Origin of the sequence: Mycolicibacter terrae, from assembly GCF_010727125.1 — a bacterium.
GTDB lineage: Bacteria > Actinomycetota > Actinomycetes > Mycobacteriales > Mycobacteriaceae > Mycobacterium > Mycobacterium terrae.
In genome coordinates this window covers 1-229,746 of sequence record NZ_AP022564.1, presented here as the reverse complement: position 1 = coordinate 229,746, position 229,746 = coordinate 1, and the positions used below count along the sequence as shown (strand labels likewise).

Annotated in this window: 219 protein-coding genes, 6 tRNA genes, 1 other RNA gene and 9 pseudogenes (1 of these 235 only partly in view); 112 read left to right on the top strand and 123 right to left on the bottom strand. The window is 67.4% G+C overall.

Translation table 11 applies throughout. From position 1 onward, the window contains the following. On the bottom strand, window positions 1-531 hold the 5' end (the start) of the coding sequence (gene ssd, locus G6N23_RS01150) for a septum site-determining protein Ssd (protein ID WP_085260318.1). Its footprint begins 561 nt before the window's first position; the window shows 531 of its 1,092 coding nt (coding positions 1-531); it begins with the start codon at window positions 529-531; the stop codon falls past the left edge of the window. Between the two features lie 419 nt (window positions 532-950). On the opposite strand from ssd, the gene G6N23_RS01145 reads away from it, so the two are divergent. Next, window positions 951-1,808, top strand: coding sequence for an HAD-IB family hydrolase (locus G6N23_RS01145; protein WP_085260319.1), 858 nt, complete (start codon window positions 951-953; stop codon window positions 1,806-1,808). Window positions 1,809-2,225: 417 nt separating this feature from the next. Here G6N23_RS01145 and G6N23_RS01140 read toward each other — a convergent pair whose 3' ends face one another. Beyond that, window positions 2,226-2,972, bottom strand: a complete 747-nt coding sequence (locus G6N23_RS01140; protein ID WP_085260320.1) for a Fic family protein — start codon at window positions 2,970-2,972, stop codon at window positions 2,226-2,228. Window positions 2,973-3,011: 39 nt separating this feature from the next. Between G6N23_RS01140 and acs the strand changes: the two genes are divergently transcribed. After that, window positions 3,012-4,976: an acetate--CoA ligase gene (gene acs, locus G6N23_RS01135; protein WP_085260321.1), complete on the top strand. Its 1,965-nt coding sequence runs from the start codon at window positions 3,012-3,014 to the stop codon at window positions 4,974-4,976. Here acs and G6N23_RS01130 read toward each other — a convergent pair. Then, window positions 4,973-5,689, bottom strand: a complete 717-nt coding sequence (locus tag G6N23_RS01130) for a chymotrypsin family serine protease (protein WP_179961147.1) — start codon at window positions 5,687-5,689, stop codon at window positions 4,973-4,975. The genes acs and G6N23_RS01130 overlap by 4 nt on opposite strands. Window positions 5,690-5,847: 158 nt before the next feature. On the opposite strand from G6N23_RS01130, the gene G6N23_RS01125 reads away from it, so the two are divergent. Next, window positions 5,848-6,414, top strand: a complete 567-nt coding sequence (locus tag G6N23_RS01125; protein WP_085260322.1) for a phage holin family protein — start codon at window positions 5,848-5,850, stop codon at window positions 6,412-6,414. Further along, window positions 6,414-7,382, top strand: a complete 969-nt coding sequence (locus G6N23_RS01120; protein WP_085260323.1) for an alpha/beta fold hydrolase — start codon at window positions 6,414-6,416, stop codon at window positions 7,380-7,382. Before G6N23_RS01125 ends, G6N23_RS01120 begins: the two co-directional genes overlap by 1 nt. A gap of 16 nt (window positions 7,383-7,398) precedes the next feature. Here G6N23_RS01120 and marP read toward each other — a convergent pair whose 3' ends face one another. The 4 genes from marP to nth all read right to left on the bottom strand — a co-directional run bounded on the left by marP (window position 7,399) and on the right by nth (window position 10,705). Continuing rightward, window positions 7,399-8,592, bottom strand: a complete 1,194-nt coding sequence (marP, locus tag G6N23_RS01115; RefSeq protein WP_085260324.1) for an acid resistance serine protease MarP — start codon at window positions 8,590-8,592, stop codon at window positions 7,399-7,401. After that, window positions 8,589-9,317, bottom strand: a complete 729-nt coding sequence (locus G6N23_RS01110; protein ID WP_085260325.1) for an NUDIX hydrolase — start codon at window positions 9,315-9,317, stop codon at window positions 8,589-8,591. Before G6N23_RS01110 ends, marP begins: the two co-directional genes overlap by 4 nt. A gap of 61 nt (window positions 9,318-9,378) precedes the next feature. After that, entirely contained in the window at window positions 9,379-10,002 is a 624-nt protein-coding gene (locus tag G6N23_RS01105; protein WP_085260358.1) for a TlpA family protein disulfide reductase, read from the bottom strand. A 22-nt stretch (window positions 10,003-10,024) separates the two neighbouring features. Beyond that, complete coding sequence (nth, locus tag G6N23_RS01100; protein WP_095174054.1) at window positions 10,025-10,705, bottom strand: endonuclease III; 681 nt, start codon at window positions 10,703-10,705, stop codon at window positions 10,025-10,027. Window positions 10,706-10,837: 132 nt separating this feature from the next. Here nth and G6N23_RS21415 point away from each other — a divergent pair, with 132 nt between their 5' ends. Both G6N23_RS21415 and crp read left to right on the top strand, forming a co-directional pair. Then, the gene (locus G6N23_RS21415; RefSeq protein ID WP_165604302.1) at window positions 10,838-10,978 is read left to right on the top strand and encodes a hypothetical protein; all 141 of its coding nucleotides are present in this window, start codon (window positions 10,838-10,840) and stop codon (window positions 10,976-10,978) included. A gap of 105 nt (window positions 10,979-11,083) precedes the next feature. After that, window positions 11,084-11,758, top strand: coding sequence for a cAMP-activated global transcriptional regulator CRP (gene crp, locus G6N23_RS01095; protein ID WP_013830875.1), 675 nt, complete (start codon window positions 11,084-11,086; stop codon window positions 11,756-11,758). A 71-nt stretch (window positions 11,759-11,829) separates the two neighbouring features. On the opposite strand, the gene G6N23_RS01090 is transcribed toward crp, so the two are convergent. Genes G6N23_RS01090 through G6N23_RS21410 form a run of 3 tightly spaced genes read right to left on the bottom strand, consistent with a single transcriptional unit; the run spans window position 11,830 to window position 13,234 of the window. Then, window positions 11,830-12,606 carry an MBL fold metallo-hydrolase gene (locus tag G6N23_RS01090; RefSeq protein ID WP_085260327.1) on the bottom strand — a complete coding sequence of 259 codons (777 nt, stop codon included), beginning with the start codon at window positions 12,604-12,606 and terminating at the stop codon, window positions 11,830-11,832. Between the two features lie 2 nt (window positions 12,607-12,608). Then, on the bottom strand, window positions 12,609-13,076 hold the full coding sequence (locus G6N23_RS01085; RefSeq protein ID WP_085260328.1) for a RidA family protein: 468 nt from the start codon (window positions 13,074-13,076) through the stop codon (window positions 12,609-12,611). Further along, complete coding sequence (locus tag G6N23_RS21410; RefSeq protein WP_019737648.1) at window positions 13,073-13,234, bottom strand: Sp36 family protein; 162 nt, start codon at window positions 13,232-13,234, stop codon at window positions 13,073-13,075. Before G6N23_RS21410 ends, G6N23_RS01085 begins: the two co-directional genes overlap by 4 nt. Before the next feature lie 47 nt (window positions 13,235-13,281). On the opposite strand from G6N23_RS21410, the gene G6N23_RS01080 reads away from it, so the two are divergent. Beyond that, window positions 13,282-14,304, top strand: coding sequence for an ATPase BagA (locus G6N23_RS01080; protein WP_085260329.1), 1,023 nt, complete (start codon window positions 13,282-13,284; stop codon window positions 14,302-14,304). Next, entirely contained in the window at window positions 14,301-15,455 is a 1,155-nt protein-coding gene (locus G6N23_RS01075; RefSeq protein ID WP_085260330.1) for an ATPase BagB, read from the top strand. The genes G6N23_RS01080 and G6N23_RS01075 overlap by 4 nt, the downstream gene beginning before the upstream one ends. Window positions 15,456-15,479: 24 nt before the next feature. On the opposite strand, the gene G6N23_RS01070 is transcribed toward G6N23_RS01075, so the two are convergent. Then, on the bottom strand, window positions 15,480-15,842 hold the full coding sequence (locus G6N23_RS01070) for a WhiB family transcriptional regulator (RefSeq protein ID WP_085260331.1): 363 nt from the start codon (window positions 15,840-15,842) through the stop codon (window positions 15,480-15,482). Between the two features lie 342 nt (window positions 15,843-16,184). Between G6N23_RS01070 and ponA2 the strand changes: the two genes are divergently transcribed. Further along, window positions 16,185-18,614, top strand: a complete 2,430-nt coding sequence (ponA2, locus tag G6N23_RS01065) for a transglycosylase/D,D-transpeptidase PonA2 (protein WP_085260332.1) — start codon at window positions 16,185-16,187, stop codon at window positions 18,612-18,614. A gap of 38 nt (window positions 18,615-18,652) precedes the next feature. After that, entirely contained in the window at window positions 18,653-19,615 is a 963-nt protein-coding gene (locus G6N23_RS01060) for a metallophosphoesterase (protein WP_085260333.1), read from the top strand. A gap of 71 nt (window positions 19,616-19,686) precedes the next feature. On the opposite strand, the gene G6N23_RS01055 is transcribed toward G6N23_RS01060, so the two are convergent. Beyond that, window positions 19,687-20,277, bottom strand: coding sequence for a GNAT family N-acetyltransferase (locus G6N23_RS01055; protein ID WP_085260334.1), 591 nt, complete (start codon window positions 20,275-20,277; stop codon window positions 19,687-19,689). A 492-nt stretch (window positions 20,278-20,769) separates the two neighbouring features. Between G6N23_RS01055 and ctaD the strand changes: the two genes are divergently transcribed. The 3 genes from ctaD to G6N23_RS01040 are packed head-to-tail and all read left to right on the top strand — an operon-like array spanning window position 20,770 to window position 23,871. Beyond that, window positions 20,770-22,491 (top strand): aa3-type cytochrome oxidase subunit I, encoded by a 1,722-nt coding sequence (gene ctaD, locus G6N23_RS01050; RefSeq protein ID WP_085260359.1) that lies wholly within the window; start codon window positions 20,770-20,772, stop codon window positions 22,489-22,491. Next, window positions 22,488-22,931, top strand: coding sequence for a hypothetical protein (locus G6N23_RS01045; RefSeq protein ID WP_085260335.1), 444 nt, complete (start codon window positions 22,488-22,490; stop codon window positions 22,929-22,931). The genes ctaD and G6N23_RS01045 overlap by 4 nt, the downstream gene beginning before the upstream one ends. Window positions 22,932-22,941: 10 nt before the next feature. Continuing rightward, a complete protein-coding gene (locus G6N23_RS01040) occupies window positions 22,942-23,871 on the top strand; it encodes an NAD(P)/FAD-dependent oxidoreductase (RefSeq protein ID WP_085260336.1) in 930 nt (309 codons plus the stop codon). Between the two features lie 18 nt (window positions 23,872-23,889). On the opposite strand, the gene G6N23_RS01035 is transcribed toward G6N23_RS01040, so the two are convergent. Next, on the bottom strand, window positions 23,890-25,674 hold the full coding sequence (locus G6N23_RS01035; RefSeq protein ID WP_085260337.1) for a sigma-54-dependent Fis family transcriptional regulator: 1,785 nt from the start codon (window positions 25,672-25,674) through the stop codon (window positions 23,890-23,892). A gap of 317 nt (window positions 25,675-25,991) precedes the next feature. Between G6N23_RS01035 and G6N23_RS01030 the strand changes: the two genes are divergently transcribed. The 8 genes from G6N23_RS01030 to G6N23_RS00995 all read left to right on the top strand — a co-directional run bounded on the left by G6N23_RS01030 (window position 25,992) and on the right by G6N23_RS00995 (window position 35,643). Then, window positions 25,992-28,562, top strand: coding sequence for a winged helix-turn-helix domain-containing protein (locus G6N23_RS01030; protein WP_234808561.1), 2,571 nt, complete (start codon window positions 25,992-25,994; stop codon window positions 28,560-28,562). Window positions 28,563-28,732: 170 nt separating this feature from the next. Beyond that, complete coding sequence (locus G6N23_RS21520) at window positions 28,733-29,206, top strand: hypothetical protein (protein ID WP_179961146.1); 474 nt, start codon at window positions 28,733-28,735, stop codon at window positions 29,204-29,206. Then, the gene (locus tag G6N23_RS01020) at window positions 29,203-30,543 is read left to right on the top strand and encodes an NAD(P)/FAD-dependent oxidoreductase (RefSeq protein WP_085260361.1); all 1,341 of its coding nucleotides are present in this window, start codon (window positions 29,203-29,205) and stop codon (window positions 30,541-30,543) included. The genes G6N23_RS21520 and G6N23_RS01020 overlap by 4 nt, the downstream gene beginning before the upstream one ends. Window positions 30,544-30,925: 382 nt before the next feature. Beyond that, the gene (gene tal / locus G6N23_RS01015; protein ID WP_085260338.1) at window positions 30,926-32,059 is read left to right on the top strand and encodes a transaldolase; all 1,134 of its coding nucleotides are present in this window, start codon (window positions 30,926-30,928) and stop codon (window positions 32,057-32,059) included. Then, window positions 32,052-33,983 carry a transketolase gene (locus G6N23_RS01010; RefSeq protein ID WP_085260339.1) on the top strand — a complete coding sequence of 644 codons (1,932 nt, stop codon included), beginning with the start codon at window positions 32,052-32,054 and terminating at the stop codon, window positions 33,981-33,983. Before tal ends, G6N23_RS01010 begins: the two co-directional genes overlap by 8 nt. A gap of 22 nt (window positions 33,984-34,005) precedes the next feature. Continuing rightward, window positions 34,006-34,605, top strand: a complete 600-nt coding sequence (locus G6N23_RS01005) for a sulfite oxidase-like oxidoreductase (protein ID WP_085260340.1) — start codon at window positions 34,006-34,008, stop codon at window positions 34,603-34,605. A 7-nt stretch (window positions 34,606-34,612) separates the two neighbouring features. Beyond that, window positions 34,613-35,374, top strand: a complete 762-nt coding sequence (locus G6N23_RS01000; RefSeq protein ID WP_085260341.1) for a ferredoxin reductase — start codon at window positions 34,613-34,615, stop codon at window positions 35,372-35,374. After that, window positions 35,371-35,643 (top strand): DUF6510 family protein, encoded by a 273-nt coding sequence (locus G6N23_RS00995; protein WP_085260342.1) that lies wholly within the window; start codon window positions 35,371-35,373, stop codon window positions 35,641-35,643. The genes G6N23_RS01000 and G6N23_RS00995 overlap by 4 nt, the downstream gene beginning before the upstream one ends. 33 nt (window positions 35,644-35,676) lie before the next feature. Here G6N23_RS00995 and G6N23_RS00990 read toward each other — a convergent pair whose 3' ends face one another. Then, window positions 35,677-35,874 (bottom strand): hypothetical protein, encoded by a 198-nt coding sequence (locus tag G6N23_RS00990; protein WP_085260343.1) that lies wholly within the window; start codon window positions 35,872-35,874, stop codon window positions 35,677-35,679. Window positions 35,875-36,061: 187 nt separating this feature from the next. Between G6N23_RS00990 and G6N23_RS00985 the strand changes: the two genes are divergently transcribed. Continuing rightward, window positions 36,062-36,135, top strand: a tRNA-Pro gene (locus G6N23_RS00985). A 52-nt stretch (window positions 36,136-36,187) separates the two neighbouring features. On the opposite strand, the gene G6N23_RS00980 is transcribed toward G6N23_RS00985, so the two are convergent. Continuing rightward, window positions 36,188-37,510, bottom strand: coding sequence for a tyrosine-type recombinase/integrase (locus G6N23_RS00980; RefSeq protein ID WP_086361354.1), 1,323 nt, complete (start codon window positions 37,508-37,510; stop codon window positions 36,188-36,190). Window positions 37,511-37,524: 14 nt separating this feature from the next. On the opposite strand from G6N23_RS00980, the gene G6N23_RS00975 reads away from it, so the two are divergent. From G6N23_RS00975 to G6N23_RS00945, 7 genes are all read left to right on the top strand, one after another. After that, window positions 37,525-37,722, top strand: a complete 198-nt coding sequence (locus G6N23_RS00975; protein ID WP_043985064.1) for a helix-turn-helix transcriptional regulator — start codon at window positions 37,525-37,527, stop codon at window positions 37,720-37,722. Window positions 37,723-37,855: 133 nt separating this feature from the next. Next, complete coding sequence (locus tag G6N23_RS00970) at window positions 37,856-39,439, top strand: AICE element replication initiation protein (protein WP_052537028.1); 1,584 nt, start codon at window positions 37,856-37,858, stop codon at window positions 39,437-39,439. A gap of 79 nt (window positions 39,440-39,518) precedes the next feature. Beyond that, a complete protein-coding gene (locus G6N23_RS00965; RefSeq protein WP_052537029.1) occupies window positions 39,519-39,977 on the top strand; it encodes a hypothetical protein in 459 nt (152 codons plus the stop codon). Window positions 39,978-40,194: 217 nt separating this feature from the next. Beyond that, window positions 40,195-41,031, top strand: coding sequence for a TIGR04255 family protein (locus G6N23_RS00960; RefSeq protein WP_070953156.1), 837 nt, complete (start codon window positions 40,195-40,197; stop codon window positions 41,029-41,031). A 5-nt stretch (window positions 41,032-41,036) separates the two neighbouring features. Further along, complete coding sequence (locus G6N23_RS00955; protein ID WP_133055464.1) at window positions 41,037-41,780, top strand: helix-turn-helix domain-containing protein; 744 nt, start codon at window positions 41,037-41,039, stop codon at window positions 41,778-41,780. Window positions 41,781-42,031: 251 nt separating this feature from the next. Then, complete coding sequence (locus G6N23_RS00950) at window positions 42,032-42,253, top strand: hypothetical protein (RefSeq protein ID WP_157997552.1); 222 nt, start codon at window positions 42,032-42,034, stop codon at window positions 42,251-42,253. After that, the gene (locus G6N23_RS00945; protein WP_052537033.1) at window positions 42,234-42,659 is read left to right on the top strand and encodes a hypothetical protein; all 426 of its coding nucleotides are present in this window, start codon (window positions 42,234-42,236) and stop codon (window positions 42,657-42,659) included. The genes G6N23_RS00950 and G6N23_RS00945 overlap by 20 nt, the downstream gene beginning before the upstream one ends. A gap of 308 nt (window positions 42,660-42,967) precedes the next feature. Here the strand turns inward: G6N23_RS00945 and G6N23_RS00940 are convergent, their stop codons facing one another. After that, window positions 42,968-43,765, bottom strand: coding sequence for a hypothetical protein (locus tag G6N23_RS00940; RefSeq protein ID WP_043985058.1), 798 nt, complete (start codon window positions 43,763-43,765; stop codon window positions 42,968-42,970). Window positions 43,766-44,187: 422 nt separating this feature from the next. On the opposite strand from G6N23_RS00940, the gene G6N23_RS00935 reads away from it, so the two are divergent. Next, window positions 44,188-45,350 (top strand): IS3 family transposase gene (locus G6N23_RS00935; protein ID WP_085990709.1). Its coding sequence is split into 2 segments (ribosomal slippage): window positions 44,188-44,472 and window positions 44,475-45,350, totalling 1,161 coding nucleotides; the frame shifts between segments, so codons are not numbered across the junction. 167 nt (window positions 45,351-45,517) lie between these two features. Here G6N23_RS00935 and G6N23_RS00930 read toward each other — a convergent pair. Then, complete coding sequence (locus tag G6N23_RS00930) at window positions 45,518-46,204, bottom strand: TetR/AcrR family transcriptional regulator (protein WP_078281698.1); 687 nt, start codon at window positions 46,202-46,204, stop codon at window positions 45,518-45,520. A 155-nt stretch (window positions 46,205-46,359) separates the two neighbouring features. Between G6N23_RS00930 and G6N23_RS00925 the strand changes: the two genes are divergently transcribed. From G6N23_RS00925 to G6N23_RS00915, 3 genes are all read left to right on the top strand, one after another. Then, entirely contained in the window at window positions 46,360-46,818 is a 459-nt protein-coding gene (locus G6N23_RS00925; RefSeq protein WP_275991490.1) for a PaaI family thioesterase, read from the top strand. Continuing rightward, window positions 46,815-47,486 (top strand): TetR/AcrR family transcriptional regulator, encoded by a 672-nt coding sequence (locus G6N23_RS00920; protein ID WP_062655117.1) that lies wholly within the window; start codon window positions 46,815-46,817, stop codon window positions 47,484-47,486. Before G6N23_RS00925 ends, G6N23_RS00920 begins: the two co-directional genes overlap by 4 nt. Window positions 47,487-47,561: 75 nt before the next feature. Next, on the top strand, window positions 47,562-48,026 hold the full coding sequence (locus G6N23_RS00915; RefSeq protein WP_062655118.1) for a DUF6188 family protein: 465 nt from the start codon (window positions 47,562-47,564) through the stop codon (window positions 48,024-48,026). Window positions 48,027-48,073: 47 nt separating this feature from the next. Here G6N23_RS00915 and G6N23_RS00910 read toward each other — a convergent pair whose 3' ends face one another. Then, entirely contained in the window at window positions 48,074-49,123 is a 1,050-nt protein-coding gene (locus G6N23_RS00910; protein ID WP_062655119.1) for an LLM class flavin-dependent oxidoreductase, read from the bottom strand. Between the two features lie 181 nt (window positions 49,124-49,304). Further along, entirely contained in the window at window positions 49,305-49,619 is a 315-nt protein-coding gene (locus tag G6N23_RS00905) for a PaaI family thioesterase (protein ID WP_043985053.1), read from the bottom strand. Window positions 49,620-49,655: 36 nt separating this feature from the next. Between G6N23_RS00905 and G6N23_RS00900 the strand changes: the two genes are divergently transcribed. Next, window positions 49,656-49,889: a hypothetical protein gene (locus G6N23_RS00900; RefSeq protein WP_162291742.1), complete on the top strand. Its 234-nt coding sequence runs from the start codon at window positions 49,656-49,658 to the stop codon at window positions 49,887-49,889. 224 nt (window positions 49,890-50,113) lie between these two features. Here the strand turns inward: G6N23_RS00900 and G6N23_RS00895 are convergent, their stop codons facing one another. From G6N23_RS00895 to G6N23_RS00860, 8 genes are all read right to left on the bottom strand, one after another. Next, window positions 50,114-50,782 carry a transglutaminase-like domain-containing protein gene (locus G6N23_RS00895; RefSeq protein WP_043985051.1) on the bottom strand — a complete coding sequence of 223 codons (669 nt, stop codon included), beginning with the start codon at window positions 50,780-50,782 and terminating at the stop codon, window positions 50,114-50,116. After that, window positions 50,779-51,879, bottom strand: coding sequence for a BtrH N-terminal domain-containing protein (locus G6N23_RS00890; protein ID WP_043985049.1), 1,101 nt, complete (start codon window positions 51,877-51,879; stop codon window positions 50,779-50,781). Before G6N23_RS00890 ends, G6N23_RS00895 begins: the two co-directional genes overlap by 4 nt. Before the next feature lie 271 nt (window positions 51,880-52,150). Then, complete coding sequence (locus G6N23_RS00885; RefSeq protein WP_043985048.1) at window positions 52,151-53,257, bottom strand: NDMA-dependent alcohol dehydrogenase; 1,107 nt, start codon at window positions 53,255-53,257, stop codon at window positions 52,151-52,153. Window positions 53,258-53,303: 46 nt separating this feature from the next. Beyond that, entirely contained in the window at window positions 53,304-54,932 is a 1,629-nt protein-coding gene (locus tag G6N23_RS00880; RefSeq protein WP_043985047.1) for a fatty acid--CoA ligase, read from the bottom strand. A gap of 36 nt (window positions 54,933-54,968) precedes the next feature. Beyond that, entirely contained in the window at window positions 54,969-55,379 is a 411-nt protein-coding gene (locus tag G6N23_RS00875) for an SCP2 sterol-binding domain-containing protein (RefSeq protein ID WP_043985046.1), read from the bottom strand. A 199-nt stretch (window positions 55,380-55,578) separates the two neighbouring features. Continuing rightward, entirely contained in the window at window positions 55,579-56,781 is a 1,203-nt protein-coding gene (locus G6N23_RS00870) for an NAD(P)/FAD-dependent oxidoreductase (protein WP_043985045.1), read from the bottom strand. Further along, window positions 56,778-58,166: a cytochrome P450 gene (locus G6N23_RS00865; protein WP_062655120.1), complete on the bottom strand. Its 1,389-nt coding sequence runs from the start codon at window positions 58,164-58,166 to the stop codon at window positions 56,778-56,780. Before G6N23_RS00865 ends, G6N23_RS00870 begins: the two co-directional genes overlap by 4 nt. 26 nt (window positions 58,167-58,192) lie before the next feature. Then, window positions 58,193-58,513 carry a 2Fe-2S iron-sulfur cluster-binding protein gene (locus tag G6N23_RS00860; protein ID WP_043985043.1) on the bottom strand — a complete coding sequence of 107 codons (321 nt, stop codon included), beginning with the start codon at window positions 58,511-58,513 and terminating at the stop codon, window positions 58,193-58,195. A 122-nt stretch (window positions 58,514-58,635) separates the two neighbouring features. Here G6N23_RS00860 and G6N23_RS00855 point away from each other — a divergent pair, with 122 nt between their 5' ends. The 7 genes from G6N23_RS00855 (at window position 58,636) to G6N23_RS22530 (ending at window position 66,461) form a co-directional block, all read left to right on the top strand. Next, window positions 58,636-59,649, top strand: coding sequence for a helix-turn-helix domain-containing protein (locus G6N23_RS00855; protein ID WP_165605269.1), 1,014 nt, complete (start codon window positions 58,636-58,638; stop codon window positions 59,647-59,649). Between the two features lie 221 nt (window positions 59,650-59,870). Continuing rightward, window positions 59,871-61,379, top strand: a complete 1,509-nt coding sequence (locus G6N23_RS00850; RefSeq protein WP_043985041.1) for a carboxylesterase/lipase family protein — start codon at window positions 59,871-59,873, stop codon at window positions 61,377-61,379. Between the two features lie 386 nt (window positions 61,380-61,765). Then, entirely contained in the window at window positions 61,766-62,533 is a 768-nt protein-coding gene (locus tag G6N23_RS00845) for an enoyl-CoA hydratase/isomerase family protein (RefSeq protein WP_011895438.1), read from the top strand. A gap of 2 nt (window positions 62,534-62,535) precedes the next feature. After that, window positions 62,536-63,348: a TIGR03084 family metal-binding protein gene (locus G6N23_RS00840; RefSeq protein WP_011895439.1), complete on the top strand. Its 813-nt coding sequence runs from the start codon at window positions 62,536-62,538 to the stop codon at window positions 63,346-63,348. Continuing rightward, the gene (locus G6N23_RS00835) at window positions 63,345-65,081 is read left to right on the top strand and encodes an acyclic terpene utilization AtuA family protein (RefSeq protein WP_011895440.1); all 1,737 of its coding nucleotides are present in this window, start codon (window positions 63,345-63,347) and stop codon (window positions 65,079-65,081) included. The genes G6N23_RS00840 and G6N23_RS00835 overlap by 4 nt, the downstream gene beginning before the upstream one ends. Before the next feature lie 413 nt (window positions 65,082-65,494). Beyond that, a complete protein-coding gene (locus G6N23_RS00830; protein ID WP_052537347.1) occupies window positions 65,495-66,157 on the top strand; it encodes a TetR/AcrR family transcriptional regulator in 663 nt (220 codons plus the stop codon). Beyond that, entirely contained in the window at window positions 66,117-66,461 is a 345-nt protein-coding gene (locus G6N23_RS22530) for an adenylate cyclase regulatory domain-containing protein (protein WP_078281695.1), read from the top strand. The genes G6N23_RS00830 and G6N23_RS22530 overlap by 41 nt, the downstream gene beginning before the upstream one ends. Window positions 66,462-67,065: 604 nt before the next feature. On the opposite strand, the gene G6N23_RS00820 is transcribed toward G6N23_RS22530, so the two are convergent. Continuing rightward, complete coding sequence (locus G6N23_RS00820; RefSeq protein ID WP_052537345.1) at window positions 67,066-68,211, bottom strand: acyl-CoA dehydrogenase family protein; 1,146 nt, start codon at window positions 68,209-68,211, stop codon at window positions 67,066-67,068. A gap of 138 nt (window positions 68,212-68,349) precedes the next feature. Here G6N23_RS00820 and G6N23_RS00815 point away from each other — a divergent pair, with 138 nt between their 5' ends. Further along, window positions 68,350-69,066 carry a TetR/AcrR family transcriptional regulator gene (locus G6N23_RS00815; RefSeq protein WP_234808562.1) on the top strand — a complete coding sequence of 239 codons (717 nt, stop codon included), beginning with the start codon at window positions 68,350-68,352 and terminating at the stop codon, window positions 69,064-69,066. Window positions 69,067-69,089: 23 nt separating this feature from the next. Here G6N23_RS00815 and G6N23_RS00810 read toward each other — a convergent pair whose 3' ends face one another. From G6N23_RS00810 to G6N23_RS00775, 8 genes are all read right to left on the bottom strand, one after another. Next, window positions 69,090-69,890, bottom strand: coding sequence for an SDR family NAD(P)-dependent oxidoreductase (locus tag G6N23_RS00810; protein ID WP_232783765.1), 801 nt, complete (start codon window positions 69,888-69,890; stop codon window positions 69,090-69,092). A 163-nt stretch (window positions 69,891-70,053) separates the two neighbouring features. After that, entirely contained in the window at window positions 70,054-71,511 is a 1,458-nt protein-coding gene (locus G6N23_RS00805; RefSeq protein WP_043985034.1) for a cytochrome P450, read from the bottom strand. 154 nt (window positions 71,512-71,665) lie between these two features. Then, the gene (locus G6N23_RS00800) at window positions 71,666-73,255 is read right to left on the bottom strand and encodes a flavin-containing monooxygenase (RefSeq protein ID WP_052537341.1); all 1,590 of its coding nucleotides are present in this window, start codon (window positions 73,253-73,255) and stop codon (window positions 71,666-71,668) included. 62 nt (window positions 73,256-73,317) lie between these two features. Then, window positions 73,318-74,280, bottom strand: a complete 963-nt coding sequence (locus G6N23_RS00795; protein ID WP_043985032.1) for an alpha/beta hydrolase — start codon at window positions 74,278-74,280, stop codon at window positions 73,318-73,320. Continuing rightward, the gene (locus G6N23_RS00790) at window positions 74,277-75,755 is read right to left on the bottom strand and encodes a flavin-containing monooxygenase (RefSeq protein ID WP_407938359.1); all 1,479 of its coding nucleotides are present in this window, start codon (window positions 75,753-75,755) and stop codon (window positions 74,277-74,279) included. Before G6N23_RS00790 ends, G6N23_RS00795 begins: the two co-directional genes overlap by 4 nt. Before the next feature lie 137 nt (window positions 75,756-75,892). Continuing rightward, a complete protein-coding gene (locus tag G6N23_RS00785; RefSeq protein WP_043985031.1) occupies window positions 75,893-77,560 on the bottom strand; it encodes a flavin-containing monooxygenase in 1,668 nt (555 codons plus the stop codon). Then, the gene (locus tag G6N23_RS00780) at window positions 77,557-78,480 is read right to left on the bottom strand and encodes a hypothetical protein (RefSeq protein WP_011895451.1); all 924 of its coding nucleotides are present in this window, start codon (window positions 78,478-78,480) and stop codon (window positions 77,557-77,559) included. The genes G6N23_RS00785 and G6N23_RS00780 overlap by 4 nt, the downstream gene beginning before the upstream one ends. Before the next feature lie 31 nt (window positions 78,481-78,511). Then, a complete protein-coding gene (locus G6N23_RS00775) occupies window positions 78,512-79,348 on the bottom strand; it encodes an SDR family NAD(P)-dependent oxidoreductase (protein ID WP_043985120.1) in 837 nt (278 codons plus the stop codon). A gap of 140 nt (window positions 79,349-79,488) precedes the next feature. Between G6N23_RS00775 and G6N23_RS00770 the strand changes: the two genes are divergently transcribed. Beyond that, entirely contained in the window at window positions 79,489-80,130 is a 642-nt protein-coding gene (locus G6N23_RS00770) for a TetR/AcrR family transcriptional regulator (protein ID WP_074243573.1), read from the top strand. 147 nt (window positions 80,131-80,277) lie between these two features. On the opposite strand, the gene G6N23_RS00765 is transcribed toward G6N23_RS00770, so the two are convergent. After that, window positions 80,278-81,477 (bottom strand): acyl-CoA dehydrogenase family protein, encoded by a 1,200-nt coding sequence (locus G6N23_RS00765; RefSeq protein ID WP_372508921.1) that lies wholly within the window; start codon window positions 81,475-81,477, stop codon window positions 80,278-80,280. A gap of 106 nt (window positions 81,478-81,583) precedes the next feature. Here G6N23_RS00765 and G6N23_RS00760 point away from each other — a divergent pair, with 106 nt between their 5' ends. The 4 genes from G6N23_RS00760 to G6N23_RS00745 all read left to right on the top strand — a co-directional run bounded on the left by G6N23_RS00760 (window position 81,584) and on the right by G6N23_RS00745 (window position 88,103). Continuing rightward, the gene (locus tag G6N23_RS00760; protein ID WP_043985027.1) at window positions 81,584-83,185 is read left to right on the top strand and encodes an acyl-CoA carboxylase subunit beta; all 1,602 of its coding nucleotides are present in this window, start codon (window positions 81,584-81,586) and stop codon (window positions 83,183-83,185) included. Window positions 83,186-83,190: 5 nt separating this feature from the next. Next, a complete protein-coding gene (locus tag G6N23_RS00755; protein WP_011895456.1) occupies window positions 83,191-85,206 on the top strand; it encodes an ATP-binding protein in 2,016 nt (671 codons plus the stop codon). A gap of 58 nt (window positions 85,207-85,264) precedes the next feature. Continuing rightward, window positions 85,265-86,419, top strand: coding sequence for an acyl-CoA dehydrogenase family protein (locus G6N23_RS00750; RefSeq protein WP_043985026.1), 1,155 nt, complete (start codon window positions 85,265-85,267; stop codon window positions 86,417-86,419). Between the two features lie 127 nt (window positions 86,420-86,546). Then, on the top strand, window positions 86,547-88,103 hold the full coding sequence (locus G6N23_RS00745; protein ID WP_052537339.1) for an acyl-CoA synthetase: 1,557 nt from the start codon (window positions 86,547-86,549) through the stop codon (window positions 88,101-88,103). Window positions 88,104-88,654: 551 nt separating this feature from the next. Here G6N23_RS00745 and G6N23_RS00740 read toward each other — a convergent pair. After that, window positions 88,655-89,956 (bottom strand): cytochrome P450, encoded by a 1,302-nt coding sequence (locus G6N23_RS00740; RefSeq protein WP_052537337.1) that lies wholly within the window; start codon window positions 89,954-89,956, stop codon window positions 88,655-88,657. A 261-nt stretch (window positions 89,957-90,217) separates the two neighbouring features. Here G6N23_RS00740 and G6N23_RS00735 point away from each other — a divergent pair, with 261 nt between their 5' ends. After that, a complete protein-coding gene (locus tag G6N23_RS00735) occupies window positions 90,218-90,766 on the top strand; it encodes a TetR/AcrR family transcriptional regulator (RefSeq protein WP_043985023.1) in 549 nt (182 codons plus the stop codon). A 424-nt stretch (window positions 90,767-91,190) separates the two neighbouring features. Here the strand turns inward: G6N23_RS00735 and G6N23_RS00730 are convergent, their stop codons facing one another. The 3 genes from G6N23_RS00730 to G6N23_RS00720 are packed head-to-tail and all read right to left on the bottom strand — an operon-like array spanning window position 91,191 to window position 93,219. Continuing rightward, window positions 91,191-92,090: an alpha/beta fold hydrolase gene (locus tag G6N23_RS00730; RefSeq protein ID WP_011895462.1), complete on the bottom strand. Its 900-nt coding sequence runs from the start codon at window positions 92,088-92,090 to the stop codon at window positions 91,191-91,193. A 52-nt stretch (window positions 92,091-92,142) separates the two neighbouring features. Further along, window positions 92,143-92,577 (bottom strand): PaaI family thioesterase, encoded by a 435-nt coding sequence (locus tag G6N23_RS00725; protein ID WP_011895463.1) that lies wholly within the window; start codon window positions 92,575-92,577, stop codon window positions 92,143-92,145. Between the two features lie 48 nt (window positions 92,578-92,625). Beyond that, window positions 92,626-93,219, bottom strand: a complete 594-nt coding sequence (locus tag G6N23_RS00720; RefSeq protein ID WP_172733885.1) for a TetR/AcrR family transcriptional regulator — start codon at window positions 93,217-93,219, stop codon at window positions 92,626-92,628. A gap of 180 nt (window positions 93,220-93,399) precedes the next feature. On the opposite strand from G6N23_RS00720, the gene G6N23_RS00715 reads away from it, so the two are divergent. Genes G6N23_RS00715 through G6N23_RS00705 form a run of 3 tightly spaced genes read left to right on the top strand, consistent with a single transcriptional unit; the run spans window position 93,400 to window position 96,598 of the window. Further along, a complete protein-coding gene (locus G6N23_RS00715; RefSeq protein ID WP_041800306.1) occupies window positions 93,400-94,893 on the top strand; it encodes an acetyl-CoA acetyltransferase in 1,494 nt (497 codons plus the stop codon). Then, entirely contained in the window at window positions 94,890-95,987 is a 1,098-nt protein-coding gene (locus G6N23_RS00710) for a zinc-dependent alcohol dehydrogenase (RefSeq protein WP_043985022.1), read from the top strand. Before G6N23_RS00715 ends, G6N23_RS00710 begins: the two co-directional genes overlap by 4 nt. Before the next feature lie 35 nt (window positions 95,988-96,022). Beyond that, window positions 96,023-96,598: a carboxymuconolactone decarboxylase family protein gene (locus G6N23_RS00705; protein ID WP_041800308.1), complete on the top strand. Its 576-nt coding sequence runs from the start codon at window positions 96,023-96,025 to the stop codon at window positions 96,596-96,598. Window positions 96,599-96,629: 31 nt separating this feature from the next. Here the strand turns inward: G6N23_RS00705 and G6N23_RS00700 are convergent, their stop codons facing one another. Beyond that, window positions 96,630-97,178, bottom strand: a complete 549-nt coding sequence (locus G6N23_RS00700; protein WP_052537336.1) for a hypothetical protein — start codon at window positions 97,176-97,178, stop codon at window positions 96,630-96,632. Window positions 97,179-97,357: 179 nt separating this feature from the next. Continuing rightward, entirely contained in the window at window positions 97,358-98,227 is an 870-nt protein-coding gene (locus G6N23_RS00695) for a metal-dependent hydrolase (RefSeq protein ID WP_011895469.1), read from the bottom strand. A 102-nt stretch (window positions 98,228-98,329) separates the two neighbouring features. On the opposite strand from G6N23_RS00695, the gene G6N23_RS00690 reads away from it, so the two are divergent. Beyond that, the gene (locus G6N23_RS00690) at window positions 98,330-98,971 is read left to right on the top strand and encodes a TetR/AcrR family transcriptional regulator (RefSeq protein ID WP_011895470.1); all 642 of its coding nucleotides are present in this window, start codon (window positions 98,330-98,332) and stop codon (window positions 98,969-98,971) included. 91 nt (window positions 98,972-99,062) lie between these two features. Here G6N23_RS00690 and G6N23_RS00685 read toward each other — a convergent pair whose 3' ends face one another. Further along, window positions 99,063-99,704 carry a TetR/AcrR family transcriptional regulator gene (locus G6N23_RS00685; protein ID WP_085981140.1) on the bottom strand — a complete coding sequence of 214 codons (642 nt, stop codon included), beginning with the start codon at window positions 99,702-99,704 and terminating at the stop codon, window positions 99,063-99,065. Window positions 99,705-100,077: 373 nt separating this feature from the next. On the opposite strand from G6N23_RS00685, the gene G6N23_RS00680 reads away from it, so the two are divergent. Both G6N23_RS00680 and G6N23_RS00675 read left to right on the top strand, forming a co-directional pair. Continuing rightward, window positions 100,078-103,164 (top strand): MMPL/RND family transporter, encoded by a 3,087-nt coding sequence (locus tag G6N23_RS00680; RefSeq protein ID WP_085260345.1) that lies wholly within the window; start codon window positions 100,078-100,080, stop codon window positions 103,162-103,164. A gap of 582 nt (window positions 103,165-103,746) precedes the next feature. Further along, complete coding sequence (locus G6N23_RS00675; protein WP_085260346.1) at window positions 103,747-104,004, top strand: DUF3297 family protein; 258 nt, start codon at window positions 103,747-103,749, stop codon at window positions 104,002-104,004. 558 nt (window positions 104,005-104,562) lie between these two features. Here G6N23_RS00675 and G6N23_RS00665 read toward each other — a convergent pair. The 3 genes from G6N23_RS00665 to G6N23_RS00655 all read right to left on the bottom strand — a co-directional run bounded on the left by G6N23_RS00665 (window position 104,563) and on the right by G6N23_RS00655 (window position 107,742). After that, entirely contained in the window at window positions 104,563-105,213 is a 651-nt protein-coding gene (locus G6N23_RS00665) for a S1 family peptidase (RefSeq protein ID WP_085260348.1), read from the bottom strand. A 263-nt stretch (window positions 105,214-105,476) separates the two neighbouring features. Continuing rightward, window positions 105,477-107,270: a glycoside hydrolase family 15 protein gene (locus tag G6N23_RS00660; protein WP_085260349.1), complete on the bottom strand. Its 1,794-nt coding sequence runs from the start codon at window positions 107,268-107,270 to the stop codon at window positions 105,477-105,479. 7 nt (window positions 107,271-107,277) lie between these two features. Then, window positions 107,278-107,742, bottom strand: coding sequence for a GatB/YqeY domain-containing protein (locus G6N23_RS00655; RefSeq protein WP_085260350.1), 465 nt, complete (start codon window positions 107,740-107,742; stop codon window positions 107,278-107,280). A gap of 25 nt (window positions 107,743-107,767) precedes the next feature. Here G6N23_RS00655 and G6N23_RS00650 point away from each other — a divergent pair, with 25 nt between their 5' ends. The 6 genes from G6N23_RS00650 to G6N23_RS00625 all read left to right on the top strand — a co-directional run bounded on the left by G6N23_RS00650 (window position 107,768) and on the right by G6N23_RS00625 (window position 114,386). After that, window positions 107,768-109,018: a DUF7847 domain-containing protein gene (locus G6N23_RS00650; RefSeq protein ID WP_095174057.1), complete on the top strand. Its 1,251-nt coding sequence runs from the start codon at window positions 107,768-107,770 to the stop codon at window positions 109,016-109,018. Window positions 109,019-109,027: 9 nt separating this feature from the next. Then, the gene (locus G6N23_RS00645; RefSeq protein ID WP_085260351.1) at window positions 109,028-109,636 is read left to right on the top strand and encodes a DUF4129 domain-containing protein; all 609 of its coding nucleotides are present in this window, start codon (window positions 109,028-109,030) and stop codon (window positions 109,634-109,636) included. After that, complete coding sequence (locus G6N23_RS00640; RefSeq protein ID WP_085260352.1) at window positions 109,633-110,742, top strand: DUF4350 domain-containing protein; 1,110 nt, start codon at window positions 109,633-109,635, stop codon at window positions 110,740-110,742. Before G6N23_RS00645 ends, G6N23_RS00640 begins: the two co-directional genes overlap by 4 nt. After that, window positions 110,739-111,716: an AAA family ATPase gene (locus G6N23_RS00635; protein WP_085260353.1), complete on the top strand. Its 978-nt coding sequence runs from the start codon at window positions 110,739-110,741 to the stop codon at window positions 111,714-111,716. Before G6N23_RS00640 ends, G6N23_RS00635 begins: the two co-directional genes overlap by 4 nt. After that, window positions 111,713-113,032 carry a DUF58 domain-containing protein gene (locus G6N23_RS00630; RefSeq protein ID WP_085260354.1) on the top strand — a complete coding sequence of 440 codons (1,320 nt, stop codon included), beginning with the start codon at window positions 111,713-111,715 and terminating at the stop codon, window positions 113,030-113,032. Before G6N23_RS00635 ends, G6N23_RS00630 begins: the two co-directional genes overlap by 4 nt. A gap of 298 nt (window positions 113,033-113,330) precedes the next feature. Beyond that, window positions 113,331-114,386: an IS110 family RNA-guided transposase gene (locus G6N23_RS00625; RefSeq protein WP_085262294.1), complete on the top strand. Its 1,056-nt coding sequence runs from the start codon at window positions 113,331-113,333 to the stop codon at window positions 114,384-114,386. A 34-nt stretch (window positions 114,387-114,420) separates the two neighbouring features. On the opposite strand, the gene G6N23_RS00620 is transcribed toward G6N23_RS00625, so the two are convergent. Continuing rightward, complete coding sequence (locus tag G6N23_RS00620) at window positions 114,421-115,413, bottom strand: stage II sporulation protein M (RefSeq protein WP_085259925.1); 993 nt, start codon at window positions 115,411-115,413, stop codon at window positions 114,421-114,423. A gap of 60 nt (window positions 115,414-115,473) precedes the next feature. Here G6N23_RS00620 and G6N23_RS00615 point away from each other — a divergent pair, with 60 nt between their 5' ends. Both G6N23_RS00615 and G6N23_RS00610 read left to right on the top strand, forming a co-directional pair. Next, complete coding sequence (locus tag G6N23_RS00615; RefSeq protein WP_085259926.1) at window positions 115,474-116,304, top strand: RDD family protein; 831 nt, start codon at window positions 115,474-115,476, stop codon at window positions 116,302-116,304. Between the two features lie 97 nt (window positions 116,305-116,401). After that, window positions 116,402-117,187, top strand: a complete 786-nt coding sequence (locus G6N23_RS00610; RefSeq protein WP_085259927.1) for a PadR family transcriptional regulator — start codon at window positions 116,402-116,404, stop codon at window positions 117,185-117,187. A gap of 18 nt (window positions 117,188-117,205) precedes the next feature. On the opposite strand, the gene G6N23_RS00605 is transcribed toward G6N23_RS00610, so the two are convergent. Beyond that, window positions 117,206-117,919: an HNH endonuclease family protein gene (locus tag G6N23_RS00605; RefSeq protein WP_165758676.1), complete on the bottom strand. Its 714-nt coding sequence runs from the start codon at window positions 117,917-117,919 to the stop codon at window positions 117,206-117,208. Then, window positions 117,920-119,437: a glycerol kinase GlpK gene (glpK, locus tag G6N23_RS00600; RefSeq protein ID WP_085259928.1), complete on the bottom strand. Its 1,518-nt coding sequence runs from the start codon at window positions 119,435-119,437 to the stop codon at window positions 117,920-117,922. A 323-nt stretch (window positions 119,438-119,760) separates the two neighbouring features. On the opposite strand from glpK, the gene G6N23_RS21730 reads away from it, so the two are divergent. Further along, window positions 119,761-121,974 (top strand): DUF7159 family protein, encoded by a 2,214-nt coding sequence (locus tag G6N23_RS21730; RefSeq protein WP_235653477.1) that lies wholly within the window; start codon window positions 119,761-119,763, stop codon window positions 121,972-121,974. Window positions 121,975-122,000: 26 nt separating this feature from the next. Here G6N23_RS21730 and G6N23_RS00590 read toward each other — a convergent pair whose 3' ends face one another. The 11 genes from G6N23_RS00590 to G6N23_RS00540 form a co-directional block, all read right to left on the bottom strand. Continuing rightward, entirely contained in the window at window positions 122,001-123,311 is a 1,311-nt protein-coding gene (locus G6N23_RS00590; protein ID WP_085260163.1) for a class I SAM-dependent methyltransferase, read from the bottom strand. 112 nt (window positions 123,312-123,423) lie between these two features. Continuing rightward, entirely contained in the window at window positions 123,424-124,515 is a 1,092-nt protein-coding gene (gene egtE / locus G6N23_RS00585; RefSeq protein WP_085259930.1) for an ergothioneine biosynthesis PLP-dependent enzyme EgtE, read from the bottom strand. Next, window positions 124,512-125,477, bottom strand: a complete 966-nt coding sequence (gene egtD / locus G6N23_RS00580) for an L-histidine N(alpha)-methyltransferase (RefSeq protein WP_085259931.1) — start codon at window positions 125,475-125,477, stop codon at window positions 124,512-124,514. The genes egtE and egtD overlap by 4 nt, the downstream gene beginning before the upstream one ends. Continuing rightward, window positions 125,474-126,175 (bottom strand): ergothioneine biosynthesis protein EgtC, encoded by a 702-nt coding sequence (gene egtC / locus G6N23_RS00575; RefSeq protein WP_085259932.1) that lies wholly within the window; start codon window positions 126,173-126,175, stop codon window positions 125,474-125,476. Before egtC ends, egtD begins: the two co-directional genes overlap by 4 nt. Beyond that, window positions 126,175-127,455, bottom strand: a complete 1,281-nt coding sequence (egtB, locus tag G6N23_RS00570) for an ergothioneine biosynthesis protein EgtB (RefSeq protein WP_085259933.1) — start codon at window positions 127,453-127,455, stop codon at window positions 126,175-126,177. Before egtB ends, egtC begins: the two co-directional genes overlap by 1 nt. Further along, window positions 127,452-128,738: an ergothioneine biosynthesis glutamate--cysteine ligase EgtA gene (gene egtA / locus G6N23_RS00565; protein WP_085259934.1), complete on the bottom strand. Its 1,287-nt coding sequence runs from the start codon at window positions 128,736-128,738 to the stop codon at window positions 127,452-127,454. The genes egtB and egtA overlap by 4 nt, the downstream gene beginning before the upstream one ends. Before the next feature lie 66 nt (window positions 128,739-128,804). Further along, on the bottom strand, window positions 128,805-129,449 hold the full coding sequence (locus tag G6N23_RS00560; RefSeq protein ID WP_085259935.1) for a sensor domain-containing protein: 645 nt from the start codon (window positions 129,447-129,449) through the stop codon (window positions 128,805-128,807). Window position 129,450: 1 nt separating this feature from the next. Further along, entirely contained in the window at window positions 129,451-129,882 is a 432-nt protein-coding gene (locus tag G6N23_RS00555) for an organic hydroperoxide resistance protein (RefSeq protein ID WP_085259936.1), read from the bottom strand. Between the two features lie 32 nt (window positions 129,883-129,914). Further along, window positions 129,915-131,363, bottom strand: coding sequence for a catalase (locus G6N23_RS00550; RefSeq protein ID WP_085259937.1), 1,449 nt, complete (start codon window positions 131,361-131,363; stop codon window positions 129,915-129,917). Between the two features lie 86 nt (window positions 131,364-131,449). Further along, window positions 131,450-131,797, bottom strand: coding sequence for a hypothetical protein (locus G6N23_RS22335; protein ID WP_133055457.1), 348 nt, complete (start codon window positions 131,795-131,797; stop codon window positions 131,450-131,452). A gap of 80 nt (window positions 131,798-131,877) precedes the next feature. Further along, window positions 131,878-132,231 (bottom strand): hypothetical protein, encoded by a 354-nt coding sequence (locus G6N23_RS00540; RefSeq protein ID WP_085259938.1) that lies wholly within the window; start codon window positions 132,229-132,231, stop codon window positions 131,878-131,880. A gap of 217 nt (window positions 132,232-132,448) precedes the next feature. Here G6N23_RS00540 and G6N23_RS00535 point away from each other — a divergent pair, with 217 nt between their 5' ends. Next, entirely contained in the window at window positions 132,449-133,213 is a 765-nt protein-coding gene (locus tag G6N23_RS00535; protein WP_133055458.1) for a hypothetical protein, read from the top strand. Here the strand turns inward: G6N23_RS00535 and G6N23_RS00530 are convergent. The 3 genes from G6N23_RS00530 to G6N23_RS00520 are packed head-to-tail and all read right to left on the bottom strand — an operon-like array spanning window position 133,206 to window position 136,711. After that, complete coding sequence (locus G6N23_RS00530; protein ID WP_085259940.1) at window positions 133,206-134,330, bottom strand: DUF4185 domain-containing protein; 1,125 nt, start codon at window positions 134,328-134,330, stop codon at window positions 133,206-133,208. The genes G6N23_RS00535 and G6N23_RS00530 overlap by 8 nt on opposite strands. A 54-nt stretch (window positions 134,331-134,384) precedes the next feature. Continuing rightward, the gene (locus tag G6N23_RS00525; protein ID WP_085259941.1) at window positions 134,385-135,443 is read right to left on the bottom strand and encodes an aspartate-semialdehyde dehydrogenase; all 1,059 of its coding nucleotides are present in this window, start codon (window positions 135,441-135,443) and stop codon (window positions 134,385-134,387) included. A gap of 2 nt (window positions 135,444-135,445) precedes the next feature. Beyond that, complete coding sequence (locus tag G6N23_RS00520) at window positions 135,446-136,711, bottom strand: aspartate kinase (RefSeq protein ID WP_085259942.1); 1,266 nt, start codon at window positions 136,709-136,711, stop codon at window positions 135,446-135,448. Window positions 136,712-136,945: 234 nt separating this feature from the next. Between G6N23_RS00520 and leuA the strand changes: the two genes are divergently transcribed. Beyond that, window positions 136,946-138,784: a 2-isopropylmalate synthase gene (gene leuA / locus G6N23_RS00515; protein WP_085259943.1), complete on the top strand. Its 1,839-nt coding sequence runs from the start codon at window positions 136,946-136,948 to the stop codon at window positions 138,782-138,784. 178 nt (window positions 138,785-138,962) lie between these two features. On the opposite strand, the gene G6N23_RS00510 is transcribed toward leuA, so the two are convergent. Next, entirely contained in the window at window positions 138,963-139,952 is a 990-nt protein-coding gene (locus G6N23_RS00510) for a DEDDh family exonuclease (RefSeq protein ID WP_085259944.1), read from the bottom strand. A 73-nt stretch (window positions 139,953-140,025) separates the two neighbouring features. Between G6N23_RS00510 and G6N23_RS00505 the strand changes: the two genes are divergently transcribed. The 7 genes from G6N23_RS00505 to G6N23_RS00475 all read left to right on the top strand — a co-directional run bounded on the left by G6N23_RS00505 (window position 140,026) and on the right by G6N23_RS00475 (window position 146,131). Next, the gene (locus G6N23_RS00505) at window positions 140,026-141,252 is read left to right on the top strand and encodes a Mur ligase family protein (protein WP_085259945.1); all 1,227 of its coding nucleotides are present in this window, start codon (window positions 140,026-140,028) and stop codon (window positions 141,250-141,252) included. Next, the gene (locus G6N23_RS00500; protein ID WP_085259946.1) at window positions 141,249-141,965 is read left to right on the top strand and encodes a type 1 glutamine amidotransferase; all 717 of its coding nucleotides are present in this window, start codon (window positions 141,249-141,251) and stop codon (window positions 141,963-141,965) included. The genes G6N23_RS00505 and G6N23_RS00500 overlap by 4 nt, the downstream gene beginning before the upstream one ends. A gap of 20 nt (window positions 141,966-141,985) precedes the next feature. Beyond that, window positions 141,986-143,263, top strand: coding sequence for a PucR family transcriptional regulator (locus G6N23_RS00495; RefSeq protein WP_085259947.1), 1,278 nt, complete (start codon window positions 141,986-141,988; stop codon window positions 143,261-143,263). 81 nt (window positions 143,264-143,344) lie between these two features. After that, window positions 143,345-144,595, top strand: coding sequence for an alkane 1-monooxygenase (locus G6N23_RS00490; protein ID WP_407938358.1), 1,251 nt, complete (start codon window positions 143,345-143,347; stop codon window positions 144,593-144,595). After that, on the top strand, window positions 144,595-144,765 hold the full coding sequence (locus G6N23_RS00485) for a rubredoxin (RefSeq protein ID WP_085259948.1): 171 nt from the start codon (window positions 144,595-144,597) through the stop codon (window positions 144,763-144,765). Before G6N23_RS00490 ends, G6N23_RS00485 begins: the two co-directional genes overlap by 1 nt. Beyond that, window positions 144,765-144,947 (top strand): rubredoxin, encoded by a 183-nt coding sequence (locus G6N23_RS00480; RefSeq protein WP_085259949.1) that lies wholly within the window; start codon window positions 144,765-144,767, stop codon window positions 144,945-144,947. Before G6N23_RS00485 ends, G6N23_RS00480 begins: the two co-directional genes overlap by 1 nt. Beyond that, window positions 144,944-146,131 carry an NAD(P)/FAD-dependent oxidoreductase gene (locus G6N23_RS00475; RefSeq protein WP_085259950.1) on the top strand — a complete coding sequence of 396 codons (1,188 nt, stop codon included), beginning with the start codon at window positions 144,944-144,946 and terminating at the stop codon, window positions 146,129-146,131. Before G6N23_RS00480 ends, G6N23_RS00475 begins: the two co-directional genes overlap by 4 nt. Here the strand turns inward: G6N23_RS00475 and G6N23_RS00470 are convergent. From G6N23_RS00470 to G6N23_RS00460, 3 genes are all read right to left on the bottom strand, one after another. Next, entirely contained in the window at window positions 146,128-146,976 is an 849-nt protein-coding gene (locus tag G6N23_RS00470) for a type IV toxin-antitoxin system AbiEi family antitoxin (RefSeq protein ID WP_085259951.1), read from the bottom strand. The genes G6N23_RS00475 and G6N23_RS00470 overlap by 4 nt on opposite strands. Window positions 146,977-147,092: 116 nt before the next feature. Beyond that, the gene (gene recR / locus G6N23_RS00465) at window positions 147,093-147,704 is read right to left on the bottom strand and encodes a recombination mediator RecR (protein WP_085259952.1); all 612 of its coding nucleotides are present in this window, start codon (window positions 147,702-147,704) and stop codon (window positions 147,093-147,095) included. Continuing rightward, a complete protein-coding gene (locus G6N23_RS00460) occupies window positions 147,705-148,040 on the bottom strand; it encodes a YbaB/EbfC family nucleoid-associated protein (RefSeq protein ID WP_085259953.1) in 336 nt (111 codons plus the stop codon). Window positions 148,041-148,155: 115 nt separating this feature from the next. Between G6N23_RS00460 and G6N23_RS00455 the strand changes: the two genes are divergently transcribed. From G6N23_RS00455 to G6N23_RS00445, 3 genes are read left to right on the top strand one after another with little or no spacing between them, the layout of a single operon-like run. Further along, window positions 148,156-148,920 carry an Rv3717 family N-acetylmuramoyl-L-alanine amidase gene (locus tag G6N23_RS00455; RefSeq protein ID WP_085259954.1) on the top strand — a complete coding sequence of 255 codons (765 nt, stop codon included), beginning with the start codon at window positions 148,156-148,158 and terminating at the stop codon, window positions 148,918-148,920. Between the two features lie 52 nt (window positions 148,921-148,972). Continuing rightward, window positions 148,973-150,352, top strand: coding sequence for an FAD-binding oxidoreductase (locus tag G6N23_RS00450; RefSeq protein ID WP_085260165.1), 1,380 nt, complete (start codon window positions 148,973-148,975; stop codon window positions 150,350-150,352). After that, a complete protein-coding gene (locus tag G6N23_RS00445; protein WP_085259955.1) occupies window positions 150,349-151,656 on the top strand; it encodes a class I SAM-dependent methyltransferase in 1,308 nt (435 codons plus the stop codon). Before G6N23_RS00450 ends, G6N23_RS00445 begins: the two co-directional genes overlap by 4 nt. Before the next feature lie 11 nt (window positions 151,657-151,667). Here the strand turns inward: G6N23_RS00445 and G6N23_RS00440 are convergent, their stop codons facing one another. From G6N23_RS00440 to ffs, 5 genes are all read right to left on the bottom strand, one after another. After that, complete coding sequence (locus G6N23_RS00440; RefSeq protein WP_085259956.1) at window positions 151,668-152,882, bottom strand: FAD-dependent oxidoreductase; 1,215 nt, start codon at window positions 152,880-152,882, stop codon at window positions 151,668-151,670. Between the two features lie 3 nt (window positions 152,883-152,885). Then, the gene (locus G6N23_RS00435) at window positions 152,886-154,805 is read right to left on the bottom strand and encodes a DNA polymerase III subunits gamma/tau (protein WP_085259957.1); all 1,920 of its coding nucleotides are present in this window, start codon (window positions 154,803-154,805) and stop codon (window positions 152,886-152,888) included. Between the two features lie 54 nt (window positions 154,806-154,859). Then, window positions 154,860-155,474, bottom strand: coding sequence for a CHAP domain-containing protein (locus G6N23_RS00430; protein ID WP_085259958.1), 615 nt, complete (start codon window positions 155,472-155,474; stop codon window positions 154,860-154,862). A gap of 99 nt (window positions 155,475-155,573) precedes the next feature. Further along, complete coding sequence (locus G6N23_RS00425) at window positions 155,574-156,857, bottom strand: aspartate aminotransferase type Ic (protein WP_085259959.1); 1,284 nt, start codon at window positions 156,855-156,857, stop codon at window positions 155,574-155,576. Between the two features lie 30 nt (window positions 156,858-156,887). Beyond that, an RNA gene (ffs, locus tag G6N23_RS00420) (signal recognition particle sRNA small type) lies at window positions 156,888-156,982 on the bottom strand. Between the two features lie 218 nt (window positions 156,983-157,200). On the opposite strand from ffs, the gene G6N23_RS00415 reads away from it, so the two are divergent. The 3 genes from G6N23_RS00415 (at window position 157,201) to G6N23_RS00405 (ending at window position 159,463) form a co-directional block, all read left to right on the top strand. Beyond that, window positions 157,201-157,286, top strand: a tRNA-Ser gene (locus tag G6N23_RS00415). Window positions 157,287-157,366: 80 nt separating this feature from the next. Continuing rightward, complete coding sequence (locus G6N23_RS00410) at window positions 157,367-158,101, top strand: lipid uptake coordinator LucA (RefSeq protein ID WP_085259960.1); 735 nt, start codon at window positions 157,367-157,369, stop codon at window positions 158,099-158,101. Between the two features lie 30 nt (window positions 158,102-158,131). Continuing rightward, window positions 158,132-159,463: a DUF4226 domain-containing protein gene (locus G6N23_RS00405; RefSeq protein ID WP_095174060.1), complete on the top strand. Its 1,332-nt coding sequence runs from the start codon at window positions 158,132-158,134 to the stop codon at window positions 159,461-159,463. A gap of 4 nt (window positions 159,464-159,467) precedes the next feature. Here the strand turns inward: G6N23_RS00405 and G6N23_RS00400 are convergent, their stop codons facing one another. From G6N23_RS00400 to G6N23_RS00385, 4 genes are all read right to left on the bottom strand, one after another. After that, window positions 159,468-160,031, bottom strand: a complete 564-nt coding sequence (locus tag G6N23_RS00400) for a hypothetical protein (protein WP_085259961.1) — start codon at window positions 160,029-160,031, stop codon at window positions 159,468-159,470. Between the two features lie 12 nt (window positions 160,032-160,043). Then, on the bottom strand, window positions 160,044-160,508 hold the full coding sequence (locus G6N23_RS00395; protein WP_085260166.1) for a DUF5078 domain-containing protein: 465 nt from the start codon (window positions 160,506-160,508) through the stop codon (window positions 160,044-160,046). 237 nt (window positions 160,509-160,745) lie between these two features. Further along, window positions 160,746-163,655, bottom strand: a complete 2,910-nt coding sequence (locus G6N23_RS00390) for an MMPL/RND family transporter (protein WP_173675050.1) — start codon at window positions 163,653-163,655, stop codon at window positions 160,746-160,748. Then, on the bottom strand, window positions 163,652-164,074 hold the full coding sequence (locus tag G6N23_RS00385) for an MmpS family transport accessory protein (protein WP_085259963.1): 423 nt from the start codon (window positions 164,072-164,074) through the stop codon (window positions 163,652-163,654). The genes G6N23_RS00390 and G6N23_RS00385 overlap by 4 nt, the downstream gene beginning before the upstream one ends. A 109-nt stretch (window positions 164,075-164,183) precedes the next feature. Between G6N23_RS00385 and G6N23_RS00380 the strand changes: the two genes are divergently transcribed. Beyond that, a complete protein-coding gene (locus tag G6N23_RS00380) occupies window positions 164,184-164,867 on the top strand; it encodes a TetR/AcrR family transcriptional regulator (protein WP_095174062.1) in 684 nt (227 codons plus the stop codon). On the opposite strand, the gene G6N23_RS00375 is transcribed toward G6N23_RS00380, so the two are convergent. From G6N23_RS00375 to G6N23_RS00365, 3 genes are all read right to left on the bottom strand, one after another. Further along, window positions 164,859-165,878 carry a DNA polymerase domain-containing protein gene (locus G6N23_RS00375; protein ID WP_085259965.1) on the bottom strand — a complete coding sequence of 340 codons (1,020 nt, stop codon included), beginning with the start codon at window positions 165,876-165,878 and terminating at the stop codon, window positions 164,859-164,861. The two genes, G6N23_RS00380 and G6N23_RS00375, sit on opposite strands and share 9 nt — an antisense overlap. Before the next feature lies 1 nt (window position 165,879). After that, window positions 165,880-166,923 carry an ATP-dependent DNA ligase gene (locus tag G6N23_RS00370; RefSeq protein WP_165758677.1) on the bottom strand — a complete coding sequence of 348 codons (1,044 nt, stop codon included), beginning with the start codon at window positions 166,921-166,923 and terminating at the stop codon, window positions 165,880-165,882. 91 nt (window positions 166,924-167,014) lie between these two features. After that, on the bottom strand, window positions 167,015-167,920 hold the full coding sequence (locus tag G6N23_RS00365; RefSeq protein ID WP_085259966.1) for a haloalkane dehalogenase: 906 nt from the start codon (window positions 167,918-167,920) through the stop codon (window positions 167,015-167,017). A 76-nt stretch (window positions 167,921-167,996) separates the two neighbouring features. Here G6N23_RS00365 and G6N23_RS00360 point away from each other — a divergent pair, with 76 nt between their 5' ends. The 3 genes from G6N23_RS00360 to G6N23_RS00355 are packed head-to-tail and all read left to right on the top strand — an operon-like array spanning window position 167,997 to window position 170,430. Continuing rightward, on the top strand, window positions 167,997-168,413 hold the full coding sequence (locus G6N23_RS00360) for a DUF302 domain-containing protein (protein ID WP_085259967.1): 417 nt from the start codon (window positions 167,997-167,999) through the stop codon (window positions 168,411-168,413). Between the two features lie 12 nt (window positions 168,414-168,425). Then, a complete protein-coding gene (locus tag G6N23_RS21405) occupies window positions 168,426-168,563 on the top strand; it encodes a DUF8730 family Cys-rich protein (RefSeq protein ID WP_165758678.1) in 138 nt (45 codons plus the stop codon). Window positions 168,564-168,585: 22 nt separating this feature from the next. Further along, window positions 168,586-170,430 (top strand): fatty acyl-AMP ligase, encoded by a 1,845-nt coding sequence (locus G6N23_RS00355; protein ID WP_165758679.1) that lies wholly within the window; start codon window positions 168,586-168,588, stop codon window positions 170,428-170,430. Here the strand turns inward: G6N23_RS00355 and G6N23_RS00350 are convergent. Further along, window positions 170,427-170,909 carry an NUDIX hydrolase gene (locus G6N23_RS00350; RefSeq protein ID WP_085259969.1) on the bottom strand — a complete coding sequence of 161 codons (483 nt, stop codon included), beginning with the start codon at window positions 170,907-170,909 and terminating at the stop codon, window positions 170,427-170,429. The two genes, G6N23_RS00355 and G6N23_RS00350, sit on opposite strands and share 4 nt — an antisense overlap. Before the next feature lie 3 nt (window positions 170,910-170,912). Next, on the bottom strand, window positions 170,913-172,271 hold the full coding sequence (locus G6N23_RS00345) for a WS/DGAT/MGAT family O-acyltransferase (protein ID WP_085259970.1): 1,359 nt from the start codon (window positions 172,269-172,271) through the stop codon (window positions 170,913-170,915). A gap of 94 nt (window positions 172,272-172,365) precedes the next feature. Here G6N23_RS00345 and G6N23_RS00340 point away from each other — a divergent pair, with 94 nt between their 5' ends. The 3 genes from G6N23_RS00340 (at window position 172,366) to G6N23_RS00330 (ending at window position 175,152) form a co-directional block, all read left to right on the top strand. After that, window positions 172,366-173,052, top strand: a complete 687-nt coding sequence (locus G6N23_RS00340; RefSeq protein WP_234808539.1) for an Rv3717 family N-acetylmuramoyl-L-alanine amidase — start codon at window positions 172,366-172,368, stop codon at window positions 173,050-173,052. 17 nt (window positions 173,053-173,069) lie between these two features. Continuing rightward, window positions 173,070-174,509 (top strand): neutral zinc metallopeptidase, encoded by a 1,440-nt coding sequence (locus G6N23_RS00335; protein ID WP_234808524.1) that lies wholly within the window; start codon window positions 173,070-173,072, stop codon window positions 174,507-174,509. A gap of 316 nt (window positions 174,510-174,825) precedes the next feature. Further along, the gene (locus G6N23_RS00330; RefSeq protein ID WP_085259972.1) at window positions 174,826-175,152 is read left to right on the top strand and encodes a DUF4333 domain-containing protein; all 327 of its coding nucleotides are present in this window, start codon (window positions 174,826-174,828) and stop codon (window positions 175,150-175,152) included. A gap of 84 nt (window positions 175,153-175,236) precedes the next feature. Here the strand turns inward: G6N23_RS00330 and G6N23_RS00325 are convergent. The 3 genes from G6N23_RS00325 to G6N23_RS00315 form a co-directional block, all read right to left on the bottom strand. After that, window positions 175,237-175,327: transfer RNA gene (locus G6N23_RS00325), tRNA-Ser, on the bottom strand. Between the two features lie 29 nt (window positions 175,328-175,356). Then, window positions 175,357-175,824, bottom strand: coding sequence for a nucleoside deaminase (locus G6N23_RS00320; RefSeq protein ID WP_085259973.1), 468 nt, complete (start codon window positions 175,822-175,824; stop codon window positions 175,357-175,359). Continuing rightward, on the bottom strand, window positions 175,821-176,342 hold the full coding sequence (locus G6N23_RS00315) for a tRNA adenosine deaminase-associated protein (RefSeq protein ID WP_085259974.1): 522 nt from the start codon (window positions 176,340-176,342) through the stop codon (window positions 175,821-175,823). Before G6N23_RS00315 ends, G6N23_RS00320 begins: the two co-directional genes overlap by 4 nt. Window positions 176,343-176,426: 84 nt before the next feature. Here G6N23_RS00315 and G6N23_RS00310 point away from each other — a divergent pair, with 84 nt between their 5' ends. Continuing rightward, window positions 176,427-177,368 (top strand): prephenate dehydrogenase, encoded by a 942-nt coding sequence (locus G6N23_RS00310; protein WP_234808540.1) that lies wholly within the window; start codon window positions 176,427-176,429, stop codon window positions 177,366-177,368. Here the strand turns inward: G6N23_RS00310 and G6N23_RS00305 are convergent. Beyond that, window positions 177,334-177,924 carry a putative glycolipid-binding domain-containing protein gene (locus G6N23_RS00305; protein WP_085259976.1) on the bottom strand — a complete coding sequence of 197 codons (591 nt, stop codon included), beginning with the start codon at window positions 177,922-177,924 and terminating at the stop codon, window positions 177,334-177,336. The two genes, G6N23_RS00310 and G6N23_RS00305, sit on opposite strands and share 35 nt — an antisense overlap. Window positions 177,925-178,031: 107 nt before the next feature. On the opposite strand from G6N23_RS00305, the gene G6N23_RS00300 reads away from it, so the two are divergent. After that, complete coding sequence (locus G6N23_RS00300; RefSeq protein ID WP_085259977.1) at window positions 178,032-178,361, top strand: LapA family protein; 330 nt, start codon at window positions 178,032-178,034, stop codon at window positions 178,359-178,361. Here the strand turns inward: G6N23_RS00300 and G6N23_RS00295 are convergent. The 6 genes from G6N23_RS00295 to G6N23_RS00270 are packed head-to-tail and all read right to left on the bottom strand — an operon-like array spanning window position 178,358 to window position 183,513. Beyond that, entirely contained in the window at window positions 178,358-178,999 is a 642-nt protein-coding gene (locus G6N23_RS00295) for a histidine phosphatase family protein (protein ID WP_085259978.1), read from the bottom strand. The genes G6N23_RS00300 and G6N23_RS00295 overlap by 4 nt on opposite strands. Window positions 179,000-179,032: 33 nt before the next feature. Further along, on the bottom strand, window positions 179,033-180,904 hold the full coding sequence (locus tag G6N23_RS00290; RefSeq protein WP_085259979.1) for an alkyl/aryl-sulfatase: 1,872 nt from the start codon (window positions 180,902-180,904) through the stop codon (window positions 179,033-179,035). Between the two features lie 49 nt (window positions 180,905-180,953). Continuing rightward, a complete protein-coding gene (locus G6N23_RS00285) occupies window positions 180,954-181,106 on the bottom strand; it encodes a hypothetical protein (RefSeq protein WP_157997553.1) in 153 nt (50 codons plus the stop codon). 6 nt (window positions 181,107-181,112) lie between these two features. Continuing rightward, complete coding sequence (locus G6N23_RS00280) at window positions 181,113-181,265, bottom strand: hypothetical protein (protein WP_162291743.1); 153 nt, start codon at window positions 181,263-181,265, stop codon at window positions 181,113-181,115. 51 nt (window positions 181,266-181,316) lie between these two features. After that, window positions 181,317-182,831 carry a sensor histidine kinase gene (locus G6N23_RS00275; RefSeq protein WP_085259980.1) on the bottom strand — a complete coding sequence of 505 codons (1,515 nt, stop codon included), beginning with the start codon at window positions 182,829-182,831 and terminating at the stop codon, window positions 181,317-181,319. After that, on the bottom strand, window positions 182,809-183,513 hold the full coding sequence (locus G6N23_RS00270; RefSeq protein WP_085259981.1) for a response regulator transcription factor: 705 nt from the start codon (window positions 183,511-183,513) through the stop codon (window positions 182,809-182,811). The genes G6N23_RS00275 and G6N23_RS00270 overlap by 23 nt, the downstream gene beginning before the upstream one ends. A gap of 115 nt (window positions 183,514-183,628) precedes the next feature. On the opposite strand from G6N23_RS00270, the gene G6N23_RS00265 reads away from it, so the two are divergent. The 7 genes from G6N23_RS00265 (at window position 183,629) to G6N23_RS00235 (ending at window position 188,905) form a co-directional block, all read left to right on the top strand. Continuing rightward, a complete protein-coding gene (locus G6N23_RS00265; RefSeq protein ID WP_085260169.1) occupies window positions 183,629-183,973 on the top strand; it encodes a nuclear transport factor 2 family protein in 345 nt (114 codons plus the stop codon). A 7-nt stretch (window positions 183,974-183,980) separates the two neighbouring features. Next, complete coding sequence (locus G6N23_RS00260) at window positions 183,981-185,000, top strand: phosphotransferase family protein (RefSeq protein WP_085259982.1); 1,020 nt, start codon at window positions 183,981-183,983, stop codon at window positions 184,998-185,000. 3 nt (window positions 185,001-185,003) lie between these two features. Beyond that, window positions 185,004-186,236: an amidohydrolase gene (locus tag G6N23_RS00255; RefSeq protein WP_085259983.1), complete on the top strand. Its 1,233-nt coding sequence runs from the start codon at window positions 185,004-185,006 to the stop codon at window positions 186,234-186,236. 77 nt (window positions 186,237-186,313) lie between these two features. Then, a complete protein-coding gene (locus tag G6N23_RS00250) occupies window positions 186,314-186,622 on the top strand; it encodes a hypothetical protein (RefSeq protein ID WP_085259984.1) in 309 nt (102 codons plus the stop codon). 28 nt (window positions 186,623-186,650) lie between these two features. Next, window positions 186,651-187,406, top strand: coding sequence for a hypothetical protein (locus G6N23_RS00245; protein ID WP_085259985.1), 756 nt, complete (start codon window positions 186,651-186,653; stop codon window positions 187,404-187,406). Between the two features lie 9 nt (window positions 187,407-187,415). After that, window positions 187,416-188,153, top strand: coding sequence for a hypothetical protein (locus G6N23_RS00240; protein ID WP_085259986.1), 738 nt, complete (start codon window positions 187,416-187,418; stop codon window positions 188,151-188,153). Then, the gene (locus G6N23_RS00235) at window positions 188,150-188,905 is read left to right on the top strand and encodes a hypothetical protein (RefSeq protein WP_085259987.1); all 756 of its coding nucleotides are present in this window, start codon (window positions 188,150-188,152) and stop codon (window positions 188,903-188,905) included. The genes G6N23_RS00240 and G6N23_RS00235 overlap by 4 nt, the downstream gene beginning before the upstream one ends. Window position 188,906: 1 nt before the next feature. Here G6N23_RS00235 and G6N23_RS00230 read toward each other — a convergent pair. Together G6N23_RS00230 and G6N23_RS00225 are read right to left on the bottom strand one after the other, a co-directional pair. Further along, a tRNA-Arg gene (locus G6N23_RS00230) sits at window positions 188,907-188,979 on the bottom strand. A gap of 34 nt (window positions 188,980-189,013) precedes the next feature. Further along, window positions 189,014-189,104: transfer RNA gene (locus G6N23_RS00225), tRNA-Ser, on the bottom strand. 97 nt (window positions 189,105-189,201) lie between these two features. On the opposite strand from G6N23_RS00225, the gene hisC reads away from it, so the two are divergent. Genes hisC through G6N23_RS00210 form a run of 3 tightly spaced genes read left to right on the top strand, consistent with a single transcriptional unit; the run spans window position 189,202 to window position 191,149 of the window. After that, window positions 189,202-190,248, top strand: coding sequence for a histidinol-phosphate transaminase (gene hisC, locus G6N23_RS00220; RefSeq protein ID WP_085260170.1), 1,047 nt, complete (start codon window positions 189,202-189,204; stop codon window positions 190,246-190,248). An 11-nt stretch (window positions 190,249-190,259) separates the two neighbouring features. Continuing rightward, window positions 190,260-190,673, top strand: coding sequence for an SRPBCC family protein (locus G6N23_RS00215; protein WP_085259988.1), 414 nt, complete (start codon window positions 190,260-190,262; stop codon window positions 190,671-190,673). Window positions 190,674-190,678: 5 nt separating this feature from the next. Further along, window positions 190,679-191,149 (top strand): DUF4334 domain-containing protein, encoded by a 471-nt coding sequence (locus tag G6N23_RS00210; protein ID WP_085260171.1) that lies wholly within the window; start codon window positions 190,679-190,681, stop codon window positions 191,147-191,149. Between the two features lie 9 nt (window positions 191,150-191,158). On the opposite strand, the gene G6N23_RS00205 is transcribed toward G6N23_RS00210, so the two are convergent. After that, window positions 191,159-192,142, bottom strand: a complete 984-nt coding sequence (locus tag G6N23_RS00205) for a TerC family protein (protein WP_109560185.1) — start codon at window positions 192,140-192,142, stop codon at window positions 191,159-191,161. 56 nt (window positions 192,143-192,198) lie between these two features. Next, window positions 192,199-192,774, bottom strand: coding sequence for a TIGR03086 family metal-binding protein (locus G6N23_RS00200; RefSeq protein WP_085259989.1), 576 nt, complete (start codon window positions 192,772-192,774; stop codon window positions 192,199-192,201). 22 nt (window positions 192,775-192,796) lie between these two features. Here G6N23_RS00200 and G6N23_RS00195 point away from each other — a divergent pair, with 22 nt between their 5' ends. The 6 genes and pseudogenes from G6N23_RS00195 (at window position 192,797) to G6N23_RS00170 (ending at window position 197,777) form a co-directional block, all read left to right on the top strand. After that, window positions 192,797-193,621 (top strand): crotonase/enoyl-CoA hydratase family protein, encoded by an 825-nt coding sequence (locus G6N23_RS00195; RefSeq protein ID WP_085259990.1) that lies wholly within the window; start codon window positions 192,797-192,799, stop codon window positions 193,619-193,621. Further along, window positions 193,621-193,944 (top strand): DMT family transporter, encoded by a 324-nt coding sequence (locus tag G6N23_RS00190; protein WP_085259991.1) that lies wholly within the window; start codon window positions 193,621-193,623, stop codon window positions 193,942-193,944. Before G6N23_RS00195 ends, G6N23_RS00190 begins: the two co-directional genes overlap by 1 nt. After that, window positions 193,941-194,816 (top strand): acyl-CoA thioesterase, encoded by an 876-nt coding sequence (locus G6N23_RS00185; RefSeq protein ID WP_085259992.1) that lies wholly within the window; start codon window positions 193,941-193,943, stop codon window positions 194,814-194,816. Before G6N23_RS00190 ends, G6N23_RS00185 begins: the two co-directional genes overlap by 4 nt. A 14-nt stretch (window positions 194,817-194,830) precedes the next feature. Then, window positions 194,831-196,070: pseudogene (gene lipE, locus G6N23_RS00180) on the top strand (lipase LipE). 128 nt (window positions 196,071-196,198) lie between these two features. Next, complete coding sequence (gene cynR / locus G6N23_RS00175; RefSeq protein ID WP_085259993.1) at window positions 196,199-197,089, top strand: transcriptional regulator CynR; 891 nt, start codon at window positions 196,199-196,201, stop codon at window positions 197,087-197,089. Window positions 197,090-197,348: 259 nt separating this feature from the next. Next, window positions 197,349-197,777, top strand: coding sequence for a hypothetical protein (locus G6N23_RS00170; protein WP_085259994.1), 429 nt, complete (start codon window positions 197,349-197,351; stop codon window positions 197,775-197,777). Window positions 197,778-197,800: 23 nt separating this feature from the next. On the opposite strand, the gene G6N23_RS00165 is transcribed toward G6N23_RS00170, so the two are convergent. Further along, window positions 197,801-197,887: transfer RNA gene (locus tag G6N23_RS00165), tRNA-Ser, on the bottom strand. Between the two features lie 24 nt (window positions 197,888-197,911). Between G6N23_RS00165 and G6N23_RS00160 the strand changes: the two genes are divergently transcribed. Further along, window positions 197,912-198,880 carry an NAD(P)H-quinone oxidoreductase gene (locus G6N23_RS00160; RefSeq protein WP_085259995.1) on the top strand — a complete coding sequence of 323 codons (969 nt, stop codon included), beginning with the start codon at window positions 197,912-197,914 and terminating at the stop codon, window positions 198,878-198,880. Window positions 198,881-199,319: 439 nt separating this feature from the next. After that, window positions 199,320-199,682: a GNAT family N-acetyltransferase gene (locus G6N23_RS21720; RefSeq protein ID WP_235687135.1), complete on the top strand. Its 363-nt coding sequence runs from the start codon at window positions 199,320-199,322 to the stop codon at window positions 199,680-199,682. Between the two features lie 110 nt (window positions 199,683-199,792). Here the strand turns inward: G6N23_RS21720 and G6N23_RS22330 are convergent, their stop codons facing one another. From G6N23_RS22330 to G6N23_RS00090, 15 genes and pseudogenes are all read right to left on the bottom strand, one after another. Further along, window positions 199,793-202,240 (bottom strand): hypothetical protein, encoded by a 2,448-nt coding sequence (locus G6N23_RS22330; protein WP_163769673.1) that lies wholly within the window; start codon window positions 202,238-202,240, stop codon window positions 199,793-199,795. Then, window positions 202,225-203,961 carry a hypothetical protein gene (locus G6N23_RS22325; protein WP_179961145.1) on the bottom strand — a complete coding sequence of 579 codons (1,737 nt, stop codon included), beginning with the start codon at window positions 203,959-203,961 and terminating at the stop codon, window positions 202,225-202,227. The genes G6N23_RS22330 and G6N23_RS22325 overlap by 16 nt, the downstream gene beginning before the upstream one ends. Window positions 203,962-204,142: 181 nt before the next feature. Next, on the bottom strand, window positions 204,143-204,277 hold the full coding sequence (locus G6N23_RS21705; protein WP_268967514.1) for a hypothetical protein: 135 nt from the start codon (window positions 204,275-204,277) through the stop codon (window positions 204,143-204,145). Further along, window positions 204,274-205,254 (bottom strand): hypothetical protein, encoded by a 981-nt coding sequence (locus tag G6N23_RS00140; RefSeq protein ID WP_163769690.1) that lies wholly within the window; start codon window positions 205,252-205,254, stop codon window positions 204,274-204,276. The genes G6N23_RS21705 and G6N23_RS00140 overlap by 4 nt, the downstream gene beginning before the upstream one ends. A 281-nt stretch (window positions 205,255-205,535) precedes the next feature. Next, window positions 205,536-206,036: a hypothetical protein gene (locus tag G6N23_RS22320; protein ID WP_163769689.1), complete on the bottom strand. Its 501-nt coding sequence runs from the start codon at window positions 206,034-206,036 to the stop codon at window positions 205,536-205,538. 186 nt (window positions 206,037-206,222) lie between these two features. Next, window positions 206,223-207,907: pseudogene (locus tag G6N23_RS22660) on the bottom strand (PE family protein); the annotation flags it as partial. Between the two features lie 365 nt (window positions 207,908-208,272). After that, a complete protein-coding gene (locus tag G6N23_RS00110) occupies window positions 208,273-208,530 on the bottom strand; it encodes a hypothetical protein (protein ID WP_163769684.1) in 258 nt (85 codons plus the stop codon). A 373-nt stretch (window positions 208,531-208,903) separates the two neighbouring features. Beyond that, window positions 208,904-211,243: a hypothetical protein gene (locus G6N23_RS00105; protein WP_234808526.1), complete on the bottom strand. Its 2,340-nt coding sequence runs from the start codon at window positions 211,241-211,243 to the stop codon at window positions 208,904-208,906. Window positions 211,244-211,367: 124 nt separating this feature from the next. Continuing rightward, window positions 211,368-212,849, bottom strand: coding sequence for a hypothetical protein (locus tag G6N23_RS21690; RefSeq protein WP_235687134.1), 1,482 nt, complete (start codon window positions 212,847-212,849; stop codon window positions 211,368-211,370). Continuing rightward, entirely contained in the window at window positions 212,762-213,355 is a 594-nt protein-coding gene (locus G6N23_RS21685; RefSeq protein ID WP_235687133.1) for a hypothetical protein, read from the bottom strand. The genes G6N23_RS21690 and G6N23_RS21685 overlap by 88 nt, the downstream gene beginning before the upstream one ends. Window positions 213,356-213,363: 8 nt before the next feature. Further along, a complete protein-coding gene (locus tag G6N23_RS21680) occupies window positions 213,364-213,681 on the bottom strand; it encodes a hypothetical protein (protein ID WP_235687132.1) in 318 nt (105 codons plus the stop codon). A gap of 765 nt (window positions 213,682-214,446) precedes the next feature. Further along, a complete protein-coding gene (locus G6N23_RS21675) occupies window positions 214,447-214,932 on the bottom strand; it encodes a hypothetical protein (RefSeq protein ID WP_235687131.1) in 486 nt (161 codons plus the stop codon). After that, the gene (locus G6N23_RS00095) at window positions 214,932-215,942 is read right to left on the bottom strand and encodes an AMP-binding protein (protein ID WP_268967513.1); all 1,011 of its coding nucleotides are present in this window, start codon (window positions 215,940-215,942) and stop codon (window positions 214,932-214,934) included. The genes G6N23_RS21675 and G6N23_RS00095 overlap by 1 nt, the downstream gene beginning before the upstream one ends. Beyond that, window positions 215,848-216,339 carry an AMP-binding protein gene (locus G6N23_RS22305; RefSeq protein ID WP_268967512.1) on the bottom strand — a complete coding sequence of 164 codons (492 nt, stop codon included), beginning with the start codon at window positions 216,337-216,339 and terminating at the stop codon, window positions 215,848-215,850. The genes G6N23_RS00095 and G6N23_RS22305 overlap by 95 nt, the downstream gene beginning before the upstream one ends. 93 nt (window positions 216,340-216,432) lie before the next feature. Next, window positions 216,433-217,623 (bottom strand): annotated as a pseudogene (locus tag G6N23_RS00090) (cysteine desulfurase-like protein). A gap of 128 nt (window positions 217,624-217,751) precedes the next feature. On the opposite strand from G6N23_RS00090, the pseudogene G6N23_RS22520 reads away from it, so the two are divergent. From G6N23_RS22520 to wzm, 6 genes and pseudogenes are all read left to right on the top strand, one after another. Next, window positions 217,752-218,617 (top strand): annotated as a pseudogene (locus G6N23_RS22520) (DUF6541 family protein). A gap of 204 nt (window positions 218,618-218,821) precedes the next feature. Beyond that, on the top strand, window positions 218,822-219,667 hold the full coding sequence (locus G6N23_RS22515; protein ID WP_328822096.1) for a DUF6541 family protein: 846 nt from the start codon (window positions 218,822-218,824) through the stop codon (window positions 219,665-219,667). After that, window positions 219,664-220,206 (top strand): bacterial proteasome activator family protein, encoded by a 543-nt coding sequence (locus G6N23_RS00080; RefSeq protein ID WP_235687130.1) that lies wholly within the window; start codon window positions 219,664-219,666, stop codon window positions 220,204-220,206. The genes G6N23_RS22515 and G6N23_RS00080 overlap by 4 nt, the downstream gene beginning before the upstream one ends. Window positions 220,207-220,211: 5 nt before the next feature. Then, a pseudogene (gene wzt / locus G6N23_RS00075) lies at window positions 220,212-221,018 on the top strand (galactan export ABC transporter ATP-binding subunit Wzt/RfbE). Beyond that, window positions 221,015-221,908: pseudogene (gene glfT1 / locus G6N23_RS00070) on the top strand (galactofuranosyltransferase GlfT1). The pseudogenes wzt and glfT1 overlap by 4 nt, the downstream one beginning before the upstream one ends. Continuing rightward, window positions 221,905-222,728, top strand: a pseudogene (gene wzm / locus G6N23_RS00065) (galactan export ABC transporter permease subunit Wzm/RfbD). The pseudogenes glfT1 and wzm overlap by 4 nt, the downstream one beginning before the upstream one ends. Window positions 222,729-222,832: 104 nt before the next feature. Here wzm and G6N23_RS21670 read toward each other — a convergent pair. Next, complete coding sequence (locus G6N23_RS21670) at window positions 222,833-223,432, bottom strand: enolase C-terminal domain-like protein (protein ID WP_235687144.1); 600 nt, start codon at window positions 223,430-223,432, stop codon at window positions 222,833-222,835. Continuing rightward, entirely contained in the window at window positions 223,362-223,844 is a 483-nt protein-coding gene (locus G6N23_RS21665; RefSeq protein WP_235687129.1) for an enolase-like domain-containing protein, read from the bottom strand. The genes G6N23_RS21670 and G6N23_RS21665 overlap by 71 nt, the downstream gene beginning before the upstream one ends. Before the next feature lie 182 nt (window positions 223,845-224,026). On the opposite strand from G6N23_RS21665, the pseudogene G6N23_RS00055 reads away from it, so the two are divergent. Beyond that, window positions 224,027-224,365 (top strand): annotated as a pseudogene (locus G6N23_RS00055) (GtrA family protein). Window positions 224,366-224,482: 117 nt separating this feature from the next. On the opposite strand, the pseudogene G6N23_RS00050 reads toward G6N23_RS00055, so the two are convergent. The 9 genes and pseudogenes from G6N23_RS00050 to G6N23_RS22290 form a co-directional block, all read right to left on the bottom strand. Next, window positions 224,483-225,076 (bottom strand): annotated as a pseudogene (locus tag G6N23_RS00050) (fatty acid desaturase); the annotation flags it as partial. Between the two features lie 357 nt (window positions 225,077-225,433). Beyond that, on the bottom strand, window positions 225,434-225,880 hold the full coding sequence (locus tag G6N23_RS00045) for a hypothetical protein (RefSeq protein ID WP_163769682.1): 447 nt from the start codon (window positions 225,878-225,880) through the stop codon (window positions 225,434-225,436). A 296-nt stretch (window positions 225,881-226,176) separates the two neighbouring features. Then, complete coding sequence (locus tag G6N23_RS00040; RefSeq protein WP_163769681.1) at window positions 226,177-226,659, bottom strand: hypothetical protein; 483 nt, start codon at window positions 226,657-226,659, stop codon at window positions 226,177-226,179. A 119-nt stretch (window positions 226,660-226,778) separates the two neighbouring features. Further along, complete coding sequence (locus G6N23_RS00035; RefSeq protein ID WP_163769680.1) at window positions 226,779-226,961, bottom strand: hypothetical protein; 183 nt, start codon at window positions 226,959-226,961, stop codon at window positions 226,779-226,781. Continuing rightward, window positions 226,958-227,542: a hypothetical protein gene (locus G6N23_RS00030; protein WP_163769679.1), complete on the bottom strand. Its 585-nt coding sequence runs from the start codon at window positions 227,540-227,542 to the stop codon at window positions 226,958-226,960. Before G6N23_RS00030 ends, G6N23_RS00035 begins: the two co-directional genes overlap by 4 nt. 194 nt (window positions 227,543-227,736) lie before the next feature. Beyond that, window positions 227,737-228,213, bottom strand: coding sequence for a hypothetical protein (locus G6N23_RS22300; protein WP_163769678.1), 477 nt, complete (start codon window positions 228,211-228,213; stop codon window positions 227,737-227,739). Further along, a complete protein-coding gene (locus G6N23_RS22295) occupies window positions 228,173-228,907 on the bottom strand; it encodes a hypothetical protein (protein ID WP_163769677.1) in 735 nt (244 codons plus the stop codon). Before G6N23_RS22295 ends, G6N23_RS22300 begins: the two co-directional genes overlap by 41 nt. Beyond that, a complete protein-coding gene (locus tag G6N23_RS00015; protein WP_163769676.1) occupies window positions 228,870-229,316 on the bottom strand; it encodes a hypothetical protein in 447 nt (148 codons plus the stop codon). The genes G6N23_RS22295 and G6N23_RS00015 overlap by 38 nt, the downstream gene beginning before the upstream one ends. A 2-nt stretch (window positions 229,317-229,318) precedes the next feature. Then, window positions 229,319-229,615 carry a hypothetical protein gene (locus tag G6N23_RS22290; protein WP_163769675.1) on the bottom strand — a complete coding sequence of 99 codons (297 nt, stop codon included), beginning with the start codon at window positions 229,613-229,615 and terminating at the stop codon, window positions 229,319-229,321. Between the last annotated feature and the right edge of the window lie 131 nt (window positions 229,616-229,746).

Below are 229,746 nucleotides of genomic sequence, written 5' to 3'. Positions count from 1 at the left end.
CCAGCGGAGGCCGACGGTGTTCTCGGTGCCGGCCAGCAGGTCGATGCCGCCGCCCCAGCCGTCCAGGTCGACCAGCAGCGCGTCACCGGCGCGCTGCGCCAGCGCCGTGGCCAGCAGCGACGCGCCGGCTCCGCCACGGGCGCCGATCACCGCGATCACCTCGCCACGACGCCCGCCGTCGCGCACCGCGTCGGCCGCCTCGGCCAGCTCGGACACCAGCTCGTCGGCGTCGGCGGGCAGCGTCAGGACGCGCTGCGCCCCCACCGCGACGGCGACCTGCCAGCTGGCCGCGGTGGGCTGGGCTGCGGTGAGCACGATGACGTGCGCGCGGCGTGGCAGCCGGGCCGCGGCACAGGAGGCGGCGGCGGCCTCGTCGAGCACCGCCGCGGCGGCCGCCGTCCAGGCTTTGCGGGTCGGTATCGAGGCGCCGAGATGGATGACCCGTACCCCCACCGCCGCACCCACCCGGTCCAACTCGTCACGCAATCCGGGCTGAGTGACGAGGGCCAACAGGCCGGCGGCGGTGCTCACGCCCCCACCGTGGCGGCGCGATCGCAGCCGCGCCAGCCACTACGCGATGGATGTGGATGGAATCCGCGACTGTGGAAAACCGCCCGACAGCAGATCACCCGATTTCAAGTCGAATCGGATCATAATTCCGGTTTTGGAGCACGCTCGGGAAGGATTTCAGCCCGCCCCAGCGAATAATGACCGGTAAAAAAAGACGACCCCCGCCAGGGGGGGAGGAGGCGGAGGTCGTCGTGTATCAACCCCGGGGGGTCGGGCCGATACACCCTCAGCATAAGCCGAGTGATGCCACTATACACACGACTGGCCGGTCCGGCGCAAGTGTTGCCACCAAAAGCGGTCACTTCGTCGCCGCACGGCGCTGAAGTGCTCTTTCCGGCATAGCAGCGGGCCCGTCGACCCCTCGCCCCTATGCTGGAGCGGTGACCGCTTCCGACCCGGGCGCCCGTCCGCCGCAGTCGTTGCGATCGTCGGGGCAGCCGGGCAGCCGCACCCGCACCGCGGCCTTCCTGGACCTCGACCACACCGTGATCGCCAAGTCCAGCGCGCTGGCTTTCAGCAAACCTTTTATGGACCAGGGACTGATCAACCGCCGCACCGTGCTCAAGTCGAGTTACGCGCAGTTCCTCATGCTGTTGTCCGGAGCCGACCACGATCAGATGGAGCGGATGCGCACCCATCTGACCAACATGTGCACCGGCTGGAACGTCGAACAGGTCAAGGCGATCGTCAACGAGACGATTCACGACATCGTCACACCCCTGGTGTTCGCCGAGGCGGCTCAGCTGATCGCCGACCACAAGCTCTGTGGCCGCGACGTGGTGGTGGTCTCGGCCTCCGGTGAGGAGATCGTCGCGCCGATCGCCCGGGCATTGGGGGCCACTCACGCCATGGCGACTCGCATGGTCGTCGCCGACGGCAAGTACACCGGCGAGATCGCGTTCTACTGCTACGGGGAGGGCAAGGTGCAGGCCATCCGGGAGTTGGCCGCCCGGGAGGGCTACCCGCTGGAGCACTGCTACGCCTACTCGGACTCGATCACCGACCTGCCGATGCTGCAGGCGGTCGGCCACCCCTCGGCAGTGAACCCCGACCGGGCGCTGCGCAAGGAGGCGATCGCCAACGGCTGGCCGGTGCTCAACTTCTCGCGGCCGGTGTCGCTGCGCGACCGCATCTCCGCGCCGTCCGGGGCGGCGGTGGCCACCACCGCGGCGGTCGGCATCAGCGCCGTCGCGGCCGGCGCCCTGACCTACGCACTGCTGCGCCGACTGGCTTTCTGAGCGCCCAGCAAACACCGGCGGTCACAATCCGGTGACGTCATACGGGCCTTTCGCAATTGGGCCTTGCTGTGGCTTGCATCACGTAGTACAAAGGAAGCACGGAAGCCCGGCGAGGCCAGGGTCGACCCGGAAGAGAAGGATCGATCTCCCGAGCCGCACTTCCCAGTACGGATAGCGGTACCCACGCGGAGCCACAGCCGCGAAGATGGCAGAAGTGTTGCGGGCCTGCGTAATTGTGGAACGTGATCGGTGTCGACAGCCCTTTGGGTGGGGCAGCAGCCGAAGAACACCGCAAGAGCGCCGAGGCCACCCACGCAACCCACGTTGGACGCTTGGTAACCGTGTACCGTACTAGCGGGCGGCGAGCCGAATCTTTCGGAGCGCCGCCCGCTTCGTTTCGTCTCAGGGGCCGCCGAATCAGCGCTTGGCGCCCGCCTCAGCTATCCCCAGCGCATCCAGTGCGCCGGCGTGCATCGCGGCGCAGCAGCCCAGCAGCCACGCTGTCACACCCTCGGTGGAACCGCCGGCGAAATCCCGCGCCGCGCGGCGGTACTCGCCGGCCTTGCGCATCCAGGTCACCTCGGGCACCCCCAGCCCGTGCCGGTCCAGCCCGCTGGCGATCGTCACCAGCCGGGCCGCCGCGCGGGCGACCACGCCGTCGGCGCTGCCGAACGGCGCGAGCGTGAGCAGCTCGCCGTGCACCACCGCGGCGAACACCGGCGCCGGCACCGTGCTGCCCCCGGCGGCCAGGTCGGCCAGCATCTCCAGGCGCCGCCCGGTCTCCGCGCCGCCCACCGGGCGGCCCAGGTGGTCTTCGTCGACCAGATCGGCGGCGGCCAGCACGTGCAGCCGGGCCAGGGCCTGCAGCGGGGCCCGCCGCCACACCTCCACCAGGGAACTCTCCCCGCCCTCCAATGCCTGGGCCACCCGCAGGGCTCCGGCGAACACCGGATCGCTGGTCGCGCGCACGTCCACCGTGGTGGGGCCCCCGTCGAGCACCGATGACGCCCGGGCGGCCCGCAACGACGCCTCGGCGGCACTGACCGGCCAGCCCCGCACGTTGGTCTTGTGGCGATGGGCCCGCGCCAGTTCATCGCGGACCTTCTCGCTGGCCTCGGCGACACCGGGCAATTCGAGCAGCGGGGCCAGTGGGTCGGTGGTCACGGGCTGTGACACTACCGGCGGTTGATTAGGCTGCTGACCGTGAGCCGGAACCCTGACACCGCCCCCACCGATTCGCCGTCGTTGTACCCGCCCTCCCCCGAGTTCGCCGCCCGCGCCAATACCGGCGCCGAGGCCTACCGCGCGGCCGAGCACGACCGGCTCGCGTTCTGGGCCGAGCAGGCCAACCGCCTGCACTGGGACACGCCGTTCACCGAGGTGCTGGACTACTCGGCCGCGCCCTTCGCACGCTGGTTCGCCGACGGCAGGCTCAACGTCGCCTACAACTGCGTGGATCGCCACGTGGCGGCCGGCCACGGCGACCGGGTGGCGATCCACTGGGAGGGCGAGCCGGTCGGCGACGCCCGCACCATCACCTATGCGGAGTTACTCACCGAGGTGAGCCGGGCGGCCAATGCGCTGACCGGTCTCGGCCTGGTCGCCGGCGATCGGGTGGCGATCTATCTGCCGATGATCCCCGAGGCCATCGTCGCAATGCTCGCGTGTGCCCGGTTGGGTGTTCTGCACACCGTGGTGTTCGCCGGGTTCTCCGCGCACGCGCTGCGATCCCGCATCGACGATGCGCAGGCGAAGGTGGTGATCACCTCCGACGGGCAGTACCGGCGCGGGCAGGCCGCAGCGCTCAAGCCGGCGGTCGACGAGGCGGTCACCGGCGCCGAGTCGGTACAGCATGTGCTGGTGGTGCGCCGCACCGGTGGCGAGGTGGCGTGGTCGCCGGGGCGCGACCTGTGGTGGCATGACGTGGTCGACAGCGCGTCCGCGCAGCACACCCCGGAGGCGTTCGAGGCCGAGCAGCCGCTGTTTCTGCTCTACACCTCCGGCACCACGGGCAAGCCGAAAGGCATTGTGCACACCAGCGGCGGCTACCTGACCCAGGCCGCCTACACGCACTACTGCGTGTTCGATCTGCGGGCCGACTCCGACGTCTTCTGGTGCACAGCGGACATCGGCTGGGTCACCGGGCACACCTACGCGGTGTACGGGCCGCTGGCCAACGGCGCCACCGAGGTGATCTACGAGGGCACCCCGGACTACCCGGACCAGCACCGGCACTTCCAGATCATCGAAAAGTACGGTGTGACAATCTATTACACCGCCCCGACGCTGATTCGCACGTTCAAGAAATGGGGGCGCGAGATTCCCGACGCCCACAACCTGTCCAGCCTGCGACTACTGGGTTCGGTCGGTGAGCCGATCAACCCGGAGGCCTGGCGCTGGTATCGGCGGGTGATCGGGGCGGATGCGGTGCCGGTGGTCGACACCTGGTGGCAGACCGAGACCGGCGCGACGATGATCTGCCCGCTGCCCGGTGTGGCCGCGGCCAAGCCGGGTGCGGCGATGAGGCCGCTGCCCGGGATCTCCGCGCGCATCGTCGACGACCACGGCGATCTGGTCTCGCCCAATGACGCTGCCGGCGAACCGGTGTCGGGATATCTGGTGATCGATCAGCCGTGGCCGTCGATGGCCCGCGGAATCTGGGGTGATGAGCAGCGCTTCATCGACACCTACTGGTCGCGGTTCGCTGAGCAGGGCTGGTATTTCGCCGGCGACGGCGCGCGCTACGACGCCGACGGCGACATCTGGGTGCTGGGCCGGATCGACGACGTGATGAACGTGTCCGGGCATCGCATCTCCACCGCGGAGGTGGAGTCCGCGCTGGTCGGTCACGCCGCGGTGGCCGAGGCGGCGGTGGTCGGGGCCCTGGATGAGCAGACCGGCCAACGGATCTGCGCGTTCGTGGTACTGGCGTCGTCCCACACCGAGGTCGGTGGCGCGATCGTCGACGAACTGCGCGAACGTGTCACGGTGGAGATCTCGCCGATCGCACGCCCCCGCAACGTGCACCTGGTGCCCGAACTGCCCAAGACCCGCAGCGGCAAGATCATGCGGCGGCTGCTGCGCGACATCGCCGACGGACGCGAACTCGGCGACACCTCAACTCTGGTGGACCCCAGCGTGTTCGACGCGATCCGGGCCGCGGATTAAGCGACCGGGACGAAACCCGCACCCGGCCGGTCGTTGGCGCTGAGATCACCGAGGACGGCGTTGATCGAGACCACCACCGCCGGGGTGTGCAACGGGATGTACTTGACCACGCAGGTGGGCAGCGCCTCACTGAACGCCCCGTGAATCATGCCGACCAGCATGTTGTTCACCACGACGGGTCCGCCGGAATCGCCCGGGCGACCGCACACCTGCATCACGATGGTGCCCGGGTCCTGGCCCGGCCCCCAGGTGACACCGCAGGAGTTGCCGGTGGTGCGGCCCTGTTTGCAGGCGATCTGGCCGAAGGACGGGTCCGGTCCGATGCCGGCGATGACGAAGCCGCCGAAGTTGGACACCGGCGTCACCTTGTCGGGGTCGAATTCGATCACCGCGTAGTCCAAACCGTCGTTGCCGGCCACCATGCGGCCGATCATGCCGTTGGACTCCGACCCCTCGGCGGCGACTTCCGCGCCGGGACCGCCGCAGTGCGCCGAGGTGAAGCCGATCAGCGCACCGGTGTTGTCGTGGCCGATTGCTGTCAAGGTGCACATGGTGTCGCCGTCGACGACGATGCCGGCTCCGCCGCCCATCACCACTTTGGTGTCGGCGGTGACCCGTGGGGCCGGTGCGGCGAGTGTGGCCAGGGCGGCGCAGACCGCACCCGTCAGCAGCATCGCCGCAGCGCGCAGCAACCAGCGGCGTGCGATGTGCACAGCGGTTCTCCCGTCCGATCAGCTCCACCCCCGGTGGGGATGAAACAGCTTATCGCGAGGCCCGCCCAATCCGGCCGCAGCTTTACCGGGGGCGCTCCTCGGCGCCGCTGCCGCATGGCAACATTAAGCCGCGACGACAGCGAACGGGAGGACAGCCAGTGAGCAAGGCCGATCGCAGGAACGCAAAACGCGCCTCGAACAGACCAGCGAGGACGGATCGCAACGGGGTGCCCAACACCCTGGCGACCATCCCTCTGGCCGATCCGCACGCACTGCCCGCCGACCCGTCGCTGGGGGATCTGGTCAAGGACGCGACGGCGCAGATGTCGACGCTGGTCCGAGCGGAGGTCGAACTCGCCCGCGCCGAGATCACCCGTGACGTCAAGAAGGGCCTGACCGGCAGCGTGTTCTTCATCGCGGCCCTGGTCGTGCTGTTCTATTCCACCTTCTTTTTCTTCTTCTTCCTCGCCCAGGTGCTCGACATCTGGCTGCAGGACTGGGCCGCTTACCTGATCGTCTTCGGCACCATGCTGACGGTGGCCACGGCCTTGGCGCTGTTGGGCTACCTGCGGGTGCGTCGTATCCGGGGACCGCGCCAGACCATCGAATCGGTGCGCGAGACGCGTGACGCGCTGCGCCCCGACCCGGATCGCCTGCACTCGTCGGGGCCGCACGCGCTGAGCGCGCAGGACGGCAAATCGACCACCGATCCCTCGGGCTGGTAGTGCCGCCACCGGATCCGTCGATCACCCGTATCGACGGGCCGTGGCGACATCGGGACATCCACGCCAACGGCATTCGCTTCCATGTCGTCGAGGCGACAGCGGCCGATGCGGGCGTGGCCGACGGCCCGCCGACGGCACGGCCGCTGGTGATGCTGCTGCACGGGTTCGGCTCCTTCTGGTGGACCTGGCGCCACCAGTTGCGCGGGCTGACCGGCGTCCGGGTCGTGGCGGTCGACCTGCGCGGTTACGGGGGCAGCGACAAGCCTCCCCGCGGCTACGACGGCTGGACCCTGGCCGGCGACACCGCCGGGCTGATCCGCGCCCTGGGGCACTCCTCGGCGATCCTGGTCGGCCACGCCGACGGGGGCCTGGTGTGCTGGGCGACCGCGCTGCTGCACCCCCGGCTGGTGCGCGGCATCGCCGTGGTCAGCTCGCCGCACCCGGCGGCGCTGCGGCACTCGGCGCTGACCCGCACCGATCAAGGCCGCGCGCTGCTGCCATGGTTGCTGCGCTATCAGATCCCGTTCTGGCCGGAGCGCACTCTGACCCGCCGCGACGGCGCGGAGATCGAACACCTGGTGCGCAACAGAGCCGGGGCGAATTGGCAGGCGGGCGAGGACTTCTCCGAAACCATCGGCCACCTGCGTACCGCGATCCAGATCCCGTCGGCGGCTCATTCCGCCCTGGAGTACCAACGTTGGGCGGTGCGCAGCCAACTGCGCTCCGAGGGCCGACGGTTCATGAAAGCGCTGGATCTACGCACACTGACGATCCCGCTGCTGCACGTTCGCGGCGCGGACGACCCCTACGTGCTCGCGGATCCGGTCGAGCGGACCCGGCGTTACGCACCGCACGGGAAGTACGTGTCCCTGCCCGGCGTGGGACATTTCGCCCACGAGGAAGCACCCGATGAGGTGAACGCAGAGCTGACGCGGTTCCTGGGGGGCCTCGCCGGGAGACCGGCTTAGCGGCGATCGAGCCGAGTCACTCGCCGCCGACGCAGGTCTGGGTCGACACGGGCTGGGTGTCGCCGATCCTGGCGAGCTGGTTCGCCACCTCCTCGGCGGTCATCACGAACCCGGTGTCGGCATCGTCAACCGCCGCACCGAAGACCACACCGAGCACCCGGCCGTCCATGTCGATCATGGGCCCACCAGAATTCCCTTGTTGCACAGTGCCTCTGATCGTGTAGACCCGGCGGGTGACGGTGGCGGTGCGGTAGATGTCGGGCCCTTCGAGGTTGATCGTGTCGCGGATCCGGGCCGGGGTCGCCTCGAAGACACCGCCGCCGGGGTAGCCCAACACCAGTGCGTCGGTGTCGGGTTCGGCCGGCGAGGAGGCGAACGCCAAGGGCGGCAACGGCAGATCCGGCACTGCCAGGATCGAGATGTCTTCCTTGGGGTCGAAGGAGATCACCGTGGCGTCATAGGACTTGGTGCCGCTCTCCACCGAGACGCTGTCCGAGCCCGCGACCACGTGCGCGTTCGTCATCACCCGGTTGGGCGAAATGACAAAACCGGTGCCCTCCAACACTTTCTGGCAGTTGGGCGCCACACCGCGGATCCGCAGCACACTCGGCGCGGTGGCCTCGACGACCGGACTGGCAGCCAGTCCGGGGTCCGGCGCATCCACGGCGGCGATCGGGGCGCGGCTGAACGGTTCCAGCACGGCCGGCAGCCCGGAGTCGTCGAGCACCGTCGACAACCGTCGCGGCACGTTCTTGAGCCAGCCCGGCGCGAGGTCGTCGACCTGACGCAAGACCCGCGAATCGTTGACCGCGGCGGCCAGATTCGGCTGATCGGACGCGGTCAGCGGGGTGGCCAGCAGCCAGGCCGCGATCAGCACCACCACCAGTTGCAGCACTACCCCGATCATGGAGTCCACGCCCCGGACCCCGGGGCTGCGGATCGCCCCGCGCACCGCCCGCCCCAGCACCACGCCGGCGACCTCACCGATGACCACCATGGCCAGGATCAGAAACAGCGCCGCGAACAGCTTGAGCCGGGCCCCGGCGACGTGCTCGATCAGGTGCGGGGCCAGCAGCACCCCGGCCATCGCGCCGAGCGCCACGCCGACGAAGGACAGCAGGGAACCGAGCGCACCGGAGCGCCAGCCCGACACTGCGGCAACGAAGGCGATCGCCAGCACGGCGATGTCCAGCCACTGCGACGACGTCATATCCCGCCTTCTCCTCCAACCAGCGCCATGGCCTCGTCCAGCCCGCGCACCTCGGTGGCGTCCCAGGGCTGCGCCCAGCCGGCCACGTCCAGCATCGCCGAGATCACCTGGGCGGTGAATCCCCAGACCAGCATCTCGTTGAGCCGAAACGCCGGCATGGCCCAGCGCCGACTGCGCGCATCACGGTAAACCATCAACCGGTTCTCGGGGTTGATGAACGCTCGGACCGGAACCCGTGCCACGACAGCGGTCTCGGCGGGGTCGACCACGCTCACCGGCCCGGGATCTTCCGAGTAGGCCAGCACCGGCACCACCTGAAATCCCGAGGGGGCGATGAAGACCTTGTCCAGCACCACCAGCGGGTGAACCCGGCGCGGGTCGATTCCGGTCTCCTCGTTGGCCTCGCGCAACGCGGTGGCCACCGGTCCGGAGTCCCCGGGATCGACTGCCCCACCCGGGAAAGCGGCCTGGCCGGCGTGATGGCGCAGCGTCGAGGCGCGCACGGTGACCAGCAGGTCGGCCGATTCGGGTATGCCACCCGGCTGGTCCGACGGTGGACCGGAGAACAGCACCAGCACCGCCGCGTCGCGCCTGGTGCCGGTGATGGTCGCCTGGGCGTTGGCCGCCGAGATCATCGCGCGGACGTCGGCGGGCAGCCGGTGCAGATAAGCCTTCGGCAACTTCTCGACGTTGTCGACCAGCGGGCGCAGCCAGGACGGGGCCATTGGCCGGGGACCGCCAGCGCTCACCGCGTCCCCCTCTGTCCAGGATCCTGGTCGCCCCACGTCAGCGCCCGCTGCTCTCCACGGCGGCGGCGATCTCCTCGGCGGTGGCGAAGGGCTGCGGCAGGATGCGGGCAACGCTACCGTCCACGGCCAGCACCACGGTCGCGGGCATCACGTTGGGAACCCGCAATGCCGCCGCCACCCGACGACGGCCGTCCTGCAGGGTGGGCAGCCGCACGCCCAGCTCGGTCAGCAGCGCCAGCCCCGCGGCCTGATTGTCGTCTTGATGCACCGTCACCACCGTTACGTCCGGCCCGGCACGACGCTGGTATTCGGCCAGGGCAGGCAACTCCTCGCGGCACGGCCGGCACCAGTACGCCCACAGGTTCAGCACCACCCGCCGGCCGGCGAACATCGCCGCCACGTCGACGGGCGCACCGTCGGCGGCGCATTCGACGATGACGTCGCGCAGCGCACTCGGGCCGGCGTCGTCCGGGGCGACTCGGCAGGGCGACAGGCCGGCGCGCTCGCGCAGCTTGTCGAGGTCTTGTGCCGCGCCGGTGACGCCCGTGCTGAGGCCGGGGTGCATGGCGATCGGTTCCCGGCGCAGTTCGACCACCAGCCCGGCGACCAGCGCGGCCGCCACCGCGAGCACCGCGACGGTCCACCGGGTTGAGCTGCTCATCGACCGCATTCGCGCGAGGCCGCTACAGCCCGGCCAGGGCCAGCAGGTGCTCGGTCTCGGGGCCCTTGACCAGTGCGGCGGCCTCCATAGGGTCGGTGGGCCCGAGCCCGAACGAGGGGCAGTCCTTGGCCAGCAGGCACACCCCGCAGGCCGGTTTGCGGGAGTGGCAGACCCGCCGGCCGTGGAAGATCACCCGGTGGGACAGCAGCGTCCACTCCTTGCGTTCGATCAGCTCACCGACCGCATGCTCGACTTTGACTGGGTCCTCCTCTCGCGTCCAGCCCCACCGCCGGACCAGGCGCCCGAAGTGGGTGTCGACGGTGATACCCGGTACCGCGAACGCGTTGCCCAGGATCACGTTGGCGGTCTTGCGGCCCACTCCGGGAAGGCGCACCAATTCGTCCATGGTGGCGGGCAGTTCACCGTCGTACCGCTCGACGAGCGCCTGACCCAGGTTGATCAGCGATGTCGCCTTGTTGCGGTAGAAGCCGGTGGGCCGGATGAGCTCCTCCAGCTCGGTGCGGTCGGCCTGGGCGTAGTCCAGCGCGGTGGGGTACCGGGCGAACACGGCGGGGGTCGTCAGGTTCACCCGTACGTCGGTGCATTGGGCCGACAGCACCGTCGCGACAGCCAGTTCCAACGGTGTGGTGAAGTCCAATTCGCAGTGAGCGTCCGGAAAGGCTTGCGCCAGAGTTCGATTCATCCTCCGGGCGCGTCGCACCAGCCCGGTTCGGGTCTCCGTCCGCGCAGCGCGGGACGTCTTGTCCACTGTCACCTCCGACAGGGTACTAATTCGTGACCGCAATGAGACCTTGCCCGGGTTTACTGTCACCTTGTGTCCTGGCTGCTGATCACCGCCATACCCATGTTGCTGATGCTGGCGGCGGTGGGGCTGGAACGCATTGAGACCGGGTTGAACGAGGTCGAGACGACGAATCCGCAGTTTCCCCGGACTCGGCGCGCCAATCGTGTGTAGCGTTGGCACGTCGCCTGGCGCCTAGCCGTAGACTCAGAGGGCTAGCCGGGTAGCGGCTGGTGCTTGCGCGATTCCAATTTTCATCAAGAGCATCTAAGGGGCAACGTGGACGAGATCCTGGCGAGGGCAGGAATCTTCCAGGGAGTTGAGCCCAGCGCCGTCGCCGCGCTGACCAAGCAGCTTCAGCCCGTGGACTTTCCGCGCGGACACACCGTGTTCGCCGAAGGGGAGCCCGGCGATCGGCTGTACATCATCGTCTCCGGGAAAGTGAAGATCGGCCGACGGTCGCCGGACGGCCGGGAGAACCTCCTGACCATCATGGGCCCGTCGGACATGTTCGGTGAGTTGTCGATCTTCGACCCCGGCCCGCGGACCTCCAGCGCGACCACCATCACCGAGGTGCGGGCGGTCTCGATGGATCGCGACGCGCTCCGGTCGTGGATCTCCGACCGGCCCGAGATCGCCGAGCAGCTGTTGCGGGTGCTGGCCCGCCGGCTGCGCCGCACCAACAACAACCTGGCCGACCTGATCTTCACCGACGTGCCCGGTCGCGTCGCCAAGCAGCTGCTGCAGCTGGCGCAGCGGTTCGGCACCCAGGAGGGCGGCGCCCTGCGGGTCACCCACGACCTGACCCAGGAAGAGATCGCCCAGCTGGTCGGGGCCTCCCGGGAGACGGTGAATAAGGCCCTGGCCGACTTCGCCCACCGCGGCTGGATCCGGCTGGAGGGCAAGAGCGTGCTGATCTCCGACTCCGAGCGCCTGGCCCGCCGGGCGCGCTAGTTACGCCGAGGCTGTCGTTAGCGCGGAAAAGTATGAGTAGCGGCCGCGCTAACAACAGGCTCGCGGCGAAACTAACGCCGTAGGTAGTCCAACTGGGCCTGCACCGACCACTCGGCGGCGCCCCACAACTCCTCGTCGACGTCGGTGTAGACGTGTTCGACGACCTGGCGTGCGGTGGCGTCGTCCCCGAGCGCGGCCAGGGCGGAGCGGACCTGGTCGAGCCGCTGCTCGCGGTGCGCCAGGTAGCCGGTGGCGGCGGTCTCGAGGTCCGGCAGCTCGGGACCGTGCCCGGGCAGCACCGTTCGCCTGCCCAACCCGCGCAACCGGCGCAGTGAGTCCAAGTAGTGCGCCAGGTCGCCGTCTTCGCTGTCGATGACGGTGGTGCCGCGGCCCAGCACGGTGTCGGCGGTAAGCACGGCGTCGTCCAGCACGAATGACAGTGAGTCCGCGGTGTGCCCGGGGGTGGCCAACACCGTGATGCGCAGCCCGGCCGCACTGATCACCTGACCGTCGGTCAGTCCGCCGCCGAGCCGGCGCTGAAATCCGCTGCCCGCCGAATACACCGGCGCACCGACCGCGTCGGCCAGCTTGTCGATGGCATCGGTGTGGTCGAAGTGCCGGTGACTGATCAGCACCAGCGCGATCTTGCCGACCTCGGCGAGCCGGCTGATGTGCTCGTCGTCATCGGGTCCGGGGTCGACGACCACCACCTCGTCACTGCGCGGACCGCGCAGCACCCAGGTGTTGGTGCCCTCCAGCGTCATCAGGCCGGGGTTGTCGGCCAGCAGCACCGACGCGGTCTCGGTGACCGGTCGCAGCCGACCGTGGGCGGGATGACTCAGTGACACGCTTACCCGGCTGCTGCCCTGATCTCGACGACCAGTTCGACCTCCACCGGCGAGTCCAGCGGCAGCTCCGAGACGCCGACGGCCGAGCGGGCATGCGCGCCGGCCTCGCCGAACACCTCCCCGAGCAGCTCGGAGGCGCCGTTGATCACGGCGGGCTGGCCGTTGAAGTTCGGCCCCGAGGCGACGAACCCGACCACCTTGACCACCCGGGTCACCGAGTCCAGCCCGACCAGGGCGTCCACCGCGGCCAGCGCGTTGAGGGCGCAGATCCGGGCCAGCGCAAACGCGTCCTCCGGGCTAACCTCAGCGCCCACCTTGCCGTGGCGGGCCAATTTGCCGCCCTGCATCGGCAGTTGGCCGGAGGTGTAGACCAGGTCGCCGGTCCGCACCGCCGGAACGTACGCCGCCAACGGCGCGACCACCTCGGGCAGCTCGATCCCGAGTTCGGTCAACCGGGATCGCCAGCTCATTTCGGGCGCTTCAGGAAGGCGATGAGCTGTTCACCGGACGGCCCGGGAAGCACGGTGACCAGCTCCCAGCCGTCCTCGCCCCACTGGTCGAGGATCTGCTTGGTGGCGTGCGTGATCAACGGGACGTTGGCGTACTCCCACACCGTGCGTTCGCTCATAGGAGCGAGCTTATCGTTAGCGTTCACAGGCGCTTGGTTAGCATGCAGTGGTGACAGCCACATCCAGCGGCGAGCCCGCCATCGGCTGGCCTTCGCGATTGTCGAAGGCCCGGCTGCATTTCGTGACCGGTAAGGGCGGCACCGGCAAAACGACGGTGGCGGCCGCGCTGGCGCTATCGCTGGCGGCCGGCGGACGCCGGGTCCTGCTGGTGGAAGTCGAAGAGCGTCAAGGCATTGCGCAGCTCTTCGACGTACCGCCACTGCCCATTGCCCCACTCAAGGTCGCGACCGCTGAGGACGGCGGACAGGTCGACGCGCTGGCGATGGACATCGAAGCCGCGTTCCTGGAATACCTCGACCTGTTCTACAACCTGGGTATCGCCGGACGGGCGATGCGGCGCGTCGGGGCGGTCGAGTTCGCCACCACCATCGCACCGGGTCTGCGCGACGTCATTCTGACCGGCAAGATCAAGTACCACGTGATCCAGACCGACAAGAACAAGAAGCCGGTCTACGACGCGATCGTGGTCGACGCGCCGCCCACCGGCCGGATCGCCCGGTTCCTCGACGTCACCAAGGCCGTGTCACAGCTGGCCAAGGGCGGACCGGTGCATTCGCAGGCCGACGGCGTGGTGAAGCTGCTGCACTCCGATCAGACCGCCATCCATCTGGTGACCCTGCTGGAGTCCCTGCCGATGCAGGAGACCCTGGAGGCCATCGACGAGCTGCGTGAGCTGGACCTGCCTATCGGCAGCGTGATCGTCAACCGGGACATCCCCGCCCACCTGGAGCCCGACGACCTGGCCAAGGCGGCCGAGGGTGTCGTCGACGCCGACGCGGTCCGGGCCGGCCTGGCTGCGGCCGGGATCACCCTGGGCGACGACGACTTCGCCGGCCTGTTGACCGAGACTATTCAGCACGCCACCCGCATCAGTGCCCGCACCGAGACGGCCGAGCAGTTGGCGCAGCTGGAGGTGCCGCGGCTGCATCTGCCGACGATCACCGACGGCGTCGACCTCGGCAGTCTCTACGAGCTCTCCGAGATTCTCGCCCGACAGGGGGTTCGATGACACCCGACCCGGCCGGCAAGCCGCTGGCACTGGACATGGCCGCGATCCTGGCCGATACCGCCAACCGCGTGGTGGTGTGCTGTGGCGCCGGTGGCGTCGGCAAGACGACCACTGCCGCCGCGATGGCGCTGCGGGCCGCCGAATACGGCCGCACCGTGGTGGTGCTGACCATCGACCCGGCCCGGCGACTGGCCCAGGCGTTGGGCATCGACGACCTCGGCAACGCCCCGCAGCGGGTTCCGCTGGCTCCGGAGGTGCCCGGCGAGCTGCACGCGATGATGCTCGACATGCGCCGCACGTTCGACGAGATGGTGACGCAGTACTCCGGCCCGGAGCGGGCGGAGGCGATTCTGAACAACCAGTTCTACCAAACGGTCGCCACCTCTTTGTCCGGCACGCAGGAATACATGGCCATGGAGAAACTCGGCCAGCTTCTCGGCGAGGACCGCTGGGATCTGGTGGTGGTCGACACCCCGCCGTCGCGCAACGCCCTGGACTTCCTGGACGCCCCGAAGCGGCTGGGCAGTTTCATGGACAGCCGCCTGTGGAAGCTGCTGCTGGGCCCCGGGCGGGGCATCGGCAAGCTGGTGGCGGGCGCGCTCGGCCTGGCGATGAAGGCCCTGTCGACCGTCCTGGGTTCTCAGATGCTTTCCGACGCAGCTAATTTCGTTCAATCTCTGGACGCCACGTTCGGCGGCTTCCGGGAGAAGGCCGACCGCACCTACGAGCTGCTCAAGCGCCGCGGCACCCAGTTCGTGGTGGTGTCGGCGGCCGAACCCGACGCGCTGCGCGAGGCGTCGTTCTTCGTCGACCGGCTTTCCCAGGAGCACATGCCGCTGGCCGGGCTGATCCTCAACCGGACCCACCCGATGCTGTGCGAGCTGCCCATTGAGCGCGCCATCGACGGCATCGAAACGTTGCAGCAGACGCCGGCCGGCGCGGCGCTGTCCGACGGGGCGAAGGCGCTCACCACCGCGGCGTTGCAGATTCACGCCGAAAGGGGCGCCACCGCCAAGCGTGAGATCCGGCTGCTGTCGCGCTTCACCCGGGCCAACCCGCGGGTACCCATCGTCGGGGTTCCGTCACTGCCGTTCGATGTCTCCGATTTGGAGGCACTCGGCGCGATCGCCGACCAGCTGACCGTGCAGTAGACGCGAAGAAGGCTCAGCGGCCGTTCAGCCGGCGTCGCGCTGTTTGCGCTGGGCGGCGAAGTACTCCCGCCAGGAGGTCACGTCGGGGTGCTGTTTGAGCAGCGCCCGTCGTTGCCGCTCGGTCATGCCGCCCCACACGCCGAACTCCACCCGGTTGTCCAGGGCGTCGGCAAGGCATTCGAGCACCACCGGGCAGTGCCGGCAGATCACCGCGGCTTTACGCTGCGCGGCACCGCGTACGAAGAGCTCATCCGGGTCGGCGCCCCGGCACAGGGCTTTGGAGACCCAGGCGATTCTGCCCTCGTCCTGGACCCCGCGCAGGACGGTTCGGGGAGGCGGTGCCATCGATATGCTGGTCTTTTGAACCGCTGGCCGTGTAACAGACACTGACGATCCTCCGTCCCGGCCGCACCGGCAGCCACCTATTCAACATCAACGTCGACCCTATTGCGATCTACGCCACATCGTGTATTCAGTGTTACCTGAATCGCACTCGATGTCCAAGTTAGGTGGTCAGGTGGCATCTGCGCAACTGGTAGGCGCCCCCTTTTTTGGGACAACCGTGCCGTCCGATCATGATTTGGGGGCCGGCGGGCCGCTACGGGCGCTCCGGACGAGGCCTTTTCTGATCTTGGCAAGGATCCTCCGGTTCCCCCGGACCGGCCGGTCGTCCCGGGGGTTCGGGGTCGTCGGCGAACGTCGGCCGGCACCGGCGTTAGGGTGTTAGCCATGTCGGAGCGTCCCCCGACCGGCCCAACCGTGCTCAAACTGGCCGGGTGTTGTTTGCTCGCCGCCGTGCTGCTTGCGGCGTTGCTGTTCCCGGTGGCCGGCGGTATCGGCCTGATCTCCAATCGCGCCTCCGACGTGGTGGCCAACGGCTCGGCGCAGTTGGTCAACGGAGAGGTACCGGCGGTGACGACGATGGTCGACGCCAAGGGCAACACGATCGCGTGGTTGTACTCGCAGCGCCGGTTCGAGGTTCCCAGCGAAAAGATCGCCGACACGATGAAGCTGGCGATCGTCTCCATCGAGGACAAGCGGTTCGCCGAGCACAGCGGCGTCGACTGGAAGGGGACGCTGGCCGGACTGGCCGGCTACGCCTCCGGGGACATCGACACGCGTGGCGGGTCCACGCTCGAGCAGCAGTACATCAAGAACTACCAGTTGTTGGTGCTGGCCCAGACCGACGCCGAGAAGCGTGCGGCGATCGAGACCACCCCGGCGCGCAAGCTGCGCGAGATCCGGATGGCGCTCACCCTGGACCGCACCTTCTCCAAGCCACAGATTCTGACCCGCTATCTGAACCTGGTGTCGTTCGGCAACAACTCGTTCGGCATCCAGGACGCGGCCCAGACCTACTTCGGTGTCGACGCCTCGGACCTGAACTGGCAGCAGGCGGCACTGCTGGCCGGGATGGTGCAGTCAACCAGCGCGCTGAACCCCTACACCAATCCCGAGGGTGCGATGGCACGGCGAAACCTGGTGCTGGACACCATGATCGAGAACCTGCCGGGAGAGGCAGACGCGCTGCGGGCGGCCAAGGAGGAGCCGCTGGGCATCCTGCCCCAACCCAACGAGTTGCCGCGGGGCTGCATTGCAGCAGGCGACCGGGCGTTCTTCTGCGACTACGTGCAGGAGTACCTGTCCCGGGCCGGCATCAGCAAGGAACAGGTGGCCCGCGGGGGCTACATCATCCGCACCACGCTCGACCCTGACGTGCAGGGCCCGGTCAAGCAGGCGATCGACAACTTCGCCAATCCGAACGTGCAGGGCGTCGCCAGTGTGATGAGCGTGATCAAGCCGGGCAGCGACGCCCACCCGGTGTTGGCGATGGCCAGCAACCGCACCTACGGCCTCAACGGTGAGATCGGCGAGACCATGCGACCGCAACCGTTCTCATTGGTCGGCGACGGCGCCGGATCGATCTTCAAGACCTTCACGGTGGCTGCCGCGCTGGAGATGGGGATGGGCATCAGCGCCGAACTCGAGGTGCCAGGCCGGTTCCAGACCAAGGGCATGGGCAGCGGCGGCGCCAAGGGTTGCCCCAAGGAGACCTGGTGCGTGGTGAACGTCGCCCCCTACCGGTCGCCGATGAACGTCTCCACCGCACTGGCCACCTCGCCCAACACCGCGTTCGCCAAACTCATCTCCCAGGTCGGGGTGGGGCGCACCGTCGACATGGCGATCAAGCTGGGGCTGCGCTCCTACGCCGATCCGGGCACCGCCCGCGACTACGACCCGGACAGCAACGAGAGTCTGGCCGACTTCGTCAAACGACAGAACCTGGGCTCGTTCACCCTGGGCCCGATCGAGGTCAACGCGCTGGAGTTGTCCAACGTCGCCGCCACCTTGGCCTCCGGCGGCGTCTGGTGCCCGCCGAACCCGATCGACAAGGTCTTCGACCGCAACGGCAACGAGGTGGCGGTCACCACCGAGACCTGCGACCGGGTGGTTCCCGAGGGGCTGGCGAACACACTGGCCAACGCGTTGAGTAAAGACATCGCCGGCGGCGGCACCGCGGCGCCCGCGGCCGGATCGGTGGGCTGGGATCTGCCGATGTCGGGCAAGACCGGCACCACCGAGGCGCACCGCTCGTCGGGTTTCCTGGGTTTCACCAACCGCTACGCGGCCGCGAACTACGTCTTCGACGACTCCAGCTCGCCGTCGGACCTGTGCTCGTTCCCGCTGCGGCACTGCGGGGACGGCGACCTGTTCGGCGGCAACGAGCCGGCCCGGACCTGGTTCGCCGCGATGAAACCGATCGCCACCGACCTCGGCGACGTCATCATGCCGCCGACCGACCCGCGGTACGTCGACGGCGGGCCCAACTCGCGGGTGCCCAGCGTCGTCGGCCTGGACGTCGACGCCGCACGCCAGCGGCTCAAAGACAGCGGGTTCCAGGTCGCCGAGCAACCGAACTGGGTCAACAGCACCGCCCGCTCCGGCGCGGTCGTGGGCACCTCCCCGGGCGGGCAGACCATTCCCGGTTCGATCGTCACCATCGAGGTGAGCAACGGCATCCCGCCGCCGCCCCCACCGCCGCCGGAGGGCGGCCCGCTGGGGCCGGTGGGCTCGACCGTGGTGGAGATTCCGGGGCTGCCGCCGATCACCATTCCGCTGCTGCCGCCGCCGGCACCGGCGCCGCCGTTGCCGCCGTAACCGCGGAGCGTCTCCGCTCGCGCAGTAGTCTGAAACCCATGGCTGCATCACCTGCCCTGACCCGGTCCCTGGTCGCCGCATCGGCTGCGCTCGGCCCCGCGGCCCTCTTGGCGTACGGCACGATCGTCGAACGCAACGCCTTCGTGGTGCGGGAGGCGACGATGCCGGTGCTGGCGCCGGGCTCCTCACCGCTGCGGGTGCTGCACATCAGCGACATCCACATGCGGCCCGGCCAGCGCCGCAAACAGGCCTGGCTGCGCGATCTGGTCCGTCTGGAACCGGATCTGGTGGTCAACACCGGCGACAACCTGGCCCATCCGAAGGCGGTGCCGGCCGTGGTGCAGGCCCTGGGGGATCTGCTGTCAGTGCCCGGCGTGTTCGTCTTCGGCAGCAACGACTACTTCGGGCCGCGGCTGAAGAACCCGGCGAAGTACCTGACCAAGCCGACGCATCGCGTCTACGGCACTCCGCTGCCGTGGCAGGACTTGCGGGCGGCGTTCACCGAACGCGGCTGGCTGGATCTGACCCACAACCGTCGCGAATTCGAGGTGGCGGGCCAGCGGATCGCCGCGGCCGGCGTCGACGACCCGCACATCGAACGGGACCGCTATGACACCATCGCCGGCCCGGCCGGCCCGACCGCCAATCTGCGGCTCGGGCTGACCCACTCCCCGGAACCGCGGGTGCTGGACCGCTTCGCCGGTGACGGCTACCAACTGGTGATGGCCGGCCACACCCACGGCGGGCAACTGTGCGTCCCGTTCTACGGCGCGCTGGTGACCAACTGCGGTCTGGACCGCTCCCGGGCCAAGGGCCCTTCGCAGTGGGGCGCCCACATGCGCCTGCACGTCTCGGCCGGGATCGGCACCTCGCCGTTCGCGCCGGTGCGGTTCGCCTGCCGGCCCGAGGCCACCCTGCTGACTCTGGTCCCCGCGCCGACCGGCGGCGACGACTCACGAAGCACCCGCGGCTCTACCCAGCCCTCGGTATCGGCGCGTTGACCGCACGGACAAACTAGCGGAACCGGATTGGCAGATCCGTCAACAGCGGCTCCGGTGGGGGCCGGGCGAGTTCATGGCGCGCAAGCGGGCTCCGGGAGGTCAAGATCGGCTTTCAACAGCCGGTAGACCTGCAGGGTGACGTCGTAGTACTTCTCGGTCTCGCCGACCCATTCCATGCCGATCCGCCGCGCGGTAGCCTCACCGCGGCGATTTTCCGCCCGCAGGACCGCAAAGACCTCTGTGATACCAGGGCTTTCGAATGCCCGATGGGCTACGGCGTGACCAGCTTCAGCACCGTAGCCACCGCCCCAGGCCTTAGGAACCAGCTGCCATCCGATTTCCAGGTCTGCGCCGCCCGGCGGAAGTGGAAGCAGGGCAACTCCGCCGATCACTGCTCCGGAAGTCTTGTCGGTGATCGCCCATCGTCCCAACGGCAGCCCGGTCGCGTCGCTTTCGCCGATCCATGACGCCAGAATGCGACGCATGTCGGTGCTGTCCCCGATGGGGGGCAACACCGGGCATAGCCAGCGGGTCACTTCCGGCGCGCCGTATACCGCACTCGCAGCGAGGTCGTCGTCAAGCTGCCAGTGCCGCAACACCAGCCGGGACGTCGTGATGCGCTGCGTCTCGTCGTCCCATTCAACGTGGCGATGATCAACCATCCCGACTCCTCACGTTGTAGTACACCCGGTGAAAACCGTCTGCAAAAAATTATGATTGTGACCGCCCCAGGCTAACTTCGTTCTGTCACAACAATTCTGCACCACGGTACCGGGCGCGCACGCCGTCGCCAAGGGGTGAGAAGAGGGCCGGTCTCCGCCGATGTCCTTCTCACCCGGGTGAATTGCGTGGGCGGATGAGGACACCTCACCCTCTTTGCAGAGAAACTGGGACCCTGAACCAGCTATCGCCGCCTGAGCGACGACAAGTGTTTCCTGTCAAGGCAATCGCCAGCCTCGCATGCGAGGTGACTGTGTGCGCCGGCACACACACGCCACTCACCCGGGTGAATAACCCTTTGGGTGATGACGCTTCACCCCGATTGGCTGCACTCTCGAACCGGAGCAGATCGCGGCGGGCATGCGGCAGCACAGACAGGCCTTCACGCGTCAACACCGGTACACCGCGACCATTTCCCACTGAGGAGACGGATGATGACCACTGAGTCGCCGCCGCTGCGAAGCCTACAAGTCCGCCGGCCATTCCCCGGGCGGCATGGCCCCCGCGGCGATCTCATCTACCGGTTGATCACAACGACCGATCACAAGCTGATCGGGACCATGTATGTGGTCGCCTGCTTCACCTTCTTTGTCATCGGTGGACTGATGGCGCTGCTTCTCCGCGTCGAACTGGCCGCCCCGGGGCTGGCATTCTTGTCGAACGAACAGTACAACCAGTTATTCACCATGCACGGCACGACGATGCTGCTGTTCTATGCCACTCCGATCGTGTTCGGCTTCGCCAATCTGGTGCTGCCGCTGCAGATCGGCGCCCCGGATGTGGCGTTCCCGCGGCTCAACGCGTTCTCGTTCTGGCTGTTCATCTTTGGTGCGACGATCGCATTGGCGGGATTCATCACCCCGGGAGGCCCGGCGGATTTCGGCTGGACTGCCTACACTCCGCTCTCGAATGCGGTGCACTCACCGGGCGCCGGTGCAGACCTGTGGATCCTGGGCCTGGCCGTGGGTGGTCTGGGCACCATCCTGGGTGGAGTCAACATGATCACCACCGTGGTGTGCATGCGCGCACCGGGCATGACCATGTTTCGGATGCCGATCTTCACCTGGAACATCCTGGTGACAAGCATCATGGTGATAGTGGCCTTCCCGCTGCTGACCGCGGCCCTGTTCGGGCTGGCCGTCGACCGCCACCTCGGCGCACACGTCTTTGACCCGGCTAACGGAGGAGCGCTGCTCTGGCAGCACCTGTTCTGGTTCTTCGGCCATCCCGAGGTGTACATCATCGCGCTGCCGTTCTTCGGCATCATCTCCGAGATCACCCCGGTGTTCGCCCGCAAGCCCATGTTCGGCTACACCACCATGGTCTACGCGACGTTGGCCATCGCTGCGCTGTCGACCGCGGTGTGGGCACATCACATGTTCGCCACCGGCGCCGTCCTGCTGCCGTTCTTTTCGTTCACAACGCTGTTGATCGCGATCCCGACCGGACTGAAATTCTTCAACTGGATCGGCACCATGTGGCGGGGACAGCTGACGTTCGAGACGCCGATGCTGTTCTCGCTCGGCTTCCTCGTCACCTTCCTGGCCGGCGGCCTGACCGGCGTGATGCTGGCCAGCCCGCCGATCGACTTCCACGTCGCCGACACCTACTTCCTGGTAGCGCACTTCCACTACGTGCTGTTCGGCACCATCGTGTTCGCCACCTTCGCCGGAATCTACTTCTGGTTCCCGAAGATGACCGGCCGGCTGCTCGACGAGCGGTTGGGCAAGCTGCACTTCTGGCTGACATTCATCGGGTTCCACACCACGTTCTTGATCCAGCACTGGCTGGGCAACATGGGCATGCCGCGCCGCTACGCCGACTACCTGCCCACCGACGGCTTCCAGCCGTTCAACATCGTCTCCACCGTCGGGGCCTTCATCCTGGGCGCCTCGACGCTGGCCTTCACTTGGAACGTGTTCAAGAGCTGGCGCTACGGCGAGGTCGTCACCGTGGATGACCCCTGGGGCTACGGCAACTCGCTGGAGTGGGCGACCAGCTGCCCGCCGCCGCGGCACAACTTCACCGAGCTGCCCCGGATCCGTTCGGAGCGGCCGGCTTTCGAGCTGCACTACCCGCACATGTGCGACCGACTGCGCTCGGAGGCGCACTTCGTGCGTGACACCGGGAGCACACAACCAAGGAGGAATGGATGAACGGCATCGTCGCCGGCGCTATCGGTGGCATAGTCGGCGGACTCGCGATCGCCGCGCTGGGAATGACCTACGGCGCGGTGAGCAACCGGGGCTTCTGGGCACTTCCCAATGCAATCGGCGGGATCATTCTGGGACCGAGTCGCCACGAAGCCAGATCGTTCGGCGTAGCCACGGTGGTCGGCATATCCCTGCATGTCATCTTGTCGGCCGTATTCGGCATCGTGATTGTTGTCGTGGTGCACGAGTTCACCCACGCCTATATCGCAACCGGTGTGGTCGGCGGCCTGGCGCTCTGGCTCGTGAACTATGTCGGCATCGGAACCATCCACCGGGGCTCTCGTGACGTCGCGGAGCTCAATCCGGTCCCGGTCGCACTCGGCCTTCACGTCCTGTTCGGATTGATTGCCGGCCTGGTCGCCGCCTCGATCCAGCCGTTGTGAGAACTTTCGGATGTGCCGGATCTACGACGTCATCATCGTCGGATCGGGTGCGGCGGGCTACACCGCCGCGATCTACACCGCGCGTGCACATCTCGACACCGTGCTGATCGAGGGCACGTCGCGCGGCGGTGCCCTGATGGCCACCGCCGTCATCGAGAATTACCCCGGTGTACCCGACTTCACCACCGGACCACTACTGATGGAGCAGATGCGCGTGCAGGCCCAGCGACTCGGCGCCCACCTGCAGGCCCGGCAAGCAGATGCCTTCGCACTGGACGGTGACGTCAAGACCGTGGCCGCAGGCCAGAAGATCTGGCACGCCCGCACGGTGATCCTGGCGATGGGTTCGGCACCACGGGGTCTTGGTGGTGTCCCAGGCGGGAAGGCGTTGTGCGGTCGAGGTATCACCACCACCGCTAAGAGTGACGGGCTGGTGTTGCGCGACCACGATGTCGCGGTGGTCGGTGGAGGGGGCGCCGCCGTCGAAGAGGCGCTCTTCGCGGCCGGGATCGCAAGTAACGTCACGCTCATCCACCGCCGCAACGACTTCCGCTCATCGGCGATCACCACTGACCGTGTTCGCGCGCACCACAGGATCACCGTACTGACCAACACCGAAATCACCGCCGTCCTGGGTGAACAGCGGGTCACCGGACTGCGGTTACGAGAGCTCAATACCGGCGCCGAGCGGGAGCTGCCGGTCTCCGCTGTCGTCGTCGCGATCGGGCACGTCCCCCGATCTGAGCTCCTGACAGGCCAGCTCGATCTCGACGCGGGCGGGTACGTCCTGACCCGCGACGGCACCACCCACACCTCGGTCGACGGCGTCTTCGCTGCCGGCGACCTGGTCGACCGCCGCTACCGGCAGGCCGTCACAGCGGCCGCCAGCGGTTGCGCAGCGGCTCTCGACGCCGAACGCTGGCTGGCGCAACGCCGCTGAGAGCCGGGCCGCGCGACTTCACGCGATGCCGTAGTCGCGGATCTTGCGGTAGATGGTCGCTCGTGACATTCCCAAGGCATTGGCCGCGCCTTGTTTGTCGCCGCCGTTGTCCTGCAGGCTACGCACTATCGCGTCGCGCTCCATGGCTTCCAGTTGCGTCAGTTTCCGGCGGGTTACCGATCGGCATTCCGGCGGCAACGTATCGGCGTTGATGGTGCCAGACCTTTGACGGGCAACGGTGTCGGCGAGAACTCGACGTAGCTGAGCAACGTTACCCGGCCAGGGAAGCCTACCGAGTTGGCGCATCGCATCCGGCGCCAACACCACATCGGCACCGCGAGTGATCTCACGCAGCAGAAACGGCACCAGCTCCTCGAGGTCGTCTATCCGGTGTCGCAGCGCGGGGACGGTGACGGTTCGGGCGAACAGCGGTGCCAGTGGCTCGATCGGTTCCGAAGACGATGCGGAACTCTTGGTCGCCGCGATCCATCCCCGATCCGCACGCGCGGCCAGCATCGATGCGATCGGTCCGAGCGTGTCCGGTTCGATGTCGTCCACGTCGGCTATCACCAGGGCGAAATCGTCATCGCCGGACAATGCCGCCAGCTCGGCGACCAGACTCGCGGCTGTCGGAAATGTTTCGGGGCGCACCACCCGAACGGTTCGGCCCGACTTCACCTGCTGCCCGACCGCCTGGGCCAGCCGTGCCCGACCGGATCCTTTCTCGCCCTCAACTATTACCCAATCTCGGCTGATGCAGCATTGGCGCACTTGGTCGCAGCAACGCAGCCAGGCACTGTTGCGGCCTGCCAGGCCGGGGATGTACGTGCGCGACGAGTTGCCGGCGGCGGGCTTCTGCGATCCGGCCTCGGCGCAAAGAGCCACGTGGAAAACGACATTGGTGCGCCCGCCCCGCATCGTCGACCGTTCGGCGGTGGCGAGTTTCACGATGCGCCCGGTCGGCAGAACAACCAGCGCGGTGGCCGAGAGCAAGGAGGTGTGCAGATCCGAGGCGTGTTCGACCAGCGCGGTCCGCTCGCTTCCGCTCAGTACCCGACGCAGATAGGCGTTCATCAGCACCACGTCGCCGCCCAGGGCAAGCACACCGCTCGATGACTGCCTGGTCTGTGTCAGGTATGCCTGCAGCAGGGCGGTCTCGGCTTCATGAGCCATGGCCCTCAGGCGATCCTCAATGTGGTGGACGGCACTCGTGGCCAGCGCGAGCATCAGCGGGTCAGACTGGCCGGCCAGACAACTCAGATTGACCGCACCGACCACCCTGCGGGTTATCGGATTGCGGATCGGTACCCCGGCACACGCGAAATCATTGAACATCGCAACGTAATGTTCACCGCCGCCGACGAAGGCAGGCTTTCCGGTCTCCAGCGCTGTGCCGATTCCGTTGGTGCCCGCCACTTCTTCGGCCAAGCTATAGCCCGGCGCGAGGCTGATCCTGTCCAATGCGTCGAGAATGGAGACTACTGGGGCCTTTCGTTCGAGCACCACACCGTCGGTCGATGTCAGGATGACTCCGACCGCTTCCGCGGCCAAATCTTCGGTGACACGCTGCAAGACCGGCGCCGCCGCACGCGCCAACCGCGAATCCGTGTGGGGTGGGCGTATGAAGGGCAGCTCAACCCGGTCCGGGTCCACCTGGAGGACCTGCGAGCGCCGCCAGGAGTCCAACACGCCCGGCCGCAGGATCGTCTCACCGACCGGTACCTCGGGGTCAGCAGACGCTACGGGCCGGAATCTCTCCCTGGCCCGCTCGAATTCGGCCGCGCCAACTGCCTGCGAACCCATCCTCCAACTATCTGGACACCGGTCCACCGTCGCAACGGCGGCCGCCAGCCCTCGACCGCCGCGCTGAGACGCGTGGCCCCTACTTTCAGATGTTGAAATTCCCCGAACAGCTAACTGTACGCCCGCGCTGCGGGCGGTGCTCGGAAAAGGACTGATATCCAACCGGCACCAAGGAGCACGACGCTCGCCAGCCGCTATCGGCCGTTCGAGCGTCTCATCTTGATACGTTCTCGCACCTCATGTTGAGACGCTCACCACCCGCGCGCGGCGATCTCATGAACCGCAGGAGCAGACCTGTCGAGGCAAGGAAGATCACCATGAGCGGACGGAAGATCGACACGACCGACGCCGAACTCACCGGATCGGTGGAGGGAAAAGAGCCAGCCGGCCCAAACGGCCACCGCCAGCGTGCGGCAACGGCCGATCAGGGGAGCGGATCTGAATCCATCGGGTCACCGCGGTCGGCCCGTAGGACGAGCCCGCCCGGCCTGGTGGGCGTCAACTGGGGCGTTGAGACCTCAGCGTCGGCCCAGGTCGCCCCCACCCCCGGAGCTGTGGCCTGGGTGCTCGATTGGACTGAAGCTCAGCGTCCGGACGTGATCGGCTCACCTGGACGCGGTGAACACGGCGGGTCAGGCGACGATGCCGCCGTCGGATACGCCGATCCGCGTGCCGCCCTACTCGCCACGAAACTGCACGTCTCGACGATCGGCAGTCAGCTCGTTCACCGGGCTGCGTTGTTAGAGGCATTGTCGGCGGGACTTGACCGCAGACTGACGTTGCTGAGTGCGCCCGCGGGCTGGGGAAAGACGACATTATTGGCGCAGTGGGTGCTTGCCGGCAACGCCGGCCGCCGGTTCAGCTGGCTATCGCTCGATACGTCCGACAACGACCCGGTGTGGTTTTGGATGTATGCCATAGCCGCCCTGCAAGAGCTCAATCCCGGGGTGGGCAATCGCGCGTTCGAGCTGCTGCGGATGGGGGCAGACCCGCTGCGAGTCGTTCTGCCCAGCCTGCTCAACGAATTGGCTGCCCTGGAGTACCCGTTGGTGCTCATCCTTGACGACTACCACCTCGTGGCAAGTAGCGCAGTCCATGAACAGATGGCCTTCGTCATCAACCGGATGCCGACCAATCTTCACGTGGTGATGGCCACCCGCTCAGACCCGGTGCTGCCGTTGGCCCGGCTGCGAGCCGAGGGCGATCTGATGGAGATCCGAACCGACGATCTACGTTTCGAGGGCACTGAAGCCGAGCACCTACTCAACGAAGTCCTCGGACTGGGGTTGGCCGACACCCACGTCCAACTGCTGTGCCGCCGCACCGAGGGCTGGGCCGCCGGACTGCATCTGGCTGCCCTGTCGCTGGTGGGCCGCAGTGATTCCGCAGCGTTCATCACCACGTTCGCGGGCGACAACCGTCATATCGTCGACTACCTGATGGCCGAAGTTCTCGAGGGTCAGCCACCACATCTACGTAGCTTCTTGCTGCGGACCGCGCTGCTGCACAGGCTCAGCGGTGACCTGTGCGACGCAGTACTGGAAACCACCGGCTCGGCTGCGGTCTTGAACCGAATCGAGCGCGAGAACCTCTTCGTGGTGCCGTTGGATCTGTCCCGTCACTGGTATCGCTATCACCAACTGTTCGGTGAGTTGCTTCGCGCTGAGTTGCACCGCACCGAACCAGATCTCGTGCCGGAGCTACACCGGCGGGCAGCGGCCTGGTTTGAAGGACAAGGCCTGGTCGATGAAGCGGTGCGTCACCTCATTGCTGCCGGCGATATCGCACACAGTGCTGATCTCATCGCTGCGGATTGGGCCGAGGAATTCAACGCGGGTGGCGTTTCCACCGTCAGCCGCTATCTGGACCTGCTTCCCCAGGAGACGGTCTCGCGAGATCCGCGGCTCAGCGTGGCCCGGATCTGGATCGCGCTGCATCTGGGCCGACTTGACGACGCTGCCGACGGAATCGAAACCCTCCACGCCGCTGTGGCAGAGCAGAACAGCCCTGCCCTCAATGCCGAAATCGCCGTTTTGCGCGCAGTTCACTCGTTCAAAACCGGTGACCTGGCCTCGGCCATTGAGACCTCTCGCCACGCGATCACCCTTGATTTGGGCGATACGCCGCCGGGGCGATCAAGCGCCTACTGCGTCTACGGGTCCGCACTGTACTTTTCCGGCAGCACTCGCGAAGCCCAAACAGCCCTCCGTCGGTCCGTGCAGCTGGCCACCGAAGCCGACGACCGACGGGCCCGCATCTGCGCCCTGGGCTACCTGGCGATGATCTCAGCCGAACAAGAACAGCTCCCCGAGGCCGAGAATCACATCCGCGGGGCGTCTGGCAGCCCCGCCGGCCTCACCGACGCAGAACACCTCATCGATGTGATGGTCTCCCTCGCCACCGCCACACTGCTGGACCGGCGCGGTCAGTGTGCCGCGGCCCTGGCCGCCGCCGATATCGCCGTCACCGCAGCACGACAAGGTGGCGCAGTCCTCGAGGTGACCAAGGCGCTGCACGTCAAAGCCCGCATCCTCGGACACCTCGGCGACACCACCACAGCCGAAGCCACTCGCGACGAAATCGATGCGCTGATGCGCAGTCGCTCGGCTGCCGCGCTTGGTCCAACACCGCTCACATCACCCCGGCGCGACTCGAGCCTCACGGCGAACTCGCGTCGACAAGGCTGCATACCCGGCGAAGAACTCACCCCCAAAGAACTCGAAGTTCTCCGCCTACTGGCCACCCGCCTGTCACGACGTGAAATCGGAGAGCGGCTTTATGTCTCCCTCAACACTGTGAAAACGCACCAACGCGCCGTCTACCGCAAACTCCAGGCTGAAAGCCGCAGCACGGCGGTCAGCCGAGCTCGAGAACTGGGTCTGCTGTAGTCCGTGCGCCCCGGGAGCACCGTCAGCGGTCCCGATATCACCCGGGCGAATGACATCCCCGGGTGATGACGGCTCACCCACTGCCACGGCAGCCTGAGTGACAGCGGATCTCGGCAGTCACGATCGAGCACCGTACCGCCGTCATCCGAGAGACCGGGAAGGACCCGAAGATGAGAAACGCGCTGGCCTCATCGGTAATACCTGGCCGATCAAGCAGTGCCTCGTCGGTGAATCCGGCTACCGGAATCGAGCCCCGCACCGTCTCGGATGCGGAGATGGCCTGGCTGCTCGTGGATGCGGCCGCGTCGTGCCTGGCCGATGTTGAACGCACTGGGTTTTTCGTCGAATTAGGCAGCGGAGAAAGCTATCTCGCGATCGAGCACATCCTCACCGCGGTCATTTCAAGCCGGACGAGATTGCCCGTGACGGTACTCTCGGCGCTGACAAGCTGGCTGCACGGCTATTCCGGTAGCCCGGCGGAAGTGCAGCTGCGAAAGATGCACGCCGACATACGCCTACAGCAGTTCCAGGTGATCAGCGGCGACCGCGGGGCTACTACAGATGAGCACCCTCACAGGGGCAGATCGAACACATCCGGCATGGCTCGCCGCAGCGTTCGCCGGTGGAAGTGGAGCCGAGCATGATCCGACACGACAACCACCGCCCCTCAGTAGTGATCGTGGGCAGCGGGTTTGCGGGCTTCGAATGCGCGCGACGACTCACCGCGTTGCTGCGCCGCCATAAATCATCGGCCACCGTCACGCTCATCTCACCGGTGGATTATCTGCTGTACACCCCGCTGTTGCCCGACGTGGCGGGAGGGACGGTCGACCCACGGTTCGTGACGATTCCCTTGGCCGACAACCTGCCCGGAGTGAGGCTGATCCGCGGTTACGTCGATCTGGTCGACTTCCCGCAGCGGACGCTGTGTTTCCGCGACCAGGAAAGCGCCAGCCAGGAGTTGGCCTGGGATCGACTCGTTCTCACGCCGGGCTCGATCACTCGTCGCTTCGATATTCCCGGCCTCGCCGAGCATGCCCGCGGCCTGAAATCCATCGCCGGAGCCCTGTATCTGCGCGACCACATCCTCGAACAGTTCGAGCTGGCCCGCGCCGATCGCGATCCGCTACGCGCGCAGGCCCGGAGAACCGTTGTGGTCGTGGGGGCGTCGTACTCGGGAACCGAGCTGATCGCCCAGCTGTGTGCGATGGCCGAGGCGGCCGGGCGCAAGTTCGGATTTCATCCGGGCGAAATCCAGCTGATCCTGGTTGAACGGTCCGGCCGGATGATGCCCGAGATCGGGCAGAAGCTCGCGGCCAAGGCCCAGTCCGTATTGCGCGGCCGCGGTGTGCGGATAATGATGGGCGCCACCCTCACCGAGGTCGGGCCCGATTACGTGATCCTCACCGACGGCACCCGAATCGGCACATACACCGTCGCCTGGTTGACCGGCGTCGTGGCCAGCCCGCTGATCGCGACTCTGGGCCTGCCGACCGAGAACGGCCGGCTCACGGTTGGCGCCGACCTCAGCGTTCCCGGCATGCCGGGCGTATTTGCCGGCGGTGACGCGGCAGCAGTCAACGACGTCACCGCGCCGGGGCGCATCACCCCGCCCACTGCCCAACACGCCACCCGCCAGGGCAAAACCCTCGCCGTCAATGTCGCCGCCAGCCTCGGTCACGGGACCTCGCGCAACTACCGGCATCGTGACCTGGGCACAGTTGTCGACTTGGGCCCGGGTTTCGCGGTCGCCAATCCGCTCAACATCCACCTGTCGGGCCGGTTGGCCAAGCTGGTCACGCGCGCCTACCACCTCTATGCGATACCCAGCGCCGCGAACCGCCTGGCCGTTCTCATCGCCTACCTGACTGAGCTGTGGTTCGCACGTCCGCTGGTATCGCTGGGGGTGGCCCCGTCGTCTATCGCACGCTTCTCGGCCAGCGAGGAGTTCTCCGGCCCGAATGACAACGCCACCCGCTGACCCGCGTGGCCGGGTTTGAGTTATCACCCGGGTGAATGGTGTTGGCGGGTGATGACAGTCACCGGCGTCCGGGTCACGCTCATTAGACGATCACGAGTCGACCCATCACGAGGTCAGATCATTCGAAAATCGCAACGGGAGAAGGGGAATCATCGATGAACCCGGAGCTCAGCAGCACTTCGCACCACGGTGGCAGAGTTGAGCCACCACGTTTGAGGCTCGTCGTCATGAGTGATCAGCCCAGTTCCCGACGCCGGCCTATGACGCCGCGGGAACGGCACCTACTCGCCGCCGGGTACGGGCCGGTCATCGTTATCGCCGCCGCGCGGATCGCCTCCCGGATCAGGCAATGGCGCCGGCAGCGGCAGAAGGCATCGACCACATGACGCAGAACCCCGCGCTGGCTGCGTTGTCCGAGGCCGGCGTGTCGGTCTGGCTGGACGACCTGTCCCGTAACCGCTTGATCTCGGGCAACCTGCAGCACTTGATCGACACCAGAAGCGTCGTCGGCGTCACCACCAATCCCTCGATCTTCCAACGCGCGATCTCAGGCGGCGACGACTACAACCGGCAGGTCGCCATCCTTGTTCACCAGGGCGCCGACGCCGAAACGGCGATCCGCACCCTAGTCACTGATGACGTTCGGCACGCCTGCGACGTCCTACACCCGCAATGGGCTGCCTCCGGCGGCGTCGACGGGCGCGTTTCGATCGAGGTCGATCCACGGCTGGCCCACGACGCCGACAAGACGGTCTGCCAAGCCGTCGAACTGTGGAAGATCGTCGACCGCCCCAATCTGTTCATCAAAATCCCCGCCACCCCGGCCGGCCTGTCGGCCATCACGGCCACAGTGGCCCAGGGCATCTCAGTGAACGTGACGCTCATCTTCTCCGCTGAGCGCCACCGCCAGGTGATGGACGCTTACCTGGCCGGATTGGAAAGCGCGCAAGAAGTCGGCCACGACCTCGCCCGAATCCATTCCGTGGCATCGCTGTTCGTATCCCGCGTGGACACCGAAATCGACTGGCGGCTGGAAGCCATCGACACGGAGGCCGCACTGGCGCTGCGCGGACAAGCAGGAATCGCCAATGCCCGGCTCGTTTACGCGGCCTTCCAGCAGGTGTTCCAGAACGAACAGCGCTACGCCGCACTGAGCTACGGCGGGGCCCATGCTCAGCGCCCGCTATGGGCATCCACCGGTGTGAAGAACCCCGCCTATCCGGACACGAAGTACATCACCGCGCTGGTTGCACCCCAGACCGTCAGCACCATCCCGGAAAAGACCCTGGAAGCGCTCGCTGATCACGGAGTGATCAACGGCGACACCATCAGCGGGACGGCCGCCACCGCCCAGACTGTGCTGGACAACATCGGTGCGGTCGGCGTCGACGTCAGGGACGTCTTCCGCCTGCTCGAGCACGACGGCGTCGCCAAGTTCGAAGCAGCCTGGCGAAAGTTGCTCGACTCCTACCCCGGCCCCGCACATCCACTGTCAGAAGGAACATGCGATGACTGAGTTGACCGACGGGCGAGCATCGATGACATTCGTTGCACAGCTGGCCACGCAGCTGCGGGCCGACGCGATCCGCTGTAGCACTCGCGCTGGTTCCGGACACCCCACCTCGAGCATGTCCGCTGCCGATCTGATGGCCGTATTGCTCGCGCGTCATCTGCGCTACCTGTGGGATCGGCCGGACCATCCGGACAACGATCACTTCATCTTGTCCAAAGGCCACGCGTCGCCCCTGTTGTACGCCGCGTTCAAGGCCGCGGGCGCGATCACCGACACCGAATTGATGTCGGGCTACCGCCGGTTCGGCTCTCGCCTACAGGGCCATCCGACGCCGGTGCTGCCGTGGGTCGATGTCGCCAGCGGTTCCCTGGGGCAGGGAATCGGCAACGGCGTCGGCGTTGCGCTCGCCGGAAAATTCCTCGACAAGTCGCCGTTTCACGTGTGGGTGTTGTGCGGCGACAGCGAGACCGCCGAGGGATCGGTCTGGGAGGCGCTCGACAAGGCCGGCCATTACGCGCTGGCGAACTTCACCGTCATCGTCGATGTCAACCGGCTCGGGCAACGCGGACCGACCGAACTGGGCTGGGATATGGAGAGTTACGCGAAACGTGTCGAGGCATTCGGCGCCAGGGCCATCAGCATCGACGGGCATGCTCTCGACGAGATCGACCGAGCGCTCACAACCGCGCGCGCGTCTGAAGCAGTGCCTACCGTCATCCTCGCCCGGACCATCAAGGGACGCGGATTCGGTGAAGTCGAAGATCGCGAAGGCTGGCACGGAAAGGCGCTCCCCGCCGAGATGGCGCAGCGCGCCCTGGCTGAACTCGGCCACGTCTCGGACCTGACCGTCACCGGGCTCAAGCCCGCACCGCGTGAGCGCAGCACTCCGATAGGGCGCGGCAAACATGCACCACGCCTGCCGGTCTACACACTGGGAGACAACGTCGCCACCCGAACCGCCTATGGGGCGGCGCTGGTGGCGTTGGGTGCAGCCAACCCCCGGATCGTCGCCATGGACGGCGAGGTGAGCAATTCGACCGGTGCCGCAGAATTCGCCCACAGCTATCCCGACCGCTATTTCGAAATGTTCATAGCCGAGCAGCAGCTCGTCGCATCCGCTGTTGGACTCAGTGTTCAGCAGTACATTCCGTTCGCCTCAACGTTCGCTGCGTTCTTCACCCGTGCCCATGACTTCATCCGCATGGCCGCTGTGTCGCGGGCGAACATCTGTCTGGCCGGATCCCACGCCGGCGTCGAAATCGGCGAAGACGGACCCTCCCAGATGGCACTGGAGGACCTCGCGATGATGCGGTCCATCCACGGCGCGACTGTGCTCTACCCCAGCGATGCGACGAGCACCGCCGCACTGGTCCACGCGATGGCCGAAGGCCGGGGCATCCGCTACCTGAGAACCACCCGCGGTGCCTACCCCGTCCTCTACGAGCCCACCGCGACATTCACCATCGGTGGTTCCCAGACGCTGCGTTCCACCGATGACGACCAGGTGACGCTCATCGGGGCCGGTGTCACCGTCCACCAGTGCCTGGCTGCTGCTGATTCGCTGGAACGCGAGGGAATCGCCGCTCGCGTCATCGACATGTACTCCCTCAAGCCGATCGATCGGCAGGGGCTCGCCGATGCTGTCAGACATACTCGTGGACGGCTCGTCATCGCCGAAGACCATCACCCCGAGGGAGGTCTGGGCTCGGCCGTGCTCGAAGCCCTTAGCGGCGAGATGTCATATCCACTTCAACTGGAGCACTTGGCGGTTCGCATCATGCCCGGATCGGGAACACCCGCTGAGCTGCTGGCGAAGGCCGGGATCGACGGGCCGAGTATCGAACGCGCCGTCCGGCGTGTACTGACCGACACCGGGGCACGCTGCTGGCCTGCAGCCCACACTGGGTCAACGGGTCCGTCCCACTGATCGTCCACCTAACGGAGCTCCAATGAGTATTGTCAACAAGGGATTTCACGGACGCCGCACCGAGACGGTCGTTGAGTTGCCTCCCGGTCAACATCTGACGGCGGACTTTCCTGTGTTGCAGACCGGACCAACACCGCACGTCGACATCGAGCGCTGGCGATTGACCATCCGCGACGAGCGCGGCACCGTCCACAAGTGGACGTGGGCCCAGCTCAACCTGCTGCCGAGCCGGACGATCACGGTCGACATCCACTGTGTCACCAAGTGGTCCAAGTTGAATACTCGGTGGAGAGGTGTCTCGCTGGACACCATTCTCGAATCAACCGGGACTGCAGCGCAATTCGCTTTGATCCGCTCCTATGGCGGCTACACCACCAATATTCCGTTGCGCGATCTTCTCGGCGAGAGGGCCTGGCTCGTCTACGAGTACGACGGCATGCCGCTCAGCGCGGTCCACGGTGGCCCAGCGCGGCTGCTGGTGCCACATCTCTACTTCTGGAAGCCCGCGAAGTGGGTGAGATCCATCGAATTGCGGGCCGATGACGATCCGGGATTCTGGGAGAGTCTGGGTTATCACAACTATGGCGACCCGTGGCGAGAGCAACGCTACGCCGGGGATTGAAGCGATCGTGGATATCGCTCCGAAACCGAGGTTGCATTGGCAAGTCGCGCGGGTATTGGACGCTCGGCCCGAGACCGCGTCCGCGAGCACCATCGGATTGGCGGTGCCGGGCTGGGGTGGTCACCTGGCCGGGCAGCACATCGACCTCAAGCTGACCGCCGAGGACGGATACAGCGCACAGCGCAGCTACTCATTGAGCAAGCCGCCGGATGGTGAGCGCATCGAGCTCACTATCCAGCAGATCCCCGACGGGGAGGTCTCGCCCTACCTGACCGGGCTCACCGCCGGCGACGAGATCGAACTTCGCGGACCGATCGGCGGCTGGTTCGTCTGGCGACCGGGCGAGGCGACTCGGGTTCTGCTCGTCGCCGGCGGAGCGGGAATCGTGCCGTTGATGGCCATGTTGCGCCAGCGGGTTGTGGCCGGTGCAGCGAGCTTTCACCTGGTCTACTCGGTGCGCAGTCCGGCCGACGTCTACTACGCCCAGGAGTTGGACCGACTTGAGCGGGAATGCGATTGGTTACAGGTGGTCCTGGTCCACACCCGCACGGCCACGCCGCAGACCGAACGGCCCCCGGGGCGAATCGCGTCCAGTGACCTCGCGGCGCCGGGGTGGGGGCCCGACGACGGGGTCTGCATCTACGTCTGCGGACCAACCGGGTTCGTGGAATCGGTAACCACCTTGCTGATCAAGCATGGGCATCAGCCCTCAGCTATCCGGACGGAGCGGTTCGGGCCCAGCAATGAGTCCAGAAACGAGGATCGATGACACAACCCACGCATATCGACGGCAACGCCGCTGCCGGTGCCTTCGCAGCGGCACTCGGAGTCGACGTCACCACCGCGATGCTGACGTGCGCGAAATGTGGTCGCATCGCGGCCTTTGCCCAGAGCCACGTCTATCACCGCGCCCCGGGCATCGTGGTGCGCTGTCCGAACTGCGAAGCGGTCCTGGCCAGGCTGGTGCAGACGCCCACCGACGTCTGGCTCGATCTCCGCGGCTCCCAGTCCTGGCGTTTCCCGGTCGCGGATCGGTAACCACGTCGTCGGCCGGTATGCGGGCGGCGGCGCCTACTTCTGCGCCGACTGACCGGCGCAGCATGGGCTGGACCCGACCGGTCCGGCAGCGGCGCCGGCCGACTTCGAGCGGTCCTGCCGCTGCGCGTTCGCGTGAGCGCGCTCTTCGACGGTGTCGGGATTGGTGGCCATCAGCCACAACGCGGCCAGAGCGAAGAACCCGGCATACACCGCTCCGCCTAACAGCGTCATGATCTGGCTCCCTTGCGATACGTTATTAGCCAGTCTGCCTATTCGCGGCGGTGTTTGCAGCTTCCCACGCCGGAATGTGGGGCGTTTCATGTTGCCGCCGGCCTAGTGACCTGTACCCCGTCAGGGCCTCTGGGCAGCGCGTTTGGATCACCGGCGGGACGGTGCGATACGCTGTCGAGGCTTCACACGGGGTGTGGCGCAGCTTGGTAGCGTGCTTCGTTCGGGACGAAGAGGTCGTGGGTTCGAATCCCGCCACCCCGACTCGTGTGATCGCAGGTAGAGGCCCTGACCGGGAATTCCGGTCGGGGCCTTCTTACTTCCCAGTCCGCAGCTGGTCCGCAGTGGCTGCCAGAGACCGCATTCGCGCGGCATCTAGTGCAACCGAAACTTGCTCCAGGTCGTCGGGGAACAGGTCGGCATACGTATCCAGGGTCAAGACCGCAGAAGCGTGTCCCAGCATCGTCTGAACAGCCTTGACGTTGGCCCCGGCGCTGATCGACAAGGACGCTGCCGTATGACGAAGGTCGTGAGGCGTGACGGTGGGATACGCCGGGTCTGCTTCCTGAAGCCGTTGGACAGCCATGTTGAACACCCGCGGCCGCCACGTCGACACTCGCAACAATGCTCCGCCGGGTGACGTGAACACCAAATCGTCTCGTCGCTTGCCGATCATGATCGCGGCCAGCGGATCAGCAAGGAACGCAGGGAAGGGCACCGAGCGACGCTCGTGGGATTTGGGTGACGACCACACCACACGTCCCTTGACCTCGGCGACCGCCTCACGGATATTTACCCTCCGGCGGAGCATGTCGAAGGACTCCACCCGTAGCGCTGCCATCTCGCCCCAGCGCAGCCCGGTGTAGGCCAGGAATCGAACAACAACGGCGTACTCGCCGACCTCGCGGGCCAGAAGCTCCACCTGCTGGTGTGTCAGGTAGCCCCGCGCTCGGTGCTGTCGTCGCGGCGACTTCACTCCTGTGCACGGATTGCGGGGGATCCGTCGATCGTCGACGGCCATCTCCAAGATCTGCCTCAGGACGCTGAGCGCGTTCTCGATGGTGGCCGGTTTGGCTCCGCCCGCCGCCAATTGCTGCACCCACGCCCTGATATCCGACGATTGCACGTCGGCTACAGCGACCGCGGCCCACCGGCCTTCGACGTAGCCCGACCAGGCGAATGCGCGTGTCGCAACCGTCGTCTCCTTCAAATGACCCTGTGTGCCAAGCCATTTCCCATGCAGCTCACGGACGGTGATGCGCCCGGCTTTCGGCGCGACATAGGTGCCGATCGTCTGAGCGGCCGTGATCTCATTGAGAAAGGCCTGAGCGTCCACCTTGCGGTCGAACGAACGCGTGTTCTCCCCGCCTTGGTCGTCGACGTAACGGGCCAACCAGCGGCGGCCCATACCGCTACGTGCGGTGGGGCTCCCGTCTGATCGACGCCACCGGTCCTCGACACCAGCCCGACGGTTTCGTCGCTGCAAGTCGACCACCTCCTCTACCGCCAGTTTCACACCGACCACCGACAGCCGACGAAAGCGTTCGGCTGGAGTCAATTTGTAGGCGAAGTTGAGGGTACTGGTGGACAAATGCAGGGCGCCACCACCACCGTTGGATTCGTTGACAGAACCCACCATTGAGGAGCAGCTACATGGATCTACTGAGCGCCAAACAGGTTTCGGACATCATCGGCGTCCCCGTTGGAACTCTCCGCTACTGGCGCCACTGCGATATCGGGCCGGCCAGTTTCACCTTGGGCCGCCGGGTCGTGTACCGGCGCGACGAGGTACTGCGATGGATCGCGGAACAAGAAACCGCGACCCGGCGGGGAGGCGGAGACGCCGCGTGAACCGCGCCCACGAAAAAGACCCCGGGGCCTAGCCGAGGTCTTTGTTCGAACCACCTGATCATCCGACACGGAAGTTCCACATGAGAATAGCTCGTCAACGCAGCCTGCATAAGCACGGTGTGCAGGAAATCCTATGAGCGACAACACCGAGACGGACAAGAAGTCGGTGGCCGCGCGCTTGGTCGGCATGGCACAGGAACGCTACCTGCTCGGACTCTCCGATGAGGGTGAGCCGTTCGGAGCTGACCGCGATCGCCCGCACTTGGTCATGCTCCTCCGCGCCGGCAAGGCCGGTCTACGCGCCGACCTAGCCACACGGTACTTCGCCGAGACCGGCGCGGTCGCCGGCGGCCAGGCCCTGACTGACGCCACGCTGATCCTTGAAGGATTGGCTGCCACGAAGCCGCCCGAACGCCTGAACCTCCGCGTCGCTGACGATGACGGCACGATCTACATCGATACCGGACTACCCAACGGCCAGGTGATTCGTATCCGACAGGGCCGGTGGACGCTGACCGAGCGGGCACCTGTGCGCTTTCTAGGCACCAAGTTGACCGGAGCGATGCCGCTGCCGGCTCAGGGCGGGGATATCGAGAAGCTCTGGGATTTCGTCAACGTCGACTTCGAAGACCGACCGGTCCTCCTCGCTGCCCTCATTGCCGCTCTTGTCCAGACCGACGTCCCACACCCGATCTTGGCGCTGTTCGCCGAGCAGGGCAGCGCCAAGAGCACAACCACCCGCATGCTGGTCGATCTCATCGACCCGTCACCGGTTCCCCTACGGCAGGCACCGCGTGATTCCGATTCGTGGGTCACTGCGGCGTCCGGGTCGTGGGTTGTTGCCTTGGACAATCTGTCGACGATTCCGCCCTGGTTGTCGGATTCCCTGTGCCGTGCCGCCACAGGCGACGGCAACGTCAAACGGGCGTTGTACACGGACTCCGATCTCGCGGTGATCAAATTCCGGCGGTGCGTCATCATCAACGGCATCGACGTCGGCGCAGTGCGACCCGACCTCGCGGAGCGACTGGCGACAGTCGACCTGCGACGCATTGATCGCCACATGCGACAACCGGAAGCCACGATGCGACAACAGTGGCGCACGGCTCTACCAGGCATTTTGGGCGGGCTTCTTGATCTGGCCGCCGTGGTTCATCAACGGCTGGAAACCATTTCGGTCGACGTGTCGCCACGGATGGCGGACTTCAGTCGCACGCTGGCGGCCGTTGACGAGATTCTGTCGACCCATGGCTTCCGGCGTTACTTGTCACGCGCCAGTCAACTCTCCGAGGACAGCCTGTCCGCCGACCCGTTCATCGAACAGCTAAGGCTGCACATCCGGGAACCGCTCATCGGAAAGTCCGGCGGCGACCTGCTGGCGACAGTCACGCCGACCGGCGACACCTGGCGCAGACCAAAGGAGTGGCCTCGGAACGGCCGGGATGTCACAGCCGTCCTGCGACGGCACGCACCTGCGCTCCGGAGTCTGGGTTGGGCGATCGAAGACGATGGCGCTCGAAATCATCGGAACGTGCTGCTGTGGACCATCTATCCGCCCTACAAAGACGTGTCGGCCAAACAACCCTCGCAATCCTCGCGTCCCTCGCGCATTTCGGCTCCGCGTGAGCTGTCGTCCTTTGTTCAAGATCTGCCGGCGCCCCACCAGACCATCCCGAACAAGCATTCGGGCGACAATCTCGACGTCGAGGCCTCATGACCGCGCTCGTCGTCACGGCTGCGCCGGACCCTTCGGGCACAATCAGCACCACGTCCCTCTACGTGAGGAGTTGGTGTCCGTGAGCGCGCAATTCGAGGCGATCGCCCAGGCGGTCATCCACGACTGGCCTGACTACGGGTGGTCCGGCCGATTGGAGGCGGCCATCAAGCAGCTGTATCTGTCAGAACTTACTTATCCGGCAACATGGTCCAGCGACCGTTGCGCGGAGTTCGCAGAGAGCCACGCCGGCGACGACGCGCTCCTTCTCACCAGCTCACTGGACGACCTCATCGATACCGTCACAGATTGCTATGTGCGCGATCACGGAGTTCTCCCCCATCGTGACGATTCAGCTCTATTACTTACAGCGGCGCGTCGGGACGTGCTCGACGAGCTGGAGCTCCGGTTCGCGGCTGACCTACCTGCCGAGATCGCCGCGTTGACAGCCCACGGTGTTGGAAGGGCAAATGGCTCTCTGACGGCGTGCGGGCCGGCCCAACGGCGGCAGAGCAGCACACTGCGCCTAAGCCGTCCTTAGGTAGGTTCCGTTTTGCGGCGGCACCATCCGCTTCGAAATGGCCTTTCGCACTCCCGTGTCGACAGACGAGATGCGATCGAGCGGCGCATAGATCCCTTGAAGCCGCGTTCGCTATTTCCGGACCGGGGGCGCTGCCTCTCCTGCTCCTCATCTCTGACGATAGCGCCTACACTTGTCGGTAGGTGCATCTAAGGTGCATCTCTATGGACAGGACAGTATGACCATCGATCCACACACACTTCGCCCAGCTGAGGACGTTCCATTGGGGGGGCTGCCCTCGGCCGATCCGACCCTGCTCGGAAACGCTCCCCTCGAAGTCGCAGTGATCGAGATCCGGTATACCGCCCGTACCGACGAGATCACACCGGAGGTCGCCGCTGCTTTCCGGGACGACCTTGTGGAGAACACGGGGGTGGACTTCCCGAGCATTCAACCCACCGTCCAACAGCAGATGAGGATCGACTTCGGGGCCAACGGCGTTTCCCAGGTGGCAGCGGAGTCCAGTGGGTGGCAAATTGCTTCCGCGGACGGAGCACACGTCACGCTCATGCCCGACATCCTGATCATGCAGGTCAACCGCTACGAGCGATGGCGTACCAGCATGAAGGCTCCGCTAACCGTTCTGGTCGAATCTCTCGGACGGTTAGTCAAGCCATCGTTGGTGCACCGCATCGGTCTGCGGTACGTCGACCGCTTCCATGACAGTGGGTTCAACTCTGCAGAGGCTTGGCGTGGCCGGATCGACGACACCCTTCTGGGCCCTGTGCTTAACCCAGTGTTCGGCGGCAGTGTTCGAGGTGCTCAACAGCAGGTGGAGATCCGGCTTGATGATCATCACGGCGCGTTGCTGCGGCATGGACCAGTTCGCGATGATTCGGGCAAGTGCGTGCAGTATCTACTCGATACGGACGTGTTCCGCCACTCCTCATTCACGTTCGACGTGCGAGAGGTCGTCATCTCAGCGGAGCGGCTGAACCGCACTTCGTTGTCACTTTTTCAGGCGTCGGTTACCGATACCTACCTGAAAGAGCTTCGAGAAGGGAGCGCGAAATGACGATCATGGAGCAGCAGCCGACCGGCTCCCGCGTGCTCCGGTCACCTTCCTGGGCCCGAGCACAAAAGGGCCTGTACCCGGCCCCTTGCGAGGACGGACTCTGGTCCAGCACGTTCGTGGAGATGAGTTCATCGCCGGGGTTGCGGGATGTCGTCGCGCATTTCTCTGGAGCCCTCGACCCGTGCGGATGGGATCAGGTTCGCGTCGAAGTTTTCAAGAGTCTCGACGGGCAGATGAACCTTCCGGGCTCGGCGCTGTGGTTGACGATGCCGTATACATTCATCGATACGGTGCTGTCCGACGAGCAACAGATCGACGAGACGGTCGACGTTCTTGATGCCTTCGAACGAATCCGAGCCGAACTGGGCCTAACGCAGAAGGAGATGTTCAAGGCCACCGGCATCAACAAGCGCACGTTCCACTCGTGGGCGGCAAAGCCCCCCGCCAGCCGGCCCCGTGTAGCCAGCTTGGGTGGACTGTGGGAGTTGGCGGACGCCGTCGACGACCTCCGCAGCACACTGGACCAGCCGATGAACAGGTGGCTGCGTGCCGACAAGAAGCGAGCCTCCGCACTACTCGACGGCCGGTTCGACGACCTCGTTGACCTGGCTGTGGATCGGACGCCGTTCCCTCGGCGAGAGATCGGCACTTCGGTATACGAGGGGATCGCCGAACACGTCGAGACACCGATCATTCGAACCGGTGGTCCGGTGGTGACCGAGAACGTCGAGGACGGATTCGCCCGGTGACTATTGATCGACTCCTGCCGGAGCGATGGCCCCCGCACACGCTTCTCGCTCTGGAGCGGTGGCGGCAAGGGCATCTTCTCCCGATGGATCGCGGCGCATGGATCGTCCCAGCGTGGGTAGATGACCCTGTAACCGGAGAACCCGCTGCCGATGGAGCGTTGGGTGAGGTGCGTGCTCGGTCAGCACCATTGAGCGACAGCGGGTATGCCGCGGTGGTGTCACAGACCTGCGACATTGCGGGCGGTCCCGGGATGCGGCATCCGCTGGTGCAGGCATGCCCGGTACGCGACATCTCAGTCTTTTCGACGGAGAAGGTCCAGCAGATCAAAGACCATCAGCTCTCCGACTACGTCTGGCTAAGTGAGCCTCCGGTTCCTGGAGCGGTTTGGGCCGTGGACCTGCGCGCGATCGTTCCGGTCAGCAAGGGTTTGCTCGCTGCGCAGGAATCCGGTCGTGGGGTTCGCCTCGATTGAGGACGAGCTCATTCTCGGACAGCGCCTTGCCAGCAAACTTGGCCGGCCTGCTGTGCACGATGCGCTTGCCGGTCCGGTATTCGAAGCTCTGCGCAAACTCATTTCGAAGGCGAAGAAGTCGCAGGACTGGTGCGATGACGTCGAACAGCTTCGTTTGGAGATCGTCGAGGGGACCACACTGTATCCGAAGCGTGTGCGACTACTCGTGCTGACAGACGTCCGCTTCGGACCGTCGGAGAAGAAACCGCTTCGCGACGAATGGAAGTCCCATCGGAAGTCATTGAACGCCGCCGGGATTACTTGGGAACCAATCCATTTCCTCACGGTCGACAAATGCCCCGTGCGACTCTATCGCGCGTCGGTACCCATCGAAGCGCCGACTCTCGAGCGCGGACGGTTTGCATAGACCCACTCGGGGTGTCCGCCTCACCAATCGCACAGCTGATTTCGGACAGGGTGGCCCCACGTACCTATCGAAGCACGCCGCGGTCCGCTCCCGGCCGGATCGCGGAGTCAGAAGGCAGGTTACGAGCGACTGCGCTCACTGGCGACGGATCCGCCCTAGGGCGCTCGGCAACGCCGATGCCGATGTTGCGCAGGACGCACATCGATTGCCTGGCGGGTTATCTGCCACGTGACCCAGGTTACGCAGCGCGCATCACGCGGGCACAACGGGCGTTGACGACCAGATGATCGATACGGTTGCTGAGCCGTTCAGGCGCGATACGGATAAACAGCTTTGGCGAGATCACGCGCCGCCGTCAGAGTCGCTCGGTCGAGGTCCTTGTGCCGTGCCCGTTCCGTGAGCCTCGCTAGCAGCGTGCACAGCGCCCGCTCGTCCCGGGAGGCAATGTCTGCGGCGTCGAGCGCGCTGACAGGGACAGGAGCCGGTGAATCTTCAGGCGTCAGGGCGAGGTCGGTCGCGGAACCGGCCCTCGGCACCTCGACGACGCGGATCGGCGTTCCGTGGCGCTCGGCAGCCATGCGTGCAGCAGATGAGTCGCGCCGACACGTGTCCGAGCAGTAGAGCCGGCGGCGTCCGCGACGTGGCCTGTCTTCAGGATCCATCATCAACACATCGCATCGCACGCACCGCGGCCACTCCGTGTCCACACGAGCGTCGCGCCATGCATCAGCGCGCGCAGCCGGTTGCTTCTTAACGGTTTTCGCCGCCTTGCTGCGCAGCAGCGCGCGTATCTCTCTGACATCAACACCGACCAGCTCGGCGATAGCCGCCAACGTCGCGCCACGTTCCCGCATGTCCTTGATCGATGCACAGGCTTCCGCGTAATAGCGGCTGCGCCTGCGCTGCGCCTCCGCCTCCGCTTGCTGGCGAGACTGCGCGACGCGACGGGCCTGCCATTCGTCCACATCCTGCAGGCGTCCGATCAACGCCCGAACGGCGGTCGCGTCATCGGCGTTGGCACGGTCCTGCTGCGCTCGCACTTCGTTCGCTCGGCGTTGCGCCTCGACGGCGCGACGACGCGCCTCCAGTTTCGACACAGCAGTCATGTCGACAACCTACGAAGCAACACGAGGTTTGGTCCACGACCACAGCCACATTCGTCTCAGTTCCGCGCGTCGCTCAGCGTCACTTCCGATGGCGCGCCCCGGCCGCTGTCGTCACTGCCGAGTAACCCGCCCCGCTTGCCACCAAGCCATCCCTGCCAGCCAGTTCCTCCAATTCCGACACACCTCTTGCACTCTGGGGCCAGCACGATCACTTTTCGTCGGACGATAAACACGCATCGATCCGCAATGCCATTGACGAAAGTGCTACGGGGTCTCAACGCGAGCAACCGCACTGCGAACGCTGAGGCGGTTCACGTCGCCTGGCCCGACATAGTCGTCGTGGGCATGCCTGGGGTCTGCTGCACGAATAGGTGACATCTGAGTTGGCTTGCCCGGGACGGGTGAGCTGGAAGGATGTCCTTGTGCCCAGGCCTTACCCCCGAGAGTTCCGCGACGACGTCGTGCGGGTCGCTCGCAACCGCGACGACGGTGTAACGATCGAGCAGATCGCCACCGATTTCGGTGTGCACCCGATGACGCTGCACAAGTGGATGCGCCAAGCTGATATCGATGAGGGCACCAAGCCCGGCAAGAGCACCGGCGAGTCCGCTGAGCTGCGGGATGCGAGGCGTCGGATCAAGTTGTTGGAGCAGGAAAACGAGGTCCTGCGCCGGGCCACCGCGTATTTGTCGCAGGCCAATCTGCCGGGAAAAGGGTCTACCCGCTCGTAAGTGAGCTCGCCGACGACGGGGTCCCCGTCGCGGTGACGTGCCGGGTACTCAAGCTCGCCCGCCAGCCCTATTACCGCTGGCGGGCCAATCCCATCACCGACGCCGAGTTCATCGAGGCCTACCGCGCCAACGCCCTGTTCGACGCCCATAAGGATGACCCTGAGTTCGGCTATCGCTACCTGGTCGAAGAGGCCCGCGAGGCCGGCGAGTCGATGGCCGAGCGCACCGCTTGGCGGATCTGCTCGCAGAATCGGTTGTGGAGCGTGTTCGGTAAGAAGCGTGGCAAGAACGGCAAGGTTGGCCCGCCGGTCCACGATGATCTCGTAGAGCGGGATTTCACCGCTGGTAGACCAAATCGGTTGTGGCTCAGTGATATCACCGAGCATCGCACCGGCGAAGGCAAGCTCTATCTCTGTGCGATCAAGGACGTGTTCTCCAACCGCATCGTCGGGTACTCGATCGACTCCAGGATGAAGTCCCGTCTGGCCACCGCAGCGCTCAGTAGTGCGGTGGCACGTCGCGGTGATGTGGCCGGCTGCATCCTGCACTCCGACCGCGGATCTCAATTCAGGTCAAGGAGATTTGTACATGCACTCGGTCGTTACGAGATGGTTGGATCGATGGGCCGCGTCGGTGCGGCCGGCGACAACGCGGCGATGGAGAGCTTCTTTAGTCTGCTGCAGAAGAACGTGCTCGATCGTCGCCGCTGGGACACCCGCGAGGAGTTGCGGATCGCGATCGTCACCTGGATCGAACGGACCTACCATCGCCGCCGGCGCCAGGCCGGACTCGGGCGGTTGACCCCGATCGAATTCGAAGCGATTATGACGACACCGGCCACTCAGGCCGCGTGACCGAAACTGTCACCTGATCTTGCAGCAGACCCCTGCGATCTGCGTGCACGGCCCCTAGCGAGTGACGGCGAACATTTCGCCGGTGCCATCGCCGACGTGACTGGAGTGCAGAGGAAAGTTCGAAGACCAGCCAGACTGGGCGCAGTGAAACTCGTTGTGCTAGAGGGCTATGCGAGCGGTCGCCGTGCATGCAGACTGGCGGCCTTCACGCGCTTGGTCTCGCCATCGTCGCTCTTGCAGTGGGCGGCGAGAAAGCCATCGACGAGGTTCACGCAGTCGTCGTGAGTGATGGCGCGAATGCCGGTCATCCGGGCAAACGCCACTGGGCCGACCAGTTGGCACAGCGCCAGTTCTCGGTCGAAGTTCTCCAACTCGGCTTGCGCCGTCGGGCTAGAGAGTATGGCGTCGAACGGTTGCCGGTACTGCTCGACGACTCGGGCCCGCAACGCGCCGGATGTGTGTCGATCATCGGCTTCGTTCGTCGGGCCGGTGGGACCAAGGGACAGCCATGCCAGCGTCGTGACATGCAGTGGCGCGTCGTTGAAAAGAGCGGCTTGGCGGCTTAGCAATTCGATCAACTGGTCACGCAGAGGGCCGCTGGTCGGTACCGGAGTCGTCACCTGGGGAAGCAAGCGTTCGAACGTGGCTGCGAGCAGGTGCGACGAACTTTGGAAATGGCGGTAAAGCGTGGTTCTGGCCACTTTGGACGCTTTGGTGACGGCATCGATCGTGACGGCTTCCACGCCGCCAGTGCTCAGAAGGGTCGCGGCTGCATCCAGCAGTCGATTTCGAGACCGGATTCGCCGCGGGTCCACGTCATCGTCAGGGACCGGCGCTGGCTGACTGTCGCTCACTCATTCACCTCGGCGGTCGATTTCACGCGATGCTGTCCTGGCAGTCTAGCAGTGTGGTACTAACGGTATCGAAGCGAAACCGATAGTATTGGAGCGTGATTGTGCCGGAAAGCGCGTCGCTGCCGAAGCGGTTACCTTCGCACACGACAACGTGCATGGGTTGCGGCCCCGACAATCCCCACGGACTGCAGTTGGTGGTGCACCGCCGCGGCGACGCGGTGTACTCCGACGTGATTTTCGACGAGCGCCACATTGGGGCTCCTGGGCTGGCCCATGGCGGAGCAGTTGCGGCGGCGTGCGATGACGTCTTGGGATTCACATTGTGGATCGCCGGCACACCAGCGGTGACTCGCAGCCTGACAGTGGAGTATCTGCGGCCGGTACCTCTGCATCAACCCCACAGGATCACCGCCCACATCCGGTCCCGCGAAGGACGGGCTCTGCACGTCATGGCGACGGGCACTGATTCCGATGGGGCCAACCGCTTCACCGCCACTGCGGTATTTGTCGCAGTCAGCACGGATCACTTCGCTGCGCACGGCGACGTCAGTGCTTTTGGCGGCCTTCTCGAGCAGTTCTCACGTCACGGCGGCCTCGACGACGGGCGATTATGACGCACGCTCTTTCTCGCAGCCATGGCAAAACCCGACCGCTGGAAGCAAATTCGGCTGGCGGTCAGACGCGGACCGCTGTAGCGCCCGCCTCGCGTTCATCCGCCCAGCGCCGGGAAGCGATTCTGGACGCGGCCCTGCTCGTGGCCACGTCAGGTGGCTATGAGGCGGTTCAGATGCGGTCGGTTGCCGAGCGGGCCGGTATCGCCGTCGGCACGCTCTACCGCCACTTCCCGGCGAAGACCAACTTGTTGGTGGCGGCGCTATCGCGCGAGTTTCGCCGACTCGACTCGGCTGACGACTGGGCTAGCGGTGACGGCACGCCATTGGAACGGCTCGAACGTCTCACCACACACCTACATGACCGCTGGCAGCGCGATCCCTGGCTGACATCAGCCATGACACGAGCGTTCGCCGTTGCAGACACCCGGGCAGCCGCAGAACTAGACTGCGCCGCCGCCGAAATTCAGACCCTGCTGGCCCGCACGCTCAGGGGCGGCGAACCGACTCCCGCCGATTTACACATCGCCGCGATCATCTCCGACGTGTGGCTGGCCAACCTCGTGGCCTTTTGTGGCCACCGAGCGTCGGCCGCCGATACTCGCGAACGCATCGACCTGGCCACTCGGCGCGTGGTGACCAGCCGCGCACGACCCGCGGAAACCGCATAACGCTACTAGTAGTATCGCAGCGCTACCTAAAGTACCCTTAGGGCGAGGCTCGATGACGCGGCGAAGGAGAGTGCCATGTATACCCAATGGATCGAAAATTGTGTCGTGCAACGCGTCTCCGTGCGCGACGGCCTGGTCCTGGACCTGGACGACTACAACGAGATTGTCATCTCGTGCCCCTTGCTGCTGACACTGCCTGCGGTCGACCCGTATCCCGCAGAAGCGGTACGCATCGATCCACTCAAGATCGCGACTGACGAACGCCCGTTGTTGAACCTCGCCGGCGCGGTGTGCACTCAGGCCTGGTCCGGCGACGATGGAGGGCTACACCTGAGGTTCTCGCGTGGACACAGCATCGACGTCGACCCCGATTCCGAGGAAACGGCATGGGAGTTGTACGGCAAGCGCCACGGCTACATGGCATGCCTACCCCGGGGGCGGGTACGCGTGGTCCGCCACGACCTCCCCGACAGCGACGACGCCAACATCCTCAACAACGCCGCACAACCGTCGGCGGGGTCGGCGCGACAGACGCACTAAATGCGACCGCGGACGGGGACGGGTCAACTTCGGCGGCAATGCGTGGATCAGATTGAACGTGGACCGGACTGCCCTGGCGACATCGAGGCGGGCGAGCATTCCCGAATGATGCTGTCGAGGTTTTGCTGCACGCGCTCGGGAGCGATGCCAACCGATGGTGAATACAGCATGATGTGGTCGAGGACGCCGTCGTAGCGTCTCAGCTGTTCACGGACCTCGTGTGCCGTCCCCGCGACGCCCATGGTGTCGATCATCTCCTCGGACACCGCGGCGAACATCGCCGGGAAATCGCGCTGGGCGAATGCTTCCCGGATGGTTCGGCCTTCGCTGGCGAAGCCGTTCACATCAAGTACCGTCTCGTAGGATTTGACCGAGGAGTAGAACGCAATCTGCTGCGCCAGTTCGCGCCTGGCGACCTCGGCGTCGTCGTGGATGGCGCACATCACCATGGAAATGATTTCCACGTCATTGGGGTCGCGGCCGGTGTGCGCGGCACCCCTGGCGATAGCGGGCCGGACGATCTCCTCGACGTAGGTGGTGGTGAACAGGGGATGTCCGGCCAGCCCGTCGGCCACCCGCCCGGCCGCCTCGCACATCCGAGGCCGGACACCGGCGGTGACGATCGGGATCGGCCGGCTGGAGGGTCCCACGTCGCCGGTCGGCGTGAGATTCATTCTGTAAAAACGACCCTCGTGATGGATCGGGCCTTCATGCAGGTTCCATATCCGGCGCAGCAGCATCACGAGTTCTTCCATCCGCAGCGCGGGCGCGGAGGTGTCGGGCACGCCGTGCCAGTCGCTCATCATCCGCTTGGTGCCGTTGCCGATGCCCAGCACCAGCCGTCCGTTGGAGAGTTCGTCGAGATCACGCGCCTCGGTGGCCAGCACCAGGGGGCTTCGGCCGACGCCGTAGAGAATGGAGGAACCGATCCGGCAGTTCTGTGTGCAGTTGGCCATCGCGGCCATGGAGATCGAACCCGACCGGGAGTAGAACTCCGAGGCCCATACGGCGTCGAACCCGGCCGCATCGGCGGCGTGTGCGGTCTGGGCCAGTGACTTCAAATCCGCGCCGAGAACCGACAGGCCGTAGGTGCTCATGACCGGTCTCCTGTGCGCGGGCGCGGGCCGTCGAATACGACGGCGCTGACCCGTGGCCGCCGTCTGGTGGAGGTGATCCTCGGCGACCAGGTACATGAGTGCGTTGATGATGTTTGCGTCGAGCGGGGTAAGAGACGTGGAACGCGCGCGGCCAGCCGTGCGCCACCTCCAAGGCTGGTGCTCAGCATCTTCCCTCCCTGGGTGACCGCACAATGCAGGGTGTCGAAGTCGCCTTCTGTATGGAACTAGTGAAGTGCGCCATCGTGACGACGACGAATAACCCTGAGGCGGACGCGACTAGCTGACCGGTAGTCTCCTCGCGCAATTCTGTCCGGACTTCGAGTTTCCGGCCGGTCTTGGACACCAGCTCCGCGCTGACCTCGTAGGGGACCCCCAGCAACACCGGCGCGTAGAACTCGGTATCGAACCTGCGGGTGACGGCCATCTCACCGACGACGTACAGCAACATGCCCACCATGTCGTCGAGTACGGTCATGACTGCGCCGCCATGTGCGATACCGGGTGCGCCGCGATGTCTGCCGTCGAAGATATGCCTGGCACCCACCCCGTCGCCATGCCGACGCGCTCGCAGGCGATGACCGTGCGGATTGTCTGTGCCGCAACCAAGGCACCACGGGTGGTGCGCATCAAGGTAGTCGCCGTCGGCGGCGACAGCACGATCCTGAAAGCTATGCCACCATGCGATGGCCGAATCTTCTTCCGCTTGCTCTTCGATGACGAAACCCTCCTAAATAGACCCTCGTAGCGCGTGGTTCACCACACGACTGAAGAATTGCGCCGGCGTCGACTGGGCTGATCGCCGGTAGATATGTATGTAGGACTCGTTAGCCCGCCGAGATCATCGCTGCGACACACCTTCCGATTAGGACACTGTCGGCTATCTGGTCCTGCCCGTAATCCCTTGGACTGCAGTGTATTCATAGCCGGCCAGATCGCGTCACAATGAACTGGCACACAGTCCGCAGCGCCTCACAACTCCTGGGAGAAGGCGTCACGCTGGGCTCCAGCACCAGCCATGAGCGGGCCGTACCGGTGATGCAACTCTGTAACGATGTCGGTGAAGGGGAGATCGTGGTACCAACCGCGGTCGTTGAGGTACTCCATGTGTTGGCTTCCCCCACCGTCGTAGGCATGGAGGAGCGCATCGGTGTGGCCGTCGAAGTCGATCGGAGGTACACCGAATCGCGCGCAGAGCTCGGCATTGAACGCCGGAGTAGCCTTCACCCAGCGGTTGTTGAGTTGTAATTCGCTATATCCGTGGTAGACGAACACGTCGGTACCTCCCATCCGGGCACGCAATGTGGTGGTCTGCAGATGGTTGCGCACGTCCGCGAATCCGAGCCGGGCCGGAATGCCCGCCGCACGAGCTGCCGCGGTCAGCAGCACCGCCTTCGGTATGCAATACGCCCTCGACGCTGTCGCTACATAGCTCGCCCGATAATGCTCGGGATCGTCGTCGGTGCTATAGGGATCGTACCAAATCCTGTCCCGCACAGCGGTGAAGATCAACCTCGCCTTCTGCACAGGGTCACGAACGTCACCGACCGCGTCCTCGGTGAAGCGCTGTACATCGTCGTGCTGCCAATCGAGGAACCCAGTTGTCTCCAGGAAACTCGATTCGTTTGAAGTGTCGCTCACAGATAGCCTTTCAGATAAGCCTCGAGGCCGGTATCGACAGTGCCAACGGATCGACTGGCCGTTTCGAGGGCTTCGACGAGGCGTGTTTCGGAGTCCGGGATCGTCGCGGCGATTTTGGCCGCAGCGAGACTACGACTCCGTAGCGATGTGCCGGCATCGGTGGCTGCGGCCGCAAGCTCAGACCACGCTTGGGAAGCGTGTCGGGCCGCGGCCGCCGCTTCGGCTGCGGCGGCGTCCCCGAGGAGATCGGCGATATTCTGGCAACCTTGTGCTTGCAGCATACGAAAGAGCCCGCCACCGGTTCCGGCTTTCTCGATGAACGCCCCGAGCCCGAACAATGCCGCGGTCAGGGCGTCGTCATCAAACACCGTTGGCCAATGCCGTACGTCATCGGCGAACTCCTGCACACCCTTCAAACCGGAAGCCTCGACTTCAGCTGCCTCGATGCGCAGTAGCGGCGCACCTACGGCACCGCCGCGCATGAAAGCTGCGCTCGCGGCTAATGCAGTGGCGGCAATCGGCCCAAGGTCGGGCACTCGCTCCGGCCAGTCGACGTGATATGTGGTGTGCCGGGTCGGTGTAGGGAACCCTACCGAGGACCGCGCCCGGCGCAGGTCATCATAAGCCACCGTTTGGGTGGTCTCGCGGTCATTATCGACCACATAGGCAACCCCTTGTTCGTCATCATATCCGGTGATGACGATGTCGTGACGGCTCATGTGCAATCGGACGCGCAGGTAAGGAAGTTCGCCGATGTCAGCCCAGACCATGACGGGTCGGCCCTTGTCGACTTCGTCGGTAACAAATGACCATCCCACGTCTGCGTCATCGGTCGATCGCACGACGCAGTTTGCACCAACTCGGGAGAGGTAGTCTTTTTCCAGGTCGCTTCCTCGTCCTACCAGGTAGATCTGGGGAAACAATTGCGTAGAGCGGACGTACGAGAAGTCCAAGGCTCCGCCGAGGGTGAAGACCAATCCTTCACTGAGTGTTTCTGTCCCCCATCCTAGTTGTGCCCATTCAGTAAGGTCACGCAGCGCACCGGAACCACAGTGCCCTCCTCTCCTATGGAGATAGGGAATTTCAATCCTCGCCATCGCCGCTTCCTCTCTTATCCAATAGCACTGTTAACACTCATCGAAAGCTACATACCATCAAGGCGTCCCGGCTGGCGGTAGGTGCCAGAACTGTTCGACCGCAGCCAATCTCACCCGCGCAGCTCGAGCGCCTATGACTATGGGAAACATTGCTTTCGATCGCTATCCCGCATCGAAGCGTCAACGGTGAGAGCCCCTGACCCGCAGCATCGCCATCGTTGTACTGAGCTCGCTTGGTGCCGTTTTGCGCTTCCCTGCTTTGGGTGCTCTGTCAGAATCGGATGAGTCCTCGGATGTTGCGGCCTGACCGCATGTCGTCGTAGCCCTCGTTGATCTGATCGAGGGTGTACTCACGGGTGATCAGCTCGTCGAGTTTGAGGTGTCCGGAGTTGTAGAGTTCGACGAGCCGCGGGATGTCGTGGGCGGCGTTGGACGAGCCGTAGAGGGCGCCGCGGATCTGCTTTTCATACAGCGTTAATTCCAGCAGTGAACCCGACATCGATGTGTCTTCGGGGTGCCCGATCGCGGTAACGACCACACGACCGCGTTTACCGACCAAGGACAGCGCCTCACCGATGTAGGACCCTTCGGCGACATCGGTGGTCAACACGCAGACATCGGCGAGTTTGCCGCGGGTGATGTCACTGATCAGTGACCAGGCCTCGTCGACCGTGCCAACGGCATGCGTCGCACCGAAACCACCGGCTTGTTCACGCTTGAACGCCACCGGATCGACAGCCACGATGTTCAACGCGCCCGCGATGCGGGCACCCTGAATCGCATTCATACCGATGCCACCGGCTCCGATCACCACCACGGTGTCCCCGGCACGCACCTCACCGGTGCGCACCGCCGACCCGTACCCGGTCGTCACACCACACCCGATCAACGCCGCCTTGTCCAGCGGTGTCCCCTGGTCGATTTTGACCAGAGACGCCTTGGGGACCACGGTGTATTCCGAGAACGTGCCCAGCAGGCACATCTGGCCGACGTCCTCACCGCGGGCATGGAAACGGTACGTCCCGTCGATCTGGGGTCCCATCATGAGCGCCGCACCCAAGTCGCACATGTTGCCCATCCCCCGCGCGCAATAGGAACAGTGCCCACACGACGGCAGGAACGTCAGGATCACCGAATCGCCCTCGGCGACGTTCTCGACACCCGCACCCACTTCGACCACGGTGCCGGCACCCTCGTGGCCACCGACGACGGGCAGCGGAATGGGCAGGTCACCGGTCACGAGGTGCTCATCTGAATGGCACAACCCGGTCGCGGTCAACCGGACCAGCACCTCATCGGGGCCGGGCGGATCCAACTCGACCTCCTCGACCTCCCACTTCTCTCCCAGGCCCCAGAGCACTGCAGCGCGTGTCTTCATATGTGTCTCCTTAACATCGATGTTTCGGTCGCAGTGGATTGATGATTCACGCCAGTGTCTCGACGGTGAGATCACCGTCGGCGTACTGGCGGCGCAGCTTCTTCTTGTCGAACTTGCCGGTCGAGGTCAGCGGAATGTCGGTGACGAACGCCCACCGTTCCGGTAGCCACCACTTGGCCACCCGCGGACGGAGGAACTCGGTCAATTCCGCGGCGGTGGCGGTGCGGTCGGCAGCCAGGACGACCACCGCCAGCGGTCGTTCCTGCCACTTGTCATCGGGAACCCCGATCACGGTGGCGGTGCGCACCGCAGGGTGAGCGGCCAAATCGTTCTCCAGCTCCACCGAGGAGATCCATTCGCCCCCGGACTTGATGACGTCCTTGGAACGGTCGGTCAGCGTGATGAACGCATCCGGGCTGATCGTCCCGACGTCTCCGGTGCGCAACCACCCGTCCGGCGACACCGCCGAAGTGTCATGCTCGTAATACGACCCGGTGATCCACGGGCCGCGGATCTGAATCTCCCCCACCGACTTTCCGTCCCAGGGCTGCTCGGCGCCGGCGTCGTCGACGATGCGGGCTTGCACACCGGCCACCACTCGGCCCTGGGTTCCGCGCAGGTAAAGGGACCTCTCCGGGGTGTCGCTGTTCCGCGGCAATGCGACCGCGGCCAGCGGGGACGTCTCGGTCATCCCCCAGGCCTGCACAATGCGGACGCCCAGCTCGTCATAGGCGGTCATCAACGACCGCGGAACCGCCGAACCACCGCAGGCCACCATCTTCAGCGAACTCACGTCGTGGCCGGGATTGTCGCGAAGATAGTGCAGAACGTCGGTCCAGATCGTCGGCACAGCGCCCGCCATCGTCGGGCGCGCGGCCTCGATCATCTCCACCAAGGGCGCCGCCTGCAGGAAACGGTCGGGCAGCAGAAGCTGCGCGCCCGCCATCATCGCCGCGTACGGGAGCCCCCACGCGTTGGCGTGGAACATCGGAACGATCGCCAACACCGTGTCGTCAGGACCGATGCCCAAGGCATTCGTGGTGCACGCCGCCTGAGAGTGCAACCACGTCGAACGATGACTGTAGACAACGCCCTTCGGGTGCCCGGTGGTACCGCTGGTGTAGCACATCGCGGCGGCCGACTGCTCGTCGACGTCGGGCCAGTCGAACGTGCTCGGCTGGTCGGCCACCACGTCGTCGTACCGAAGGACGTCCTTGCCGCACCCCTGGACCGCGGCGAGGTCACCCGTGCCGGTCACCAGCACCGTGCGGACCGAGGTCATCGACGGCAACGCCGTCGCCAACAGGCCCAGCACCGTACCGTCGACGATGATCACCCGATCATCGGCGTGATTGGCGATCCACGTCAGCTGGTCCGGCGGCAGCCGCAGGTTCAACGTGTGCAGCACCGCGCCCATCGACGGCACCGCCGCGTAGGCATCCAGATGCTCCTGGTTGCTCCACTGCAGCGTCGCGACACGCTCGTCTCCACGAATGCCGATCTCGCGCAACGCATTCGCCAGCCGTGCCGCGCGCTCCCCCACCTCGCGGTAGGACACCCGAGAGATCTGTCCGGGCCCTCGCGCCGTCAGCACATCGCGATCGCCGTGGATCGTCGAGGCGTGGCGCACGATCCCGGCCACCGTCAACGGAACATCCTGCATGGTGCTCTTCATCGCACGCCCGTCCTGCAGCCCGCGGTGAAGCGTCGTTCACGCATCGATGAGGTCCTGCCGATTCTCGTTCTGCAACAGCAACCGGTACTCCGGGAACAGGTTCTTGGCCTGCGGGATCATTTTGATCAGCTTCGCCGCCGGGCCCTTTGCGCGCACCGTTCCCCTGGCCATCGCCATCGTCAGGTTCACCTTGCCCAACCAGAACTTGTTCCCGGTGTCTGCCGACATGAACAGCTCGACATTGGGCACCGCGGTGCTGTCCGCACCCGTCTCCACCACCTTGTTCGCCATGTCCACTGTCACCACTGCGTCCGGATCGGTGTAGTGCACCCGCAACACCACACCCGAACTCACGAGCTTATCGGCCAGCCCTTCCTTCTCCAGGCCCCGCCGAAAGATTCCAGCCAGAAAGGTATAGACCTCGTCCTCATCCTTGAAAACCGCCATCGTCAACCTCCACCAATCTCGTTGTCAGCATTAAAATATCGCGAGCATCGACTCCATCACGATGCCCTCACTGGATAGTAAACCGTCACACCGCTTCGCAAACCCCACTCGGTCCTCATGCCGGACGCCGCCCAGAACGCGGGCGTACGACCGGGGTCCGCACGAGGCGGGGCGGCCGCGCAGCGGCGGGGTCTTCGCCTCAGGCCGAGCCGGCGAGCACCAGTTCGGCCCGGTCGACGGGGACCTGCTGCGTGATGACCCGCTTGCTGAACATGAAGTCGCGGGGGCGGTTGACGCAGTCGGCGGCGATGAGCTCGCCGGCGCGCAGGTAGAAGCAGGTGAAGTCGCGGTCCCGGGTCGGGTCGCCGCTGAGGACGACCTCGTCGTAGCCGGTGTTAAGACCGGCGATCTGGAGCTTGAGGTCGTATTGATCTGACCAGAACCAGGGCAGCGCCGCTATCGTCTTGGACTTCCCGCAGATGGTCGCCGCGGCGACTTTGGCCTGCTCGGCCGCGCTGGGCACGGACTCCAGGCGTATGCGGCGCCCGTAACGGGCCATGTCGTGGCTGACGCAGTCCCCGGCGGCCACGATCGCGGGGTCGCTGGTCCGGGCCTGGTCGTCGATCACGACGCCGTTGTCGACGACCAAGCCCGCGGCGGCGGCGAGCTCAGTGTTCGGCTCGACGCCGATGCCGACGATGACGAGGTCGGCGGGAATCGATTCACCACCGGCCAGGACTACTTCGCGGACCCTGCCGTCGCCGGACAGAGCCTCGACCAGCGCACCCGTCCGGATGTTGACGCCCTCCTCCCGGTGGATCCGGTCGAAGAACGCCGATACCTCCGGGGCGGTGACCCGTTCGAGGACACGCTCGGTCGCCTCGAGCACGGTGACCTCCAGGCCCAACGCACGCAACGAGGCGGCCGTCTCCAGTCCGATGTAGCCGCCGCCGACGATCACGGCTCGACGCCCCGGTCTGGTGGCGTCTCGGATCTTCTCGACGTCCGCCGCGGTGCGTAGGTAGAAGACTCCGGCCAGGTCGGCTCCCGGGGTGGGGAGCCGACGAGGGCGGGCGCCCGTGCACAGCGCGAGCCTGTCGTAGGGCAGCGACTCGCCGGTGCTCAGCGAGAGGTGGCCCGCCGCACGGTCGACCGCCTCCACCGTCGCATCCAGGAGTTGGATTCGCTGCTTGGTGTAGAACTCGGCGCTGCGGATCGCGAGCTCCTCGAGGGTGCACTTGCCGGCCAGGTATGCCTTCGACAGCGGAGGGCGTTGGTAGGGCAGCGCCGACTCGTCGCCGACGAGGACGATCTCACCGGTCCACCCTTCCTGGCGCAGACTGGCCGAGAGTTGGGCCCCGGCATGGCTGGCCCCGACGATGAGCGCCCGCTCCAATGTCATGCGTCGGATTTCGGGGTGAGGCGGACCATCAGCTTGCTGATACCCCTCACGAAGTTGGACTGCACGTACTCGGGTTCGCCGACGACCTCGATGTTCTCGAAGCGAGGAAGCAGCTCCTCCCAGAGAATCCGCAGCTGCAGCTCGGCCAGCCGGTTGCCCATGCAACGGTGGACACCGAAGCCGAAGGAGATGTGGTTGCGGGCGTTGGCCCGGTCGATGATGAAGTCGTCGGGCTGATCGAATACGCGCTCGTCGCGGTTGCCCGAGGCGTACCACATCACCACCTTGTCGCCCTTGCGAATGAACTGCCCGTTGAGCATGGTGTCGGCCGTGGCGATCCGGCGCATATAGGCCAGCGGCGTCTGCCACCGAATGATCTCCGAGTTCATGTTGGGGATCAGGTCGGGGTTGGCCTTCAGCTTCTCGAACTGGTCCGGGTACCGGTTCAACGCGAGAACACCGCCGCTCATCGAGTTCCGGGTGGTGTCGTTGCCTCCGACGATCAGCAGCACGAGGTTGCCCAAGAACTCCATCGGTCGTTTGATCAGATCCTTGGTGCTCTCGTTGCTCTGCAACATGGTGATCAGATCGAAGCCGGGTTCCTCCCCGGCAGCGGTCCGGGCCGCCTTGTCGTGCCAGTGCTCGCTGAGACCCCGCGCCATATCGCGCATGCCTGCGAACGTCTCGTCAAGGTCCGAGGGACCGCCATTGGCCTGCTCCATCGAGGTTGCCAGATCTGACCACTCGACGAGCTTGCGACGCTGCTCGTACGGGAAGTCCAGGAGGGTCGCAAGCATCCGAGCGGTCAGCTCGATCGAGACATTCTGCACCCAGTCGAACGGCTGATCCAGGGGCAGATCGTCCAGCACCTCCTGGACGCGCGAGCGGATCAGCCCCTCCATCTCACGCAGGTTCTTGGGCGCGACCACCCCTTGGACGGCGGCCCGCTGCCTGTCGTGGCGTGGCGGATCCATCGCGATGAACATCGCGACATCCAGGAAACGAGGGGGGGACCCGATGACGATGAACGGCTCGGAGGAGAAGACCTCATGGTTCTTCTCGACGGTCACGATGTCGGCATGCCGCGTGACCGACCAGAACGGACCGAACGGACTGTTGGGCTGGTAGTGGACCGGAGCTTCGTTGCGCAGGCGCTCGTAGTACGACTGCCAGAGCCCCTGACGATAGAGGAAAGGGTTGCTGAGGTCGATGTCGGCGAGTTCGACGTCCTCGACCGGCGGGAGGGGGCTCTCGACGAAGATCTTCTTGCCGTTCGTTCCGGTCACCAAACGCCGGGTCTTGTCATACAGGTGTGCACCTTGAATCTGCAGGTCGATCGGGATGGTCGCCTGAACTTTCTCGGTGATTGCTTCAGAAACCTTCATTACGTCTTATTCCTTTTCGCTCGTCATTACATCTGGAACTCGGGCAGTTGGACGATCAAGCCGTCCCACTCCTCGGAGACCGGCATCTGACAGGACAGCCGGGAGGTCGGGTGACGCTCCGGGTTCATCGCGAGCATCTCTTCTTCAGCGGGGCCGGAGAGGCCGACCTTGTCGGTCCATTGCGGATCGACGATCACATGGCAGGTGCCGCACGCGGCTTCGCCTCCGCAGTCGCCGTCGATGCCGGGTACCGCATTGTTGGTCGCGACCTGCATCAGTGACTGGCCTTCATCGAGAGGCACCTGGTGCTTGTCGCCGTCGTGGGAGACAAAAGTGACAACGGCCATTACCGACTCCTCTTAAGTTGCCCTGAATGTGAATACTTGTTAACAGGATTGTCCAATCCGAGCGCTTCCGCTATGTTTGCGCGGATCAGGAACTTGTGGATTGGGCTCAGGGGGCACGATCGGTGAAGTTCAGCAACGCCGGTGTGCCTCCGGTCGCGTTCGTGCAAATGCTGGAGAGCCAGGCACTCGACCCGGACGCCGTCGCGCGGCTTCGCACCATCATGGCGCGCGAGGGAACCGACGAGGCGACGCTGATGCAGCACGATGTCCAGGCGCCACTGCGGTGGTTTCGCGATCTGTACCCCGATCTAGACGTCGACCGGGCAACCCTGCTCGGCTTCTCGTTTGCAGGACAGGCACAGTTGACATCTTTCGGCCCGTTGAGCGTCCCGCTGGTCAGCGCAGGCTCGGTAGCCGAGATCGTCGAGCTGCTCACCTATCTACCGTTGATCACCACGGCGATCAATGCACAATTCCGTCCAAACGACCAAGGTCTCACCGTCGGGCTCTGGGGGCACACAGGCGATCGGGCCCTGGACTGCTTAGCAGTCACATATACCGGCTTGGCGTTGTTACGACTGCTGGACATGCTCGTCAGTGACGCGCTGACCGTCACGCTCCACTTGAGTTGGTCAGCGCCGGTCTCCCTGAACAAACTCGCGGCAGAGATGGTACTAGCCGGGCGCCTGTTCTTTGACGCACCGATGTCCTACCTTCATGTTCCCGTCAACGCGCTCAATGAAGTGTGCCGGTTCTCCGATCCCCTTGCGTATCGACTCGCCGTCGCCGAGCTGAGGCGGACCCTCGACGAGCAGAGCGGAGCCACGTCCTTCTCCAAGAAGGTGAGACGGTTGTTGGACGAGGATCCCGGACAGCGAAGTTGCCAGCGGGTCGCAGACGAACTCTCGGTATCCACCAGCACACTCAAACGCCGGCTCGCCGAAGAGGGCACCACCTTTCGCGAGTTGCGCCAGTCGTGTCTGCGGGAGAGCGCGATGATGCTGTTAATCACCCGATCAATGTCGGCAAGCCAGATCGCGACCGAGCTCGGATACGGCGATCTTGCTAACTTCTCACACGCCTTCAAGCGATGGACCGGCCGCTCTCCGAGCGAGTACCGACGCTCACAACGCTGAGGATGTCCCCGCACGCCCGGAGATAGCCGGTCATGGGTAGCTTCTTCTTCTGAAAAGATGTAACCGGTGCTTAAGAATCAGCCACGACGTCACCGAACGGCCGTGGAGGCCGCTGACCGAAGTCGAGTGAGTCATCAGTAGCAGGCCAAACCGTGCCCGACACGGCGACTGAACGGCAGAGCCGGGCGCTGGTGTGAATAGTCATTCGCTATTGTCGATACATGCCAGCGAAGACAGTCCGCACCGAACTCACCTCGGGCGCCATCGAAGGATTCACGCGGGACGGCGTCAATCGCTGGCGTTCCATTCCCTACGCCAAGCCACCAGTCGGCGCGCTGCGGTTCAAGGCTCCCCAGCCGGTCGAAGCGTGGGACGGCGTCCGACCCTGCCACCGATTCCGCTACTGCGCTCCACAGCCCCGCCGATACACCATCGTCGGTCCGGGCAAGTTCCAGCCCATGAGCGAGGACTGCCTCACCCTCAATGTCGTTGCACCCGACGGCGGCTCGGACCGACCTCTGCCCGTGATGTTCTTCATTCACGGCGGGGCGTACTTCCTGGGCAGTTCCGCGACACCGATCTATGATGGCGCGTCGCTTGCCCGCAGCGGTTGCGTGTACGTATCGACAAACTACCGCCTCGGCGCGCTAGGGGCTGTCGACCTGTCGTCGCTGTCCACCGCAGACATCCATATTGACGACAACCTCTACTTGCGTGACCTCGTGTCGGCGCTCAGGTGGGTACGCGAGAACATCGCGGCATTCGGCGGCGATCCCGATAACGTGACGATCTTCGGAGAGAGCGCGGGCGCGCACGCCGTTACCACTTTGCTGGCCGTGCCAGCGGCTAAAGGGCTTTTCGCACAGGCTATCTCACAAAGTCCGGCCGGCGCGCTATCCCGCTCCCAGGAGCTGGCCGCGGAGTTCGCCGCCAAGTTCGCATCCATTCTCTGCGCCGACGAGCGGGAGCCCGCCCGCCTCCTGTTGGCGGCGCGTCCGGCTCAACTGGTGAATGCATTCGATCGCTTGCTCACCACGAGTGCATCGGACCTTGCTGGCGGTTACCCGGTGGGATGCACATTCGGAACCGACTATCTACCGTCCGAGCCCATTCAAGCGATGCGCGACGGCAAGGCGTACCGTGTGCCGCTGATCGTCGGTACGAACGCCGACGAGGGCCGGTTGTTCACTCGCTTCCTCAAACTCCTCCCGACGAACGAAGCCAAGATCGAAGCGTTACTAGCGGGAGCGGAACCCACCTGTCGCGAGCGAATTACTGCTGCCTATCCCGAATATCCGGCCCCCGATGCCTGTATCCGACTGGGGGCCGACTTCACATTCGGATCGACACTGTGGCAGCTCGCGGATTCCCACAGTCGGCACGCCCCCACATATCTGTACCGCTATGACTTCGCCCCGCGAACTCTGCAATGGGCCGGGCTGGGTGCCACCCATGCGACGGAGCTTCTTGCGGTGTTCGACGCCTACCGCACGCCGCTCGGTCGGCTACTCAGCGCCGGAGCCGATCGCCGCTCGGCCCTACGCGTGAGCGACGACATGCAAGGGCGCTGGGATGCTTTCGCACGCACCGGAGTTCCAGGAGACGGCTGGCCGCGCTACACCAGCGACGCCCGTCCGGTCCTCGTCTTCGATCGCGCTTCGCGAGTGGACAACGACCCCCACGCCGACCGCCGGAAAGCATGGGAAGGTTTTCAAGTCCTCGGACGCTGACGAGCGGTTCCCCGCGGCGACGCATGCGTTCACAGCATTTGGCACCGATTGTTTCTGGGAGCCAAGGGTGAAACGGTGGCAAGGAGCACCTCCGGCGTGCCAATCCCAAAAGGCCGAAGAGGGCCACATTCTTGCCGAGGACTTGACGTACGAATGCAACCCCGTGTTGCGGCCTTGGGATCCGATCTCGTCAATCGCTCGAACCGAATGCGGCCGACGAGGTGGCGAACCCAACATTTACGGAGCTGGCCACGCCGGTCGGGTTGCGCCGCCGGACGCAACGCGTTCGCTCACCAACTGGTCCTCGCGACATTCTGCCGGGTAACGTACTGCGAGTGAACGAGCCCTCACATCGGGAGGGCGGGTGCCGATCAGGACGGGGATTGATGAGCGAGGAAGCGATCACCTACGAGGTCGTCGACGGGGTGGCCTGGTTGACGATCAATCGCCCCGAGGCACGGAACGCGCTCAACGGGGCGGTCCGGCAGGGACTGTTCCACAGCGTTCACCGCTTCAACGCCGACGACTCCGCCAAGGTTCTGGTGCTGACCGGGGCAGGCGATAAGGCGTTCTGCGCCGGAGGGGACCTTAAAGAGATGGCGGAGACGGCGCTCACGGTTCCGCCGCCAGACTTCGCGCCGCAATTCGGGCGCAACATCCAGGTCGCCAAGCCGACCATCGCCGCGGTGAACGGCGTCGCCTTCGCCGGCGGATTCCTACTGGCCCAGCAGTGCGACCTCGTCATCGCAGCCGAGCACGCCAGGTTCGCGGTCAGCGAGGTCAAGGTAGGCCGCGGCTCGCCATGGGCTGTCCCGCTGTCGTGGCTGCTGCCGCCGCGGATTGCGCTGCAGATTTTGATGACCGGCGACCCGATCACTGCCGAGCGCGCCCGCGAGGTAGGCATGGTGAACGAGGTCGTGCCCGCAGCGGAGCTGCGGGTACGAGTTCAGGAGATCGCCCTGCGGATCGCTTCCAACGCACCGCTGTCCGTACTCGCGGCAAAAAAGACCGTATACCTCTCCGCAGCGCACCACCTGACGGAGGCCTACGCCCACGCCGACCAGATATGGGAGCCGGTGTACCTCAGCGCCGACGCGCTAGAGGGTCCCGCCGCGTTCCGCGAGAAGCGCACACCGGTTTGGAAGGGACGTTAGACGTGGCCGTGCCGATGGAGTCCTTGATCACCGACATCGGGGCGGAAACGGCCGAGCTGTGGTCACTGATCGCCGAGCTGCCCGAGGGGCAAGCCGGGTGGGACGCGCCCACCCCCGCGGCAGGCTGGGCGGTCCGCGATCAGATCAGCCATCTTGCGTTCTTCGACGACGCCGCGGTGCGCTCAGCCACCGACCCCGAAGGGTTCACGGCCGAGGTGCTGCCCATGCTCGCCGACGGCCGGATCTCCCCGGACACCATCGCCGAGCGCTACCGGCCGATGCCGACAGCGGAGCTGCTGTCCTGGTTCGACGGCGCGCGCCGCGCCCTCGTCGCTGCCTTCGCAGCGATCGACCCCTCGATGCGGGTGCCGTGGTTCGGCCTCCCTATGAGCGCGGCTTCCTCGCTGACCGCGCGGATCATGGAGACCTGGGCGCACGGTCAGGACATCGCCGACGCGCTGGGAGTGACCCGTGTGCCCTCGGCCCGGTTGCGCCACGTCGCCCACATCGGCGTGGGAGCGCGGGCGTTCAGCTACATGGCCAACGGCCTGGAGGTGCCCGAGGAACCCGTCCGTGTCGAGCTCACCGCACCGGGGGGCACGCTGTGGACCTGGGGCCCCGACGGCGTGCCCAACCGGGTCACCGGCACTGCGCACGACTTCTGCCTGCTCGTCACCCAGCGCAGGCATCGCGACGACACCGCACTGCACGTCACCGGTCCGCTCGCCGACCAGTGGCTCTCCATCGCGCAGGCCTTCGCCGGACCTCCCGGTGGCGGGCGCACCGCAGGACAGTTCGACGGAGGTGTGTCGTGAGGGACCCGGTACGCATCGGAAATTGCTCGGGCTTCTACGGCGACCGGATCGCCGCGGCGCGGGAGATGGTCGAGGGCGGGACGGGCGAGCAGAGCATCGACGTGCTGTGCGGGGACTACCTCGCTGAACTGACGATGCTCATCCTGGCGAAGGCCCAGGCGAAGGATCCGGCGGGCGGTTACGCGCGCACGTTCCTGACCCAGATGGAGCAGGTGTTGGGCACCTGTTCCGACCGCGGTATCAAGATCGTGGCCAACGCCGGTGGGCTCAACCCGGCCGGGCTGGCCGTCAGATTGCGCGAGCTTGCGGACCGGCTCGGTATCACCGTCCGGATCGCCCACATCGAAGGTGACGACTTGCGCGGGAACCTCTCCGCGATCACCCCTGCGGTCGGTGAGGTCAAGCCGGTCTCGGCCAACGCCTACCTCGGGGGTTGGGGTATCGCCGAAGCGCTGGGTGCGGGCGCCGACGTCGTCGTCACCGGACGGGTGACAGACGCCTCGCTGGTCGTCGGCCCGGCCGCCTGGTGGCACGGGTGGGAGCGCACCGACTGGGACCGGCTCGCCGGTGCCGTCGTGGCCGGCCACGTCATCGAATGCGGACCACAGGCCACGGGCGGCAACTACGCCTTCCTCGACGAGATCACCGACCGTCGCTACCCGGGCTTCCCGATCGCGGAGGTGGCGGCCGACGGCTCGTCGGTGATCACCAAGCACGCCGACACCGGGGGGCTGGTGTCGGTCGGTACGGTCACCGCCCAGCTGCTCTACGAGATCGCCGAGCCGGCCTATCTGGGGCCCGACGTGGTGACTCACTTCGACACGATCTCGCTGGCCCAGCAGGCCGAGCACCGGGTGGCGATCACGGGTGTCACCGGCAGCCCGCCACCGGAGACGCTCAAGGTGGCGCTGAACGAGGTCGGGGGCTACCGGAACACCATGACGATGGTGCTCACCGGCTTGGACCTGGAGGCGAAAGCCGCGTTCGCGCAGCAGCAGCTGTTCGACATCCTCGGCGGCCGGGGATCCTTCGCCGAGGTCGACGTCCGGTTTCTGCGTTTCGACACACCGGACGCCCCCACTAACGACCAGGCGTGCGCGCACTTGCGGATCACGGTCAAGGACACCGACCCGCGCAAGGTCGGCCGGGCGTTCTCGAGCGCAATCATGGAGATCGCTCTGGCCGGGTATGCCGGCTTCCACACCACCACGCCACCCACGTCGGAGTCAGTGTTCGGCGTGTATCGCCCAGCGACCGTGCCCCGGTCGAGCGTGACGCAGGTCGTGGTGCTGCCCAACGGTGAGCGCCGGAGGATCGCCGATCCGCCGACCGGTAGCGTGCCGGCCGCGAAGGTCCGGGGCAGCGCGGCAGCCGCGCCGCCGACCGAGCCGACATGCCGCGCGCCGCTGGGCGCGGTTCTGGGCGCGCGGTCCGGCGACAAGGGCGGCAACGCCAATATTGGTCTCTGGGCCCGCGACGACGCCGGCTATGCCTGGGTGCGCGAGCACTTAACCGTCGAGCGACTGCGCGGGCTGCTCGGCCCGGAGGCTGCGCAGCTGCGCATAGAGCGATTCGAGCTGCCCAACCTGCGTGCGCTCAACGTTGTGGTGCACGGGCTGCTGGGGGAAGGCGTGGCATCCTCGACCCGGCCGGATGCCCAGGCGAAGGGCTTGTGCGAGTACCTGCGCTCCCGCATCGTGGACATACCGCAATCCCTTGTCGGCGCGACCTGACAAATCCCGAATTTGGAGTAGCCGGGCCACTCTGTCGACGTATCGCCAATCAAGTCGCCGTCCTCTGCCTGCTGCTTGACGTAGCCCCTTTGCCAAAGCCGTGTTGCCGAACGATGTGATGACGATCGGATGACGCCAACAGCGTCCGGCAGACGGAGAGATGGCTTTGTCCAGTTCCTTGCCGAACTGGACATCCAAAGAGGGCGCAGCGATCTGCCCACGCGGTTGCCGATCTTGGCCAATGAGCGGGCACATCCACGAATGGGGATCACACGCGCAGGCGCCAGCCACCTGCCACTGGGCGTCTACATTTCAACTCAACCTGGGATTGTGAGCAGGTGTTAACGTTCGTAGTGTAGCTCCCGGCGCTGCAGTGCTGCGCGAGCCCTGGTTGCGAGCGAAGGAAGGTAGTAGTGAACAAGGTGGTCGTTGCCGGACGTACCCGGGTCGGCGGCGAACGTCGGGAACGGATTCTCGCCTCTGCCACCGAGTTGATTGCCGAGCGGGGCTACCACGCTGTTTCCATGGCCGACATCGGCGTTGCATCAGGGGTCGTCGGGCCGGCCATCTATCGCCATTTCGACAGTAAGAGCGACCTACTGGCGGCCCTCTTCGAGCGTGTGGTGGACAAACTCCTAAAGCGTGCGACGGCGATCGTGGAGCAGTCCCGCGACGAGGCGGAGGCGCTGACCCTGCTGGTGTCAGATCAAGTCGCCTTGGTAATGGATCAACGCGAGCTGGCAATGGTGTATTACCGCGAGGTGCACAATCTGTCGGATCACCACCAGAGCCAATTGCGCCGAAAGCAGCGGCTCTATCTGGAAGAGTGGGTACACCTCGTGGGGGAGTTGCGGCCCGCGGTCGATGAGATTGAACTTCGGGCGATGGTTCATGGAGCGATCGGAGCCATTCAATCGATCTTGCACTACCGCGGCACTGGCCTGGCTCCCGAACAGACCTCTGCGCTGCTCGTTGCGATGGGTCACGCCGTGCTCGGCGTCCCCGCGTCGAGTCACCAGGTGCGCGGCGTGAACACTGAACCATCCTGTCCGCGTCCCGGTACGCCGCAGCACTAAGCAGGTCCAGGGTGTCAGCAACACACGAAGACGACCTCGCTCAGTATGTCTGCACGACGGTCTTGAGGGCGACAGCCGCCAGGAAAGGACTCATCTAATTGCCTGGCTGCATGCCCAGGGCTTCACGATTGATCAAAGCCGACTGGTGGCCCCAACCCCTCTCCTTCTTCCTACAAGCCGCGTACTGGGTGATGAGGGACGGTACGTCTCTCTGCGCGAGCTGAGCACGGAAACCGGAATCCAGACGAAACAGTCGCCATATTGCGGGCCCTCACGGAAGGCATCGGGCAGGCCACGGAGATGATGCGTGGCTTCGCGCGCTGAACATGTTGAAAGCTTCAGCCCGACGATTTGGAGAGGCTCGCGAATCGACTCGCGACTGCTGCGCGCGAGGCTGCCAACCCACCGGTTGAGATTCGTGAAACCCTCGGGGCGCGGTCATGCTGGTCTCATCACGACCGACGCCGCTGGTGACGACGATGCTGGACCTGATCGACAGCGCGTCAGCAAATGACCTGCCTTCCTTGAGGATTGGCGTGGCGTCCGGGTCAGCGGTCTCGCGCGCGGGCGACTGGTTCGGCAACCCCGTGAACCTGGCCAGCCGAGTGAGCGCGGCGGCGCGGCCAGGCGCAGTGTTGGTGGGACTCCACGCGGGTGATCGTCGACGACGCAGGCCTCCGGTGGTCGTCCGCCGGCGCATATCGTCTGAAGGGCGTCAGCAGCAAGGTCAACCTGTCTCGGGCGCGGCGCGCCCAGGCCGGCCGAGTAAGGCCCCCGTTTGAAGCGAGCTCGCCGGGTATCCGCCTAGTGAACAGTGACCGCCTAATGAACAGTCACCACCGACTTGATAAGCGAACGCCACCTCGCTATCGCGGCCCCTCGTAACCAATCTAGCGGTCGAATTCGATCTAAAGCGACCGAGCAATGATCTCCTTCATAATCTCGTTTGTCCCACCGTAGATCTTCTGAACGCGAGCATCGGCCCACATCCTGCCGATGGGATACTCGGTCATATAGCCGTAGCCGCCGTGGAGCTGCAAGCAGTCATCAAGGGCGACCATCGCACGCTCAGTAGTCCACCATTTCGCCATCGCGACGGTGGGGATGTCGAGTTCACCGCGCAGATGGCGGGCGACGCAGTCGTCGATGAAAACGCGGCTGATGTGGGCGTCGGTGGCGACCTCGGCGAGCTTGAACTTGGTGTTTTGGAAGGCGAAGACGGGCTTGCCGAAGGCATGCCGATCTTTGGTGTATTCCACAGTGAACTCGAGCGCTGTTTCTAGTACTGTCACTGCACCAAGCGCAAGGATCAATCGCTCTTGGGGAAGTTGCTGCATCAACTGAATGAACCCCTGGCCTTCAGTCGTACCCAGGAGGTTCTCAACCGGAATGTGCACATCTTCGAAATAGAGCTCGGAGGTGTCCTGTCCGCGCTGACCGACCTTGTCCAACACCCGACCCCGCCGAAAGCCCGGTCGATCGCCTTCGACCAAAACCAACGAGATTCCGTTCGCTCCGGCAGTCGGGTCGGTCTTGGCGACGACGATGATCAAGTCGGCCTGAGCGCCATTGGTGATGAATGTCTTGGAACCGTTGACAACGTATTCGTCTCCAACGCGCAGTGCCTTGGTCGTAACAGATTGGAGATCGGAGCCCGTGCCTGGCTCCGTCATCGCAATCGCGCCAACCATCTCACCAGTTGCCAGTCGGGGCAGAAAACGTTCCTTCTGCTCGTCGGTGCCATACTCGAGCAGGTAGTGGGCGACGATTCCGCTATGCAGCGCCGCACCCCATGCTGAATCACCGATGCGGGCCTGTTCCTCGATCAAGACCGCCTCATGGGCGAATGTTCCACCACCTCCGCCGTACTGTTCGGGGATTGACATGCACAGCAACCCCAGATCACCCGCCCGGGTCCACAGGTCTCGATCCACGTGGTGCTGCTCGATGAAGCGGGCACTGTGCGGCGCGATCTCCTTCTCACAGAACGTGCGCGCCAAATCGCGGAGTGCATCGAGGTCGTCGTCCATCCAGCTAGAGCGATTGGCTGCCATTAGAGAGTCCTCACTGTTATTACTTGCGCACCGATCCCGCAATGGGTCTCGCTACACGCTTATGGGTACATGGTGTACCACGAAACGGACACTGGGTACAACACGTACCCAGAACTTTCCAGAGCGCGGGGCGTTACGGTGAGCATCGTGGAGCGAAAGCAATGGGCGGACACCACAGCGGGACGCCGTGCAACCAGTAAGTTGCCAGGCCGCGAACTACGTCGTGAACAGATCATCGAAGCAGCGCTCAGCGCAATCGAAGAGAACGGACCCCACGCACTCACCGGCCAGATCGCAGACAAGGCCGGTTTAGTCCGCACGCACTTTTACCGCCACTTCGCAAGTAAAGAAGAACTCGATCTAGCCGTCGCCCGCCACGTCCACCGCGAACTCACTGCAAAGATTCGCCTAACTCTGGATGTGCAGGGATCACCGCTAGACGTGATTCGCGCGCCGGTCACACAGCACGTCATGTGGGCTGACGAACACCCCAACCTCTATCGGTTCTTGGTGAACCGACACTATCGGCGCAGCACCGAGAAAACCTCGCCCGGCACCAGTGCATTCGCCTCCGAACTCGCCGTCGCGGGTGCCCGTTACTTTCCTCGCTACGGCGAGGACTCAGAGGCGGCAGACCGCAATGTCGCCGCCATCATGGGCCTGATGGACGCTTCGGTCCTATGGTGGCTGGACCATCGCGACTCCACTCGTGACGAACTCGTCGTTCGATTGACACGGCAAACCTGGTTGATAATCAATGACAGGCTGCAGGAACTGGGATTCCAGCTTGATCCCCACTTACCACTCTGCGAACCGAAAACCTCATCAGGTACAACTCGAGCCTCCCCACGCTAAACCCTCCGTCTTAGACACCGCCATCAACGATGATTGCGTTGGCGCCGCTCACCAACGCCGCGCATCAACGCGAAAGCTCTCAACCCGAGCGACGGCGCAGCATCGCTAGTGCGCGCAACTACGCCGCGCCACCGAGGAACTACCCGGAATATCTGGCGACTCTCCAGCAACTCGAGTCCTGCGCGGGCCACGGCCGCCGCATCCATTGGACGAGGTCCGGCGAACAGTAGCGCCGCCCCAGGGTCGGCGACTCGGTCGGTGACCATTTTCGTACTCACCACGTCGGGGCATAGCGCCCGGGCACGGATTTGCAATCCCGCATGGTCAAGATCGCCTTGCAGCGATGTGGTGAACGACAATACGGCGGCTTTAGTGGCTGCGTACATCGCGAGTCCAGGGATGGGGGCCAGAGCCGAGAGCGACGCGATGTTGAGGATCGCACCCCCACCTGCGCCCATGGCGGCAACTGCCGCGTGTGACCCGGCAACGACACCTCGTACATTTACATCGAGGATCGACGCAATCTCGGCATCGCTGTGACTCCAGCTGTTACCCGCGATTAGGATCCCAGCGTTGTTTACCCACACCGCCAGAGGGCCAGCGGCTAAAGCCTGAGCAGCGACTTCCCGATGACCCGACGGATCTCGTACGTCGTGCGTGGCGCTCCAAGCGCCACCGCCGACCTCGGTGGCAGCGCGCTCCGCCGCGTCGCCATCGACATCCGTGAGCAAAACCTTGTGACCGGCAGCGGCGAGTTGTCTCGCGATCTCCAGACCAATCCCTCGACCTGCTCCTGTGACGACGGCTGTTGATGGTTCTAGCATGACCATCCTTTCCGGCAGTTTGCGTAGGTTTGCCGACTACGGTTCGCCGGGGTTTGTTGAGGATCTCCGAGGCCACTTGGAGGACTGCGTCGATTCTGCCGGCGCCCTGTGAGGGCGATGTGCTCGGCCAAGCACTCAAAAGTCTCGTGGAATGACCTAGATATCATCGGCGACACAACGTAATAGGTAGGCCGTCGACAGGGACAGGCAGGGACGTATTGTCCCACCGAACGCGGTAGCCGTCATCCAGACTCCAGGTGAATTCCCGCAGCATCTCGTGCAGTATTGCCTTCACCTCCAAGGTGCCGAAGTGCATCCCGATGCACTTGTGCGCGCCTCCTCCGAACGGAAGCCAGGCGAAGCGGTGGGCGTGATCCTCGCGCCGTGGCGGCTCGAATCGCGTTGGGTCAAACCGGTCCGGCTCGGTCCACACTGTGGGCGCAAAGTGGTTGACCGCAGGCGTGATGGCGACAAGCACTCCGGAGGGGACGTAGTAGCCATCAATTGCGGTGTCGGTCACCGTCTTACGCATAACCAACGGTACCGGTGCAACTAGTCTGAGCGACTCCTTGATGACCAAGTCCATCGCCGTGAGCCCCTCCAGGTCCTCAATGTCCGGCAGATCGTCGCCTAGACGGTCAGACTCAGCACGAAGTCGATCCTGCCATTCAGGATTCTTCGCCAAGAAGTACGCCACAGCGGCAGTGGTGATCGTTGACGTGTCATGAGCGGCCATCATCAGAAAGATCATGTGATTTATGATGTCCGCATCAGTGAAGCGTTCGCCGTCCTCGGCGCGCGCCTCACATAGCGCGGCGAATAAATCATCATTCTGCCCCGAGCGTGCCGCCGGTAAGTGCCGGGCGAAGTACGCCTCCAGCAACCGGCGACCGCGCACTCCGGCGCGGTACCGCGTCCCGGGCAGAGGAGCACGCACGATCGCACTGGCAGCGCGGACGGTTGCTACAAAGGCTCGATTTACTGAACGGCTGTCCTCTTTCCCGCGGCCGCCCATGAACACATCGGTTGCCACGTTGAGCGTCAAATCCTTCAACAGGGGATACAAGCGGACACCCGAACCGGTCGGCCACTTCGGTACGCTAGAACGAACCGATGGCCCGACCTGCTTGACATAACCGGTTAGTCGCGGACGTGTGAACGCCTCCTGCATGATTCGCCGATGCATCAGATGCTCATCGAAGCTCATCAGCATCAGCCCCCGATGAAAGAACGCATCGATGAGAAAACCCCAACCATCTTGCGAGAAAGCCTTGGCTTTGGTGGTGAGTGCTTCTTGAGTTGCCTGCGGTCCCGCAATGACGACCATCTTGGTGCCAAACGCCCCCATCCACGAGACCGAACCAAATCTCTCGTACCGCTCTCTACTGAGGTCAGAGCCGAAGCGAATGTAGTCCAGTGTGTGGCCAACGAGAGGCAATCCCTGATCGCCGATAACTGGCTTCAATCCGCTACCTGTCGGCGGCGCGGCAAGTTCGCGAACCGGCCATCGTCGACTCACCTCCTGGATAGCGCGCTCGACGCGCTGCGGGAGGGGATTCAGTAGTACCGACGACAGACGGTCACGGGACTTGCTTGCCGAACCGGACGGCGATTTGGTCATCGAGTGCCCCCTTGATGTTGTTTCTCGCATTATCGGAAGGATTTCACCCATCGTTTACACCGGTGACCACCCTGTCAACGGCGATCACAGTTGCCGCTCGAATGTCAGCGACTCCCCGCCGTCCTCGGATACCCGTCACTGAACAGAGCCGCCACTAGTCGACGCTATCGGCCCCGCTGGGGGCATAGGGCATGTCGGCCAGATGGGTGTTGGCCGGCTCGGGTGTCCCCCTGCGCGACGAGTTCGCGGGCGCGGGACGCGACAGGACGTAAGCGCGCCGCTTCGGCCTGCGCGCACGAAGGCGATACAGGAAGGTCGGGCTGGGCCAGTTGGTGGATATCGAACCGCGCGCCGAGCGATACCAGCTCGTGCACATAGTCCACACGGATTTGTCCAGGCGGCGACCCAACCGGTCGTTGAAGCGCTTCTCCACGTCGGCACGCACCTCGATGACACTTCGCGGATGGGCACGGAGAACCTTCATCAACCTGACGATGTGTCGGGCCTGCGACTCGAGCATGTAGACAATCGACCCGGATCCCACGTTGGTGTTCGGCCCGTACATCATGAGGAAATTCGGGAAATCTGGCACCGACAGGCCGTAGTAGGCGTGCGCGCCATCTGCCCACACGTCCGACAATGTTCGGTCCGAACGGCCGTGGACCTCCATCGGGGAAAGAAACTCGGTGGCACTAAAGCCGGTGCCGTAGATGATGACGTCGGCGGCATGGAATTCGCCGTCCACCGTGCGAATTCCGCCGGGTTCTACTGCCTCAATATCGTCGGTCACCAGTGCGACGTTGGGACGGGCGAGTGCGGGGTAGTAGTCGCTGGAGAACAGGATCCTCTTGCATCCGGGCGCATAGTCCGGTGTCAGTTGGGAACGCAGCCGCGCGTCGTGCACCTGGCGACCTAGGTGCCTGAGGGCGACGCCGCCAAGGACTCGCGCCACTGGCTTCGCATCGACGAGTGCCAACGCCAAGAACTCGAATATCGTCCAGATCATCAGACGTTCGCTGAGCCGCAGAATGGGTAACTTGCGCAGCAGTTGGTGATGCCGCCCACCGTACTGACGATCGAATTTGGGCAGCACCCATGGGGCTGACCGTTGGAAAACATCCAAGTGCGCGGCGCATGCAGCGACCACCGGGACGAATTGCACCGCACTTGCGCCAGTGCCGACGACCGCAATGCGCTTGCCGCTGAGATTCAGATCGTGGTCCCAATTGGCGGAATGAAACGACGGGCCCGCGAACCCCGACATTCCAGGAATGTTCGGGATCGAAGGGCGCGACAGCTGTCCCACGGCCGAAATGACGACATCACACTCCAATTCTTCGTTGGAAGTCGTGGTCAGACGCCATGTGTTCGAGCGCTCATCGAAGGCTGCCTTGGCGACTTCGGTCTTCGTCCGAAGGAGGGGCAGCAATCCACTTTCGTCGACGACGCGGCGAAGGTAGGCGAGGATGTCGCGTTGTTCCGCGTAACGCCGGCCCCACGTGGGATTTGGCGCCGAGGAGATCGAGTACAGCTGCGACGGGACATCACAGGCAGCCCCCGGGTAGGTGTTCTCCCGCCAGACTCCCCCGACACCATCGCCCTTTTCGACGATGAGGACCCTGTCGAACCCCGCGCGTGTGAGGCGGAGTGCCAGGGTAATTCCGGCGAAGCCGGCGCCGATGATGACGATCGAGGGGTTACCAGGGGGATTGTCCTGGGTTTGTTCACGTTTCACGGGTTTCATCGTTAGCTCATACAACCTTCGTGCTGGGGCGCCTCGTGGTCAAGGCGTGCGCAGGGACGCTGTCAACGGACGGTGGCCGAAGTAGCCAAGAACTCGCCACCGAGCCTGAGGGCCTCACGCGCTTCGGGCAATAGGCGAAACATCGCCTGGAAGACATGGATCTGGCCGCGGAAAACTTGCAACTGCGAGGAGACCCCTGCAGTCTGCAGACGTTTGGCAAAGACTCTGGAGTCGTCGAGCAACATCTCTCGTCCGCCGACCTGAATCAAAGTTGGTGGCATGTCCGTGAGATCAGCGTCGAGCACGCTTATCCTCGGGTCGGCTGGATCGGCGCCCGCCACGTACAGACCCATTGTTCTCGACGCAGAGATGGCGGACGCAAAGGGGTCCCGTCTGCGCAGATCACGGTCCATCGCAAGTTGACATGTCAAATCCAGCACCGGCGACATCAGCAGCATGGCATCCGGCGTCGGCAGTCGATGTTCCCGAGCGCCAAGCGCCGTCGCCGCAGCAAGCTGGCCGCCTGCGGAATCTCCGGCGAGCGCCACCGTGCCAGAAGACGCGGTGATCGCGCTTCCCTCTGTCAACCATCGATAAGCGATCAGTGCATCATCTGCGGCCGCCGGGAAGGGATATTTCGGGACCAATCGATAGCGCACGGCAAATACCGGCCTGCGGGCGGCCGCGGACAGTTCGCTGATGAGGCCACGGTGGGTCTCGGGAGAGCACATAGAAAATGCGCCGCCGTGTATATAAAGAATCGGCGGAGCATCCGAGGCCACGTTGGCCGCCTTGACCCAGTCGCCTCGCACACGTTCACCGGCGAAGGGCGTGTCTACCTTCTCGACACTGATTGCGCGCCTTGGCCGCGACACCACGAGTGTTCCCCGTAGCACGCGGTCCATGACCGCGAAGCCATGCTCGTTGGCCGGAATCACCTGCGTGAGAGGTCGAAGAACGCGTCGCGCCGTTGCCGCGACCAGGTGGCTCGCCATGCTCGGATTCGGCCTGGCAGGTGAACTCATCCGGCGGTGACCACCTTCTGTGGGGCAGTGTCCGCCTTTTTCGCCGGTCGTCGTTCGAAACGGTAGTCGGCCAGGTCGAATCGTCGACTGCGCCAGATCGACTCGACCGTCGTCGTCGGACGCAGAGGCACGTCCCCATGCTTGTCGAAGTAATAGCTGTTCGCGCCCGCGCAGCTGTCCTGCCAGAAGACCTGCGTATGCCGCCGTGCCAGCATCTCCGCGAAGAAGCGTTGATTCGCCTCCTCGCGTACCTCGACGTAGTTCGAGCCGGCCGTCCTGGCCTGCCGGAGGCAACGGAGAATGTGACCCGCCTGTGCCTCGATGAGTGCGAAGTAGGACGAGCCGTTGTATCCGTACGGGCCAAACACTGAGAAATGGTTCGGGAATCCTGGCACGCTGACGCCCTCATATGCCTGGAGTCGGTTCTCGTCCCACCACTGTGCCTGGTCTCGGCCGGCGACACCTCTGAGCGAGTAGGTGGGCATGCTGTCCGATTCCATGACCTTGAATCCCGTTGCCAGCACGAGCACGTCGATCTCGTGTCTGGCGCCATCGGCCGTAATTACCGCGGTTTCATCCACCCGGGTGATGGGGTTGGTTTCAAGATGGACGTTGCCGCGGTTGAACGTCTTGAGATATTCGTTGTGAAAGCTTGGCCGCTTGCAGCCCAGCGCGTAGCGCGGTGTCAGCTTATCCCGAACGACCGGGTCTGTGACCTGCCGACGCATGTAGCTGATCGCTGCACGCTCGATCGCCGACGCCAGCGGTATGGCGGTATGGAAGTGCGCTGCGACGGGAAAGGTGAGTTCGACAAACGCCTGGCTGGCTGCCCGCGCGGCGATCTGCGCTCCGGGTGCGAGCCGGAGAAGAGCACTCAGCGGGCGGGGCACCGCGAAGTCGAATTTCGGTAGACACCATATCGGGGTGCGCTGAAAGACGGTGAGTGTGTCCACGTCCTTGGCTATCGAGGGGATCAGTTGCACCGCCGAGGCGCCCGTCCCGATGACGGCGACCCTCTTTCCGGTGAGGGTCTGCTGGTGGTCCCAGCGCGACGTGTGCATCGTGACCCCGCCGAAGTCCCCGACCCCCGGTATGTCCGGCGTTTTTGGTCGCGTGAGAACCCCGGAGGCATTGATGACGAACCTGGCTGTCAGTTCCTCATCTGTCGAGGTGAACAAACGCCACAATGTCGATTCTTCGTCGAACTCAGCCCTCACAACCGTGACTCCGAAGCGGATGCGCGACGCGAGGCCATATTTTTCCACGCAATGCTTCGCGTAGTTCTTCAGTTCGATCCCCGGCGCATAGGTACGTGACCACGACGGGCGTTTCTCAAAGGAGAATTGGTAACTATATGACGGAATGTCTACTGCAATCCCCGGGTAGGTATTCCAGTACCAGGTTCCACCCACCCCTTGGGCCTCATCAACGATGAGGAAGTCTGAGAAACCTTCCTTCAGCAGCTTGATGCCCACCCCGATCCCGGAGAATCCAGCTCCGATGACCAATATCTCGTGGGTGGGGACCTCGTGGGTGGGGACCTCGTGGGTGGGGACCTCGTACGTAGAGGCTCCGGAGGTGGGGGCATTCTCGTCGCCCGCGACATGGACACTCAAGCGTCTTTCCTCACTCTCGAGGCTGCGCGCTTAGGCGGTACTTTCCCGACGCCCACGTCCAGGATGTCGGCTTTGACGTCAGACCGCGTTGGCAGGGCGCCTGCGCTTTTTCGGCCCTGGGTTACCTTGGCCTTGCGGCCCTGGGCAACCTTGGCCACATTCGAGCCGTTTTGGGCGTGTTCGGTTGGGTGGTGCTCAGTTCGTGCGGTTGTCGGGGTCGTTACATAATCACCCATGTCGACCTTGGACAGTGCGCGCACGAACTGGGTGGCGAAACCGGGGTACATGGTGCCGTTGTATCCGTCATTCGTGAGGTACCAGCTCTTGCAACCCGAATTCCAAGTCGTACTTCCCAACCGCTGCTGTACCTCGCCGTGGTAATTATTTTGCCGATCTTCGCGGACCTCGAGCGTACTGAGATCATTCGCGATGATCGCGCCGATGGCTTTGACGATGTAGTTGATCTCGGCCTCCATGTACACGAGGGCCGAGTTATGGCCGGGCCCTGAATTCGGACCGAAGGTGAAGAACAGATTGGGATAGCCCGCAACGGTGACGCTCCGGTACGCATAGGCGCCCTGGGACCACTCGTCGGAGAGCTCACGACCAGCTGCGCAGATGGGAAAAGGCGTGCCGGCCTTGCATACATCGAAGCCGGTGGCAAAGACGATGCAGTCCACTTCGTGTTCGATGCCATCTGCGGTCCGTATGCCATTCGGCGACAGGGTCGCGATCGGCCATGAGATGAGCTTGCAGTTGTCGCGTTGAAGAGCGGGGTAGTAATCGCTGCTCATCAGCATCCGTTTGCAGCCGGCGCGGAAGTTCGGCGTCAGCTGGCGCCTGAGCCAAGTATCCGATACCTGCCTCCGTAAATTCGCCTTCGCCACCAGCTGGATGCCGGTGGTGACCGGGGTATCCCAGACCATGCCGACGGCCATGAGCTCGTGCACCCAGAACCACGCCTGCCGTGCGGCTTTCTGCACGAGAGGCGCTCGACGAAACGCCGTGCGCGCCCACTGCGGATGGGAGAAGTCGGGCCGAGGGAGGACCCAGCCGGGGGTGCGTTGGAAGACCTTCACCGACCGCGCAGTCTTCACCAGTTCGGGAATGATCTGAACAGCGCTGGCTCCGGTGCCGATCACGGCGACACGTTTGTCGCTCATGTCGTAGTCGTGATCCCAACGCGCACTGTGGATCTTGTGACCATCGAAGGTGTCCAGTCCGCGGATGTCCGGCAGGCTCGCATTCGCCAGCGGCCCACTGGCCATCACTGCGGTGCGCGCCGTGAACTGCGAGCCGTCAGCTGTCTGCGCCGTCCACAGTGCGCTTTCCTCGTCGAACTCCAGACCGGTGACGTTCACTCCGAACCGGATGAAACGCGACAGCGAGTACTTGTCCACCATCGTCTTGATGTAGCCGAGGATCTCGGCGCTGCCCGAATACGCGCGGGACCAGTCCGGATTTTGCTCGAACCCGTAGGAATAGAGCAGCGACGGGATGTCGCACGCCGCGCCGGGATAGGTGTTGTCCCGCCAGGTACCACCCACCTCGTCGGCACGTTCAAGGACAACGAAATCGTCGATACCCTGTTGTAGCAACCGGATTGCGGTTCCCAGGCCGGCGAAACCCGCACCGACGATCAAGACGGTCGTGGTGTCGCTCATCTGGCCACCGGTTCGTAGGTCAGCTCTTCTGTCCACGTCGGTGACTTACCGAGCACCTCGGTGGGGAAGTGGTCGATCGCGGTACCCAGCCGCTGCGAAATGAAATGCAATGGCTGAGAACGCTTGATGCTGGCGGACATGTGAGCCTTCAAGATGTGGTAGCCCGGAACGCGGCGCGTGAACTCACTACGATCTCCGACGTTCTCGTACCGCATCACCGCGTTGTAGAGCTTCTCCTCCGACAATCCCATGGCGTTGAGATTGGTCAACATCCTGGTGAGCAACGGCACGTAGAGGACGCCGCCGAGAAGGATTCTCGGGTCGATGAGCGCCCCCATCGTCTGAGTCGCATGAATGCGCATGGGGCTGGCGCCGAGGTCGTTCAGAACCTGGAATCCCACTGCCAAGTGCCGCGATTCGTCGTTGTTGACCTTGTTGAAGACCTCGGCGCAGAGCGGATCCTGCACCTCGTCGAGAAGGAACTTGAGCAATGCTCCGTCGAGCGCAGTCTCCAAGGCTGGGATCGCCGCTCCGATCACCGTCAGCGGGAGGGCCTCGGCGTATCGGTCGATCCACTCGATGACCAGTCGAATATTCTTGTTCGGCACCGGGATTTCCCCTTCCTCGAGCATCCCCCACCGCTGCATGAGCGCCAGCTCCGCGTTGGCGTGCCGCTGCTCCTCGGCATGGAAATACCGGTAGATGTCACCTAGAGCCTCGAACGGCGCTTTCGGCGCCATGGCGGCGAACGCGCGTGCACCGACGTGTTCTATCCACACCACGTCAGCCATGAACTGCTTCAGTTCGGGCCGCTGCTCATCAGTGATTTTATCGGCGCCCGGCGCATCCCAATCGATGTCGGCCAGCGCCCACTGCCGATTCTTGATCGTCTCGAGCATATCGCTGTATTTGAATGCCATTGGAGTCTCCTTTGTCTTTGTCTGGAATGACTTAGCGCGCGATTCGCTCAACCAAACCGAGCGCACGGGTATACGTGGCAGGCACTGCCCGCTTAAATAACCAGAGAATCTTCGCGTCGACTTGGGGTAGGACGTGCAACTGACCGCGATCGTTCGCGTCCAACGTTTTGCGCGCCACCGATTCCGCCGACACGCCGGTCCACTTCATCAAATTCGTTGCCAGCTTGGCGGCCGACTCCTCAATACCAGGGTTATCGACGATGTTGGTCTTGACAAATGTCGGGCACAGTACAGTCACCGCCACACCAGTACCACTCAGCTCGGCCGCCAAAGTCTCGGATAGCGAGAGCACTCCGGCCTTGCTGACGTTGTAGGCAGCCATCCGAGGCGCCGCTCCGAAACTTGCAGCCGACGCGACGTTGATAATTCCGCCGCTGCCCCTCGCGCGAAGCCGCGGTACGAAGATCTCGCAGCCGTAGATCACTCCCCACAAGTTGATTGAGAGCGTCGTCTCCCAGTCGCGTTTAGCCGTCGCGCCGATGACATTGCCACCGACTCCGATGCCCGCGTTGTTGATCACCAGGCTGGGCGACTCCCCAAACCACTCTTCAGCGCTGTGGGCGAGTTCGCGGACCTGTTCTTCATCGGAGACATCGCACACGATGTCGAGGCCATCACCGCCCGCTTGGACGACGAGACCGACCGTCTCCTTGGCACGCACGGGATCGATGTCGGCGCATACCACCCGCCCGCCTCTGCGGGCGAGCTCTACCGCAAAAGCGCGACCAATTCCACTGCCAGCCCCTGTAACAACCGCGTTCGCGCGGTCACTTCTGCGAGGCGACTTGCCCCACCACAAGAAATCCATCAGTACCGAGTCCTTGGCAGATCGGAGCATGCTGATCCGGTGAACCAAGCCAATCTGCTGCCGCTTGGTGGCAGTGAACACAATTGTGGTCGCATGCCACCAGTTTGGCGGGGGTGCTATGTCTTTGTCAAGATGTATGCGTGCGGACAAAGGCAGCAAGGTGGGGCGGGCGTACAGGCGCCGAACGACGGGCTGACCGGAGGCAGCGCCTAGTCGCCGCCGCAACAGATATCTGGACGGAAAGCGGATGGGCAGCGGTTACCATGCGTGGGGTCTGCTCCAGAGCCGCGCTGAACGACCGCTATTACTATGAGGAGTTCAAGACCCGCGATGAGTTGCTCGTAGCAGCGTGGGACGGTGTCCGAAACCAGATGCTCGGCGAGGTTTCAGCAACGTTTGCCGAACGCGTCGGTCAACCACCTGTCGAGACCATTCGCGCCGCGATCTCGATCGTCGTCCTCCGCATTTCGCAAGATGCCGGCCGAGCCCAGATTCTGCTGACGCAACACGTCGGCAGTTCAACATTGCAAGATCGTCGTGCGGTGGCCTTGCAGGAAGCCACCCAGCTCGTCATGGCCGCCAGCAAGCCGCATCTGAAGCCTGACGCAGACGAAATGGCCTTGCGCATGGACACGTTTGTAGCGGTCGGCGGCTTCGTCGAACTGATCAGCGCCTGGCACGCAGGACTACTCGTCGACGTAAGTCAAGTCGACATCGTCGAACATACGAGCAGACTTGCTGAAACACTGGCTCGCCGCTACGTGGTTGATACGTCTCGCTAGCTGGTACTCGGGATGCAATTTCCCGGTGGCGAAGGCTGCATTGGCCGCAGGGGGCGTGACACACCGTTGACTTACCTTAGAAACGGTGGAAGGTCCGTCTCGTCGACCTGCCAAGCCGACGCTCCTGCTGTCGAATGGCGGCTTCACTCAGAGGCCAATCTGCTTGGCGATGATCTCCTTCATGATTTCGGTGGTGCCGCCCCCGATACCCAGGATGCGCGAATCGCGATAGTGCCGTTCGACCTCGGTCTCGCGCAGATAGCCCATGCCACCGTAGAGCTGCACGGCGGTGTCGACGGCAAGCGCACAGGCTTCCACGGCCTGGTTCTTCGCCATCGAGACCATCCGCACGTCGGTGTCACCCGCGATGATGCGGTCCACGGCGGCGCGGGTATAGGTACGGGCAACGTCTACGGCCGTGGCCATGTCGACGATCTTGTGCCGCACCACCTGTCGGGTGGATAGCGGTCGACCGAAGGTTTCGCGCTGCTTGACCCACTCCAGCGTCAGGTCGAGGCAGCGCTGGGCCGTGGCGTAGCACTGGACGGCGATGAAAGCACGTTCGACTTGGAACTGTTGCATGATCTGCAGGAATCCGCTGCCTTCGGGGCCAACCAGATTGACCACCGGCACGCGCACGTCGCTGAATCCGAGTTCAGCGGTGTCGGAGCACAGCCAGCCCATCTTCTTCAGTGTCCGCGAGACCGCGAAACCCGCGGCGCCACGCTCCACCACGAGCAGTGAAATCCCCGACGGGCCCGGGCCGCCGGTACGCACGGCGGTGGTCACGAAATCGGCGCGGACACCCGAGGTGATGAACAGCTTCGCACCGTTGACCACGTAATGGTCGCCGTCGCGCCGTGCGGTAGTACGGATGCCGGCGACGTCAGAACCGGTGTCGGGTTCGGTGATGCCGAGGCTGCCGATCTTCTCCCCGGCCAGGGTCGGCACCACGAAGCTGCGGATCTGCTCGGGATCGCCCTGCGCGGCCATATGGGGCACTGCGATGTGATGCGTAAGTAGGCTGGCCAGCAAGCCCGAGGAGCCGCCGGCCTCCATCACGGCCTCGGTGAGCAGCACCAGGTCGCGCAGGTCACCGCCGGAGCCACCGATCTCTTCCGCGAACCCGATGCCCAGCAACCCCGCTGCGGCTGCGCGGCGGTGGAGTTCTCTAGGGAGTTCTCCGGCGTCCTCCCAGTCTTGCAGGTGAGGAACGATCTCCTTCTGGGTGAACGACATGGCGAGGTTGCGCAACGAGATGCGCTCGGGCGTCATCCACGGGTCGGCTGCGGCCGCCTCCGCTTCCCGCTGATCCGGCTGTTTCATGTGAGTTGCTCCTGCTGTGATCACTCGGGGACGGCACGATTGCCACGTCGACCCCATTGTCGTCGAATGTTAATGACCGATAACGTAGCGTGTCAGGAGATCGACGTTGATGTCACCTGGAGGAAAGTTGATTGACGTCCTGCCCGACCGGGTCGACACCCGCGCGCCGGTATACCTCGAGAATCGCGAGGGACTCATCGCGCAGCTCCATGCGCTCGCCGAACAGCTGGCGCTGGCCAACGGTGGCGGCGGCGAGAAGTACGTCGCCCGGCACCGTAGCCGCGGCAAGATGCTGGCTCGGGAGCGCGTCGAGCTGCTCATCGACCCCGACACGGCCTTCCTGGAACTCTGTCCGTTCGCGGCGTGGGGCACGAAGTTTCCGGTGGGCGGCAGCGTTGTGGTCGGCATCGGCATCGTCGAAGGCGTCGAGTCGATGATCATCGCGCACGACCCGACCGTGCGCGGCGGAGCCTCGAACCCCTACACCTTCCGAAAAGTGTTCCGGGGCATGGCAGTCGCCCGCGAGAACCGGCTGCCCATCATCAACGTCGTCGAGTCGGGCGGGGCGGACCTGCCCACGCAGGCCGAGATCTTCGTGCCCGGGGGCCAGCTATTCAACGACCTCACCCAGCACAGCGCGCAGGGCCTGCCGACACTGGCGCTGGTATTCGGTAACTCGACGGCAGGCGGCGCGTACATCCCCGGCATGTGTGATTACGTGGTGATGGTCCGCAACCGGTCCAAGGTCTTCCTCGGTGGTCCGCCGCTGGTGAAGATGGCGACCGGCGAAGTGTCCGACGACGAGTCGCTCGGCGGCGCCGACATGCACGCCCGCACCTCCGGGCTGGCCGACTACATGGCCGAGGACGAGCAGGACGCCATCCGGATCGGGCGGCGCATCATGGCCAGACTGAACTGGCGCAAGCTCGGGCCCGGCCCGACACAGCCACCGACCCCCCCGCTGCGAGACCCCGACCAACTCCTCGGGATCGCTTCGGTGGACCCGAAGGTTCCCTTCGACCCACGTGATGTCATCGCCCGAATCGTGGACGGGTCCGCCTTCGACGAGTTCAAGCCGCTATACGGCACCTCGCTGGTCACCGGTTGGGCCTCGATCCACGGATACCCGGTAGGGATCCTTGCCAACGCGCGCGGAATCCTGTTCAGCGAGGAGGCGGAGAAGGCCGCCCAGTTTATTCAGCTGGCGAACCAGATCGACACGCCACTGGTGTTTCTGCAGAACACCACCGGCTACATGGTCGGCGCGGAGTACGAGCAGGGTGGCATCATCAAGGACGGCGCGAAGATGATCAACGCCGTCTCCAACAGCGCTGTCCCACACCTGACGATCGTGATGGGCGCGTCCTACGGTGCGGGCAATTACGGGATGTGCGGGCGGTCCTACTCTCCCCGCTTCCTGTTCACCTGGCCCAACTCGCGTTCGGCCGTCATGGGCCCGGCCCAGCTCGCGGGCGTGCTGTCGATCGTGGCCCGCGAGTCGGCCGCCGACCGGGGGCTCCCGTTCGACGAGGAGGCCGACGCCCAGATGCGCGCTGCCGTCGAGGGCCAGATCGAGCGTGAGTCGTTGGCGCTGGCCAACAGCGGCAGGCTCTACGACGACGGGATCATCGACCCGCGCGACACCCGTACCGTTCTCGGGTTCTGCCTTTCCGTGGTCCACAACAGCGAGATCCGTGGCCAGCGTGGCTACGGCGTGTTCCGGATGTGATGGCGATGCCCGTGATCAAGAAGCTGCTGGTGGCCAACCGGGGAGAGATCGCCCGACGCGTGTTTCGCACCTGTCGCGAACTCGGCATCGCGACCGTCGCCGTGTACTCCGACGCCGACGCCGACGCCTGGCACGTGGACGATGCCGACGAGGCCGTCCGGCTACCGGGTTCCTCGCCGGCGGAGACCTACCTCGACGGTGACCGGGTGATCGCCGCCGCCCTCCTCACCGGCGCCGACGCCGTGCATCCCGGCTACGGCTTCATGTCGGAGAACGCCGGCTTCGCGCGGGCCTGCGCCGACGCCGGGCTCGTGTTCGTCGGCCCGCCGCCGGATGCCATCGACGCGATGGGTTCCAAGCTGACGGCCAAGGCGATGATGGCCGATGCGGGCGTGCCGGTTCTCCCGGGCGGCGACGCGACCGGCCTGGACCCCGACAAGCTGCGCAAGCTCGGCGCCGAGATCGGCTACCCGCTGCTGGTCAAGGCGAGCGCGGGTGGCGGCGGGCGCGGCATGCGGGTTGTCGAGTCGGCCGACGACCTCGACGGAGCCGTGGCCTCGGCCTCGCGCGAGGCGATGTCGGCGTTCTCGGACGGCACGGTGTTCCTCGAGCGGTACGTGCAGCGTCCCCGCCACGTTGAGATCCAGCTGTTGGCCGACATGCACGGCACGGTTGTCTCGCTGTTCGAGCGGGAGTGCTCGGTGCAGCGCCGCCACCAAAAGGTCATCGAGGAGGCGCCCTCGCCCGTCGTCGACGACGACCTGCGCGCCCGGATGGGCGCGGCGGCGGTCGCGGCGGCACAGGCCGTGGGTTACGTCGGGGCCGGAACGGTCGAGTTCGTCCTCGACGCGAACGGCGGCGATGACGACGGGACGTTCGCCTTCCTGGAGATGAACACCCGGCTGCAGGTCGAGCACCCGGTCACCGAACTCGTCACCGGGCTCGACCTCGTGCGCCTGCAGTTGCTGGTGGCGATGGGTCGGCCACTGCCTGCCGAGGTGAGCAAGCCGCGGATCACCGGCCACGCGGTCGAGGCCCGGCTCTACGCCGAGGACCCCACGAAGGGCTACCTGCCGCAGACCGGAACGCTGCGCACGATGCAGATCCCCGACCACGTCGGGGTCCGGGTGGACTCCGGCGTGCGCGACGGCTCGGTGGTCAGCCACCACTATGACGCCATGCTGGCCAAGGTGATCGCCTGGGCGCCCACCCGCGCCGAGGCGCTCGGCGCGCTGTCCGCCGCGCTCGCCGGCGCCCGGATCCACGGACTCACCACCAACCGGGATCTGCTGGTTCGCGTTCTGCGCCACGACGAGTTCGCCGGACGCGGCACCGACACCGGGTTCCTCGACCGCCACGACGTGGCCGACCTCGGCGCAGCCCTCATCGACCGCGACGGGGAGGGCTTGCACGCCATCGCGGCCACACTCGCCCAGGTCGCGGGACGCCGCGCGGCGGCCCCCGTCCAGCCGACGCTGCCTGCCGGGTGGCGCAACAACCCGTCCCAACTGCAGTCCACCGGATGGCTGACCGCCGACGGCCGCGAGCGTCGGGTGGGCTATGCGCTGCTCCGCGACGGCGTCGAGGTCGAAGTCGACGGCAAGCCCGTCGAAGACGTCAGCGTGCTCGTGCAGCGGCCGGACCGGGTGGTCCTGGAGACCGGCGGGGTGCGGCGCGGCTACGACGTCGTCCTCGACGCCGACATTGCCTATGTCGACAGCCCTGCCGGGTCCACTGCGTTTACGCAGGTACCACGGTTCCTGGACCCGAGCGCGCTAAAGCCGGCGGGCTCGCTGACGGCGCCTATGCCGGGTTCGGTGATCCGGCTGCCCGTCGCCGCGGGCGACGTCGTGACGGCCGGGCAGGCGCTGGTGGTGGTGGAGGCGATGAAGATGGAACACACCATCGTCAGCCCAATCGACGGGATCGTCGCCGAGCTTTCGGTCGAGGTGGGTCAGCAAGTGTCCACCGGCGATGCCCTCGCGGTGGTCGGAGCGGCCGCCGGTGCAGATCAGGATTGAGCACCATCGGACCCGTCACCGGCCCCGGTGGCCGGTGACATCGAAGTAGGAGAGCGGTATGGAACTGCACGAGACCGAGGAGCGGCGAGCGCTGCGCAAGGCCGTGTCCGAGATCGCCAAGGACTTCGGGCACGACTACTACGTGGCCAAGTCGCTCGGCGGGGAAAAGAGTTCGGAACTCTGGCACGCCGTCGGGGAACAGGGGTTCCTCGGGATCAACATCGCCGAGGAGTACGGCGGCGGTGGCGGCGGCATCTACGACATGCAGATCGTCGGTGAGGAACTGGCCGCGGCCGGCTGCCCGCTGCTGATGACGGTGGTCTCCCCCACCATCTGCGGCACGATCATCCAGGCTTTCGGCAGCGACGAACTCAAGGCACGCTGGCTGCCGGGCATCGCCAGCGGCGAGGTCATCATGGCGTTCGCGATCACCGAGCCGGATGCGGGCTCGAACTCGCACAACATCTCCACCTACGCCAAGCGCGTCGGCGGGGATTGGATACTCAACGGCACCAAGTACTACATTTCCGGCGTCGACGAGGCGGAGGCCATCCTGGTCGTCACCCGCACCGCGACCGACGACCGCGGACGCGGACGGCTGAGCCTGCTCGTGGTCCCGACCGACGCGCCCGGGCTGACCAAGACCCTCATCCCGGTGCAGGCGGTGACACCTGAAAAGCAGTTCACGCTGTTCTTCGACGACGTGCGGGTGCCGGCCGAGAACCTGATCGGCGCGGAAAACGACGGTTTGCGTCAGGTATTCATGGGCCTCAACCCCGAACGCATCATGGGCGCCGCCCTGGGAAACGGCATCGGCCGCTACGCGCTGGACAAGGCCTCTGCCTACGCGCGCGAGCGCAAGGTCTGGGACGTGCCGATCGGAGCCCACCAGGGCCTGTCCCACCCGCTTGCGCACGCTAAAATCCAGCTGGAGCTGGCCCGGCTGATGACCCAGCGGGCGGCCTCATTGCACGACGCCGGCGATCCCGGTTCCGCGGAGGCGTCGAACATGGCCAAATACGCTGCGGCCGAGGCGGGCATCCTCGCCCTCGACCAGGCGATCCAGACCCACGGCGGCAACGGGTTGGCCACCGAGTACGGGCTGGCCACTCTCTGGGGCCCGGCACGGCTGATGCGGACCGCGCCGATCAGCCGAGAGATGATCCTCAACTACGTGGCACAGCACAGCCTCAACCTGCCACGATCGTACTGAGCATCCTTCATCCGTTCCTGTCCGCTTCCGTCTACCAAGACGGACAGTGGTGATCGGTCGCCCGCCGGGGCCGGGTCCTGCCTTAACGAGCATTTGTCAACCAAAACTGCCGAGGAGGCAAATCAACATGGATCGCGGTATCGGTCAGTGGGTCACCAAACGGGCCTTCCTCAACGGGCAGCGCACAGCGCTCGTCCAAGGTGACACCAGCTTCACGTACTCCGACTTCGATCGGCGCACCAACCAGGTGGCCTCGAGCCTGTTGCGTCTCGGTGTCCGTAAGGGGGACCGGGTGGCCATACTGCTGGTGAACTCGGTCGAGTTCCTGGAGGTCCTCCTCGGCTGCGCGAAGATCGGCGCCATCACCATCCCGATCAACGTCCGGCTCGCCGGCCCGGAGATCGGCTACATCCTCGCCGACTCCGGCGCCGACGTGTTCGTGTTCCACGCGCCGCTAGCAGCGGCGGCGGTCAGCGCGCTGACCGAGCCTGGGGTCCGGGTCCGCCACACCCTCCGGGCCGGGGGCGCCCCGGCCGACGGCGAGATCCCCTACACCGACCTGCTCTCCGACGGTGCGCCCGCGCCACTCGACAGCGACGTCGAGGGCCGCGACCCCGCGTTCATCATGTACACCTCGGGCACCACCGGCCGCCCGAAGGGCGCCATCCTCACCCACGACAACCTACTGTGGAACGCCATCAACGTGCTGGGCGCCGAACAAGGCCTGACCGGCAGCGACGTGACTGTCGCAGTCGCCCCGATGTTCCACATCGGCGGGCTCGGGGTACATACGTTGCCGTTGCTCTACGTCGGCGGGACCAGCGTGATCCTGCCGTCGTTCGACCCGGTGGGCACGCTCAAGGCGATGGCCGAGAGCCGGGCCACCGTCCAGTTCATGGTGCCGGCGATGTGGTCGGCGCTGACCCAGGTGCCCGACTTCGACTCCTACGACCTCTCCGCGCTGCGTCTGGCCATGGGCGGCGGCGCACCGATGCCGCTGACTGTCATCGACTTCATGCACCAACGCGGAGTCCCCTTCACCGAGGGATTCGGGATGACCGAGACCGCCCCCATGGTCTCGGTCTTGGACGCCGCCAACATCACCACGCGGGCCGGGTCGATCGGCCGGGTCGCCATGCACGTCGATGCCCGAATCGTCGACGCCGACGACCGGGACGTCCCGGCCGACACCGTCGGCGAGCTCCTGGTGCGCGGATCCAACGTGTTCGTCGGGTACTGGATGAAGCCGGCGACCACCGCCGAGGCCTTCCGGGGCGGCTGGTTCCACACCGGCGATCTCGGCCGGATCGACGTCGACGGCTACATCACGCTCGTCGACCGCAAGAAGGACATGATCATCTCGGGCGGGGAAAATGTCTACCCCATCGAGGTCGAGCAGGTGCTGTTCCGTCACCCCGGTGTGCTCGACGCCGCGGTCGTCGGCGGTCCGGACGACAAGTGGGGTGAGCGCGTCGTCGCCGTGGTGGTGGCCGACCCAGCCGCCGAACAGGTACCCGGCGCCGACGAACTGATCGCCTGGTGCCGCGAACGGCTGGCGCATTTCAAGTGCCCGCGCGAGGTGCACTTCCTTGCCGAGCTGCCCCGCAACGCCACCGGCAAGCTCCTCAAGACCGAGCTGCGCAGGCGATTCACCGGTGTCGAGGGCGGCGTCGTCCAGCGCTGAGGCACGACACCGGAGGCGGAGCTCGGGTTTGGGAAGTGTTGTCGCGACGAGTAGCCAAGGTCACCGCTGCAAATAGCTGAAGATGTTATTTGTCGCTAACGTTTAGAGGCGCAGGGTTGGGACTTGTCGGCCGAGACAACCGGGAGGAACACGACATCCGGCATGTGTTGCGGGTGGGTCTTGCCATGCGCTCGCCTGTCACCTTGCGATAGGTGCTTGAGCGTCCCTGACGCCCATGAGCTTCGGCGAAAGGGGGGTGCTTCAGTGTCGTACGGCGGCGACCGACGACTCCACCCGATCAGCCTTCCCGCAGTAGAGCCCGGTGGCAGCGTCGAAACATGAATCGGACTCGGACCACGAGGCCCGAGACATCCGGATCGCCGTCGGTCACCACACCCATCCGTCCGAGACTACCGGTGTTACTACGCTGCGAGGAGTACCGCGGTCGACTGCGGCCAAGCCCACGCTCTGGCGTGGCGCACCCAGCTGAGATCCACCGTCACCGATTACGCGTTGATTCACGCATCGGTTTCTCGGACAGTCCTCGTTCATCACCGCGCGGGTGTCAGCCGAATCGGCAGATAAGTGGTGCCCCGAAGTGAGCTGTTGGTTGACCAGGTGGCCGAACCGGCCGCTGCGATGGCCGAGGCTTGGGAAGTGAGTTCGCGGAGCACCGCCTGGCCCTCCATGCGACTGAGGGTTGCTCCGATGCACATGTGAACGCCGTAGCCGAATGCGATGTGATTGCGCGGATTTCGGTCAGCGCGGTAGGTATCGGGATCCTCGAAGACCTCAGGGTCGCGATTGGCCGCGCCGAATGCCAACAAGAGCCGCGACCCGCTCGGGATAGTCACCTCGCCGACCCTGTAGTCGGTGCGAGTGTAGCGGTACAGGTTTTGGATGGGCGCCGAGTACCGCAGCTGTTCCTCGACAGCGCTGGGGATCAGGTCGGGATCGTCTCGGATCATGGCGAACTGATCGGGGGCGTGGGCAAGGGTGTCGAACATCCCGCCGATGAGGTTGGTGGTGGTTTCATTCCCAGCGAATAACAGGAGCATCGCGATGAAGAAGAGCTCGTCGTCGGAGAGCTTGCCGTCCTCGTTGTTATCGACGAGCCGACCCAGTACGGTATCTGACCCCTTGAGCTTGCCCGAGGCCAACTGATCCTTGAAGTACCGGCGCAGTGCCGCAATCGCCCGAACCCCCTTGAGCCCCTGCCGCAGCCCGGCGGGGCTCACGCCGGCATTGATGACGCCGACACCGTCTTCGGACCATGATCGGAAGTTCTGGACATCTTCGGGCGGAATCCCGATTATGTGCGCGATCATTCGGATGGGCAAAGGCACGGCGAGGCGCTCCATAACGTCGCAACCGGGGTTGGCGACGACGTCGGCGACGAGTTCTTTGGCGAGTTGGTCTGCCATCCCCTGCCAGTCGCTCATAGCTCCCCTGGTGAACCCGGGTTGAACCTGTTTGCGAAGCCGGGTGTGGTCATCGCCGTCGGTGAGCACCAAGATCGGTGCCGAGATCTTCATTCGGGTGACGCCCTGGCTACTTGTGACGGCGTCGGTGTCGCGTAGGGCTGCTCGGATGTCTTCGTGTCGGCTCAGAATGAAGGTCGCACGTTTGGGGTTGTAGTGCACCCGCCCTCCGGCGTGCAGCGCGCGATAGGCATCGAATGGCTGCGCCGCGGTCGCTGGATCGAGTGGATCGTAATCGGTGTTTACCGCACCGGTCCATCCTGCATAGCCACGGCGCCGGACCCGTACGGCCGCAGCAATGTTCATTCCGACAGCCGCCACCACCGGTGCCCCGATTTGCCGCACCGCGCTATCCGAGCGCCATCTACTCATCGGTAGTCCCCGCTAAGGTCGCCGGACGGTTGGTGCCTGAGCGCGCTGCGCAGTATGTCATGGCATCAAGGCTGGCCAACGGCGATCCACCGCGTCAATGGTGCGGCAACAGTTGATAGGAAATCGTCTGCCCTCGGCGGGTCTGGATTATCACTATAGAGCTGTGAAATGCTAATACTGCGATTGGGAGAGTCTATTAATTCTCATTCCGAGAATTCTCCCAAGCCGACCAGGGGTGTCGAACATCGGAAGGCCTTGGAAGTGACAGGCAACGACTGGCTACTCGAGCAGCCCAGAGCGGCCGCTGCGACTGAAAGGATTCTCCAGGCGGCCGCGAGTTTGATCGGACGCCGAGGCTTCGATGATTTCTCCATCCACGAACTCGCCGCGTCGGTCCACTGTTCGCCGGCAACGATCTACCGTCACGCGGGTGGGAAAGCCGCGATTTGCGAAGCGGTCGTGGTGAGGCTGTCGTCGCGCATCGTAAACGCCGTGGACGACGCAATCTGCGATTTGACAGGGCATGAGCGGATCGTCGTCGCCGTCAGCGTGGCCCTACACCACCTCCGCACGGAACACATTGTCCAACAACTGCTTCGGTCATCCAATCCGAAGAACCGGCGATGGATCGAGACCTCGCCCATCGTCACCGGCATCGCGACAAGCATGATCGGCTCAGACCGTCACGACGAGGCCGCCGCCCAGTGGTTCGTACGCGCAGTGCTTGCGCTGTGGCACTGGCCGGCAAGCGTTCCTGGCACAGAACGTGAGATCATTGAGCGGTTCCTCGGGCCAGCTTTGAGCGCGTAAAGAGCGTGCCACTGAGCCCAGCAAGGCCTTCGCCTTCGTCTCCCCAAGCCGATCTCATTGTCGATGTTGACGACGGTTGAAAACCCGGCCAGTTGCGACGTTGATAGAACTCATCCCGGAACTACCTCCTCGCCTTTCGGCCGGATATGACAGCCGCGGGGTGTTGGGATCCGGGTGTGCAGCGTCGAGTTCCGTGGTCGGCGTCTTGTGCTCCGGGCCCCGCTGGAGGTGTGGACGTGGAAGCTCATCTTCGTCGGTCTGGCCGTTGCTCGGTCTGGCGTTGTCGGTATTTTCGTTTGGCATCGAGGCCTTCGTACCCGCGGATGTGCAACCCCCCCGAGGAATGCGTTCACGGAAGCGGTTCGTGAGGCCTTGACAACCTGACGTCGCCGGGCCGCGGCCATCGCAAGGCCCTGAAAGACGCTCAGTCCGACGAGTCGTTCAGCGTGCGGTCGAGAAAATCTGCGACTGCCGAAGTGAAGGCGTCGTTGTCGTCGCCCGCAACCATGTGGCCCGTGCCCGAAACGTCGACAGCCTCGGCGTGCGGTACGACTTCGAGGAACTCCTCGACCGACTGCTGCGACGTCACGTCGGAGTGAACGCCGCGAATGAGAAGCGTTGGTGCTCGCACGCGGCGGGCCCCTTCGATGAGAAGGTCGCTTATGGCGCCGAATTCTTTGGCACCAGTTGCTGGGTCGCCCTGCAGGAACTCGAAGTTGGAAGCTATGAACGCCGGATCCCATCGCCAGATCCACCGACCGTCGTCGCGCTGCTGCAAGACCTTTCGGAGACCGTCCAAGTTCTTGGGCCGAGCGCGATGCCGGTTGTACTGGGCAATGACGTCCGCGGCCGCGTCGAGCGTATCGAATCCGTCGGGATGGGCGCCCATGAAAGACACGACGCGGCGTGCTCCGTGAAACTCCATTCGCGGAGTTATGTCGACCAGTACGACGGCTCCCCACAGATCGGCAGGCGCCACCAAATGCGTTCCCAACACCGTCATGCCGCCCAAGGATGCGCCAACGACAGCTGGCGGGCGGCCATCGCTGGCATATCGGCGAATCGACAGCAGGTCGGATGCAAGTCGGTCGAGATCGTATCGACCATCGGGGTCCCACTCGCTGTCGCCGTGACCGCGGGCGTCGTAAGCGACGACGGTATACCCGCGCGCGTGTAAGCGGCGCGCCGTAGTCGCCCAGGCATGGCGGTTCTGTCCACCGCCGTGCAGCAGTATGACGACCGCGCGGGCGGATTCGTGTCGGTAGACATCGGCTGCAAGGGCGGTTCCGTCTTCGTTGCGGACGCGCTCGAACGTTGAGGTCATTTGCTGTGTCCTCGATGGTCGCCTTGGGCAGCGTTCTCGTTCCGCGACCGGATCACGAGGCGCTCTGGGCGACGACGGTCACTGTTCCCTGTGCGGCGCATACCGGGCGTCCCGTATTGGTGATGTCGATCCTGGCGACGCCGCTACGCTTCCCCAGCGCGATGATGTCGGCGACCGCAACGCAGACTCCACTGGACACCGGACGTAGGAGGTTCAGTTTGAATTCGGTTGTGGCCACCCATGACCCAGGTGGGATCACCGGATAGAACACCACGCCCAAGCAGTGGTCGACCATCGCTGACAGGCATCCGCCATGCAGAGTGCCGAAAGGAGTCAACAAATCGGCTCGGGCGTCCATTTCCACTACCAGTCTCCCGGCGGAGAACTCGATGTGGCGGAAGTCCAAGTACTTGGCGAGCCCTCCCGAGGTTCCCCCCGCGTGCTGGAGCTCCTCGGCTATTTGCTTGTTGAACTGGGGGAAGTCCATGGTCAGCGCCTCGTTTCGTTCAGCGATACCGATGCCATCGCTGAGACACTACTCCGCAGTTGTCGCAGCAATGCAACTGTGAGTGTCGGCCAGTAGCGCGGGAAGCAGGAATCGGCGCAAGAAAGCATCGATTCCTTCGGGGCTGCGGTGCCGGGGGCCGCGAACCGCGAGCAAGCTGAGGATGATGCGCAAAATCCATTCGGCGGCGTCATCGACCGAAACGCCGGCTTCGAGTTGATGCCAGTGTGCGGCGAACACGGGTCGCAGAAACTCGGCGACGAGTTCGAACAGCGCCACCGACGTTCCCTCGGCCAGTCCCACGCCGGCGAGTTCATCGTCGCTGGCGAAGAGCATGCCGATTATCGGTTCGCGGCGTGCCGCGCGCACCGTGACTGCAACGAAGTCCAATATGGCAGAGCCCAAGTCGGTGTGCGCCAAGATCCGTCCGCTGGTGCGGTGCAGGTAGCGTTCCGCTGCGCGGACGATGACACCGGATACGACGGATTCGCGACTAGCGAAGTAGCGATAGACCGTGGCGCGCGATACGCCCGCATGCCTGGCGATATCCTCCATCGTGGTGCCCGACAGCCCCTCGCCTTGCAGGCACGTTTCGGCGGCGTCGAGTAGGCGATCGCGCGCCATATCGCGGTTTCGCCCAGGAGTCGCGTCGCCCCGCCGCAACGATCTCTTCGTCACGGGTACGAGTATGCCCTGTCAAGGGACTCGCTCTGTCGAACACCCGCGGTTGTCGCATGGAAACGGATGTGACAATATCGCAGTCGTGTCGCATAGAAGACCTCGACGATGAGCGTGATCTGACCGTTGGCCATCCCACCACGCACTCCGGTTGTCGTCGGCGTCGGTGAACTCACACATCGCGGTGAAGGCACCGTCGATCCCATCGATTTGGCCGCCGAGGCCGCGCGTCGAGCGCTGCATGATGCTTCGGCCGCGATCGGGCATCGCATCGATACCGTGGCGACGCCCGGAATCTTGATGATCCCACGCGACAACCCCGCGTCGAGGATTGCCGAAGCGACTGGGCTGACGCCGGATCATCGCATCAGTTGTCCGGTCGGCGGCAACACCCCCCAGTATCTGGTCGAGGTCCTCGGCCGCCGCATTTGGCGCGGCGTCAGCGACGCGGCTCTGATCGTCGGAGCGGAAAGCGGCGCGTCAGCACGCAAAGTCGCATCCGGTAGCGCACTTTTGGAGCCCAAACCCATCGCAGCACAGGACGAGTCACTCGGTGACACCCGCCCGGGACTGAGCGAAGCCGAGGTGGGCGCCGGGTTACATTGGCCGCACGAGGTGTACCCGATCTTCGAATCCGCGATCGCGGCCCGATCAGGCCGCACATTCGACGAACAGCGCCGCTGGCTGGGTGACTTGATGGCTCCGTTCACGGTTGAGGCGTCCCGACATCTCGAGCAGGCCTGGTTTCCGCGTGCCCGTAGCGCAGACGAGCTCAGCACGGTCTCCCCGGCTAACCGGATGGTGTGCGAGCCGTACCCGAAGCTGCTCAACAGCATCATCGCCGTGGATATGGCTGCCGCTTTCGTGATCATGGCCGCCGAAGTCGCCGAGGAACTCGGAGTGCCCAGTGATCGTTGGGTCTTCCCGTGGTCGTCGGCCACATGCAACGACGTGTATTTCCCGGTTCAGCGGCCTGATCTGGGTCGTTCCGCCGGAATAAGGGCCGCCGGCAAGGCGGTATTGGCGGCCAGTGGACTTCACATCGACGACATTAGATGGTTTGATTTCTACTCTTGCTTTCCTTCCGCGGTCGAGGCGGCGATCGACGCCTTGGATCTCGACCCGGCGGATGACCGCGGGTTCACGGTGACCGGCGGACTGCCCTACCACGGAGGGCCGGGTAACAACTATGTCAGCCATTCGATCGTCGAGATGGTGCGACGCTGCAGGAGCGACCCGGACGCCGTCGGGCTCGTGTCCGGACTGGGCTGGTACATCACAAAGCACTCGCTGGGTCTGTGGTCGGCGACTCCACCGCCAACGGGATGGCAGACTCCGGACATGGCCGATGCGCAGTCTGCGATCGACGGCACCTCCCTCCCGGTCGCTTCTCCCGCCGACGCATCCGGAGAGGCGACCATAGATGGATACACCGTCGTGCACGACCGTGACCAAGGCCCCTCCTGGGTGCCGATTTTCGCGCGCATGACCGACGGCCGCCGCGTCGCGGCGCGCAGTGACGATGCCGAGGTGGCGGTGGCAATGTCACGAGACATGTGCGTCGGACACCAAGTCGCCGTGCGGCAGGCGGACGGACACGTCGAATTCGAACTGTCGTGAACGCCGACGCGCTCGTGCTGACCAAGCCGCGCACCCTTGAACGGCGGCATCTTCCGGTGCCGCGCATCGACGACGAGTCCGGTCTCCTGCGGATCGAGGCGTGCGGGCTCTGCGGAACCGACCACGAGCAGTTCAGCGGACACCTGCCGACGGGGTTCGCCTTCATCCCCGGACACGAGATCATCGGCGTCATCGAGGGAATCGGTGACGCCGCGCGCGAGCGTTGGGGCGTCTCGGTGGGTCAGCGAGTCGCCGTCGAGGTGTTCCGATCGTGTCGGGAGTGCGACTCGTGCGGCCGCGGCGAGTATCGCAGGTGCTCGAGCAACGGCCTCGCCACCATGTTCGGCTTCGTCGACGTGAACATCCCGCCCGGCCTGTGGGGAGGCTATGCAACCCACCTGCATCTGCCGTTCGATTCCATGCCGTTGCCGGTCCCGGACGGACTCGACCCGATCGTCGCGACGTTGTTCAATCCGCTTGGGGCAGGGATCAAATGGGCTGCCATGTTGCCCGAGACAAGCCCGGGCGACGTCGTCGCGGTCCTCGGACCAGGGATCCGCGGGATTTGTGCTGCCGTAGCCGCCAAGGAGGCCGGAGCGGCATTCGTCGCGATGACCGGGGTCGGCCCTCGCGACCGAACTCGGCTAGCCGCAGCCCACCAGTTCGGCGTGGACCTGACCATCGACGTCACCGAAGACGACCCGGCGCAGGCCCTGCAAATGGCGACCGGCCGGCTCGCAGATGTCGTCGTCGACGTCACCGCGAAGGCGCCAGCCGCATTCGCGGACGCCGTCGCACTCGCGCAGCCCGGCGGACGCGTGGTGGTCGCGGGCACACGCGGCGGCGGCGGAGCGCCGGGCTTCGAGCCAGACCTGCTCGTATTCAAGGAACTACGCATCTTCGGTTCGTTGGGGGTCGACTACCCCGCCTACCAGAGCGCCATCGAGCTGCTGGTCTCTAGGCGTTGGCCCTTCGAAGAATTGCACCGCGAGATCACCGGTTTCGCCGGCCTGCCCGGGCTGCTCGACCTTCTGGCCGGCAACGAGCCGGACCGGGTCCCCGCTCTGCACAACGTCTTTGTGCCGATCGCCTGACAGCGCCAACTAGCGCCCAACCGGAAGGATCCACCGTGAGCAGCCAAAGCCGGGTTGACATGCTTGCCCTGACAGATGCCCGCGAGCGCGCCGCTCAATGCGGGATTCCGGACGCCATGGCTGAACTGTCTGTTTTCAGGATCGCGCTTCATCAGCCCCCTGTAGCCGTCGCATTGCATGGAATGCTGGAGGCGTTGCTGTGGAAAGGCGCGCTGGATGCGCGGCTACGGGAGCTGATCATCATGCGAATCGGCTGGGTCACTGATTCGGTCTATGAGTGGACGCAACACTGGAGGGTTGCCCGCTTGCTCGATGTGCCCGAACGCGACCTGCTCGGGGTGCGCGACTGGCAGAACGCCGGCCACTTCGGCGAAGCCGAGCGGGCGGTACTGGCGGCGACAGACGAGACGTTGCGTGACGGCACCATCTCGGATGAAACCTGGGCTGAGTGTCAGCGCGCGTTGCACGGGGACCCGGCCGTCCTCGTCGAACTCGTCGCCGCGATCGGGAATTGGAGATTGTTCTCAGCGCTGCTGCGGTCCTTGCACGTGCCGCTAGAAGACGGCCTCGAAGGATGGCCCCCTGACGGAGTTCGACCCTCCGTTGACTGAAGGGTGATCGGCTCGCCATGTCGACTCCGTGCTATGACTCTGCCCCTAGCACCTGTTGGTCGGGATCTGACGATGTCGAACGGTCGGGCGGTTGCATCTGCAGACGGCGATTCCACCACCGAGGATTGCGCCGGGCCTGAAGACTGAGCCGACGGAATTCCATCCGCTGCAGTCGAAGGAGAACTGGAACACCCAGCAGCGGGACGATCGCACCACGGACCGCACCTCGGCGACCATTCTCCAGCAATCCGGCTACAGCACTGAGCCCCGAAATGTAAAGAATACCGTTGTAAGGCACCAGGATTGGGCCGCATAGTCCTTCGCACTCGGACAGGCTTGGCACACCAAATCTCCAGCGCTTCGGCCAGTGTATGAAGTGAGCCAACACGGTCGTCAGGAACAGGCCGTTCACAACACCGAGGACAGCCTCGTGACGCTTATCGGCACGTTCCGCCATGCGAAGTACTACTGCGGTGCTCATGCCCCAACCCGTCGCTGCCGGCACCGGACCAATCACCGACGCGAACGGCATCGCAACTCCGGACAGCAATTCGTAGAAGACATGCGCGCTCGCTGACACGGCGCCAACTTGTGTGCAGATTTGCCGGGACGTCTTCGGACGCTGACGGGACGGCGGTAATGGCCCTTCCGCCCGCATCAGCGGAATGCCTGAACGCGCGATGCGGCCACGGCGCAACGCACTTCTTCGTGAAGAGGTCGTTCCATATGGCGGCGTTCACCACAAAAGTACTTGTCGACCTACACGTTACTCCGTAGCTGTTGGCCGCCATCGGCGTCGAAGAGTTCCTTGGTCCAACGTTCGAGGATTTCTGCGCTATCCCAGTCGTCGGGATGGAACCCGGCGTGGGTGTAGGAACGGAAGCGCTCAATCGCTGCTCGGCTGAACAGCGGGTTATGACGGAAGGCTCGAAGGCTGCGCAGCAACCGCACCGGGTTGTAGGCGGCACGATCGCCGGCCAGAGAGCGGGTGGTCTGGATGACCAACTCGGTGAACAATAGGAGACTGGCGATCCGCATTCCCCAGACCCTGGTGCGTTCGCTTCCACCGACCGTCTCGTAGACATCGAAAGCGACGGCCTTGTGCTCGCATTCCTCCAGTGCGTGCCAAAGCAGAATCGGCCGCACCTCGGTGTAGCCGATCAGTTCTTGAGCTTCGTCGCTGGTGAGAATGATCTCGGCGAATGTCGCCGTGTAGTGCTCGAGGGCTGCCGTCACAGCCAGGCGCATCTTGGGAGAAAAACGCTTCTCGAGTCGGCCAACCAACTTCTTGATATGCCGATCGATCCCCTCGGTGGGATAGCCCATCGCTTGAAGGCGATCGTTGAGCAGCCGATGCTGGTGCCGGTGGGTGGCCTCTTGAGCGATGAATCCCTTGACCGCCTCCTTCAGGTCAGCGTCGCTGATGTGGTCCCGGTACTCGCGGACTGACCGGATGAAGAAGTCTTCGCCTTCGGGGAACGTGGCCGACAAGGTGGACACAAAGTGGCTCATCACCAAGTCGCCATCGACGAAGTGCTGCCGACTGGTCTCAGCAGGCATGTCGAATCGGACACGGCGGGGCTTCGGGACGACCCGCGTGGTGGGCCGTGTGGACGAATCGTCGCTCATGTTGTTCTCCTGTTGTCATGGGCACTGATGATCTGACTTTACGCCTAGTCAGAATTAGATGGCAAGCTATGCGTTGTGCGATCGGTGCGGGTGTACAGCGGGATGTCCGCCGAGGAGCGTCACCGGAACAGGCGCACGCGTCTCATCGAGGCCGCGATGGAGTTGATCGGCACGCACGGCGTTGCCGCCGCCACGGTGACTGCCGTATGCGCTGAGTCCGGCGTGACGTCACGCTACTTCTATCAGCATTTCCCTGACAGAGACGCCCTCTTGCGAGCTGTCTACCAGCAGCTCTACGCAACCTTCCAGGAGGTGATAGTTGACGCGATCCCCGATGCCGGCGCCCCACCCGAGGTGCTCGCGTACGCGCCGATCCGCGGGCTGGTCAGCATGATCAACAATGATCCTCGACTGGGTCGGATCTTGTTCGTGGAATCTGCAACGGAGCCGCTGCTTCGGGAGTTACGCAGCGACATGATGACCGGTTTCACCGACCTCGTATTGCGTGAGGCCAGACTTCACCTTGACATCGCCGACTCCGCAGTGGGCGTTGCCCATTTGGCCTCGACATTGGGTGTGGGTGGGTTATTCGAAGTCTTGCGCCGCTGGCTCGACGGAGAACTCGAGTTCACCACCGATGAACTCGTTCAGCACTGCGCAGGTTTCCTGGGCAGCCTCGGCAGCTATGTGCTGCTGCAGAACGCAGTCGAGTCGGCCACGACCAAAGCCAAACCTCAGAGTTAGCTTCTGGCGCCTCCCGGCCGCGCTTCGCGAATGTCGAGGTGCCTCCGCTTGCTTCATTCCGGACTGAACACATGAACGCCGCTGTACAACATTAGAGGCCAGCGTCGTCGACCAAATAACGTTCGGCGAGCGTCTCGGCAAGCCGACTCGTGTGCTCCACGATCTCCCCCTGGATGACGTCAAGCAAACCTGCATGCCATGCGGTGATCAATTCGACGAAGCCACCAACGGCCACCAGTGTGTCCATCCGAAGGGCGGTTTCATCGGCTTCCGGCCTCAGGTGTGGCTCACTGGCTGCGATCACCAGGTGTGTCGCCTCCTGCAGTGCGACAGCGCGCCGATCCTGAAGCGGGGAACTGCCCACGTGTTGAGCCAGTAGAATCTTCGCCCTGCCCGGATCCTCTGCAATCCGGTCGACCACCGCGGCGATGGTCACGCGGATGGTCTCCATCGGCGGCTGCCCGATGCGTTCTGCGAGCGTCGCAGAAACCTCACCGAGCATCTCGTTGCGCACGCCGTCCCATGCAGCGACAAGTAACTCGTCGCGGGTCTTGAAGTCTTCGTAGAAGTAACGGTCGTTCAGGCCGGTTTTGGCGCACACTCCTCTCATCGTGACTGCTGCCCAACCGCTTTCACTCCAGATTTCCGTCGCGGCATCAATGAGGCGCTGACGGCGCTCCGCCCGGCGTTCAGCACCGGTACGCCCGCCCCATCTCTTCGACCGCGTCCGCACATGTCCATCTTGGCAAACCACAGTAGGTCGCAACACTTTGGTAGCATCCGCCCCCAATGGGGGCGCGTGCCACCATAGGACTCCGCGGAGGGCAGCGATTGACGATCAGAACGCTCAAACTTCGAGTTCTCAGAGACGTGGCAGCGGCTGTCGTCATTCCCGCCCCCAGCAGTGATCGTGCGGCACTGGCGACGGTGGCGGTAGGAGGCGCCCTGCACGCCGTGCAGGTATTCGCGGCCGACTGGCCCGCCGCAATCCCGTAGGGAGTCGACTCATGACGCTCTTGAGCGAGGCCCCCACCGGTCGCCGTCACCACTTGCACTACGTGCGGTAGCGTACCGATACCGGCAGTATCGCTACCAGTGGAGGCCAAGTGACCGACGGCAGTGCAGATGCCCCAAGCCAGGCCAAGCGGCCTGGTCGGCGCGCCAACGGATCCACCGATCCGGCCGACACTCGCGAGTACAGCGAACGGTTGGCGACCCTGGCCCGGTTCACCCTCCGACACAAAGCGCTCGTCATCGGGGTATGGCTAGGCGCCGCGGTGGTTCTCGCGCTGCTGTTCCCACAGCTGGAAACCGTGGTGCGCCAACAGTCGGTGGACCTCATTCCTCGCGACGCCCCGTCCTTGCAGACGGTTGACCGCATGAGCGCCGCGTTCGGCGAAGAAGGCTCGAAAACCATGGTGTTCGTCGCCATGGAAGACCCCACTGGCTTGACTCCAACTGCACGGCAGCGCTACGGCGAACTCGTGCGCCGGTTGCAGGCCGAGGGCGACCACGTCCTGCTGGTGCAGGACCTGCTGGCCGATCCGATTACCGAAGCTCAGGCAGTCAGCGCCGACCGCAAAGCCTGGTATCTGCCCGTCGGTGTCACCGGCACCCTCGGAGACCCCACGGCAGCCGAATCCTTGAACGCGGTGCGCGACATCGCCGCGGAGGTGTTCACCGGATCGACCACGACCGTCCAAGTGACGGGACCACCGGCGACCTTCAGCGACATGATCGCCTCCGCCGAGCACGACCTGCTGTTGATCTCGATCGCTACCGCCGGCGTGATCGCCCTGATCTTGCTGATCGTCTACCGGTCAGTGTTCACCGCGCTGTTGCCACTGCTGGTAATCGGGTTGAGCCTGGCGGTTGGGCGCGGCGTGCTATCCGCCCTCGGCGAGATGGGCATGCCGGTCTCCCAGTTCACCGTCGCATTCATGACGGCGATCCTGCTCGGCGCCGGAACTGATTACACAGTTTTTCTGATCAGCCGGTACCACGAGCAGCGCCGCGCCCAAGTACCCGCCGATCAGGCGATCATCCACGCCACCGCCAGCATCGGGCGCGTCATCCTGGCGTCCGCCGCCACCGTGGCACTCGCGTTCTTGGCCATGGTCTTCGCGCGGCTCAGCGTCTTCGCCGCCCTGGGCCCCGCGTGCGCCATCGCCGTGCTGTTCGGATTTCTGGCGACCGTCACCCTGCTGCCACCCGTGCTGTCGCTAGCCGCCAAACGCGGCATCGGTGAACCCAAATCCGATCGCACCCGCCGCTACTGGAACAGCGTCGCCGTCGCCGTGGTCCGCCGTCCGGTGCCACTGCTGATCGTCAGCCTGGCCATCCTGCTCGCCCTATCGGCAGCCGCTGCGACCATCAAAATCAGCTACGACGACCGCAAGGGACAACCAGACACCACGGCCAGCAACCAGGGCTACCAACTTCTGGACCGCCACTTCCGCAAGGACGTCGTCATCAGCGAGTTCCTCGTCGTAGAGAACCCGACCGACATGCGGACCGGGAGGGGGCTGGCCGATCTCGACGAGATGGCCTCTCGCGTCTCCCAGATCCCCGGCGTCACCAGGGTGTCCGGAGTCACCCGCCCCACCGGGGAGCGCCTCGACCAAGCAGAACTGGCCTGGCAGAACGGCCAGATCGGCGACAAAATGGCCGGCGCGGTCGCCGAGGGCAACTCACGCAAAGACGACCTCGCCAAACTCACAGGCGGCGCCGACCAGCTCGCCGACGGCCTCGCCCAACTCGATGGCACGGTGCGCACCGCCCTCGCGCCACTGGCCGGAATCCTCACCCAAGCTCAATCCGCGGGAACTCAGGTCAACCAGTTCCGCCCGCTGCTGCAACAACTTTCCGCCACCGCCCCCGCCGTCGACCAAGCCATCCAATCCGGCCCAGGACTGCGACCGCTGGCCAACCAGGCGCAGAACGCGATCACCCAGCTCGATCCACTCGTGGGCGCGCTCAACACCTCACCGTGGTGTGCCGCCACCCCGCAGTGCGCCCAAATTCGTGACCAGGTGAAGATTTTGGTCAGCCTGCGCGACAGCGGATTCTTCGACCAGATCGCCGACCTCGGGGACCGCTACGATCCCGCGACCAATGCCACCGTTGGTGGCACCCTCGCCAACGTCCAGAACGCAGTCGCCTCGCTGGACAAGGCATTCGGAGCCCTGGGTGATCCCGACGACCTGGCCACCAACCTCCGCCGACTACAGGAGGGAATCGGACAGCTGGCCTCCGGCGCTCAAGCACTCGCGACCGGTGTCCGCACCCTCGCCGACAGCAACATCGAAATGCTGTCCGGTATGAGCCAGATCGCCACCCAACTACAGAATTCCTCACGCGCAGCGGCGGACTCCGACTCCTCGAGCGGTTTCTACTTGCCCGCTAATGCATTCGAGAACCGGCAATTCACCGATGTTGCCAAGCAATTCCTCTCACCGGACGGCAAGACCGCGCGGTTCATGATCGAAAGCAGCCACGACCCTTACAGCGTCGAAGCCATGGAGCTCGCCAGCCGCATCACCGACACCGCCAACACCGCACGACCCAACACGTCGCTCGCCGACGCCACCGTATCCGTCGCCGGCTTCCCCGCCGTCAACTCCGATATCCAACGATTCCTATGGGCCGACTTCGCACAACTGGCCGTCGCCACCATAATCATCGTCGGCGTCATCCTGGTCCTACTGCTGCGCGCACTCCTGGCGCCGCTCTACCTCTTAGGCACCGTCGTGCTCAACTACCTCGCCTCGCTCGGCATCGGCGTTGTGGTATTCCAATGGGGACTGGGCTACGAAATCGCTTGGCCCGTACCATTACTGGCATTCATCATCCTCGTCGCCGTCGGCGCCGACTACAACATGCTGCTCGTCTCACGGCTCCGCGAAGAATCCGGGACCAACATCCGCGTCGGCGTCCTGCGCACCGTGGCAAACACCGGAGCCGTCATCACCTCAGCTGGTCTGATATTCGCCGCCAGCATGTTCGGCCTCATGGTCGGCTCAGTCGCCATCATGATCCAAGCCGGCCTCATCATCGGCTTCGGATTGCTGCTCGATACCTTCCTCGTGCGCACCCTCACCGTGCCCGCCATCGCCACACTGTTACGCGAAGCCAGCTGGTGGCCCACCAAAGCAACGCGGACCCCAGTAGCTGACACCGCCCCGCAGAAATAAATGAGCCACGCACTACTAGTGGAAGCGAGGAATGCGAGGGTCATTCGCAGCCGTGATCTTTGGTTGCGGATCCGTCGTGATCTGGCGTTGCAAGCCCGTCGAGGTAAGCGCCCAAACTGACATCCTGATTTCAAGGTTCCCGCTCTCGGTAAATCAAAGGCGGCCTTGACCACCAAGGTGTCTCAGTCCGCAGGCAGTCCGCAGTAGATTTTCGCGACTCCTGCGCGCGCCAACCCACCCAATGCAGCTGAGCTGGGAAAACTTACGCGGGCCAACGTACCCAACGTCATCAAAACCCCAGGTGGCGTGGTTCGGGACGAAGAGGTCGTGGGTTCGAATCCCGCCACCCCGACTCAGGTTGTTGCAGGTGGAGGGCTTTGGCTGGTCAATCCGGTCGGGGCATTTCCCGTCGTGGTCCGCAACTTCCGCCAACCCCTCTCATGCGGGCTTGAACACCGGTGGACGCCGGATCGAGACCCTCGGCACTCCCCCGGCCGGCGTAGTGAACACCAGGTCTTCTCGTCGCGTAGGTTTTCAGAGAACAAATCCAAGAGCTCAACGCAGCATTCAACGAAAGCCATCATGTCCGAGGACCAGAACACAGACGTTCCACCGAATCACCTCTCCATCGATCCGCGCAGCGCCTTCTATAGCGAAGAGGTGCTCCGCCGCGACGTGGGTATTCGCTTCAATGGCGTCGAGAAAACCAATGTGCACGAATACAACGTGGCCGAGGGTTGGGTGCGTGTGGAAGTCCCTACCGCCAAGGATCGCCGCGGCAATCCGATGGTCGTCAAACTCAGCGGCACGGTTGAACCTTATTTCCGCTTAGCGGAATAGCGGACGCCCTCGGCTTACCGCCGCGGTTCTGGGTTCGTCAGACCGTGCCGCGCTGCAGAACGCAGCTTCGAAGGACATCGAGGTGCCGTCGGCCGAGCGGATCACCCTTTGCGGGGGTGTCTAGCGCCGGCCGGGTCCGATCGGCCCGGGTCCGACCGCGCCGGGTCCGACCGGGCCGGGCCCGACCGGACCGACAACGCCACCAGGTCCGACCGGTCCACCAACACCGACGCCGATAGGTCCGGCGGGTCCGATGATCGGATGCGGGTCGACACCCCCGGGCTCGCACTGGTTCGTCTCTGTGTTGAAGTACATGCCGTAGCCGCAGCCATCGGCGGGGTCGGCCCCGCTGATGGCGGGTGACGCGAGTCCGATCAGCGACACTGATGTCGCGGCAAGGGCAGACACGGCCATCGTGGCCCGGTGCCGCAGCAATCGGCTCATTGCCGTCTCATCTCTGTTGTCATCTGATCACTCATAACGGTGTTGATTCGTCCACCATAGGCGCGCGTAACCGGATTTACTGCCGGCTCACTCGAATAGGGCCCCGCGCAAGCCTCAGTTCAGGATCTGCAGTCGCCACTCGCGCAGCAGCGGCTCGACCATCATGAAGTAGGTGGTGTTGTCGTCGTCTTCGGGCCCGCCCATCAGGATCCCCGCGGCGCTGACGCTGCCGTCCGGGTTCGTCACGAAACCCGGGCTGCCGCTGTCGCCTTCGATACTGAACAGGTTGGTCACCACCACGTTGCCCGCTATTTCGGTGACGACACCGCACGTCTCGCCGGTCTGGGACCCGACTTTGCAGAACGGCATACCGACCTGGATCTGATCGGGGCGCAGCACGTCGCGGATGTGGTAGCGCCCGTCGACGCCCCCGCTGGGCGGAGGGGTTCCCGGGGCAAGTCGGATGATGGCCGCGTCGCGGTCGTCGCCGTTGTTCTCGCTGGCGAAAATGCGGCCCAGCGGTGCCGCGCCGGAATCGGTCCATTCCGAGCCGTCGCCGGCGTCGCAATGCCCGCTGGTCAAGAGGTAGTAGTCGCCGAAGCGGTCCTGGACGGCGAACCCGGCGGTGCAGACGCTGTTGTCGTCGCCGACCTCCATGCCGGCCGTCGGGTTGGCCGGCGCCGGGCCGGCGAAGACCAGCCCCGCAACCGCGAGCGCGGCCGTGAGCAGGCTCGATGTCCATCCGTTGCGCGGCCTTGCACCCACCCGGCGAGGGTATCCGAACGCACGAAACGTGGGCTAGGAATCCCCTCGAGACATCATGATGTCGCCCGCGGCGACACCGTCCTACCCTGGCGTTGTGATGGAAGTACTGCCGTGGGTGGTTCCGATCGTCGCGATCCTCATCATCGTGACGATCCTGATCGCGCTCTCGGCGCATTTCAACCACGACTGAGCAACACGTGGGCCCCAGCTACATCGACGCGGGAACCCCGCACCGATGCGGGAGGCTCTCGGCGCGCCGACCACTAGGTGTCGCGGGTCCGGGTCGACTCCCCGCTGAGCGCCCGAGCGGTGTTGACCAGCCCCACCATTGAGAAGGCCTGCGGGGTGTTGCCGACCTGCCGGCGAGCCGCGGTGTCGTATTCCTCGCTGAGCAGCCCGACGTCATTGCGCAGGCCCAGCAGTCGCTCGAACAGTGCGCGGGCCTCGTCGCGGCGGCCGATGCCGTGCAGCGCGTCGGCCAGCCAGAAGGTGCACACCAAAAATGCGCCCTCGCTGCCGGGCAGGCCGTCCACCGAGCTCTCGCCGTCTGTCTGGTAGCGCCTCAGGAAGCCGTCACTGGACAGTTCGCGCTGCACCGCGTCGACGGTTCCCGCAACCCGCGGATCGTGCCACGGCAGGAATCCCACTCGTGGAATCAGCAGCAGCGCCGAATCCAGGCCGGCAGACCCATAGGATTGCGTGAACGTCCCACGGTCGGCGTCGAAGCCGTGCTCGCACACGTCGGCGTGGATCGCGGCGGCCAGCGCCCGCCACTGGTCGACCGGGCCTTCCCGGCCGTGGGTCTGCACCGCGTGCACCGCGCGGTCCACCCCGGCCCACGCCATCACCTTCGAATGCACGAAATGCCGTTGCGGGCCCCGGACTTCCCAGAGGCTGGCGTCGGGCCGGTCCCAGTTGCCCTCGAGGAAATCCAGCAGGGCGCGTTGGATATCCCAGGCGGTGTCCTCACACTCCAGACCGGCATCCAGCGCCAGGTTCAGCCCGTCGAGCACCTCGCCCCACACGTCGAGCTGGAACTGCCCCGCCGCCCCGTTGCCGACCCGCACCGGCGCCGAACCCTCATAACCGGACAGCCAATCCAGGGTCTGCTCCGGCAGCCGGCGGGTGCCGTCCAGGCCGTACATGATCTGCAGTTTGGCCGGGTCGCCGGCCACCGCGCGCACCAGCCACTCCCGCCAGGCCTTGGCTTCGGCGACGTAGCCGGTGCTCAGCAGCGCCTGCAGGGCGAAGGTTGCGTCGCGCAGCCAGCAGTAGCGGTAGTCCCAGTTACGAACCCCGCCAAGGCATTCCGGTAGTGAAGTGGTGGCCGCGGCGACGATGCCCCCGGTGGGGGCGTAGGTGAGCGCTTTGAGGGTGATCACCGCGCGGCGCACCGCATCGGACCACTGGCCCTGGTACCGGCACTGGTCGATCCAGTTCTGCCAGAACGACACGGTCTTCCCCAGCGCGCGAATCGCCTCGGAACGCGCGGCGTCGGGCAGCAGATGCGACGGCGTGTGGGTCAGCACGAACGGCACCTTCTCGCCGGCGGGCACCGCGAATTCCGCCACGGTCGTCATGTTTTCGCCCCGCATGGTGACCGGGCTGGTCAGACAGACCGTGTCCGGTCCGGCGACCGCGACCAGCCCGTAGTCGCTGCGGCGGATCCAGGGCACCACATTGCCGTAGTCGAACCGGATCACCAGATCCATCCGCATCGGCACCCGCCCCGAGACGCCTTCGACGATCCGGACGACGTCGGCGTTCTTGCCGCGCGGCGGCATGAAGTCGGTGACCCGCACCGTGCCGTCCGGGGTGTCCCATTCGCTGTCGACGATCAGGGTGTCGCCGCGGTAGCCGCGCCGGGTGGCCGGCCCGCCGGCGGCCGGGCCGATGCGCCAGTGGCCGGCGGACTCGTCGTGCAGTAGCGCGGCGAAACAGGCCGGGGAGTCGAAGCGGGGCAGGCACAGCCAGTCGATGCTGCCGTCACGGCCCAGCAGCGCCGCGGTATGCAGGTCACCCAGCAGCGCATAGTCCTCGAGCGGCGCCGACACCATCGGTGGTCTAGAGGCGTTCCTTGACCGCGGCCGACAGCCGGGCGCCGTCGGCCTTGCCCGCGGCGATCGCGGTGGCGGCCTTCATCACCAGGCCCATGTGCTTGATGTGCGGGCGTTCGCCGATCTGCTCGGCCACCTGCGCCAGCGCGGTGTCGACTACGTCGGCCAGCTCGGCATCGCTGAGCGGTTCGGGCAGGTATTCGGCGATGATCCTGGCCTCGGCGTGTTCTTCGGCGGCGAGTTCACCACGGCCGTTCTCGGTGTAGATCGCCGCGGACTCCGCACGCTTGCGGGCCTCGCGGGCCAGCACCTTGAGCACGTCGTCATCGGTCAGCTCGCGGGCCTGCTTGCCCGAGACCTCTTCGGACTGGATCGCTGCCAGCAGCATCCGCAGGGTCGCGGTGCGCAGCTTGTCCTGCGCCTTCATCGCTTGGGTCAGGTCCGCACGCAACTTCGATTTGAGTTCCGCCATGCCGCATAACGCTACGCTCAGCCATATGGTGAATCCGCCGCCCGGCTATCCCGGCCCTGGTTTCCCGCCGCCCGGCTACGGCCCACCACCCCCGGGATACGGCCCCCCGCCCGGCTACGGCCCGCCACCTCCGGGATACGGCCCCCCGCCCGGCTACGGCCCGCCACCTCCGGGTTACGGGCCCCCGCCCGGCTACGGCCCACCCCCGGGATACGGGCCGCCACCCCCGGGATACGGCCCACCACCTCCCGGCTACGGCCCACCACCGGGATACGGGCCGCAGCCCGGATACCCGCAGCCTGAGCTCAAACCCGGGGTGATCCCGCTGCGCCCGCTCAGCCTGACCGACATCTACAACGGTGCGGTCGGCTACGTCCGGGCCAACCCGGCGGTCGTGCTCGGGCTGACCGCGATCGTCGTGGTGGCGACCCAGATCATCAGCGGGATCGCGCTGTTCGGCCTGTTGACAGCGGTCGGGCCGGCACATAGCGGGCAGTCGGCCACCGAGATCTCCGGGGGTGACGTGGCGGCGTGGCTGACCGGGGCGGCCGGGGCCGCCATCGTGACCGCCCTGGGCACCATCGTGCTGACCGGCATGCTGACCGCCGTCGTCGGGCGCTCGGTGTTCGGCTCACCGATCACCGTCGGCGAAGCCTGGGCGATCGTCCGCACCCGTTTTGCGGCGTTGATCGGTCTGACCGCTCTGGTGGGGCTGGCAGCAGCGGTGTTGTGCGGCTTCGCCGCGTTCGTCATCGCGGTCGCCGCCGGGGCCGGGGGCACCGGGGCCGCCGTCTTGGTCGGCCTGCCGCTGGTGCTGGGCTTGGTCGCGGTCTTGGGATACGGCTACGCGGTATTGGTGTTCGCACCGACGGTGATCGTGCTGGAGCGGCAACCGGTCTTCGAAGCGATGCGCCGGTCGTTCGCCCTGGTACGCAACAGCTTCTGGCGCGTCCTGGGCATCATGGTCCTGACCGCTTTGATCGCCTCCCTGGTCAGCAGCGCGGTGGCGTTTCCGTTCAACATCATCGGGATGGCGGTCACACACGGTGCGGACGCCCTGACCGGCACGGCGCAGCTGGGCCTGTTCTCCCGCATAGGTGCGACGATCGGCCAGATCATCGTGCTGCCCTTCACCGCCGGTGTGGCGGTGCTGCTGTACACCGATCGCCGCATCCGCTCCGAGGCGTTCGACCTGGTGCTGCGGACCACCGTAACGAGCGGGCCGTACGGCGGCGGGTCGACCGACCACCTGTGGCTGACCCGGCCACCGTGGTGAGGACACCAGGTGCCCACCGTCGACATCGATCGCGAAACCGCCCGCGAGGCGGCCGAACGTGAGCTGAGCAAACCGATCTACCCGCGGCCGTCGCCCAAGCAGCAGTTCATCGACTTCATCGAGACGCTGGTCAGGCGGCTGATACTCAAGGGCGCGGAGCTGCCGGGCGGTTGGTTCACCATCAGCGTGCTGATGATCGTGCTCGCGGCAGCGGTGGTGGCTGCCGTCCACGTCGGCCGGCGCATGCTGCGCGACGGCGACAGTGGCCGGCCCTTGTTCGGCACGACGCAGCTCAGCGCCGCAGAACACCGCGCGACCGCGCAGCGCTGCGCCGCGTCGGGCGAATGGGCCGAGGCGATCCGGCACCGGCTGCGGGCGGTGGCCCGCGCACTCGAGGACAACGGGGTGCTCCATCCCGCCCCGGGGCGCACCGCCACCGAGCTGGCCCGCGACGCCGGCGCGGCCCTGCCCGACCTGGCGGGCGGACTGCTGCGGGCAGCCGAGACGTTCAACGATGTCAGCTACGGCGAGGTGCCGGCCACCCCGGAGGGATACCGGATCGTCACCGAACTGGACGAGCAGATGCGCTCCACGACGCAGCGGCGGCAGTACCGATGACGGCCACCCGGCGGATGTGGCTGTGGGGCACGCTGGTTCTTGTTGTGATCGTGGTGGTTTCGCTGGCCGGCGGCTATCTGACCGGTACCCGGCCGGGCGGCCGGATGGATCCGAACGCCACCGGCCCGGCCGGCGCACACGCGGTGGTGGCGCTGTTGCGCGACCGCGGCATCGAGGTGGTGGTCGCCGGCAGCGTCGAGGACGTCACCCGCGCGGCGCGACCCGATGCGCTGGTGCTGGTGGCTGAGACCCAGCGGATCGTCAGCGCCGAGCTGTTGAACCGGCTGACCGGCCTTCCCGGCGACCTGCTGCTGGTGGCGCCGGACGCACGGGCACGCAAAACCCTGACGCCCGATATTCGGTCCGGCCCCGCACGTTCGTTCACCCGCCAGCCCGGCTGCAGCTTGCGCGAGGCCGAACGAGCCGGGGCGGTCGACCTGGGTACCACTGCGACTTATGGTGCGGTTCAAGGTATTTCGGTGCTCAGTTGTTACGACGGTGCACTGGTTCGCTATCGCAGCGACGATCGGACCATCACGGTGATCGGCAGCGCGTCCTTCATGACCAACACCGACCTGGCCCGCGAAGGCAATGCCGCCCTGGCGATGAACCTGGCCGGCTCGCGCGAGCGCCTGGTCTGGTATGCACCTCAACACATCGAAGGCGGAACATCGGGCAGCGCAACGCTTCTCGAACTGATCCCCAACAACGTGAGATGGCTGTTCTGGCAGCTGTGCGTGGTGCTTGCGCTGGCCGCATTGTGGAAGGGTCGCCGACTCGGACCGCTGGTCGCCGAGCGCATGCCGGTCGTCGTGCGCGCGTCGGAGACCGTGGAGGGTCTCGGCAGGCTCTACCGATCCCATCGGGCCCGCGACCGAGCCGCGGCCGCGCTACGCACCGCGACCCTGCGGCGGCTCGCCCCGCGGCTGGGGTTGGGGCCTGCTCCGGATCCGGCGGCACTGGTCGCGGCGGCGGCCCAGCGCATCGGGATGCACCCGGACTGGTTGTGGCACTGCCTGTTCGGACCACCTCCGGAATCCGACGTCGCACTGGTCGGTCTTGCCCAGGCACTCGACGACATCGAAAGGCAGGTCACCCACTCGTGACTCAGACTCCCCCGCACAATCCGGCGGCAGCGGCGGCACGCGAGGCGCTGCTGGCGTTGCGCACCGAGGTCGCCAAGGTGGTGGTCGGCCAGGACGCTGTGGTCAGCGGCCTGATGATCGCCCTGCTGTGCCGCGGCCACGTGCTGCTCGAAGGCGTTCCGGGCGTGGCGAAGACGCTGCTGGTCCGCACGCTCAGCGCGGCGTTGCGGCTGGACTTCAAACGGGTCCAGTTCACCCCGGATCTGATGCCCGGCGACATCACCGGATCGCTGGTCTATGACACCAACACCGCGCAGTTCGTGTTCCGACCCGGGCCAGTCTTCACCAACCTGCTGCTGGCCGACGAGATCAACCGCACCCCACCGAAAACCCAAGCGGCACTGCTGGAAGCGATGGAGGAGGGGCAGGTCAGTGTCGATGGCGCAGCCAAGCCGCTGCCCGACCCGTTCATCGTCGCGGCCACGGCCAACCCGATCGAGTACGAGGGCACCTACCGGCTGCCGGAAGCTCAACTCGACCGCTTCCTGCTCAAGCTGACCGTCCCGCTGCCGGGACGCAACGCCGAGATCGACATCCTGGCCCGCCATGCGCAGGGATTCGACCCGCACGACCTGTCCGCGGTCGCGCAGGTGGCCGGCGCCGAGGATCTGGCGGCCGGTCGCGCCGCGGTGCGCCAGGTGCTGGTTGCCGACCAGGTGCTGGGCTACATCGTCGACGTGGTCACGGCGACCCGACACTCCCCGGCCCTGCAGCTGGGTGTCTCGCCGCGCGGCGCAACCGCCCTGCTGGCCACCTCGCGGTCCTGGGCGTGGCTGTCCGGGCGCAACTACGTGACGCCGGATGACGTCAAGGCGATGGCCCGGTCCACGCTGCGGCACCGGGTGATGTTGCGTCCGGAGGCCGAACTCGAAGGCGCCAGCGCCGACGGCGTGCTCGACGGCATCCTGGCCTCGGTTCCGGTGCCGCGCTGGTGATCCTGACCGGCCGCACCGCGTTGGTCGCACTGGTCTGCGGCCTGCCCGTCGCACTGGCCCCCTGGCCGGCGACGGCGTTCGCCGTGCTGCTGGCCGGCCTGGGTGTCGCGGTGGTGCTCGACGTCGCCTTGGCGGGCGATCCGGGCGGGTTGCGGATCACCCGGTCCATGGAAAACGCGGTGCGACTCGGCCAATCGGTGGTCACCACCGTGTCGATCGTCAACGGCGGCCGCCGGGTCCGCGGGCAGTTGCGCGACGCCTGGCCGCCCAGTGCCTGCGCCTCGCCACGCGCCCATCGCCTCGACCTGCCCGCCGGCCAGGAGCACCGGGTGCTCACCGAGCTGCGGCCGATTCGGCGCGGTGAGCAGCACGCCGACCGGGTCACGGTGCGCTCGGTCGGGCCGCTGGGGCTGGCGGGGCGGCAGCGGTCGCGGGCGGTGCCCGGGCAGGTGCGGGTGCTACCACCGTTCCTGTCCCGCCGGCATCTGCCGGCGCGGCTGGCCCGGCTGCGGGAGATCGACGGGAACCTGCCGGCGCTGGTCCGTGGCCAGGGCAGTGAGTTCGACTCACTGCGTGAATACGTCGTCGGGGACGATGTGCGCTCAATCGACTGGCGGGCCACCGCGCGGCGCTCCGACGTCGTGGTGCGCACCTGGCGGCCCGAGCGGGACCGGCGGGTCGTCATCGTGCTCGACACCGGCCGGACCGCGGCGGGCCGGATCGGGGTCGACCCGACCGCGCGGGACCCCGCGGGCTGGCCGCGGCTGGATTGGTCGATGGATGCCGCACTGTTGTTGGCGGCGTTGGCCTTACGTGCCGGTGACCACGTCGATCTGCTCGCCCACGATCAGGTGACCCGGGCCGGGGTGTTCGGGGCGTCGCGCACCCGGTTGTTCGCCCAGTTGGTCGACGCGATGGCACCGCTGCGACCGACGCTGGTCGAATCCGACGCTGCGGCAATGCTGGCCACGTTGTCCCGGCGAGCGCGCCGCGGCAACTTGGTGGTGTTGCTCACCGACCTGAACGCTTCCGCGTTAGAGGAAGGACTGCTGCCGGTTCTGCCGAAGCTGACCGCCGAACACCAGGTGATCCTGGCCGCGGTCGCCGATCCCCGGGTGGAGCGTCTGGCCGGTGGACGCAGCGACGCCGCCGCGGTCTACGACGCGGGGGCCGCCGAACGCTCCCGCAATGAGCGGCGGGCGGTGGCGGCCCGCTTGCGGCGCAGCGGCGTGCTGGTCATCGATGCCCCGCCCGACGATTTGGCGCCGGCGCTGGCCGACGCCTACCTGGCGATGAAGGCCGCCGGGCAGCTCTGATCAGGCGCGCGAGCGTGCGGAGAATGCCACGATTCGCGGCGTGTCGCTGTGCAGACACGCACTCAGTGTCAGGGTGGTGATCGCCGCGTTGCGGTGGTTGGGTTCTTCGCACCTGGTGTTTGGCTCAGACACGCACTGTCGCCCGCGAGGTCGACCAGCGAGCATTCTGCCGGCACCAGGTGGGAAGGACCGACCGGCGTGACTTGATAGGAGCGTGGCACCGCCCCCGACTGAGATGTGTCCGCCGGCCGGCCCAACCTTCCTTGCATCCCCGTCGAGATGAAAGAAGGCACCGTCCATGGTGGTCATTGGGACCGATGTACACAAGCGCACCCACACTTTCGTCGCCGTCGACGAAGTGGGCCGCAAAATTGCAGACAAAGCCGTACCCGCAACCACAGAGGGCCACCTGGCAGCGTTGGCCTGGGCCAAGACCACCCTCGGCGACGACCTGTTGTGGGGTATCGAGGACTGCCGCAACCTGTCGGCCCGCCTCGAACGTGACCTGCTGTCCACCGGCCAAAAGGTCGTGCGGGTGGCACCCAAACTAATGGCTCACGAACGCGCGGGCGCCCGCACCCGAGGCAAGTCCGATCCCATAAATGCCTTGGCAGTGGCACGGGCGGTGTTGCGCCACCCTGACCTGCCGGTGGCCGGCCACGACGAGGTGTCGCGGGAATTGAAGTTACTGGTCGACCGCCGCGAAGACCTTGTGGCACAACGCACAGCAACGATCAACCGGTTCCTGGGCCGGATCCATGAACTCGATCCGGCTCAGTCGCCCAAGAAGGGATCGTTGGATCGCGCAAAGACCCAGATCGCGCTGGCCGCCTGGCTGGCCACCGTCGACGGCCTACTGGCTGAGTTGGCCACCGACGAACTCGGCGACATCATCCGACTGACCATGACGATCACTGCGCTGACCCAACGCATCACCGACACGGTGCAGGCGGTAGCACCGAACCTGCTCGCACTTGTCGGCTGCGGCCCGTTGACCGCCGCCAAACTCGTCGGCGAAACCGCCGGCATCACCCGCTTCAAAAGCGAAGCCGCGTTCGCCTGCCACAGCGGCACCGCCCCCATCCCCGCCTGGTCCGGCCACACCGCCGGCCGAGTCCGCCTCAACCGATCCGGTAACCGACAACTCAACGCCGCTTTGTACCGCATCGCGATCACGCAAGCCCGCCTCACTGACAGCCCCGGCCAGATCTACTACCGCAAACGACTCGCCCAAGGAGACTCCACCAAAGAAGCTCTCCGCTGCCTCAAACGACGACTCACCCGCGTCGTCTACAACCACCTCCACGCCGACGAGAAATCACGACACCCCACACCCCACGCCGCCGCTACTTGACATAGGAGCAATGCTGCTCGCGGCAAAAAAGGGGCTAGCCGGTGGGGACGACGTCGGGTGCATCGGCGATGTCGCCGGTCTCGTCGGCGGCAACACCCTTGCGCCCGAAGTGCACCACGTAGGCCAGAAACGCCGCCTCGGCGAGAACCCCGATGCCGATCCGCAGCCACGTCGGCAGCGGCGACGGGGTCACCATCGCCTCGAGCAACCCGGAGACGGCCAGCACCACCACCAGGCCGACGGCGACCGCGACGACGGCGCGGCCCTGCTCGGCGAGCACCTGTCCGCGCGGCCGGTCCCCCGGTGCGATCACCATCCAGCCCAAGCGCATGCCCACCGCGCCGGCCAGGAACACCGCGGTCAGCTCCAGCAGGCCGTGTGGGGCGAGCAGGCCGAGCATGAACCCGCCCCTCCCGGCGTGGAACATCAACCCGAGTCCCACCCCGAGGTTGGCGGCGTTGGCGAACAGCAGTGCCGGGATCGGCAGGCCCAGCAGCACCGAGAACGCGATGGCGCGCGCGGCCACCCAGGAGTTGTTCACCCAGACCTGCAGAGCGAAGGACCCGGCCGGATGATCGCTGTAGTACGCGGCGAACTCGTGATTGACCAGCCGGTCGATCTCCGCGGGCGTGCCGATCACCGCCTGCACGTCGGGGTCGCCGGCCACCCAGCAGGCGATGATCACCGCGACGGCCAGGAAGGCGACCGCGGTAGCCAGCCACCACCGCCAGGCCCGGTAGGCGACCACCGGAAACGACACCGTCCAGAAGCGCACGAACTCCGAGGCCAGCGGGGCGTGCGCCCCGGTGACCGCAGCACGCGAGCGCGCCACCAGACCGGAGAGCCGGCCGATGAGCGCCGTATCCGCCGCCGAGGAGCGCACCATCGACAGGTGGGTCGACACCCGCTGGTAGAGCTCGACGAGTTCGTCGACTTCGGCGCCGCTCAGCCTGCGACGGTTCTTGACCAGCGACTCCAGCCGATCCCAGCTGGGGCGATGGGTCAGCACGAAGGCGTCGACATCCACGGCGTCGAGCCTAACCTCGCAGTCCTCGACGGGACCGGATCGGCGGGTAGCGTCTGCGTTATGCCGAACCGCAGCCACCAGCTGGTGACCGGCGACGCCGTCGTACTCGACATCGCGATCGCGCAGCTTCCGGTGCGGGCGGTCAGCGCGCTGATCGACATCACCGTCGTCCTGGTGGCCTACCTATGTTCGATCGTGTTGTGGGCGATGACCCTGGGCCGGTTCGACGACGCCCTGACCGCCGCGATCGCGATCATCTTCGCGGTGCTGCTGCTGGTCGGCTATCCGGTCACCATCGAGACCATCACCCGGGGCCGGTCGCTGGGCAAGATGGCGATGGGACTGCGGGTGGTCTCCGATGACGGGAGCCCGGAACGATTCCGGCAGGCGCTGTTTCGGGCGCTGGCCGGGGTGGTGGAGATCTGGGCGCTGACCGGCAGCCCGGCGGTGATCTCCAGTCTGCTGTCGGCTCGCGGGAAACGCCTGGGCGACATCTTCGCCGGCACGGTGGTGATCAGCGAGCGTGGACCGGCTTCGGCGCCGCCCCCGCTGATGCCTCCCGGGCTGGCCTGGTGGGCGTCGGCGCTGCAGCTGTCCGGGCTGCGGCCTGAATCCGCCGAGCTGGCAAGGCAATTCCTCGGCCGGGCGAACCAGCTCGACCCGCACACCCGACAGATGATGGCGTATCGGATCTCCGGCGAAGTGCTGGCGCACATCTCCCCACCGCCGCCCCCGGATGCCCCGCCGGAACTCGTGCTCGCTGCGGTGCTCGCCGAGCGCCATCAACGCGAGCTGGCGCGACTGCAGGCCGGCTCGCCGGTCCCCTATTTCCAGCCGGCCCCCGGCTCATGGCCACCGCCGGGAACGGGCGGGTTCATCCCGCCGGGCTGAGCCTCGGCACAACTAATCGTTGCATTCCGATAGATCCCGATATATCGTCATCGTATCGGGAGCGATGAGCGTTCCCTCCAAGAGCACGAGGTGACCAATGAACATCCCCTTCGGTCCGCCCGGCGGGCCCTTCACCGAAAACACCGAAGAAGCCGGTAGTTTCGGCTTCGGACCCGCGACGCCGCATCAGCGCCGGGCCGCGCACGCCGCGCGCCGGCAGGCTCGCCGTGAGTTCCGCAGGCAACTGCGCGACCAGGCCGCCGAGCACTGCGGGCCCTTCGGCTTCAGCCCCGGCCACGAGCCCGGCGGCCCGGGCTTCGGTCCGGGGTTCGGCCCCGACTTCCGGCACGGCTTCGGTCCGGTATTCGGCCCGGGGTTCGGCCCGGGCGGTCCGGGGTTCGGCTTCGGTCCCGGCGGGCACCGTGGGCACCGGCGCGGCAACCGCAGCCGGCGCGGTGACGTGCGGATCGCCATCCTGGCACTGCTGACCGAGCGTCCGATGCACGGCTACGAGATCATCCAGCAGATCGCCGAACGCAGCCAGCAACTCTGGCGCCCCAGCCCGGGATCGGTCTACCCGACCCTGCAGATGCTGGTCGACGAGGGACTGATCAGTGGTAGCGAAACCGACGGCAAGAAGCGCCTTTTCGAGTTGACCGAGGACGGCCGCGCGGTCGCCGAGGAGATCGAGACCCCGCCGTGGGAGGAGATCGCCGACGGAGTCGACCCGGGGCAGGTCAGCCTGCGCACCGCGATCGGCCAGCTGTTCGGTGCGGTCGCCCAGGCCGGTCAGGCCGCCACCCCCGACCAGCAGCAGCGCATCGTCGACATCGTCAACGCCGCCCGCAAGGAGGTCTACGGCATCCTCGGTGAGACCGACTGAGCTCAACTGTACGAGGCTTCAGCAGCGGCGAAGGACCCGATGCATCGCGGTCTTCTCGTTCGATGAAACCCATAGTCGGTACTCGGTTTTGACCGTGACCTGACGGGCCACGAACTCGCATGCGAACGCGGCGTTCGCCGGCAGCCAGCCGGCGGCGTCGCGGAATGCCTTGTCGAAGTTGGCTTGGGCGCTGACCGCCAACAGGTTGCGCGGGTCGTTGGCGAAGTCGCGGCGGCGCCCGTCGTCCCAGGACCGCGCACCTTTGTACCAGGCGTCGGCCAGCGAGACCAGGTGGTCGACCTGCACGGACTCCGATGTCTGCGGGCCCCGGACGAATTCGATGGTGTTCCCGGAATACGGATCGTGCAGGACACCGCGCTGCACCAGACACGTTCCGCGGCGCAGTTCGATCCGGGTCAGGTCGCGGCGCAGGATGTCGTCGCGGGTGTTGCAACCGTTGTGGCCGAACTCGACATTGACGTCGTCGCTCCAGCGCTCACCGAACCGGTAGCGCTTGAAGTCCTGGCCCCGGTCCCAGCCCTTGACCGGTAGCGCGTCCAGCATTCGCCGGGCGGCGTCGTAACCCGGGTCGAGCGGCGCCGCGCTCGGTGTGGACGGAATCCACGCCGGCGAAGGACCTTCGGATCGCGAGAATCCATTACGCCACCACGCCCAGCCCACGACTGCGGCAACGAGGAGCACGACCACCCCGGCGCTCCGCAATGATCGCATTCAGGGCAACTCGACCCAGTCCAGCGTGCGCTGCACGGCCTTTCGCCATCCGGAGTAGCCCTCAGCACGCTGATCCTGCGACCAGTTGGGGGTCCAGCGTTTGTGCTCCTGCCAGTTGGCCCGCAGATCGTCGGGGCCCTTCCAGAACCCGACGCCCAGCCCGGCGGCGTACGCCGCACCCAGCGCGGTGGTTTCGGCGACGACCGGCTTGACCACGTCGACGCCGAGCACATCGGCCTGGATCTGCATGCACAGATCGTTGGCGGTGATACCGCCGTCGACCTTCAAAACCCCCAGGTGCACACCGGAATCGGCTTCCATCGCCTCGGCCACGTCTCGGCTCTGGTAACAGATCGCCTCCAGCGTCGCCCGGGCCAGGTGCGCATTGGTGTTGAATCGGGACAGCCCGACGATCGCGCCCCGCGCATCCGACCGCCAGTACGGCGCGAACAGACCGGAGAACGCGGGCACGAAGTACATCCCGCCGTTGTCGGCGACCTGACGGGCCAGCGACTCCACCTGTGTGGCGCCGCTGATGATGCCGAGCTGGTCGCGCAACCACTGCACCGCCGAACCGGTGACGGCGATCGAACCCTCCAGGGCATAGACGGGTTTGGCGTCGCCGAACTGGTAGCAGACCGTGGTCAGCAGCCCATTGTCGGAACGGACGATCTGCTCACCGGTGTTGAGTAGCAGGAAATTTCCCGTGCCGTAGGTGTTCTTGGCTTCACCGGCCGACAGACACACCTGGCCGACCATGGCGCTCTGTTGGTCGCCCAGGATGCCTGCGATCGGCACCTCGCCGCGCACCGGCCCGGTGCTGACGGTGACGGCGTGTCGCCGGCGCGTCGACGACGCGGTGATGCGCGGCAGCATCGCCCGCGGGATCGAGAACAGCGCCAGCAGTTCGTCGTCCCAGTCCAGGGTCTCCAGGTTCATCAGCATGGTGCGGCTGGCGTTGGTGACGTCGGTCAGGTGCACCCCGCCACGCGGGCCGCCGGTCAGGTTCCACAGCACCCAGGTGTCGCAGGTGCCGAACAGGGCGTCCCCGCGTTCGGCATCGGCACGCACGCCGTCGACGTTGTCCAGAATCCACTGCAGCTTGCCGCCGGAGAAGTACGTGGCCGGCGGCAGCCCCGCCTTGCGCCGGATCACCTCGCCGTGCCCGTCGCGCTCCAGGGCGGCGGCGATGTAGTCGGTCCGGGTGTCTTGCCAGACGATCGCGTTGTGGTAGGGCTGACCGGTTTTCTTATTCCACACCACGGTCGTCTCGCGCTGGTTGGCAATACCCATCGCGGCCAGGTCGGAGGCTTCGAGCTTGGTGGTGTTCAGGGCCGATACCAGCACGGCCGCAGTGTGATTCCACAGTTCGAACGGGTCGTGCTCCACCCAGCCCGCCCGCGGCAGGATCTGCTCGTGTTCAAGCTGGTGACGGCCCACTTCGGCGCCGTCATGGTCGAAGATGATGCACCGGGTGCTGGTGGTGCCCTGGTCGATCGACGCGACGAAATCGCCCAAGTCTGACTCCTGTCCACAGTGCCTGCCCTGCCGGTCCGTCCAGCGTCCATCATGGCCCAAACCGGTCCCGATCGGGCGCCGCTACGCGCTCGCGACGATGGCAATGTGAGCGACGCGCGTCCACAAAATTAGACAGTCTTCACGAAGCCATCAGTCGGTATTTATTCGTGTAATCGCATATTTCCATGTGTCACCGGTAGATGTCGTAATGGTGAACAAACGGTGTCGGTCACGTGGCCGGAACCGTCGAAGACCCTCGTCGCCTCCCCCGGGCACGTGCAGCTGAAAACTCAATCGGAGAAGCAATGGACGTCGTTCTCGGAGTGGCACTTGCATCAACCGCGCCCACCACCACCATCTACACGGTGCTGGTGGGCGGTGAGAACGGGGACGGCGTCATCCTGGAGGCGCACAGCTTCGACGTGCCGACCGATACCGCCACCGACTTCGCCGCGGTGGACGCGGTGATCGCCGCGATCCTGCAGGCCCGCGAGGCCGCCGGCCACTCCGGGTATCACCTGGTCTCAACCGGGCTGACGGTGACCGACCCCCTGGATGCGGCCGCGGTGAGTTCGCGGTTGGCCGCCAACGGCCTGGCCGACGTCGCCATGATCTCCCCCGTTCTGGCGGCCGCCAGCCTGGCCCGGAACCTGGGCCAGACGGTCGGCTGTGACCGGATGGGCCTGTTGTCGATCGAGTCCACGGACGCGACCCTCGCCGTGATCAACTGCGCTGACGGCTCCATCACCCGACTGTTCTCCCAGCCCCTGCACGACGGGGATGCCACCGCCGCGATCGACACCGTCGCCGACCGGTTGAACACTCCGGAGACCTGCCCCGACGGCCTGCTTCTGGTCAGCCCCGAGGTCGACTCGAGTGCCATCAGGCCCCGACTGGAGGCGACGTTCGGCTACGAGGTGTGTGAGCCCGCGGAACCGCAGGCGGCACTGGCCCGTGGCGCTGCGCTGGCCGCCACCGGGGTGGCCCGGGCCGTCGAGGCGTCGACCGCAGCGCTGGCCTACACGCAGGAAGCCGACTCCGGCGCGATCTTGCCCGGTTACTACGACATCCCCGCCTTCGACGCCGACGATCGGGCCTACAGCGCGGTTCCCGACGAAGAGGCCGACACCGCAACCGAACTCATCGAACCGGTGGGCCAGCCGCCACGGCGTCCGCTGCTGGTCGCCGGCACGGTGCTGGCCTCCACCATGTTCGCTGCGGCCTCGGCGCTGATGGTGTCGATGGCGCTGGATATCACGCCCAATCTGGTCGCGTTGCGGCCGGAGATCGGGCGGGTGCTGAGTTTTCCGCTCGAACCGCCCAAGATGCAGGAACCCGCTCTGCAGCCGTACGTCGAGCCGCCCGTGGTGTTGAGGCAGCCGGACATGCTGCCGCTGCCTCCGCTGGCTGTCCCGCCGGCGGCACCCGTGTCGGTTCCGATTCCCCCGGCGCCCGATGCGTCCGCACCCCCGGTGTTCGGTCCTCCGCTGGATTTGCCGTCTCCGGCGGTGCCCGCGGCGGCCCCGTTCATCTTCACCCCGGCCCCGTTGCCGGTGCACCACTGGACACCTGCGATCCGGCCGGCCGCAACGGCTCTTCCTGATCTGTCCTTCCTGCTCGGCCTGCCCGCGAAGCTGGCTCCCGCGCCCACACCGCCCAGCGCGGTGCCGGCACCGCCGCTGGAGATTCCGATCCCGCCGGTGGTCAAGCCGGATCCGCCGGTGGAGATTCCGACCCCGCCCGTGGTCAAGCCGCAACCGCCGGTCATCAAGCCGATCCCACCGGTGATCAAGCCCAACCCGCCGGTGGAGATTCCGGCCCCGCCGGTGGTCAAACCGAATCCACCCGTGATCAAACCGCAGCCACCGGTGATCAAGCCGATCCCACCGGTGATCAAACCCAACCCACCGATCCAGCTGCCCGACCCACCGGTGATCAAACCCAACCCACCGATCCAGCTGCCCGACCCACCGGCGATCAAACCCAACCCACCGATCCAGCTGCCCGACCCACCGGTGATCAAGCCCAACCCACCGATCCAGCTGCCCGATCCACCGGCCGTCAACCCCAACCCGCCGTTCCAGCTGCCGGGTCTGCCGATCTCGCCGCCGAAGATGGCTCCCCCGGCCGGCCTCCCGCAGTCGCCGGCGATTCCGGCGCTGCCGGCCCCGCAGGCGCCGACGATTCCGGCGTTCAACCCGCCGGGGCTGCCGAGCCTGCCTGCACCCAATTCCCCTGCCCTACCGTCACTTCCGGCTCCCAAGGCACCGGTGCTCCCGTCGCTTCCGGCGCCCAGCGCACCTACGATGCCCAGCCTCGGCGGCGGCCCCGGCGGTGGGATCTTCGGGGGTAAGCCCGGCGGTGGCATCTTCGGCGGCAATCCGGGCGGCGGCATCTTCGGCGGCAAGCCCGGTGGCGGCATCTTCGGCGGCAATCCGGGTGGCGGCATCTTCGGGGGTAAGCCCGGCGGTGGCCTGTTCGGTGGAGGCGGCGGCGGACTGTTCGGCGGAGGCGGCGGCGGACTGTTCGGCCACTAGCGCACCCAAGCCGTAGTGACTACCCGTTACGGCTGCCACCAGGGTCGCAGGGGCAGGCCGCCGTCGTCGCCACGATCGCCGAGCTTGGCGGCCAGCACGTGGTGCAGCTGAAACAGGTTGCGCTCGAAGCCGAGTACCGACGCCGCCATATACAGGCCCCATACCTTGGCGCGGCCCAGGCCGACTTCGGCGACGGCCTCGTCCCAGTGGTCGACCAGGTTCTGCCCCCAGGCGCGCAGCGTCTTGGCGTAGTGATGCCGGAAGTCCTCCTCATGCAGCACCTCGAAACCGGTCTGCTGGACCTCGCTGATCACCCGCCCCGAACCGGTGATCTCCCCGTCGGGAAAGACGTAGCGGTCGGTGAAGGCGTCGCCCCGGTAGATCGAGTTGTCCGCCAGCGTGATGCATTGATTGAGCAACAGGCCACCGGTGCGCAATTTCGACTTGAGGGTGCCGAAGTACTCCGGGTAGTGCTTCACCCCGATGTGCTCGGACACCCCGATCGATGAGATGGCGTCGAACTCGCCTTCCCGGACGTCGCGGTAGTCGCAGTGCCGTATCTCGGCCAGCTCGGAAAGCCCCTCCTCGGCGATCGCTTTCGTCGCCCAGTCGGCCTGCTCAGCCGATAACGTCACACCGATCCCGGCGACCCCACGGCGGGCGGCGTAGCGCACCATGCCGCCCCAGCCGCAGCCCACATCGAGCAGTCGGTCGCCCGGTTGCAGGCGCAGTTTCTCGAAGATCAGCCGATATTTGTTCTCCTGGGCCTCCTCCAGCGTTGCCTCGGCGTTCGGGTAGATCGCACAGCTGTAGGTCATCGATGGACCCAACACCCATTCGTAGAAGGTGTTGGACACGTCGTAGTGATGGTGGATGGCGTCGGCGTCGCGGGCCTTGGAGTGCCGCAGACCCACCGCGGTGCGCCGCCACTTGGGCGGCGCCTCCTCCGGCGGCGGGGCGATCGGCCTGAGTCGCTTGAAACCGATCGAGCGAACGATGTTCACCAGCGTCTGCGGCGACGGCTGTTTGAATTCCAGGTCCGCCAACGCATTGAGCACCTCGTAGGGGTTCCCCGGATGCACCCCGCGCAGTTCCAGGTCACCCGAGATATACGACCGGGCGATACCGAGTTGGCCGAGCGAGGTGGCCAAGTAGGTGGTGGCGCGCGGCGTGCGCAGGTGCACGCCCAGCGCGGCGTCGTCGGGCCCGACGCTGCTGCCGTCGTAGGCGGTGATCTTGATCGGTGGTTGCCCTCCGCCGGCGAGAATCAGCAGGATCTCGGCCAGACCCAGCCGGCCTTTGGTAGCGCGAGCGCGTTCCGTTTTCAATGTGGTCATGGTCTGCCCCGTCCCAAGCTCGTCCAACCCGCCCCCGTCGGCGGGCGGTGCGTCGGTGCCTACCCACATCAACGGTCAATCAATCAATTAACGTCAGCGAAAGCGCTGGGGTTCAATCGATGGCGGTCACGGCCGCCAGAGCACGCGCGAACACCGCCAGATCCTCGGCGGTGGTATCGACGTGCGGGGAGATCCGCAGCACCGGCGCGGTCAGCTCCAGTGGTGCGCGTTCGACACCGGCCGCGGTGGTCACGATCCGGTGCTCAACGATCAGGCCGGAACGCACCGCCACCGGGTCGGCGCCGTCGATCGGTGTCAGCGTGGTGATCGCGCTCGGCTCGTCGACCGGCTCCACCACCCGCCAGCCCGGCAGCCCGGCCAGCGCCCGCCGGCTCAGCGAACCCACCTCAGCCAACCCGGCCCGCACATCCGCCGGCCCGGCCGCCAGATACTCGCCGAGAGCGGCTGAAAACCCCACCTGCGCGGCGACGTTCACATCACCGGCTTCCGGCCCGGGCTGCATCCGGTCGCTGAGTTCGGGACGCACCGCCAGCGCCCCTACGCCGCGCGGGCCGGCCAGCCACTTGCGTGAGGATGAATAGACGGCATGGACAGCGGGGCCGCCGACGGCGCAGTCGATCTGGCCCAGCGCCTGGGCGGCGTCGACGACCAGTGGCACCCCCGCTTCCGCGCATATCCGCGCCATGCCGGCCAGCGGCTGCACCAGCCCTCGGTGACTGCCGACCGGGGTCAGGTGCACCAGGTCCGGCGGGTCGGCGGCGAGCGCGGCCGCCGCCTCATCGAGCACCAACCGGCCGGTTGCGTCGACCGGCAGCATCCGCCGGACGAAGCCGCGCGCCGCCATCACCGCCAGGTTCGGCCCGTACTCGCCGGGCAGGCAGGCCAACGTGCGGCCCGCGGCGGGCCACCGGGACAACAGCAGATCCAGGGCATGCCGCGAGCCGGTGGTGAACACCACGTCGGCGGCGGCCATGCCGGTCATTGCCGCGAAAGCGGCCCGGCCGGCGTCGATCACCGGTGAGGCGGCCTCGGCGGCGACATAACCGCCGACCTCGGCTTCGTGACAAGCGTGCCGGGCGGCGGCCTCCATCGCGGTGTAGCTCTGCCGTGAGCAGGCGGCGCTGTCCAGGTGCAGCCCGGCGACCGGCGGGCGCGCCGCGCGCCAGACGTCGGTAAGGCTCATTTGATGGCGAGCGACAGACCGAAATCACCGGCCGGGTCGGTCCACCACCGCCGGCGCCGCAGCCCCGCGGCGGCCAACTCGGCGGCGACCTGGTCCGGCCGGAATTTGCACGACACCTCGGTCAGCATCTCCTCCCCGGCCGCGAAGTCGACGGCCAGGTCCAGTGCTGCGATCACGACGTGCTGTTCGCGGCGGGATCGCAGCCACATCTCGATGCGCTGATCCGCCGAGTTCCACCGGGCCACATGGGCGAAGGAGTCCAGGTCGAAGTCCGCCTCGAGTTCCCGGTTGACCACCGCGAGCACGTTGCGGTTGAACGCCGCGGTGACGCCCGCGGCGTCGTCGTAGGCACGCACCAGCCGTGCGGTGTCCTTGACCAGATCGGTGCCCAGCAGCAGGGCGTCGCCGTCGTGCATCACCTCGGCGAGGGCCGCCAGGAAGTCCGCGCGCGGCACGGGAGTCAGGTTGCCGATGGTGGAGCCGAGAAATACGAACAGCCGCCTGCCGTCGTCGGGGATCTGCGCCAAATGATGTTCGAAGTCGCCGCAGACGGCGTCCACCCGCACTCCGGGGTAGTCCCGGGCGATGGCCTCTCCCGCCGTCTCCAGCACGCCGGCGTCGACGTCGAACGGGACGAATCGGCGCAGTGCACCGGTGGCCTGCAGCGCATCGAGCAGCATCCGGGTCTTCACCGAGGTTCCGCTGCCCAACTCGACCAGAGTGTCCGCTCCGGACAGCGACGCCACCTCCGCGGAGTGGTGGCGCAGGATCTCCGCCTCGGCGCGGGTCGGGTAGTACTCGGGCAACCGGGTGATCTGATCGAACAGTTCGCTGCCGGTTTCGTCGTAGAACCATTTGGGCGGCAGTGTTTTCGGAGTCTGACGCAGGCCGTACCGAACGTCCTCGCACAGCGCGGTGTGGGCTGCGTCGGCCGCCAGGTGGTTGGACAGCGAGACCGTCATCGACTTCCTTTCAACGTGGTGACGCTGACCTCACCGTCGTGGGCGTCGACCAGGTGCCGGTCCGGTATGTCGACCCAGCGCGGGTCGTCGTCGTAGGGTTCGCTGGCCAGCACCACCCCGTCACTGCCGTGCAGCATCGACAAGGTGTCTCCCCACGTGGTGGCCAATAGTCTGGAACCGTTGGCGGCCAAGACATTCAGCCTCGCCTGCGGATCGGCCGCGCCGATCTCGGCAATCACCTCACCGAGCGACTCGACTCCGCGTTCGAAGATCGATGCGGCCAGTATCGCACTGTCGCAAACTGATTCGGCTCCCGCACAGGTCGGCAATATCGCCCGGTTCACCACCCCGTTGTGCGACAGCAGCCACGTTCCGTCGGTGAACGGGGCCGTGGCGCTGGGCTCGATCGGCATGCCGACGGTGGCCGAGCGCACCGCGGCCACCACGCAATGACTCGACAACGCCGGCGCCACCGACGCGAACGAGGTGTCGCCCCACAGCGGCGCCGCACTGCGCCAGCGCCGCGGCTCGTCGCCGCCCGCGATGTCGTAGAACCCCGCGCCCCACCCGTCGGCGTTGAGCAGGCCGTGCTGTTGGCGGCGTGGCGCATAGGACTGCACCAGCAGGCCGTACGGCGGTTCCAGGATCAACTCGGCCAGCGACCGCGGGCGGCCCAGCCAGCCCAGGTGCCGGCACATCAGACGTCCCAGGCCAGTCGGACACCGGCGAAGATCTGCCGCCGGTACGGGTGATCCCAGTTGCGAAAGCTCGGCCGCAGGATCTCCGGCGCCACCGCCCACGACCCGCCGCGCAACACCCGGTAGTCGCCGCCGAAGAACGGTTCCGAATAGCGTTGATAGATCATCGGCGCAAAGCCCGGCCACGGTTGCAGCGGTGAACTGGTCCACTCCCAGACATCGCCGAGCAGCTGTTCGGCGCCGTAGGCCGACGCACCGTTCGGATAGGCCCCGATCGGGGCCGGGCGCAGTGCCGCGCCGCCGAGGTTGGCCAGCTCGGCCGTCGCTTTGCCCTCGCCCCACGGGTGGCGACGCCGCCTGCCTGCGTCCGGGTCCCACGCACAGGCCTTCTCCCATTCGATCTCGGTGGGCAGCCGGGCGCCGGCCCACTTCGCGTAGGCCTGCGCCTCGAAGTAGCTGACGTGCTGCACCGGTTCGTCGCCGGGAAGGTCCTCGGTACGGCCGAACCGGGTCCGGGAGGCGTGGTCGGGGCTCCAGAACTGCGGCGCGGTCAGGCCGGTCCGCACTCGGTGGTGCCATCCGCGCTCGGTCCACCACCGGGGTTGGCGGTAGCCGCCGTCGTCGATGAACGCCCGCCATTCGCGGTTGGTCACCGGCACCCGGCCGATCCGGAATGCCCCCACCTCGACGCGGTGCGCCGGCCGCTCGTTGTCGAGCGCGAACGGCTCATCGGCCGCATCGACGCCGAGTACGAACTGCCCGGCCGGCACCAGCACCGAGGTCCCGGCCAGCCCCGGCCGCCCGGCCGGCAGCGAGCGACCCGCATCGAGCAGCGGCGCGCCGGTGCGCAGGTTCAGTGCCTGCAGCATGGTCTCGTCGTGCTGGTGTTCATGGCTGAGCACCAGCCCGAACACGAACCCGTCCCGGGAATCATCGGGCACGGCGTCCAGTTTCTCGAAGACCTTGGAACGCACTGCGGCGCAATATTTCCGGGCCTGGTCCGGGCTCAGCAGCGGCAGGTCGACACGGCTGACCCGGGGGTGGACGAACGCGTCATAGAGACCCTCGACGTCCGCCGGCAGCATCGCGGGGCGGGCCGGATCCCCGCCGCGCAGCAGCCACAGTTCCTCCTGCTGACCGATATGGGCCAGGTCCCACACCAGCGGACTCATCAACGGGTCGTACTGCCGGTGCAGTTCGGCGTCGTCGAAGTCGACGAGCGCCAGTGTGCGCTCGCGTGCACGGGTCAGGTCCCGAGCCAGCGTCTCCGGTGTGCTCACGACTGCCTTCGCGCCAGCCGGCCCACCATCGCGGGGACACCGGTGCGGCCCACCTCGTCGGCGATGTCGTCGGCCGGGCAGCGGGCCCGTTCGACCATCCCGACCAGCCGGTCCATCCCGCCGCGCAGCGACGCCGGCGCCTGATCGGCCACCAACTCCACGCACCGGCGCGCGGCCGCGTGCAGCCGCGGGTCGGCCAGGCCGATCCGGGCGGCGACGTCCCACGCGGTCGCGACCGGCCCGACGGCCTCGGCGGCGGCGCCGGCGGCGACCGGGTCGTCGAGCAGGGTCGCCAGGGTGAAGACGATCGCCGGCCACAGCGCGTCACCGAGGCTGTCGAGGTAGCGGATCTCCAGCCACCCGCGTGGACGCACCGGCGGGAACAACGTGGTCAGGTGGTAGTCGAGGTCGCCGATGCCGGCGCGACGGCCGCCCAGTAGCACCCGCCCGTCGGCCCAGTGGGCGAACGGCACGTAGCGGCTGACCGGGCTGGCCTCCGGTGCGTGTACCAGCATCACCGGCGCCTTCAATGCGTAGCGCGCCCAGTCCGCGGCGGGATCGGTGCCGTCAAGGCCGAGGACGGGGCCGCAGCGCGCCGAGTCCAGCCGGCTCCACACCCGTTGCCGGGTGGACCGCCAACCGGAGAATTCCCCGCCCAAAAGCGGGGAGTTGGCGGCGATCGCGACCATCGTCGGGCCCAGTGCGTGTGCCAGCCACACCCGCTCGGCCCAGCCGGACCGTGGTCCGGCATCGAGGTTCAGCTGCACCGACGCCGTCGACGTCATCATTGCCGCACCGGCCGAGCCGGTGTGGCTGGCGGCGAAGAACTGCTCCATCGCGGCGTAGCGCGCGCCGGGGTTGACTCGACCCGCCGGTCGCAGCGGGTCGGCGCCGAGGGGCACCAGCCCCAGCCCGGCTTCGGCGAACGCCGACCGCAGCACCACTTGGTCGGCGGCCATCGCCTCGATCGCGGCGACCGCACCCGTCACCGGCGGGCTGGACAGTTCCACCGCGCCGCCGGGTTCCACGGTGACCCGGCTGCCGCCCGGCAGCACCGGTAGGGACGTCAGGACCTCGCCGATCTCGGCCCACCCGGGGCGGCGGCGTGGATCGGCCGGATCAAAACAGTGCGCCTCGATCTCCAGGCCCACCCGGCCCAGCGGCGCATCGGTGAGGCAGCGAGCGGCGATGTAGTCGGCGGCGTCGGCGGCACCGGCGAGCTCGGCGTCGCCGGGGCAGGGCTCATCGGCGCGGGACAGTTGTGTCGCCGCGGCCAGCGCCATATATCAGCCCCTCCGCCTGTCGATCTCCCCGACGCTACCGGAGTCGCCCGACAAGATGCCCGCCGTTTACTGGCCCAGGGTGTTCTGCATCGCCCCAGCCAGCACGTTTACCGCCGGGCCCGCGTTGCCGGACTGGCAGACCTTGGCCTGTAACAGCACGTTGGACCGCAGCCGGGTCTGGTTGAAACAGCGCCGGTCGGTGTCGGCCTCCTGCTTGGTCCAGGCGGCGTCGGCCACCCCGGCCGGGCCGCCGTCGAACGCCCACACCTGGGTGGCGCCGGTGTCGAGGTGCATCGCGGTGGTGCGCCCCGAGCACCCGGCGGTGCGGTCTGTGACGCGGCGGAACGCCCGTTCGGCGGCGGCCTCGGTGGCGAACACCCCGACCGCCTGTTTGACGAAGTGGCCCTGGTCGGTGGCCGAGGTCTGGGTGACCGCACCGTTGTAGGAGGCCAGGTCGGGGTCGTTGTAAACCTCGGGCAGGCCGATATCGGCCCAGTTGTTGCAGGCCGGGTCGTCGACCCAGAACGCCTGGAACGGCTGGCCGGACACCGCTTCCCACCCCATCGGGGCGCCGACGATGTTGCCGACCGATCCTTTCGGCAGCACCGCGTAGGACACCACGCCCGGATCGGAGGGCCGTGCCGCGACGGCCGGGGCGCCCGCGAGCGCCAGACCCAGGCCCGCCACCACCAGTGTCGCGGCGCCCCGCACGCTAGACCTTCGCCGAAACGGTGAAGCCGGCGTTGCCGCGGGTGGCCCGCGAGTACGGGCACACCTCGTGGGCCTGCGCCATCAGGTCGTCGGCGATGGCCTGCGACAGCCCGGGCAGGTTCCCGGTGATGGTGCCGGTCAGGCCGAACTCCTCGGTGGCGAGGTCCTTGCCCAGGGCGACCTGGACGGTGACGTTGGTGGCGTCGTCCAGCGCGACGGCCGACCGGCGCGCCACCAGCCGCAACGCGCCCAGGAAACATGCCGCGTAACCCGCGGAGAACAGTTCCTCGGGGTTGGTGCCCTCACCGTCGCCGCCCAGCTCGCGCGGTGGCCGGGTGTCCAGGTCGATGCGGCCGGTCGCGGAGTGGACGTGGCCGTCTCGACCACCGCCGGTCGCGGTCGACTCGGTGGCGAAAACGACTTTGATGCTCATGGCTCGATCATGCCAGGCCGGCGGCCCCACTGTCAGGCAAGGTTGGCCCGCACCCCGGCTTCCACGGCGCGCCCCAGATCCTCATCGACGTTGTGCCAGTACTCGAACACCCGCGACAGCACCGGCTCGCGCACACCATCGGAAACGTGCCCAATGATGTTGGCGGCCAGCCGTTTCCGCTGTTCGTCGTCGAAGACGTGACGAACCAGGGTGCCGGCCTGGCCGAAGTCGTCGTCGTCGTCACGCAGCGTGTACGCCGCGCGCACCATGTCGCCGTCGGCACGCCAGCGCACCTCGGCGGCGCGGGCCGGGTCGGCCACCGGCCCGCCGACCGAGTTCGGCGCGTACACCGGGTCGCTCGCCTTGCGGAACCGCATGGCACCGTCTTTGGAGTAGGCGTGTACGTCCGTCTTCGGCGCGTTGACCGGCAACTGGTTGTAGTTGGTTCCGATCCGGGCGCGGTGGGCGTCGGCGTAGGAGAAGCCGCGGGCCAGCAGCATCTTGTCGGGGCTCAGCCCGGTGCCGGGCACGGTGTTGCTGGGCTCGAAAGCCGCCTGCTCGATCTCCGCGTGGTAGTCGGTGACGTTGCGGTCCAGCCTGAAGCGTCCGACGTCGATCAGCGGGTAGTCGCCGTGCGGCCACACCTTGGTCAGATCGAACGGGTTGAGCCGGTAGGTCTTGGCCTCCTCGAACGGCATGATCTGCACCTTCACCGTCCAGCTGGGGTACTCGCCGCGTTGGATCGCGTCGTACAGATCGCGCTGGTGATAGTCCCCGTCGGCTCCTGCGAGCCGGTCTCCCTCATCCTGGGTGAGGTGCTCCACGCCCTGGTCGCTGATGAAGTGGTACTTGACCCAGAAGATCTCGCCGGCGGCATTGATCCAGCTGTAGGTGTGGCTGCCGTAGCCGTTCATGTGCCGCCAGGATCTCGGCAGTCCGCGGTCGCCCATCAGGTAGGTCACCTGGTGCGCCGACTCCGGAGTGAGCGACCAGAAGTCCCACTGCATGTTGTGGTCACGCAAATTGCTTGCCACCAGGCGCTTTTGGGAGCGGATGAAATGCTGGAACTTCATCGGGTCCCGGAAGAAGAACACCGGGGTGTTGTTGCCGACGATGTCGAAGTTGCCCTCGGTGGTGTAGAACTTCAGCGCGAAGCCTCGCACGTCACGCCAGGTGTCAGGGCTGCCGCGTTCGCCGGCGACGGTGGAGAACCGAGCCAGCATCTCGGTTTCGGCGCCCTGCGCGAACACCGCCGCCCTGGTATAGGCGCTGACGTCCGCCGTCACCTCGAGGTGTCCGAATGCCCCGCCGCCCTTGGCGTGCGGCTGGCGTTCCGGGGTGCGCTCCCGGTTGAACATCGCCATCTGCTCGAGCAGGTAGTGGTCCTGCAACAGGATGGGGCCGTCCGGGCCGACCGTCAGCGCGTCGCTGTCACTCGGCGCCGGCGCACCGGCCTCCGTGGTGGTGTAGTGCTCGGTCATCGGTGTGTCTCCGTTTCAGGTGGGCGCAACCGGAAATCGCCCCCGAATCCCCTTGGGATCCGGGGGCATTCGCGTTCTCGGGCCGACTAACGGTGCGGCGGGGCCGACGGCGGCGGGGGCGGCGGGCCGCCCGGGCCACCCGGGCCGTTGCCGGGGCCGGCAGGACGGAAGCCGGGCCAACCCGGCTCATTGCCCGGACCGGCGGGCCCGAAGCCGGGACCCATCGGCGGACCGTGATGATGCATCATGCACGGCCCGTGACGGTGCCCGTGCCAGCCGTTATCACTGAGGTAGGCGCCTGTGCAGAAGACCACCGCGGCGACGAAGACCGTCCCGGCGATGATCACCACCCAGGCTGCGACCTGGTAGAGCCGGTTCGGCTTGGCCGGCGGTGGCGCTGGTGGCGGCGGCGGGGTTGCTGGTGTCTCGGTCATATCGCCCAATCATGCCTGAGGACGACGCCAGCCGCCGCCCTTCGGGAGGGGCGGCGGCTGGGTGTTCGTGGCCGGGCCGGTTACCGGCCGGGGGTGGGCGCCGGGGCGTGGGTGACCGACGGCGGAACCTCGCCGGGCCCCGGGCCTTCCGGGCTCGACGGGGGAGCCATCGGGCCGGGACCGCGCTGGGGACCATGGTGGAAGCCCTGGTGGAACCCCTTGTGCATCGCCCCGTGGTGGGGACCGTGGTGGCAGTGGTGCCCGCGCGGGCCGCCATGACTGGCCCAGACGCCGGCGAAGAAGATCGACGAGACGATGAAGACGACTCCGGCGACGATGGCGACCCAGGCGGCGAGCCGGTAGACCCAGTACGGCTTGGGCTCTACCGGACCCGGCGGCGCCGGGGGGTTGGTGGTTTCAGGTGTTTCGCTCATGGTTGACATGCTGCGTGGGCAACACTCGGCGCCGCTAGGTGCCGGCTATGCGTCAGCTATGAGCCGGTGGGCGGCCTCTGCCGCGGCTACTTCGCGTTCGACCCTGTAAAGCACTTCAGAAAGTCCAGGGAAAACCCTGTATCGAAGCCGTGCGTTTCGCTCCTACCGTCAGGACTACGCCAGCCAGGTCGGCTGGAAGGTAGGGGAAGGCACGAACATGGGGAATGTGAAGCGGGTCAGCAGTCTCGGCATGCTGGCGCTGGGACTGGGGGTCGGGGCCGCGTTGGCAGCCACACCCGTCGCCGGCGCCGGAACACTCTCGGCTGACGGCGGCGCCGGCGCGTTGGGCGTTGCCGGCGCACTGGCCGCGGCAGACGTCGGCGACGCCGTCGCCACGGTGGGTACGGCGGCCGCGACAGCGCCGACCCTCCCCGACGGCTTCGGCAACTTGGCCATCTCGATCAGCGGCATCGATCTGCTCTCCTTGGGCAATGCGTCAGCGAGTTCGAGCTTCGGCAACATCGCGTTCGCCTACGGCGAGTTCGCCAACGCCAACGCCATGAGCGGCTTCTTCAACTACGCCTCCGCCCAGGGCGACCACAGCAACGCCGTGGTCGGCGATACCGGGTCGTTCAACTACGCGTCCGCGCTGGGGGACCACGCCAGCGCTTCGGCGGCCTGGGGCAACGGCAACGTGGCGACCGCCACCGGCGACTATGCCGTCGCGAGCGCGGGCGCCTCTGTGGTGCCCGGTGTCTACGACAGCCACTTCAACACCGCCACCGCTGAGGGCTTGCACGCCATCGCCTACGCCGGCTGGGACGGGAGCAGCAACAACGTCGCGAGCGCCCTCGGCGACAACATCCAGGACTACGCACCGGACGGCAACCCGTTCAACCCGGCCGACGCGGACTTCAATCTGCTCGGCGACGCCGGGTCGGGCGGCGACTTCTGGACGGACCTGTGGGGCCTGTTCAGCTGACCGACCACGGTTTGAACGGGTTGACCGCGAACTGGATCACCCGGTAGGGAGCCCGATGTCGGGGCTCGGTGTTCCACTGGCTGATGAACACCCGCAGCTCGTCCAGGGTCGACCCCGGCGAGATGTAGCCGCCGTAGGGCTGGGCCAGCCGGTTGTCGAACGGCGAGGGCAGGGTCTCAACGGGCACCGGCGGATCCGGCCACTCGGTGTGTTGCACCACCGTGGTCACCGGGGCGGTCCCCAGCCCGGTCGGCTCGTAGGCCACCCGGACCTCCATGTTTCCGGTGGTGCCGTTGAAGTAGGACAGCACCGGCCTGCCGTCGATCTGACGCAGGCTCAGTTCGCCGATCTGGTCGTTCCACAGCGGCGTGGGCTTATGACCCCAGCCCGCTCCGGCGGCCCAGCCCTGCCAGGCCGACCGGTCGGTGAACGCCTCCGGGGTGACCCGGTACAGCGTCACCGACGCGCTGCGGTCGAAGTTGTTGGCGACGACGTACACCCAACCGGTGAGCGAGTCGGGAGTCGGGATCGGATCGTAGTAGCCGCTGATCTGGGACTGGCCGAAATCCTGGTAGGAGGCCGGTCGCACCGAACCCGGTACCGTCTGCCAACCCGGTTGCGCCGGATCGGCTTTCACCAGACGTGAGGTCTGAGGTACCAGCATCTTGGCGGTGGTCACCATCAGGTAGTTGGTCCGGTTGATCGAGACGATCCCGGCCGGCAGCTGCGTAGTGCCCGCCGGCGACGGGTCGGCCAGCAGCGGCCTGTCCACCCCGATCACCCCGGTGTAGCGCACCCCGGCGGAGTCGTCCACCGAGTCCGGGTCCAGGCGCAGCGCTATCGGTGAATACCAGCCGCCGAACCCGACGCCCTGGCCGGCGAAGCTGTCCCCGCAGATCTGCAGCACCGCACTGGGGAACTCCATGAACTCGCACAGATCCGTCGCGCCGATACCGTAATCACCGGTGGGCGTGCCGGTTCCGGCGCTCGGCCCGATACGGACCACCTGGCCTTCGGCCAGCGGCCAGAGCACCGGCAGCGGGATCGGAGCGGGCGGTTCGGCGTATGCGGGCGGGCAGACCAGCAGCGCGACCGCCCCCGCCGAGCGTGCAAACACTGCGAAATTCCGCGCGGCTTTTCGCAACCGGTGCACGTTCGGCGCCTCGGGGGGTCAGGATCTGGAAGACGCAGCCAGCAGCTCGGCGATCTGAATCGTGTTGAGCGCGGCACCTTTACGCAGGTTGTCCCCGGAGACGAACAACGCCAGACCGCGCCCTTCGGGTGCGCCGGGGTCGACCCGGATCCGGCCCACCAGGGAGTCGTCGGCGCCTGCGGCGGCCAACGGGGTGGGCACATCAGTCACGGTCACACCCGGTGCGTCCTTGAGCAACTCGGTGGCCCGCTCCGGCGAGATCGGCCGGGCGAACTCGGCGTTGATCGACAGCGAGTGCCCGGTGAACACCGGCACCCGAACGCAGGTACCGCTCACCAAAAGCTCTGGGATACCGAGGATCTTGCGGCTCTCGGAGCGCAGCTTCTGATCCTCGTCGGTCTCACCGGAGCCGTCATCGACATAGTTGCCCGCCAGCGCCACCACGTTGAACGCGATCGGCGCGACGTATTTGTTCGACGGCGGGAAGTCGACCGCCCCGCCGTCGTGCACCAGTTGCTCCGCACCGTCGGCCACGGCGCGGACCTGCTCGGCCAACTCCTGCACGCCGGCCAGCCCGCTGCCCGAGACCGCCTGGTAGGTCGAGACGATCAGCCGGGTCAGGCCCGCCTCGTCGTGCAGTGGCTTGAGCACCGGCATCGCGGCCATGGTGGTGCAATTCGGGTTGGCGATGATGCCCTTCTTCAAAGACACGCCGCGCACATCCCGGTCGAAGTTCACCTCCGAGACCACCAACGGCACGTCGGGGTCCTTGCGCCAGGCCGAGGAGTTGTCGATCACCGTCACCCCGGCGGCGGCGAAGCGCGGTGCCTGCACCTTCGACATCGCCCCGCCGGCGGAGAACAGCGCGATGTCCAGCCCGGTCGGGTCGGCGGTCTCGGCGTCCTCGACCTCGATCTCGGCGCCGCGGAACGCCAGCTTGCGCCCGGCCGAGCGCGCCGAGGCGAAGAATCGCACCTCATCGGCGGGGAAGTTGCGTTGCTCGAGCAGGGCGCGCATGACCTGGCCGACCTGGCCGGTGGCGCCGACCACTCCGATGGCTATTCCTTTTTTGGGCATGCCTAGCGCCCCGTCCCGCCGTAGACCGTGGCCTGTTCCTCGCTGCCCAGCCCGAACGCCTCGTGCAGTGAGCGGACGGCCTTGTCCAGGTCGGCTTCGGCGACCAGCACCGAGATCCGGATCTCGGAGGTGGAGATCAGGTCGATGTTGACGCCGTTGTCGGCCAGCGTCTCGCAGAAGGTGGCCGTCACGCCCGGGTGGCTGCGCATCCCGGCGCCGATCAGCGACACCTTGCCGACGTGATCGTCGTAGAGCACCTCGGTGAAGCCGATCTCGGCCTTGAGCGATTCCAGCTTGGCCACCGCGGCCGGGCCGTTGTCGCGCGGGCAGGTGAAGGTGATGTCGGTCTTGCCGCCCTCCACCTTGGAGACGTTCTGCAACACCATGTCGATGTTGATATCGGCGTCGGCGACGCCGCGGAAGATCTTGGCTGCGTAGCCGGGCAGGTCGGGGATGCCGACCACGGTCACCTTGGCTTCGCTGCGGTCGTGTGCGACTCCGGTCAGGAGGGCGTCTTCCATGGGGATGTCCTTGATCGATCCGGAAACGATGGTGCCGGGCTTGTCCGAGTAAGAGGACCGGACGTGAATGGGCAGGTGGTAGCGCCGGGCGTACTCCACGCAGCGCAACATCAGCACCTTGGCGCCGCACGCTGCGAGTTCGAGCATCTCCTCGAAGGAGACGGTGTCCAGCCGGCGGGCGTTGGGCACGATGCGCGGATCGGCGCTGAAGATGCCGTCGACGTCGGTGTAGATCTCACAGACGTCGGCGTGCAGCGCCGCGGCCAGCGCCACCGCGGTGGTGTCCGAGCCGCCGCGGCCCAGCGTGGTGACGTCCTTGGTGTCCTGGCTGACGCCCTGGAAGCCGGCGACCAGCACCACCTGGTCTTCGCCGAGGGCGGCCTGCAACCGGCCGGGGGTGACGTCGATGATCTTGGCCTTGCCGTGCACGCCGGTGGTGATCACCCCGGCCTGCGACCCGGTGAAGGACCGGGCGTTGCAGCCCAGCTCCTCGATTGCCATCGCCACCAGGGCGTTGGAGATACGTTCGCCGGCGGTGAGCAGCATGTCGAGCTCACGGGCCGGCGGGGCCGAGGAGACCTGCTGAGCGAGGTCCAGCAGGTCATCGGTGGTGTCGCCCATCGCCGAGCAGACCACGACAACCTGATCGCCGGCCTTCTTGGTCTCGACGATGCGCTCGGCGACGCGGCGGACCCGGTCGGCGTCGGCCACCGACGATCCACCGTATTTCTGCACGACGAGCGCCACTTTTCGTCCCTTCCTTGGGTGGGCTTGTCCCAGGATAGGGGAAGCCGGTCGCGGCGCCGACGCTGCGCCCGGGGCCGTTTTCTGCGGGAGCCGTCTGAGCGCGTAAACTGCACGATGTGCAGCGGGTGCTCCTTCTCGGACGCCGCGGCGGGGTCTGATCCAGACCGGCTTCCCGTCGCGGGTGTTCGCGATGCGCCGGTCTGAATTCCATCTGAGAACCCCGGAGCAATCACCGTGACCAGTTTTTCCCAGCCGTCTCCCGACGCGTTCACCTCGGGCCGCGGCATCACCAAACCTGCCGGCCCCACCAATCCCGGCCAACCCTCCTGGAACACCCAGCGCGGATCGGCGATGCCGGTCCGCCGCTACCGCAGCTTCGCCGATGAGGTGCCGGGCGGCAGCCCGGCGCTGGGCGCAGCGGCGGTTCCCTTTGACCGCACCTGGCCGGACCGGGTCATCGATCGCGCCCCGCTGTGGTGCGCGGTCGACCTGCGTGACGGCAATCAGGCACTGATCGACCCGATGAGCCCAGCCCGCAAGCGGCGGATGTTCGACCTGCTGGTGACCATGGGCTACAAGGAGATCGAGGTCGGGTTCCCGTCGGCCAGCCAGACCGACTTCGACTTCGTCCGCGAGATCATCACCGACGGAGCTGTCCCCGACGATGTCACCCTGCAGGTGCTGACCCAGTGTCGTGACGAGCTGATCGAGCGCACCTTCACCGCCTGCGCGGGCGCGAAGAACGTGATCGTGCACTTCTACAATTCGACGTCGATCCTGCAGCGCCGGGTGGTGTTCCGCGCCGATCGGGCGGCGGTACAGGAGATCGCGGTGGCCGGGGCCCGCAAGTGCCTCGAAGAGGCGGCGAAGTATCCCGGCACGCGGTGGCGCTACGAGTACTCGCCGGAGTCCTACACCGGAACCGAGTTGGAGTACGCCAAGGCGGTCTGCGACGCGGTCGGCGACGTCATCGAGCCGACGCCGGACAACCCGATCATCTTCAACCTGCCCGCCACCGTGGAGATGGCCACCCCTAACGTCTACGCCGACTCGATCGAGTGGATGCACCGCAACCTGAAGCGGCGCGACTCGGTCATCCTGAGCCTGCACCCGCACAACGACCGCGGCACCGCGGTCGCCGCTGCGGAACTGGGGTATCAGGCCGGGGCGGACCGGATCGAGGGCTGCCTGTTCGGCAACGGCGAACGCACCGGCAACGTCTGCCTGGTGACACTCGGGCTGAACCTGTTCTCCCGCGGGGTGGATCCGCAGATCGACTTCTCCAGCATCGACGAGATCCGCCGGACCGTGGAGTACTGCAACCAGCTGAACGTGCCCGAGCGCCACCCCTACGGCGGCGACCTGGTCTACACGGCGTTCTCCGGCAGCCACCAGGACGCCATCAACAAGGGCCTGGACCAGATGAAGGTCGACGCCGACGACGCCGACACCGATGTCGACGACATGCTCTGGCAGGTCCCCTACCTGCCGATCGACCCCCGCGACGTGGGCCGCACCTACGAGGCGGTGATCCGGGTCAACTCGCAGTCCGGCAAGGGCGGCGTGGCCTACGTGATGAAGACCGACCACGGCCTGGCGCTGCCGCGGCGACTGCAGATCGAGTTCTCCAAGGTGATCCAGCAACTGACCGACGGCGAGGGCGGCGAGGTCACCCCCAAGGAGATGTGGGATGCGTTCGCCGACGAGTACCTGAACCCGGTGCGTCCGCTGGAGCGGATGCGGCAGCGGGTGATCGCCGCCGAGACCGACGACGGCACCGACCGGATCGAGGCCGTCGTCAAGCTCGACGGGGCCGAGACCGAGATCGCCGGCTCCGGCAACGGCCCGCTGGCCGCGTTCGTCGACGCGCTGAGCCAGGTCGGGGTGCACGTCCATGTGCTGGACTACTCCGAACACGCGATGAGCGCCGGCGAGGAGGCTCAGGCCGCGGCGTACGTGGAAGCACAGATCAACGACCGGACCGTCTGGGGCGTCGGGATCGCGCCGTCGATCACCACCGCGTCGCTGCGGGCGGTGGTCTCGGCGGTGAACCGGGCGGCCAGCCTCGGCTGAGCTCCGCGAAACAACATCGGCCCCACCGGTAACCGAGAGATCGGCCTGTGGTTGATGCCCGCCTCTGAGCGACAACCGGGGTGGTTTCCGACCGAGCGCCGGCAAATTGCCTGACACAACGGCCTCTGTCGCTGATAGCCGGGCAGATGCCATGCCCCTTCCCGCGGGGTGCGCGCCGTCAGAACAGCGAGATCTGCTCGCCGGCCGCCCCGGCGTCGACGAACTGCTCTATGTCGGTGCCGTCGACCACCCGATCGACGCAGGCCATGAACTGCTCGTCGGAGACGGTCGGCACGCCCAGTTCCCGCGCCTGGAAGCCCTTGCCCTGCTCCGGTCGTTCGTCGTTGCAGATCACCAGCGAGGTGGTGGTGTCGACGACGTCGCTGTAAGCCAGCCCGGCGTGCAGGATGCGTTCGACGAGTTCCTCGTGGGTACGGGTGCATTCGGCGGACAGCGCAACCCGCATGCCCTGCACCAGCGGGCGGCCCCGCACGTAGCGGCCCGGGTTGAGGTAGGCGCATGGCATCCGCGATGCCAGCGCCTTCAGCGGCCGCAGTTCCTCGTGGGTGATCCGGCCGTTGGGCCACCGTCGGCGGGTAACCGGCCGCACCGGCAGCCACACGTCGCGTTCGCGGGCCCGCTCCAGTGCCGGCTGCAGCACCCCGGCCAGCACGCGCGCGTCGTCGAGCGCGTCATGAGCCCTGGTCTGGACGACGCCCCAGTGCGCCGCCAGGGTCTGCAATCGCAGGTTCGCTAGGCCGAGGTCCAGCCGCCTGGTCAACTCCAGCGTGCACATCACCGAGTCGACGGGAAGTTCGGCGCCGGCCATCTCGGCCTCCGCGGCCAGGAACGTGTAATCGAACGCCACGTTATGCGCCACCAGGGTGCGCCCGGCCAGCAGCGCGACGACCTCGTCGACGACGTCGGCGAACTGCGGCTGGCCCGCCAGCATCTCGGCGGTCAGCCCGTGCACGTGGGTGGGGCCCGGGTCGGTGCCCGGGTTGACCAGGTGTGACACCGACTGCTCGACGCGCCCGTCGGCATCGAGTGCCAGTGCGGCGAGGCTGAGCACGCGAGCCTGCCCGGGCCGGAATCCCGACGTCTCGACGTCGACGACGACCCAGCCGTCGCCGGGTTCGCGGGCCGGGCGCCCCCACAGCGCACTCATGCGATGAGGATGGCACGCGCCCCCGACGAACGCGGGTCGCCGCGCAGCCGTGTCGCCCACTTAAACTCACGCCATGATCACCGCCCGTGGACGCCTCGCGCTGGCCGCCGGAGCGAGCGCGCGATGGGCGTCGCGGGTCACCGGCCGCGGCGCCGGTGCGATGATCGGCGGCCTGGTCGCGATGACGCTGGACCGCTCGATCCTGGGCCAGCTGGGCTCCCGGCGGCGCAGCGTCATCGTCACCGGCACCAACGGCAAGTCGACCACCACCCGCATGATCGCGGCGGCGCTGCGTGACCTGGGGCCGGTGGCCACCAACGCCGAAGGCGCCAACATGGACGCCGGGCTGGTGGCGGCGCTGGCCGCCGACCGCACCGCGCAGCTGGCGGCCCTCGAGGTCGACGAGATGCATGTGCCGCACGTGGCCGACGCGGTCTCGCCGGCCGTGGTCGTCCTGCTCAACCTGTCCCGCGACCAGCTGGACCGGGTTGGTGAGATCAACGCCGTGGAACGCGCACTGCGCACCGGGTTGGCCCGGCATCCGCAGACGGTGGTCGTGGCCAACTGTGACGACGTGCTGATGACCTCGGCCGCCTACGACTCCCCCAACGTGGTGTGGGTCGCCGCGGGCGGCGGCTGGGCCGGTGACTCGGTCAGCTGCCCGCGCAGCGGCGAAGTCATCGACCGCCGTGACGGGCACTGGGGCTCCACCGGATGCGACTTCCACCGGCCCACCCCGCAGTGGTGGTACGACGACGAATCGCTGTACGGGCCCGACGGTCTGGTGCTGCCGATGCGGCTCGCGCTGCCCGGAAAGGTCAACCGCGGCAACGCCGCCCAGGCCGTCGCCGCCGCCGTCGCGTTGGGCGCCGACCCCGCCGAGGCGGTGGCCGCCGTGTGCGCCGTCGACGAGGTGGCCGGGCGCTACCGCAGCGTGCAGGTCGGCCAACACACGGTGCGGATGCTGTTGGCCAAGAACCCGGCCGGCTGGCAGGAGGCGCTGTCGATGGTCGACCACCACGCCGCCGGGGTGGTGATCGCCGTCAACGGCCAAGTCCCCGACGGCGAGGACCTGTCCTGGCTGTGGGACGTGCGCTTCGAGCACTTCGAAGGCGTTCCGGTGGTGGCCGCCGGTGAGCGCGGCACCGACCTGGCGGTGCGACTCGGCTACGCGGGGGTGCAGCACACCCTGGTGCATGACACCTGTGCGGCCATCGCGTCCTGCCCGCCCGGCCCGGTCGAGGTCGTCGCCAACTACACCGCGTTTCTGCAGCTGCAGCGGAAACTGGGTCTGTCATGAGCTCCAGCACGGTGCGGATCGGGCTGGTACTGCCCGATGTGATGGGCACCTACGGCGACAGCGGGAACGCGGTGGTGCTGCGGCAGCGGCTGCTGGTGCGCGGTATCGACGCCGAGATCGTCGAGATCACCCTGGCCGACCCGGTGCCGGAGTCACTCGATCTCTACACCCTGGGCGGCGCCGAGGACTACGCGCAGCGGCTGGCCACCCGGCACCTGACCGCCCACCCGGGACTGCAGCGCGCGGCCGAACGCGGGGCGCCGGTCCTGGCGATCTGCGCGGCCGTCCAGGTGCTCGGGGCCTGGTATGAGACCTCGGCCGGAGAACGCGTCGAGGGGGTCGGGCTGCTCGACGTCACCACCTCCCCGCAGGAGACGCGCACCATCGGCGAGGTGGTCGGCACCCCGCTGCTGGCGGGCTTGTCGGCGCCGCTGACCGGCTTCGAGAACCACCGGGGCGGCACCGTGCTGGGCCCGTCGGCGACACCGCTGTCGACGGTCACCAAGGGCGCCGGGAACCGGGCCGGCGACGGGCACGACGGCGTGGTGCAGGGCAGCGTCGTCGCCAGCTATCTGCACGGGCCGTGCCTGGCCCGCAACCCCGAACTGGCCGATCTGCTGCTGTCGAAGGTGGTCGGCGCCCTGGCGCCGCTGGAACTGCCCGAAGTGGAGATGCTGCGCCGCGAGCGGCTGGTCGCGCCGCGGCGGCCCTAGTCACCGACTACCGTCGGGCTATGGCCGAGCCGCACGCGACCGACGACACCGGAGTCGCCCGGGCCGCGATCGCAATCTCGCAGCGGCTCTACGATCACCTGGCCGAAACCACCCAGGTGATCGAGGATCTGGTCGCCAAGGAGTCGCCGGACCTGACCGGCGATTCGTCGCTGCTGCAGCTGCTGCATGAAACCGTCGCCGCCAACGTCGATACGTACTTCTCGGCGATCCGTCACAACATCCCGGTGGCCGATATCGCCGCGCCGGCGGTCGCCCTGGAGCACGCCCGCCGGCTGGCGCAGCGCGGGATTCCGGTGAACGCACTGGTGCGCGGCTACCGGCTCGGCCACTCGGTGGCACTGCAGCTGGTACTGCAGGAGATCCGTTCCGCCGACCTGGATCCCGACCTGCGCCTGGACGTGCTCTCCGAGATGTCGACGCTGATGTTCGGCTACATCGACGAGATGTCGCAGCAGGTGTCCGCGATCTATCAGGCCGAGCGCGAACGCTGGCTGGAGAGCCGAAATGCGGTGCGCGCGTTGCGGGTCCGCGAAATCCTTGCCAACGAGAGCCTGGACGTCGACGCCATGACAGCCGCGATCCACTACCCGCTGCGGCGAACCCACGTGGCGCTGGTGGTGTGGTACCCGGAATCCGGCGGCGACCGGCTCGCGGCCGCCGAAGGCTTCACCAAACAGGTCACCGAATCAGTTGCGGGCCAAGGGGCGCCGCTGTTCATCCCGGCCGACAGCACCACCGGGTGGGCCTGGATTCCGTTGGCGTCGAACGCTGGGGCCGATGCGGTGGCGCAGATCCGTTCCTGCGCGCAGACCGCACGCGGTGAACCCTGGGTGGCGATCGGTGAACCGCTGCCCGGGGTCGAGGGTTTCCGTCGGTCGCACCAGCAGGCGCTGGCGGTACACAGGCTGGCGGTCGCGTCCGGTACCGCCCGGGTCAGCGCGGCCAGCGATCCGGGATTGTCGGCCGCGGCACTGCTCGGCGGCGACAACGTGGCCGCCGCACGAGCCTGGGTCGGTGAGGTGCTGGGCCCACTGGCCTGCGCGACCGACGGCGACGAGCGCCTCCGCGACACGTTGCGGGTGTTCCTGCGGGCGGGTTCCAGTTTCAAGGCGGCCGGCGAGCAGCTGCACTTCCACGTCAACACGATGAAGTACCGCGTCCAGCGCGCGATCGAACGCCGCGGCCGCCCGATCGCCGAGGATCGGCTCGACGTCGAGATCGCACTGCTGCTGTGTCAGTGGTTCGGCGCTGCCGTGTTGTCCTCCGAGGACGAATAGCCGGCCGAAGTCCGGCCGCGCGGGACGAGCGGCGTGCCCGCGGTACTGCCTACCGTCAGGACATCCATCGGCAGTGGTGGCATGACCCAGGCGAAAGGCGAAGACGCGATGAGCACCCGAGTGGCCGGCGAACCGAAGCTCTGGCAGGACAAGAAACGGCACCTGTGGCTGTTGGGCCTGGTCGTGCCCACCATGCTGTTCCTGATGCTGCCGCTGGTCTGGGCGCTGAACCAGGCCGGCCTGCACACCGCGGCGCAACTGCCGCTCTACATCGGGCCGATCCTGCTCTATGTGCTGCTGCCGGCGCTGGACCTCTGGATCGGTGCCGACGGACAGAACCCGCCGGATGAGGTGATGGCGGCGCTGGAGAACGACAAGTACTACCGCTACGCCACCTACGCCTACATCCCTTTCCAGTACGCCAGCGCCATCTTCGGCGCCTACCTGTTCACCGCCTCGGACCTGGGCTGGCTCGGCTTCGACGGGTCGCTGGGCTGGCTGGGCAAGATCGGGGTCGCGCTCACCACCGCGATCGTGGCCGGGGTCGGCATCAACACCGCCCACGAGCTGGGCCACAAGCGGGAGTCGCTGGAGCGGTGGTTGGCCAAGATCACCCTGGCCCAGGTCTGCTACGGCCACTTCTACGTCGAGCACAACCGCGGCCACCACGTCCGGGTGGCCACCCCCGAGGACCCGGCCTCGGCCCGCTTCGGTGAGACGTTCTGGGAGTTCCTGCCCCGCAGCACTTTCGGCGGCATTCGCTCGGCGTGGGAGCTCGAGGCGCAACGCATCCGCCGGACCGGCAAGAACCCCTGGGATCCCCGTACCTGGCCGGGCAACGACGTGATCAACGCGCTGGCGATGTCGGTGCTGTTCTGGGGCGTGCTGATCGCGGTGTTCGGCGTGGCGCTGCTGCCCTACGTTCTGATCAACGCCGTCTACGGCTCGTCACTGCTGGAGGCGGTCAACTACCTGGAGCACTACGGGCTGGTGCGCCAGAAGCAGGCCGGGGGCCGCTACGAGCGCTGCACACCGCAGCACAGCTGGAACTCCGACCACATGGTCACCAACCTGTTCCTCTACCACCTGCAGCGGCACAGCGACCACCACGCCAACCCCACCCGGCGCTACCAGACGCTGCGCAGCTTCGACGACTCGCCGAACCTGCCGGCCGGCTACGGAGCCCTGATCGGGGTGACCTACTTCCCGCCGGTGTGGCGCAAGCTGATGGATCACCGGGTGCTGGAGCACTACTGCGGTGACATCACCCGGGCGAACATCTCACCGCGCCGCCGGGAGAAGATCCTGGCCCGCTTGCACGTGCCGGCCTGATGGCCGGGTACGGGTGCCCGGGCTGCGGGTACGTCTACGACGAGGCCACCGGGGAGCCCCGAGAGGGGTTCCCGGCCGGCACGCCCTGGCAGCAGATCCCCGACGACTGGGCCTGCCCGGACTGTGCGGTACGCGAAAAGCTGGATTTCCAACCGACAGGAGCGAACTGATGAACGACTACAAACTGTTCCGGTGCCTTCAGTGCGGCTTCGAGTACGACGAGGCGCTGGGCTGGCCGGAAGACGGAATCGCACCCGGCACCCGCTGGGCCGACATCGCCGACGACTGGAGCTGCCCGGACTGCGGAGCCGCGAAGGCCGACTTCGAGATGGTGGAAGTGGCGCGGTCGTGACCCGGAACGGAACGGTGATCATCGGCGGCGGGCTGGCCGCGGTCCGCACCGCAGAACAGCTGCGTCGCAACGACTACACCGATCCCATCACCATCGTCGGCGCCGAGGCCCATCCGCCCTACGACCGTCCGCCGCTGTCCAAGGAGATGCTGCAGCGCGAGGCCGTCACCGCCGCGGACGTCGCCCTCAAACCGGCCGCGTTCTACGAGCAGCACCGCATCGGGTTGCGGCTCGGTTCGGCGGCGCGCACCCTCGACACGGCGGCCCGCACCGTGACGCTGGCCCACGGGGCGGTGCTGGGATACGACCGGCTGGTGATCGCCACCGGCCTGGTGCCCAACCGCATTCCGTCGTTTGCGGACCTGGACGGTATCCACGTGCTGCGCTCGTTCGACGACTGCTTGGCGCTGCGCCGGCGGGCGGCGGGTGCGCGCCGCGCCGTGGTCGTCGGGGCGGGCTTCATCGGCTGCGAGGTCTCGGCCAGTCTGCGCGGCGCCGGTATGCAGGTGGTGCTGGTGGAGCCGCAGGCCACCCCGCTGGCATCCGTGCTCGGCGAACAGGTGGGTGCGCTGATCACAAGGCTGCACCGCACCGAGGGCGTCGAGGTGTGCACCGGCGCGCAGGTGGCCTCCGTCTCCGGAACCGACGGCGTCGAGTCGGTGACACTCTCCGACGGCTCGGTGCTCGCCGCCGATCTGGTGGTGGTCGGGATCGGGTCCCGGCCCGCCTGCGATTGGCTGGCCGGCAGCGAGGTCGCCGTGGCCGACGGCGTCGTCTGCGACGCGGTGGGACGTACCAGCGCCCAAGACGTCTGGGCGATCGGCGACGTGGCGTCCTGGCGGGACGCGAACGGCGCGCAGGCCCGCGTCGAGCATTGGAGCAACGTCGCCGAGCAGGCGAGGACCCTGGTGTCGGCGATGCTGAACCTGGACGCGGTGGCGAGCGCGGGCGTGCCGTACTTCTGGAGCGATCAGTACGACATCAAGATCCAGTGCCTGGGCCACCCGCGCACCGGCGACACCGTGCACCTGGCCGAGGATGACGGTCGCCGGTTTTTGGCCTACTACGAGCGCGGCGGGGTGCTGGCCGCCGTGGTGGGCGCGGGCATCCCGGAGAAAGTCCGCACGGCGCGCGGAAAGATCGCCGCCGGAGCCCCGATCTCTGAAGTGCTGCAACCGGTTTAGCGCCGCCAGCCGCGGATTCGCATCGCCTCGGTGACGCGGCGGACGGTCTCTTGGGGGTTGTCCTCGTTGATCACCCGGATGTTGATCCAGCCCACGCGTTCCAGCCTGCGCTGTCGCTTGTGGTCGTTGACGTACTGCTGACGATCCTTTTGATGCTGATCCCCGTCGTATTCAGCGGATACCTTGTAGTCCTCCCATCCCATATCAAGCCAGGCGAACGGCCAGTAGCTGCCGTCGCACACCGGGATCTGGGTGGTCGGGCTGGGCAGACCGGCGTCGATGAGTCGTAGCCGCAGCCAGGACTCTTGGAGTGAGGCGGCGCCGGGATCGACGAGCGGTAGCACCGCGCGCAGCCGTCGTAAACCACGGGCGCCCTTGTGGTGCTTGGCGATCAACAGCACGTCCTCGGTGCTGAACGGGGTGGCCCTCGCGAGCGCGTCGAGCCGGGCGACCGCCCGGCCCCGGGGCAGGTGGCGGCCCAGGTCGTAAGCGGTGCGGGCCGGCGTGGTGACCGGTATGCCGGTGACTGTGATTTGTTCGTCATCGGCCAGGGTTTCATCGCGAGCGATCAGGCCGGGCGGCGGCCGGGTATTCGGCCAGACCAGCTCGATCGGGATATCGGCGTCGACCCACCTGGCGCCGTGCAGCGCGGAAGCCGCAACACCCGCGATCACGCCGTTACGTCCAGACCGCAGCCACGCCCCCTCGATCCGGTCGCGCAGCGTCAGCTGGCGTGTCTTCGGCACATAGACGTCGCGGAAGATCGCCCGGTGCCAGCGGCGCAGCTCGTACTCGGTGAGACGGCGTTGCTCCAGCGCCTCGCTCCCGATGAAGACATCTCCCATGGCCAGATGCTGCCAATCGGCACCGACATCCTTCGCGAGCCTGTAGTTGGCGCGAAGAAGTGCGAGTAGCAAGCACGGTAACAACAGGCTCGCGGGGGTGGGTGGGTCCGGGGACGTCAGGCCATGGCGCGACGACCGGTGAAGGCCCGGCCCAGGGTCAGCTCGTCGGCAAACTCCAGGTCACCGCCCATCGGCAGCCCGGACGCCAGGCGGGTAACGCTCAACCCCGGGATGTCGCGCAGCATCCGGACCAGGTAGGTGGCGGTCGCCTCACCCTCGGTGTTGGGGTCGGTGGCGATGATCACCTCGCTGACGTCGACCCCGTCGACCCGCTCCCCGACCCGATTCAGCAGCTCGCGCACCCGCAATTGCTCCGGGCCGATCCCCGACAGCGGATCCAACGCGCCGCCGAGCACGTGGTAGCGGCCGTGGAACTCCCTGGTGCGCTCGATGGCGGCGACGTCCTTGGGCTCCTCCACGACGCAGATCTGGGCGAAGTCGCGGCGGGAGTCCCCGCAGATCCGGCAGCGCTGCGCATCCGAGACGTTGCCGCACACCTCGCAGAACCGCACCCCGTCGCGAACCTTCGTCAACACCGCGGTGAGCCGGTCGATCTCGGAGGGCTCCACCGACAGCAGGTGAAAGGCGATCCGCTGGGCGCTCTTCGGTCCGATACCCGGCAGCTTGCCCAGCTCATCGATGAGGTCCTGGACCGGACCCTCAAACACCTAGGCCCCCGGCATGCCGAGCGCGTTGCCCATGCCACCGGCGAGCGGGGAGAGCCGCTCCTGGGCCAGGGTGTGCGCCTTCTTCGACGCGTCGGCGAGCGCTCCCACCAGCAGGTCTTGCAGGGTCTCGATGTCGTCGGGGTCGACGACCTTCGGGTCGATCTGCACGCCGAGCACCTCACCGCTGCCATTGGAGGTGACCTTGACCAGGCCGCCGCCGGCTTCGCCGTGCACCTCGGTGGCGGCCAGCTCCTGCTGCGCGGCCAGCAGTCGCTGCTGCATCTGTTGGGCCTGGGCCAGCAACGCCGACATGTCGGGCGGGCCTCCTGGTTGCATGACACTCCCCTTGCGTTGTCGTGTGTGGTCTCGACTCGGTTGCGGCTTGGTTTCAGCTGGAGACCCGGTGCGTGTGAGATTCCCAGCGTAGTCGGCGCCGGCCTACGGTGGCGGCGTGCGCGTATCAGTTCTCTGGCGTGTCGGTGTCGCGATCACCACCGGCCTGGTGGTGGCCGCCGCACTGCCGAGCGCCCCGTTGTCATCGGCCGCCCCCGGCAGCATCGCCGGGATGATCGTGTTCCTCGATCCCGGGCACAGTGGCGCCGGCGACCCCGCCGCGCTGTCACGTCAGGTGCCCAACGGTCGAGGCGGCACCAAGAACTGCCAGACCAGCGGCACCGCGACCGACTCCGGTTATCCCGAGCACAGCTTCGCCTGGGACACCACCCTGCGGATCCGCCAGGCCCTCAACTCGGCGGGGGTCCGCACGGCGATGTCGCGGGGCGACGACAACGGGCCGGCACCGTGCGTCGACGCCCGCGCCGCGATGGCCAATGCGCTGCATCCCAGTGCCATCGTGTCCATCCACGCCGACGGCGGCCCGGCCGCCGGCCGCGGGTTCCACGTCAACTACTCGGCGCCGCCGCTCAATCCGGCACAGGAGGGCCCGGCGGTCCGATTCGCCCACGTGATGCGCGGCCAGTTGCAGGCCGCGGGCATTCCGCCGGCCACCTACATCGGCAACGACGGCTTGAAGGGACGCGCCGATCTGGCCGGGCTGAACCTGGCCGAATACCCGTCGATCCTGGTCGAGCTGGGCAATATGAAGAATCCCGCCGACGCGGCCCTGATGGAGAGTCCGGCCGGCCGACAGCGCTACGCCGATGCCGTCGCCCGCGGTGTCGCCGGATTCCTGAGCAGCCAGGCTTCGACACCGTAGACCCGGCCGCGTCGGGTGCATGGTAGGCGATCCGCCGCTAGCGTGGGAGGTGATGTCCGTTCGGCCGGCTGACGCACCGACATCCCACACACGCGGGGTGCGACGACTGCTGGACAGCTACCGGGCGATTCCCCCCACCGCATCGGTCCGGCTGGCCAAAGCCACCTCGAATCTGTTCCGGGCGCGCACCAAACGTGATGCGCCGGGCTTGGACACCTCGGGCCTGACGGGTGTCATCGGCATCGATCTGGAGAACCGCACCGCCGACGTCGAAGGCATGTGCACCTACGAAGACCTGGTCGCCGCCACCCTGCCGTATGGGTTTGCGCCGCTGGTGGTTCCGCAGCTCAAGACGATCACGCTCGGCGGCGCGGTGTCCGGACTGGGAATCGAGTCGGCGTCGTTCCGCAACGGCCTGCCGCATGAATCGGTGCTGGAGATGGACGTTCTCACCGGCGCTGGAGAGCTGCTGACGATTTCGCGGGACCGGCATGAGGACCTGTTCCGGGCGTTTCCGAATTCCTACGGCACGCTGGGGTATTCGACACGACTGCGGATCGAGCTGGAGGCGGTCAAGCCGTTCGTGGCGTTGCGGCACATCCGGTTCGATTCCCTGGGTGATCTGGTCGCGACGATGGACCGGATCATCGACACCGGTGGGCTCGACGGCGTTGCGGTGGACTACCTCGACGGTGTGGTGTTCTCCCCCGCCGAGAGCTATCTGTGCGTCGGCATCGAGACCGACACCCCGGGCCCCGTCAGTGACTACACCGGCCAGCACGTCTACTACCGCTCCATCCAGCACGCCCAGGGGATCAAAGACGACCGGCTGACCATCCACGACTACCTGTGGCGCTGGGACACCGACTGGTTCTGGTGCTCACGAGCTTTCGGGGCGCAGAACCCGCTGGTGCGGCGCTGGTGGCCGCGGCGCTACCGGCGGAGCAGTTTCTACTGGAAGCTGATCGGCTACGACCAGCGGTTCTCCATCGCCGACCGGATCGAGAAACGCCACGGCCGGCCGCCGCGCGAACGGGTGGTGCAGGACATCGAGGTGCCGCTGAAGCGCTGCGAGGAATTCTTGGACTGGTTCTTCGCCCATGTGCCGATCGAGCCGGTGTGGCTGTGCCCGCTGCGGCTGCGCCACGGCGAGGACTGGCCGCTGTACCCGATCCGGCCCAACCACACCTACGTCAACGTCGGGTTCTGGTCCTCGGTCCCGGCCGGTGCCACCGAGGGGGCCACCAACCGGCTGATCGAGGCCAAGGTGAGCGAACTCGAGGGCCACAAGTCGCTGTACTCCGACGCCTACTACACCCCCGCGGAGTTTGACGCGCTCTACGGCGGTGAAACCTATCGCGCGGTCAAAAAGACCTACGACCCCGACTCGCGGCTGCTGGACCTCTACGACAAGGCGGTACGACGACGATGACCACCTACAAAGAACAGGCGCGCACCGGCAGGCTCAGTCTGGCGGAGGTGCTGGAGACCCTGGCCACCGACGGCCACCTGCCGCTGCGCTTCACCGCCTACGACGGCAGCAGCACCGGGCCCGACGACGCCCCCCTGGGCCTGGACCTGCTGACACCGCGCGGCACCACCTATCTGGCCACCGCTCCGGGTGATCTGGGCATGGCCCGCGCCTACGTCGCCGGGGATCTGGAGGCGCACGGCGTGCACCCCGGGGACCCGTACCTACTGCTCAAGGCGCTCGCCGACGAGCTGCACTTCAAGCGGCCGTCGCCGCGGGTGCTGGCCAACATCGTCCGCTCGATCGGTATCGAGCACCTGGTGCCGATAGCGCCGCCGCCGCAGGAGGCCCGTCCGCGCTGGCGGCGCGTGGCAGAAGGGTTGCGGCACAGTAAGTCCCGGGATGCCGAGGCCATCCACCATCACTACGACGTCTCCAACGCGTTCTACGAGTGGGTGCTCGGGCCGTCGATGACCTATACCTGCGCGGTCTACCCGAGCCCGGACGCGACACTGGAGCAGGCCCAGGAGAACAAGTACCGGTTGGTCTTCGACAAGCTGCAGCTGCGTCCTGGCGACCTGCTGCTCGATGTGGGGTGCGGCTGGGGCGGCATGGTGCGTTACGCGGCGCGGCACGGGGTGCGCGCCATCGGCGCGACGCTCTCCGCCGAGCAGGCCCGATGGGCGCAGCGCGCGATCGCCGAGGACGGCCTGACCGATCTGGCCGAGGTACGCCACTGCGACTACCGCGACGTCGGGGAGTCCGAGTTCGACGCCGTCTCCTCGATCGGGATGACGGAGCACATCGGTGTCGCCAACTACCCCGAGTACTTCGGTTTCCTCAAGTCCAAGCTGCGCACCGGCGGGCTGCTGCTCAATCACTGCATCACCCGGCGGGACAACACCTCGAACCCGACCGCGGGCGACTTCATCGACCGCTACGTGTTCCCCGACGGCGAGCTGGCCGGGTCGGGACGCATCATCAGTGAGATCCAGGACGCCGGCATGGAGGTGTTGCATTCCGAGAACATCCGGCACCACTACGAGCTGACGCTGCGAGACTGGTGCGCCAATCTGGTGGCGCACTGGGACGAGGCCGTCGCCGAGGTCGGGCTGGCCACCGCCAAGGTGTGGGGGCTGTACATGGCCGGTTCCCGGCTGGGTTTCGAGCACAACGCGATTCAGTTGCATCACGTGCTGGCTGCCAAGCTGAGCGACCACGGCGGCGACGGCGGTCTGCCGCTGCGGCCGTGGTGGCGACCCTGACCCCCTGACCGCTAGCGCCGGGCGAATGACGGCGCCCGCTCCGGGCGCACCCCGACGCCGACCAGGTAGGCCGGAATGGCGGCGAGCCAGGGCAGTTTGGCGACGACGGCGCCGAAAGCCGCCGGCGGGCTGAGGTTTTTACCACGCAGGATCGGAGTCAGACCGCGGTGCAGCACCCGCTGAACCGACTGGGTGACGACGGTGGGCAGCATCCGGCGCCGTTGCACGGCCGCCAGATCACGCTCGGTCACCCGCCCTCGGCGCAGCGGCTCGGCCAGGATGGTCGCGGCGGCCACCGCGTCCTGCACCGCCAGGTTGATGCCGACGCCGCCCACCGGCGACATCGCGTGTGCGGCGTCGCCGATGCACAGTAATCCGTCGACGCTCCAGCGCCGCAGCCGATTCACCCGCACATCAAGGTGTTTGACGTCGTCCAGGCTGCGCAGTGCCTGGACCGAATCGGCGACCTCCGGAACGAATTCGATGACCTCGCGCCGAAACGCGTCGATGCCGCGTGCCCGCAGCGCCGCGTCGCCGCCCTTCAGCCCGAGGTAGGCGACCTGGAAGTAGCCCTGCCGCGGGATCATGATCGCAGCGCGGCCCGGCCCCAGTCGCGGCAGCAGCGTCGGCGCGGCGTCGCCGTCGTTGGGCAGGCGGAACCACCACACGTCGAAGTCCACCGGAAACTCGCGTGAAGTCAGGCCGGCTTCTTGCCGGGCGATCGACCACCGGCCATCGCAGGCCACCGTGAGGCCGGCGCGAAGTTCGCCGGGGCCATCGGGGCCCTGATAGCGCACCCCGACGACCCGGCCGTTCTCGTGCAGCAGGCCGGTGACCTCCGTCTGCATCCGCAGCGTGAAAGTCGGCTCTGTCTGGGCGGATTCGGCGAGTAGGTTGAGCAGATCCCACTGCGGCACCATCGCGATGTAGGGGTGCGGCTGACCCCGCAGCCGCCCGAAGTCGACCACCGTGACGCCACGCCCGGCCACGTCGAGGCTGACCTGGTGGATCTCGCTGTGCGACAGCTTTGTGAAACGGTCCCACAGTCCGAGCTCGTCGAGCAGTCGCAGCGTGGTGGGATGCACGGTGTCGCCGCGGAAGTCGCGGAGGAAGTCGGCGTGCTTCTCCAGCAGCGTCACCTCGACACCGGCGCGGGCCAGCAGCAGCGCCAGCACCATTCCGGCCGGGCCGCCGCCGATGACGGCGCAACCGGTGGACTCCGTCATCGCTCAGTCCCCGCCGATGCGGCGGGCACCCAGCTCGCTCTGCAACAGCTCCAGGGCCGCCTCTTCGGGGTCACGGCGCGGTGCCGGGTCGGAGCGTTCGGCCTCCGCCTCGGCCAGCATGGCCTCCTCGTCGGCTTGCCGTTCCACGTCCGCGGGGATCGGGGCGGGCGCGGCGGGCGACGGGGTCTCGGGCACCGGCGCCCCGGCCTCACAGCGCACCCGCCAGTTCACCCCGAGGGCGTCCTTGAGCGCCTCGACGATGACGTCGGCGTTGCGCTGTTCGCACAGCCGCTTGGCCAGCGGCGCCGACTCGTGGGTCAGCACCAGGGTGCTGCCGTCCACGGCACGCACGGTTGCCCCCGCCAGCATCACCTCGGTGGTGCGGCTGCGCTGACGGACCTTGTCGCGCACCGTCGTCCACATCGCGCGCACGGCGGCGACGTCGGGTTCTCCCGGGGCCGCCGCGGCGGGAGCCGGCGGTGGCGCGGCGGGTTCCGGCGCCGGCGGAGCGGGCTCGGGCTCAGGTGGCGCAGCGGGCTCGGGTTCGGGCTCGGAAGCGGCCTGACGCTCGGGTGCCGCCCCTGGCACCACCTCGGGTACCGGCGCGGGCTGCGGCACCGGCGCGGGCGGCGGCTCGGGCGCGGGCTGCGGCGTGCCGGCCGGCTCGGCGGCCCGGGAGCGGCGGGTGAACTGCTTGCTGGGCGCCCCGGTGTCGGCTGCCGGCCGTGCGGCCGCGCCCGGGATCGACATGTCCAGCCGGCTCTCGATGCGCTCTATGCGCTGCAGCAGCGCGGCTTCGGTGTCGGCGGCCGAGGGCAGCAGCAGCCGGGCGCACACCACCTCCAGCAGCAGCCGCGGAGCCGTCGCGCCGCGCATCTCGCCGAGCCCGGCGTGCACCACCTCGGCGTAGCGGGCCAGGGTGGCCGAGCCGAGGCGGGCGGCCTGCTCTTGCATCCGTTCCAGGATGTCCTCCGGCGCATCGACCACGCCCTTGGCCACCGCGTCGGGGACCGCCTGCAGCACGATCAGGTCGCGGAACCGCTCCAGCAGGTCGATGGCGAACCGGCGTGGGTCATGGCCGGCATCAACGACGGCTTCGACGGCTCCGAATACCGACGCGGCATCTCCGGCGGCCAGCGCGTCGACCGCGTCGTCGATCAGGGCGACGTCGGTGGCGCCCAGCAGGCCCAGCGCCCGCTGGTAGTGGACGTGGCTGATGTCGGAGCTGCCGGGCATCGGCTCCGAGCCGGCCAGCAACTGATCGAGCACCGACAGGGTGTCGCGTGGCGAGCCGCCGCCGGCGCGGATCACCAGCGGGTAGACCGCGTCGTCGACGACGACGTGCTCCTGCTCGCAGATCCGCCCGATCAGCTCACGCATGGTCCGCGGCGCCAGCAGCCGGAACGGGTAGTGGTGGGTGCGCGACCGGATGGTCGGCAGCACCTTCTCCGGCTCGGTGGTGGCGAACACGAAGATCAGGTGATCGGGCGGCTCCTCGACGATCTTGAGCAGCGCGTTGAATCCCGCGGTGGTCACCATGTGCGCTTCGTCGATGATGAAGATCCGGTAGCGCGACTGAGCCGGTGCGTAAAAGGCCCGGTCCCGCAGGTCTCGGGTGTCGTCGACCCCGCCGTGGCTGGCAGCGTCGAGTTCGACGACGTCGATGCTGCCCGGGCCGTTGGGGGCCAGTGCCACGCACGAGTCGCAGGTCCCGCAGGGCGTAGGAGTGGGGCCCTCGGCGCAGTTCAGCGAGCGGGCCAGGATGCGCGCCGACGAGGTCTTGCCGCAGCCACGCGGCCCGGAGAACAGGTAGGCGTGGTTGATCCGGCCCGCCGACAACGCGGTGCACAGTGGTTCGGTGACGTGCTCCTGCCCCACCACTTCGGCGAACGTTGCCGGCCGGTATTTGCGGTAGAGCGCCACGCCAGCAGGTTACTTGCTCGGGCCGACGACGGTGCAGGCCAGGCAGACAGCGGGCTAGAGCTTCGGGCGCAGATAGCCCAAGGTGTTGTACGCGGGGCTGAAGTCACGCCAGTTCAACGTCACGAACAACCGCCCGCCGGAGTTCTGGTCGGCCGTCTCGTACTGGAATGCGGGGCCGCTGCCGCGGACGGCTGTGACCACCCCGGCGTGCCCGTACTGGCTGACGTACCCACCGGGGCCGTAGACGACGATGTCCCCGACCTGCGGCGCATTGGCGCCACCGGCGAACGGGACCTGTTCGAAGTATTGCCCCAGGCCATTGGTGGCGAAATGCTCGTAGAGATCGAAGGCGTTGCCGCTGGGGTCTCGATTGCGCCATCCATAGCCGGCCGCCTGTATGTAGGCCTGGATGAGCGGATAACACTGGCCGTCGCCGTACATCACCGGATTCCCCAGCGCGGCGTCAGCAGCTTGGCGCCGGAAGACGTCGAGTGCATCGGCGATCGGGGCCGGCAACGGTCGGACCGCCTCGGACCCGGTGTCCACCGCCTGCACCGACGAGTGATCGACCGCCGGATCCGCCCGGCTCGGGGTGAACCCGGCGAGGACCTGGCCGCAAAGGGATATCGCCAGCACCGCAGGGCCCAGGTATCTGACCGTGATCGCCATTCCGCGGGCCTCCAGCTTTTCGACGAGCTCCCTGACGCGACTTCCCCATTTAACAGCCCGCCGGCTCGCCGAAGGCCGCCATCGGCTGGAATGGCCGCGTCAGGCCAGCATCGACTCGGCGGCGGCCAGCAGCGCGCAGGTGGCCAGGCCGTCGACGGCGTTGCGCAGGTCGTCCAGCGACGGGAACGACGGGGCGATCCGGATGTTCTTGTCCTCCGGGTCCTTGCGGTAGGGGAACGATGCACCGGCCTCGGTGACCGCGATGCCGGCGTCTTTGGCCAGCGCGACGGTGCGCCGCGCGGTGCCGGGCAGCACGTCGAGGCTGATGAAGTAGCCGCCCTTGGGGTCGGTCCACGACGCGATCTTGGCCCCAGAGCCCGAGCCGAGCCGTTCTTCGAGGATCTCGGCGGCCAGCGCGAATTTCGGCGCCAGGATCTCCTGGTGGCGGCGCATGTGCAGCCGGACCCCGTCGGCGTCGCCGAAGAACCGCAGGTGACGCAGCTGGTTGACCTTGTCCGGGCCGATCGATTTCTTGCCGGCGTACTGCAGGTACCAGGCGACGTTGCCCAGCGAGCCGCCGAAGAAGCTGACCCCGGCGCCGGCGAAGGTGATCTTCGAGGTGGAGGCGAACACGTAGGGCCGGTTCGGGTTGCCGGCGGCGGCGGCCAGGCCCAGCACGTCGACCTGGTGGGGGAACTCGGCGGTCAGGGTGTGCACCGCGTAGGCGTTGTCCCAGAACAGCCGGAAATCCGGTGCGGCGGTCTGCATCTGCACCAGCCGGCGCACCGTCTCCCAGGAGTAGGTGATGCCGGTCGGGTTGCCGAACACCGGCACCGTCCACATGCCCTTGATCGCCGGGTCGGCGGCGACCAGTTCCTCGATCATGTCGACGTCCGGGCCGTCCTCACGCATCGGGACCGAGATCATCTCGATGCCCATGGTCTCGGTGATCGCGAAGTGCCGGTCGTAGCCGGGCACCGGGCACAAGAACTTGACGCTCGGCTCCTGGCTCCAGGGCCGCGGTGAGTCGACGCCGCCGTGCATCATCGAATAGACGACGACGTCGTGCATGAACTCCAGGCTGGCGTTGTTGCCGGCGATCAGGTTGGGCACCGCGATGCCGAGCAGCTCACCGAAGATGGCCCGCAACTCGGGCAGGCCGTGCAGGCCGCCGTAGTTGCGGGTGTCAGTGCCGCCGTCGTCGCGGTAGTCCTCGGGTCCGGGCAGCGCCAGCAGGCCGTTGGCGAGGTCGAGCTGCTCGGGAGCCGGCTTACCGCGGGTGAGATCCAGGGTCAGCTTCTTTGCCTGCAGTTCGGCGTAATCGCGCTGGTAACGCTCATATTGCGCGGTCAAGTCGGCACGGTTGAGGGATTGCAGCGACACGGGTGCGCCTTTCAGCGTCGAAGGCCCGACATAAGGGGACCCCGCGCACCCGCCAGAGCCCATTGACCCTTGCTGCCTTCCGGCCCTGGGGGAGTTCACAGGATAGACGCCGCGCGGGGTCCACCGGAAAGTCTAGCGGTGGTCGCCAGCGCGGCGAAGCCGGGCGCAGCGGGCCACCGCCAATGGAAACAGTGGTCGCCAGCGCGGCGAAGCCGGGCGCAGCGGGCCACCGCCAATGGAAACAGTGGTCGCCAGCGCGGCGAAGCCGGGCGCAGCGGAGTTGGTCGTGGCCCGAAGATGACGAGCGCGCGGGCGCCGCAGGGTCTCCGCTACCATTGCCGACGGAGGATTCGCCTAGTGGCCTATGGCGCTCGCCTGGAACGCGGGTTGGGTTAATAGCCCTCGCGGGTTCAAATCCCGCATCCTCCGCACCCGATGCAGGTGCGACCGGACCGCAATACCTCGGTCCGGTCGCACCTGAATCACTACGGACGAACATAGGAGGTGGCGTGAGTCGCACCGTCGCAACGGTTTGGCACGCGTCGCTCTCGACTTTCGCCGCCCTCTTGTACTTCTTGTTCGTGCTGCCCCGCTGGTGGGAGCTGACCGGCTTCACACCGCACGTGCTGGGCACGGTGCTGCGGATCATCCTCGGGGTGCTGGTGGCGGTGGCCGCGTTGCCGGTGGCGGCCACCTTGAAGCGCAGCCGCAAGCCGGAGTACGGGACTCCGCAGCTGGCACTGACGCTGCTGACCGGTTCGATCGTCGCCCACGTGGTGGCCGGGACGCTGATCGCGGGCACCGCCGTCAGCGAGATCTGGCTGTCGCTGGACAACGCCGGGGTGTGGCTGTTCGGCATTTACGGGGCGGCTGCCGCGATCGCCCTGCTGGGGATCGGCGCGTTCTACCTGTCCTTCGTCGCCGAGATGCCCCCGCCTCCGCCCAAACCGATCAAGCCCAAGACCGAGAAGCAGCCGAAGCTATGGCGCCGGCGTGGGAAGAAGACCGTCACCGCCGAGGAGACCGAGGAATCCGAGGAGACCGAGGAGCCCGAGGACGCGGACGCCGACGTGGATGAAGCCGAGACCACCGGCGCTGACGCCGACGACCAGACCGCCGAATCCGAGACCGCAGCCGAAGAGATCCTCGAGTCGGCGGGCGAAGAGACCGCCGACTTGGCGCCGGCGGGAGCCCGCGACAAGCAGCGCCCTTCGGGCAAGCGGCGGGCGAAGAAGAGCAAGTAGGCCCGGCCCCGCCCGGCTAACCTTTGCCCTATGACCGAGAATCTCGGTGCTTTCGCCGATGCGGCCCGGGCGCGCGAAGACGAGCTGGCACGCCGGCTGGCGGCGTCGGTAGCCGCCGACAAGGAGTTCCAGGCGATCCTGCGCGAGGCCGTGCGGAACAACTCGATGTCGCGGCAGCGCCTCGATGCCCTGGAGTCCGAGATCCGGCAGGCCGCAAACACATGGCCGGGTCTGGACACCCCGGCCGGGTCCCGCCAGTTCCAGCAGTTTCTGAACGGCAAGACCCGCGAGATCCATCGGGTCGTCGCCGACGCCGCCGCGGACAGCGAGCACAGGGCGAGCCTGGTGCGGTCGCTGACCACCCGCTACCGATTCGGCGGGGACGACGGCGGGGACCCGCATATCCGGCTGGTGGACAACGAGATACCGGCCGACGTCCCCCCGCCGCACGACCCCACCATCGAGGGGCCGGGCAGCCAACCGGTGCCGGAGAAGCAGGACGGCTCGCCCTACGACCTGGGCGCCACGATCCCGGGAACCGGCATCGTCATCACCGGAGACCCCGAAACGGGTCACCCGCGACTACACATTCCCGGTCAACCGGACATCGACAATCCGTTTCCCGTCGACGACGGGTTCCGGGCGCTGCCGACCGGCACGGCGATCGGCCCGGACGGTCAGCAGTACGCCTTCTACAGCGTGCGCCCCTATGGGCCGGGCACGTCTCCGGACAACTTCATCGCCCCGGAGTCCCGGGTGCAGAATCTGGCCGACCCCGCAACGGATCTGGGCCCGCTGATGGGCACCACGATCGGCTCGGACACCAAAGTGGGCATCTCGCAGGCCAGCGGGGCCTATGACGCGGCGTCGGGAAGGATGATCATCGTCGGCAATGTCGGTCAGGACGGTCAGCGCGCGATGTGGCAGTCCGATCCCGTCCGTGCCGGTGACCCGCCCAACGCCTGGATGAACAACCTTCAGCAGGTCGGCACCTTCAACAATCTGGGTGCCGCGGACCGCGAGAATCAGATCGTGTCGCTGCCCCAGGGCGGCTACCTGTTGACCAGCGCCAGCAACGGCGGCCAGATCGTCGGTGTGACCGCCGGCAGCCCACAGGGGTTGCTACAGGCGCCGTCGCAGGACCTCACCGGGCCGGGCTTCATTCCCAGCCCGGGCAATCAGCCGGCCGTTCCCTATGGCCCGAGCATCGTCAACGTCGAGACTCTTCCGAACGGGCAGGAGCAGGTCACCATGCGGGTCAGTACCTGGCCGACCCCGGAGGGCTGGCCCGTCGGCGAGAGTGCTCCGCCGGTGCCCTACCACCCGAGGACCTACACGACGACGTTCAACATCAACCCGTAGTGGGCTAGAACGCCGTGCTTCCCGACGGCCGCAGCACGAAGCCGTGGTGACCCAGCGAGGTGTCCAGGCAGGCGACGAGTTGGTCGGCGCCCACCGCGCAGGTCACGTTGCCGTAGGAGACCTTCTGTCCGACGCCCAGGAAGGCGCCGTTGGAGAACTGGCGACCGCAGCTCGTCGATTCGCGGTTCAAGCGCAGCCCGGCCGCGCCCTGGGAGCGCACGGTGCCGATCACACATCCGTCTGGGACCGGCGCACCCGAACTCAGCGGTGCGTTGGCCATGCCGGGCATATCGCCGTCGCACATCAGCGCCTGCGACGACCCCGCCGGCGGTTCCGTGGCGTCGAATTGGCAGGCGATGTTGTAGGGGGTGGTGAAATTCACCCAGCGCCCGGGCCCCTTCGGGCCGGTGGTGATGTAGTCGTCCGCCGGGACCGCGGTGAAGTCATCCAGATTGGGGAAGCCCGCCGGTTGGGCGCCCGCCGGTGATCCCTGACCCGCCAGAAGCAGCCCGCCCGTCATGCCGGCGACGGCCAGGGCCTGGGTGACTCGACGGATGGAACCGTTCATCGGCGTCTCCGGTTACGGCTTGGGCGCCCAGTCCCACACCGACATGTCGTCGCGCGGGTACTGGCTGCAGGCTTCGGTCGACTTGGCGACGACACCCTTGTTGTTGAAGAAGATCTTGGCGTGATTGGGCCACGACACGGTCAGCGGGTCGGCGAAGTTCGTCGCCAGTTCCTCGGAGTAGGCGCGGCGCTGCTCGGGGTTCAGCGAGAAGAACCAGTGCATCTTGTCGATGGCGGCCTGCTGCACCTGCACCGGCTTGTTGTGCATGTCGATCATGTACCGCTCGTAGTAGACCGGCGACAGGTCGCGGCTGGCGGCCAGCATCTGCTCGGCGCTGCAGTCGGTGCGGATCACCCGCCGCGGGATCGGGAAGTCATCGGTGGCGTCAGCGGCGGCGGTGGCGGGCAACAGAACAGCCGCGAAGCCGGCGACGGCGGCCAGCGCGGCCGCGCGGAGAAGCGGGCGGTGCGTACGCATGGAATCCACTGTAGCCATTACCCCGTTCTTTCCCTATGTCGGTTTCGGCCGACGATCCCCCCTGGTGAGACCGCTGAGCCGGGTGAGACGGATGCAACGGCGAATGGCTGCGCAGCCCTCCGAACTCGATTCGCAATGCTACATAACTTTAGCCGAGCTACCTAATTATTCTCCGGCCCTGGTCACATGGGCTCGCTCACAGCCGAGCGGCGGTTGTGGCACCGGCGGCGGTCCTCCTCAGGCCTGCGGCCGGGAGAACTCCTCGGCGACTTCGTCGTCGGAGCCCTGCGCGGCGGCGGCCTCCCGATGCCGGGCGGCCTTGCCGCCGACGTGGGGCAGCACGTTGATGGGCCACCAGAACCAGCGACCCAGCAGCGCCGCGATCGACGGTGTCATGAACGCCCGCACGATCAACGTGTCGAACATCAGCCCCAGCCCGATGGTGGTGCCGATCTGCCCGATGATGCGCAGGTCGCTAACGGCCATCGAGGCCATGGTGAAGGCGAACACCAGGCCGGCTGCCGTCACCACCTTCCCGGTACCGCCCATCGCCCGGATGATGCCGGTGTGCAACCCGGCATGGATCTCCTCTTTGAACCGGGAGACCAACATCAGGTTGTAGTCCGATCCCACCGCCAGCAGCACGATCACCGACATCACCATCACCAGCCAGTGCAGCTGCATGCCGATGAGGTACTGCCAGACCAGTACCGACAGCCCGAACGACGCCCCCAGGGACAGCGCGACGGTCCCGACGATCACCAACGCGGCGATCAGCGCACGGGTGATCAGCAGCATGATGACGAAAATCAGGCACAGCGAGGCGATTCCGGCGATCAGCAGGTCGTAGTAGGAGCCGTCGTGCATGTCCTTGAACAGCGCCGCGGTCCCGCCGAGGTAGATCTTGGCGTCCTCCAGCGGTGTTCCCTTGAGCGCCTCCTCGGCAGCGGTCCGGATCTTGTCGATGTGCGAGATACCTTCTGCCGTCGCGGGATTACCCCGGTGGGAGATGATCATCCGGACGGCCTTGCCGTCCGGGGACAAGAACATGTTCATCGCACGCTTGAAGTCCGGGTTCTCGAACACCTCCGGCGGCAGATAGAACGAGTCGTCGTTCTTGGACTCGTCGAACGCCTTGCCCATCGCGGTGGCGTTGTCGCCCATCTCCTCCATCTGGGCGAAGATTCCGGACATGGTGCTGTGCATCGTCAGCATCATGGTCTGCATGGTCGCCATGGTGTCGATCATCGGCGGGAAGGTGGTCAGCATCTGCGGCATGAGCTTGTCCATGTCGCCCATGTGCAGGATCATCCTGTCCATGCTCTCGCTCATCGGATCGACACTGTCGACCATGTCGAACGCCGAGCGCAGCGAGAAGCAGATCGGGATGTCGTAGCAGTGCGGTTCCCAGTAGAAGTAGCTGCGAATCGGCCGCCAGAAATCTTCGAAATCGGCGATGTGGTCGCGGATGTCATAGATCTGAGCCTGTAGGACGTCCATGTCGGCCACCATCGCGTGGGTGGTGCTGGCCAACTGGCTCATGTAGCCGAGCATCTGCCGCATGGTCGCGATGGTCTCGCCCATCGCGTCGGCCTGGGTGAGCATGTCGTCCATGCGCTTCTTCTGGAACTGCATGGTCTGCATCTGGCCGGCGTTCTGCATGCTCATCTGAAACGGAATGGAGGTGTGTTCCAGTGGGGTTCCCTGCGGCCGGGTGATCGCCTGCACCCGGGAGATTCCGACGACCTTGAACACCGCCTTGGCCAGTTTGTCGATGACCAGGAAGTCTGACGGGTTGCGCAGGTCGTGATCGGCTTCGATCATCAGCACCTCCGGCATCATCCGGGACTGCGAGAAGTGCCGGTCGGCCGCGGCGAAGCCCTCGTTGGCCGGGATGTCGGTGGGGATGTACTTGCGGTCGTCGTAGGCCGGCTGATAGCCCGGCAGCGCCAGCAGGCCGACGGCCGCAATGGCCAGCGAGGCAACCAGAATCGGCCCCGGCCACCGCACGATCGCCGTCCCAAGCTGCCGCCAGCCGCGGGTGCTCATCTTGCGCTTGGGCTCGAACAGGCCGAATCGGCTGCCGACGGTGATGATCGCCGGCCCCAATGTCAACGCGGCCAGCACCGAGATGACCATGCCCACCGCACACGGGATACCCAGCGAGACGAAGTAGGGCATGTGGGTGAAGTGCAGACAGAACAACGCGCCGGCGATGGTCAGGCCGGAGCCCAGGATGACGTGCGAGACGCCGTTGAAAGCGGTGTAGTAGGCCGTCTCCGGGTCCTCACCGTTGTGGCGGGCCTCGTGATAGCGGCCGATCAGGAAGATGGCGTAGTCGGTGCCGGCGGCGATCGCCAGCGAGACCAGCAGGTTGACGGCAAACGTCGTCAACCCGACCAGGTGGTGATGGCCCAGGAATGCCACCACCCCGCGCGCGGCGGACAACTCCATGCCGACCATCGCCAGCAGCAGCACCACGGTGGTGACCGACCGATAGACCGCCAGCAGCATGGTCAGGATCACCAGAATGGTGACGGCCATCATCTTCAACATGGACTTGTCGCCGGCGTGGTTCATGTCGTTGGCCAGTGCCGCGGTGCCGGTGACATAGACCGTCAACCCGGGTGGGGCCTCGATCGAGTCCACGATGTTGCGGACCGACTCGACGGAGTCGTTGGCCGTCGCCTGGCCGATGTTGCCGACCAGGTTCAGTTGCACGTAAGTCGCTCTGCCGTCGGCACTCTGGGCGCCGACGGCGGTCATCGGGTCACCCCAGAAGTCCTGGACGTGCTGCACATGAGCGGTGTCGGCTTTGAGCCGCTTGACCATTTCGGCGTAGTACTCGTGCTCGGCATCGCCGAGTTCGTGGTCGGCCTCCAGCACGATCATCGCGGTGCTGTCGGAATCCGATTCCTGGAAGACCCTGCCCATCTCGGTCATGGCCTGCATGGACGGCGCGGACGTCGGGCTCGCCGACACGGCGTTCTCTTTGCCGATCTGCTCCAGCGACGGCACGGTGGCGCCGAGCAGCACGATCAGGCCAACCCAGAAGAGGATGATCGGCACCGACAGCCGGCGAATGGTGTGCGCGACGAACGTCCGCTGAGGAGGTCCGCCCGCGCTACTGGTTATAGGCGGACTCATGCCGCCTTCAGCAGACAGAAGGTGTAGGCGTTCACCTCGTTGGAGATGCGTTCGGCCTTCACCTCCCCATCCACCGTGATCCGGCACCCGATGCTGTTGCTATCGCCTTGCGCCATAATGCTTCCCACCACTGCCGGCAAGGTGGTCACGATTTCGAGCTGCCACGGCAGTTGGACGCCTTGGACCCGTTGCGGCTCGGAGTTGACGTCGAAGTAACTGATGTCTGCCACAGTGCCTGGGGGGCCGAAGATCTCATAGGTCAACCGCTTCGGGTTGAACGGCTTGGTCTCGTCGATCTGGCCGTCGGAATATGACGGGCGCTTCTCGGATCCGAACAGACCATGGATGCGCGTCACCGTGAACCCGGCGACACCAACCACGGCCAGAATCACCAGGGGTATCCACACCCGACTCAGCACCTTGAAAATCGGAGTCCCCTTCACCTAGCACCTTTGGGTACCCTAACCCAAGTCCACGTGCGTAAACGCACGCTACAGCACGGCCCGGAGCTGTCGCAACGCACACCATGTGCGTTATCCTCGCGCCGTGCGGCAGGTCCCATTTCAACGCGCTCGCAGCGAAGAAAAGAAACGTCAGCGGGCAGAAGCGCTGGTGGAAGCCGCGCGTTCGGTGGCTCTCGAAGCCGGCGTCGCGTCGGTGACCCTGACCGCCGTGGCCACGCGGGCCGGGGTGCACTACTCGGCCGTGCGCCGCTACTTCAGCTCCTATAAGGAGGTGCTGCTGCGCCTGGCGGCCGAAAGTTGGGAGCGCTGGTCGGAGTCGGTCTGCTCCGAATTGGACCAGCCCGGGCCGGCGACACCGGACCGGGTGGTCGAGACGCTGGTCAGCGGGCTCGCCGCTGACCCGCTCTTCTGCGACTTGCTGTCCAACCTGCACCTGCACTTGGAACACGAGGTGGACGCCGAGCGGGTGATCGAAGTAAGACGGGTCAGCATGGCCGCGGTGACGGCCAGCGCGGGCGCGATCGAGCGGGTGCTGCCCGGGATCGGCCAGCGCGGCGCACTGGATCTGCTGCTGGCCGCTTATTCGCTGGGCTCGGTGCTGTGGCAGATGGCGCACCCACCGGCGACGCTGACCGCCGCCTACTCCGACGAGCCGGCATTGTCGCCCGAGTGGGACCTGGATTTCACCACCGCGCTGACCCGACTGCTGACCGCCACGTGCGTGGGGCTGCTGGAGCGGTCAGTCTGACTTCTCCCGGCTGGGCTGCACCCGCTTGGGTTCGCCGGGCATCTTCGGATAGTTCGGCGGGTAGGGCAGGTCGCCGAGGCCGCGTGCTTCGTCGGCGACGACCATCTCGAGCAGCGGCTCGAGCGACTGCTCGAGGTCGTCGATGGTGCGCCACGGATCGCCGCGTCGGGCGAGCAGCTCGGGCACGGTGGCGATCGTGTAGTCGTCGGGGTCGGCGCCGTCGGCCAACTCGTCCCAGCTCAACGGTGTGGAGACGGTGGCGATCGGGGTGGCCCGCACCGAGTAGGCCGACGCCATGGTGCGGTCGCGGGCGTTCTGGTTGAAGTCGAGGAAGATCCGGGCGCCCCGCTCTTCCTTCCACCACGAGGTGGTGACCGCCTCCGGGGCACGCCGCTCGATCTCGCGGGCCAGCGCGATTCCGGCCCGGCGGACCTCGATGAAGTCCCAATCCGGCTTGATCCGCAGGTAGACGTGCAGGCCGCGGCCGCCCGACGTCTTGACGTATCCGACGAGTCCGAGCTCGGCGAGCAGCGGCCGCACCGCCTCCAGCGCAACCGCACGGGCCTGCGCGAACCCGGTGCCGGGCTGCGGGTCCAGGTCGATGCGCAGCTCGTCGGGGTGGTCGGTGTCGGGACAGCGCACCGGCCAGGGGTGCAGGGTGACGGTGCTCATCTGCACCGCCCACAAGATGTCCGCGGGCCGGGTGACCTTGAGCGCATCGGCGGTGCGGCCGGACGGGAACGTCACCCGGCAGGATTCCAGGTAGTCGGGATGCCCACGCGGCAGCCGCTTCTGGTAGACCTCGTCACCTTCAATGCCGTCGGGGAAGCGCTGCAGGTGGGTGGGCCGGTCCCGCAGCGCCTGCAGCAGCGGCCCGCTCGCCACCGCCAGGTAATAGTCGGCCAGCGCCCGTTTGGTGCCGCCCGCGCCGAGCCGGGGAAAGTACGCCTTGTCGCCGCTGGTGAAGCGAACGGCGATGCCGTCGACGTCCAATTCCTCGGCTTCCGGCATCTCAGGTCTCCAGCACGTCGGCCAGTTCGTAGTTCAGCGGGACGTCGAGCTGGTCGAAGGTGCAGCTGGCCGGGTCGCGGTCGGGACGCCACCGCACCAGCTTCACGGTGTGGCGGAACCGGTCGCCTTCCATCTGGTCGTAGGCGACCTCGGCGACGCGCTCGGGCCGGATCGGGACCCACTGCTTGTCGGCAGCGGAGTTCCACCGGCTCGGTTCGCCGTCCCGGACGTCGCCGAGGCGCAGCGGCTCCAGCTCGGCCAGCAGGGCCAGCCGATCGGCGTCGCTGAACGCCGCGGCACCGCCGACCATCGCCAGCTCGCCATCGGGGCGGTACAGGCCCAGCAGCAGCGAGCCGATGCCGGCGCCGCTCTTGTGGATGCGATACCCCATGACCACGCAGTCGGCGTCGCGACGGTGTTTGATCTTGACCATCTCGCGCTTGCCGGGCAGATAAGGCCCGTCGGTGCGCTTGGCGACCACCCCGTCGAGCCCGGCCCCTTCGAACGTGGTGAGCCAGTGTCTGGCCTGCTCGGGGTCGGAGGTGGCGCGGGTGACATGGCAGCTGGTCCCGCCGCTCACCAGCTCGGCCAGTGCTTCCCGTCGCACCGAAAACGGCTCGCCGAGCAGCGACGCGGACCCGGTGGCCAATACGTCGAAGCCGATGAACTGCGCCGGGGTCTGCTCGGCCAGCATCCGCACCCGGCTCTGGGCGGGATGGATGCGCTGGCTCAAAGACTCCCAGTCCAGCCGGGTCCGTCCACCGATCCGGCGTGGCACCACCACCTCCCCGTCGAGCACGCAGCGCGGGGCGACCTCGGCGCGCAGGGCATCCAGCAGTTCGGGAAAGTAACGGCCCAGCGGTTTGCCGTTGCGCGATTGCAGCAGCACCTCGTCGTCGTCGCGAAAGACGATGGCACGGAAACCGTCCCACTTGGGTTCATAGGACCAGCGCCCGGGCGCCTCGCCCTCCCCGGGAACGGCGACCGCAGCCTTGGCGAGCATCGGGGCTACCGGCGGCGCCACGGGCAGGTCCATGGTGTTCATGATGTCGATGAAAACCGTGCCGAGTGTGCGGTTTGGCACTCGCAGCGGCCGAATCGGCGTACAAACCGCTCACTCGACGTACGGCGGAAGGTCACCGACGCAGGAACTCCACGATGTGGCGGGCCAACTCCTCGCCGGCATCCTCCTGCAGGAAGTGGCCGGCGTCGTGGATCACCGGGTGCGCCCGGCCGCGCGCGCCGCGCATCTCCCGCTGGAAGATCGGCGCCATCGCCCCGGTGATCGGGTCGCCGTCACTGAATGCGACCAGCATCGGCGTCTCCGAGGCGCACAGCGCGGCCCACGCCGAGCGGTTGGCCGGGGCGGACGGGTCCTCGGGGGTGGTCGGGATCAGTGACGGCATGGTCCGCGGCCCGACGCAGTAGCTGTCGTCGGGGAACGGGGCGTCGTATCCGGCCCGGACCGCATCACCCATCGGCTTGCGGCACCCGGACTGCACGAACCACCCGACGTCGATCGTCGGGGCGCTCTGGATCGCCTCCCGGAAGCGCCACCAGATCTCCGGCATCGGGATGTCCCCGGTGGGCAGACCGGTGTTGGCCACCACGACCCGGCTGAACCGATCCGGGTTCTCGGCGACCAGCCGCAGCCCGATCAACCCGCCCCAGTCCTGGCCGACCAGCGTCGCCCGCTGCAGGCCCAGCACGTCGAACGCCAGCGCCCGCATCCACTCGACGTGGCGGGCGTAGGTGTGGTCGTGGGCTTGAGTCGGCTTGTCCGAACGCCCGAACCCGACCAGGTCCGGACAGATGACCCGGTGCCCGGCCTCGACCAGAATCGGGATCATCTTGCGGTACAGATACGACCACGACGGCTCGCCGTGCAGCATCAGGATCGGGTCGGCGTCCTCGGGGCCGTCCTGCACCCAGGCCACCCGCAGGGTGCCGCCGTCGTCGTCGTCGAGGTCGCAGAACTGGGGCTGATAATCGAAATCGGGGAGGCCGACGAACCTGTCGTCGGGGGTGCGCAGGGTCTGCATGAGGTGACGATACCGTGAAGGTATATACCCTCGGGGGTATCTGTTAGACTGTGATCACAGCGATGAAGGAGGTCCCATGTCGGTCGCGATGAGCACCGCGGTCTCCGGTGTCGACTTCGACACCGTTACCGCGAAAACACGAGAAATACTGAAAGACAACGGTTTCGGTGTACTGACCGAAATCGACATGCAGGCTACCCTGCGGGCCAAACTCGGCGAGGAAATGGAGCGCTACCTGATCCTGGGCGCCTGCAACCCCCCGCTGGCGCACCGCGCGGTGACCGCCGAGAAGCGGATCGGGGTGCTGCTGCCGTGCAATGTGGTGGTCCGCGAGGACCCGCAACACCCCGAGACGGTGCTCGTCGAGGCGATGAACCCGCAACTGATGGCCCAGGTCGTCGACAATCCGGCGCTCGCGCCGATCGCCGACGAGGTGACCGAGAAGATCCGCACCGTCATCGATACCCTGGCTGTTGCCCTGCGTACCGCCTGAAAGGAACCGCTGATGTGCTACCCCGTGCCGTGTCGGGTCTGCGGCAAGACCACCTGGGACGGCTGCGGCGAGCACATCGCCGAGGTCCGCGCGCAGGTTCCGCCCGAGCAGTGGTGCGAGGGGCACCCGGAGGCCGGGCGCCGCTTCTGAGCGAACGGATTATGGTGTGTGGATGCCGGAGCAGACCACACCCACCGTGCGCACCCTGGTGGAGTCGCTGCGGCTACAGGCCGACCGGCACGGCGACAAGGTCGCCTTCAGTTTCGCGCCCGACGGCAAGAAGGTCATCGCCCGGCTGAGCTACCGGGATCTGGACACCCAGGCGCGGGCAATCGCGTCCAGTCTGCAAGATCAGGGCGCGGCCGGGCAGCGGGTCCTGGTGATCTGCCGTCCGGGCCTGGACAGCATCGCCAGCATCTTCGGCTGCTTGTACGCCGGCGCCGTTGCGGTGCCGGTGGACACCCCGCTTGCCCGGCTGAAACTGGTTGCGCCCGACGCGCAGGCCGGCTTCGCGGTCGCGACCTCCGACACCCGAAACCAACTGCAGGCGGTGGCCGCCGACGTGCCCGGCATGTCGTCGTTGCAATGGTGTGCCACCGACCAGGCCGGCCACCCCGACGCCTGGCAGACGCCCGACGTCGGCCCGGACACCACAGCCCTGATCCAGTACACCTCCGGTTCGACCAGATCGCCCAAGGGCGTCGTGGTGACGCACGACAACCTCATCCACAATCTGGAGGCGATCCGGCGGGCCTGGCGCGGTGACGAAAACGCCAGGAGTCTTTACTTTCTGCCCCAGCAGCACGACATGGGACTCATCGGCGGAGTCCTGGAGATGATCTACGTCGGCTGCAGCACGGTGTTGATGTCTCCGATCGCCTTCTTCCAGCGCCCCATGCTGTGGCTGGAAGCGATGTCTGCGCACCGCGCCACCACAACCGCGGCACCCAACGCCGCCTACCGGCTGTGCGTCAAACACAGCACCGCGGCCCAGCGTGCGGCGTTGGATCTGTCGCACTGGTCCACTGCCGCTGTCAGTTCCGAGCAAGTGCACGCCTCGACGATGCAGGAGTTCGCCGACGCGTTCGCTCCGGCGGGCTTCCAGCTGCAGGCGTTTCGTCCGGCCTACGGCCTGGCCGAGGCCACCCTGCTGGTTACCGGCGACCCCGGTCCCGGCGTCGCCGGCGTGCGGTACGTCGACGGCGACGCCCTCGGCGAGAATCGGGCCGTCGACGTCACTGCCGACACCGCGGCCGTGGCACTGGTCAGCTGCGGTCCGCCGGTGTACGGCCAACGGGTCGTGATCGTCGATCCGGAGACCCGCCTGCAACGCGGGCCGGACGAGGTCGGCGAGATCTGGGTGTCCGGGCCCAGTGTGGCGCAGGGCTACTGGGCACGGCCGGTGGAGACCGCGCACACCTTCGGCGGATACCTGGCCGACACTGGCGAGGGGCCGTTCCTGCGCACCGGAGACCTGGGTTTTCTGTGCAAGGACGAGGTCTTCGTCACCGGACGGTGGGCCGACCTGATCACCATCGCCGACAGCACCTACTACCCGAACAACATCGAGCCGACCGTGCAGGCCTGCCATCCGGTGCTGCTGGCCGACCGCGGCGCGGCCTTCGCGGTTCAGCCCGATGCCGGCGCCGACAGCCACTTGGTTGTCCTGCAGGAGGTGGACTACCAGCAGCAGGTCGCCGAGGCCGAACTCGCCGGCGCCATCGACGCCATCCGGGCGGCGATCCGCGACCAGCACGGCATCGAGGCGCACGACGTGTTGCTGGTGCCGGCGATGCGGTTGCCCACCACCTCCAGCGGCAAGATCCGGCGCGGCGAATGCCGGCGGCAGTTCCTCGACGGCGAACTGGAGGCACTGGCCCAATGGCATGCTCCGGCGGTTCCGGCGGTGCGCGCCAGGAACGGACCCGGCGCCAGCGCGCTGGCCAAGATGATCGTCACCGGCCTGGCGCAGCGCCGGCAGCAACCCGGTACCCCGCCGCCCCGCACCAGCGGTTAGGGCTCAGAACTGCTGGCGCTCAGGTGATCCAGCAGCCGGTCGAGGACGGGCCGCTGCCCGGCCAGCAGCTTGGTGCGGGCTCGGGCAACGGGAAACCAGCCGACCCGGTCGACCTCGGGGAACTCCCGCAGTTTCCCTGACCGCGGCGGCCACTCCAGTTCGAAGGTGTTGCTGTGCGCGTCGGTGACGTCCAGGTCGCCGCGCACGGCGAACACCGTGACCACCTTTCCGCCGGCCTGGTGCACCACACCGAGATCCAGCCGCTCACCCTCGGGCGGGTCCAGGCCGATCTCCTCGACGAACTCCCGGCGCGCGGTGACCCACGGGTCCTCGCCGTCGGGTTGCTCGCCCTTGGGGATCGACCACGCCCCGTCGTCCTTGCGCGCCCAGAACGGCCCGCCGGGGTGGGCGATCAGCACCTCGACGGCGCCGTCGGCGCCCGGCCGGTACAGCAGCAACCCGGCGCTGCGCTTGGCCACGCCTCACACACCCACGGCGTGTTCCAGTTCCTGCAGCGAGGTGTCCAGGTGCCGCAGCAGACGCTGCAGGTGCGGAACCGAGCGACGGCAGCCGACCAGCCCGAAGTCGAGGTTGCCGGCGTTGCTGACCACGGTCATGTTCAGCGCCTGCCCGTCCAGGGCGATCGACAGCGGGTAGTTGCCGTCCAGCCGGGCGCCCCGCCAGTACAGCGGCTCGGCCGGCCCGGGCACGTTGGAGATGACGATGTTGAACGGCGGAGGCGCCGCCGAGACGAAGCCGGGGAGGGCTGTCAATGCCAGCGGCGCCATGTTGGCCGCCGACAGCGCCAACGCCTGAGCGCGCGGCAACTGGCTGAACACCTTCTTGTTGCTGCGCATCGACTCGCTGATGGTCTCGAGCCGCTGCGCCGGGTCGGCCAGGTCAGTGGCCAGGTTGCACAAGATGGTGCCGACCATGTTGCCGCCGGCATCGGCGTCGGCTTCCCCGCGCAGGCTCACCGGGACCATCGCCACCAGCGGATGCTCCGGCAGGGCGCGCTGCTCGTCGAGGTAGGCGCGCAGCGCCCCGGCGCACATCGCCAGCACCACATCGTTGACGGTCACCCCGGCGGCCCGTTTGATCGCGATGACGCGTTCCACCGGCCAGGACTGCGCCGCGCACCGGCGGGCCCCGCCGATCTTGACGTTGAGCATGGTGCGCGGCGCTTCGAACGGCAGGGTCAGCTGCTGTTCCAGCAGTGCCGACCGCGCCAGCTTCACCGTCGACGGGCCCAGGGCCGCAATATCTTTGACCATTCCGGCCAACCCCCGCAGCCGGGACGGAGCATCGGGGCGCGGTCGCGACGGCGGCGCCAGGGACCACGGGGTGCGCAGGTCCGCCTCCCGCGGATCGACCGACAACGTGCGGCGCAGTAGCCGCAGCAGCGAGACGCCGTCGATCAGGCTGTGGTGGATCTTGACGTACACCGCGAACCGGCCGTCGGCCAGGCCCTCCACCAGGTGCGCCTCCCACAGCGGGCGGTGCCGGTCGAGCAGGCTGCCGTGCAACAGCGACGTCAACTCCAGCAGGTCGCGGACCCGGCCGGGAACGGGCAGCGCCGAACGCCGCACGTGGTACTCGACATCGACATCGTCGTCGAAGGCCCACCCCACGTTGGCGATCCCGCCCAGCAGGGTCGCCGGCCGTTTACGGAACGCGGGCTGCAGATCACGGGCGCCCAGCAACCCCTGGTAGATCTCGCCGACGAATTCCAGACCGGCCCCCTCCGGGGGCTCGAACAGCATCAGGCCACCGACATGCATGGGATGCTCGCGGCTCTCGGCCAATAGGAAGACCGAATCGAGCGGCGACATCAGCTGCATCGGTCCATTAGACCCCGGACGGCCGTGCCGCGCTTGCTAGTCTTTCCCGGTGCGTCGCCGGACCCTCGTCTGTGTCGCCGCGGTCGCGTGTTTCGTGGCGACAATCGCCGGTGCGCCCACCGCGCCCGCGGAGTCCGATATCGCCGGCAAGACGGTGTTTCTGGACCCGGGCCACAGCGGCGCCAACGATTCCTCGATCGCCCGGCTGGTGCCCAATGGACGCGGCGGCACCAAACCGTGCCAGACCAGCGGGACCGCCGCCGAGGACGGCTACCCCGAGCACAGCCTCAGCTGGGATGTGACCACCCGGATTCGCGCGGCGCTGGACCAACGGGGCGTGCATACCGAGCTCTCCCGTGGCGACGACACCTCGCCGGCCGCGTGCATCGACGCGCGGGCCGCCGCGGCCAACGCCGCGCGCCCGGATGCGATCGTGTCGATTCACGCCGACGGCGGGCCGGCGTCGGGTCGCGGCTTTCACGTCAACTACTCCAGCCCTCCGCTCAATGACGCCCAATCCGGGCCGGCGGTGCGGCTGGCCGGTGACATCCGGGACTCCCTGGCGGCCGCCGGCATCCCCGAGTCCAACTACCTCGGCGCCGACGGGCTCTACGGCCGGTCGGATCTGGCCGGGCTGAATCTGGCCGAATATCCGGCTGTGCTGGTCGAACTGGGCAATATGCGCAATGCCGACGACGCGGCGCTGCTGGAGAGCCCCGACGGGCGCGCCCGGTACGCCGCGGCCGTCACCGCTGGGATCATCGCGTTCCTCGGCAGGTGATGATGTCCGGGCGCGGCATGACCACCAGAACGCTTGTCGGCGCGGCCTGCCTGCTGCTGGCGTTGACCGGCTGCGCGGACAGCACGCCCACGGTGGTTGCCGGGCGGGCGGTGTCGATGCTGTACGACCCGGGCAGGGTCGGCGGATTGCCCACCGCCGACGGTCCCAGCGGCCCGCGCGGTGACGTCCCGCCCGTCAGCGCCAGGGTGGGTAACAGCGACGGCGGCCAGATCGACCGGTTGTCGCTGTGGGCGATCGACGACATCGAGGACTTCTGGACGCAGCACTACGGCGATTCCCTGAGCGGACAGTTCACGCCGGTGTCGACGCTGATCTCCTATGACTCCACCGACCCCAACACTCCCCAGGTGTGCGGCGGCGATGTCTACCACCTCCCGAACGCGATGTACTGCCGCCGGGCCGACACCATGGCCTGGGACCGGGCCAAGTTCATGCCGACGGCCCGAAAGTACTTCGGCGACATGGCGATCAACGGAACACTGGCCCACGAATACGGACACGCTCTGCAGGCCATGGCCCACACCGTGCACCCGCTGACCCGAACCCTGGTACGCGAACAGCAGGCCGACTGCTTCGCCGGGGTGTACCTGCAATGGGTGGCGGCGGGCAGATCCTCACGCGCGCAGTTGAGCACCGGCGACGGACTCAACCATGTGCTGGCCGGGCTGATCGTCATCCGCGACCCCGTCTCGACGCCCGAGAACCCGGTGTCGGTCTCCGACGAGCACGGCACCGCGCTGGACCGGGTCGGCGCCTTCCAGACCGGCTTCGACAACGGCGCGGAGATGTGCGCCGAGATCGACATGGGCGAGATCCGCAAGCGCCGCGGGAATCTGCCACGCTCCCTGTTCGATTCGGAGAACCCGCAAAGCGACCTCACCATCGACGAGCAGGTCTTGTCGACACTGATGGAGCAGCTGGGGCAGATCTTCGGCTTGTCGCGCCCACCGGCCCTGGCCACGTCGGGCAAGTGCCCCAGCGGCCACCAGCCCGATCCGGTGGCCTACTGCCCGGAGACCAACAGCGTCGTCGTCGACATGCCCGGCCTGCAGGAGATGAGCGCACCGACGGATCAGTCGACGCTGGGTATGCCGCAAGGTGACAACACCGGCTTGTCGGCCGTCACGTCGCGGTATGCGCTTGCGGTGCAACGCGAACGCGAGGTCGGACTGGAGTCGGCGACGGCGGCACTGCGAACGGCCTGTCTGACCGGGGTGGCCCAGCGCCGGATGGCCGAGCCGATGACGTTGTCCTCGGGACCGGGTCTGACGCTGGCCGGCGGCGACCTGGACGAGGCGGTCACCGGCCTGCTGATGAACGGCGTGGTCGCCAGCGACGTCGACGACAACACCGTGCCGGCCGGCTTCACCCGGATCCTGGCGTTCCGTTCGGGACTGCACGGCGATATCGACGGATGCTTCGAGCGGTTCCCGTGATGGAGGCGCGATGAACCGTCGACCCGACCGACCGGAGCGCCCGGAGCGGCGGACCCGGCCGATACCGCCGCGCGCACCGTGGCCCCCCGAGCAACGCCCGCCGGCGCCGGCTCCGCGCCCGCAACCTCCCCCACCGCCTGCCCAGCAGCCCTGGTATCTGGAGTTCCGCCGGCCCCCGGCCCAGCCGCCGCCGCGGGTTCCGCCGCCACCGCGCCCAACTCGGCCGCCGGTGTCCGGGCCCCGGCCTCCGATCCCGCCGCGTTCGGCGGTACCGCAATCCAAAAATGTTGATACGCAACGCGAGTCGAATCGGAACATGGTTCTGACCGGGGCCGCTGTCACCGCAGCGTTGACCCTGGCTGTGCTGCTGACGCTGGCGCTGCGCGGCGTCGTCGGCGGCTCGGGACCGGTCGAACTGGACGTCGCCCACGCCCAAGACGGGGTCCGCCGGGTGCTCACCGACCCGGTCAACGGCTACGGGCGCGACAAGGTCGGCGACGTCCGATGCAACAACGGGGTCAACCCGAGGGTCCGCAAGGGGACCAGTTTCACCTGCACGGTCACCGTCGGCGGCGCCCCGCGCCAGGTACTGGTGGAGTTCACCGACGACGCGGGGACCTACGCGGTGGACCGGCCGCGCTGAGAGCTGTGCGGCCAACGTGCGCGGTTGTACGCCGCTCCCAGCGTGTCGGCGTACAGACACGCACGCTCGGCGCGGGGACTGCTATGGCGGTGGCGGAGGGATTTGAACCCTCGGTGGGGGGTTACCCCACACACGCTTTCGAGGCGTGCTCCTTAGGCCGCTCGGACACGCCACCGCGGGACAGCCTACCCAACGACGGTGCCGTCATCCCAATCGCTGCCGGGCGAAGAACTCCTCCAGTGGTGCAGCACACTCCTGGGCCAGCACCCCGCCGCGGACCTCCGGGCGGTGGTTGAGCCGGCGGTCGCGCACCACGTCCCACAGGGAGCCGACCGCCCCGGTCTTGGGCTCGAAGGCCCCGAACACCAGCCGCGCCACCCGGGCGGCCACCAGCGCCCCCGCGCACATGGTGCACGGCTCCAGGGTGACCGCCAGGGTGGCCCCGGTCAGCCGCCAGCCGTCGCCGAGCACCGCGGCGGCGTCGCGGATCGCCAGCATCTCGGCGTGCGCGGTCGGGTCGCCGAGGGCTTCGCGGGCGTTGGCGGCCCGGGCCAGCACGGTGCCGTCAGGACCGACCACCACCGCACCCACCGGAACATCCCGCGGACCGGCCTGCCCGGCAGCCGTCAATGCGGCGCGGATCAGGTCCTCGTCGGTGGGCGAACCGGTCACCGATGGCGTCGCGGCAACGCCGCCGAGAGCTGCTCGTCGAACCCCATCTCGCTGGCGATCCGGTGCAGTTGCTCGTCGACGGCCAGATCGGACTCGTCGAGGATGACGCCGAGCACCGCGGCCGGCAGCCCGATATCGGACAGCAGGCCCAGATCGCCCTCTTCGAACGGCTCGGAGTCCTCCAGGTCTTCGGCGTCGATGTCGGCGTCCAACTTGTCGAGCACCTCGTCGGCGAGGTCGTAATCCAGCGCGGCCGTCGCATCCGACAGCAGCAACCGGGTGCCGGCCGGCCCCGGGCGGATGATCACGAAGAATTCGTCATCGACGTTGAGCAGACCGAAAACCGCGCCTGCGCTGCGCAACTCACGTAGTTCCGTCTCCGCCGTCGACAGACTGGTCAGTGCCGCGGCACGCATCGACGTGCAACGCCACTTGCCGTCTTCACGCACAACAGCCACCCCGAAGCCGTCCAGCGTATCCGCCGGCCGGCCCTGTGCGGACGCGCCCTGTGCTCCCATGGCCGCCTACGGTAGTCGCCGTTTACGCCCTTGACCAGCGTGTGCCAACCTGGAGAGGTGGTGGCGAGTGCGGTGAAAACTCCGGTGTGCGTATTGGGGCTCGGCCTGATAGGCGGTTCGGTGCTGCGCGCTGCCGCCGCGGCGGGCCGGGTGGCCTTCGGCTACAACCGGTCGGCGGACGGGATGAAGGCCGCGGTCGCCGACGGCTTCGACGCCACCACCGAGCTGGAGACGGCACTGACCCGGGCCGCGGAAACCGGCGCGCTGATCGTGCTGGCCGTCCCGGTGCCGGCGTTGCCGGCGCTGCTGGTCCAGATTCGCCGGCTCGCTCCCGAGTGCCCGCTGACCGACGTCACCAGCGTCAAGCAGCCGGTACTCGACGACGTCACCGCCGCCGGACTGCAGGCCCGCTTCGTCGGCGGGCACCCGATGGCCGGCACCGCGCACTCCGGCTGGCCGGCCGGGCACGCCGAGCTGTTCGAGGGCGCACCCTGGGTGATCAGCGTCGACGACCACGTGGACCCGACGGTGTTCTCGACCGTGCTGGAGCTGATTCTGGACTGCGGCTCGGTCGCGGTGCCGGCCCGCTCCGAGGAGCACGACGCGGCCGCGGCCGCGATCTCGCACCTGCCGCACCTGCTGGCCGAGGCGCTGGCCGTCACCGCCGCGGACGTGCCGCTGGCGTTCGCGCTGGCCGCCGGGTCGTTCCGGGACGGCACCCGGGTCGCCGGGACGGCCCCGGACCTGGTCCGGGCGATGTGCGAGGCCAACTGGCTGCAACTGTTGCCGGTGCTCGAGCGCGCCATCGCGCTGCTGGCCGACGCCCGGGATTCGCTGTCGGCCGCCGATTCGGTCGCCGAACTGGTCACTCACGGGCATGCAGCCCGCACCCGCTACGACAACTTCCCGCGCCACGAGATCGTCACGGTCGTCGTGGGCGAGCGCGACTGGCGCCGGGCCCTGGCCGCCGCCGGCCGGGCCGGCGGGGTGATCAGATCCGCGCTGCCAACCCTGGATAGTCGATGACGAACCCGTCGTCGTCGACGGTGATGGTGGTGCCGGCGGGGTCGGTGCCCGGGGTGAGGATCGTGATGCCGGTCTCGGTGCTGCTGTAGCTGGCAGCCGCGGCGACCACCGACATCTCCGGCAGCCACAGGTAGACCGTCGGAAGGGTGACCGCTGCCGTCCGCTCATGCAGCCGGGCCCGCCGGATCGGCAGCGCGTTGAAGAACGGGCTGAACACCACGTCGACGTCCAACGCCCCGTCATACCCGGCGCGGGACTGGCCGCGGGCGTCGGTGATCAGCCACATGTTCTCTTCGTCGCGGGCGATCACCAACTGGCGGTCGCGTTCGGCGACGGTGACGGTCAGACCCAGCCGCTTGGTGGCCCCGGACTCGTCGGTCTGCAGGTCGTAGTAGGCGCTGAACGCCGGGTGGTTCTCGGTGGCCGCCGCAACGATCCGGCCGTTGGCCCTGACCCGGTTGCCGGACAACTGCACCCGCACCGACTCCATCCGCGGGACGTCGGGCGCCCGCCAGGTCAGGATCGCCGGCCACGAGCCGGACGGGGCTGCGCTCACCGGACCACCGTAAGCGACCGCTCGACGATCCGCAGCCTCATACCCCCAGATGCGGAAACTGACCGGAACTCGTTCATAATCGCGCGCGAAACGGCAAGATAGACCCCATGAGCAGCGAACCCACCGTGCCAGCCGACCCGTCGCGGGGCGAATCCGCTGCACCGCCCGAATCGGCCGGGATGCCGTTCACCCGCGCCGGCGCGCTGTGGAGCGCGTTGATCGCCGGTTTTCTGGTTCTGATCGTGTTGCTGGTGTTCGTCACCCAGAACACCGGACCGGTCGAACTGAGGTTCCTGGCCTGGCAGTGGAGCCTGCCGCTGGGGGTGGCGATCCTGCTGGCGGCGGTCTGCGGCGGGCTGGTCACCGCGCTGGCCGGCACCGCGCGGATCTTCCAGCTGCGCCGCGCCGCCAAGAAGACCCTGGCGGCCAGGCGCTAACCCGCCGCGTCGGAGGCGTCGTTGCCGGGCAACCGCGATTGATTACGCGGCAACAAATCCCAGACGTGCTCGGTGCCGTTGGTCGACGCCACCGCGGCCTGTCCGGATCGGGAGTACAACAACCGCGTGATCGACACGTAGTCGATCGGAAACGACAACAGCCTCCGGGTGCCCAGGATCTGGTGCAGCACCACGTTGATGACGCCGCCGTGGCTGAACACCGCGACCGTGTCGTCGGGGTCGGCGTCGGCCACCACATCGGCGAGGGCGGCGGCCACCCGCGCCACAAACGCGGCCTCGTCGACGTCGGCGGGCAGATGCCCCTGCGCCATCCGGGCCCAGTCCTGCGGCCGCTCGGTGCGCAGTTGCTCGATGGGCAGATAGCCGGCCAGGTCGCGGTCGTACTCGGCGAACCGCTCATCGATGTCGATGGCCAGCTCGCGCTGGGCGGCCAGCGGTTCGGCGGTCTGCACCGCCCGGCGCTGCGGGCTGCTGACCAGCCGGGTGATCGGGTGCCGCGCCAGCGCGTCGGGCAGACGCTGGGCCTGCTGGTGGCCGATCTCGGACAGCTCGGGGTCGGAGCCCTGGCCGTAGTCGCTGCGCAGCGGCAGCGCGTGGCGGATTAGCAGCAACTGCACGCTGCCACCCTAAGGGGCGCACTCGCCCCGGGGTCACGGGGTGACGATGTTGAAACCCGGATCGACGGTGTCGAGCACGCCCCGCAGTTTCGGCCACGCCGACTGATCACCGGTGATGTCCGGTGTCCCGTTGCCCAGCAGCGCCCCCAGCAGCGCCGCCTTGGTGGCCGCGGTGACGGTGGCGTCCGCGCTGTGCGGGTCCGCGGGAACCTTCCGGTGGACCAGCACACCGTTGCGCAGGGTGAGGCGGTAGTTGACGCCGCTGTCGGCGAACGAGACGTCCAGGGCCAGTTCGAGGTTCCAGGCGCGTGGCCCGTCGACCCGGATCGCCAGGCTGTCGAAGAGCTGCTCGGGGCTGAGCTGCGACAGCAGCGCCATCGAGGTGACCTGCACGGGGGTGCCGAACACTCCGCTGCGTAATTCGGTGGCACCGGAGAGGAAGAAGTTGCGCCAGGTGGCGTTCTCCGAGCCGTAGGCCAGTTGCTCGAGCGTGTCGGCGTAGAGCCGACGCGCGCCGGCATGGTCGGTATCGGTGAACACCGCGTGGTCGAGCAGTGTTGCCGCCCAACGGAAATCACCGTCGTCGAACGCTTTCCCGGCCAGCTCGACGACGCGGTCCAGCCCACCCAGGGCCGTTGTATAGCGGGTGGCCAACGCCTCCGGCGGGTGCGGCCACAGCCGGGCCGGGTTACCGTCGAACCAGCCCAGGTAACGCTGGTAGACGGCCTTGACGTTGTGGCTCACCGAGCCGTAATAGCCGCGGGCGTGCCAGGCGCGTTCCAGCGCCGGGGGCAGCAGGAACCGCTCGGCGATCTCGGTCCCGGTGTAGCCCTGGTTCAGCAGCCGCAGCGTCTGATCATGCAGATAGGCGTACAGATCCCGTTGCAGCGCAAGGTATTCCGCGATACGATCGGCACCCCAGATCGGCCAGTGGTGCGAGGCGAAGACGACGTCGGATCGCCCGGCGAAAGTGTCGATGGCCTCGGTGAGGTACCCCGCCCAGGCACGTGGGTCGCGCACCAGCGCGCCGCGCAGCGTCAGCAGATTGTGCTGGGTGTGGGTGGCGTTCTCGGCCATGCACAACGCCCGCAATTGCGGGAAGTAGAAATGCATCTCGGCCGGCGCCTCGCTGCCGGGGGCCATCTGGAACTCGATGCGCACCCCGTCGACGACATGGGTCTCACCGGTGTGGGAGATGGTGACGGTCGGGACGATGACGGCCACCTCCCCGGTCGAGGTGTTCTGGCCCAGCCCGCAGCCGACCTGCCCGTAGGGGCCCCGCGCCAGCATGGTGCCGTACATGTAGCCGGCGCGCCGCAGCATCGCGGTGCCGGCATAGACGTTTTCGGCCACCACATGGTCGATGAAGCCCTCCGGGGCGATGACGGCGACCCGCCCGGCGTCGACGTCGGCCTGCGAGGTGACGCCCAGCACGCCACCGAAATGATCGACGTGACTGTGCGTGTAGATGACCGCGGTGACGGGGCGGTCACCGCCGCGGTGGGCGCGGTAGAGCCCCAGCGCGGCCGCGGCGACCTCGGTGCAGATCAGCGGATCGATGACGATGACGCCGGTGTCGCCCTCGACGAAGGTGACGTTGGAGATGTCGAGGCCGCGGACCTGGTAGATACCCGCGACGACTTCGTAGAGGCCCTGCTTGGCCGCCAGCTGGGATTGGCGCCACAGGGCGGGGTGCACCGAGGTCGGGGGGTCACCGGCCAGAAAGCCGTAGCTGTCGTTGTCCCACACCACGTGGCCGTCGTCGGCGGTGATGACGCACGGCTCCAGCGCGGCGAGGAAACCCCGGTCGGCATCCTCGAAATCCGTTGTGTCCCCGAAGGGCAGCGTGGTCAGGTGCTCGTGGTGCGCGGCCTCGACCGCCGCGCTGACCGGCCGGTGCTCCATGGCAACCAGAGTGCCACTGATCCGGGCGGCGCGGCGGGAGTTGACCCGGTCAGTGGCGGCCCCGATGCCTCTGCAACGGGTTCAGCGCGCCCAGTACGTCGCGCAATCGCGTCCACCACGATCTGCCGGCGACCCGGTCCTGCGCCTCGGCCGCCTCCGCGGCGTAGTCCTGAATGGATTCGTCGCCTTCTTCGGCACGCATGGGTGCTCACTCCTCCGGTGGGTCCTGGGGCACCAGCCGCTCCGGTGTTTCTTCGGGCGCCAGCCGTTCCGGTGGGTCCGCGGGCACCAGTCGTTCCGGGGGATCGTCGGGAACCCGCCGGTGGGGTGGTTCTTCCGGTGTGCCCGGTTCGGGTGGCATCTCGGGATTCATTGGCTTCGCCTACCCCTCCTGCGGGTCGGGCAAACCCCGTCAGCGGGGCAGCCGGACGGTGAACTCGGTGTGGCCGGGCGCGCTGGTCACCCCGATCGTTCCGCGGTGGGCCCGCACCACCGCCGAGGCGATCGCCAGCCCCAGCCCGGTGCTGCCGCCCTTGCGGGACCGGGAGGTGTCACCGCGGGCGAACCGCTCGAAGATCTCCGGCTGGAACTCGTTCGGAATCCCGGGGCCGTCGTCGGTCACGGTCAGCACCGCCTCGGCGCCCTCGACACCCAGGCGGACCCGCACCACGGTTCCCGCGCCGGTGTGCACCCGGGCGTTGGTGAGCAGGTTGGTCAGCACCTGGTGCAGCCGGGCGGCGTCGCCGGGCACCGTGACCGGTTCCTCGGGCAGGTCAAGCTGCCACTGGTGGTCGGGGCCGCCGATGTGGGCGTCGCTGACCGCGTCGACCGCCAGTCGCGACAGGTCCACCGTCTCGTGTTCCAGCGGGCGGCCGGAATCCAGCCGCGCCAACAGCAACAGGTCCTCGACCAGTCGCGTCATCCGCTCGGTTTCGGACTGCACCCGGCTCAAGGCGTGCTCCAGGGCTTCGGAGTCCGCCCCGTTGGATACTGGAATGCGTTGGGCCAGTTCGGTGTAACCACGAATCGCGGTCAGCGGGGTGCGCAACTCATGGCTGGCGTCCGCAACGAACTGGCGCACCCGGGTCTCGCTGGCCTGTCGTGTCGACAGCGCGGTGGAGATGTGGTCGAGCATCCGGTTGACCGCGGCGCCCAGTTGCCCCACCTCGGTGCGCGGGTTGGTGTCGGATTCGGCGACCCGCACCGGCAGCGTCGCCTCCCCGCGATCCAACGGAAGGTCGGCAACCTCGCCGGCGGTCTGCGCAACGCGGCGCAGCGGCGCCAGCGCCCGCCGGGTGACGACACTGCCGGCCGTGGCCGCGGCGGCCACCGCGACCAGGGTGACCAGCCCGAAGATGAGCAGTACCCGCACCATGGTGGCGTCCACGCCTGCCAGCGGCAGCCCGGTGATGATGGTCTCCTCACCGTGGCGGGCGGCCGTCGCGACCAGCCGGTAGCGGCCGACACCGTCCAGTCGTCGGGTGACCGGCGCGGGCTCGGCGGAGATGTCGGCCAATTGCGTTGTGGCCGAAGGACTCAGATCCTCACGCAGGCCCGATGTGCTCAGGCATCCGGCATCGACGACCCTGCCCTCGCCGTCCCACGCGCCCACCACCGCACCGACCATGCCGACCGGCTGACCGGGCGCGTCGAGGAAGTCCGGCCCCGGGCCCGGCCGGGGGCGGTGGCGGCGGTGCCACGCCGGCGGCGGCGGTTGGCCGTGCAGCCGCGCCGAACGGCGCGCGGCGTCGTGAAGTTGGTGGTCGAGCTGGCTGACCAGGTACTGGTAGAGCGCCAGCTCCGTCACCGCGCCGATACCCAGGCAGGCCACCGTCAGCAACGCGATCTGACCGGCCAGCAACCGCGCCCGCAGCGACCAGCCCCGGGTACCGGCCGGCAGCGATTTACCCCGCCGGCTTGAGCACATAACCGGCGCCGCGCAACGTGTGGATCATCGGTTCTCGACCGTTGTCGATCTTCTTGCGCAGGTAGGAGATGTAGAGCTCGACGATGTTGGCCCGGCCCCCGAAGTCGTAGTCCCATACCCGGTCCAGGATCTGCGCCTTGGACAGCACCCGCCTGGCGTTGTGCATCAGGTAACGTAGCAGCTCGAATTCGGTGGAGGTCAACGTGACCGGATCACCTCCGCGGGTGACCTCGTGGGAGTCCTCGTCGAGAACCAAGTCGCCCACCACGATCTGGGCTCCGCTGTCGGCGGTGCTCACACCGGTGCGGCGCAGCAGCGCCCGCAGCCGCAACACCACCTCTTCGATGCTGAAGGGTTTGGTGACGTAGTCGTCGCCGCCGGCGGTCAGCCCCGCGATGCGGTCCTCCAGCGCGTCCTTGGCGGTCAGGAACAGCACCGGTAGCCGCGGGTTGATCTCACGCAGCTTGCGCAGTACGTCCAGCCCGCTCATGTCGGGCAGCATCACGTCGAGCACCACCACGTCGGGACGTTCGGCCTTCGCGGCGGCAATCGCCGAGGCGCCGTCGCCCGCGGTCGCAGCGGTCCAGCCCTCGTAGCGCAGCGCCATCGACACCATTTCGGCCAGCACCGTCTCGTCGTCGACCACCAGCACGGTGATCGGCTTGCCGTCGGCGCGCGCCATCACGACACGTTCCACCGATCCACGTGACGCAGTCATCGCATTCCAGTATGTCGCCGGTGATGTGCCTTCGGTGTATCGACACTATGACCGCGCTGTGAACCGATATCGTCACCTCATGCCCCGCACTCCGCAGGAGATCTTCGACCACCACCTCCACGCGCTGGTCGCCCGCAACGTCGACGAACTGCTCGTCGACTACGACGACGACTCGGTGCTGATCACCGCCGCCGGTGTGGCGCAGGGCCGCGACGGCATCAGGGCCGCGTTCAGCCAGCTGTCCGACGCGCTGGCCTCCGCGGTGTTCGACATCAAGTCGAAGACCTACCACGGCGAGATCCTGCTGCTGGAGTGGACCCTCGACTCGCCGGGTTTCCAGGTCGACGGCGTGGACACCTTCGTGTTCGGCGACGACTCGATCCGGGTCCAGACCATCTCCCAGCTGGCACGCCCCAAGGGCTGACCGACGAATGGACCTGGCACCGGTAGCGCAATGGATGTCCGACCAGGGCCTCGGCGAGGGCCCGCTGGCGGACATCACCGAATTGTCGGGCGGGACCCAGAACGTGATGCTGCGGTTCACCCGATCCGATCGCAGCTATGTGCTGCGGCGCGGCCCGCTGCACCTGCGTCCGCGTAGCAATGCGGTGATGCTGCGCGAGACCCGGGTGCTCGCGGCACTGGCCGACACCGACGTGCCGCACCCGCGATTGATCGCCACCTGCGCGGACCCGGCGGTGCTCGGTGACGCGGTGTTCTATCTCATGGAGCCGGTCGACGGGTTCAACGCCGGTGAGGAGCTGCCCGCCCTGCACGCCGGCGACCCGGCGGTGCGCTACGAGATGGGCCTGTCGATGGCCGACGCGCTGGCCAAGCTCGGGGCCGTCGACCACGTCGCGGTGGGGCTGGCCGACTACGGCAAACCGGACGGATTCCTGGAACGCCAAGTGCCGCGCTGGCTTTCGGAGTTGGACTCCTACCGCCAGTTCGAGAACTACCCGGGCCCCGACCTGCCCGGCGTCGACGACGTCGCCTCGTGGCTGCAGCGCAACATCCCGGCGTCCTGGCAGCCCGGCATCCTGCACGGCGACTACCACGTGGCCAACGTGATGTTCTCCCGCACCGGACCGCAGTTGGCGGCAATCCTGGACTGGGAGATGTCCACGATCGGGGATCCGCTGCTGGACCTGGGCTGGCTGTTGGCCACCTGGCGGCAGGACGACGGCTCCAGCGTGTTCGGCCACACCCTGACCGGCATGGACGGGCTGGCCTCGACCGGTGACCTGTTGGAGCGCTACGCCGCGAGCAGCTCCCGAGACCTCTCGCACATCGGCTGGTATCAGGTGCTGGCCTGTTTCAAGCTGGCCATCGTGATCGAGGGAACGCTGGCCCGGGCGTCGGCGGGCAAGGCGCAGAAGGAAGTCGGCGATCAGTTGCACGAAGCGGCGGTGTGGCTGTTCCAACGCGCGCTGACGATGCTGGACGGCTGAGTCGTGACCGAACGCCTCGAGGAGATCGACCGGATCGTCGCGGCCGACACGCCGCGGCTGATCGAGGTGTTCAAGGATCTGCACCGCAACCCCGAGCTGGGCTTCGCCGAGGTGCGCACCGCGGGGATCGTCGCGCAGGCGCTGACCGATCTCGGCTTCACCGTCACGACCGGGATCGGCCAGACCGGTGTGGTGGCCGTCCTGGAGCGCGGCCGCGGGCCGGTGGTGATGTACCGGGCCGACATGGACGCGCTGGCGGTACACGAAACCAGTGGCCTGGACTGGGCCAGCCACGACCCGGCGCTCGGGCACGTGTGCGGTCACGACGCGCACGTCACCTGGATGCTCGGGATGGCCAAGGTGCTCGCCGAGAGCACGTGGTCGGGCACCGCGGTGCTGATCGGCCAACCGGCCGAAGAGCTGATCTCCGGTGCCCAGGCCATGGTCGACGACGGGCTCTATGCCGTTGCGCCGCCGCCGGACTCGTTCGTCGCGCTGCACACCGCGCCGGTCCCGGTGGGGATGGTGGCCGCCGTCGCCGGTGAGCGGCTGGCCGGCACCGACCAACTCGACATCGTGTTCCACGGCGTCGGCGGACATGGCTCGATGCCGCAGCTGGCCAAGGATCCGGTGCTGATGGCCGCCCAGGCCGTCGTGGGTTTCCAGAGCATCATCAGCCGCACCATCGCGCCGGACGATACCGCGGTGCTGACCGTCAGCTCGATCCAGGCCGGCTCCGCCTACAACGTCATCCCGGACCGGGCACTGCTGAAAGTCAACCTGCGCTGGTTCAACCCGCAGGTACGCGAGCAACTGCTCACCGGCATCCGGGCGATCAGCGAGGGCATCGCCCGCAGCGTCGGGATGCCCGACGAGCTGATGCCGGTGATCACGATGGCCGGCGGCTCCACTCCCCTGGTCAACGACGCGGCCCTGACCGCCCGGCTGGCCGCCACGCTGCGCGGTGTGCTCGGTGAGCCCAACGTCATCACCGACCTGCCCGCGGTCACCGGGTCGGAGGACTGCCACCTGCTCAAGGGCCCGCATCACGACATCCCGCTGGCCTACCTGATGGTCGGGGTGGCCGACCCGCAGGTGTACGCCGACGCCGCCGCACAGGGCAGGTTGTTCCCCTACTCCCCGCACTCCCCCGACTACGTCGTCGACCTCGCGGCGATCCCGTTGGGCGCCCGAATCGCGGGCCGCGCGATGCTGGAACTCCTGGGCGCCGGGTAGGGTGAGGAGCGATTTTCGCACCATTGTTCTGGCTGTATGGTTGTGCAGTCTACGAAGCCGAGCTAAGGTTTATTGCTGTGGACGATCGTCACAAAGACCCAACCGTAGTGCTGCCCTATCTCGTCGGCAGGCCGCTCGGAGCGACCGAGGTCTACGAGGCATTCGGATACCGCAAGTCGGCCTACTACAAGGCGGCCCATGAGGGCCGACTGATCAGCGCCGACAATCTGATCCGAGTCGCCCGATACTTCGGGTTGAACCCCGTCGACCTTCAGGTCCGGTTCGGACTGATCGAGCACGCCGCCGTCACGGAATATCTGGAATCATCCTCGCGGCCACTGCGGCTCGGTGATCTCAAAGCGGATCTGGACAAACCGCCGGTCTGAACGGACCATCGGGCAGTAACGTCGACGCATGACGTCGGTCTTCATCGGCGCCACCGTGTTCGTGGCGCTCTACAGCTTGTGGGTGCGCCGCGACACGTGGTGGTCACGCTGGGAGATCGGCATCACCCTGGCCATCGCGCTGGAGACCATTGCTCTGCTGCTGATGTCGCCATGGGCGGCCGAAACACTCGGGCCGTGGGTACAGCGCGCCACGCGGATGTGGAACCTGCACCAGCTGATCGGCCACATCTGCTTCGTGATCGCGGTCGCGGCCAACATCTACCACGTGCTGCCGCGCTTGGCCGACTTCGACCGGATCCGGCCGTTGTTCCGCAGGCACGTGGAGTGGCCGGTGGGGATCGGCATCGTGGCAATGGTGGCGGTGTTCGTCATCGCCGATGCGGGCTACCGTCCGGACGGTTTCTCGACGAGCGGAGGTGGCGGCACCTGGGCGAGTGTGTACTGGGTGTTGTTCTGCGGCCTACTGATCTTCCTGTCCAGCTACGCGACGCGGCTGCTGCTGTTGGTGCGTTCCGATCCACGCGCCAAGGAGACCGTGGAGCTCTACACCGCCTCCTCGGCGTTCGCGCTGGCGGCCTTGGTGGCGCAGCTGAGCACCACCTGGTCCAAATCCGACGTGAGCACACTGGTCTGGTTGTGCGTGTGCGTTTCGGTGACCATCTTCGCCTACGGCTCGGCCCGCTCGTGGAAAGCGAAGGCGGCATGGTTCGTCCCCCGCGGTCGATCGATCAAGGAGTCCAACCCCCCGCAAGCGCTGTCGTAAGACTGCGCGATGACGTCGGTACTCATCGTCGCCACACTGGCGCTGATCACCTACAGCTCGTGGGTTCGCCGGGACACCTGGTGGTCACGCTGGGAGGCCGCCGCCTCGCTCGCGCTGGTGTTGGAAGGCTGTGCGCTGCTGTTGATGTCGCCGTGGGGCGCCACCGCGATCGGCCCGATCCTGCACCGCGGGCTGGGCGTGTGGAACGTACAACAGATGCTCGGCCACCTGTGCCTGATCATGGCCATCCTGGCCAACATCTACCACATGCTGGTGCGGCTCGCCGATCCTGATCAGGTGCGCTCGATCATGCGCCGCCAGCTGATAATCCCGGTATGGTTCGGCATCACGCTGATGGTGCCCTCCTACCTACTGGCCGACCAGGAGTACCGCCCGGACATGTTCGCCGCCGCAACCACCTCTGCCTGGCTCATCGTCTATGAGCTGGTGGGCTGCGCCGTGGTGCTCTACCTCAGCGGCTACGTGAGCCGGCTGATGCTGATCCTGCGGAAAGATCCGCGGGCCAAAGCCACCATCGACCTCTTCCTGGTGTCGATGGCGTTCGCCGCCGCGGCCTGTCTGGTCGTGATCGGCTCGACATGGGGTGGTGGGGACCACGCCAGTCCGGTGATCTGGGCGTGCGTCTGCCTGGCGGTGGGGACCTTCGCGTTCGGGTCGGCGCGATCCTGGCAGGCGAAGAGCGCATGGTTTACCTCGGGGGGCGGCAGGGCAATCGGTGCGCAATGACGTCGGCATTCATCACCGCCACCCTCGCGGTGATCCTCTACAGCCTGTGGGTGCGACGGGACACCTGGTGGTCACGCTGGGAATCCGCCGCCACCTTCGCCATCGCCATGGAGGGCTGTGCACTGGTGCTGCTGTCGCCGCGGGTCGGCGCCGAGCTCAGCCCGCTGCTGCACCGGTGGCTGGGAATGTGGAACGTCCAGCATCTGGTCGGCGGCCTGTGCCTGATCGTGGCGGTGATCGCGAACATCTATCACATGCTGGTGCGACTGGCCGATCCCGATCAGGTGCGGCCGCTCATGCGCCGGCACCTGCAGCTGCCGGTGGGGCTGGGCGTGCTGGTGCTGCTGATCAGCTTCGTCAGGATCGAACGGGGCCATGAGCCCGATCTGTTCGCCGGCCTGACCGGAGATGCGTGGCTGACCGCCTTCGAGGTGGCCGCATGCTGGATCGTGCTCTACCTGAGCGGCTACGTCGGCCGGCTGATGCTGGTCCTGCGGCACGACCCCCGGGCCAGGAGGACGGTCAACCTGTATCTGGCGTCGATGTTGTTCACGGTGCTGGCCTGCCTGATCGCGATCGTCTCGATCTGGGTCGGCGGCTACGCCGGGCCGGCGATCTGGGCCTGCATCTGCTTGTCCGTGGCGATCTTCGCCTACGGGCTGGCGCGATCCTGGCAGGCCAAAACCGCCTGGTTCTCGCCGGACCCCTCTCGCCGCGGCGGGAACTCGCCGAGCGAGCGGGAGAATTCCTGAGTGCGCCCGAAGGGATTCGAACCCCCAACCTTCTGATCCGTAGTCAGATGCTCTATCCGTTGAGCTACGGGCGCCTGTCTTCAGTTGTCGGACGAGCAAGCTCGACCGTGGCGGAGGCGAGAGGATTTGAACCTCCGGTCCCCGGTAAGAGGACAACTCATTAGCAGTGAGTCCCATTCGGCCGCTCTGGCACGCCTCCTCGAACTCGTTGAGGGTACCGGATCGCTACCCCGGCTTCGAATCCGCGGGTTCATGCGGCTGAGAAGCGAGCCACCGGCGCACATATGCTGTGGTCCGTGACCGCCCGCCTGCGCCCCGAGATCGCCGCATTGCCGGCCTACGTCGAGGGCAAGACGGTTCCGGGCTCGATCAAGCTGGCCAGCAACGAGACGGTGCTGCCGCCGCTGCCCAGCGTGGTCAAGGCCGTCGAAGCCGCCCTGGCCGGAACCAACCGCTACCCGGACAACGGCTACGCCGCGCTGCGGTCCCGACTGGCCGAACACGTCGGGTTCGCCCCGGAGAACGTCGCCGCGGGCGCCGGGTCGGTGAGCCTGTGTCAGCAGTTGATCCAGATCAGCACCGGCGCCGGCGACGAGGTGGTGTTCGGCTGGCGCAGCTTCGAGATCTACCCGCTGCAGGTGCGCACCGCCGGCGCCGTGCCCGTGCAGGTGCCGCTGCAGGCGCACACCTACGACCTGGACGCAATGCTCGCCGCCATCACCGACCGCACCCGGCTGATCTTCGTCTGCAACCCGAACAATCCCACCTCCACCGTCGTCGAGCCCGACGCGCTGGCGCGGTTCGTCGCGGCGGTGCCGCCACACATCCTGGTCGGCATCGACGAGGCGTATGTGGAGTACACCCGCGACGGAATGATCCCCGACAGCTTGGGATTGGTGCGCAAACACTCCAATGTGGTTGTGCTGCGGACATTTTCGAAGGCCTACGGGTTGGCCGGGCTGCGGCTGGGCTATGCGGTCGGGGATCCGGAGCTCATCACCGCACTGGGCAAGGTCTACGTGCCGTTCACGGTGTCCACCGTGGCGCAGGTCGCCGGGATCGCTTCGATGGATGCCGCCGACGAACTGCTGGCCCGCACCGACGCGGTGGTCGCCGAGCGGGTCCGGGTCTCCGCGGCGCTGCGTGACGCCGGGTTCGAGCTGCCGGATTCGCAGGCCAACTACGTGTGGTTGCCGCTGGCGCAGCGCACCGCGGACTTCGTGGCCGCAGCCGCCGAGGCCCGCATCGTGGTGCGCCCGTACGGCACCGACGGGGTGCGGGTGACCATCGGCGCGCCGGAGGAGAACGACGCGCTGTTACGGTTCGCTCAGGGCTGGATCTGAGGAGGATTTCTATGCACGCCACCGCTACCGCCACCGTCGCAGCGCCCGCATCCCGGGTGTGGACGGTGCTCTCCGACCACGAGGGCATGTCCTCGTGGGCGCCCGGCCTGAAGATCACCCTGGTCCGGCCCGGCACTCCCGAGCCCAACGGCGTGGGCGCCCAGCGCCGCATCCAGGCGGTGCCCGGGATGGCGCCGATGGTCGAGGAGGTCATCGCCTTCGAGCCCGATCAGCGGCTGAGCTACCGGGGTGTGTCGGGCATCCCGTTCCGCAACTACATCGGCGACGTGGTGCTGCGCCCGGCCGGTTCGGGCACCGAGATCAGCTACACCGTCAGCGCCGACAACCCGCTGCCCGGGGTGGCCGCGGTGCTGGCGCACGGGCTGCTGTTCGCCCTGAAGCGGGCCGTCAAGAAGGCCGGGTGAGCGCGATGAGCGACGAGCAGGCCCGCACCAGGTTCACCACGTTCAAACAGCGCACCGACACCATCGCCGACGCCGAACTCGACGAGTTCTGGGCGACGCTGCCGCCGGCCACCGTCGAGCAGATGATCGGCGAGTGGCGGGGCGGCGAGTTCGTCACCGGCCACAAGATGAACGGCCTGCTGGAAAAGGCACGCTGGTTCGGTAAGACGTTCCGCTCGGTCACCGACGTGCAACCGCTGGTCTGCCTCGACGAGGACGGCAACAAGTTCTCCAACGTCAAACTCGGCAAGGGCGAGGCCAGCCTGTGGAACGAGGAGTTCCGCGGCGAGGTGGTGGCCACCATGGTCTACGACGGCCAGCCCACCCACGACCACTTCAAGCGCGTCGACGACGACACCGTGATGGGCATCATGAACGGCAAGGCGGGCGTCCTGGACAACGGCCGCTACTTCTACTTCTACCTGGAGCGGGTGTAGGCGATCCGGTCAGGGCCGCAGTGCAAGCTCCGGCTCGCGCTCGGTCTCGCTGCGGGGTGCGTCCCGGCGGTGCCGCAGTGAGGCGATGACGGTAGCCGCGAGCACGCCGGCGATCACCAGCAGCGACGGCCCGGTGCCGATTTCGATGCCGCCGGCGCCCTGTTCGTGCATCGCATGCATGATCAGCTTCACGCCGATGAAGCCGAGGATCACCGACAGGCCGTGGGACAGATACACCAGCCGGTCAAGCAGGCCGTCGATCAGGAAGTAGAGCTGCCGCAGGCCCAGCAGGGAGAACGCCGTCGCGGTGAACACGATGTAGGTGTTCTGGGTCAGGCCGAAGATCGCCGGGATCGAGTCGAGCGCGAAGATCACATCGGTGCCGGCGATCGCCAGCATCACCAGCAGCATCGGGGTGATCACCCAGCGCCCGCCGATCCGGGTGAACACCCGGTCGCCGTCATAACGGGCGCTGGTGGGCACGACCTTCTTCACCAGCCCGACGATGACATCGGGGGTCCGGTGAGACACCCCGGCGCTGCCCGACCTGAGCATGTTGCCCGCCGTCAGCAGCAGGAGCAGGCCGAAGAAGTAGAAAATCCAGGAGAAACGGTGGATCAGCGCGGCGCCGAGCAAGATGAAGCCGGTCCGCGCGGCCAGCGCCATCACGATCCCGAACAGCAGCACCTTCTGCTGGTCGACTCGAGGCACCCGGAAGCCGGCGATGATGACCAGGAACACGAACAGGTTGTCGACCGACAGCGCCTTCTCGGTGAGGTACCCGGCGAAGTACTCCGAACCCACATCGGATCCGCCGAAGACGAACATGCCGACCCCGAAGAGCACGGCGATGGCGATGTAGCCGACGGACCACGCCGCGGCCTCGGCCAACGTCGGAACATGCGCCCTGCGGACATGCGCGAAGAAGTCGAACGCCAGGAGCCCCACCAGGCCGGCGATCGTCACTGCCCATAACCATCCGGAAACGTCCATGTCCTACCCACGCTAGGCATGCCGGACGACATCGGGTTGACGTGCAGGTAGCGGGGCTATGACCGTCCGGTGAATGCGATCAGCCGCTGCAGGGCCGGGGCGGAGTCGGCGACCTCGACGGGCTCGTCGAACCCCGCTCGGACCCGGCCCGCCGGTGTGATGATGGCCTGCGCCAGACCCAACACGTACTCGGCCAGCGGTTCGGCCACCTGCACCGTACGGCCCGTCGCCGTCGCGTAGTCCCACGCGTGTACCAGGAATTCGACCGACAGAATTCCCGCCGCCATCCGCGCCGGTAGCTCATTGGGGCCGATCGTGACGCTGCCGTCCAGGCCACGGCCGTGCCAGGCGTCCAGGGCGGCCCGGGCCGCGGCGATGACCCGCCGTTCGGGGGACTCGGTGGCCTCGCGGGCCGGAAACTCTGCGCCCGCCGCGCCGCCCAGGACGGTGATGGAGTTCAGCAGATGATCGGTCAGCTGCGCGACGTCGAATTCCGAGCACGGCGTCTGATTGGACAGCTCATCGCCGCTGATGTGGTGCAGCACCTGCGCCAGCACCGCACACGTGGCTTCGGCGCCGGCCAGCTCGTCGGCGGGGGGTGCATCGGGACCGGGTCGCAGATCGGAGGCCATGTGCCCACGCTACGGTCTGGGTATGACCGAGTCCTATGAATCCGTCACCGTCGAGACCAAAGACCACGTCGCCCGGGTGACCCTGATCGGTCCGGGCAAGGGCAATGCGATGGGCCCGGCGTTCTGGTCGGAGCTGCCCACGGTGTTCGCCGAGCTGGACGCCGACCGCGACGTGCGGGCGATCGTGCTGACCGGATCCGGCAAGAATTTCAGCTACGGGCTGGACCTGGCCGCGATGGGCGGGACGATGACCCCGATGCTCGCCGAGGGGGCCTCGGCGCGGCCGCGCGCGGACTTCCACCGCGAACTGCGCGGCATGCAGGATGCGATCACCGCGGTCGCCGACTGCCGCACCCCGACGATCGCGGCGGTCCAGGGCTGGTGCATCGGCGGCGGGGTCGACCTGATCTCCGCGGTCGACATCCGCTACGCGTCGGCCGACGCCAAGTTCAGCGTGCGCGAGGTCAAGCTGGCCATCGTCGCCGACGTCGGCAGTCTGGCCCGGCTGCCGCTGATCCTGTCCGACGGGCATCTGCGCGAGCTGGCGCTGACCGGTAAAGACATCGACGCCGCCCGCGCCGAGAAGATCGGCCTGGTCAACGACGTCTTTGCCGACGCCGACGCCACGCTTGCCGCCGCGCACGCCACCGCCGCCGAGATCGCCGCCAACCCGCCGCTGACCGTGGCCGGCGTCAAGGACGTGCTCGATGAGCAGCGCACCGACCGGGTGGCGGCCAGCCTGCGTTACGTCGCGGCGTGGAACTCGGCGTTCCTGGCGTCCAAGGACCTGCTGGAGGGTATCGGCGCCGTCATGGGCAAACGCAAGCCCGAGTTCACCGGCGAGTGATGGCCTGGGTTCTGCTGTTCGGGGCGATCGGGTTCGAAGTCGCCGGGACGCTGTCGTTGCGGGCCTCCGACGGTTTCAGCCGATGGCAGTGGGCGATCCCGGTGACCGTCGGCTACCTGGTGTCGTTCGTGTTGCTGGCGCTGGTGCTCAAGCGCGGGATGCCGGTCGGAGTGGCCTACGGGGTCTGGGCGGGTGTCGGGGTGGCGCTGACCGCGGCGCTGGCCCGGTTGCTGTTCGCCGACCCGTTCACACCGGTGATGGCCGGCGGGGTCGTGCTGATCGGCGCCGGGGTGTACCTGCTGGAGCACGGGGCGCACGCATGACCGGCGTGTCCTTCCCGCAACCGGCCCTGGCCGACGTCGTCGCCACCCTCGACGTCGAGCAGAGCGGTGAGCACCGGTTCGTCGCCACCCAGCTCGACAACCCGCACCACCACATCGTCGGCGGGCACATCGCCGGCCAGGCGCTGATGGCGGCCAGCCGCACCGCCCCCGGCCGTATTCCGCACAGCCTGCACGTCTACTACCTGCGGGCCGGTGACGCCCGCCGCCCGGTCGACCTACACGTCGACGTGGCCCGCGACGGTGGCACGCTGTCGACACGTCAGGTCACCGCCCGCCAGGACGGCGAGATCCTGCTGGAAGTGCTGTCGTCGTTCAGTGCCGCCGTCGACGCGCCCGAATACCAGCAGCCGATGCCCGAGGTGCCCGATCCGGACTCCCTGCCGCCGGTACAGCAGCAACTCGCGGACTACGCCGACGAACTGGGCGGCTACTGGGTCCAGCCCCACCCGTTCGAGCTGCGCTACGTCGACGCGCCGCCACGCCTGGCTCTTGACCGCGACGAGCCGGTACCGCGGATCCGGTTGTGGTGGAAGCCCTCTGCGGCGGTGCCGGACGACCCCGCGCTGCACAGCGCCCTGTTGACCTACCTGTCCGGCACCACCATGGTCGAGACCGCGGTCGCCATGCGGCGGGCCACCAAGACCAGCGTGTTCAACGCGCTGATCGACCATGCGCTGTGGTTTCAGCGGCCCGTCGACCTGTCGGATTGGGTGCTGTCCGACCAATTCTCGCCCAGCGGCGTCGCCGGGCGCGGACTGGCGAGCTCGACGATGTACAACCGGGCCGGGCAGCTGGTCTGTCTTGCGACCCAGGAACTGTATTTCGGCCGGGGCGAGGGGCGGCAGCGGTGACGGAGATTCCCGAGATGACCACACCCGATGGGCGGATCCGGCTCCCGGCCGATCTGGACGCCGTGACCGCGGTCGGCGAGGAAGACTCATCCGGCATCGACCCGGCGGCGGTGGAACGCATCTGGCAGGCCGCGCGGCACTGGTATGGCGCCGGCATGCACCCGGCGATCCAGCTGTGCCTGCGCCACAACGGCCGCGTCGTGCTCAACCGCGCGATCGGGCACGCCCTCGGCAATGCGCCCACCGATCCCGCCGACGCCGACAAGGTGGTGGTGGCCACCGACACCCCGTTCTGCGCGTACTCGGCCGCCAAGGCGATCACCTCGACCGTGGTGCACATGCTCGTCGAGCGGGGCTGCTTCTCGCTCGACGACCGGGTGGCCGACTATCTGCCCGGGTACGGTCGACACGGCAAGGGCCGCACCACGATCCGTCAGGTTCTGACGCACAGCGCCGGGGTGCCGTTCGCCACCGGACCGCGGCCCGATGTGCATCGCGTCGATGACAGCGAGTACACCCGGCAGCAGCTGGCGAACCTGCGGGCGATCTACCCCCCGGGTTGGGCGCACATGTACCACGCTCTGACCTGGGGCCCGCTGGTGCGTGAGATCGTCTCGGCGGCCACCGGGCGCCATATCCGCGACATCCTGGCCGAGGAGATCCTCGACCCGCTGGGTTTCCGATGGACGAATTTCGGTGTGTCCCAGGACGACGTCCCGCTGGTGGCGCCCAGTCACGCGACCGGCCGCCCGCTTCCCGGTCCGGTGGCCGCGGTGTTCCGCCGGGCGATCGGCGGGACCATGCACGAGATCATCCCGTTCACCAACACCCGCTGTATCTGACCAGCGTCATCCCTCGTCGAACACCATCTCGACGGCGTTCGAGCTATCGAGATTCGCCGAGATCTGGCGCCGCGGAGGCGAGCTCGACGGCGTGCGGGTGGTGTCGCCGGAGACCATGGCCGCGGCGACGGCCCAGTGCCGGCGGCTGCGACCGGATGTGGCGACGGGCTTGGTGCCGCTGCGCTGGGGCACCGGCTACATGCTCGGCTCGGAGCGGTTCGGCCCGTTCGGTCGCGGCGCGCCCTCGGCTTTCGGGCATCTGGGCCTGGTCAACGTCGCCATCTGGGCCGACCCGGCGCGTGGCCTGGCTGCCGGGCTGATCTCCAGCGGCAAGCCCGGCCGCGATCCGGAGGCCAAGCGCTACGCCGCGCTGATGGACACCATCGCCGCCGAGATCCCGCGCCTCCGGTGACGCCGTGACCTGCGTTCGCCCTGGGCGATCCGAGCAATGCTGCGGGTCTCCCGGCTCTGCGCGGTCGAAGACGGCGAGTCGCACCCGGTATTGCAACACCGGCGACCCGAGATTCCTATAGTCGATCGATGGAGCTGCGGCACATCAAGTACCTGTTGGCGGTCGCCGACCATCAGAATTTCACTCGGGCCGCCGAAGCGCTGCACATCTCCCAGCCGACGCTGTCCCAACAGATCAAGCAACTCGAGCACGCGGTCGGGGTGAAGCTGTTCGACCGGTCCGGCCGCACCGTTCGGCTCACCGACGCCGGCTCCGCCTACGTCCACCATGCCCGGCTGGCGGTGCGGGATCTGGAGGCCGCCGAACGGGCCGTGCACGATGTGCGTGACCTTTCGCGCGGCAACCTGCGGATCGCGGTGACACCCACCTTCACCGCGTATCTGATCGGCCAGCTGATCTACAGCTACCGGGAGGCCTATCCCGGCATCAGGGTGACGGTTCTGGAGACCAACCAGGACAAGATGGAGGCCGACCTCCTGGCAGATCGACTCGACCTCGGGATCGGCTTCGCCGGCCCGCACGCGGCCGGCATCGAGGCCCGGACACTGTTCGCCGAGACATTGGTTCTGGTGGTGGGCTCGGGCCATCCGCTCGAGACGGGTGCCGTCCGGGTGCCGGTTGCGGAATTGGCCGGCGAACCACTCGGGCTGCTCAGTTCGGACTTCGCCACCCGACTGCACGTCGACGCCTACTTCGCCGAATGCCAAGTGCCACAGAATATCGCGATCGAAGCAAACTCGGTCAGCGCATTGTTGGAGCTGGTGGGACGCGGCGTCGTCGCCACCGTGTTGCCGGATGCGATCACCAGTGAACGCCCCGACCTGCACCCGGTCCCGCTGGATCCACCGCTGCCGACCCGCACCGTGCAGGTGCTGCAGCGTGCCGGCGTCTACCAGTCCGCAGCGGCGCGCGCGTTCGCCGCAATGCTCGACGCCATGGTGGCCGAGCGACGCAGCTAGCAGGGAGCTATTGGTCCCGCCAATGGCTCCGCGTGGATCTAAGTATTGGACACTGCATGTGCCATCTTCCATGCTGAATGTCGTCTGGGTGAACGCTTTTCAAACAGATGGAAGGCGCGATGCGGCATTCGCGGGATATAGCCGACTCCGGTATGGCAACCGAAACCGTTGATAAGCACCATGTCTCACATCAGACGGACGAGTTCTCCGCATTGATGCGGCGGGCCGCCGAGCGCGGGGAAGGCTGGGTCAGCAACCTATGACGACTGCCCTATATGACGACACCACCAGTGGACCCGGCCTGGCGCAGCTTGAGCAGATGCTGCAGATCGGGCGGGGCCGCAGCGTGGCGGTGATCAACGCGCCGGCCGAATCGGAGCTGCGACTGCTCGCCATCAGTCGAACCAACCCGAACCACGCCGACGTGGTGATCGCCTTTGCGCTGCGGCGGGTGGATCTGGCCTGGCTGCGGGCGGCTTACAACGCGGCCGGGGCCGGCCGAACGGCGTGGGTCGTCTACCCCGAGCCGGGCCAGCCCGGGACCGACCTGCGCTGGGAGTGGTTCCTCGCAGCGCTACGCCAGTACGGCGTTCAGGCGGCGCACCACGTCGTGATCGACCGGGGCTGGTCTGCGGTGCTTCTGCAGCGGATCCGCAACGGCGAGCCGGAGCCGGGTCTGTTCGGCTGAGCGGCGCGCCGCGGGCCGATCGGCGGTGGCGGAGGGATTTGAACCCCCGGACGGTTTTAGCCGTCTCTCGCTTTCAAGGCGAGTGCATTAGGCCGCTCTGCCACGCCACCGCGGGAAATCGTACCCTGGCGACCATGCATGCCGTTGTCGCTGAGTCCCCCGAGGTGTTGTCCTGGCAACAGGTCGACGATGTCCGTCCAGCCGCCGGCGAGGTGCTGATCCGGGTCGCCGCGGCCGGGGTGAACCGAGCCGACCTGCTCCAGGCCGCCGGCAAGTACCCGCCGCCGCCGGGCGCCAGCGAGACCATCGGGCTGGAGGTCTCCGGCGAGGTCGCCGCGGTGGGTGACGGGGTTTCCGATTGGACTGTCGGACAACAGGTTTGCGCCTTGCTGGCCGGCGGCGGCTACGCCGAGTACGTCGCGGTGCCGGCCCCGCAGGTGCTGCCGATTCCCGACGGCGTGGACCTGGTGGACGCCGCCGGCCTGCCGGAGGTGGCCTGCACGGTGTGGTCGAACCTGGTGCAGACGGCGGGACTGGGCGAGGGCCAGCAGTTACTGGTGCACGGCGGCGCGAGCGGAGTGGGCAGCCACGCCATCCAGGTCGCCCGCCAACTCGGGGCGTGGGTGGCCGTCACCGCCGGGTCGGAGGCCAAGCTGGCGTTCTGCCGCGAGTTGGGCGCCGAGGTCACCATCAACTATCACGAAGAGGACTTCGTCGCACGGATCCTCGAGGCCGGTGGCGCCGACGTGATCCTGGACATCATGGGGGCGGTATACCTCGACCGCAATATCGACGCGCTGGCCAACGACGGCCGCCTGATCGTCATCGGGATGCAGGGCGGGGTCAAAGGCGAACTGAACCTGGGCAAGCTGATCGGCAAACGCGCCGCGGTGATCGGCACCGCGTTGCGCGGCCGGCCGGTCGACGGGCCGCGCGGGAAGGGCGTTGTCGTCACGGCGGTGACCGAGAAGGTGTGGCCGATGCTCGGTGACGGCCGAATCAAGCCGGTGATCGGCGCGCGGGTGCCGATCCAGCAGGCGGGCGAGGCGCACCGGCTGCTGGCTTCGGGTGAGGTGACCGGGAAAGTGGTGTTGACGCTCTAAGCGGCGAGCGTGCGCGGAATGCCAGTTACTGCGGCGTGTCGGCGTACAGACCCGCACGCTCGCCGGTGGACGTAGCATTATCGGCGAGCCCATCGGCGACGGCTGCCAGTAACGGATTCCCAGGAGGCACTTGTCATGTCCACCGAAACCATCTCGGCCAACGGCTTCGGGTTCACCATGAGTTCGCGCATGCCACGGCATGACGTAAGCGACGAGGTCCGCGCCGTTCCGCCACCGCCGCTGCCGGTGCCGAGCCGTACACCGTTCGTTTCGCGGACCCGGCCGGCGACGCCGAGATGATCTCCGAGTGGATGAACCGGCCGCACCTGGCCCAGACCTGGAGCTACGACTATCCACCCGACCAATGGCGCCGCCACATGGAGGTCAATTCGAGGGCAGCTACTCACGCCCCTACGTCTTCAGCATCGACGGGCGGCCGATGGGCTACATGGAGCTGTTCCGTGCCGCCCAGGACGATCTCGCCGCCGTTTACGACGCGCATCCCTACGACGTGGGACTGCATGCGGCCATCGCCGAACTCGACATGGTCGAGCACGGACACGGCGCGATCATGTTCCGCGGGTTTGTCCAGAGCGTGTTCGAGATCGAACCGCAGTGCCAACGGATCATCGGTGATGCCAATGCCGGCGACGGTTCCTACGGGCGCCGGTTCTGGAGCGACGAGGCGGGGTGTTCCTCGGCGAGCACTACATGGCCAAGTGGGATCAGCGCATCGCCCTGTTCGCCTGGCCGAGGACCCGTGAGGAAGCCCCGCACTAGCGGTCGTCCTGCTGCGCCATAGCGCGGCACCGACAAGGGCGGTGACGGATCATCCGTCACCGCCCTTGTCGTTATCCGGTGCGCATCGCCGCCGGGGCCGCTGGCGCCGGGGCTAGCGGTGCCGGTGGATCATCACGGTGCGCCCGCACCGCCGATGCCACCGGCGCCGCCGACACCCACGGTGCTGCTGCCGCTGACGGCCTTACCGCCGGCGACACCGTCGGTGCCCGACGAACCGGTGACGCCGTCACCGTTCGTACCGCCGGAACCACCGTCGCCACCGTTTCCGCCGCTGCCCGCCCAGTTGGACTTGCTGGGCTTGGAGGCACCGTTGGAGCCCTTGCCGCCGTTGCCGCCCTGACCACCGGAGCCACCCTGGGCGTGGGTGCCGTCGGTGTTGGCACCGCCCTGACCGCCGGTTCCACCGGTTCCACCGTTGCCACCGGTGCCACCGGTGCCGCCGCCGCCGGTGCCCTGACCGACCAGGCCGTTGTAGCCGGCGCCACCGGCGCCACCGTTACCACCGTTGCCGGCGAGACCTCCGGCACCGCCCTTACCGCCGACGCCGGCGTCGCCGTGCGCACCACCCGACTGGCCGTCACCCAGGGCCACGCCGCCCGCGCCGCCCAGACCGGCCGCGCCGCCGACACCGCCGTCGCCGCCCTGGCCGCCCTCGCCGCCGGTACCGCCTTGGCGCCCGGGCATACCGAGGCTGCCGGCACCGCCGGTACCGCCGACACCGCCGTTACCGCCCTTGCCGCCACCGCCACCGACGCCACCGGAGCCACCGAGGCCACCCTTGCCGCCGTCACCGGTCACGGTGCCACCGGCGCCACCGGTACCGCCGAGACCGCCTGCGCCGCCGGCGTACCCGGTCGCGCCGTCGGCGCCATTGCCGCCGGCTCCACCGGCCATGGGCTGGCCCTGCGGGTCCTTGGGCGCATTCTGGCCGGCTCCACCGTTGGCGCCGACCGAGGTGTTGTTCCCGGCCGTGCCGCCGTTACCGGCGTTGCCGCCGGTGCCGCCGGTGCCGTGCTGACCGGCCGAACCGCCGTTGCCGCCGTTGCCGCCGGCCGCACCGGCGCCGTTGGCGGCGTTGGTGCCCGAGGTGCCGTTGGCGCCGGTACCGCCGTTACCGCCGGTTCCGCCGTTACCGAACTCCCCGGTGGCGTTACCGCCGACACCGCCGTGGCCGCCGGCCTGCGCCAGGCCGCTGCCCAGCGTCACACCGTTGCCGCCGTTACCGCCGGTGCCACCCGCGGCGATCGCGCCGTCGGCACCGGCGAGGCCGCTGTCGGCCTGGGTGACACCGTCGCCGGCCAAACCACCGGCCCCGGCCTCACCACCCGTGCCCGCGATGCTGTTGCTGTTGCCGCCCTTGCCGCCGCTTCCCGCAACGGCATTGGTGCCGCCACCCGCGCCGTCGCCGCCGCGGCCGCCGACCCCGGCGTTGCCGCCCGCGCCACCGTCGCCACCGAGACCGCCCTCGCCGTCGGCACCGTTGTTGCCGACATTGGCCACACCGCCGACACCACCGGTGCCGCCGGCACCGCCGGCGCCACCGTTACCGGCCGTGCCGCTGGCGTCACCGCCGACGCCACCGTTGCCGCCGCTGCCGGCGGTCGCATTGGTTCCCGCGGTGCCATTGGCGGCGTTACCGCCGACACCGCCGGCACCACCGGCGCCACCCTTACCGCCGGCACCGGCGTCTCCGGCGTCGGCGCCACCGGCACCGCCCGCACCGCCGTTGCCGCCGGCCGCGCCGGCCGTACCGTCGGTGCCATCTCCGGATCCATCGGTCGCTCCGGCCAAGCCGGCAGCTCCGGCCCCGCCGTCACCACCGGTGCCACCCTGGCCGACCGTGCCTGCTGCGCCGCCGGAACCGCCGTTGCCGCCGGCCTGGCTCACGCCGCCCACAATCTGACCCTGGCCACCGGCGCCACCGTTGCCACCGGCACCGCCGAGCACCGCGCCGTCCAGACCGTTGTCGGCTGCCGTGCCGTCACCACCGGTACCACCGGCGCCACCGGCGCCCGCCGTACCGGCGACGCCGCCCTGGCCACCATTACCGCCGTGGCCGGCGATCTCGTTGGCACCGCCGCCCGCGCCGGCACCACCGTGGCCACCGTTGGCGCCGTCGCCGGTGTTGCCGCCGGCACCGCCCTGGCCACCGGCCCCAGCCGCACCGGTGTTGCCGTTGGTGGCCGCACCACCCGCGCCACCGTTGCCACCGCTACCGCCGGCCCCACCATCACCGTTGGTGCTGGTGGCGTCGCCGCCGTCGCCGCCATTGCCGCCACTGTTGGCCGCCGCATCAGAGCCGTCGGCCGCGTTGACACCGGCACCGCCGTTGCCGCCGCGCCACCGGCGCCGCCAGAACCGCCACGCCGCCGTCGCCGGCCGTGGTACCACCGGCGCCGCCCTGACCGCCGCTGCCGCCGTTGCCGCCCGCGGTGCCGCTGGTGCCGTCGCCGTCACCGTTGGTGATGCCGTCGGTGCCGGCGGTACCCGCACCACCGTTGCCGCCCGCGCCACCGGTACCGATCGCGCCGGCCGCGCCGCCATCACCGCCGACGCCACCGTCCTGCGCGGAGCCGTCTCCGAGGGCTGTCCGTCGCCGCCGTTACCGCCGGCGCCACCGTCGCCGCCCGCGCCGTTGGTGCCATCCTGGCCGCCGCTGGACTGGACGCCACCCTGGCCGGTGCCGCCCGCACCACCGGCGCCACCGACGCTGCGGTCACCACCGGTGCCGCCGGTACCGTTACCGGCGGCGGCACCGATGCCACCGGCACCGCCGTCGCCGCCGGCGCCACCGTTACCGGCGTTGCCGGCGTTGCCGCCGCGCCACCGACACCACCGGCGCCGTGGGTGGCATCGCCGCCCACCGCCGGCGCCACCGGCTGCGGCGTGCCCGCCGAGGCCACCGTTTCCACCGGTGCTGCCGTCAACACCAGGACGCCATCGCCGCCGTTGCCGCCGCTGCCGCCGGTGCCGCCCGCACCGCCGAGGCCACCGGCGCCCGAGGTGGTGCCGCCCTGGCCGCCGTTACCGCCGTAGCCACCGACGCCGCCGTTGCCGCCGGTGGTTCCGTTGCCGTCACCGTCGGTCACACCGACCACGCCGCTGCCGCCGTTACCACCGGCGCCGCCCTGGCCGCCGGTGCCGATCGCGCCGGCCGCGCCGCCGTTACCGCCGTAGCCACCGGCCTGGCCGGTCGACCCGTCGGCGAGCAGTGCGCCGTGGCCACCGGCACCACCGTTGCCGCCGTTGCCGCCGCCGCCGTCCGCCCCGACCGCGCCGGCAGCGCGATAGGTGAGGCCGTCACCGTTCAAGCCGCCCTTGCCAGCGGCACCGCCGACACCGCGGTCACCGCCGGTGCCGCCATTGCCGCCGTGCCCGGCGGTGTCGTTGGCGCCACCGCCGGCGCCGGCGCCGCCGTGGCCGCCGTTACCCGCGGCACCTGAGGCCCCGCCGTTACCACCGATTCCGCCGCTGCCGTTGAGGCCGGCGGTGCCGTTGGTGGCAGAACCGCCCTGACCACCGTTGCCGCCGGCGCCGCCGACGCCGCCGTTACCGCCGTTACCGCCGTCGGTGCCGTCGGTGCCGTTGCCACCACTGCCCGCAACAGCATCGTTGCCCGCGATGCCCTGGATGCCGGCGCCACCCGCACCGCCGTTGCCACCGGCTCCACCGACGCCGCCCAGACCGCCGTTGCCGGAGATCGAGCCGCCCTTGCCGCCGCTGCCGGCGTTACCACCGGCCGCGCCGTTGCCGCCGGTTCCGCCGTTGGCGGTCGCCACCGAGCCGACCGCACCGGCCGCGCCGGCGCCACCGTTGCCACCCGCACCACCGTTGCCGATCGTTCCGGCGTCACCGCCGTTACCGCCGCCGCCGCCGAGTTGCGCGGTGCCGTCGCCCAGAAGCAGACCCGTGCCGCCCTTGCCGCCCGCGCCGCCGTTGCCGCCGACGGCTGCCGTACCGGCGGTTCCGCCGGCCGCCTGGGTGGTGTGGCTGGAATCCCAGCCGCCTGCGCCGGCCGTACCCGCTGCGCCGCGATCGCCGCCGGCGCCGCCATTGCCGCCGGAGCCTGCGACAGCACCGTTGCCGCCGCCGGTACCGTCGGCGCCGCGGCCGCCATTACCGGCGTTTCCGGCGTTTCCGGCGTTGCCGCCGACGCCGCCGGCGCCGTTCGCGCCCTGGTCGCCGTTGCTGGCGGTGCCACCGGCCCCGCCGTCACCGCCGATGCCGCCGTTACCGCCGATGCCGCCGTTGCCGCCGTCGGTGCCGTCGGCACCGGACATTCCGCTCCCGGCAGTGACCGGGGCGCCGCTGATGCCCTCAGCGCCGTGACCGGCGTTACCGCCGGCGCCGCCCGCGCCTCCGGCACCGCCCGCGCCACCGTTGCCGACAGCGGTACCACCCGCGCCACCGACACCGCCGATGCCGCCGGCGCCACCGTGAATCCCGTTGGTGCCGTTGCCGTCACCATCGGTGATGCCGGCAGCGCCTTCGCGCCGGCCCGCCGGTTCCTCCGGCGCCGCCGTTGCCGGCCAATGCGGCGTTACCGCCGTGGCCGCCGGTGCCGCCGCCCTGGCCGATGTCGGTGGCTCCGATCACGCCTTGACCGACGCCACCGTTTCCGCCGGCGCCGCCGTCACTGCCGAGTCCGGCCGCGCCGTCGTTGCCGACCGCGCCGTCGCCTGCCGTACCGGTGCCGCCGATGCCCGCGGTACCGGCCGCAGCGCCATCGGCGCCGTTGCCGCCGAGCCGCCCGCGCCGGCGTTGGCGCCGCCGCCGCCGCCGAGACCGGTGCCACCGACGCCGGCCGCACCACCGGCACCACCGTCGCCGGCGTCGCCGCCGACACCACCGGTGCCGGCGCTGGCCTCGCCACCCTGGCCGCCGTTACCGCCCACGCCGCCGGCCGCCGCGTTGCCGCCGTTGCCGCCCGCGGTGTCCGCGACAGTCGCGTCCGCGCCCGCGCCGCCGGCACCGCCCTTACCGCCGGACCCGCCGGCGCCACCGGCGCCACCGTTACCGGAGGTGCTGCCACCGAGGCCACCGGTACCACCGTTACCCCCGGCTCCACCGATCGCGCCCGCGGTGCCGTTGCCGTTGATGTCGGTGATGCCGTCCACGGTCGCGCCGACGCCACCCGCACCGCCGGCGCCACCGTTGCCGATCGCTGCCGCGTTGCCACCCACACCACCGTTACCGCCGCCCTGGCCGGTGTTGGTTGCGCTGATCAGGCCCGCGCCGTCACCGCCCTGGCCGCCGACGCCGCCGTCGCTGGCGATGCCGTCCAGGCCGGCGGTACCGCTGGCACCGTTAGTGGTGCCGGTTCCACCGGCACCCACCTGACCGGTCGAGGCCCCGAGCGCGCCGTCGCCGCCGTGACCACCATTACCGGCGGTCACACCGCCGCCGCCACCGAGACCCTTGCCCCCGGCGCCGGCGATGCCGCCGTTTCCGCCGTAGCCGGAGTTGCCGCCGGCGCCACCGGTGCCGTTGGTCGCCGTGCCGCCCTGGCCGCCGTTGCCGCCCATGCCGCCGGCCCCGGCGTTGCCGCCGTTTCCGCCGTCGGTGTCGGCCACCGTGGCATCCGCGCCCGCGCCACCGGCGCCACCCTGTCCGCCGATACCGCCGACACCGCCCGCGCCACCGTTACCGGAGGTGGTGCCACCGGCACCACCCTGGCCACCGTCGCCGCCGACACCGCCGACGTACCCGTCGGTGCCGTTGCCGTCGACGTCGGTGATGCCGTCGACGGTCGCACCGGTGCCACCGGTGCCACCGGCGCCGCCGTTGCCGACCGCGCCGGCGTTACCGCCCTGGCCGCCCGCACCGCCGCCTTGTCCGATGTCGGTCCCGGTGATCAGACCCCAGCCGTCACCGCCGCGACCGCCGTCGGCGCCGTCGGTGTTGCTGCCGTCGGTGCCCTCGGCACCAGCGGCGCCCCAGTGACGCCAGGCCGCCGACCCCGGCGGTACCTGCCACCACCGACGGCACCGTCGCCGCCGTTACCGCCGCTACCGGCGTTGGCTGCGCCGCCGGCACCACCGCCCTGGCCGCCCTGCTGGGCAGTTCCGGCATTGCCGCCGCTACCCGCCGCACCACCGGCGCCACCGGTCCCGGCCGCCGCCACACCGCCGGCGCCACCGTTGCCGCCCGCGCCACCGGCACCTGCGCCACCGCCGTTACCGCCGGCGCCGTCGTAGGTGTCGGCTTGCAGGGCCTCACCACCGTTACCACCGGCGCCACCCTGACCCCCGGCGCCACCGTCGCCGCCGTTGCCGGAGTTCGCTCCACCGGCACCACCTTGGCCACCGGTACCGCCCGCCGAACCGGCCCCACCGGTCGTTCCGTCGAGGCCCACGGTGGTGCCGTCGACTCCCGCGACGCCGTTACCGCCGTCGCCGCCGACACCACCATCGCCGTCGTTACCGGCCGCGCCGCCGTTACCACCGGTGCCACCGGCCTGGGTGACGTCGCCGGCAAGCAGCTCGCCGTCGCCACCGCGGCCACCCGCGCCGCCGTGGCCTCCGCACCGGTCGCTCCCTGCTCACCTGGTGGTGTGGTCGCTCCCGCCGGCTCGGCCTGGCCGGTGTACCGCGGTACCGCCCTGGCCGCCCTGCCCGCCGGATCCGGCCGTTTGTTGCCGCCACCGCGCCGTCGCCACCGTTACCACCGTTGTTACCGGCCCACCGCCGACACCGCCCGCGCCACCGTCGCCCTGGACGCCTGCGATGCCCGCGTCGCGACGCCACCGGCGCCGCCCTGTCCACCGACACCACCGCCCCACCACCGCGCTGCCGGCGTCGACGCCGGCGCCACCGTTATCGCCGCTGCCCGCCTCGGCGTCGAGTCCCTCGTCGCCGTCGTAGCCGTGGCCCCCGCCTCCGCCGGTGCCGCCTACGCCGCCAGCGCCACCGGCGCCGCCGTTGCCCGAGTTGGTGCCACCGGCGCCACCGGTGCCACCCTCGCCACCGGCGCCGCCGGTCGAACCCGAGGTGCCGTTGCCGCTGACATTGGTGGTGCCACTCTGGCCGGTTGCGCCCTGGCCGCCGGCGCCACCGTTACCGCCGTCACCGTCCGTGCCGGCGTCACCGCCGTCGCCGCCGCGGCCGCCGGCCTGCACGGTGCCGTCGCCGAGCAGCTGACCGTCGCCGCCGACACCACCATTGCCGCCGTTTCCTGCCGCGCCGTCAGCACCTGCGCTACCCGAAGCCGCCTGGCCCGAGCCGCTGGCGCCCCCGGCGCCACCGGCACCACCCGTGCCGGCGACGGCGTCCGCCGCGCTGCCGCCCTTGCCTCCGGCGCCGGCCGCCGCGCCGGTACCACCACCCGCACCACCGGTACCACCATTGCCCGCCGCACCACCAGCACCACCATCACCACCAACACCACCAACACCATGAACACCGGCATTGCCGTGCACCGAAGCACCACCGACACCACCAGCGCCACCAGCACCACCATCGCCACCATTGCCGGCGGTACTGGTCGCATCACCACCATCACCACCGTCATCGCCGGAACCGACCACCGCATCGGCACCCGCCAACCCATCAGCACCAGCACCACCGACACCACCAGTGCCACCACGACCACCAGCACCACCATCGCCACCATCACCGGCCAACGCGCCACCAGCACCACCGGCACCACCGGCACCGCCGTTACCACCGATCGCGCCCTGCGTGCCATCACCGCCGGCCTCGGTCGTGCCGGCCAACCGACCGCACCATCACCACCAGCACCACCGGCACCACCATTGCCCATGTTGCCGCCGTCGCCACCAGCACCACCAGCACCACCGGGTCCCCAGCCACCGTCGCCGAGAACCCGTCACCACCGGCACCACCACCACCACCGGTCGCCGCCACACCCCACCACCGGCAACCCCACCACCAGAACCACCAGCACCACCGGCACCGGCAACACCGGCGTCACCACCACGCCCACCGTCACCACCATCGACAGTGAGCGCATCACCGTCGGCACCAGCACCACCATTGCCACCGACACCGGCAGCACCACCATTGCCGCCATTGCCGCCGACACCGTCAGCCGCCGAACCGATCAGACCACCGGCACCACCAGCACCCGCAGCGCCACCGGCACCACCGATACCACCATCGCCACCATCACCGGCAGCACCGCCATCAGCACCGGCCTCATCGGCATCGACCCGACACCGCCGGCACCACCGGCACCACCGTTGGCGCCCTGACCACCGGCACCACCGTTACCACCGGAACCGATCAGCCAGACCCTTACCCCGGCACCACCATTACCACCGGCGCCACCAGCCTGACCCAACCCACCATCAAGCCCGGCCAAACCCACCGCACCGGCCGCCCCCACCGCACCATCGCCACCCAGGCCACCATTGCCGCCCACGCCATACATAAAGCCGATACCCGCACCGCCGGCACCACCATTGCCACCAGCACCACCATCGATGCCGGCACCACCAGCACCACCATCACCGCCGACACCCATCCACCAGCCACCGGCACCACCAGCACCGCCGTCGCCACCATCAAGACCCGCACCACCGGCGCCACCATCGCCGAACATCCCCGCCGAGCCACCCACCACCAAAGCCCTCAGCAGAGTACCACCAGCACCACCATCGCCGAACCACAAACCACCAGCCCCACCAGCAGCATCAGCCAGCGTCCGCCATCCACACCGTCAACACCGTTACCGATCAACACCTGACCGAAACCGAACATGTTGACAAACGAACTGACCTCAGCGCCAAAGGGACTCAAAATAAACTGCTGCCCCAAGTCATGCAACGGCGTGTAGAACAACGAACCAAACCAGTCATCAGCAGCCGCCGAACCCGGCAACTCCGCCACCGAGGCATCAAAACTCAACCCCATTGGCCAACAACGGCTCCCACGAACCCGCATCAAACAACGTCTCCCACGACGACGCCTGACCCAAATCCCCCAGCGCCCCAGCCAAATCCGAACCGAGCAGATCAACAACCCAATCCAACTCATCAGCATGCGCAGCGCGCCGCCGACAACGGCCCCAACCCAAACGCCAAAAACGCCCCAACCGCACTGCCGGCTCCCAGCAGTCGTCGGCCACGCCGACCCTGCTGACCGTTGCCTGAAGTGTTACGCCCTACTGCCATTTGGGTTTTCCTATCTGTGTGGCCCACAGTTGTGCTAGCTCTGTCTGTCAATTCAGTTCTGGTTACGGCGGCTCACCTGCTGCGCAGGGTCAGCCTGGGAAGCCCAGCGCCGCGGCGATCTGGTTCGGAATGTCGTTGAGCCACTCGGCAGCCATCCCGAAGAAGTCGCCGTTGATGCTCAGCAGGCCCAGGTCGGAAAGACCCAGACCATCGACCAGGCCGTTGATGTCGAGGCTGCCGATGCCGAGATCGGTGAGCAGCGAATTGAGCGTCACGCCATCGAGTCCGAGGTTGCCGACGATGGTGTCCAGGTCGTAGTTGTCCAGGCCCAGCCAGCCCAGCAACGTGCCCAGGGTCGGGTCGCCCAACACACTGGTCATCACGTCGGTGATGAAGGAGTCGAGATGCACCTCATCGAGGCCCAGCCCATCCAGCATGCTGCCGATCGAAACGCCGCCCAACAGACTGTTGATGAAGTCGTCGAGGTGCGTGTTGTCCAGGCCCAGGCCGCTGAGCAAACCGGCAATCGAGATGCCGCTCAACCCGAGTCGGTCGATGAACATGTCCAGGTCGATGTTGTTCAGGCCGAGGTCGTTGAGCATGTCCTGGATGCCGAGGTTCTGCAGGCCCAGGGCGTCGATCAGGTTCTGCAGACCGATGCTGCCCAGCCCCCAGTCCTCGAGGAGCGTGAGCACGGAGGTGTCGCCCAAGCCCATTCCCTGGAAGAGGCCTTCCACGATCTGCGCCAGGGTCGGGTTGAACCCCAGGTCGGTGAAGAACTCTTCCAGCGTGACGTTGCCGCTCAGGTTGCCCAGACCCTGGAACAGCACCGCCAGCTCGTAGTCGCTGAGGCCCACAGACTGAACGAGCTGGGTCATGGTGGCGTCGTAGAGGCCCAGGTTCTGCAGGGTTTCGCCGACGGTGTTGGTGCCCAGCAGCGCGTTGAGGGTGGGGTTGCCGGCCTTCTCGACCAGGCTCGCCATGTCCGGGGGGAAACCGGGGATCTGGGACAACGGCGTGTCGCCCAGCGGAATGGTCTGGCCGGGGAGATAGACGGTCGACAGCAGCTCGGTCAGCCGGATGTCGACGATCATGGTGTCCGGGGGGAAGCCCTCCCCGGCCGGCATTTCCTCCATCAGCTGGCCGAGCGTCATGGTCCCGAAGTCCGCCATCAGCTCTTCCAGGGTGGCGCCGGGGGGGAACATCGAAGCGAGCAGGTCGAGCAGCCCGGTGTCGCCGGTGATGTCCGGCCCGAGGAAGCCGCTGTTGAGCAGGCTGAGCAGCGACTCTTCGCCCATCGGGCCGAGGACGCTGACCAATCCGGTGCCGATGTTGACGTCGCCGAGTCCCAACTGCGCGAACAGATCGGTCAGCGGGGGGTTGCCCAGCGCGTCGGTGATGAGGCCGCCGACGGTCCATGTCGGATCGACCAGGCTGGCCAGTGATTCGCCGCCGCTGGCACCGAGCAGGTCCTTGATCAGGCCGCCCACGGACTGGTCGTCGCCGCCGACGAGGCTCAGGATCAACTCGGAGATGGTGGGGTTGCCGATCCCGACTTCCGGGGCGTTGAGCAGGGCGATCAGCAGGCTCGCGATCGAGTCATCCGGGCTGATGCCGCCGAGGTCGGTCAGCAGCTGGGCGATCGTGGGGTTACCGATGCCGGCCTCGTTGAACACACCGATCAGCAGTTCGGACAGCGGCTCGGTGCCGATCCCGAAGTCGTTCAGCAGATCCACCGGCGTCATGTGGCCGAAGCCGGCCTGGTCGAGCAGGTCGGTGATCAGGGTGTCCAGCGGGATGTCGCCGATGCCTGCCTGAGTGAGCAGCTCGGTGATGCTCGTGTCGCCGAAGCCGGACATCTCGACGAGGCTGCCGATGTCGAAGTTGGCATCGATCGGCTGTCCGGGAGTCAGCAGGCCGTTGAACAGCGGAATGCTGAGATCGCCGTAGTTGAGGCCGGTGCTGCCGTTGAGGAAGGCGTCCAGCAGGGTCGCCGGCGCACCGAACAGCGCGGAGAGCGCCCCCATCGGGTCACTGAAGTCGAAGACGTCACGCAGAACGTCCTGCATGGCGTTGAAAAGCGTTACCCACGGGCCGATTCCGGCGAGCAGCGAGTTTATCCACAGCGGCAGCTGGATGCTGATGTCGGCCGGGAACGGCAGCAGCTGCGCGTCGATGGTGGGCATCGCGTTGGTGAAGATGTTGATGACATCAGGGATGCCGGCCAGCGCCTGCTGCGGGTTGGTGAAGATGTGCTCCAGCAGGCCGAACATGTCGACCGAGTTCTGGTTCAACGCCTGCAGGTTGGCGATGGTGTGGTTGAACAGGTCGGTGTACGGCGAGAAGAAGTCACCGTCCGCCGTCAGTGCGACGGGCCGTTGCTCGACGGTCGCGAGCTGATGCTGCAGCTGCGGCAGGTTCGAGGTCACGGGCGGAACCGCGATGAGACCCACGCCGACGACAGCCAGGCCTGTCGTGACGTACGGACGGAGTGTTTGCTGCATGAGGCCCTCCCGGACTGACGTTCCGAAGTTGCTTTGCCGATCAGGTCGCTTAACCACCGAGCACCGCCGCGATCTGGTTCCCCAGGCCGTCGAACCAGTAGGAGAGCGAGCCGTAGAATTCTTCGATCTGGGCGTTGATCACCGTGAGATCACCGAGCCCCATCGACGCCAGCAGCTCGTCGACGGTCTGGGTGCCGAAGTCACCGAGCAGTGAACTCACCGTCGAGGTCCCGAACAGCGAGTCGATCAGCTCGTTGAGGGTCTGCGTGCCCAGACCCAGATCGATGAGACCGTCGCTGAGGGTCGTGGTGCCGAAGAACTGGTCGAACAGGTCACTGAGCGACTGGCCGCCGATACCGAACTCGTTGAGCATGTCGTTGACGCTCTGCGGACCCAGCGCCTGCCTGATGATGTCGTCGAGTTGCATGCTGCCCAGGCCGCCGTCGTCCAGGGCGTTGGCCACGGTCTGGTCGCCGAAGGCCTGGTTGAGCAGGTCACTCAGATGCATGTCGCCGATGCCCGACTCGTTGAGCATGTCGACGATGGTCTGGTCGGCGGGGACCAGCTGGTTGATCAGGTCGGACAGGGTGGTGTTGCCCATGACGCCGAACAGTTCCGACAGGGGCTGGTCGGGCATGTTCGCCAGCACCAGCTCGGTGAGGGTCATGTCGGCGTAGCCGGCCTGGCTGAGCATGTCGCCCAACGTCTGACTGAAGTTGGCCTGAATGACTTCGGCCAGCGTCTGGGTGCCCATGTCGCCGAGCAGCGAGCTCAGCGGCGCGTCGGCACTGTCGCCCAACATTCCGCCGATGGTCATGCTGGCGAGCGAATCGGCCAGGGAGGCGTCACCGCCCTTGTCCAGCGGTGAGGCACCGGACGCGACCAGGATGTCGTTGATGGTCAGGTTCCCGGTGATCCCGAGGTTCGCCATGTTGTTGAGCACGGTGCCGAGCGACAGGTCGTAGATGCCCATCAGCTGGACGACCTGCGCAAGCGTGACGCTGCCGAGGCCGGTGAAGTCGAGGACGTCGGTCATGTTGGTGTTGCCGGCATCCCCGAGGATGCTGATGATGATCTGGCTCATGTCGGCGTTGGCGACACCGGCCTGGCTCAGCAGGTCCATCATGGTCTGGTCGCCCAGGCCCAGGCCGCCCAGCAGCGTCGTGATGAACTCGTGGGTGGTCAGGTCGCCACCCCCGAGTGCGTCGATCAGCGACGCCGGGGTCTGCCCGCCGAGGCCCAGCGCGTCCACCGCAGTCTGCAGCAGTCCGTTCAGCGTCAGGTTCTCGGCGCCGATGTCGCCGAGCAGCTCGTTGACGGTCGGGTCTCCGATGCCCAGCGCGTTGAACACGTCGATGCCGAGGTCGGCCAGCTTCAGGTCGGCCACACCGATGTCGCCGGCGAGGTCGACGATCGTCGGGTTGTCGAAGCCCAGCGCGTGGGTCAAGTCGATCGCGAGGTCGGCGACCTGGACGTCGCCGATGCCCAACTGGTCCATGATGTCGGCGATGGTGGGGTTGCCGATCCCCACCGCGTCGAAAGGGTTGTCAGCACGCTGGCGATCTCCAGATCGCCGAGGCCGAGGGTGTCGAGAACGTCGACCGGGGTCTGATCACCCAGGCCCAGGCTGTCCAACAGGCCGGTGAACATGTTCGCCACCGACAGCGTGCCGATCCCGGTCTGGTCGAGCAGGCTGGCGACGGTCTGGTCGCCGATGTTGAGCCCGTCGACCGCCTCGCTGGCGGTCAGGTCGATGACCAGGTTCTGGCCCGGGACCAGGATGCCGTTGAACGCGGGGATGCTGATGCCGGCCACATCGATGGTGCTGGTGCCGTTCAGCCACGCGTCGAGCAGTCGCGGGAACGACGTGAAGATCGCCGCGAACGGGTCGAGCGGATCGGTCGGATTGAAGATCTGATTGAGGATGTCCTGCATCGCGTCGTTGACCGTGACCAGCGGGCCGATCAGCCCCATCCCGATGGTCAGGAACGGCGAGAGCAGAACCATGATCGGGTCGGAGCCACTGATCGAGGGCATCAGCTCAGTCAGGAAGTCGAACACCTCCGGGAGCCGCGACAGCTCGGGTCGGTGAAGATCTGCTCGAGCAGATTGCCCCAGCCGTTGTCGGATCCCATCGCCGCCAGGTTCGTGGCGGTGTTGTTGAAAAGGTCGACCCACGGGCCCAGGAGGTCCGGTCCGGCGGTGAGCGCGACGGGATGGTGCTCGACGGCAGGAAGTGCCAGGCGGACCTCAGCGGGTGGGCGTACGAACCCGGTGGGGACCGCCGCATTTACCGCGACGAGGGCGGCGCCCGCGATGACGACGCCGGGTGTGACGTACGGGCGAAGCGCCAGCTGCATCATGCTCTCCTAGGAAACTGATCATGGACGTTGCTGAACTTTACATGAGTTTTAGGTTTTGTCGAAGCGGAAATTTTCTAATGAAACTGCTCCACAAAAAGCCCAAAAATCGCTCGTAAAGCGATATGAGTCCGGTAGTACGGAAGTCTGTGTCCCTGGTACGCCGTGACTTCCGTTCGGGCGAAAATCGTTTCCTTAGATTTTGTTAATCGTTATTCAGAGGTCAGGTCACGCTTGGTGCAGGCAGCAACCCTGAGCGCGGCCAACCAGATGAAACGGCCGCAACAGCGGGCCGGGACGGCCCGGCGACGCAGTCGTGCTGCCTCAGCCCGGACGGTGGGGGTTACCGGCCGGCGGGACGGCAGCTGGACGGCGCCGTGGCGTGCTTCTGGCGGCGGTGCGCCCTCGACAAGCTGCTCGGCGCACGGGGCGGGACCCCGCCCACTCGACCGTGCCGGGACCGGCTACCGGCCGGGCCGCGCGATCATCCTGGGAGAACGCTGCCGAGGCGTCGGCACCGCCGGGATCCGGCCGGGAGAGTTCCCCCGCAGTCCGAAGGCCCTTTTTCACCCACCGGTGATTCGCGAATCACTTTCCGCCGCGGGTTGTTCGCAACGGTACGGCGCAACGACCTTCTCACCGGTCCGCGCCGTCAAGCACCGCCCCTACTCACGCTGATGCGTTGTGACGCTGCGTATTTCGGACAGAACCGACGCCTTCCGAGCAGGGCTCGGCCAGCGGCGATTTCAGCGCGACCCGATCAGCCGCTCAGTCCTCGCCCCGCCGGTCACCCTGCGACCCCGGCCGCCGCTGCGCCAGCCCTGCCACGGCGAGCCGTGCCAGGCCGGACAGCAGTGCGTTCCCCACGCCCGGTCCCTCTTTTTGTGGCCGCGGCTCCTCCCACTGCGCCAGCACGGCCAGTTCACCGGCGACGTACTGGTCGCGGCAGGCACTGCGCTGAATCTTGCCGCTGGTGGTGGTCGGTATCCGCATCGGCTTGAGCAACACCACGGCCTGCGCTTCGATCCCGTGGTGGGTGGGGATCGCCGCCCGGATCGCATCGATCAGGTCGTTCGGATCGATGCCGGCGGCGTCGTGGTGGTGCACCTCCTGGACCACCACCACGTATTCCCGGGCGTAGCGCTCGGTCGGCAACTGGAACACCGCACCTCGGCCGGGAAGCAGGGCCGGGTGACAGTTCTGCACGGTCAACTCGATGTCGTTGGGGTAGTGGCTGTAGCCGTCGATCGTCATCAGGTCCTTGCACCGGCCGGTGATGTACAGCTCGCCGCCGCGGAAGAACCCCAGGTCGCCGCTGCGCGGTAGGGGCCCGCCCCGGTGTCGGCCAGGTGCGCTGAGAAGGCGTGTTCGGTCTCCTCCGGCCGCCCCCAGTAGCCCACTCCGACGCTCGGCCCCGCCACCCAGATCTCGCCGACCTCCTCCGGCCCGCGCTGCACCCGGGTCTCCGGGTCCACGATCAGCACGTCCTGGTCGCCTTGGCGTTTTCCGCAGCCCACCAGCGAAAGTGTCCGCTCCGCGTCGCCGGCGGCGTCCGGGTCCACCTCGACCACCCGATCCTCGCCGAGGGCGGTCCGGTCGAGGTGCCGGATCACCGGCACCGCCGAATTCGACACTCCGGACACCCCCAGCGTCGCTTCGGCCAGCCCGTAGGCGGGCCGGAAGGCTTCGGGGCGGAAACCAGCCGGCTCGAACGCCTCGCTGAAGGCCCGCAGGGTTTCCGCGCTGATCGGACCCCCGCCGACCACCGCGATCGACCAGTTCGACAGGTCCAGCGCGGCACGCTGCTGCGGGGTGCTGCGTTTGACGCAGGCGTCGTAGGCGAAGTTGGGCGCGGCACTGATCACCGCCCGGTAGCGCGACATCGCCTGCAGCCAGCGCAGCGGCGCATAAGAGGAACTGGGCGCCATCAGCACGGTGGTGCGGCCGCCGTAGATGGTGCCGAGGATGCCGCCGACGAAGCCCATGTCGTGGTACTGCGGCAGCCACGACACCCCGCTGACCGGGCTGGCGAACACCGGATCGTCGTCCCGGGGGTCCAACGCCTGACGGATGATCTCCAGGTTGTTCACGTAGTTCCGGTGGGTGAGCACGCAGCCCTTCGGCACCCCGGTCGAACCCGACGTGTACTGGATCATGGCGACGGTGTCTTCATCGACGTCCAGGCGCTCCCAGGCCGCCCCGTCGTCGGAGTCCTCGTCCATCGCCAGCCAGCGCAAGTCGGTTCCGGCGTCCAGGCCGGCCACGGCGGCCTTCATCTTGGACTGTGTCTTGGCCGTCGCCAGGGCGAAACGGGCGCGCTTCGGGGACGACGGTCTCGATCCGTCGGATCGGCCAGTGCTCGTCAACCGGAACCGCGACGGCACCGGCATAGAAACAGCCGAACAGTCCCGCAACGCTGTCCACACCGGGACGGCAGAGCACCAGCACGCGTTCCCCGGCTGCGCCTTGGCGCTGCAGATTCACCGCGATCGACCGGGCGCGACGGTCCAGTTCGCGGTAGGTGATCCGGTCCTGTTCCACATCCCCGTCGGGGCAGAAGATGAACGCCGGGGTGTCCTGATGCCGGGCGGCCTGCTGCCGCATCAGGTCCACCAGGGTGTCCGGCACGGTGGGGGTAGCGGAGGTCGTCGGTTCTGCCATCTTCTGATCTGCCTTACGCGGTGCTTCGTTGACGGCCCACAGCGTAGCCTGCGTGACACCGGCCGGCGATGGATCGGAAACGGCCGGGAACCGTCATCCCAGCGAGGCCAGCGCGCGCACCAGCTGGTCGATCTCCGCGGCCGTCGAGTAGTGGCTCAGCCCGACCGTGACCGCGCCGCCGATGTCGTTGACGCCGATGACGTCCAGCACCCGCGACCCGGCGTTGGCGATCGCCAGCACGCCGTTGTCGGCCAACCGCTGCACCACCCGTTCGGCGGGTACCTTCTGCACCGCGAAACTGACCACCGGAATGCGGACCTCCGGCTGACCGATCATCATAACCAGCGGCAGCGACTGCAGTGAACCGACCAGATAGTCGAACAGCCGGTTCAGATACTGCCCGGCCGACTGCATGGAGATCGCCAGCCGCTCGGGCCGGCTGCCCCGGCGGACTCGTCGAGCGAGGCCAGGTATTCGACGCTGGCCACCACCCCGGCCAGCAGGCCGAACTGGTGCAGGCCGACCTCCAGCCGCGCCGGGCCCACGGCGTGCGGGTTCAGCGACACCGACCCGAACGTGTCGATCAGCGCCGGGTCGCGGAACACCAGCGCACCCACCGGCGGCCGCCCCAGGCGGCCGCGTTGAGGGCCACCACGTCACCCTCGACGTCGTTGATGTCGATCAGCTGATACGGCGCCGCCGCGCAGTGGTCGATCACGGTCACCCGCCCACGTCGTGGACCAGCTTGGTGACCGGCCGCAGGTCGGTGACCGTGCCCAGCACGCCCGACGCCGAGGTGACGGCCACCAGCCGGGTCGACGGGTGATCAGGTTCTCCCACTGCCAGCTCGGCAGCTCCCCGGTCTCGATGTCCACCTCGGCCCATTTGAGCTTGGCGCCGTAGCGGTTGGCGGCGCGCACCCAGGCGCGATGTTGGCCTCGTCGTCGAGTCGGCTGACCACCGTCTCGTAGCCCAGGCTCACCCGCGACGACGCGGCATCGGCCAGCGCGTTCAGCAGCACCGCCCGGTCGGGGCCCAGCACCACCCCGGCGGGATCGCCGCCGACCAGATCGGCCACCGCCTGGCGTGCCGCGACCAGCACGGCGGCACTGCGCCGGGCCGCCGGGTGCGGTCCCGACGCCGTCGCCAACGAGCCGCGGAACGCGGTCGACACCGTGGTCGCCACCGAGTCCGGGATCAACATGCCCGTAGGAGCGTCGAAGTGCACCCACCGTCACCGAGGGTCGGGTGCAGTCCGCACACCCTGGCGACATCGAAGGCCATGTCAGCCACCTTAGAACTACTCAAGATCGGGTGATCGGTGAAAGTATCGGATAACCGGATAGCTCCCCCGCCGCGCTGAGCCGTGTCACCTTGGCAGACATACTAGTGCAGTGCTTCTCGGGTTCGGAATGGCTGCCGCGCTGCTGCTGCTGGTCCTGCCGGGGACACTCGTCGCCGCCGCAGCGCGGCTGAGCTGGCCAGTGGCGATCACGGTCGGTCCCGCGCTGACTTACGGGCTGGTCGGCCTGGCCATCGTGCCGTTCGGCGCGTGGGGAATCCCCTGGAACGCGGGCACCGCACTGGTCACGCTGGTGCTGGTCGGCGCGCTGGTCGGCGGACTGGCCAGAGGTATTCGGGGGTGGCTGGACCGCCGTCCCGGCATCCACGTGGCCGCACCGACGGCCGCGGCCGGACGCCGGCGGTGGCGGCCGGGGTATTGCTGGGCATGCTGCTGATCGGCTGGGCGGCGGTGCGGGGCCTTCCGGATTGGCAGAGCATTCCCAGCACCTGGGACGCGGTCTGGCACGCCAACACCGTCCGCTTCATCCTCGACACCGGCCAGGCCTCGCCGACCCACATGGGTGAACTGCGCAACGTCGAGACCCACGCTCCGCTCTACTACCCGTCGGCGTTTCACGCGCTGACCGCGGTGCTGTGCCAGCTGACCGGCGCGGCACCCACCACCGGTTTCACCCTGGCCGGCCTGGCCGCCTCGGTGTGGCTGTTCCCGATCAGCGCCGCACTGCTCACCTGGAATCTGCTGAAGCGAGTCACCACCACCCGGCGCACCGCGGTCTCGGCGGCGACCGCCGCGGCGCTGTCGGCGTCGTTCACCGCGCTGCCCTACGTCGAGTTCGGTACCGCGGCCATGCCCAACCTGGTGGCCTACGGGCTGGTGGTGCCGACGTTCACGCTGATCACCTCGGTGCGCACCCTGCGGGACCGTATTCCGGTGGCGGTGCTGGCGCTGGTCGGGTCTTCTCGGTGCATCTGACCGGGGGCGTGGTGACGGTGTTGCTGGTGGCGGCGTGGTGGCTGTGTCCGCGGGACGGGGCTCTGTGGAACCCGTTGCGCAGCAAGCGCCGCGACACCCTGGCGCTGGCCGCCGTCTTGGTGCCGACCGCTCTGCTGCTGTTGCCGCAGTTGCTGAGCGTGCGCAAACAGGCCGAGATCATCGCCGGGCACTCGTTTCTGACCCATGAGGGCCGCAAATCCGGGCTGCGCGACGCTGCTGCTGCACACCCGCCACCTCAACGACTTCCCGATCCAGTACACCCTGGTCGGCCTGACCGCCGTCGGCCTGGCGCTGCTGGCCGTCCGCAAGGTGTGGTGGCCGCTGGCGCTGTGGGCGGTGCTGGTGGTGGGGGTGGTGCACTCCTCGGCACCGTTCGGCGGCCCGGCCGGCGCCGTCGTCGGCCGGTTCACCGACCTGTTCTACAGCGACCCCCGCCGGATCATGGCGGCGATGACGCTGCTGCTGATCCCGATGGCCGGCATCGGGCTGGCAGCGCTGGTCTCACTCGTCGCGCGGGGCCGCCTTCAGGGCGTGCTGACCGGGGCGCTGCTGGTCGGGGCGACGGTGGGGCTGGCCTGGCACTACCTGCCGCGGCACGCCTTTCTGTTCGGCGACAAGTACGACTCGGTGATGGTCGATGCCCGCGACCTGGAGGCCTTCGCTTATCTGGCCGCGCTGCCCGGGGCCCGCGACACCGTGATCGGCAACGCCAATGTCGACGGCAGCGCCTGGATGTACGCCGTCGCCGACCTGCACCCGCTGTGGACGCACTACGACTACCCCCAGCAGCAGGGGCCCGGACCGCAGCGGTTCATTTTCTGGGCCTACGCCGACGACGCCGACACCGATCCGCGGGTGGCGCAGGCCATCCACGCCCTCAACATCCGTTACGTGCTGATCAGCAGCCCCGGTGCGCGGGTTCAGTCTGCCCGACGGGTTAGTGTCACTGGAGAAATCGCGGTCCTGGGCCAAGATCTACGACAATGGCGGGGCCAGCATCTACGAATGGCAGGGAGGCGGGGACGTTGAGCACGGGCAGTAGCAGCGCGGACGGCTCAGACGACATCGAGATCATCAGCGGCGGGGACCCGCGGCTGCTGTCGGCCGGGGCGTCGAGAGAGCCCGACGCCGACGCCGACGAGCAGTCGCTGACCGACCTGATCGAGCAGCCCGCCAAGGTGATGCGGATCGGCACCATGATCAAGCAGCTGCTCGAGGAGGTGCGCTCGGCCCCGCTGGACGACGCCAGCCGGGTGCGGTTGCGTGAGGTGCACGCCGCCAGCATCCGCGAGCTCGAGGCAGCCTGGCCCCGGAGCTGCGCGAGGCTGGACCGGCTGACGCTGCCGCTGCGCGGACGCCACCCGTCGGACGCCGAGCTGCGGATCGCCCAGGCCCAGCTGGTGGGCTGGCTGGAAGGGCTGTTCCACGGCATCCAGACCGCCCTGTTCGCCCAGCAGATGGCCGCCCGCGCGCAGCTGGAGCAGATGCGCCACGGCGCGTTGCCGCCAGCGCCCACCGCCGGCGGGCACAGCAGGCAGGGCCACACCGGCGCCGGCCAATACCTGTAGCCGCCTTGTCCGCCACCGATCCACGAATCGAGACCCACGACGCTTGGGTTGAGTTCCCCATCTTCGACGCCAAGTCGCGGTCGTTGAAGAAGGCGTTCCTCGGCAAGGCCGGCGGCGCGATCGGGCGCAACAACTCCAACGTGGTGGTCGTCGAGGCGCTGCGCGACATCACCATGTCACTCTCACTCGGGGACCGGGTGGGTCTGGTGGGGCACAACGGCGCCGGCAAATCCACACTGCTGCGGCTGCTTTCGGGCATCTACGAGCCGACCCGGGGATCGGCGAGCGTGGTCGGCCGGGTGGCGCCGGTGTTCGACCTCGGTGTCGGAATGGACCCGGAGATCTCCGGCTACGAGAACATCATCATCCGCGGCCTGTTCCTCGGCCAGACCCGCAAGCAGATGGCCGCCAAGGTCGACGAGATCGCCGAATTCACCGAACTGGGCGACTATCTGGCGATGCCGCTGCGCACCTACTCCACCGGCATGCGGGTGCGCTGGCGATGGGAGTGGTCACCAGTATCGACCCGGAGATCCTGCTGCTGGATGAGGGCATCGGCGCGGTGGACGCCGAGTTTTTGAAGAAGGCCCAGACCCGGCTGCAGAAGCTGGTGGAGCGCTCCGGAATCCTGGTGTTCGCCAGCCACTCCAATGAGTTTCTGGCCCGGCTGTGCAAGACCGCGATGTGGATCGACCACGGCACGATCAAGATGACCGGCGGGATCGAGGACGTGGTCGGCGCCTGAGGGCCCCGACGCCGCCCGGCACGTGCGCGAGGTGCTCGCCGAGACCCAGGCCGGGGACACCGCGTGACCGAAACCGTCTACACGGTCGTCGTCACGCCGGGTCGATCAGCTGGCCGAGTCGCTCAAAGCGCTGGTGACCCAGACCCGCCCACCGGATCACGTGATCGTCGTCGACAACGACAACGATCCCGCGGTGGCCGATCTGGTGGCCGGGCAGCCGGTGCCGTGCTCCTACCTCGGATCGCAGCGAAACCTCGGGGGCGCAGGCGGTTTCGCGCTGGGCATGCTGCACGCCCTGGCGGCCGGGGCGGACTGGGTGTGGCTGGCCGACGACGACGGGAGACCGGCCGACTCCGGCGTGCTGTCGGAGCTGCTGGCCTGCGCGGCCAAGCACCACCTGGCGGAGGTTTCGCCGATGGTGTGCAACATCGACGACCCGTCCCGGCTGGCGTTCCCGCTGCGGCGCGGCCTGGTGTGGCGGCGCGAGATCAGCGAATTACGCAGTGATGCAACGCAGGATCTACTGCCCGGGATCGCGTCGCTGTTCAACGGGGCGCTGTTCACCGCCGACGCGCTGGATGCGGTGGGGGTGCCCGACCTGTTGTTCATGCGCGGCGACGAGGTGGAGATACACCGCCGGCTGGTGCGCTCCGGCCTGGCGTTCGGGACGTGTCTGAACGCGGCCTACCTGCACCCGTGCGGCTCGGCGGAGTTCAAGCCGATCCTGGCCGGGCGAATGCACCAATACCCCGATGACGCGGCCAAACGCTATTTCACCTACCGCAGCGGCTACCTGATGGCCCAGCCGGAATGCGCCGGCTGCTGGTCCAGGAGTGGCTGCGGTTCGGCTGGTTCTTCCTGGTATCACGCCGCGACCCGGCCGGGTTGATCGAATGGATCCGGCTGCGCAGGCTGGGACGTCGCGAGCAGTTCGCCAAACCCGAGGGGCAGCAATGAGTTTCACCGACGTCGCCGCGCAGTCCAAAACTTTTGCGCGGGCGTGGGCGGATCTGGTGGACGGATTCCGCCGCCGCGAGCTGTGGCTGCACCTGGGTTGGCAGGACATCAAGCAGCGCTACCGCCGCAGCGTGCTGGGCCCGTTCTGGATCACCATCGGCACCGCCACCACGGCGGTGGCGATGGGCGAACTGCTCCAAACTGTTTCACCTCGACCTGGCCGTGCACCTGCCGTACGTGACGCTGGGGCTGATCGTGTGGAACCTGCTCAACGCCGCCATCCTGGAGGGCGCCGACGTGTTCGTCGCCAACGAGGGACTGATCAAACAGCTGCCGACGCCGTTGAGCGTGCGTCTACCGGCTGGTGTGGCGGCAGATGATCCTGTTCGCCCACAACATCGTCATCTATGTGCCGATCGCCCTGATATTCCCGAAACCCTGGTCGTGGGCGGATCTTTCGGTGATCCCGGCGCTGGTGCTGATCGCGCTGAACTGCGTGTGGGTGTCACTGCTTCGGGATTCTGGCCACCCGCTACCGCGACATCGCGCCGCTGCTGTTCAGTGTGGTGCAGCTGCTGTTCTTGATGACGCCGATCATCTGGAACTACGACACGCTGCGCGCCGGGGCGCCACCCGCTGGATCAACGTCGTCGAGCTCAACCCGCTGATGCACTACCTGGAGATCGTGCGGGCTCCGCTGCTGGGCGCGCACCAGCCGCTGCGGCACTGGGCGATAGTGCTGGTGTTGACCGTGCTCGGATGGGCGGTGGCCGCGATGGTGCTGCGCCAGTTCCGGGCGCGGGTGGCCTACTGGGTGTAGCCCGGTCCGAGTCCAGGCCACATCCGTGACTTCCGTGTCGGCCGACCCGTGTTGACTCTGCGCCGGCCAGGCCGGCCTCGCACTTTCGCGTGGTGGACGCAGAATCAACAGCGGTAGGCGCTGATCACCTCAGGATCCGGGTCGAGCCCCAGGCCCGGCCCGTCCGGCACCGTGATCCGCCCGTTCCTCGGCGCCAGCGCGTCGCCGTAGATCGAGGCCTCCAGGTCGAACCAGCGCCACTCGATCATCGCGTCGGTACCGCCCAAAGCGGCGGTCACCTGAACTGCGGCGAGCAGCCCCGGCCCGTCGTAGAACGAGTGCGTCATCATCCCGACATTGCGCACGGCCGCCAGCGGAAAGACCTTGCGCAGCTCGGTGATACCGCCCATCTTGGCCGGGCTGGGCTGCACGAAGTCCACCGCGCCCGCGGTCAGCAGGCGCTCGAATTCCATGATGGTGCCGACGTTTTCGCCGGAGGCCACCGGCAATCCGGTGCTGCGGCGCAGTTCGGCCAGGCCGTCGAAGTTCTCCGGCGGCCACAGCGGCTCCTCTAAGAACAACAGTCCGAGGTCGTGCAGCTCGGCGGCGACGCCTGGGCCTGCCCCAGCGTCCAGGCACAGCCGGCGTCGACGATCAACGCGACCTCGGGCCCAGCTTCGGCGCGGGCGGCGTGCATCGCGGGCAGCGTCGACTCGTGCAGCGATCGCAGTGAATCCGGCGTCGAGGACGCGGCGTACCGCGGTGCGGACCCGGTGCGGTTCGGTGTAGCAGGCCAGGCTGGCGTAGCAGCGCATGTCCAGACCGCCCCAGCAGCCTCGAGATCGGGACGCCGGCACGCTTGCCGGCGATGTCCCACAACGCGATGTCGACCGCCGACAGCGCGTAGGTGATCGCGCCGCCGCGCCCGAAGACGTGCAGCTTGCGTTGCACGTGGTCCATCAGCGCCGCGATGTCGGCAGTGCCGTGGCCGAGACAGAGCGGCGCGACAAGGTCGTCGAGCGCGCGGACGGCCAGCGCGGTGCCGTAGAGCCCGAACGCCTCGCCCCAGCCGACCACGCCGTCGTCGGTGGTCACCTTGACCAGCAACGAGTCCGCGGCGCTCAGCGTCTCACCCACAACGCGGCCCCGGGCAGGTCGGGCTTGAGCGGAATGCGCAGCGGTATCGCCTCGATTTCGGCGATGACGGCGGGCATGGTCTTCAGCGTAGGACTTAAGCTTCCCGGGTGGCCGAGACCGCTTCGACGAACACGCCCCTGCCGTTGACCACGCAGGTGTGGCGTTTCCTGGTGACCGGGGCGATGTCGGCGGTGGTGGACTTCGGGCTGTACCTGCTGCTGTACCTGGGCTTCGGCGTCACGGTCGACCTGGCCAAGGCGATCAGCTTCATCGCCGGCACCATCACCGCATATCTGATCAACCGGCGCTGGACGTTTCAGTCCTCAGCGCACACCGGCCGTTCATCGCGGTGATGGCGCTCTACACTGACGTTCGCCGTACAGGTGGGGATCAACCACCTGGTGCTGGACCTGCTCGATTACCAGCGGTGGGCGCTCCCGGTGGCCTTCGTGGCCGCGCAGGGCACCGCGACCGTCATCAACTTCATCGTGCAGCGGACGGTGATCTTCCGGGTGCGCTGAGCTACCCGCCTTCCATTCCCGGTACTCGGCGGGTGTCAGTTCCCGGCCGAAGACGGTGGCGATGGCCGGATCGTGGGCCAGGTAAGCGTCCTCGTTGCCGCGCCAGGCCTGCGCGTACCGGTAGAACGGCAACCACGGGTGCAGGTGGTGCACCAGGTGATAGGTCTGGGAGAGCATGACCGGGATCAACACCTGCTCCATGCCGACCCGGTTCCGAGTGGCGCGGTAGCGATTCTCCTGCTGCGTCTGCTCCAGCCCGTGGTGCGGCAACCAATCGAACCACCAGCCCAGGATCACCATCCCGATGCGCTGCGGGATCAGCACGGCGGCCGCGAGGATCCAGAAGTTTTCGGTGGCGATCGCGATGCAGACACCCGCGATACTCAACGAGAACACCACCGCCGTTTCGGCGACCTCAATAACGGACGGCGCCGGGAATGCCGCAGCCGCCGCTGGCTGGCGGTACCAGACGGCATAGAAGACATCCATCAGCGCCCAACGAAAGGGCAGCTGCCAGGCCAACCCGTGGGTGGCGAACATGTCCGGGTCGTTCTCGCCGTCGTTGGCGTTGCGGTGGTGCGTGAGGTGGACGTAGCTGAACGACGGCAACGAAAACGTCGGTGCGACAAAGAGCCAAACCGCCCGACCGACCACCGAGTTCACCCAGCTGGTCGAGGAGAGCGCGTGGTGCAGCGCATCGTGGGCCACCATGAACATCGCATAGACGACTGCGGTGTTGACCGCGATGGTGAGCCACGCGGGAGAACCGCCGATCGCTGCGACCGTCGAAAGGACAAAGACAATCGACGCGCCGACACCCAACGCCAGCGTGGGCCAAGCGAATTCGGGTATCGACTCGCCAGGGTTCGGGTGTCGTTGGCGTGCAACGGTTTTTGACGGCGCATGATCCAACGCATCGAGCGGCGGCATGAATCTCCTTCGATACGCAATTTTGCGAGCGCGAAATAACCTAAGGCAAATAACAGGTTACGCGGTATTGAGATTTAGTCTTCCGCACGCGCGCTTGATGTTTGGTCAAGAAGCCATCACGGTTTCGCAAACCGCCGACTACGGCGTAGCCGGGCTGTTCGCCCCGTTGGTGCCGCTCGCCGTCGTGCCGTTCGACTGCGCGCCACCGGTGTTGACGATGTTGCCGTCGGTGCCGTTGCCGCCGGTGTTGTCGGCTCCGGTGCCAGTGCCGCCGTTGCCGCCGGTCGCGGTGCCGTCGGTAGCGGTGGAGGCAGTTGCCGGGTCGGCGCCGTCATTACCGAAGGCGTCGAGCCGGCTCGACCCGCCGAGCCCGCCGGTGCCGCCGTCCAGGCCGTCACCGCCCTTGCCGCCGGTCGACGTGCCGTTGGCCAGGTTGCCCGGGTCCCCGCCGGTGGCGATGCTGGCCTTGCCGCCGTCGCCGCCGGCGCCGCCGTTGCCCGCGTCATCCGCAGTGGCGTCGCCGCCGTTACCGCCATGCGCGGTGCCGCTGGCCGTGCCACCGGGACCGCCGAGCGATCCGGTCACCTTGGAACTCTGGATGTCCGCGCTTCCGCCGTTACCACCCTGGCTACCCTCGCCAGTGGCGTTGCCGCCGTCGCCGCCGGTCGAGGGTGCCGTAGGAGTTGCCGCCCAGCGCACTGGCCTGCCCGAGCTCGCCGGACTCCAGCTCGCCCCAGCCGCCCTTGCCTCCGACGCCACCGTCGGTGCCGAGACCCGCCGTTGCCGCCCTGGGCCACCGCGTCGTTCCGCCGCCGCCGATCGACCCGCCGGCATTGTCAACGACCAGGTAGCCGGCCCCGCCGTCGCCGCCGGTGCCGTTGTCACCGAGGCCGCCGGTGCCGCCGGTGGCACTGCCGATGATGGTGCTGTCCGCGCCGGTTGCCGACGCAACGGCCGCGCCGCCCGACCGCCGGTGCCGGTGTTGTCGCCGGTCCCGCCGTCGCCGCCGACGACGGTGGTCTGGTCGATGACGGCACCGTCGGTGGCGGTGATCTCAGCGGCGCCGCCGGCGCCGCCGTTGCTCCGTTGGTGCCGGTGCCGGCGTTGCCACCGGTTGCATGGCTGTTGGTGATCGCGCTGTCCGCGCCGGTGGCGGTCAGGCTCGCGGCGCCACCGTCGGCGGTCGCGCTGGCGTTGCCGCCGGTCACCGAGCTGTGGACGATGCTGCCGCCGTCGCCGGCATTCACCGTGGCGCCGCCGCCGACGTGGTCGCCGACGTTGTCGCCGCTCTTCACCGTGACGTCCTGGACGGCACCACCGCCGTTGTTGATCAGCGTGTTGTCGGCGCCGTCCTGGCCGTTCACCGTTGGCGCCGCCGTTGGTGGCGTTACCACCGGCCACGTTGGCGCTGTCGATGGTGCTGCCCTGACCGTCGGCCTGGATGCCGCCATAGCCGCCGGTGCCGCCCTGCCGCCGACGCCGGTCAGGCTGCCGGCCCGCCGTCGCCGCCGTCACCTCCGGTCGCGGTGCTTCTGGTGACGGTGCCGCCGTCGGTCTGCTGGATGACGGCGCCACCGCCGCCACCACCGCCGCCGCCGCCCTGGCCGGCCGTCGTGCCGTCAGCAGCACCGCCGCTGCCACCGTTGCCGCCTTGACCGCCGGTCACGAGGTTGGTGTCGTCAGCGCCATTGATGGCGCCGCCATTGGCGCCGGCACCGCCGCCGCCGCCGTTGCCGGCCGTGCCGGTTCCGGCGTTGCCGTCACTGTCCACGGCCACCGCACCGCCGTTGCCGCCGGCGCCGCCGTGGCCGCCGGTGAAGCTGCCGGTACCACCGTCACCGCCGACGCCACCGTCACCGGCGGTGCCGCCGACGGTCGTGCCGCCATCACCACCGGTACCGCCGGAGGTTGCTGTAGACCGGGCTGTTCACATCGCCCACGGGTGCGCCCGTGCCCCGTTGCCGCCGTTACCGCCGGAGCCGCCGCGCCGTTCTCGGAGGAACCGCCGACGCCGCCGTTACCGCCGTGGCCGCCGGCCAGCGTGCCGAACTCACCGGTGTTGCCCTCACCGCTGGTGTTGCCACCGGCGCCGCCGTCACCACCGTTGCCCGCGGTCTGATCGCCGGTCGCGTTGGCGCCGGCACCGCCCTGGCCGCCGTAGCCGCCGTGGCCGGAGCCGTCGCCACCCTTACCGCCGGAGCCACCGTTACCGCCGGTGTTGTTGCCGCCGTCGGCGGTGGAGGTCACCGCGCCGCCGGCACCGCCACTACCACCGGTGCCGCCGTAGACGCCCTGGCCACCGGCACCACCGGTGCCGCCGTTGCCGGCCTGGTAGCCGGAGCCGCCGGTGCCGCCGCGCCGCCAGACCGCCGACCCCGTCGCGTCCTCGTGCGCCGGACTCAGGCCGTTGCCGAGCGCCGCCTCGCCGTCGCCGGACCGCGTTACCGCCAGACCACCGGCGCCGCCGTCGCCGCCGTCGCCGATGCGGCCGACGTTGCCGTCGGACCCGTCGGTGTGTCCGTCGCCGCCGCCGGTACCGCCGGTGCCGACCGTTGCACCGACCGCGCCGCCGTTACCCCGTTGCCGCCGAGACCGCCGGTGCCGCCGACGCCGTTCTGGGCAGACGGCGCGGCCACGGGCGCGGTCGGCGTTATGGTGCCGGTGCCGGGCTCAGGCGGCTCGGTCTGGTCAGGCGGCACGGGGTCGATGACGACCGAGTCGAGCCGTCGAGGTCGGTCTGGTCCATCTGTGTGGCGTCGGCGAGGGCCGGCGTGATCACCCGTTGGCGCCCTGGCCGCCGTCACCGCCGACCCACCCTTGCCGCCGTTACCGGTGTCGCCGCCGTTGCCGCCGTTGCCGTTGGTCGCGTTGCCGCCGTTACCGCCGGCACCGCCTACCGCCGTTACCGGCGTTGCCACCCGCGCCACCGGCCGTCGGGTCGAGCGAGTCGGCACCGGTGCCACCGGTACCGCCGGTGCCGCCGACACCACCGGCGCCGCCGTTACCGCCGTTGCCCGACACCGAGCCACCGGCGCCGCCGAAACCACCGTACCACCGGCACCACCGTCGAAGCCGTCGCCGCCGGCTCCGGTGCCCTCGTTGTCGAAGACCGGCCGCGCCCTCGCCCTGCGAGCCGGCGCCACCGGCGCCGCCGTTACCACCGTTGCCGTGGTCTCCACCGGCACCGCCGTTACCGCCGATGCCCCGGCCGCCGGTGTTGTCCGCATTGGGCCGTTGCCGGCGCCACCGATACCACCGTTGCCGCCGTTGCCCGAGACGGTGGTCGGGGCGTGCCGTCGGCACCGTCGGCACCGCGTTGCCCGACGTACCACCGAAGAAGCCCGGTGCTGCTGCCGGCCGCGCCACCGCCGCCGCCGACACCGACCGTGCCGAGGTTGCCACCGTTGCCGCCGGTGCCGCCGTTGCCGCCACCGACAAGGCCGGTCGGGGCTGCGTCGGCGCGGGCCAGCTCGGTGGTTTCGGCCGGCACGGCGCCGCCGCCGGAACCACCGTTGCCACCGTTGCCACCGTTGCCGGCCAGGCCAGGGCCGCCGCCGCACCACCGGCGCCGCCGTCACCGGCCACCCGCGGTGTGAATGCCGAAGAAGCCACCGGCACCGCCGTTACCGCCGGCGCCACCCGCCACCGGCACCACCGGATCCGGCGCTACCGCCGTTACCGCCCGAACCGCCGTCGCCGCCGGGACCGGTCGGGTCGACAACCAACGCGCTGATGCCTTCCTCGTTGCTGCCGGGAGGCTGCGTGTTGTCGTTGCCGTTCCGCCGGCGCCACCGTCACCACCGTTGCCGCCGACGCCACCGGCACCACCGGCGCCACCGGTACCGCCGCCGGAGGTTCCGAACAAACCGGCCGCGCCGCCGTTACCGCCGACGCCACCGGCGCCACCGGCAAAGCCATCGGTACCGTCCGTGCCGTCGGTCCCGTTGATGCCGGCCGCGCCGTCACCGCTGCCGGGAAGCTGAGCCCGGCCAGGCCGGGGTCGCCGTTCATCCGGCAGCACCGTTACGGCTCCACCGGCGCGCCGCCGCCGTTGCCGAACAGGAAGCCGGCGACACCACCATTGCCGCCGGCCGAATGGCGCCACCACCTGCGCAGCGATACCCGCGGCGCCGAACCCGCGCCGCCGTCACCGCCGTTACCCAACAGCCAACCGCCGGCACCGCCATCGCCGCCGACCATGCCGAGACCGTCGCCGCTGCCGCCGGCCCGCCGTCGCCGAGCATGCCGGCGGCAGCGCCATCGAGGTCGATCGAGCTGGCGTTGGCGAACGAGTAGAGTCCCGGCCTCGATGTCGGCCATGGTGATCACATCGCCGTCAGCGTCGGTCAGGGCCGAGCCGTCCGCACCGAGCAGATCACCGTCGGCGTCGAGAGTACGTGATTGCCGCTGCCGCCGTCACCGAACAGGGAAGCCACCCGCCGTGGCGGCGT

Coding starts and splice junctions, on each gene's coding strand:
- marP (WP_085260324.1), bottom strand. CDS start 8,592: ATGACGTCGTCGCAGTGGCTGGACATCGCCGTGCTGGCGATCGCCTTC.
- G6N23_RS01110 (WP_085260325.1), bottom strand. CDS start 9,317: ATGGCCCCGTCCTGGCTGCGCCCGCTGGTCGACAACGTCGAGAAGTTG.
- G6N23_RS01105 (WP_085260358.1), bottom strand. CDS start 10,002: ATGAGCAGCTCAACCCGGTGGACCGTCGCGGTGCTCGCGGTGGCGGCC.
- nth (WP_095174054.1), bottom strand. CDS start 10,705: ATGAATCGAACTCTGGCGCAAGCCTTTCCGGACGCTCACTGCGAATTG.
- G6N23_RS01085 (WP_085260328.1), bottom strand. CDS start 13,076: ATGAGCTGGCGATCCCGGTTGACCGAACTCGGGATCGAGCTGCCCGAG.
- G6N23_RS21410 (WP_019737648.1), bottom strand. CDS start 13,234: ATGAGCGAACGCACGGTGTGGGAGTACGCCAACGTCCCGTTGATCACG.
- G6N23_RS01075 (WP_085260330.1), top strand. CDS start 14,301: ATGACACCCGACCCGGCCGGCAAGCCGCTGGCACTGGACATGGCCGCG.
- ponA2 (WP_085260332.1), top strand. CDS start 16,185: ATGTCGGAGCGTCCCCCGACCGGCCCAACCGTGCTCAAACTGGCCGGG.
- G6N23_RS01060 (WP_085260333.1), top strand. CDS start 18,653: ATGGCTGCATCACCTGCCCTGACCCGGTCCCTGGTCGCCGCATCGGCT.
- G6N23_RS01055 (WP_085260334.1), bottom strand. CDS start 20,277: ATGGTTGATCATCGCCACGTTGAATGGGACGACGAGACGCAGCGCATC.
- ctaD (WP_085260359.1), top strand. CDS start 20,770: ATGACCACTGAGTCGCCGCCGCTGCGAAGCCTACAAGTCCGCCGGCCA.
- G6N23_RS01045 (WP_085260335.1), top strand. CDS start 22,488: ATGAACGGCATCGTCGCCGGCGCTATCGGTGGCATAGTCGGCGGACTC.
- G6N23_RS01040 (WP_085260336.1), top strand. CDS start 22,942: ATGTGCCGGATCTACGACGTCATCATCGTCGGATCGGGTGCGGCGGGC.
- G6N23_RS01035 (WP_085260337.1), bottom strand. CDS start 25,674: ATGGGTTCGCAGGCAGTTGGCGCGGCCGAATTCGAGCGGGCCAGGGAG.
- G6N23_RS01030 (WP_234808561.1), top strand. CDS start 25,992: ATGAGCGGACGGAAGATCGACACGACCGACGCCGAACTCACCGGATCG.
- G6N23_RS21520 (WP_179961146.1), top strand. CDS start 28,733: ATGAGAAACGCGCTGGCCTCATCGGTAATACCTGGCCGATCAAGCAGT.
- G6N23_RS01020 (WP_085260361.1), top strand. CDS start 29,203: ATGATCCGACACGACAACCACCGCCCCTCAGTAGTGATCGTGGGCAGC.
- tal (WP_085260338.1), top strand. CDS start 30,926: ATGACGCAGAACCCCGCGCTGGCTGCGTTGTCCGAGGCCGGCGTGTCG.
- G6N23_RS01010 (WP_085260339.1), top strand. CDS start 32,052: ATGACTGAGTTGACCGACGGGCGAGCATCGATGACATTCGTTGCACAG.
- G6N23_RS01005 (WP_085260340.1), top strand. CDS start 34,006: ATGAGTATTGTCAACAAGGGATTTCACGGACGCCGCACCGAGACGGTC.
- G6N23_RS00995 (WP_085260342.1), top strand. CDS start 35,371: ATGACACAACCCACGCATATCGACGGCAACGCCGCTGCCGGTGCCTTC.
- G6N23_RS00990 (WP_085260343.1), bottom strand. CDS start 35,874: ATGACGCTGTTAGGCGGAGCGGTGTATGCCGGGTTCTTCGCTCTGGCC.
- G6N23_RS00980 (WP_086361354.1), bottom strand. CDS start 37,510: ATGGTGGGTTCTGTCAACGAATCCAACGGTGGTGGTGGCGCCCTGCAT.
- G6N23_RS00975 (WP_043985064.1), top strand. CDS start 37,525: ATGGATCTACTGAGCGCCAAACAGGTTTCGGACATCATCGGCGTCCCC.
- G6N23_RS00970 (WP_052537028.1), top strand. CDS start 37,856: ATGAGCGACAACACCGAGACGGACAAGAAGTCGGTGGCCGCGCGCTTG.
- G6N23_RS00960 (WP_070953156.1), top strand. CDS start 40,195: ATGACCATCGATCCACACACACTTCGCCCAGCTGAGGACGTTCCATTG.
- G6N23_RS00955 (WP_133055464.1), top strand. CDS start 41,037: ATGGAGCAGCAGCCGACCGGCTCCCGCGTGCTCCGGTCACCTTCCTGG.
- G6N23_RS00950 (WP_157997552.1), top strand. CDS start 42,032: ATGCGGCATCCGCTGGTGCAGGCATGCCCGGTACGCGACATCTCAGTC.
- G6N23_RS00940 (WP_043985058.1), bottom strand. CDS start 43,765: ATGACTGCTGTGTCGAAACTGGAGGCGCGTCGTCGCGCCGTCGAGGCG.
- G6N23_RS00925 (WP_275991490.1), top strand. CDS start 46,360: ATGGGTTGCGGCCCCGACAATCCCCACGGACTGCAGTTGGTGGTGCAC.
- G6N23_RS00920 (WP_062655117.1), top strand. CDS start 46,815: ATGACGCACGCTCTTTCTCGCAGCCATGGCAAAACCCGACCGCTGGAA.
- G6N23_RS00915 (WP_062655118.1), top strand. CDS start 47,562: ATGTATACCCAATGGATCGAAAATTGTGTCGTGCAACGCGTCTCCGTG.
- G6N23_RS00910 (WP_062655119.1), bottom strand. CDS start 49,123: ATGAGCACCTACGGCCTGTCGGTTCTCGGCGCGGATTTGAAGTCACTG.
- G6N23_RS00905 (WP_043985053.1), bottom strand. CDS start 49,619: ATGACCGTACTCGACGACATGGTGGGCATGTTGCTGTACGTCGTCGGT.
- G6N23_RS00900 (WP_162291742.1), top strand. CDS start 49,656: ATGTCTGCCGTCGAAGATATGCCTGGCACCCACCCCGTCGCCATGCCG.
- G6N23_RS00890 (WP_043985049.1), bottom strand. CDS start 51,879: ATGGCGAGGATTGAAATTCCCTATCTCCATAGGAGAGGAGGGCACTGT.
- G6N23_RS00885 (WP_043985048.1), bottom strand. CDS start 53,257: ATGAAGACACGCGCTGCAGTGCTCTGGGGCCTGGGAGAGAAGTGGGAG.
- G6N23_RS00880 (WP_043985047.1), bottom strand. CDS start 54,932: ATGAAGAGCACCATGCAGGATGTTCCGTTGACGGTGGCCGGGATCGTG.
- G6N23_RS00875 (WP_043985046.1), bottom strand. CDS start 55,379: ATGGCGGTTTTCAAGGATGAGGACGAGGTCTATACCTTTCTGGCTGGA.
- G6N23_RS00870 (WP_043985045.1), bottom strand. CDS start 56,781: ATGACATTGGAGCGGGCGCTCATCGTCGGGGCCAGCCATGCCGGGGCC.
- G6N23_RS00865 (WP_062655120.1), bottom strand. CDS start 58,166: ATGAAGGTTTCTGAAGCAATCACCGAGAAAGTTCAGGCGACCATCCCG.
- G6N23_RS00860 (WP_043985043.1), bottom strand. CDS start 58,513: ATGGCCGTTGTCACTTTTGTCTCCCACGACGGCGACAAGCACCAGGTG.
- G6N23_RS00850 (WP_043985041.1), top strand. CDS start 59,871: ATGCCAGCGAAGACAGTCCGCACCGAACTCACCTCGGGCGCCATCGAA.
- G6N23_RS00845 (WP_011895438.1), top strand. CDS start 61,766: ATGAGCGAGGAAGCGATCACCTACGAGGTCGTCGACGGGGTGGCCTGG.
- G6N23_RS00820 (WP_052537345.1), bottom strand. CDS start 68,211: ATGGCAGCCAATCGCTCTAGCTGGATGGACGACGACCTCGATGCACTC.
- G6N23_RS00810 (WP_232783765.1), bottom strand. CDS start 69,890: ATGCTAGAACCATCAACAGCCGTCGTCACAGGAGCAGGTCGAGGGATT.
- G6N23_RS00805 (WP_043985034.1), bottom strand. CDS start 71,511: ATGACCAAATCGCCGTCCGGTTCGGCAAGCAAGTCCCGTGACCGTCTG.
- G6N23_RS00800 (WP_052537341.1), bottom strand. CDS start 73,255: ATGAAACCCGTGAAACGTGAACAAACCCAGGACAATCCCCCTGGTAAC.
- G6N23_RS00795 (WP_043985032.1), bottom strand. CDS start 74,280: ATGAGTTCACCTGCCAGGCCGAATCCGAGCATGGCGAGCCACCTGGTC.
- G6N23_RS00785 (WP_043985031.1), bottom strand. CDS start 77,560: ATGAGCGACACCACGACCGTCTTGATCGTCGGTGCGGGTTTCGCCGGC.
- G6N23_RS00780 (WP_011895451.1), bottom strand. CDS start 78,480: ATGGCATTCAAATACAGCGATATGCTCGAGACGATCAAGAATCGGCAG.
- G6N23_RS00775 (WP_043985120.1), bottom strand. CDS start 79,348: ATGGATTTCTTGTGGTGGGGCAAGTCGCCTCGCAGAAGTGACCGCGCG.
- G6N23_RS00755 (WP_011895456.1), top strand. CDS start 83,191: ATGCCCGTGATCAAGAAGCTGCTGGTGGCCAACCGGGGAGAGATCGCC.
- G6N23_RS00750 (WP_043985026.1), top strand. CDS start 85,265: ATGGAACTGCACGAGACCGAGGAGCGGCGAGCGCTGCGCAAGGCCGTG.
- G6N23_RS00745 (WP_052537339.1), top strand. CDS start 86,547: ATGGATCGCGGTATCGGTCAGTGGGTCACCAAACGGGCCTTCCTCAAC.
- G6N23_RS00740 (WP_052537337.1), bottom strand. CDS start 89,956: ATGAGTAGATGGCGCTCGGATAGCGCGGTGCGGCAAATCGGGGCACCG.
- G6N23_RS00730 (WP_011895462.1), bottom strand. CDS start 92,090: ATGACCTCAACGTTCGAGCGCGTCCGCAACGAAGACGGAACCGCCCTT.
- G6N23_RS00725 (WP_011895463.1), bottom strand. CDS start 92,577: ATGGACTTCCCCCAGTTCAACAAGCAAATAGCCGAGGAGCTCCAGCAC.
- G6N23_RS00720 (WP_172733885.1), bottom strand. CDS start 93,219: ATGGCGCGCGATCGCCTACTCGACGCCGCCGAAACGTGCCTGCAAGGC.
- G6N23_RS00695 (WP_011895469.1), bottom strand. CDS start 98,227: ATGAGCGACGATTCGTCCACACGGCCCACCACGCGGGTCGTCCCGAAG.
- G6N23_RS00690 (WP_011895470.1), top strand. CDS start 98,330: ATGTCCGCCGAGGAGCGTCACCGGAACAGGCGCACGCGTCTCATCGAG.
- G6N23_RS00675 (WP_085260346.1), top strand. CDS start 103,747: ATGTCCGAGGACCAGAACACAGACGTTCCACCGAATCACCTCTCCATC.
- G6N23_RS00660 (WP_085260349.1), bottom strand. CDS start 107,270: ATGGTGTCGGCGCCGCTCGAGGACTATGCGCTGCTGGGTGACCTGCAT.
- G6N23_RS00655 (WP_085260350.1), bottom strand. CDS start 107,742: ATGGCGGAACTCAAATCGAAGTTGCGTGCGGACCTGACCCAAGCGATG.
- G6N23_RS00650 (WP_095174057.1), top strand. CDS start 107,768: ATGGTGAATCCGCCGCCCGGCTATCCCGGCCCTGGTTTCCCGCCGCCC.
- G6N23_RS00640 (WP_085260352.1), top strand. CDS start 109,633: ATGACGGCCACCCGGCGGATGTGGCTGTGGGGCACGCTGGTTCTTGTT.
- G6N23_RS00625 (WP_085262294.1), top strand. CDS start 113,331: ATGGTGGTCATTGGGACCGATGTACACAAGCGCACCCACACTTTCGTC.
- G6N23_RS00615 (WP_085259926.1), top strand. CDS start 115,474: ATGCCGAACCGCAGCCACCAGCTGGTGACCGGCGACGCCGTCGTACTC.
- G6N23_RS00610 (WP_085259927.1), top strand. CDS start 116,402: ATGAACATCCCCTTCGGTCCGCCCGGCGGGCCCTTCACCGAAAACACC.
- G6N23_RS00605 (WP_165758676.1), bottom strand. CDS start 117,919: ATGCGATCATTGCGGAGCGCCGGGGTGGTCGTGCTCCTCGTTGCCGCA.
- G6N23_RS00590 (WP_085260163.1), bottom strand. CDS start 123,311: ATGACCACATTGAAAACGGAACGCGCTCGCGCTACCAAAGGCCGGCTG.
- egtE (WP_085259930.1), bottom strand. CDS start 124,515: ATGAGCCTTACCGACGTCTGGCGCGCGGCGCGCCCGCCGGTCGCCGGG.
- egtD (WP_085259931.1), bottom strand. CDS start 125,477: ATGACGGTCTCGCTGTCCAACCACCTGGCGGCCGACGCAGCCCACACC.
- egtC (WP_085259932.1), bottom strand. CDS start 126,175: ATGTGCCGGCACCTGGGCTGGCTGGGCCGCCCGCGGTCGCTGGCCGAG.
- egtA (WP_085259934.1), bottom strand. CDS start 128,738: ATGGCGCTGGCCGCGGCGACACAACTGTCCCGCGCCGATGAGCCCTGC.
- G6N23_RS00555 (WP_085259936.1), bottom strand. CDS start 129,882: ATGAGCATCAAAGTCGTTTTCGCCACCGAGTCGACCGCGACCGGCGGT.
- G6N23_RS00550 (WP_085259937.1), bottom strand. CDS start 131,363: ATGACCGAGCACTACACCACCACGGAGGCCGGTGCGCCGGCGCCGAGT.
- G6N23_RS22335 (WP_133055457.1), bottom strand. CDS start 131,797: ATGACCGAGACACCAGCAACCCCGCCGCCGCCACCAGCGCCACCGCCG.
- G6N23_RS00540 (WP_085259938.1), bottom strand. CDS start 132,231: ATGAGCGAAACACCTGAAACCACCAACCCCCCGGCGCCGCCGGGTCCG.
- G6N23_RS00535 (WP_133055458.1), top strand. CDS start 132,449: ATGGGGAATGTGAAGCGGGTCAGCAGTCTCGGCATGCTGGCGCTGGGA.
- G6N23_RS00525 (WP_085259941.1), bottom strand. CDS start 135,443: ATGCCCAAAAAAGGAATAGCCATCGGAGTGGTCGGCGCCACCGGCCAG.
- G6N23_RS00510 (WP_085259944.1), bottom strand. CDS start 139,952: ATGAGTGCGCTGTGGGGGCGCCCGGCCCGCGAACCCGGCGACGGCTGG.
- G6N23_RS00505 (WP_085259945.1), top strand. CDS start 140,026: ATGATCACCGCCCGTGGACGCCTCGCGCTGGCCGCCGGAGCGAGCGCG.
- G6N23_RS00500 (WP_085259946.1), top strand. CDS start 141,249: ATGAGCTCCAGCACGGTGCGGATCGGGCTGGTACTGCCCGATGTGATG.
- G6N23_RS00495 (WP_085259947.1), top strand. CDS start 141,986: ATGGCCGAGCCGCACGCGACCGACGACACCGGAGTCGCCCGGGCCGCG.
- G6N23_RS00490 (WP_407938358.1), top strand. CDS start 143,345: ATGACCCAGGCGAAAGGCGAAGACGCGATGAGCACCCGAGTGGCCGGC.
- G6N23_RS00485 (WP_085259948.1), top strand. CDS start 144,595: ATGGCCGGGTACGGGTGCCCGGGCTGCGGGTACGTCTACGACGAGGCC.
- G6N23_RS00480 (WP_085259949.1), top strand. CDS start 144,765: ATGAACGACTACAAACTGTTCCGGTGCCTTCAGTGCGGCTTCGAGTAC.
- G6N23_RS00470 (WP_085259951.1), bottom strand. CDS start 146,976: ATGGGAGATGTCTTCATCGGGAGCGAGGCGCTGGAGCAACGCCGTCTC.
- G6N23_RS00460 (WP_085259953.1), bottom strand. CDS start 148,040: ATGCAACCAGGAGGCCCGCCCGACATGTCGGCGTTGCTGGCCCAGGCC.
- G6N23_RS00450 (WP_085260165.1), top strand. CDS start 148,973: ATGTCCGTTCGGCCGGCTGACGCACCGACATCCCACACACGCGGGGTG.
- G6N23_RS00445 (WP_085259955.1), top strand. CDS start 150,349: ATGACCACCTACAAAGAACAGGCGCGCACCGGCAGGCTCAGTCTGGCG.
- G6N23_RS00440 (WP_085259956.1), bottom strand. CDS start 152,882: ATGACGGAGTCCACCGGTTGCGCCGTCATCGGCGGCGGCCCGGCCGGA.
- G6N23_RS00430 (WP_085259958.1), bottom strand. CDS start 155,474: ATGGCGATCACGGTCAGATACCTGGGCCCTGCGGTGCTGGCGATATCC.
- G6N23_RS00405 (WP_095174060.1), top strand. CDS start 158,132: ATGACCGAGAATCTCGGTGCTTTCGCCGATGCGGCCCGGGCGCGCGAA.
- G6N23_RS00400 (WP_085259961.1), bottom strand. CDS start 160,031: ATGAACGGTTCCATCCGTCGAGTCACCCAGGCCCTGGCCGTCGCCGGC.
- G6N23_RS00395 (WP_085260166.1), bottom strand. CDS start 160,508: ATGCGTACGCACCGCCCGCTTCTCCGCGCGGCCGCGCTGGCCGCCGTC.
- G6N23_RS00390 (WP_173675050.1), bottom strand. CDS start 163,655: ATGAGTCCGCCTATAACCAGTAGCGCGGGCGGACCTCCTCAGCGGACG.
- G6N23_RS00375 (WP_085259965.1), bottom strand. CDS start 165,878: ATGCCGGAAGCCGAGGAATTGGACGTCGACGGCATCGCCGTTCGCTTC.
- G6N23_RS00370 (WP_165758677.1), bottom strand. CDS start 166,923: ATGAACACCATGGACCTGCCCGTGGCGCCGCCGGTAGCCCCGATGCTC.
- G6N23_RS00365 (WP_085259966.1), bottom strand. CDS start 167,920: ATGCAGACCCTGCGCACCCCCGACGACAGGTTCGTCGGCCTCCCCGAT.
- G6N23_RS00360 (WP_085259967.1), top strand. CDS start 167,997: ATGTCGGTCGCGATGAGCACCGCGGTCTCCGGTGTCGACTTCGACACC.
- G6N23_RS21405 (WP_165758678.1), top strand. CDS start 168,426: ATGTGCTACCCCGTGCCGTGTCGGGTCTGCGGCAAGACCACCTGGGAC.
- G6N23_RS00355 (WP_165758679.1), top strand. CDS start 168,586: ATGCCGGAGCAGACCACACCCACCGTGCGCACCCTGGTGGAGTCGCTG.
- G6N23_RS00345 (WP_085259970.1), bottom strand. CDS start 172,271: ATGCAGCTGATGTCGCCGCTCGATTCGGTCTTCCTATTGGCCGAGAGC.
- G6N23_RS00335 (WP_234808524.1), top strand. CDS start 173,070: ATGACCACCAGAACGCTTGTCGGCGCGGCCTGCCTGCTGCTGGCGTTG.
- G6N23_RS00330 (WP_085259972.1), top strand. CDS start 174,826: ATGGTTCTGACCGGGGCCGCTGTCACCGCAGCGTTGACCCTGGCTGTG.
- G6N23_RS00315 (WP_085259974.1), bottom strand. CDS start 176,342: ATGGGAGCACAGGGCGCGTCCGCACAGGGCCGGCCGGCGGATACGCTG.
- G6N23_RS00300 (WP_085259977.1), top strand. CDS start 178,032: ATGAGCAGCGAACCCACCGTGCCAGCCGACCCGTCGCGGGGCGAATCC.
- G6N23_RS00290 (WP_085259979.1), bottom strand. CDS start 180,904: ATGGAGCACCGGCCGGTCAGCGCGGCGGTCGAGGCCGCGCACCACGAG.
- G6N23_RS00285 (WP_157997553.1), bottom strand. CDS start 181,106: ATGCGTGCCGAAGAAGGCGACGAATCCATTCAGGACTACGCCGCGGAG.
- G6N23_RS00280 (WP_162291743.1), bottom strand. CDS start 181,265: ATGCCACCCGAACCGGGCACACCGGAAGAACCACCCCACCGGCGGGTT.
- G6N23_RS00275 (WP_085259980.1), bottom strand. CDS start 182,831: ATGTGCTCAAGCCGGCGGGGTAAATCGCTGCCGGCCGGTACCCGGGGC.
- G6N23_RS00270 (WP_085259981.1), bottom strand. CDS start 183,513: ATGGCGCGCGCCGACGGCAAGCCGATCACCGTGCTGGTGGTCGACGAC.
- G6N23_RS00265 (WP_085260169.1), top strand. CDS start 183,629: ATGCCCCGCACTCCGCAGGAGATCTTCGACCACCACCTCCACGCGCTG.
- G6N23_RS00260 (WP_085259982.1), top strand. CDS start 183,981: ATGGACCTGGCACCGGTAGCGCAATGGATGTCCGACCAGGGCCTCGGC.
- G6N23_RS00245 (WP_085259985.1), top strand. CDS start 186,651: ATGACGTCGGTCTTCATCGGCGCCACCGTGTTCGTGGCGCTCTACAGC.
- G6N23_RS00240 (WP_085259986.1), top strand. CDS start 187,416: ATGACGTCGGTACTCATCGTCGCCACACTGGCGCTGATCACCTACAGC.
- G6N23_RS00235 (WP_085259987.1), top strand. CDS start 188,150: ATGACGTCGGCATTCATCACCGCCACCCTCGCGGTGATCCTCTACAGC.
- G6N23_RS00215 (WP_085259988.1), top strand. CDS start 190,260: ATGCACGCCACCGCTACCGCCACCGTCGCAGCGCCCGCATCCCGGGTG.
- G6N23_RS00210 (WP_085260171.1), top strand. CDS start 190,679: ATGAGCGACGAGCAGGCCCGCACCAGGTTCACCACGTTCAAACAGCGC.
- G6N23_RS00205 (WP_109560185.1), bottom strand. CDS start 192,142: ATGGACGTTTCCGGATGGTTATGGGCAGTGACGATCGCCGGCCTGGTG.
- G6N23_RS00200 (WP_085259989.1), bottom strand. CDS start 192,774: ATGGCCTCCGATCTGCGACCCGGTCCCGATGCACCCCCCGCCGACGAG.
- G6N23_RS00195 (WP_085259990.1), top strand. CDS start 192,797: ATGACCGAGTCCTATGAATCCGTCACCGTCGAGACCAAAGACCACGTC.
- G6N23_RS00190 (WP_085259991.1), top strand. CDS start 193,621: ATGGCCTGGGTTCTGCTGTTCGGGGCGATCGGGTTCGAAGTCGCCGGG.
- G6N23_RS00185 (WP_085259992.1), top strand. CDS start 193,941: ATGACCGGCGTGTCCTTCCCGCAACCGGCCCTGGCCGACGTCGTCGCC.
- cynR (WP_085259993.1), top strand. CDS start 196,199: ATGGAGCTGCGGCACATCAAGTACCTGTTGGCGGTCGCCGACCATCAG.
- G6N23_RS00170 (WP_085259994.1), top strand. CDS start 197,349: ATGACGACTGCCCTATATGACGACACCACCAGTGGACCCGGCCTGGCG.
- G6N23_RS00160 (WP_085259995.1), top strand. CDS start 197,912: ATGCATGCCGTTGTCGCTGAGTCCCCCGAGGTGTTGTCCTGGCAACAG.
- G6N23_RS21720 (WP_235687135.1), top strand. CDS start 199,320: ATGGGCTACATGGAGCTGTTCCGTGCCGCCCAGGACGATCTCGCCGCC.
- G6N23_RS22325 (WP_179961145.1), bottom strand. CDS start 203,961: ATGTCCGGTGCCGACGGCACCGACGGCGGCAACGGCGGCATCGGCGGT.
- G6N23_RS21685 (WP_235687133.1), bottom strand. CDS start 213,355: ATGCCCTCGATCAGTGGCTCCGACCCGATCATGGTTCTGCTCTCGCCG.
- G6N23_RS21680 (WP_235687132.1), bottom strand. CDS start 213,681: ATGATGCAGCTGGCGCTTCGCCCGTACGTCACACCCGGCGTCGTCATC.
- G6N23_RS21675 (WP_235687131.1), bottom strand. CDS start 214,932: ATGACGATCGACGGCTACAGCCACTACCCCAACGACATCGAGTTGACC.
- G6N23_RS22305 (WP_268967512.1), bottom strand. CDS start 216,339: ATGGCAGAACCGACGACCTCCGCTACCCCCACCGTGCCGGACACCCTG.
- G6N23_RS22515 (WP_328822096.1), top strand. CDS start 218,822: ATGAGGGCCGCAAATCCGGGCTGCGCGACGCTGCTGCTGCACACCCGC.
- G6N23_RS22290 (WP_163769675.1), bottom strand. CDS start 229,615: ATGGCCGACATCGAGGCCGGGACTCTACTCGTTCGCCAACGCCAGCTC.